We start from the raw sequence: 228,343 nt of genomic DNA on the forward strand, positions 1-228,343 counted from the left end.
GCAATACGCCGCCATTCCTGAATTCCAGGGCATCGGCACCGCGGTCGGGCAGCAGTTTTCTGCCGCGCTCGCCGGATCGATGACAGTGGATGCGGCGCTCGCGGCGGCACAGTCCGCCACCGAACGTGAGATGAAACGCGCCGGCTACATCAAATAGGCGCGCCAAGTCTATCAGCTCGACAAGAAACTCCTCCCGAGCTGATCACTGGCGGCCATCCCTCCCCACAGGGATGGCCGCATTTTCTCTCCGATGCGGATGGGACCTGCGAGCATTCGTAGGGTGGGCAAAGCGAAGCGTGCCCACCGCGTCACGACAACGGTTAAGATGGTGGGCACGGCGCTTTCGCGCCTTTGCCCACCCTACGGGAAGCCCCGGACTCCGTCATTGCGAGGAGCGAAGCGACGAAGCAATCCAGAGTCACGCCCGCGACCCTGGATTGCTTCGCTTCGCTCGCAACGACGGCGGTTTTTACCGAGCAAGCAGTTCATCGAGCAGACGGACAGCAGCAATGGCCACCAGACAGACGCAACTGCTCGCCCGGGCGCTGATGTCGCCGGCGGTGATTCTGCTGTTCATCTGGATGATCGTGCCGCTGGCGCTGACGATCTACTTCTCGACCTTGCATTACAGCCTGCTCGATCCCGGCTCGGAAAGCTTCGTCGGCTTCGAGAACTTCACCTACTTCCTCACCGATCCGGCCTTCCTCGCCTCGCTGCAGAATACGCTGGTGCTGGTCGGCTCGGTGCTGCTGCTGACCATCGGCCTCGGCATTCCCCTTGCGATCCTGCTCGACCAGCCCGTGATCGGCCGCAACATCATCCGCCTGATGGTGATCGCGCCGTTCTTCGTGATGCCGACGGTCAGCGCGCTGGTGTGGAAGAACCTGCTGATGCACCCGGTGTCCGGCCTGTTCGCGTGGATCGCGACCTCGCTCGGAATGACACCGGTCGACTGGTTCACCGACGCGCCGCTGCTCGCGGTCATCTTCATCGTGGCCTGGCAGTGGCTGCCGTTCGCCACGCTCATCCTGCTGACCGCGCTGCAGTCGCTCGACGAGGAGCAGAAGGAGGCCGCCGAGATGGACGGCGCCAGCGCGCTGTCGCGCTTCATCTACCTGACTGTGCCGCATCTGGCGCGCCCGATCACGGTGGTGATCCTGATCGAGACCATCTTCCTGCTCACGGTGTTTGCCGAGATCTTCGTCACAACCGGCGGCGGGCCGGGGCTGCAGACCACCAACATCGCCTTCCTGGTCTATTCGCAGGCGCTGATCCAGTTCGACGTCGGCACCGCCTCGGCCGGCGGCCTCGTCGCGGTGGTCATCGCCAACATCGTCGCCTTCTTCCTGGTCCGCATCGTCGGCCGTAACCTCGAGGCGTAACACCATGGCGCGCAAGGTCACCGGACGTCATGTCGCGATCTCCACCGTCGCCGCCTGGCTTGCGGGCTTCGTGATCTTCTTCCCGATCCTGTGGATGGTGCTGGCGAGCTTCAAGACCGAGCTCGAGGCGTTCGCGACGCCGCCGTCGTTCCTGTTCTTCCACTGGACCACCGAGAACTACGTCACCGTGCAGGAGCGCAGCGACTATCTGCACCACGCGCTGAACTCGCTGATCGTCGCCGGCGGCTCGACGCTCATTGCGATGCTGATCGCCATTCCGGCGGCGTGGTCGATGGCGTTTGCGCCGACCAAGCGCACCAAGGACATCCTGCTCTGGATGCTGTCGACCAAGATGATGCCGCCGGTCGGCGTGCTCGTTCCGATCTATCTGATCTACAAGAACATGGGGCTGCTCGATACGCGGACTGGGCTGGTCTTCATCCTGTGCCTCGGCAATCTGCCGATCGTGATCTGGATGCTGTTCACCTACTTCAAGGAGATTCCCAAGGACATTCTCGAGGCAGCGCGAATGGACGGCGCCACGATCGGGCGCGAGCTGATCTACGTGCTGACGCCGATGGCGATCCCGGGCCTCGCCTCGACCCTGCTGCTCAACCTGATACTGGCCTGGAACGAGGCGTTCTGGACCTTGAACCTGTCGACCCTGGAGGCGGCGCCGCTGACGACCTTCATCGCCTCCTATTCGAGCCCCGAAGGCCTGTTCTGGGCGCGGCTGTCGGCGGCTTCGACGCTCGCGATCGCGCCGATCCTGATCATCGGCTGGTTCAGCCAGAAGCAGCTCGTGCGCGGGCTGACCTTCGGCGCAGTGAAGTAATAAAGGGGCTGAATCATGGGACGGATCACGCTTGAGGGTGTGCAGAAATCGTTCGGGCCGGTCCACATCATCAAGGGCGCCGACCTCGACATTCCCGACGGTGCCTTCGTGGTGTTCGTCGGCCCCTCCGGCTGCGGCAAGACCACGCTGCTGCGCCTGATCGCAGGGCTGGAAGATGTCTCCGGCGGCCGCATCCTGATCGACGGCAACAATGTCGTCGACGTGCCGCCGGCCAAGCGCGGCCTGTCGATGGTGTTCCAGTCCTATGCGCTGTATCCGCATATGAGCGTGCGCGGCAACATCGCCTTCGGCCTGAAGATGGCCGGGCTGCCAAAGGCCGAGATCAACAGCAAGGTCGAGGCCGCCGCGGCGACCTTGAACCTCACGCCCTATCTCGACCGCAAGCCGCGCGAGCTCTCCGGCGGCCAGCGCCAGCGCGTCGCGATCGGCCGCGCCATCGTGCGCGAGCCGAAAGCGTTCCTGTTCGACGAGCCGCTATCCAATCTCGATGCCGCGCTGCGGGTGCAGATGCGGCTCGAGGTGACGCGGCTGCAGAAGCAGCTCGGGACCACGGCGATCTACGTCACGCACGACCAGGTCGAGGCCATGACCATGGCCGACAAGATCGTGGTGCTGAACGCCGGCCGCATCGAGCAATATGGCTCGCCGATCGAGCTCTATCAGCGACCCGCCAATCTGTTCGTCGCCGGCTTCATCGGCTCGCCGAAGATGAACTTCATCACCGGCGCGGAAGCGGACAAACACCATGCGACCACGATCGGCGTGCGGCCCGAGCATGTCGCGGTCGTCGATGAGGGCGGCGGGGGCTGGCTCGGCAAGGTCGTGATCGCCGAGCATCTCGGCAGCGACACCTTTCTCTACGTCGACGCCGGCGCGCTGGGCACGCTGACAGTGCGCGTCGTCGGCGAGAAACGGCTCAGTGCCGGCGACGCTGTAACGCTGCGGCCCGAGCCCAGCCGCATCTACCGCTTCGACCAGAGCGGCAATTCGATCTTCGCATGAGAGGTGACGTCCCCTCCGGGCGTCAACGACAACAACGGACCACGACGATGTATCTCGAAAAATTCAAACTGAACGGCAAGACCGCGTTGGTCACCGGCGGCGGGCAGGGCATCGGCCTGGCCTGCGTCGAGGCGCTGGCGGAGGCGGGCGCGCATGTGGTGATCGCCGATCGGGATGCGAAGGCGGCCGCGGACGCGCAGGCGGCGATGAAGGCCAAGGGCTTCACCACCGAGACCGCGCTGATGGACGTGACCAATTCGGCGCAGGTTGCGGCGGTCGCCGACGATCTGGTGGCGCGCTACGGCAAGGTCGACATCCTCGTCAACAATGCCGGCATCGCGCGCAGCGAGACACCGGCCGAGACCGTCACCGACGAGCACTGGCTCAACGTGCTCGATGTCAACCTCAACGGCACCTTCTGGTGCTGCCGCGCCTTCGGCCAGCACATGCTGGCAGCCAAGAGCGGCAGCATCGTCAATATCGGCTCGATGTCCGGATTCATCGTCAACAAGCCGCAGGAGCAGTGCTTCTACAACGCCTCCAAGGCTGCGGTGCACCATCTGACCAAGTCGCTGGCGGCCGAGTGGGGCGCGCGGGGCATCCGCGTCAACGCGGTGGCGCCGACCTATATCGAGACGCCGCTCAACGCCTTCGTGAAGAGCAATCCGCGCATGTACGACGCCTGGATCGGCGGAACCCCAATGGGCCGCATGGGTCAGGTCGAGGAGATCGCCTCGGTGGTGCTGTTCCTGGCCTCCGAGGCGGCAAGTTTGATGACCGGCAGCGTCGTCGTTGTCGATGGCGGCTACACTTGCTGGTAAGCTCTCGTCAAATTGACGGGAGCGAAACATGCGGCAGGCGTTCATCGGTGTCGACGTCGGCACAACCAGTACGCGCGCCGGGATTTTCGACGGTCACGGCCGGCTGCTTGCCGCGGCGCGGCATCCGATCCAGACCTGGCACGAGGCCGGTGATGTCGTCGAACAGTCGTCCGACGACATCTGGCGCGCGTGCTGCGCGTCGGTCAAAGCCGCGCTGGCGGAAGCGGGGATCGCGCCGGATCTGATCAGGGGCATCGGCTTCGATGCGACCTGCTCGCTGGTGGCGCTCGATCCCACGGGCGCGCCGGTCACGGTCAGCAGCTCCGGCGACGCCCGCCGCAACGTCATCGTCTGGATGGATCATCGCGCGCTGACGGAGGCACGCGACATCAATGCGACCGGGGACGACGTGCTGCGCTATGTCGGCGGCTCGATCTCGCCGGAAATGGAGATGCCCAAGCTCTTGTGGCTGAAGCGGCATCTCCGCAAGAGCTTCGACGCCGCCGGCCACTTCTTCGATCTGGCCGACTTCCTGACCTGGCGCGCGTCAGGCTCGCTGGCGCGCTCGATGTGCACCGTCACCTGCAAATGGAATTATCTCGCGCACGAGACGCGCTGGAGCGCGGCCTATTTCCGGCGCATCGGGCTGGACGATTTCGTCGCAGACGACTACGCGCGGATCGGCACCGAGATCGTGGCACCCGGCACGCCGCTCGGCCGCGGGCTGTCGCTCGCTGCGGCGGACGAACTTGGGCTGGCCCCGGGCACGCCGGTCGGAGCCGCGCTGATCGATGCCCATGCCGGCGGCATCGGCGCCATCGGCGGCCGCGCGGCCGACGGCGGTGAGGTGAATGTCGGCGACCGCCTCGCCTACATCATGGGGACCTCGGCTTGCATCATGGCGACGACGCAGGCGCCGTCCTTCGTGCCCGGCGTATGGGGACCTTATTATCAAGGCATGGTGCCCGGGTTCTGGCTCAACGAGGGTGGCCAGTCCGCCGCGGGCGCGGCGATCGACCATCTGCTGCGCTCGCACCCGGCTTCTGTCGAGGCGACCGCTGCGGCGCGCGCAGAAGGGCTCGACCTGATCAGCCTGCTCGAAAAGCGGATCATGGCGCGGGTGCCGAATGCCGGCAGCGCGGCGCTGCTGGCGCGTGATCTCCACATTCTCCCAGAATTTCTCGGCAACCGCTCGCCCTATGCTGACCCAGACTCGCGCGCCATCATCGCCGGCCTCGATCTCGATGCCGATATCGCGGCGCTGGAGCGGCTGTTCGTGGCGGGGTTGTGCGGGCTCGCCTATGGCCTGGCCGACGTCATCGATGCCTTCGCCGCCAACGGTGTCACCAGCCGGACGCTGGTCATGGCGGGCGGCGCCTCGCGCAGCCCGCTGGTGCGCCAGATCATGGCCGATACGACGGGATTGACGGTGGCGCTGCCGGGCACCCAGGAGCCGGTGCTGCTCGGGGCGGCCATGCTGGGCGCGGTCGCCAGCGGCGCCTTCCGCTCGATCGGCGACACGATGGCCTCGATGTCCTCGCTCGGGCGTCTCAGCGATCCGACCGATCCGAACATCGCGGCCTTTCACCGCCGCAAGCGGCGCATCCACGGCATGCTGCGGACGCTTGATCGCGACAGCCGTTCCATGATGCATGGGGGCCACGGGGAGGCATGACCATGATCCTGAGCTGCGGTGATGCGCTGATCGATTTCGTCCCGGCCAGATTGCCCGACGGGCGCGATGCCTTGCGGCCGGTGGTCGGCGGCTCGTGCCTGAACGTCGCCGTCGGCGTGGCCCGGCTCGGCGCGCCGACGGGCTTCGTCGGCGGCATCTCGACCGACCTGTTCGGCAGCATGATCGCAGCGCACGCCCAAGGCTCGAACGTCGACCTCGGCTACGCCACGCGCAGCCCGGACCAGACCACGCTCGCTTTCGTGCGCCATGTCGGCAGCGAGGCGCAGTATGCCTTCTACGACGCCGACACCGCCGCGCGGAAATGGACGTTCAGACCCGGCAGCATCCCTTTTGCTGACATCGACGCCATCCATGTCGGATCGACCACGCTGATCCACGATCTCGGTGCCGCGGAGACCCGTGCGCTGATCGCCGCCACGCAGGGCACGGTGACGATCTCCTTCGACCCGAACTGCCGGCCGAATCTCGTGACCGACAAGGCCGCCTATCGCGCCGGCATGGATGAGTTTGCGGCGAGTGCCGATCTGATCAAGATGTCGGATGTGGATTTCGACTATCTGCATGGGCACGACGACTACGCCGCACGGGCCGACGCGCTGCTTTCGCGCGGCACCAGCCTGGTCGTCCTCACCCGCGGCCCCAACGGGGCGCTTGGCTGGCATGCGCAGGCCGGCGCGGTCGAAGTCGCGGTCCCCCCGGTCGAGGTGGTCGATACGATCGGCGCCGGCGATACGTTCCAGGCGGGGCTCCTGTTCGCGTTGCGCAAGCTCGGGCGCATCGGCCGGGAGGCCCTGAAGGAATTGAGCCAGGGCGAATTGCGCAAGGCGCTCGCCTTTGCCGGGGCGTGTGCGGCCGTCACCTGCACCCGCGAGGGCGCCGACCCGCCGCGCTGGGACGACGTGGCTGCAACCTGGGATCGCCTGGGCTGAAGCTCCCCATTGCACTCGTCATTGGGAACTGGTTGGCTGTTCCCCCGTCATATGTGAGTACCGGACGAGGAAGCGCGATCGCGAGACTCCTCTGCCCGGGCCGCGGAAATCTTGACGCGACAACGAGTTGCAGGGAGGAGAACCATGGCACCCGCCGCACGGACCGAGCCGCTGTCCCGTCACGCGCTGGCCTTCGTGTTGGCTGGCGGGCGCGGCAGCCGGCTGCTGGAGCTGACCGACCGGCGCGCCAAGCCCGCGGTCTATTTCGGCGGCAAGTCGCGCATCATCGATTTCGCGCTGTCGAACGCCGTCAATTCCGGCATCCGGCGCATCGCCGTGGCGACACAGTACAAGGCGCACAGCCTGATCCGCCATCTGCAGATGGGCTGGAATTTCTTCCGCCCCGAGCGCAACGAGAGCTTCGACATCCTGCCGGCGAGCCAGCGCGTCTCCGAGACGATGTGGTACGTCGGCACGGCCGACGCCGTGTACCAGAACATCGACATTCTCGAGACCTACAACACGAAATACATCGTCGTGCTGGCCGGCGACCACATCTACAAGATGGACTACGAGCTGATGCTGCAGCAGCATGTCGACCAGCGCGCCGACGTCACCGTCGGCTGCCTGGAGATGCCGCGCGAGGAATCCTCAGGCTTCGGCGTCATGCACATCAATGAGGACGACACGATCCGCGACTTCATCGAGAAGCCGGCCGATCCGCCGCCGATGCCGGGCAAGCCCGACAAGTCGCTCGCGAGCATGGGCATCTACGTGTTCGACGCCAAATTCCTGTTCGAGGAGCTGAAGCGCGACGCAGCGGACCCCAATTCCAACCATGATTTCGGCCGCGACATCATTCCCTACATCGTCAGGAACGGCCGCGCCGTGGCGCACCAGTTCTCGCGCTCCTGTGTCCGCGCCGCCCACGATCAGGGCAGCTACTGGCGCGACGTTGGAACGGTGGACGCCTATTGGGCGGCCAATCTGGATCTGACGGACGTCGTGCCCGAGCTCGATCTCTACGATCGCTCCTGGCCGCTCTGGACCTATTCCGAGATCACGCCGCCGGCCAAGTTCGTTCACGACACGGATGGCCGCCGCGGCGAGGCGACCTGCTCGCTGGTCTCCGGCGGCTGCATCGTCTCCGGCGCGCAGGTGCAGCGCTCGCTGCTGTTCACCGGCGCGCACCTGCATTCCTACGCCAGAGTGCAGAACGCGGTGCTGCTGCCCTACGTCAACGTCGCCCGCCACGCCCGCCTGACCAACGTCGTGGTCGACCGCGGCGTGCAGATTCCGGAAGGGCTGGTTGTCGGCGAGGATCCGGAGTTCGACGCCAAGCGGTTCAGGACCACGGAGAACGGCGTGACCTTGATTACCCAGCCGATGATCGATGGGCTCAATTCATGACGCCGCTGCGCGTTCTGTCGGTTGCCTCCGAGGTCTATCCCATCATCAAGACAGGCGGCCTCGCCGACGTCGTCGGCGCGCTGCCATGGGCGCTGCTGGCCGAGGACGTCGAGGTCCGCACGCTGATTCCCGGCTATCCCGCGGTCATGACCGCGCTGGAGCAGGCCAGCGAGATCAGCTCGCTGCCAAACTTCTTCGGCGGCAACGCCAGGCTGCTTGGCGGCAGCCATGGCGCGCTCGATCTGTTCGTGCTCGATGCGCCGCATCTCTACGACCGCGAGGGCAACCCCTATCTGGGGCCCGACGGCAAGGACTGGCCGGACAATGCGTTCCGCTTTGCCGCGCTGGCCCGCGCGGCCTCCTATATCGGGCTCGGCGCGGTGCCGGCCTTCGTGCCCGACATCGTCCACGGTCACGATTGGCAGGCCGGGCTGGTGCCGGCCTATCTGCTCTACAGCCACCGGCCGCATCCGGGCACGGTCATGACCGTGCACAATCTGGCGTTCCAGGGCCGCTTTCCGCGCCACTTCCTGCCGCCGCTCGGACTGCCGCCGGAATCGTTCTCGATCTACGGCCTCGAATATTACGGCGACATCAGCTTCCTCAAGGCGGGGTTGCAGTTCGCCGACAAGATCACGACGGTGTCGCCGACCTATGCGCGGGAGATCCAGAGCGACGAGCACGGCATGGGCCTCGGCGGCCTGCTGCGGCAGCGATCGTCCGACCTCGTCGGCATCCTCAACGGGATCGACACGGCGGTGTGGGATCCCGGCAGCGATCCGGCGATCGTCTCGCATTTCGGCATTGACCGGATCGAGGCGCGGGCGCCCAACAAGGCCGCGCTGCAGACGCGCATGGGCCTGCAGGTGGCGCCGGAGACGTTCCTGCTCGGCGTCGTCAGCCGGTTGACCTCGCAGAAGGGGCTCGACCTGCTGCTGTCCTGCCTGCCGACCTTGACCAGTAGCGGCATCCAGCTGGCGCTGCTCGGCGACGGCGAGGCCGAGCTGCGCGACGCGTTCCGCGCAGCGGCTGCGAACGATCCCGGAAAGATCGGCGTCGTCATCGGCTACGACGAGGGCTTGGCGCATCTCGTCCAGGCCGGCTGCGATGCGCTGGTCGTGCCGTCGCGGTTCGAGCCGTGCGGGCTGACACAGCTCTGCGCGTTGCGTTATGGCGCGCTGCCGATCGTCACTGCGGTGGGCGGTCTCGCCGACACCGTCATTGACGAGACGGAGGCCGGCGTCGCCGCAACCGGGTTCAAGTGCGCGTCCGTGACAGCGGAGGCGCTCGACCAGACCCTGCGCCGCGCCGCCGCCGCGTTCTACGCCGCGCGCAGCAACGCCTCGAATTGGACCCGCATGCAGCTCAATGCGATGCTGACCGACGTCTCCTGGCGCCACCGCGCCGGTCGTTATGCCGAACTTTACCGGCAGATCGTCGCGCAGCGGCGTCCGGCAGGCTGAGCGCCGCGGCGTGCGGGTCAGGACGCCTATGTCTCGATGAGAACCTTCAACGCATGGGTCTTGGCCGCGGCGCCGAACGTCTCGTAGGCATCGAGGATCTGATCAAGCCTGAAGCGGTGGGTGATCAGCCGGTTCGGTTCGAGCTTGCGCGACTGCACCGTCTTCAGCAGCATCGGCGTCGTCACCGTATCGACCAGCCGCGTCGTGATCGCGATGTTGCGGTCCCACAGCTTCTCCAGATGCAAGTCGGCCTTGACCCCGTGCACGCCGACATTGGCGATCACGCCGCCGGGGGCGATGATGTCCTCGCAGGTCACGAACGTCGCGGGCATGCCGACCGCCTCGATCGCTGTGTCGACGCCGCGCCCGTTCGTCAGCGCCATGACCTTCTCGACGGCCTTGCCGTCGGCGTTGTTGACGACGCTGGTGGCGCCGAAACGGGTGGCGACCTCGAGGCGGTTGTCGTCGAGGTCGATCATGATGATTTCGGCCGGCGAATAGAATTGTGCCGTCAGCAGCGCCGCCAATCCGATCGGACCGGCGCCAACGATCGCGACCGTCGAACCCGGCTCGACCTTGCCATTGAGGACGCCGCATTCGAAGCCGGTGGGGAGGATGTCGCTCAACATCACCAGCGCCTCCTCCTCGGTGTCGGCGGGCACGTGATAGAGGCTGGTGTCGGCATGAGGCGTGCGAACATACTCCGCCTGCGTGCCGTCGATCCTATGGCCGAGGATCCAGCCGCCATGGCGGCAATGCGAGTACATGCCGCGCCGGCAATAGTCGCAGGTTCCGCAGGCCGAGATGCAGGAGACGATGACGTGGTCACCCGGCTTGAACGCGCGCACGGCGCTGCCGACCGCGTCGACCACGCCGACGCCCTCGTGGCCGAGAATGCGGCCCGGCGTACATGTCGGCACGTCACCCTTGAGAATATGAAGGTCGGTCCCGCAGATCGTCGTCTTCAGGATTTTGACCACCGCGTCGCCCGGCTCGATGATGGTCGGCTTCGGGCGCTCGTCGAGGGATTTCTTGCCGGGACCATGATAGACCAGGGCTTTCATGACTTACCTCCGCAGGTTTCTGCCCGGAGGATGGATGGCGCAAGAGAGGTCGCGCGCCGTTGAGGCGTATCAATCCTGACCAGAGTCCCCATCACTATCGTGTGTCCCGGGTGGCCAGGGCGAAATGCGGACGGCGGACGCGCGTCGCGCCTCCAATGCAGTCCAGCCCGGCTCAGATCACATGCGCATCGCTCTGGACGCATCGGCGCGGCTCGCGGATAGTCTCGCGGCTTCCTACCATTCCGCGCGAGATTTCATGACCGACAACCAGCCTTCGTCCGTGTCCTTCGACCTGATCATCCGCGGCGGCACCGTCATCGACGGCACGCGTGCGCCACGCTTCGAGGCTGATGTCGGCATCAAGGATGGCCGCATCGTCGCCATCGGCGGGCTTGACGGCCGGAAGGCCACGCGCGTGATCGACGCCTCCGGCCTCATCGTTGCGCCGGGCTTCATCGACTCCCACACCCATGACGACAGCGCCGTGCTGGTCGATCCCGACATGACCTGCAAGGTCTCGCAGGGCGTGACCTCCGTCGTGACCGGCAATTGCGGCGTCAGCATCGCGCCGCTGAAGCCGGGCTCGCCGCGGCCGATGCCGCTCGGCCTGCTATCGCCAAGCGAGGGACAGGTGGTCGAGTATGCCGCGTTCGCCGACTACGTCGCCGCGTTGCGCGCGGCGCCGGCTGCGGTCAACGTCGCGCCGATGGTCGGCCACACCGCGCTGCGCGCCTCGGTCGTGAGCGATCTCGGTCGGGCCGCGACGGACGTGGAGATCGCCGAGATGCGCGCGCATGTGCAGGAGGCGCTCGACGCCGGCGCCATCGGCGTCTCGACCGGGACGTTCTATCCGCCGGCGGAGGCGGCGCCGACCGAGGAGATCATCGAGGTCTGCCGTCCGCTCACCGGCAGCGGCGGCGTGTATGCGACGCATATGCGCAACGAGGCGAACGAGGTCATCCAATCGCTGGAGGAAAGCTTCGCCATCGGCAAGGCGCTCGACGTCCAGGTCGTGATCTCGCATCACAAGGTGGTGGGCCCTGCCAATTTCGGCCGCACCAGGGAGACGCTGCCGCTGATCACCAAGGCGATGAGCTGCCAGTGCGTCGCGCTCGACTGCTATCCCTACAACGCCTCCTCGACCATGCTGCATACCGATCCGGCCAAGCTGCAGGTCAAGGTCGTCGTCGCGGCCTCCGGACCCCATCCGGACGTGGCGGGGCGCGATCTCGCCGACATCGCCGCCGATTGGGGCGTCGACCGGCTCGAAGCCGCGAAGCGGCTGCAGCCGGCGTCGGCGATCTACTTCGCGATGGACGAGGCCGACGTGCAGACCATCCTCGCCTACGAGCCGACCATGATCGGCTCCGACGGCCTGCCGTTCGGCGAGCGTCCGCATCCGCGGCTCTGGGGCACGTTCCCGCGTGTGCTCGGCTACTACTGCCGCGAGCTCGAGCTGTTCTCGCTGGAAACCGCGGTGTGGAAGATGAGCGGGCTGACGGCGCGGAATTTCGGCATCAAGGGACGCGGCACGCTCGCGGTCGGCAACCATGCCGACATCACGATCTTCGATGCGGCCAGCGTGCGCGACAGCGCGACCTATGATGCCCCCTGCGTGCCGGCCGCCGGCATCGAGGCCGTCATCGTCAATGGCGCGCTGACCTGGTGGCAGGGCGCGCATCAGAAGGCGCATGCGGGGCAGGTGATCACCCGCGGCGCGCTGCAGTGAGCTACGCGGCCATCGCGCGCGCGAATTCCGGGTAGCATTCCGCGAGCTCGTCGCGGATCCGGCCGCGGATCAGCTCGACCGTGGCGCGATCGGGGGCGGCCGTCGCCGGCACGAGTTCCGGCGCCGCGTAGTCGAACCCGGTGCGATCGCGCACATCCTCGGCCGTGTAGCCGGGATGCACCGAGCGCAGCCGGAAGCCGCCGCGCTCGCGGTCGAAATCGAACAGCGCCAGGTTGGTCAGCAGCGCGTGCGGGCCGCCGCGCCGCTTCACCTCCGGCGTGGTCGCGGCGGCGCTGACGAAGTCCACCTTCGGCACCAGCACGCGCGGCGAATGCTCCTCGCGAAACAGGATCACCCGCGGGATGAGATGATAGAGATAGGCCGAGCCGAACGAGCCCGGCCAGCGTACGTCCATCCGCGGATAGTCGCCGGTGCCGACCAGGTTGATATTCCCGGCACCGTCGATCTGGCCGCCGCCGAGAAAGAACGCGTCGACGCGGCCCTGCGCGGCGCAGTCGAACAGCTCGACGCCGCCATTGGTGAAGAAATTGTGCCGGCTGGAGCCGAGGATCGAGATGCGGACCGGCGGCTTGCCCCTTTGCGCGTTGCGTGCGCGCAGCAGCATCGCGCCGGCCGCCGGGATCGGCGACGAGGCGCCGACGGCGACGTGGCGGACGCCGTCGAGCAGGTCGGCGATGACGGTGATCAGCAGTTCCTTGCGCGCGCGCTCGTCGTGCATGGTCATGCCACCTCCTTGCTGCGGCTCAGGAAGGCGGAAAGATAGGTGCGAAAGCCTTCGTCCGTACGCGCCATCGCGGCGTAGCGCGAAAGCTCCGCGCCATCGGTCTCGTATTCGTCCCACAGCGGCAGTGGCCAGGCGCCGTTTTCGGCGACCGCGATGGCATCGACATAGAGCGCCGGCAGCACGCCGGCGGCCGAGTCTTCGGTCGCCATCAGATCGCGATCGACGATGCGCTCGACGGTGACCAGCGTGCGCTTCGCCGCATAGGCCATGGTCGCCAGCTCACGGTAGCGGCCGATGCGGACGTTGCCGAAGCGGTCCGCCTCGGGCGCGTGGAACAGCGCCACGTCGGGCGTGATCGCCGGCACCACGACGACCTTGCCGGGCTCGCCGATTGGACTGTCGATCACCTTCCAGTCGGGGCGGACCCGCAACAGGTCGCTGCCGATGATGCCGGCGATCGGCATGAACGGCACGCCCTTCTGCCCGGCCAGCAGGCCGGCATGGATCGCAGGGCAGGTGGCGTCGCGCAAGATGATGCTGCCGTCGCGCACGGCCGCGACGAAGCGCGGTGCGCCGCCGGCCTCGCCGAGCGAGACGGCGCTGGTTTCCACCACCGTGGCCACGCCGGCGCCGATCAGCAGATCGGCCTGCAGGCCTGATATCGGTACGCAGACGAGATGCAGCCCGGTGAGGCCGGCCTCGATCATGGCCGCTGTTGCCGCCATCGAGACGCCGGCACGGTCGACCGGGATCGCGATCGATTGCCCCGATGCGATTGATGCGACGAGCGCCTCCAGGCCGACCATCTCCGTCATCGGCTTATCCTCCCGTTGTTGCTTGGCCGCCGAGTGTAGCGATGGGCCGCGGGTCTGTCAGTGCGCGTATGCGATCGTCGAGCCGCGGATGATGAGCTCCGGCGCCAGTACGATGTGGTCGGTCACGGCCTCGCGCCCGGCAAGGCGGTCGAGCAGCAGCCGCGCCGCGGCTTCGCCCATGTCGCGCTGGGCGATCCGCACCGTGGTCAGCGGCGGCGCGACCATGTCGACGAACGGCATGTCGTTGTGGCCGACCACGGAGACATCGCCGGGGCAGGCGAGGCCGCGCGCGGCGAGCGCGTCATAGACGCCGAGCGCCAGCAGGTCATTGGCGGCGACGATGGCGGTTGGGCGCGTCCGCCGCGCGAGCAGGCGCAGCGCAGCCTCGCGACCCGCAGCCCGCGTATAGGCTTCGACGGCTTCGACCGGCGCATGGCGGGCGGACAGTCCCGCAGCCGCGATGCTGGCCTCGAAGCCGGCGCGGCGGCGCGCGCCGGTCGAGATGTGCTGCGGGCCCGCGACGTGACCGATGCGGCGGTGGCCGAGCGCGACGAGATGCTGGACGGCGAGACGCATGCCGGCGGCATCGTCGCTGGCAGCCGACGGCAGCAGTCCGGCGGCATCGACGCGATTGACCAGCACAACAGGGAGCGCCGCGTCCAGGCAGTGCTTCACGACATCGTCGCGCAGGCTCACCGTCGCCAGCACCAGACCGTCGACGCCGCGGGCAATCAGCCGGTCGACCAGATCCTGCTCCGAGCCCTTGCTGCCGACGTCGACGACGATCGTCGCATAACCCTCGGCGTTGAGATGATCGGCGATGCCGGACAGCACGGGCGGGAAGCCGGGATCGGCGATATCGGGCGCGAGCACACCGATCAGGCCGCTGCGCCCGGTGCGCAGGCCCTTGGCGGCCATGTTCAGCCGATAGCCGAGCGCGTTGGCGGCGGCCTGGATCCGCTCCACGACATCGCCCGCCACCAGATGCTTCATGGCCGGGCTGAGCGCGCGCGACACCGTGGAGGGATGCACGTCGCAGCGCGCCGCGACATCCTTGATCGTCGGACGTGAGGACGCCGCTGCGCGCGGGCTCCTTGTCGATGGCGACGTCCTTTTCATCTCCGCTCCCTGATGCCGCAGCGCAACGACGTTTTGATCGCGCGGTACCTTGACACATTTTGCGTGCATGCAATAAACCCGGCTCTGCAATCGATTGCAATAGCACAATGGGAAACGCCCACATGACAGCCAGCGCGTTGAAGCCGCATCTGGTCAGCCCGGAGCATCTCGATCCGCATTGGCGCTGGGGGCGGGCGATTCCGTCGCATGGCCATGTCTCGGTGGATTTCGAGCGCCGCGTCGATTTCGACAGGTTGCGGCGCTACCGGCTGGCGCGGGCGCGCGCAGCGCTGAAGGCGTCGGGCTATGGTGCGCTGCTGCTGTTCGACGTCAACAACATTCGCTACGTGTCCGGCACCAAGATCGGCGAATGGGAGCGCGACAAGCTGTGCCGTTTCGCGCTGCTGGCCGGCGACGGCGAGCCGATCGTGTGGGATTTCGGTTCGGCAGCCGTCCACCATCGTCTGTTCTGCGACTGGCTGGCGCCTGAGAACTGCCGCGCCGGCATGCTCGGCATGCGCGGCACCGTGCCGCCGGCGGTCGGGCTGATGAAGGCGCATGCCGAGGAGGTGATGAGCCTTTTGCGCGCAGCCGGCGTTGCCGACATGCCGGTCGGCGTCGACCTCGCCGAGACCGCGATGTTCTTCGAGTTGCAGAAGGCCGGCATGAAGGTGGTCGACGGCCAGCAGGTCATGCTGGACGCGCGCGAGATCAAGAACATCGACGAGATCATGCTGTTGAATCAGGCCGCGGCCATGGTCGACGGTGTCTATCATTCGATCTACGAGCACCTGAAGCCGGGCGTGCGCGAGAACGACATCGTCGCGCTCGCCAACAAGATGCTCTACGAGATGGGCTCCGACGACGTCGAGGCGATCAATGCCATCTCCGGCGAGCGCTGCAATCCGCATCCGCACAATTTCACCGACCGCATCCTGCGTCCGGGCGACCAGGCGTTCTTCGACATCCTGCAGTCCTATCAGGGCTACCGGACCTGCTACTACCGCACCTTCAACGTCGGCCGCGCCACGCCGGCGCAGCACGATGCCTACAAGCAGTGCCGCGAATGGCTCGACAATGCGATCGCGCTGATCAAGCCGGGCGTCTCGACCGACACCGTCGCCAAGGTCTGGCCAAAGGCCGAGGAGTTCGGCTTTCCCTCGGAGATGGCGGCCTTCGGCTTGCAGTTCGGCCATGGACTTGGACTTGCGCTGCATGAGCGTCCGATCATCTCCCGGCTGGTCTCGCTGGACAATCCGATGGAGATCAAGACCGGCATGGTGTTCGCGCTCGAGACCTACTGTCCGGCGACCGACGGCTTCTCGGCTGCGCGGATCGAGGAGGAGGTCGTGGTCACCGACAAGGGCTGCCAGGTGATCACGCTGTTTCCTGCGGAAGAGCTGCCGATCGCCAACCGCTACTGAGCGGATGGGCAATGCGCCCAATAGAGCGATCTTTGTGATTTTCGTCATTGCGAGCGAAGCGACGTGTCCGCCGTAGCTCGAAGAGCGAAGGCGGAAGCAATCCAGGGCGGGAGTCGTGACTCTGGATTGCTTCGTCGCTTCGCTCCTCGCAATGACGAAGACTGTGATCAGTAACGAGGAGAGGACGATGACCGCGACGCATTCGCTCGGCTGGATCGGCATGGGGCGCATGGGCTATCCGATGGCTGAGCGCCTGCTCAAGGCCGGCCACAAGGTGTCGATCTACAATCGCACCCGCGCCAAGGCCGAGCCGCTGGCGGCGAAAGGCGGCGTCATCGTCGATCATCCCCGCGATCTCGCCGCGTGCGACATCGTGTTCACGATGGTGTCGACCGGCAAGGATCTCGAGCAGGTGTATTTCGGCGACCACGGCCTGGTGGCCGCAAGTTCTGGATCGCGTCCCCAGATCCTGGTGGACTGCTCCTCGATCGGTATCGAGCAGTCGGAGGCGATCGCCGCCAAGCTGAATCAGCTCGGTTGCGAGTTCGTTCGCGCGCCGGTGTCCGGCAATGGCAAATGCGTCAAGGCCGGCAAGCTGTCGTCGGTCGTCTCCGGCCCCAAGGCCGCGTTCGATACGATCGAGCCGTATCTCGCCAAGATCGCCGTCTCCGGCGTGTCCTATGTCGGCGAGGGCGAGCTCGCGCGCATCTGCAAGATCGCGCACAACGTGTTCCTCGGCGTCGTGATCCAGAACCTCGCCGAGATCACCATCCTGGCGCAGAAGGCCGGCGTGCCGCGCCATGCCTTTCTCAACTTCATGAATGCCAGCGTGATGGGCTCGACCTTCACGAAGTACAAGAGCAACGCGCTGGTCAATCTCGATTGGACCACGACCTTCACGCCGCCGCTCTTGCGCAAGGATCTCGATCTCGGCCTGTCGGCGGCGCGCCAGCTCGACGTCGCCATGCCGGTGACGGCGGCGACGCGCGAGGCGCTGCAGGCCCATGTCGGCGCCGCCTCGCTGCAATCGGACCCGGCCGCTTATCTGGAGAAGGATTTTGCGGCGCTGCTGGAGACGGTGGCGCTCGCCGCCGGTCTCAAGCTGCAGCCGGAAAACGTGCCGATGCCGACCGGGCTGGAAACCGAGGGCTAAGCAGGCGCAGGGGTCGTGAGGGCCCGCCAGCGCGTGTCGCGCGCCGACGGCCGGCGGTGCAGGCGGGTGTCGAGCACCTCGCGGGCCTGGGTCAGCGCGCCGCTGCGGATCAGGGACAGGATGTAGGTGTCCTCGATCACCTCGCGCTGGGCGTGGCTGCCGCCGATGCGGGCGAGGTCGCCGATGACAGGGGTGAGCTCACGCGCGCAGGCGCGCCAATTCTCTTCGGCGAAGGCGCGCAGCGCCCGCAGCATGTGCGGCACGATGCGGCCCGCCGGCAGCGTGCCTTCGGTCTGCCGCCGCTCGATCGCGGCGAGACGGCCCTTGAGCGCCGCGGTATCATCGGTGGCCGCAGCGATCATCACCAGGTGCATCTCGATGAAGGCGAGCGTCGAGCCCGTGAAACGGGGGCTGGCATAGGCCGCCACCTCGGCCCAAGCGCCACCCGGCACGGTGTAGTTCTCCGCCAGCAGTCGCCACAGCAGCGAGGCGCAGTCCGACAGCGTGTTGAGCGGCGGCGCGGTGTCCATCGTCGGTACCAGCACGTCGGTGTAGACTTTGAGTGCCCCGGCGGCATCGCCGCGGTCCAGGGCGCCGAGCGCCTGGTGCCAGCAGATATGACCGTGCAGCATCCCGGTGCGATCGTAGTCGCCGATCCACCCCTCGACGAGCGCATCGGCCTCGTCCAGCGCACCAGCCTCGAACATCGCATGAAGCAGCGCATGCACGGCATAAGCGTTGTGCCGGCGCAACGCGAAGCTGCGCTCGGTGACGGCGCGTCCCTGCGCGATATCACCGGCCTCGGTGAGCGCCCAGCCGTGGTTCGATAGGAACCACCAGTCCTCGCCATAGGCGGCGGCAAACCGGTCGCACAGCTCGCGTCGGGCGGCGTCGTGATCTCTGCGACCGGAAAAGGCCAGCAGGCCGAAGGCGCCGAGCGGCAGCGCCATGATCATGGCGTCACGCGGCCAGCCTTCCAGATGGGCCAAGGTCGCGTCGAGCGCGTCGGTGCCGCGGCCCTCGATGGCGAGCACCAGGGTCGCGACATGGCTCTGCTCGCGCGGCGTGCCGCGCCTGGCGACGAGGTCGCGGGCGCGCTTGATGGTCTGCAGCGCCGCCTCGCGCTGCATATAGATGGCATGAATGCGCGCGCGGGCGGCGTGCGCCAGCGCGAAATCCGGATCGAGCATGATCGCCCGCTCGAACGCATCTGCCGCGCTGGGCCAGAAGGCGAGCAGCAGGTCGACGCCCTCGCGATAGGCCGCGGCCGCATCAGTGGAGGCGGTCGACAGGGGCAGGCCGTAGCGATCCTCCTCCATCTCAGCCCACCCGCGGCCTGCGGCCCTCGATCGGATAGGCCGGATCGTTGTAGCCGGGCGTCGAAGCGTGACCGGTCACGACCAGCCGGTCGATCAGCGCCTCGTCGTCGGCGGCGAAGGGATAGTCGAGCGCGCGGATGTAGTCGTCCCATTGCGCCTCGGTGCGCGGACCCGCGATCACCGAGCTGATGAAGGCGGAGTTGAGCACCCAGGACACGGCGAACTGCCCCGGCGTGAAGCCCTTCGTCTCGGCGTGGCGCTTGATCTCCTGCGCCAGCTTCAGCGATTCGGGCCGCCACTCGGTCTGCATCATCCTGGTGTCGTTGCGGCCGGCGCGGGTCTCCTTGTCCGGCGGCGCATCGGGGCTGTACTTGCCGGTGAGCACGCCGCGCGCCAGCGGGCTGTAAGGCACGACGCCGAGGCCGTAATAGCCGCAGGCCGGCAAGTGCTCGACCTCGGGCATCCGGTTCATCGCGTTGTAGTAGGGCTGGCTGACGACAGGACGGTCGATGCCCATGCCGTCGCAGAGATTGCAGATCTCGGCGAGCCGCCAGGCGCGGTAGTTGGAGACGCCGAAATACCGGATCTTGCCGGCGCGCATGAGGTCGCCAACGGCGCGCACGGTCTCCTCCAGCGGCGTCGCGTGGTCCTCCTTGTGCAAATAGTAGATGTCGATATGCCCGGTGCCGAGCCGCCGCAGGCTTTCGTCCGCGGCCTGCATTACCCAGCGCCGCGACAGGCCGGCGCGGTTCGGATCGTCGCCCATCGGGTTGGCGAGCTTGGTGGCGACGATCCAGCGGTCGCGCTCGCGCGCGATGGTGCGGCCGACCACCTCCTCCGACGCGCCCTTGTTGTAGGCATCCGCAGTGTCGATGAAGTTGACGCCGGCGTCACGCGCCTTGGCGATGATGCGGGCCGATGTCGGCTCGTCGGTGGGACCTCCGAACATCATCGTGCCCAGGCAGATCGGCGACACTTTCAGGCCGGAACGGCCGAGCTGGCGATATTGCATTCTTGCCTCATTTCCAAACCATCACCGCCCGCGGACGGAGTGGATACGATAGCTCTCTCTGCGCGTCATTGCGAGCCACCGGGTCCGCGCGGATGCGCGGCCCGATGACAGGCTCCGCGAAGCAATCCAGAGCCGGGGCGGGACTCTGGATTGCTTCCGCCTTCGCCCGATCGGCTTCGGCGGACGCGTCGTCGCTGCGCTCCTCGCAATGACGGCGGAGAGAGTAGGGCTCTCACTCGCTTTTCAGGATCTTGAACACGCCCGACGCCATCGCGATCACGCGATGCCCGGCCGTCACCTCGGTGGTGATGAACACCAGGCTGCGGGTGATCCGCACCACATGCGGCCGCGACACCAGGGTCTCGCCGATCTTGCCGGACTCGACGAAATGCGTGTCGAACTGGATCGTCGCCATGTGCTCCTTGCCCGCGGCATGGCGGGCCATCATGCCGCAACTGCGGTCCGCCAGCGTCATGATCACGCCGCCCTGGACCAGGCCGCGGCGGTTGTGATGCTTGTCCTCGGTGACGATGGCGTATTCATGGGCGCCGTCGACGACGCGCTGCCACAGCGGGCCGATCAGGTGCAGGAAGCCCGAGGTGTCGACGATCTCCCAGCCGTCGGACGTCATCCTGGCCGCGGCTGATTTCGTCATCGCTGAAGACCTTTCCTGTCGCGCCCGAAATCCGGCTCGCAGATCGTTTCATCCGTCGCTGGCCTGGTGTAGTCAAGCTGCATGCCCATGCCGTTCGACGATGCCACGAGGCGGAAAATCGCAGGCTGCTGTGCCGGTTTCGTGCGGCTGGAGGCGACTGCGGGGGCGGCCTCGCTGAAGCGCGCGGCGGTGGTGATCGCGCTGGCGCCCCACCACGAGACCGGCAACACGGCGCTGCTGCTCACGCTGCGTGCTGCAGGGCTGCGCAGCCATGGCGGGCAATGGGCGCTGCCGGGCGGACGCTGCGATGCCGGCGAGACGACGGTCGAGGCCGCCCTCCGCGAGCTCGCGGAAGAGCTTGGGCTGAGCCTGGCGCCGGATGCGGTGCTGGGCATGCTCGACGACTATCCGACACGGTCGGGCTATCTGATTACCCCCGTCGTCGTATGGGCGGCCAATGGCCGCACGCTGCGGCCGAATCCGGACGAGGTCGCGTCGGTGCACCGGATCGGCCTCGACACGATCACGGCGGATGACGCGTTCGATTTCACCGCGATCCCCGAGAGCACGCGGCGCGTCATCCGGTTTCACGCCCGCGAGGGCCTCATTCACGCACCCACCGCGGCGCTGATCTATCAGTTCCGGGAGGTGCTGTCCGGCCGCGACACCCGGGTGCATGAGCTGGAACAGCCGGTGTTTGCCTGGAAGTAGCCGCCGTTTCGGCTACAAGGGCGGCATGCTTCATCAGCCGATTCGCACGCTTGTCCTGATTGTCGCCTGCGCCGGGTCCGGCGCGCCGCCTCTGCTGGCCGCGGAACCCGGCGCACCGGTCGCCCCGCGCGAAGCTTTGGCGCAGATGGCATCGCCCGCCGCGATTGCGGAGTATCGGCGCAAACTCGCCGAATATCAGCAGGCGCGCGCGGAGTTCGACCAGGAGGCGGGCGCCTATTGGAAGGCGATCGCCGACAAGCGCCGTGCGCGCAATGCCAAGCGCCGCGATCGTCAGCCGATCGGGCTCGACGACTATGTGCTGGAGCAGCCGCCGGTCTACACCGGGCCGAAGCGGCCGGTGAATCCCGAGCCGGAACCTGAGGGCGAGCCGCGCGAGCGCAAATACATCCCTGTGGTCGCCGACCTCGTGAAGGCGGCACAGGAGCATTTCCAATGGTCGCCGCAGCGCCCCGCCAGCGACATCGATTTCAAGCGCGCCTATGCGCGCTTCGCCGCGGCGTCGGGACTGACTCGCGAGCAGGCGGTGCGCGTCTATGCCTTCGAGACCGGCGGCAACGGCAAGCACGACTCGCAATCGGGCTTCAAGGGCAACCGCGCGATCTCGACGGCGATCGGCTACAATCAGCTCTTGACCACCAACAGCGTCGAGCTGCTCGCCGAGCAGGGTCCGCTGTTCATCCGCCTGCTCGGTGAACGCGTGGCGCGGACGTCCGGGCCGGCACGCGGCGCGATGGAGCACAAGCTCGCGGTCCTGAAGAAGATGGTCGCAATCGCGCGCTCCGTACCGGACGACTGGTCGGCGCATGAGAAGATCGGCAACACGCCGCAGGGCTGGGCCATGCACGCGATGGTGCTCGACATCGACGTCGGGCCGATGCTGCAGACGCACAAGCTACTGACGTCGGTGCTGTTCGCACGCGCCAAGGGCTACACGAGGCCGCTTTCGGCCGCCGAGCTCGAAATGATGAATCTCACCGGCGACGGCACGGGCTTCGACATGGTGACGATGCCGCTCGAGATGCGCGATCAGGTTCCGACCGCCAACTTCTTCCAGCGCGGCGGCTATGAGCGCAATCCGGTCGCCGTTCGCCACAACACTGTGGCGAAGCTGCTTGCGGTGACGGATTCCAGGATGGACTCGCTCAGCAGCCTGCCCGGCGCCAAGGAGCTGGCGGCCGCGTTCTGAGGCTGCGCGCGCTCGCCTCTACTCATCCGCGCCGAACGAGAAGCTGCCGTCGCCGTCGAGATAGGGGGCGGTCCGCATGTAGAGCTGACCGTTCTGGCCGACGAAGAACAGCGTGCCCTTCGGCACCTTCTTGGCACCCTTGAGCAGCATGTCGGCGTTCTTGGTGCCCATCTTGTAGGCGAGCGTCTTGCCGTCCTTGCCATAGGCGTAACCCATGTCGGGCTTCAGCTCCCACGGCTCCGGCGGTGCGGCGCAGCTCACGCTGGTCAGTGCGCCGAGCGCCCCCAGGGCGATCAGGGCTTTCAGAAACGGGCTCTTCATGTCCTCCTCCAATCGATGTCGTCTCGAACAAATCGCGAACGCGTTGGCATCATCGTGGCCCCGTCGCAGCGCGGTGATCGTTGGCGGATTTTCCATTCGCCGATCTCGCGATTATCCTGCAGCGTGGTTTAGAAACATAGGCCAAGAAAACACTTTGGGGATGATTCGGATGAGCCTCGTCACGAAGATCGGTTGGGTTGCGGCGTTGTCGCTGGTGACGTTGGCATCCGCCCGGGCCGACGACTTCAAGCTGTCCAACAACCAGCGCATCGCCTGCAGCCGCGGTCTCTCCGCCGGCAAGCTCAATACGGCCGTTTGCAAGTCCTACGCCTACCTCTTCAACGTGAAGACCTCGGAATATTTCCGCTGCCAGGTCTCACTGTCGCTGACCCGGGACAACAAGGAGGTCATCAACGTCCAGACCGACGGCGGCTGCACCAGGAAGCCGCGCGTGTTCGACACCGATTCCAAATACGAGTTCGATGCCACCGAGACCGAGCCGGCGAACACCAACTCCTTCTTCGGCAATGGCGGCTATTCGATCTGGGTGGCGGATACGACCCAGCAGAAAGTGCGCGGCTGCATGACGATCTCGTCCGGGCTCGGCTCGGACATCTCCAAGTGCGTCGACATGACGTTCCAATGAGCGGCGGCCTTGCGAGGGAGGCAGCCCGCCGCTCTGGGCTGCACCTGCGGTTCAAGCTGGTGTTACTGTCAATGTAAGATTGAACGCGGGGGCGCATCGGTCCCGGCCTCGCGCCGTGGGAGCGGGAGAGGCTGGTGCGCCAGTCTTTCGGATGGGTTGACCCCGCGCCCGCAGCCGTCCAATTTGCGGCAAAATCAATGGGAGGATCCATGCGTTTCTCGAAAATCTCTGGCACTGCAACCGGTTTCATTCTGGCGGCCGCCTGCATGCTCGCGGCGCCGGCGGCGCAGGCACAGAGCTTCATCAACGTGCTCACCGGCGGCACGTCGGGCGTCTACTATCCGCTCGGCGTCGCCATCGGGAAGATCTACGGCGACAAGATCCCCAATGTGAAAACCCAGGTGCAGGCGACCAAGGCCTCGGTCGAGAACCTGATCCTGCTGCAGCAGGGACGCGGCGAGCTCGCCTTCGCGCTCGGCGACTCCCTGAAGGCCGCCTGGAACGGCGAGGAGGAGGCCGGTTTCAAGACCAAGCTGGACAAGCTGCGCACCATCGGCGCGATCTATCCGAACTACATCCAGATCGTCGCGACGGCCGAATCCGGCATCAAGACGCTGGCGGACCTCAAGGGCAAGAGCCTGTCGGTCGGCGCGCCGAAGTCCGGCACCGAGCTCAACTCGCGCGCGATCCTCGCCGCTGCCGGCATGAGCTACAAGGATCTCGGCAAGGTGGAGTATCTGCCCTTCGCTGAATCCGTCGACCTGATGAAGAACCGGCAGCTCGGCGCCACCTTGCAGTCGGCTGGCCTCGGCGTCGCATCGTTGAAGGATCTGTCGACCTCGTCGCCGATCACCGTGGTGTCGGTGCCGAAGGAGGTCGTCGACAAGATCGGGCCCCCGTTCGTCGCGGCGACCATCCCGGCCAACACCTATACCGGCCAGGACAAGGACGTGCCGACCGCGGCCGTGATCAACTATCTCGTCACCAGCTCGGCGGTATCAGACGATCTCGCCTATCAGATGACCAAGCTGATCTTCGAGTCGCTGCCGGAGCTCGCCAATGCGCACGCCGCCGGCAAGGAGATCAAGCTGGAGACGGCGGCGCAGGACAGCCCGGTGCCGCTGCACCCGGGCGCGATCCGCTACTACAAGGAAAAGGGCATCCTGAAATAAGGACGCTGCTCGCCCGGCGTGCCTTGCAAGCCGGGTCATTCGCAACCGGCTGCGCGGGAAACCTTCCGCGCAGTCTTGTCGTTCAGGTGATTGCGGCCATGGTCAGCAGCGCCTGATGGGCGCGTTGGGGGGATCATGACGATCGAAGCCGTGAACATGGAAACGCCGGTCAAGGTCGAGTTCGACAATTTCGAGCACGGCTTTCCGGAGGGCTTCGGTCCCGGCCGCTGGGGCTATCTGGCCTACGGCATCGGTCTCGCGTTCGCCCTATTCCAGCTTTATGTCGCCGCCTTCAACTATCTGCCGAGCCAGGTCGTGCGCGGCGTCCATGTCGGCTTCCTGCTGCTGCTCACCTTCGGCCTGATCGGCAACTTCACCGCCAGGACCGATGCGGGGCGCATCGCCGGCTGGACCATCGGCGCCATCGGCTTCCTTTGCGGCCTCTATCAGTGGATCTTCTACGCCGACCTGATCGCGCGCGATGGCGATCCGACCCGCGTCGATCTCGTGGTCGGAACCCTGCTGGCGGTCCTGATCTTCGAGGGCACGCGCCGGCTGATGGGACTCGCGCTGCCGCTGATGTGCGGCGCCTGCCTGTTGTACTGGTTCTTCGGCCAGTATCTGCCGGCGCCGCTCAACCATCGCGGTTATGATTTCGATCAGATCGTCACGCATCTGTCGTTTGGCACCGAGGGCTTCTACGGCGTGCCGATCTACGTCTCGGCGACCTACATCTTCCTGTTCATCCTGTTCGGCTCGTTCCTCGAGCATGCCGGCATGATCCAGCTGTTCACCGACGTCTCGCTCGGCCTGTTCGGTCGCACCCGCGGCGGTCCGGCCAAGGTCGCGGTGTTCGCCTCCGGCATGATGGGCACGATCTCGGGCTCGGGCGTCGCCAATGTCGTCACCGTCGGCCAGTTCACGATTCCGCTGATGATCCGGTTCGGCTACCGCCGCGCCTTTGCGGCCGGCGTCGAGGCCACCGCGTCGATGGGCGGCCAGATCATGCCGCCCGTGATGGGCGCGGTCGCCTTCATCATGGCCGAGACGCTGGGCGTCGACTACTCGGTGATCGTCAAGGCCGCCGTGATCCCGGCGATCCTGTATTTCGCCTCGGCGTTCTGGATGGTGCACCTGGAGGCCGGCAAGCACGGCCTGACCGGCATGAAGACGTCGGAGATCCCGAGCGCCTGGAAGGCGCTGGTGGCGCGCTGGTATCTCGTGCTGCCGCTCGCCGCGCTGGTCTACATGCTGTTCGAGGGCTTCACGCCGCTGTATGCGGGCTCGATGGGACTCGCGCTGACGGTGGCGCTGATCCTGGGCACCTCGATCACCATGGGCTTCTCCAACCAGGTGCTGCGCTACGTATTCTGGATCGGGCTCGCGCTCGTCGTCGGCGCGCTGTCGCGCAACGGCCTGCAGATCATTCCCGTCGCCTCCGTCGTCGTCGCGCTCATCGTCATCACCGGCTTCGTGCGCGGCGGCATGGGCACCTTGCACGCCTGCCGCGATTCTCTGGCGGAAAGTGCGAAGTCGGCGCTGACCGTCGGCATGGCCTGCGCCATCGTCGGCGTCATCATCGGCATGATGACCCAGACCGGCGTCGGCTCGATCTTCGGCAGCTGGGTGATCGGCCTCGGCAAGACCAGCCTGTTCGCGGCGCTGATCATGACCATGCTGCTGTCGATCCTGCTCGGCACCGGCATCCCGACCATCCCGACCTACATCATCACCGCAGCGCTCGCAGCCCCCGCGCTCGCCAAGCTGGGCGTGCCGCTGATCGCGAGCCACATGTTCGCGTTCTACTACGGCATCATGGCCGATCTTTCACCACCGGTCGCGCTGGCCGCGCTGGCCGCCGCCCCGATCGCCAAGGAGAATCCCGACAAGATCGGGTGGGAGGCGATGCGGATCGCGCTCGCCGGCTATGTCATTCCGTTTCTGTTCGTCTACTCGCCCGCGCTGATGCTGCAGCCAGGCGACCCGATGGAGGCGCAACTCGGCTTCATCGGCGCGGTCGCCTATGCCTCCGTCAAGGCGCTGATCTCGATCGGCTTGTTCGGCATGGTGGCGATCGGCTTCCTGTACGTGCGCATGACCCTGGTCGAGCGCCTGCTGGCGTTTGTCGCGTCGGTCTGCCTGCTTGGCGAATTTCCCTACAGCGACATGCTGGGATTTGCACTGGCGGTGGTGATCGTGGCGTGGCAGTGGCGGCAGCGGCCGCCGGCTGCCGTGGCGGCCTCCGCTTGAGCCTCTGCCTCGCGTCATCGGGTGTGGTGAAGGCGCTGGCCCTCGCCGGCTTCACCTTGGCCTGGACCCACTCGGTCGAGAAGACCGCGTGGCAGGAGGACTGGCGCGTCACGCCTGACGGTCTCGAACTGGTGCAGGCCCGCGTCAAGGGCTCCGGCGCCGGCATGGAGCCGCCGCCGGAGGCACGGCTGGTCGATGGCTGGTTCCAATGGCAGGCCCAGCGGGGTCCGCTGTCGCGGATCGTGCTCGCCAATTCCGGCGCGGCCGGCGAGTGGCGCATCTGCGCGGACGGGCAATGCCGGACGCTGTCGGACATCTTCGGCCATGACATCGGCGCCGCGACGATCACGATGAGCGCCTGTACCGAATAACGAACAAACGACGGGAGAACGCGATGGATCGTCTCAGGGGCAAGGTGGCGCTGGTGGTCGGTGCGGGCTCGATCGGGCCGGGCTGGGGCAACGGCAAGGCCACGGCCGTGACCTTTGCGCGGCAGGGCGCCAAGGTGTTCTGCGTCGACCGCAACAAGGACGCCGCCGCGGAGACGGCCTCGATCATTTCAGGCGAAGGCGGGCAGGCCGAGGCGTTCACCGCCGATGTCTCGAAGGCCGTCGAGGTCGAGGCGATGGTGAAGGCTTGCGTTGCCGCCTATGGCCGCATCGACGTGCTCGACAACAATGTCGGCATTGCCGAGATGGGCAGCGTGGTCGATGTCGATGAAGCGGAATGGGACCGCGTGTTCGCGGTCAACCTGAAGAGCGCCTATCTCGCCATGAAGCACGTCATTCCAGTGATGATCGGGCAGGGCGGCGGCTCCATCATCAACATCTCCTCAGTGGCCTCGATCCGCCAGGTCGGCATTTCCTATGTCAGCTATGGCGCCAGCAAGGCGGCGATGAACCAGATGACACGCACGACCGCGGTCGAGTTCGCGCCGAAGCACGTCCGCGTCAATGCGATCCTGCCCGGGCTGATGAAGACGCCGATGGTCGAGCACTCCGCGGGGCTGGCCGCGAGCTACGCCAAGGGCGATGTCGAGGAGATGTGGAAGAAGCGGGATGCGCAGGTGCCGATGGGACATATGGGCGACGCCTTCGACGTCGCCAATGCCGCCTTGTTCCTCGCCTCCGACGAGTCGCGCTATGTCACCGGCACCATGCTTGTGGTGGATGGCGGGCTGACCTGCAGGAGCTAACTCTCTCTGCGTCATTGCGAGCGAAGCGAAGCAATCCAGGGCCGAGCAAGGACTCTGGATTGCTTCGTCGCCTGCGGATCCTCGCAATGACGAGGTGCGATACACTGCGCGATTATTGCGCCATTGCCAGCATGCTGCCGCCGATCGCGTGCCACGCCGACGTCACGCTGATCGGCCAGTTCAGCAGCTTCACGGCGATCAGCGCGAGTCCGCCATAGATGTAGACCGGGTGGACGCGTCCGAACGTGCGGCGGTCGTGGATGATCGCGACGACGAGCAGCAGGTAGGCGACGAAGGCCGGCGGGATCGTCACGAACACCGGCGGCGGGCCGAGCGGACCGGGGGGCGCCAGGAATGTCAGGAACCAGCGCGCCACGGCGGCGTCCAGCAGCGAGATGCCGGCGAGCAGCATCAGCCGCTTGTGGGTTTCCGGCCGGCGCAGATGGATAACCGCGAGCGTAAAGACCACGGCAAAGAAGGCGATGCCGCTGAGCGGCACGATGGCGAAGGCGGTGCCCTCGTTGGCCTGCCCCATCGCCGCGGAACGCTTCATCGCCTCGATAGCAACGAGGAAGCCAAAGATCGTCATCGCCGTGGCGAGCGATACGCCGAAGATGCCGAGCGAGCGGTGCCACGCCGTGCGTCCGGATGCGGCAAGCCAGCTCTGCAGCGCGAAATACAAGGTCCAGGTGAAGAACAGGAAGCCGTGGAAATGAATCACGGGCGCGCCGGAGAATGAGCCGCGGGCCAGTGGCAGCCAGTAGGTCGGCGCGAAGCCGATGATCGCAATGGCCATGCAGGCCAGAGCCATGTTGAAATAGAAATAGCGCGCAGGGGACGCAACGACGCCGCGTGCGCGCGAATTGTCGGTCAGAATAGTCATGCGGTTGTGTCTGCGGGAACCACAACAGGTTCAAATGACGACCGAGGACGTCGCCGGGGCGCGCATCCACAACATCTTGAGCGGAATGCGCGGCACGATCACGCGCATTTCAGCCGGGGCCGCGATCGGCTCGCGAGCCCCATTCGCAAGGGTTGCCTTCTGCAGGAAAGGACTGTCGCCCCGCTGCTGCCGCTGTATAGTTGAAGTCGCCGCAGAGGCGGTTACGCCCCGCGTGCCATGCCGGATCGCCCACCACCTGAGAGAGCCATCTGCCTTGATCTCATCCGCCTCCTCATGGGCTGCAGCCGGTCGCCGGGATGGGCTGCTGCGCCTTGCCGCGCTGGTCACGCTCGGATGGCTGGCTTCGACCCAGGCCCATGCGGTCGGCGCGGCCGAGCCTGGCAAGGAGCCGGCGGTGGATGCCGGTGCCTGCATGGCGGCCTCGGAGGCGCGCGATGGCGACAAGGTGCTCACCGAATGCGGCGCCGTGATCGACAATCCCAAGGCCGCGAGGGCCGATCGCATCAACGCACTGATCGCGCGCGCCTCGATCTTCATTACCAGGGGTGAGATCGATCGCGCCATCGCCGATTACGGCGTCACCTTGCAGCTCAACCCGACGCTCGCCAGCATCTTCAATGCACGCGGCGAACTGCATCGCAAGAAGGGCGACCGTCCGAAGGCGCTGGCCGATTTCGCCGCGGCGCTGCGGCTCAATCCGGATCACGCCAGCGCCCGCAGCAACTATCACGCGCTCGCAGTGGAGCTCGAGCGCATGGGCGCGCAGATGGCCGTCGCGGGCCGGCCGAGCTTCAATTGCGCCGCGGCGCGGCGCGCCGTGGAAAAGGCGATCTGCGCCGATCCGGAGCTCGCCAATCTCGATCGCGAGATCGACGGCGCGCAGGCCCGCGTCGTTCGCGAGGCGGCCGGCCCCGCCGCGGCACGCGCCCTGCAGCGCGAACAGGACGCGTTCATCGCGCGGCGCAACGCCGGCTTTGGCAGGCCCGGCTACGATCTCAAGAAGGCGATGCAGGACCGCCTGCGGCGGCTGAACGGCGTCGACGGCTATTGATCATCGGCGTGGCCGCTTGAACCGGGTTCCGGCCGGAGACGACAACGGGGAGATCAGCGTCTCAACCCGCAACAGTCGAAATTCCGAGCCCACGCCGATGCACGCTTTCATCCATTCGATTTCATCCCGCTCATCCTACCTCGCGCTGCGTCTTGCGGCCGGCCTCGTCCTTGGCCTCGGGGCCCAGCCTGCATTCGCTGCGGACCCCGAATGCGCTTTGGGCAGCAAGGCGCCACCGTCCGAACTCATTGCCGCCTGCTCGACCGCAATCGAGCAGGCATCGAGTTCGCCCAAGGATCAATCCATCGCCCTGGTCGCCCGCGCCGACGCCCGTGCCCGCACCTCGGGCGGCATGACCCAGGCCCTGAAGGACCTCGACCGTGCCATCGCGCTCGACGGCAAGAATGCGCGCGCCTACCGGCTGCGTGGCGACCTGATGCGCGAGGCCGGTGGCGATGCCGGCAAGGCGGCGGCCGATCTGAGCATGGCGATCTCGCTCGATCCGAATGACGCCGAAGCCTATGAGCTGCGTGGCGTTGTCTATACCGAGCAGCGCCGTCTCGATCGCGCTCTGGCCGACTACGGCCAGGCGATCCGGCTGAAGCGCGACTTCGCGCAGGCCTATGCCGACCGCGGCGTCGCCTTCTACCTGCGCGGCGACAATGAGAAGGCGGTGCGCGACTATGACGAGGCGATCCGGCTCGACCCCGAACGTCCCCGCACTTTCACCAACCGTGCCGCCGCCTACAAGAAGCTCGGCCAGATGGACAAGGCGCTGGCCGATGACGACGAGGCGATCCGGCGCGATCCGAAGGTGTCGGAATATTACGACAATCGCGGCCTCACCTACGCCGCCATGAAGGAGTACGACAAGGCGATCGCCGATTATGACCAGGCGATCCGGATGGAGCAGCGGGCGAATTTCCTCACCAATCGCGGCGATTCCCATCAGTTCAAGAACGAGCTCGGCGCGGCCCTCGGCGACTACGACGCTGCGCTGCGGATCGATCCGAATTTCGCGCTCGCCTACAACAACCGTGCGGTGCTGTACAAGAAGATGGGCGAACGCGCCAAGGCGCTGGCGGATTACGAGGCGGCGCTGCGGCTGGATCCCGGCAACGACAATGCCATCGCCGGCCGGCGCGTCATGCTGGCCGAGATCAAGACGTTCGGCGCCGAGCCGCCGCGCCCGTTGAATGCGCCTTCGGAGCGCAGCGGGCCGTCGTTCGAATGCACCGCCGCCGTGCGCGAGGTCGAGAAGGTCATCTGTGCCGACCCGCAGCTGTCGGTGCTGGACCTCGGCATCGCCGAGAGCTACGCTCGCCGGCTCAAATCGTCCCGTGGTCGCCTTGCGGCCGAACTGCGCAGCGCACAGCGTGACTTCATCGCCGAACGGAATGCCCGGTTCGGCAAGCCCGGCTACGACCTTCGTCTAGCCCTGCAGCGACGTTTGGACATGCTGCGCGACGCAGGGCATTGATCCGCCCGGGAAAGTGACCGGACTCCAGGTTGCGCCTGATCTGGATCAATTCATGACGGCTTGAACTGTCGCTTTGTCCCGTGACAATACTCGGGAATAAACACAGATCTTGGGGAAACGTCATGAGCGCTGCGAGCCGCTATCACGAGGTCCATGCACGGTCGCTGCAGGACCCGGAAGGGTTCTGGGCCGAGGCCGCCCGCGCGATCGACTGGATCGAGCCGGCCAAGACCATCTTCGATCCCGCGATGGGCGCCTATGGCCGCTGGTTTGCCGGGGCCGTCGTCAACACCTGCTACAATGCGCTCGACCGTCACGTCGCCGCCGGCCGCGGCGATCAGCTGGCGCTGATCCACGATTCGCCGCTCACCGGCTCGGTCACGAAGCTCACTTATGCCGAGATGCTGAAGGAGGTGCAGACGCTCGCCGCGATCATGCAGGATTTCGGCGTGGCCAAGGGCGACCGCGTCATCCTCTATATGCCGATGGTGCCGGAGGCCATGGTGGCGATGCTCGCCTGCGCGCGCATCGGCGCGGTGCATTCGGTGGTGTTCGGCGGCTTCGCCGCCAAGGAGCTCGCCACCCGCATCGACGACGCCACGCCGAAGCTCGTGCTGTCGGCGAGCTGCGGCATCGAGCCCGGCCGCATCGTGCAGTACAAGCCGCTGCTCGACCAGGCGATCGAGCTCGCCGACAACAGGCCCAAGGCCTGCATCGTCCTGCAGCGTCCCGAGCATGTCTGCGAGCTCAAGCCCGGCCGCGACTACGACTGGGCGGCGCTGCGCAAATCCGCGCTCGCCAATGGCAAGCTGGCACCATGCGTGCCGGTGCTGGCGACCGATCCGCTCTACATCCTCTACACGTCCGGCACGACCGGCAAGCCGAAGGGCGTGGTGCGGGACAATGGCGGGCACCTCGTCGCGCTGAAATGGTCGATGGAGAATCTCTACGGCATCAAGCCGGGTGAGGTCTGGTGGTGCGCCTCCGACATCGGCTGGGTGGTCGGCCACAGCTACATCATCTACGGCCCGCTGATCCATGGCGCGACCTCGGTGATGTATGAGGGCAAGCCGGTCGGAACGCCCGATGCCGGCGCGTTCTGGCGCGTCATCAGCGATCACAAGGCGGTCGCTCTGTTCACCGCGCCCACGGCATTCCGCGCCATCCGCAAGGAGGATCCGGAAGGCACTTTCCTGCGCAAATATGATCTATCGCATTTCCGCACCCTGTTCCTGGCCGGCGAGCGCGCCGATCCGCCGACGGTGGAATGGGCCGAGCAGCAATTGAAGGTGCCGGTGATCGACCACTGGTGGCAGACCGAGACCGGCTGGTGCATCGCCGGCAATCCGGTGGGCATCGGGCTATTGCCGGTCAAGCACGGCTCGCCGACGGTTCCTATGCCGGGCTACCAGGTCGACATCGTCGACGAAGCCGCCAAGCCCGTGCCCGCCAACACGATGGGCTCGATCGTGATCAAGCTGCCGATGCCGCCGGGCTGCCTGCCGACCTTGTGGCAGCAGGAGGAGCGCTTCAAGGAATCCTATCTCAGCGAATTCCCCGGCTACTACAAGACCTCCGATGCCGGCTACAAGGACGAGGACGGCTATATCTTCGTGATGGGCCGCACCGACGACATCATCAATGTCGCCGGCCACAGGCTGTCGACCGGCGGCATGGAAGAGATATTGGCGTCGCATCCCGACGTCGCGGAATGCGCCGTGCTCGGCATCAAGGATGCGATCAAGGGCGAGGTGCCCTGCGGCTTCATCGTGCTCAAGGCCGGCGTCTCGCGCAGCCCGTCGCAGATCGAAAAGGAGATCGTGGCGCTGGTGCGCGACAAGCTCGGACCGGTCGCCGCGTTCAAGCTCGCCATCACCGTCGGCCGGCTGCCGAAGACGCGCTCCGGCAAGATCCTGCGCGGCACGATCAAGAAGATCGCCGACGGCGAGCAATGGAGCATGCCGGCCACGATCGAGGATCCCAAGGTGCTCGAGGAAATCGGCGAGGCGCTGAAGAGCCGGGTCTAGCTCGATCCATTGTGCCCGGGCTTGACCCGGGCGCCCATTGTCGTCAAGCAACGGCTCCAGACCAGCCTGATTGACGAGAATGGAACGTTCGATGCGACAGACCTCCGCCCGCTTGGCCCTGGTGCTGATGGCCGTGCTTTCGCTCTCGGCCTGCGCCTCCCGCAGCCAGGGTCCTGCGGTGGCGCTCGGCAATGACGATGATGATGCGGTCTGTCAGGCCGGCGGCAAGGTCGCGCCGGGCTCCGCCGAATATGTCGCCTGCCGCAAGGACCGCGACGTGCAGCGGCAGCGCGCCGAGGCGCGTGCCGACCGCCGGCAGCGCGATCTCGGCGAATACATGATGAACCACCCCGACCGGCCCTGAGCGCCAGTGCAAGCGCCTCTCATGGCGCGTGACTTCGATGCAACAGTTGCGTGACATCGGCGCTGCAACAATGCCGATTGATTAAGATCAAATCCAACTCCATGGCGTCCCTGCCACATCTGTGACCGCAAGGCGCGGCCGTGCCCGCGCAGATGTTGCTCAAGGGTGGCTATGGGGATCTCGATGAACAGGATGTTGAAACTCTCGTCGTCGCTGCTGGTGCTGGCGGCGATCTGCGGAGCCATGGGCTCGGCGCAAGCAGCCGACCTGCAGGCGGCGCCGGTCTACACCAAGGCGCCGGTGGTCGAGGCGTGGAATCCGTGGATGCTCCGTGTCCGCGCGCTGGGCGTGCTGCCGGATGCCGGCGGCTCCACCGTGAACGTGACCGGCGTGCCGGCGCTGTCGTCGCCGAATTCCGGCCTGTCGATCTCCAACTCGGTCGTGCCCGAGCTCGACATCAGCTACTTCTTCACCAGGAACATCGCGGCCGAGCTGATCCTCGGCGTCACCCGGCATTCCATCGGCGGCACCGGTTCGCTCGACGGTCTCAACATGGGCAAGGCTTGGCTGCTGCCGCCGACGCTGACCCTGCAATATCACTTCACCGATTTCGGCGCCTTCAAACCCTATGTCGGCGCGGGCGTGAACTACACGGTCTTCTTCAACCAGAGCGCCGCAAACCAGGTGTGGAACGGCCTTGCCGTCACCAACCTGCACATCTCCAACCAGTGGGGCGCCGCGGTCCAGTTCGGCTTCGACTACATGCTCGACAGGCACTGGGGCCTGAACGTCGACGTGAAGAAGCTGTGGCTGCAGCCGAACTACTCGGCGACCGTCAACGGCGCAATTCCGGTCACCGGCCGCGCCAACATCGATCCGTGGCTGGTCGGCGTCGGCGTCACCTACAAGTTCTGATTTGTCGCGTTCCTCCCAAGACTGCATGGCGCCGGCATCCCCGGCGCCATTTTTTTGGGGGAGAATTGCTGCTGGCTAGTTTTGAGTTTGGCTGGAGCTCACGCCTCCCCCACCGCTGTCGTCCCGGCCTTGAGCCGGGACCCATACGCCGCGGCGGGAATGAAGGACGAGGCGCTTAGCCACGACCGGCTTGGGCCGTTCCGCAAGCCTGTGGTTATGGGTCCCCGCGTTCGCGGGGACGACACCGATGATTGTGGCAGGCGCTGTTGATGGCCGATAGAGATGGACGCCGCGCGTCCTACTCTTCGTCCTCGTCCTGCTTCTTGCCGCCGATGGTCTTGAGCTTGGCGAACACGGCGTCGACGTTGAGATCGTCCTCGTCGCGGCCCGCCGGCTCGTACTCGTCCTTGCGGGTGGTCTCGGAGGCCGGCAGCAGGGTGGCGCCGCTGTAATTGGCGTCGAGCGGCTTTTCCTTGGCGGCGCGCTGGACCTCGAAGTCGAGCTCGATCTGCGAGCACAGGCCGAGCGTCACCGGATCCATCGGCGTCAGCGTCTGCGCGTTCCAATGGGTGCGGTCGCGCACGCTGGCGATCGTGGTCTTGGTGGTGCCGACCAGGCGCATGATCTGGGCGTCCTTGAGCTCGGGATGGTTCCGCACCAGCCAGAGGATGGCGCTCGGGCGCTCGTGGCGGCGCGACACCGGGGTGTAGCGGGGGCCCTTGCGCTTGGGCTGCGGCGGCAGCACCACCTTGCTCTCCTGCAACCGCAGGCGGTAGTTCGGGTCGCGCTCGGCCTTCTCGATCTCCTCGCGGGTGAGCTGCCCGGTCGAGATCGGATCCATGCCCTTGATGCCCTGGGCGGCGTCCCCGTCGGCGATGGCGCGCACCTCGAGCGGGTGCATCTTGGTAAAATCGGCGACCTGGTCGAAGGTCAACGCAGTATTGTCGACCAGCCACACGGCAGTTGCCTTCGGCATCAGCGGGGCGTTGCTCATGGCAAATCTCCTTTGTGCTCCGCCCCGGCCCTGGGAGGCGAAACCTGTGGTCATCGGCGATGACGGGAATTGGCCCTATATAAGCCGTCCCGGGGGCGGGGCGCAATGGCCTGGAGAAAACGGCCTTGACAGCGCTCGAAAGCAGTCCCAAGTCCTACCCAAACGAGTGTCAGACCCAAGCTCTTCGCGTATCGACCGCCCCCGCTTGCCGGCCCGGGGGTCCGTGGTCGCCGAAACCAGCCCGCACAGATCAGCTCAGACCAGCCCCATGGCAGCCAAACCAGACCTCAAAATCGTGCTTTGCTCGCCGCGCGGCTTCTGCGCCGGCGTGGTGCGCGCCATCGACACCGTGGAACGGGCGCTCGCCATCTATGGCGCCCCGGTCTATGTCCGCCACGAGATCGTGCACAACAAATACGTCGTCGACAGCCTGAAGACCAAGGGCGCCATCTTCGTCGAGGAGCTGGCGGAGATTCCCGACAGTACCAACGCACCGGTGGTCTTTTCGGCGCATGGCGTGCCGAAGTCGGTTCCCGCCGAGGCCCAGGCGCGCAATTTCTTCTCCCTGGACGCGACCTGCCCGCTGGTGACCAAGGTCCACCGCGAGGCCGCGATCCATTTCAAGCGCGGCCGCGAGATCCTGCTGATCGGCCATTCGCACCATCCGGAGGTGGTCGGCACGGTCGGCCAGCTTCCGGCCGGCGCCGTGACGCTGATCGAGACCGCCGAGGACGCGGCGACCTTCACCCCGAAGGACCCGGACAACCTCGCCTTTGTCACCCAGACCACGCTGTCGATCGACGACACCAAGGACATCGTCGCGATCCTCAAGGGCCGGTTCCCGAACATCTCGGGCCCGCACAAGGAGGACATCTGCTACGCCACCACCAACCGCCAGCTGGCGGTCAAGAAGGTGGCCCCGGTGGTCGACGCGCTGATCGTGGTCGGTGCGCCGAACTCGTCGAACTCGCAGCGCCTGCGCGAGGTCGCCGAGCGCGAGGGCTGCCCGATTGCGGTGCTGGCGCAGCGTGCCTCGGACATCGACTGGGCGCGCTTCGAGGGCATCAAGAGCCTGGGCATCACCGCCGGTGCCTCGGCGCCGGAGGTGATCGTCGAGGAGATCATGGGTGCCTTTGCCGAGCGCTACGTGCTGCATGTCGAGACGGTGTCGGCGGCCGAGGAGAACGAGTTCTTCCCGCTGCCGCGCTCGCTGCGTCCGGAAGCGGCCGCCGAGTAAGCCGGCCGCTTGTTTTCCGCCCTCGGCGGCCTCTCGGCCTTGAACCCGGCGCCGGCATGCGCGATGAAGGGCGCAACGGGCCTGTCCGGTGATGAAGTTCGCATCGGAGAGGCGGGGGCAGGCGAACTTCGACAACTGGGATAGCGCATGGCGGTCTATACCGACGTCGCCGCCGACGAGCTTGCGGACTTCCTCAAGACCTACGACATCGGCGAATTGCTGTCCTACAAGGGCATCGCCGAAGGGGTCGAAAACTCCAACTTCCTGCTCCACACCACCAAGGGCTCCTACATCCTCACGCTGTACGAGAAGCGCGTGGCGGTGGACGACCTGCCGTATTTTCTGGGACTGATGGCGCATCTGGCCGAGCGCGGCGTGAGCTGTCCGCAGCCGGCGCGCAATCGGGACGGCGCGGTGTATTCGAGCCTGTCCGGCCGGCCCGCGGCGATCATCAACTTCCTGGAAGGCATGTGGCCGCGCAAGCCGAACGTCACCCACTGCGCCGGGGTCGGTGCGGCGCTGGCGCAGATGCACCTCGCCGGACGCGACTTTCCGCTGGTGCGCAAGAATCCGCTCTCGGTGTCCGGCTGGCGCTCGCTGTTCGCCCAGGCGGGCGACCGCGCCGACACGGTGCAGGCCGGCCTCTCCGCGCTGCTGTCGACCGAGCTCGATCATCTCTCGCGCGCATGGCCGACGGATCTGCCGGAGGGCGTCATCCATGCCGACCTGTTTCCGGACAACGTGTTCTTCCTCGGCGACAAGCTCTCGGGGCTGATCGACTTCCCGTTCTCCTGCAACGACATTCTGGCGTATGACGTCGCGATCTGTCTCAACGCCTGGTGCTTCGAGTCCGATCATTCGCTGAACGTCACCAAGGCGCGCGCCTTCTTCAACGCCTATGGCCGCGTCCGGCCGCTGTCGGAGGCGGAGCTGGAGGCGCTGCCGCTGCTGGCACGAGGCGCGGCGATCCGCTTCCTGCTGACGCGGCTGGTGGACTGGCTCAACGTGCCGCCGGGCGCGCTGGTCAAGCCGAAGGATCCGCTGGAATACGCCCGCAAGCTGCGCTTCCACCAGGCGGTGACCAGCGTGCGCGACTACGGCATCGGTGGAGCAGTGGCGTGAGCGAGCATCCGGTCGTCAGCATCTACACCGACGGCGCCTGCTCGGGGAATCCCGGGCCCGGCGGCTGGGGTGCGATCCTGCGCTTCGGCGACAAGGAGAAGGAGCTCAAGGGCGGCGAGCCGCACACCACCAACAACCGCATGGAGTTGATGGCCGCCATCTCGGCGCTGGAAGCGCTGAAGAAGTCGTGCCAGGTCGAGCTCTACACCGACAGCCAATATGTCCGGCAGGGCATCACCGGCTGGATCCATGGCTGGAAACGCAACGGCTGGAAGACCGCCGACAAGAAGCCGGTCAAGAACGCCGAGCTGTGGCAGCGGCTCGACGCCGCGCTGAAGCCGCACAAGGTCAACTGGCACTGGGTCAAGGGCCATGCGGGGCACGCCGAGAACGAGCGCGCCGACCAGCTCGCGCGCGATGGGGTGGCGATGGCGCGGATGCAGAAGAACGTGCGAGGCTGACCCGATCGCCACGGTCGATCGTCATCGATCGTGGCGTCGCCTTCTCGTCACGTCCCTCCGAGTGGGCTGCGCTCGATGGCGAAATCGTCAAGCAAGGGGGAGCTGCGGCCTCCGATCAGCGTCGCGACGAGCTCCGAGGCGAGGTAGCTGAACGTGATTCCATTGCCGCCATATCCGTAGGCGCCGTATACGTTCTTATAGCCCGGGACGACGCCGATCAGAGGCAGCCCGTCATCGGTCGTGTCGAATGTTCCGGACCATTGATAGTCGGTATCGAGAATAGCGTGCGGCCATAGGGCCGAGAGTTCTGCAGCCAGGCGCCGCGACTTCTCCGGGATGGCATGGTCACGAGCGTCCGGCTCGATGAGCTCGTCGTCGTCCTCGCCTCCGAAGATGATCCGCCCGTCCGGTGTGGTGCGGGCATAGTGATAGTCGTCGCTGGCCTCCCAGATCAGAACCTCGTCCTTCCAGAGATTCTGCGGCTGGGGCACGGTGGCAATGGCCCAGCTCGACGTCACGCGATGGATCGTCGGCTTGACGATTCGGGGGATCGCGTAGCCGGTTGCCAGCACGACGTGACGAGCCTCGATCTCGTGACCGTCGTCGAGGCCGACGGTCACCCTTGCTTTCCCGCAGTCGAAGAAGACGGCATTGCCTTGAACAAGGTGTGCGCCTCGCGACAGCGCCAGGGACAGCAGGCCGCCTGCCAACTGCACCGGGTCAGCGTCGGCGGCACCGGGGGACAGGATCGCGCCCGCTCGGGCGAAGCCGAAATTGTCGAGGAGAGTGCGGTGATCAAGGAAGATGCCGGGCAGCCCGGCTCGGGTGCGTTGCGCGAGCTCGTCACGCAAAACCCTCGAGTCGTCATCGCGCGCAAGATAGAGCGACTGGCGGGCCCGCAATTCACCGGGCAGCGTCCGCTCCGAGATCTGGCGCTTCAATTCCGTCACCGCGCGCAGGCTGGCCTGATAGCATCGCGCGGCGCGGTCGAAGCCGATCAGCGACCCAAGCTGCCCGAGTGGTCGATCGATTTCCCACAGCAGCATGGCGGTGCTGGCGGCCGTGCTGCCGCGGCAGGGCTGCTCGCGATCAATCAGGACGACGTCGTGCCCTTCGCGGGTGAGCCGTTCAGCCATCATCGCGCCGGTAATTCCGGCGCCGACGATCAGGACGTCGCAGCGAAAACTCGCGACACCGGCCGCCGTCGAAAACGACGGTACATCCGGCCAGGGCGGCCTGACGCTCCGGACGTCGTCCTGCTGCATTTGTTGCGGCTGATCGTTGAAGATGTCGACCTCCCGGCGAACTGAGGAACCGGCCTCTCTAACGCCGTCATGCAACTTCGGTTCGGCGCAAAATGTCTTCGCGAGGTCACTTCCGAGGCGGTCCATTGCGCGGCCTTTCCCCGGTCGACGGCCGAGCGTGGAGGGCCGGGCTGGGACGTCGACAGCGCGCAAAAAGCAAGGGCCGGGAGAGATTCCCCCGGCCCTTCGCCGCATATCCTGGACTTATCCGTTGGAGTCGGCCGCTCCTAGCGCCTTGACGGTCGAATCCGGATCGAGCCGTCCAGCGCGCCTGATCGCCGTCACAGCTGCCCGAGCAGCGTGTCGCCGCCGGAGACCTCGACCTTGCCCGGGGCGGCTTCGAGGTTCAGCTTGGTGACCGTGCCGTCCTCGACCAGCATCGAGTAGCGCTTCGAGCGGATGCCGAGGCCGGCGCCGGAGGCGTCGAGCTCCATGCCGATCGCCTTGGTGAACTCGGCATTGCCGTCGGCCAGGAACACGGCCTCGTCGCGCTGGTCGGTGTCGCGCTTCCAGGCGTTCATCACGAAGGCGTCGTTGACCGAGACGATCGCGATGGTGTCGACGCCCTTGTCCTTCATCGCATAGGCGTTGAGGAAGATGCTGGGCAGATGCATCTTGTGGCAGGTGCCGGTGTAGGCGCCGGGCACCGCGAACAGCGCGACCTTCTTGCCCTTGAAGATGTCGTCGGTGGTTTTGACCTGCGGGCCTTCGCCGGTCATGACGCGGAATTGGGCCTGCGGCAGCTTATCGCCAACCTTTATGGTCATTCGAGTTACTCCTTCCCCTGGATGTGTCTTGGATCTGTCTTGCGCGGTGCGCGCTACACTATTCGGCAGGCCGGAAACGGCAACGGCCCGCCGCGATCACGACTCCGTCATCGCACAACGCTGCCGCCCCGCCAACGGATCAGGCCGCCGCTGCCGGCTTCTTCTTCTCGTCGCGCAGCTCCCGGCGCAGGATCTTGCCGACATTGGTCTTCGGCAGCTCGGTCCTGAACTCGATCTGCTTCGGCACCTTGTAGTTCGTGAGCTGCTCGTGGCAGTGCTTGATGATGTCCTCGGAGGTGAGGTTGGGGTCCTTCTTCACCACGAACGCCTTGACGACCTCGCCGGTCTTCTCGTCCGGCAACCCGATCACGGCGGTCTCCAGCACGCCCGGATGGGTCGCGATGACCTCCTCGACCTCGTTCGGATAGACGTTGAAGCCGGAGACGAGGATCATGTCCTTCTTGCGGTCCACGATCTTGACCGAGCCGTCCGTGGCCATGACGCCGACGTCTCCGGTGCGGAAGAAGCCGTCCGCCGTCATCACCTTGGCGGTCTCGTCGGGACGATTCCAGTAGCCTGCCATCACCTGCGGGCCCTTGGCGCAGATTTCGCCGGGTTGTCCCAGCGGCACCTCGTTGCCGTCATCGTCGCGGATCGACAGCCAGGTCGACGGCAACGGCAGGCCGATGGTGCCGGTGAACTCCGTCGAGGTCGGCACGTTGCAGGTCAGCACCGGCGCGGTCTCCGACAGGCCGTAGCCCTCGGCGATGCTGCAGCCCGTCACCTGCTTCCACTGCTCGGCGACCGGGCGCTGCACGGCCATGCCGCCGCCGTTGGAGACCTTGAGCTTGGAGAAGTCGATCTTCTTGAAGTCAGGATGATGCAGCAGGCCGTTGTAGAGCGTGTTGACGGCCGGGAAGGTGTTGACCTGATACTTCATCAGCTCCTTGATGAAGCCGGGAATGTCGCGGGGATTGGGGATCAGCAGATTGGCGCCGCCGGCGCGCACTGCGAGCAGGAAGCAGCAGGTCAGCGCGAAGATGTGGTAGAGCGGCAGCGCGCAGACGATCAGCAGCTGATCGACATGCGGCGGCCGGTCCATGACCGGCTGCAGCCAGGCGTCGTTCTGCAGCACGTTGGCGACGACGTTGCGGTGGAGCAAGGTGGCGCCCTTGGAGACGCCGGTGGTGCCGCCGGTATATTGCAGGAAGGCGACGTCGTCGGGGCCGATGGCGGGCTTCTGGAAGCGCTTGCCGCGGCCGGCGGCGAGCGCATCGTTGAACGGCACGGCGCCCGGCAGCGAGAACGCCGGCACCATCTTCTTGAGGCGGCGGACGACGAGGTTGACGATCACGCCCTTGAAGCCGAGCAGGTCGCCCATGCTGGCGACGACGATGTGTTTGACCTGGGTGTGTCCCACCACCTGCTGCACGGTGTGGGCGAAATTCTCCAGCACGATGATCGCCTCGGCGCCGGAATCCTTGAGCTGGTGCTCGAGCTCGCGCGGCGTGTAGAGCGGGTTGACGTTGACGACGGCGTAGCCCGCGCGCAGCACCGCGGAGATCGCGATCGGATATTGCAGCACGTTCGGCATCATCAGTGCGACGCGCGCACCCTTCGCCAGACCCAGGCCCTGCAGATAGGCGCCCATCGCGACCGACATCTCGTCGAGCTCGCGATAGCTGATCGCCTTGTCCATGCAGATGAAGGCGCGGCGATCGGCGAATTTCTTGAAGCTCTCTTCCAGCAGGTCGACGAGCGACGGGTATTTGCCCGGATCGATATCGGCGGGAACGCCGGCCGGATAGTGCTTGAGCCAGATGCGCTCCATGACCCTTCCTCTCTGATCGTCTCTTGTTCGTATATCGGCAGCCGCCTCTCCGGGGCCGGCGGCGCCAATATCGAATTTCCGGCCGTTCAAGGCAAGCGGCCGGCGCGTCGATGAAAGGGGAGGTACAGGCAGTCCGGGCCGAGGGCCCGCGCCAGTTGCCGGCTGCGTCAGCATGCGCCGCGCGGGATCAGCCGTCCTTCGGCGCGGGCTTGCCGTCCGTCTTCGGCTTTGCGGCGGCCTTGGGCTTGGCGGGCTTGGGCGCGTCGGAGCCGGCTTTTTCCGCCGGTTTTCCGCCGGCTTCGTGCTTGGCGGCGACGTGGCGTGCCGCGCCCGGCTTGGCGTTCGACGGCTTGGCATCCGACGGCTTGGCCGCGGCCTTCGCATCCGCATCGGTCTTGGCGGCGGTCCGGGTCGCCGGCTTGGCATCCTTGCGGGCGGCGGCATGCGCCTTCTTGCCGCGGTGCCTGGCCGGGGTCTGCGCGTCGGCATCGGCGGCGACAGCTGCGATCAGCGCCGCGCCGGTGCGCGTCGGGCCGGTGTAGACCACGACCGGCTCGGACGGAGCGGGGGCCGCCGCCAGCAACTCGGACGGCTTCATGGACTGCGCCTGCAGGCCGGCGAGCAGGGTGCCGCCGGTCGCCTCGCCGTCCGCGCCGGCAACGGTGTCCTCGTCCTCGTCGCTGGCCGGCCGGTGGCGGCGGCCGTTGCACATGTCGTCGCGCAGGTTGGGCGGCGTCGCGTCGACCGGGGCCAACTGATCGACCGTGCCGAGCGGCGACTTCAGCCAGCTCAGCTGGTTGCCGTTGAAGCCGCGGTCGAGCATCTGGATCGCGCGCACGGCGCGCATCTGTCCCGAGGAGGCGCCGAGCACCACCGCGATCAGGCGCTTGCCGTTGCGGGTCGCCGAGGCCACCAGATTGTAGCCCGAGGCGCAGATGAAACCGGTCTTGAAACCGTCGGCGCCGGGATAGCGCCCGATCAGCTTGTTGAAGTTCTGCACCACGCGGCGGCCGTAGCGGATCGACGGGATGTGGACGAAGTATTCGTACTCGGGAAGATCGCGGATGATGGCGCGCGCCAGGATCGCGAGATCACGCGCCGAGGTGATCTGGCCGTCGGCAGGCAGTCCGTTCGGATTGACGTAGCTAGTCTGCGTCATGCCGAGCTTGCGGGCGGTGTCGTTCATCATCGCCGAGAAGCCGTCGATGGAGCCGCCGACGCCCTCGGCGAGCACCACCGCCATGTCGTTGGCGGACTTCACCAGCATCATCTTGAGCGCGTTGTCGACGGTGAGCTGCGTGCCCGGCCGGTAGCCCATCTTCGACGGCGACTGCGAAGCCGCGGTCGGCGAGACCGTGAACAGCGTGTCGAGCGTGATCCTGCCCTCCTTGACCGCCTTCAAGGTGACATAGGCGGTCATCAGCTTGGTGACTGATGCTGGGTACCAGGGATAGGTCGCGTTCTGCGCTTCCAGCACCTTGCCGGTGTCGGCTTCGACGAGCAGCAGCGCCTCGGCATGGGCCCAGCGCGGCGCGAGCACGAGAGCGGCAGCGAGAACGATGATCTTGATCGGGGAATAGCGGAACAACAGGCGAAGCGTCTGCACTGGTCAGATCCGGTCCTTTGAGACCCGCCTCGCGCGGCGAGGTGGGCAAACGGGCTTTCGGGTTTCAAGCGTGTCCGGTGCCGCTTCGGTTGCGGCAGGTCGCGAACCTATACCGGCTCGACGCTGGCGAACAGAGCCCAGCCATTCAATTCCACGATGAAAGCGTCCCGCGATCAGGCCTTGACGGTGGTGCCGTCGCTGTCCGGCGCGACAAGCGACGCGCGTGCGTTCTCCTGCACCATGAACTGGGCCCTCGCGAGTTCCGCGAAATGGCCGCCCTTGGCAACGAGTTCATCGAACGTTCCGCTTTCGATCACGCGCCCGTTCTCGAACACCAGGATTCTCGTTGCATTGCGAATCGTCGAGAGCCGGTGTGCGATCACGAAGGTCGTGCGCCCCTTCATCACCTCGTCGAGCGCCGCGTTGAGCTTGGCCTCGGTGACGGCATCGAGCGCGGAGGTCGCCTCGTCGAGAATCAGGATCGGAGGATCCTTCAAGAGGGCACGCGCGATCGAGAGCCGCTGGCGCTCGCCACCGGACAGCATGCGGCCGCGTTCGCCGGCGTTGGTATCGAAGCCCTGGTCGGCACGATCGATGAAGTCGAGCGCCTGGGCGCGCGCGGCGGCGGTGCGCAGCTCCTCGTCGGTCGCGTCCGGCTTGCCGACCAAAAGGTTCTCGCGGATCGAGCGATTGAACAGCAGCGCCTCCTGGAACACGACGCCGATGTTCCTGCGCAGTGCCGCGAGCTTCAATCCGCGGACGTCCATGCCGTCGATCCTGATGAAGCCGGATTGCGGATCGAAGGCGCGATGCAAGAGTGCAATCGCGGTCGACTTGCCGGCGCCGGTCGGTCCGACCAGCGCGATGGTCTGGCCGGGCAGCGCGGTGAAGGTGAGGTCCTCCACCGCCGGACGCTTGCCGTCATAGGAGAACGAGACGTCGTTGAATTCGACCAGGCCCGAGAGCCGGCCGACCTCGATCGCGTCGGGGCGGTCGCGCACGGCCGGCACCGCATCGAGCACGGTGAAGAACTCGGCCAGCCGCGGCGCCTCCATGAACACGTTGTTGATGAAGGACACGACCTGCTCGAGCTTCTGGATCAGCATGGTCGCGAACGACACGAACATCACGATCTCGCCCACGGACGTCAGTCCGGCCTGATGCAGGGCGATGCCCAGCGTGAAGATCGCGAGCACGGTGATGGTGGTCGAGGCACGCGTGATGACCGTCACCAGCGCCCACCAGCCGAGCACCGGCATCTGCACCGACAGCAATTGTCCGGCCACGGTGCGCAGGCCCTGCACCTCGGCATCGATGCGCACGAAGCTCTGCACCAGCGCGACGTTGCCGAGCGCGTCGGAGGCACGCGCCGACAGGTCGCTGTAATGCTCCTCGACCTCGCTCTGCATGCCGTAGGTCTTGCGTACGACCAGGGTCGTCAGCACGGTGAACACCACGCACAGCACGAACAAGAGGATCGCGAGCCGCCAGTTCAGATAGAGCGACAGCGGCAGCAGCACCAGCACCGACATGATCGCGGCGAAGTGCTCGCGGAAGAACGACAGCCACAGCTTCCACAGCGCGTCGGTGCCGTTGATCATCACCTTCATCAGCCGGCCGGAATGGGTGCCGGAATGGAACGTCAGCGGTAGCTGCAAGATGTGCTCGAAATAGCTCGTCAGCACCGCATGGCGCTGCCGGTGCGCCAGCCGGTCGGCCTGCAGCGCGACCCACGCGCTGGCCAGTATCGTGAACAGCCCGAATCCGGCCCAGGCCGCGAGCAGCGGCCAGGCGGTGCTGGTCGAGGCGTTGCCCGAGAGCGAGTCGACAATGCGTCCGAACAGCACCGGCTCGGCGAACTGCGCCACCGCCAGCGCCAGGTTGGCGATCGCGAGAAACCAGCCGAGCCGCGCCTCCTTTCCGAGCAGATGGAGCACGCGGGCATAGATGCGGAGCAGGGACATGGGCGGGGCGCTTCGTGTCGGCAGTTGGAATCAGCGCTGGGCGCGCGGCGCCATGTTAGCAAGGGAACGGCCGCCGCGGCGAGCGCTCAGTTGACCAGCCGGCTGTCGGCGGGCGGCAGGAAGCTGTCGTCGAAGATGTCGGCGGGTTGCGGACGCTTGTGGTGGAATTTGCCGTCCTCGGCGAGTTGGTCGAGGGCCCGCTCGAACCGGGCGGGATCGATGCCGCCGATGCCATCGCGGCGGACGTCCGGCGTCAGCACGTTGTCGACGAGCACGCTCTGCAGCCGCTGCAGCTCGAGCTCGCGGGAGCCGTCATCCATCCGGCCCACCACGTCGGCGATCGCGCCGGCAGGGTCCTTGATGGCAAGCTGGAGGCCCGACGTCAGCGCGCGCAGGAAGCCCTTCACGGCAGCCGGCTGCTTGGCCGCAAAGCCGGGATTGACGATCACCGCATGGCCATAGGCCTCGCAGCCATAATCAGCGAAGCGCAGCACCGCGAGATCGGCGGCGGGCACGCCGCGGTCGCGCAGATTGATCGCCGAGAGATACGAGAAGCCGCTGACGGCATCGACCTGGCCGGCCGACAGGATCGGCTCGCGCACGGCCGCGCCGACGCGCGACAGCTTGATGGTCTCGGGCCTGAGATGGTTGTGCCTCACGACCGCCGGCCACAGCCGGATCGAGAGATCGCCCTCGGCGACGCCGAGCGTTTTGCCTTCGATGTCGCCGAGCCCGTTGATGCCGCGACTCCTGCGCGCGATGATCGCGTAAGGCGCCCTGTTGAACAGCACGAACACGGCCTTGACCGGCTGGCTGTTCGACGCGTCGCGATAGCGGATCAGCTCGTTGATGTCGGCGAGCGCCATGTCGGCCTCGCCGGAAGCGACCCGCGCGATCGCATCGGGAGAGCCCTTGGCCGTGGTGATGGTGACCGTCACGCTTTCGGTGGCAAACAGCCCGCGGCTGGCGGCGAGGACCAGTGGCGCCATGCTGCCATCGAGCGGCCGATCCAGCGCGAACATGACGGCGACCGGACGTTTCGGCTCCCCCGCCGCAGCTTCCTGTCGCGACAGGCATGAGGGCACGACGACGACGGCGAGGAGCGCCAAAGCAAGCAGGGTGAGGGATCGTCGCATGCGCATCATGTCACGCCGGTATTCGCAGGCCGTACCGGTCTTGTCACGCCGGTATTCTAATCAGTTCGCCGGCCGTCGCGGGATCGAGCCGCGGGATCGTTATGTCAATTTCGTGACAACGTCGCTGTCTCGCTGCCCGCTCGGGGCCGGCGGTGCCTGATCATGTCGGATCGAATGTGAATGGTCCATGAGCAAGGCCTGCGGCGATTTGCGGCTTCGACTCCGGGTTTCGCGAGGGGAACTGTGGGCGCAGTTCGCGAGTTGGTGCGCGAGATTGGATCGTACGGAGAAAACACATGATCGCACAGCGCGGAAGTTTTTCCCGCTTTGGCCGTGCTACCGTCCTGGCGACGGTGGCCGCGGTGACTTTGACGGCCGTGCAGCCGACACTCGCCTTTGCCGGCTCCGCGCCGGCCGAGAAGGGCGTCGTCGCCAATACGGCCAATGATGGCGGCCTGACCGATGTCAGCGCGCGCCGGCGCCACTATCGCGGCAATGGCGGTGCGGCGGCTGCGGCTGCCTTTGCCGGCATCGTCGGCACCGGCCTCGCCATCGCGGCGGCGCAGAACCGCCGTTCCTACTACGAGGACAATTATTACTATGGCCGGCCGGCCTATTACGGCTACGGGCCGCGCTATCAGTATTACGGCGGCGGCCCCTATTACGGTGGCGGCTATCATCATCACCCGCATTGGTGATGTGAGATCGGATGAGACGATCCGCCGGCCCCGTGCCGGCGGATTTTTTCTTGCCTGCTGCGAACGTTAATATGCGGGCCATCGATTTTAACTAGTGTGGCGAGATGACTGATTCGATCGATCGGCTCTATCGCGCTGTCCTGGCGGCCAGGGATCTCGACCCCGCGCGATCGCGCACGGCCAAGCTGATGCAGCAGGGCACGGCCAAGATGGCCAAGAAGCTCGCCGAAGAGGCGATCGAGGTCGCGATCGATGCCGTCGGCGGCGACGCCCAGGCCGTGGTGCGCGAAAGCGCCGACCTGATCTACAATCTGGCCGTGCTGTGGGCCGAGCTCGATGTCCAGCCCGAGGACGTCTGGCGCGAGATGGAACGGCGCGAGCTGATGCTCGGCATCGCCGAGAAGCTGCCGAAATCGCCCGCGAAGGTCGCCAAGGCCGCGCCCGGACGGGTGGCGGGGCGACCGATCGTCGCGGCCGACCGGACGATCCGCAAGCGGCACTAGTGTGGCGGTCCGATTCGGACCGGCATATGGGCCATGGACAAATCCTGCCCGGTTTGCTTCATCGCCACCATGCTCAGACGGATCTACGACTGGTGTATCGACGCCGCCCACAAGCCGCATGCCATGTGGATCATGGCCGCGGTCGCCTTCGCTGAAAGCTCGTTCTTTCCGGTGCCGCCGGATGTGATGCTGATCCCGATGTCGCTGGCGAAGCCGCAGCGGGCCTGGCTGTTCGCCGGCGTCTGCACCGCGGCCTCGGTGGCGGGCGGCCTGGTCGGTTATGCCATCGGCGCGCTGCTCTACGACTCCCTCGGCCATTGGCTGATCCAGCTCTACGGCCTCGGCGACAAGGTCGAGGCGTTCCGGGCGTCCTATGCCGAGTGGGGCGCCGTCATCATCCTGCTGAAGGGATTGACGCCGATCCCCTACAAGCTGGTCACGATCACGTCGGGCTTCGCCGGCTATAATCTGTTTCTGTTCATCGTCTGCTCGATCATCGCGCGCGGCGGCCGCTTCTTCATCGCCGCGATATTGCTCAACCGCTATGGCGAATGGATCAGGGTGCGCATCGAGAAACATCTCGGCCTGTGGGTGGCGATCGGCGCGGCCGTGCTGGTGGCCGGCTTCGTCATTGCCGTGAAGCTGATCTGATGCGCCCGTTGCGCCCGGGGCAGGGGGCGGCGGGGGCGGCGCTTCTGGTCGTCGTCTCGGTTCTCTCTGCCGTCGCGGCATGGGCGCAAACGACGCCTTCCTTGGGGCTGCGAGAAGCGCCGCAACAGCCACCGCAGCAGGCGCCTGCCGTCCAGCCTGCGCCGCCCTCCAATCCGGGTCTGGTGGAGGAGCTTGGCAAGCTGTTCGAGAAGATGTCGATCATTCCGCTGAAACCTTCGGGCGATGCCCGCGCCGAGCCGCCGGCGGCCGGCAGCGATCCCACCGGCGCTGCCGCGGATCCGCCCGCCGCGACCCCGGTGCAGCCCACTGGCCCGGTCGCGCCGAAGGGCGGCGCCGACACCAAAGACGTGCTGAAGGAGACCGGCGAGACCTTGTCGCGCCTCGCCAAGCCCTCGAGCATGATCACCGGCCGCTCGGTCTGCCCGATTGCCACCAACGGCACACCGGATTGCAAGCTCGGCGCCGACCGGCTGTGCCAGGGCAAGGGCTACAAGGACGGCAAGAGCCTCAACACCGACTCGGCGGAGACCTGCTCGGCCAGGGTGCTGATCCCGGGCCGGCAGCGCAAGCCGGGCGACTGCCGCACAGATACCTTCGTCACCTCGGCGCTCTGCCAATGACGCCTGCATGCCAGCGCCTCAACGCAAGACCGTGATCGGGCTTTTCCGGTCCCTCTGCGGGCGAATTGCCATCACGGCTTGATGTCGGGCATGCTCGCGATCACGAGCGTCTCCGCATTTCACAACGAGGAATTCCCATCCATGTCCATGCCCGCCTTGTTCAAGGGCCGCCTGTCGATCCCGGTGATCGGCTCGCCGCTGTTCATCATCTCCGTGCCCGACCTGGTGATCGCGCAGTGCAAGGCCGGCGTGGTCGGTTCGTTTCCGGCGCTGAACGCGCGGCCGGCCGCGCTGCTCGACGAATGGCTGGCGCGCATCACGGAAGAGCTCGCCGCCTATGACCGGGCGCATCCGGAACGCCCGTCGGCGCCGTTCGCCGTCAACCAGATCGTGCATCGTTCCAACAACCGGCTCGAGCAGGATCTCGCGCTGTGCGAGAAGTACAAGGTGCCGATGATGATCACCTCGCTCGGCGCGCGCGAGGAGCTGAACCAGGCGGCGCATGGCTGGGGCGGCATCGTCTTCCACGACGTCATCAATCAGTTCTTCGCCCACAAGGCGATCGAGAAGGGCGCCGACGGCCTGATCCTGGTCGCGGCCGGTGCCGGTGGCCATGCCGGCACGATCTCGCCGTTTGCCTTCGTGGCGGAGACCCGGAGCTGGTTCGACGGCCCCATCGCGCTGTCCGGCGCGATCGCCAACGGCCGCGCCATCCGCGCCGCGCGCGTGCTCGGCGCCGATTTCGCCTATATCGGCTCGGCCTTCATCGCCACCAAGGAGGCGAACGCCGTCGAAAGCTACAAGGACATGATCACCAAGTCCGGCGCCGACGACATCGTCTATTCGAACCTGTTCACCGGCGTGCACGGCAACTACCTGAAGCCGTCGATCGTCGCCGCCGGCCTCGATCCGGACAACCTCCCGACCTCCGATCCGTCGAAAATGAGCTTCGGCACCGATGCCTCGGGCGAGCGCGCCAAGCCGAAGGCCTGGAAGGAGATCTGGGGATCGGGGCAGGGCATCGGCGCCATCAAGGACGTCGTCCCCGCCGCCGAGCTGATCGCGCGCTTCAAGAAGGAATATGACGAGGCGATCGACCCGCCGCTGTGAGGCGGCTCAGCGACGGACAAAAGGAAAAGCGCGGCAGCCTGGGCTGCCGCGCTTTTTTTTTAACCCGTAATAAGCTGGACGAGTTACTCCAGTTCGATCGCCTGGAACTTGCCGCGCTCGTCCAGCGCCGTGCCCCAGATCTTGTGCGAGGCCTGGTGTTCGGCGCGGCCGAAGCCGAGCTTGGCGCCGAGACCGAGATCGATGTCACGCATGTTCTCCAGCGTATCGATCAGCGCCTCGGTGTCGAGCTGCGGGCCAACCCGGCGCAGCGCCTGGATCAGCACGTTGGCCGAGACGTAGCCTTCGAACGACACGTAGGACGGCGCCTCGCCCGGGAAGTACTTCTCCAGCGCGCTCTTGTATTCGAGCACGGCGCTCGAATAGCCGCCGACGGCCGGCACCACCTGGGTGACGATCACGCCGCTGGCATAGCGCGGGCCGAGCAGCATCAGCTCGTCGGAGAGCTCGGTCGAACCCACGAAGGAGACGTTGGTGTAGATCATGTGCGGGAACAGATCGCGCGTCTTCTCGATGAACTTCGCGGCGGCGCGATAGGTTGCGACCATGACGATCGCCTTGGGCGGGTTCTTCAACGCCCTCAGCTGGTTGACCGCGTCGTCGACGTCGACCGTGTTGCGCTTGTAGTTGAGGCGCAAGATGGACGTATCGGCGAGACCGAGCGAGCGGAAGGCCTTGGCCACGCCGGAGAAGCCGGCATCACCATAGGCGTCCTGCTGCGCGAACACGGCAATGTCCTTGGCCGGCAGGCGGCGCAGCTTGACGAGGTAGCGCACGACGGTGTCGGTCTCTTCCGCGTAGCTGGCGCGATAGTTGAATACATAGCGATCCGGCGGATCGTTGCGCAGCAGGTTGGCGCCGGTGAACGCGCCGTAGAACAGCACGCGACGCTGCAGGGCGTAGGGCATCGCCACGGCAGAAGTTGGGGTGCCGACGTTGCCGACGAAGCCGAACACCTTGTCCTTCTCGTAGAGCTGCTTCATCGCGTCCAGCGTCCGCGACGGCTCGTAGCCGTCGTCGGCCGAATAGAGCCGCAGCGAGCGCCCGGCGATGCCGCCGGCGTCGTTGGCGCGGTTGAAGGCGGCCTCGATGCCCATCTTCATCTGCCGGCCGAGCTCCTTGGCAGCGCCGGAGAACGGAGCGGCGATGCCGAAGCGGATCTCGTTGGCGGTGACGCCCTGGACGTTGGTCGTGGACGCCGGCGGCAGCGTCGCGGTCGGTGCCGTCGCGGCGACAGCCGCGGACGGGGCGATCACCCCGGCGAGGCTGGTGGCGGTCTGGCTCGGCGCGCTTTGCCCGAGCGAGCGCTCGAGCTCGGCGAGCTGGCGGCCCGCGGAGTTACAGTCGGTCTGAGCCGCCCCGACGCGGTTGCGTCCATCGGCGACGTAGCCGTTGAAGACGCGGGTGAGCTCGTCACGATCCGAGCCGCCGGTGGAGGCCTCCCGGATCACCTCGCGAAACTTGTCGACAATGGCCTGAACGCGGCCCTGGTCGATCGCCTGACAGGCGGATGCTGCTCCCACGATCGGCCCGACCCGGCTCGCAAGATTACGCACCACATCCGCATTGGTGCCCGCCGCGCTGGCGGGCGTTGCGAGCAATGCCGCAACCAAGAACACGCTACAACGAAAGTTCATTGCCACTATCCCACTTTGGACCCCATCCAGGTCTTCCGCCTGGTGAATTGACGCCGTGTCTGCGACGGAGAAGACATAAGACCGTCACCATGCACAGACCAGCCTTTCCTAAGAGCATGACCATTTCGGTAACCCGACACGCCTTTTTCCGATCATACTTTAGGACCTGCTAACGAAACGTCTTCACCAGTTCTTCCCCTTCGAAGCTAATTCTACTCAAGTTCGATTGCCTGATACGTGCCGGTTTCGTCGAGTGCGGTGCCCCAGATCTTGTGCGAGGCCTGGTGCTCCGCGCGTCCAAATGCGAGCGTCGTGCCGAGGCCGAGATCGAGGCTGCGCATCGATTCGAGCGTGTCGATCAGCCGCTCGGTGTCGAGCGGATTGGTCTGCTTCAGCGCCTGGATCAAAATCGTCGCCGAGATATAGCCTTCGAGTGACGTGTAGTCCGGTGCCTCGCCGGGCGCGTATTTGGCCAGGGCGTTCTTGTAGTCGAGCACGAGGCTCGAGTACCCGGAAACCGCCGGCACGCCCTGCGTCACGATGACGCCGTTGGTGAAGCGCGGGCCGAGCAGCTTGAGCTCGGTCGCGAGCGAGGTCGAGCCGACGGCGGACACGTTGGCGTAGATCAGGCCCGGCACCGCGTCGCGCGTCTTCTCGATGAACTTCGCGGCGGCGCGATCGGTCGCCACCATGATGATCGCCTTGAGCCCCGGCTTGTGCGCCTTGACCTGATTGACCGCCTCTTCCACGTCCATCGTCGCGCGCGGATAGTTGATGCGCGTCACGGTATCGCCGATGTTCAACTGTCGGTAGGCCTTGGCGACACCGGCGAAACCGTCGTCGCCGAATGGGTCCTGCTGGGTGAACACGGCGATCTGCTTGGGCGAGATGCGCTTCATCCTGATCAGGTAGCGCACCAGCGCGGCGGTCTCCTCGGCGTAGCTCGCCCGATAGTTGAAGACGTAGCGATCCGGCGGATCGCGTCGCACCACCGCCGCGCCGGTGTTAGGGGCGAAGAACAGCGTGCGCCGCTCCAGCGCATAGGGGATTGCCACCTGCGAGTTGGCAGTGCCGACGTTGCCGATGAAGCCGAACACCTGCTCCTTGTCGTAGAGCTGCGTCATCGCCGCCAGCGTGCGGTTCGGATCGTAGCCGTCGTCCGCCGCCACGAGGCGGAGCATGCGCCCGTTGACGCCGCCGGCATCGTTGGTGCGTGCGAACGCGGCCTCGATGCCCTGGCGCATCTGACGCCCGGTCTCCTTGCGGATGCCGGAGAACGGCAGGACCATGCCGAAGCGGATCTCGCGGTCGGTGATGCCGCGCACGGGGCCGGCGGTGACGGCGCCGGTCGTCGTTTCGGCCTTGACCGGTGTGATCGGGGCCGTCGCCGCAGCCGGCTCGCCGAGCGAGCGTTCGAGCTCCGTCAGTTGCCGCTCCGCGGCCGCGCAGGTCGCCTGCGAGGCGCCCGTACGACTACGGCCCTCGGCGATGTAGCCATTGAAGCTGCGGGTCAGCTGATCGCGCTCGCCGTCATTCCTCGTCGCCTGGCGGATGGCTTCGCGGAATTTGTCGACCATGCCCTGGACGCGGCCCTGCGCGATGTCCGGGCAGGCGGATGCCTGTCCCACGATCGGCCCAACCCGGCTGCCGAGCTCCCTGACGACGTCGGGAGCCGCCGCCAGAGCGGGGCTGAAGGGAGCTGCGAAAACACTCCCGATGATCAACGTGGACCAACGCACGGCCATCGAACCTTCCACCTGCTCAGCCTGTTTCAAACCCTCTTCGTTCTACTATTCGTGGCATTTCGAATTAATGTCGGGTTTCTCTGTCGCCCTTTTGTCGTGGTAGTCGAGGCCGTCGCGCCTCCAGCGGTATCCTATTCAAGTTCGACGGGTTGGTAGGTGCCGCTGTTGTCAAGCGCCGTGCCCCAGATCTTGTGCGAAGCCTGGTGTTCGGCGCGGCCGAAGCCGAGCTGCGTGCCGAGGCCGAGATCGACGTTGCGCATGTTCTCGAGCGTCTCGACCAGTTGCTCGGTATCGAAGTTCGGACCGGCGCGCTTCAGTCCCTCGATCAGGATGCTCGCCGCGATGTAGCCCTCGAGCGAGGTGTAGTCGGCCGGCTCGCCCGGGGCATATTTCGCAAGTGCGGTCTTGTATTCGAGCACCAGGCTCGAATAGCCGGAGACGCCGGGCACGGTCTGGCTAACGATCACGCCCTCGGCGTAGCGCGGTCCGAGCAGCATCAGCTCGCTGGCGAGCGCCGAGCCGGCAACCGCCGAGATGTTGGCGAAGATGACGCCCGGAAATACGCCCTGGGCCTTCTCGATGAACTTGGCTGCGGCACGCGTCGTTGCCAGCATCACCACCGCCTTGACCGGGGTCTTCAGCAGCTTCAGCTGATTGATGGCGTCGTCGACCTCGACCGTGTTGCGCGGATAGTTGACCCGGACGATCGAATTGTCGCTCACCCCGAGCGTCCGGAATGCCTTTGCCACGCCGGCGAAGCCCGCGTCGCCGAAGGCGTCGTTCTGCGCGAACACGACGATCTGGCGCGGATGCAGCCTTCGCATCTTCACGAGATAATGGACCAGCGCGTCGGTCTCCTCGGCGTAGCTCGGCCGGTAGTTGAAGACGTAGCGGTCGGGCGGATCGTGGCGCACGACGTTGGCGCCGGTATAGGGCGCGAAGAACAGCGTGCGGCGCTCGAGCGCGTAGGGGATGGCGACCGCGGCGGTGGCCGAGCCGAAATTGCAGATATAGCCGAACACCTGCTCCTTCTCGTAGAGCTGCTTCATCGCATCCAGCGTGCGCGCGGGATCGTAGCCGTCATCGGCGGTGACGAGCTTGAGCATGCGGCCGTTGACGCCGCCGGCCTCGTTGGCGCGATTGAACGCCGTCTCGACGCCGATCTTGAGCAGTCGCCCGCTCTCCTTCACCGGTCCGCTGTAGGGAATGACCATGCCGAGCTTGATCTCGCTCTGCGTCACCCCGCGCACGTTGCCGGCCGGCGGCAGCAGTTGCGCCGGGACGGTCGCGGCCTGCGCCGTCGCAGGTCCGATGCTCACGGCAGGCAGGTTCGCGCGCGCCGGAGGCGGCGCTGCGATGGATCGTTCGAGATCGGCAAGCTGCCGATCGGCGCCGCCGCAATCCATCCGGCCTGACGTGACGAGGCTGCGGCCTTCGGCCACATAGCGATCGAGCAGGCGCGTCAGCTCGTCACGGTCGGCCTCGCTGGAGGCGGCCTCGCGGATGACGAGCTGGAATTTCTCGATGATGGCCTGGATGCGCGGCCGGGCGATGTCGCGGCACGCGAGTGCTGCGCCAATGATCGGGCCGACGCGGCTGCCGAGCTGGCGCGCCACGCTCACACTCTCGCCGGGCGCGGCAACGGCCTCGCCGGCCACGAGGGACGCGAGCAGGATGGCTGCCACACGGGCGTGAGCCAGCGGACGGCGTGCTGCCGCTTTCTGCGGTAGGACGTCGATCATCGTCGCCTGTGAAGTGTTGGAAGCTGGATCAGTCGTAGAGGGTTAGCGAACCCGCTCCATCTGACCCGTCTTCTGGTTCCACTGCATGAACTGCTGCAGCATGGGCTTTTCGGGATTGTCGGAATCTGCCGCGGGCTCCGGAGCGTCCGCGAGCAGCGACTTGAACTGCGACAGCGCCGGGGCGGCCTGAGCCTCGACCCGCTCCGGCAGCGCGCTGGTCTGATCCGCCTTGGCGTCCTGCACGTCGGCGGCGACCGGCGGCAGCGTCTTCATCGACTGCACGGCGGCGACGAAGGACGAGCTCGCGTCGGGCTGGCGCCACACCGGCACGATGTTGACGAAGAACAGCGCGACGACGGCGGCGACGCCGGTTGCGGCGGCGAAGCGGCCGGCCACCTTGAACACGACCGAGCGGCGGTCGCGCTCGCGCTCCAGATCCGGCGGCTCGCGCATGACCTGGGGATTCAGCGATTGGCGAAGGGATTCGAACACGGCGGTCTCCAGGCGAGCATCGAGCGGTCCTTGCTGTCCCGAAGCGGGACGCTCGGCCGCCTCCGCTGCCTTGGCATTGTCACCGACGAGAGATAGACGCGCGGCTTCCGGACGTTCGCGCAGCCACCGCGGTGCATAGTGCAGCGGGTCCTGCGGGTTCATCGGATTCTGTTCACTCAACGAACTCATACGCTACTCCTCTGACGCTCGATTCCGGTAAACTGATACGCTTCTGCCACGGTCGTATGAGAGCTAGTTTCAAACGAAGAGCGGGAGCGGTTCTGCCACTTCAGATCACACGGAATCATTTGCAGAATCAGACGTTTCGCGTCGATCAGCGATCGCACGCCAGCAGTCCCTTCCTGCAAGGCGCCGTGGCACGTTTGCCGTGCCTTGGGCGCCTCTATCGATCCCATGCCCCGCCCCCTGACGAGTGTCAATCGATCGGAACTTCCTAAAGCCGTCGGTTCCGAATTATATGTACGTTAAAGTTATCATCATGATGTGATTAAAATGAGGCATGACAGGTCTTGACGCAGATGCTCATGAATTGCGTCTCATTGATGCCAACATTGCGCCTTGATTCGATCATCATCGAACTATGTCGGGCGGGCCGCTGTCGATTTTTGAGCGGCTTAGCGTCGATTTAACCATCCGTTAACCATCTGGCGCCGACAGTTAACCAATCACTAAGAAGGGTTGGGTCGGATGGTCATGAGTGCCAGCGCTGAAACGGTGCGTCCTGTTATTCGTCTGCGCGGGCGCTCCTACGTCGCCTTCGTGTTTTCGCCGGTTGTGCCGATTGCCGATTGGCTGGCTGAGCTCGATGCAACGCTCGCGGGCTCGCCCGGCTTCTTCGTCGGCAAGCCGATCGTGCTCGATCTCTCGGCGCTGGATCTGAGCCCGCTCGCCATCACCCATCTCATCAAGAGCATCGAGTCGCGCAACATCCGCGTGCTCGGCCTCGAAGGCGTCGAGCAGGGGCGGCTGTCGCTCGGCATGCCGCCCTTGTTGTCCGGCGGCCGTCACTGCGCCGTGCAGGAGATCGAGCCGGAGAAGCCACAGCTGCAGCAGCCGACCTCGCTGCTGCTCGACCAGCCCGTACGCTCGGGCCAGTCGATCGTGTTTCCCGATGGCGACGTCACCGTGCTCGGCGCGGTGTCGTCGGGCGCCGAGATCGTCGCCGGCGGCTCGATCCACGTCTACGGCGCGCTGCGCGGCCGCGCGATGGCCGGTATCAACGGCAACGCGGCGGCGCGCATCTACTGCCAGAAGATCGAGGCCGAGCTGGTCGCGATCGACGGCTACTACCAGACCGCCGAGCAGATCGACGCCGCGTTGCGCGGCCGGGCCGTGCAGGCGCGGCTCGAAGGTCATTCCATGAAGATCGTTGCATTGAACTGAGTAGCAGGAGGATTCGTGACATGTCGAAAGTACTCGTAGTGACGTCGGGCAAGGGTGGCGTCGGCAAGACCACCACGACGGCGGCGATGGGCGCGGCGCTGGCGCAGGCCGGCGAGAAGGTCGTCGTCGTCGATTTCGACGTCGGCCTGCGCAACCTCGACCTGGTGATGGGCGCGGAGCGCCGCGTCGTGTTCGATCTTATCAACGTGGTGCATGGCGTCGCCAAGCTGCCGCAGGCCCTGATCCGCGACAAGCGGCTGGAGAATCTGTGGCTGCTGCCGGCCTCGCAGACCAAGGACAAGGACGCGCTGACCGAGGACGGCGTCGGCCGCGTCATCACCGAGCTGCGCAAGACATTCGACTGGGTGATCTGCGACAGCCCCGCCGGCATCGAGCGCGGCGCGATGCTCGCGATGCGCTACGCCGATGAGGCCCTCATCGTCACCAATCCCGAAGTGTCGTCGGTGCGCGATTCCGACCGCATCATCGGCATGCTCGATTCCAAGACCGTGCGCGCCGAGAACGGCGAGCGCGTCGAGAAGCACATCCTCATCACCCGCTACGATGCGGGCCGTGCCGCGCGCGGCGAGATGCTGTCGATCGACGACGTGCTGGAAATCCTGGCGACGCCGCTGCTCGGCATCGTGCCGGAGAGCCAGGACGTGCTGCGCGCCTCCAATGTCGGCTGCCCGGTGACGCTCAACAGCCCGGCCAGCGCGCCGGCGCGCGCCTATCACGATGCGATGCGCCGGCTGCTCGGCGAGGAGGTCGAGATGCAGATCCCGACCGAGCGCAAGGGCCTGATGAACCTGCTCCTGGGACGGAGGGCTGCATGAGTGTGCTGCGGCTCTTTACGGGGCGTGCAGCCTCCGCGCCCGTCGCGCGGGAGCGGCTGCAGATCCTGCTCGCGCATGAGCGCAGCCTGCGCGGCCAGCCCGATCTCCTGATGCAGCTGCGCGAGGAAATCCTCGCCGTGGTTTCGCGCCATGTGGTACTTGATCCGGACAAGGTCATCGTTCGCATGGACCGGGGAAAGCATGTCTCGACGCTCGAGGTCGACATCGAACTGCCCAATGGCGCCGACCGCGCCTTTGCCAGCGCCGGCTGAGACGTGGCGAGGCGCGCGCTGATGCGGCCGATCTTCCGCATCGCGGACAATCGGGTTGCCGTCAGCTCCGATGCTGCGGGACCATGGGATCCGACCATGCAACATGGGTCTGCGCCATCGGCGCTGGCCGTGTGGGCGGCCGAGAGCATTCCCACGAAGTCGCCGATGCGCATCGCCCGCGTCACCATCGACCTGATGCGCCCGGTGCCGCTCGCAGAGCTCCTCATCGAGACCGAGGTGCTGCGCGAGGGGCGCAAGATCCAGCTCTGCGCCGTGCGCTTGCGCGCCGGCGACACGGTGGTCGTCACGGCGACCGTGCTCAAGATCAGGCAGGATGCGGTGCCGCTGCCGGACGATGTCGGCGAGCTGCCGGTCGATCTGGTCGGCCCCGACGAGGCGCTGCCGGAGCCGGCTGATTTCTCGACCAGCCCCTTCGTGCGCGGCATGACGCTCCGCGCCGCGCGCGGCCGCTTCGGCGTCAAGGGACCGGGCGCGATCTGGTACCGCGTCGACTGGCCGCTCGTCGACGGCCATGCCGTATCGCAGGCGATGCGCGCCGTGGTCGCGAGCGACTTCTGCAACGGCACCTCGGCCGCGCTCGACTTCCACAGCTACACGTTCCTCAATGCCGACCTCACCGTGAACATGGCCCGCGAGCCGGTCGGCGACTGGATCCTGCTGGACGCCGAAAGCTGGATCGGCCCGGACGGCGCCGGGCTGGCGATGGCGCGATTGGGTGATGCGAGAGGCTATTTCGGCCGCGTGGTGCAGAGCCTGGTGATCGAGAAGCGGTGAGGGGGCGGTCCGCCGTCCGTATCTCGTTCATAGCGGGTTGGCGAACTGATCACCGCACCAGTGCTGCTTCGCTTCCAACGGCGCGCCGCGGCGAGGTGTCATGAGGTTGCGCCGGTGATCGGCGGTTGCTTGCTTCGTTACGGGTGAACCAATCAACCCTGCGCCAAGCTCCGCTGCGCCCTCTCCCCCGCTCGCGGGGGAGTGTTGGAGAGGGGGCGCCACGCACACCGCCGCTGGAGCGGCCCCCTCCCTAGCCCTCCCCCGCAAGCGGGAGAGGGAACGCACTGCCGTTGTCGCGACTGAACGAGTCCGACCACGAATGATCTCGCTCTCACGCCGCGCGCACCGTGCCGAGGAAGCGCCCGACCTCCAGCTTCAGCCGGTTGCTGTCCTGCGACAGCGACTGCGCCGCCGACAGCACCTGCGACGAGGCCGAGCCGGTTTCGCTGGCGCCATGCTGCACCTCGGTGATGTTGGACGACACTTCGTGCGTGCCCTGTGCCGCCTGCTGGATGTTGCGCGAGATCTCCTGCGTCGCTGCGCCCTGCTCCTCGACCGCCGCGGCGATGGTCGAGGAAATCTCGGACAGCCGTTCGATGGTGCCGCTGATCTCCCTGATGGCGCCGACCGACTCCTGGGTCGCCGCCTGGATGCCGGAGATCTGCTGGCCGATCTCGCCGGTCGCCTTGGCGGTCTGCTCGGCCAGCGCCTTGACCTCGGAGGCGACCACCGCGAAGCCGCGGCCGGCTTCGCCCGCGCGCGCCGCCTCGATGGTGGCATTGAGCGCGAGCAGGTTGGTCTGCCCGGCAATGGTGTTGATCAGCTCGACGACGTCGCCGATGCGCGCTGCGGCCTTGGACAACTCGCCGACGCGGTCGTTGGTCTTGCGCGCCTGGTCGACGGCCTCGTTGGCCATCCGCGCGGATTCCTGCACCTGCCGGCTGATCTCGGTGACCGACGAGCTCAGCTCCTCCGTGGCGGATGCGACCGACTGCACGTTGGCGGTCGCCTGCTCGGATGCGGCCGCGACGGTGGTGGTGCGCTGCTGTGTGCGTTCGGCGGTCGAGGTCAGCGTCGTGGCCGACGCTTCGAGCTCGGTCGAGGCCGAGGAGACCGTGTTGATGATCTCACCGACCGCGCTCTCGAAGCTGTTGGCCAGGTCATGCATGTCGCGCTTGCGCCGCTCGACGGCGAGCTTCTCGGCCTCCGCCTGCTCGGCGCGCAGTTTCTCGGTCTCGATGGCGTTGTTCTTGAACACCAGCACGGCGCCCGCCATGTTGCCGATCTCGTCCTTGCGGTCGGTGCCGGGAATCGGCGCCGCCATGTCGCCGCCGGCGAGCCGGCGCATCGCCTCCGTCATCGCTGTGATCGGGCGCGACACGCCGGCCACGATCAGGTAGCCCATCGCGATGCACAGCAGCGCCGCAAGTGCGATCACACCCAGAATCCAGGCGCGCGAGGACAGATAGACCGCGGCGCCCTTGTCGGCTTCCTTCTTGCCCTGCTCGACGTTCCAGGCGAGGTCCTGTTCCAGCGCCTTGCGGGCCAGCACGAAGTCGTCGCGCAGCTTGCCCATGAACAACGCGGTTGCGGCGTCGACCTGGTTCTTGCGTGACAGTTCGAGCAACTGCTTGCTGTCGTCGAGATAGGCGGTCCACGGCGTCTTGAACGCAGCCACCAGCGCCTTCTCCTCCGACGTCGTCACCGTCGGCTCGTAGAGGCGCCAGGTCTTGTCGAACAGCTCGAGGCTTTCGGCGATCTGCCGTTCCTGGATTGCCTTTTCGTCGGCCGTGGTCGCCAGCAGGAACTGACCCTGCCGGGCACGATATTGCTCGATCGATTTGGAGATGGTTCCGAGCCATCCGGTCGCCGGCAGCCAGTTGTCGCGCACTTCCGCAGCCGAGCCGTTCACGCTACCGAGACGATCGATCGAGAAGCCGCCGAGCCCCATCGCCGTGATCAGCACGATGCCGAACGCCAGCAGGACCTTGTTGCGAATGGACAGGTTGGAAAACGACGGCATCTGCGACTCCGGCTTCGATAGGTCCAGGGATTGGGTGCAGCCGGCTCGAAGAGAGCGCGTTGCTGCAAATCGGCGCGACGAGCGCTCGTCGGTGAGGCGTCATGGTCCGCGCGTGCGGCTGATTTGGCCGGGGATTTATAAAGATTGCTCTAAACTTGAGCAGACCAGGATAGCCGTATAAGTACGGCGCGCTGCGAACTACACGCAGATGGAACTACGCGCAGGTGAACGGAACAAGCGTCATGGCGAAATCAACGAAGGCTGAAGGTGCCGGCGAGGGGAGCCAGTCTCCGTCGGAACTGATCGACGTCCGGATCAAGCAACTCGGTGACTGGCGCGGCGTCACGCTCGGCCATGTGCGTGATCTCATCAGACAGGCCGATCCCGATATCGTCGAAGAATGGAAATGGCGCGGCGTTCCCGTGTGGTCGCATGGCGGCATCGTTTGCACCGGCGAAACCTACAAGGCGGCTGTGAAGCTCACCTTCCTCAAGGGAGCTTCAGTGCCTGACCCTTCCGGCCTCTTCAACGCCAGCCTCGACGGCAACACCCGCCGCGCCATCGACCTTCACGAAGGCGACGTGATCGACGAGGCGGCGTTCATGGCGCTGATCCGCGCCGCGGTTGCGCTGAATGGGACGAAGCGGAGCGGTCGGAAAGCGTAGCAGGGGCGGTGCAGCAGCGGACGGCAATCCTCACGCGTCGCTGCCCGCCCGGGGTCGCGAGCCAACGGGCCGCTGCGCATGCGCGGCGCGATGACAGGCTTAGCGAAGCACACCAGTTGCAGGAAACGGTCGAGCACCTGACGAACTCGCTGGAGTTGCGCCGCGCAACGAAACCGGCTATTCAGCGCCACCCCAACTTCAACGCAGGAGGCGACGATGTCCAGACTCGCACGCTTCCCGGGCTCGCTGCGCGATCATTGACGCGGCCACCGGGATGATTGTCCCGGATATGATCTGACTCTTTCACAACTCATCGAAAAGCCCGCGGCCCTCCTGGCCTGCGCTTGAACACTTGTGTCATGACATCTCATCCTCTGCTGACTCCCCGCCGGGAGCCGGTGCGTTCGTCGTTGTGTGAACGTCGGCTGCGGCGCTATGCGTCTCGTTTCCAGTCCCGCGTCGCTGCGCTGGCGCAGCGCCATCCGCATCTCGCCGACCTCGCGCTGAGCTTTCCGGCGCTGTTGTTCGCGGTGGCGGTGCCGCGCAAACAGGTTGACCCGGAGTCGGCGATTGCTCGCGTGATCGCGGGACGTTCGCTTGCCGAGGCGGCCGCCGCGGCGGGCCTGCCGATGTGGCTGCGCAAGCTGCCGCCGGAGGCGTTCGTTTGTCCGATCCCGCGGCTGCCGGATGGCGATCTGTTCCGCAGGCAGATCGGCAATCACTTGCCGCGCTCGCCGAAGCTGATGCCGATATGGCTGCAACTCGTCTCGGAGATGGCGACCATCGCCCATGAGGCCGCCGCCGTCTGGATCGCGCGGGAGTACATCCGTGCGCCGAAGACCGTGAACCGCGACCGCGTGCATCTGCTCGCCCTGTGGATCTGGTTCTCTGGCCAGCCCGGCCGTCTCGCCCACGATCTCATCGACCGGCCGTGGACGCCGGACATGGGGCTCGATGCCGCAATCACTGCCGCATCCAATTGGCGCGGTCGGATCTCGCTGCATCTCAATCTCGGTCAATTGCCGATCAGCGACATGTGGCTCGATCCCGGCCGGATCGGGGACTATGAGTTCAGGCCGCTCGACAAGATTCCGGATCTGGTCGACGAAGCGGCCGCCATGCGCAATTGTGTCCGCACCTACGGCGCTGACATCGTCCACAACCGCTCGCGGCTGTGGAGCGTCCGTCACCGGGGTGAACGCGTCGCGACGCTGGAGGTCGGCCGCCACTGGCGCGATCCTTTGCTGAACATCGTCCAGCTCAAGGGGGCCGGAAACGCGGCCGCGTCGCACGACCTGTGGTGGATCGCGCGACGCTGGCTGCATCTGCACGATCTCTCACAGATCGAGCCGGCCAGGATGAAGTGGGGCCAGGCGCCGCTCGACCTCGTCACTTGGCGCGCGCTGTGGCGGCCCTATTGGCTTGCCAAACGCCGGATTCCCGACTGGCTCCCGCTTCCACCCTCGCGCGACGCGTTCGGTGCGCTGTGATGAAGCCCGCGCGCTGGCGCGGTCGCGCTGGACCCGACGAACGACTCGGGCAGTATCCCGGCAATCGCGCAGAGCGGGGCCATTGACCGACGGAGGTGATTTGCCCGACGAGCAGGCTTTCTCATGTTCACCGCCGGCTCCACGGCCGCGCCGCGCAGCGGAAACCGCGTGCGCCGAAATGTGAAATTCGGCAACGCCTTCAAGCCGATTTGGCCTGTCCAGATCCTCGACGAAAAATATTCGACTTTGCATTATCAGAAATATCTGTTTTCCTCTTCTCATCCCGCCTCACTGACGAGGGGCGCTTCGCGAACGTCACGACGCGTTGGGGTGGGAGGCGGTGGCCGCGACGGGCGCAGCGTGCTCCAAGCATGCCGACGTACGTCTCGTCGCGGACGGTGAAGTCGCAGGGTCCTGGCCTCCCGACGCTGAGGTCAAGTTTCGTGAGATCGCCCAGGGGCATCTTGCGGGACGACGGTGGCAAACAAGCCCGGTCGCCGGGGAGACTGCGTATAATCCGTCAACCCATCGCGCAGGGAAGGCCGGGTCGATCCGGCCGAACCTGTGGTTCTGCCGCGTGCTTTTTGCTGCACGCGGACCGCAGGCCTCGGTCGAGGCCTGGCCTTCCCTGCACCCTCCGTCTGATGGAGGGGAGGACGTCAGCAAGACTCGGACGCCGATGCGTCGCGAGATGGAAGGGCCATGGTCTCCACTCGTGCAACAAACACAATGTCATCCGCGCGAACGCGGGGATCCATAGCCACAGGCCGATGTTCGAGGCACGCATGTCGACACGACTCGTCTCACCACGCCCTCCTGCGGTCATGGATCCCCGGGTCGCGCTTCGCCTGCCCGGGACGACAGCGGAGGGTGGCGGCTGCGAGCGGGGGGCCTACCTCGGGATTGCAAAGCCGTATGCTCGGATCTCCGTCGAGACAGCGTGGCTGTGTCCTCACCCCACCATGCGCCCGCGTCCCTCCCAGTACCGCGCGCGCAGCACCTTCTTGTCGATCTTGCCGACGCCGGTCACCGGCAGCTCGTTGACGACTTCGATCCGCTTCGGCGCATGGGCCGAGCCCTTGCGCGCCTTGACCAGCTCGATCAGCTCGCTGGCGTCGATCTGCGCGCCCGCGCGCGGCACCACGATGGCGGTGACGGCTTCGCCCCATTTGTCGTCGGGCACGCCCACCACGGCGCACATCGCCACATCGGCGTGCTGCGTCAGCACATCCTCGATCTCGCGTGGGAAGATGTTGAAGCCGCCGGAGACGATCATGTCCTTCTTGCGGTCGAGGATGTACATGTAGCCGCGCTCGTCGCGGCGGGCGATGTCGCCGGTGTGCAGCCAGCCGTTCTTCAGGGTCTCGGCGGTGGTGTCCGGCCGCTTCCAATATTCACTCATCACATGCGGCGCGCGCACGCAGATCTCGCCGGCCTCGCCCTGCGCAACCTCCTGATCATTGTCATCGAGGATCTTGACCTCGCAGGCCGCGATCGGGAAGCCGCAGGACAGGAACAGCTCCGGCTGCTTCGGATCGTGGTCGGCCTTGCGCAGCACCGACACCGGATAGCATTCGGTCTGGCCGTAGAGCTGCGAGAACACCGGGCCGATGCGCTCGATGCCTTCGACGAGCCGCGTCGGCGACATCGCCGAGGCGCCATACAGCACAAGCTCGAGCGAAGAGAGATCGGTCCTGGCCAACGCGGGATGATCGAGCAGCACGTAGATCATCGTCGGCACGAACAGCGTGAAGTTGATGCGCTCGCGCGCGATCGTCGCCAGCACCGCCTCGGGATCGAAGCCCTTCAGCATGTGAACCGTGCCGCCGCGCATCAGGGTCGGCAGCACCTTGGTGCCGGCGACATGGCTGATCGGGGCGACCGTCAGGTAGCGGGCGCGCTCCGGAATCTCGAAATCGGCGAGGATCGCGGTGGCGAAGCCGCCATATTCCCGGTGATGACGCAGCGCGCCCTTCGACTTTCCGGTGGTGCCGCCGGTGTAGTTCAAGGTCGCGATGTCCTCGGGCGTGGCGAAGCTTCGCGCGGTGGCGTGGCCGGACTGCTCGATCGCGGCGAGGAGGTCGGCGCCGTAGCCGGCTGCGCCAAGCGTGAACACGTGGCGCAGGCCGCCCGAGCGCGCGGCCAGCTCGCCGCCGCGGTCGTGGAACGCGGCGGCATCGATCACCAGCACCTGCGATTCGGAATCGGCGAGCTGGAACAGCTGATCGTCCAGCGAGCCCAGCGGATGCAGCCAAGTGATGGCGAGCCGCGACAGCTGCGCCGCCGTGCCGGCGCACCAGGCATCGGCGCGGTTCGCGCTGAGGAACGCGACGCGTGTTCCCGGCGGCAGGCCGAGCCGCATGAACACGCCCTGCATGCGGCCGATGAGGTCAGTCGCGCCCTGATAGGTCAGCGATCCGCCAGGCCAGCTGAAGGCGGTGCGCGACGGATGACGCGACAGCGTGAGCAGGGTCTGCTCACAGACGACCGGAAACGAATGAAGCTGTGGGGTCATGGACGATCCTTCCGAGATGCCGCGATCGTTGTTGCGTCGCGTGGCTTGTTGCCGACGCTATCAGAAAGCCGATCGCGCTCAAGGTGCGCTTGTCGTCCTCGGAACATCGCTGCGCGCGCCGCGTTGCCCGGCCGAACAACAACGGAGCAAGGCCATGCGCACCTCGACAGCTTTTTTTGCGGGAGCCGGAACGGTTGCCATTGCCGTTGCGGCCGGTCTCGGCGGCGGGCTCATGATCGCGGAAGGCATGCATCCGAGATCGCCGGCGGTCGAGCAGGCCAAGCTCGAGCGTTCCGTGCCGGAGGCGCCGTCGCCAAGTCCGACGGTCACCTCGTATCTTGCGGCAACGCAGGCGGCTGCGATCACGCCGGTCAAGGTGGCGCCTGCCGCAACCGAGACGAGGCCCGTGACCCCGGTCTCGACCGATCCCTCGCCGGCGCCGCAAGCCGCCGCAGCGGAGGCCACAGCGGCCTCTTCGGCGCCCGCCGGCACCCAGGCCGCCGCCGAGGACGTTCAGGACAAGGCCGCAGCGAAGCCCGAGGACGCCGATCTCAAGTCGCGCGGCGCCGAGCGCAAGCGCGCCGCGGAGCAGCGCCGCGCCGAGCGGCACCGGCAATATGTCGAGCGCCGGCGGCAGCGCCGCGAGCAGGATATGCGCGCCGTCGAGCAGGCGGTGCGCGATGACACGACGCCGCGCGCCTATGCGGCGCAGCCGGTCGGCATGGATGGACCGCGCTTCAGCTTCTTCGGCGACGATTGATCGCACGCGGTCGCGTCGCTATCCCTGAGCCCAACGAAGGATCAGGGAGGGACCTGAAGTGCAGGACACGCGATGGGGAGGGCTGCGGACGCGGCTGCGATTGCCGCTGATCGCAGCGCCGATGTTTCTGGTGTCGGGGATCGAGCTGGTGAGCGCGGCCTGCGGGAACGGCGTGATCGGCGCGTTCCCGACCGTCAATTGTCGTACTCCCGATGAGCTCGATGCCTGGCTGCGCGAGATCGCCGATCGGCTCGCGCGCCGCAGCGATGCCGGTGGGCGGGCGGCTGCGCCGGTCTGCCCGAACCTGATCGTGCACCATTCCAACGCGCGGCTGCAGGACGATCTCGCGGTGCTGTTGCGGCACCGTCCGGAGATCGTGATCACCTCGGTCGGCTCGCCGGCGAAGGTCGTTGCGCCCCTGCATGATGCGGGCGCGCTGGTGTTCGCTGACGTTGCCTCGATCCGTCATGCCGAGCGCGCGGTCGAGGCCGGCGCCGATGGCCTGGTGCTGCTCACGGCCGGGGCCGGCGGCCAGACCGGCTGGCTCAATCCATTCGCCTTCGTGCGCGCGGTCAGGGCGTTCTTCGATGGTCCCATCGTGCTTGCCGGCGGCATCAGCGACGGCGTCGCGCTACGCGCGGCGGAGGTGCTCGGCTGCGACCTCGCCTATATGGGCACGAAGTTCATCGCCACACGCGAAAGCCTGGCCGATGATCGCTACAAGGCGATGCTGGTCGCGAGCTCGGCCGACGACGTGCTGCTGACGTCCGCCTTCACCGGCCTGCCGACCAGCATGCTGCGGCCGTCGATCGTCGCCGCCGGGCTCGACCCCGAAGCCTTGCCGGCGCGCGGCGCGATCGAGATCGGCAGCGACATCGACATTGCTGCGCGCGAGGCGCGGCCGAAACGCTGGCGCGACATCTGGAGTGCGGGGCACGCGACCTCTGGGGTCACCGACATTCCGTCCGTTGCCGAACTGGTCGCGCGCACGGCCGATGAGTACATGGGCGCCGGTGGCCACGCTCGTGAGAAAACGTGATGTGTGTCCTTAAGGCACCATTAACCATCGGGTCCCACAATCCGCGGAGCTTGAACTTGGCGGAATCGTGCGATGGGCATCGGGCTACGGCAGGACAAAGAGCGGGCGACGCTTGAGGAGATCCGGATCCGTGTCGGGCATGCCCTGCAGCGGCATCCGCTGTGCCGCAACGTCCAGTTCGACATCATGAGCGTTCCCCGCAACGCCCGCGGCGGGAACTGGACCATCAGCCTGCATTCGGTGGAACCGGCGGCGCTTTGGGAGGCCTCCGACATCGTTGCCGACATCCAGGCCGCGTACGATCTGCTGATCCCGGCCGAGCTGTCTTCGGCGGCGTGAAAAAAATATCCGTCATGTTCACAGGGCGGAATGGTGGCCGGCGTGTTTCTGTGGCATCGTAAAGCCTTAATTAACTCCCACTTTTCGGCAAAGTGCGGCTTTCCGCCGGGATACGGAGAATTGCGTGACGAAGTCGATCGCTTTTGTCGCTTTGCTGGGCGTGCTGATCGCAGGCGCGGCCGTGACGAGCGTCCTGATGCAGGACAGCGTGCCTTCGGCCGGTGCGATGATGCCGCCCGTGGTGGCGAAGAGCCCGCTCTCCAACCGTGAAGCCAAGGGCGACCGCCTGGCGATGGTCACACTTGCGGCCCCCGAGGTGCAGCAGCCGAGTGCCGCCCCGAAGACGACTCTCCGCCAGGCCTATGCCTATGCGCCGTCCGAGGCCGAAATGGCCAAGGCGTCGGCCGCTGCGGTCGTTGCTGCCGAGCCGGTGGTGCCGAAGTCCAAGATTCTCGCCCGGAGCGAGCCGACGCCAGCGCCGCTGAAGCCCGAGGTGCAGAAGGCCTATTCGCTGCTGTCGGACGGCCAGATCGCCGGCATCAAGGAGCGGCTGCGGCTCTCGTCGAGCCAGGAATATTATTGGCCGGCGGTCGAGACCGCGCTGCGCGCCGTCGCCCGTAAGATCCACGCCGGACGGCAGGGTGCGGCGAAGCCGGGCGCGGTGGCGCTCGATCCGGATTCGGATGAGGTGCAACAGCTGAAGTCGGCCGCGATGCCGCTGCTCTGGCAGTTGCGCGAGGACCAGAAGGACGAAGTGCGGCGGCTTGCGCGCACGATCGGCCTCGACAAGGTCGCAGCTGCGATCTGATCCGGGCGATCCCTGCCGTGAACACGTCAAAAGGCCGCGCATTGCGCGGCCTTCGCTGTTCGAGGGGGTCTTTTACCGCGCCGGCGGATTGGCCTCTGGATGCCCGCCGCTCTCGGGACCGGCTCCGGTCGGCGACGACGCGGGCGCGGTGCGCAGGTCCGGGGCCGGCCGCGCCGGCTGGGTCATGGTCGGAGCTTCCGGCGGGGTGATCGCGGCGCCGGCGCCGACCGTGGTGCCGCGATCGGTGTTGCTCGGCGCCGACGGCACCGGCGTCGGCTTGTCGCCGCCGGCAAAGCGCGTCGCGCCGCCGCTCTGATAGCCGGCGACCAGCAGGCCGGCGACCACGAGCCCGAGCACGAACAGGCCGCCGAGCTCGGGCAGCGCGCCAGATGGGGCGACGCCGCGGCTCCGGCCGTCGCCCTCGAGCGCCACCGCCGCGATCTCCCGGTTGTGCCGCGAGCGCAGGAAGGCCAGGAACGCGCCGGCCGCGATGATGATCGCGGCCGCGAGCGTGAAGAACATCAGCCAGCTGATGGGTTGATCGCCTTGCATCTCGAACATCCTTTGATCCGTGAGGGCTGCGCGACGTGCAGTCGCGTCAAACCCGCATGACAATCTCTGTTCGTTGCAATCGCCGGTGGCATGAAAGGTTTCCCGCCCGGCGGCGAAAATCTCGAGTCAGCGCCCGTCGCCGGCGGCCCACAGCGCGTCGAGCCCGGCGCGATAGGTCGGGTAGGCGAAGCCGACGCCGAGCTCCTGCCTAGCGCGAATATTCCGGATGCGCCGGTTGCTGGCATAGAAGCTGCGCGCCATCGGCGACAGCTCGGCGCTGTCGAACGGCAGCTCGGGCGGCGGCGCGATGCCCATCAGGCTGGCGGCATAGGCGATGACGTCCTGCGGCGGCGCCGGCTCGTCGTCCACGATGTTCCAGGCGCCGCCTTGTCCGTGCCGGATCGCACCCATGATCGCGCTGGCGGCATCATCGACATGGATGCGGTTGAACACCTGGCCCGGCTTGACGATGCGGCGCGCCCGCCCGGCCTGCAGCTCGACCAGCGCGTTGCGGCCGGGCCCGTAGATGCCGCCGAGCCGGAGCACCGCGAGCCGGTCGCCGATGACAGCGCGCCATTCCGCCTCGACGCGGACACGGGCCTGCACCCGGTCGTGCTCGGGTGCCAGCGGCGTGTCCTCGTCGATCCAGCCGCCCTGGTGGTCGCCGTACACGCCGACGGTCGAGAGATAGACCACGCGCCGCGCGCGCCCCGCCGTGATCGCGTCGCCGAAGGCGGCCAGCACCGGGTCGTCGCCCGCTCCGGGGGGCACCGAGATCAGTACGACGTCGGCATCCGCCGCCTTCACCAGCGTCGCGGCGGCGGGCGCCGTGCTGTCGAAGAGGTCGATGTCATCAGGCGCCAGCTCCGCGCGCTTGGCGGCGCTGCGCACCGTGCCGCCGATGCGGGCGAACGCGCCACGGTGCAGCTCGACGAAGCGCTGGGCGGTGTAGCCGAAGCCGATGACGAAGAGGTTCATGGAGGCCGTTCACCTGGACTGCGCGAATAGATGAGCCTCCGAGTTACCCGGCACCGGGTGCCCCGCGCAATTCAAATGACGCGTGCGGAGTCAGCCTGCGGACGGGGCGGTGCTGACCTGCCGCGCTTGTTATGGCTCCCGTCATGGTCCATGTCGTATGCTCCGGCGACAGGAGATGGACTGCCACGATGAATTTCCATTCGATCTACCGCCATGGCTTTGCCCGCGTCGCCGCCTGCGTCACGGCCTCCAGCGTCGCCAACCCCAGCGCCAACGCGGCGGCGATCCTGGCGGCGGCGCGCGCCTGCCATGATCAGGGCGCGGCGGTCGCGGTGTTTCCGGAGCTCTGTCTGTCCGGCTACGCGATCGAGGACCTGGTCAAGCAGGACCCGCTGCTCGATGCCGTGCAGCGCGGGCTGCTCACCCTCGTCGAAGCCTCGCACGACCTGATGCCGGTGCTGATCGTCGGCGCGCCGCTGCGCTTCGCCCACCGGGTCTACAATTGCGCCGTCGTGATCCATCGCGGCGAGGTGCTCGGCGTCATCCCCAAGAGCTACCTGCCGACCTATCGCGAGTTCTACGAAGGCCGCCACTTCGCCTCCGGTGCCGGCATCCGCGGCGAGATGATCGAGGTCGCCGAGACCATGGCGCCGTTCGGCACCGACCTGCTGTTCGCCGCCGCCGATGTCGCCGGGCTCGTGATCGGCGTCGAGATCTGCGAGGACATGTGGATCCCTGTCACGCCGGCGTCCGAACTTGCGCTTGCCGGCGCCACCGTGCTCGCCAATCTCTCCGGCAGCCCGATCACGGTCGGCCGCGCCGAGTCTCGCTCACTCTTGTGCCGCTCGACCTCGGCGCGCTGCCTCGCCGCCTATGTCTACGCGGCGGCCGGCGCCGGCGAATCCACCACGGACCTCGCCTGGGACGGCCAGACCTCGATCTTCGAGAACGGCGTGCTGCTCGCCGAGAGCGGGCGCTTCCGCCAGACCGGCCAGACCATCGTCGCCGACGTCGATCTCGATTTGCTGCGCCAGGAGCGCGCGCTGATGGGCACGTTCGACGACAATGCGCGCGCGCAAGGCGCCGGCGTGCACTGGCGCCGCATCGGCTTCGAGCTGCAGCCGGCCGAGGGCGACATCGGCTTCAGGCGCAGCATCGAGCGCTTTCCGTTCGTGCCGAGCGATGCCGCGCGGCTCGATCAGGACTGCTACGAGGCCTACAACATCCAGGTCGCCGGCCTGACGCAGCGGCTGCGCGCCACCGGCACCAAGCGCATCGTGATCGGCGTCTCCGGCGGGCTCGATTCCACGCATGCGCTGATCGTCGCGGCGAAGGCGATGGATCTGCTCGGCCTACCCCGCACCAACATCCTGGCCTACACGATGCCGGGCTTTGCCACGGGCGCGCAGAGCAAGTCCTACGCGCATGCGCTGATGTCTTCGCTTCAAGTCAGTGCCGCCGAGCTCGACATCCGCCCCGCCGCCACGCAGATGCTGAAGGACATCGGCCATCCGTTCGGCCGCGGCGAAGAGGTCTACGACGTCACCTTCGAGAACGTGCAGGCCGGCCTGCGCACCGACTATCTGTTCCGCCTCGCCAACGACCGCGGCGGCCTCGTGCTCGGCACCGGCGATCTCTCCGAGCTCGCGCTCGGCTGGTGCACCTATGGCGTCGGCGATCAGATGGCGCACTACAACGTCAATGCCGGCGTGCCGAAGACCCTGATCCAGCATCTCATCCGCTGGGTTATCGCCTCGCATCAGTTCTCGGCCGATGTCGACCGCACCCTGGAGGCGGTGCTGTCGGCCGAGATCTCGCCGGAGCTGGTGCCGGTGAAGGAGGGCGAGACGCCGCAGAGCACGCAGGCCACGATCGGCCCGTATGAGCTGCAGGACTTCAACCTGTTCTATACGCTGCGCTACGGTATGCGCCCGTCGAAGATCGCCTTCATGGCGCATCACGCCTGGAAGGATGCGGGCGAGGGCGCCTGGCCGCCGCACTTTCCGCCCGACAAGCGCAACGCCTATGCGCTCGGCGACATCAGGAAGTGGCTCGAAGTGTTCCTCAAGCGCTTCTTCGCCTTCAGCCAGTTCAAGCGCTCGGCGATGCCCAACGGCCCGAAGGTGGTGGCCGGCGGCGCATTATCGCCCCGCGGCGACTGGCGCGCGCCGTCGGACGGCAATGCGACGGCGTGGCTGGAGGACCTGGAGAGCGTGCCGAAGTGAGGGACGCAGTTCTCGTGGCATGTTGATGGCGCACCGTTTTGCATCACGGGCGGTGCGCTCCCTCTCCCCGTAAGAACGGGGAGAGGGAGCGCAGCGGCGCTCGCCGTAACCGCTGTTGCCTCCCACCGTCTTGCTCCGCTGCCCCGCTTGCCATATCCGAAGAAGCGTCGCAGCGTAGTTTGCGGCGCTGCAATTGCCTCTTCAAACGGAGCCCCCCATGAGCGTGACCGCCGCCGGCATTTCCTCGATGGCGACGAGGCAGATCCTCGCCGAGCTCGCGGCCGCCTATGAGGAGGCGACCGGCGAGGTGATCACGATCGAATCCGTCGGCGGCGTCGATGCCGCCAAACGCATCCGCGCCGGCGAAGCGTTCGATTTCGCGGTGCTGGCTTCCGACGCGTTGCAGAAGCTCGAGGCCGACGGCCACCTCGTGCCCGGCAGCATCATCGAGATCGCGGAATCGCCGATGGCGATGGCGGTGCGCGCCGGCAGCGCCAAGCCCGATCCGCTCGACGAAGCCGCCGTGCGCAAGGCGATGGAGAACGCCAAGGCGATCGGCATCTCCACCGGCCCGAGCGGCACATATGTGCAGAAGCTCGTCCGCGACTGGGGCCTGGAGGGCGATGGCGCCTCGCGCCTGGTCCAGGCCAAGCCCGGCATTCCCGTGGCCAAGCTGCTCGCCGATGGCGAGGTCGATGTCGGCTTCCAGCAGCTCAGCGAGATGCTCGGCGCACCTGGCATCGACATCGTCGGTCTGCTGCCGGACGCGCTGCAGCCGGGCACCGTGTTCGCCGCCGCGTTGTGCAAGGCCGGCGCACACACCGACGCCGCACGCGCGTTCATCGAATATCTTGTCTCCGACGAGACCGCCGAAACCAAGCGCCAGCACGGCATGACGCCGGTGTGAGGCGGCGAGGGGCAAGGATCGTCCTGGACGTCACGTGCCTCGCAACTTCCGCATGGAACTTCGCCCCGCCGCGCCCTATGGAAGGACGTGTGCTGAAAACGAATGGAAGGACTCATGCGTCGCTGGCCTCTCGTATCTCTCATCCCTCCGTTGCTGACCGGCTGCGTCACGCAGAGCGCGGAAAATGACAAGGCTGCGGAAGCCGCCGCGATGGCGACGCATCTGACGGCCGACTATCGTCAGATCCTCGCCAACGATTTCAAGACTTGGCCGGACTACGCTGGCATGCCCATCACCAAGGCCCAGATATCGAACCCCGCCAAGGAGTTCGGTGACATCCTCAATGGTGGAACCGTGGTCGGCATCTGCGTGCGCTACATGACCAGGCCGCGTGCTTTTGGACAGGAGCTCAGCCCGCGGACGGTGGTCGAATCGATTTCCTTCACCAACAAGCGCCTGAATCACGCAGGTCTGAAAGGCCGGCGCGAGATCGCGATGCTCAGCTGCGACGCAAAGCGCGTCTACTCGCCCTTTCCCGAGATCGAGACGGAGTAGGCACGGATCGGAAGCGACCAGCGCATCGGCACCGGCTTGGGGCGCGGCTGCCGGTTGCGCGCGTCGGCCGATCCCTTCGACGGTCCAGGGGCGACGAAAAATGGTCCGCGCGTATGTCGTCCGAGCCCCGCGCCGTTCGTCTTGTCATCGAACGGCAGAGGAGGAGACGAATGAGCACATCGCACTATCGCTGGGTGATCGTGGCGGCCGGGGGCGTGCTCGGCTGCGTCGCGGTCGGCGGCCTGTTCTCGCTGCCGGTGTTCCTCAAGCCGATGGCCGCCGAGACCGGCTGGTCGGTCGCGGGGATCTCAAGCGCGATGACCATCGGCTTCCTGGCGATGGCCGTCACCAGCATGGGCTGGGGCACGCTGTCCGACCGGATCGGCCCGCGTCCCGTGCTGCTGATCGGATCGGTCCTGCTCGCCGTCAGCCTGCTGCTGGCAAGCCTGACGTCCTCGCTGCTGGCGTTCCAACTGCTGTTCGGACTGATCGCTGGCATCGCGACAGCGGCGATCTTCCCGCCGGTCATGGCGACCGTCACCGGCTGGTTCGACACCCACCGCAGCCTCGCGGTCTCGCTGGTCTCGGCCGGCATGGGTGTCGCGCCGATGACGATGTCGCCGCTCGCGGCCTGGCTCGTGTCCAGCTACGACTGGCGCACCGCGATGCAGTGCATCGCCGCCATCGTCGCCGCCATCATGATCCCGACGTCGCTGCTGGTGGGCCGTCCACCATCGTCAGCGCCCGACGCCGCCCTCGCGTCGGGCCCTACCGACGGTCCGGCCGAGATGACGCGCGCGGCGGCGCTGCGCTCGCCGCAGTTCCTGATCCTGCTCGCCACCAACTTCTTCTGCTGCGCCACCCATTCGGGCCCGATCATCCACACCGTCAGCTACGCCGTCACCTGCGGCATCCCGCTGATGGCGGCGGTGACGATCTACAGCATCGAGGGCCTCGCCGGCCTCGGCGGCCGCATCGCCTTCGGCCTGCTCGGCGACCGCTTCGGCGCCAAGCGTGTGCTCGTTCTCGGCCTGCTGGCGCAGGCGTTCGGTGCGCTCGCCTACGTGGCCGTGCGCGACCTCGCCGCGTTCTATGCCGTCGCGGCGACGTTCGGCTTCCTTTATGCCGGCACCATGCCGCTCTACGCGGCGATCGCGCGCGACAACTTTCCGCAGGGCATCATGGGCACGGTGATCGGCGGCACGGCGATGGCCGGCAGCCTCGGCATGGCGACCGGCCCGCTGGCCGGCGGCCTGATCTACGACAGCTTTGCCAGCTACACCTGGCTCTATGTCGGCTCGTGGGTGATGGGCCTCGGCGCTGTCATGATGATGATGACATTCAGGCCGTTTCCCAAGCCAGCGTCGCAGCCTGGCGCCGTGCCGATGCAGACGCCAGCCTGACGCTGCTGCATCGCACCTTCACGCCGCGGTCGGAATCGGACAACAACGCTTGATCCACCGGCAGGAACTGTGATGTCGCAGCCGGGTTGGGCGAGCGTGGGGTTCAACCGGATGGAGATCGGATCCATGAAGAAGACCCAGCTCGCCATTGCCACCCTCGTCGCAGCCACCCTCGCTGCCGTCCCGCTCGCCGCGCAAGCCAAGCATGCCAAGAAGCACAGCGCCGCGACCTCGACGACCTCCTCGCAGACCACCGGCAGCAACATGCGGGCGACCAGCGGCGCGATGAAGTCCAGCCGCGATTCCACCTCGTCGAGCCAGGGCAACGTCGGCCCAGGCACGAACCAGGCGGGGAGCATGGGGAAATAGGACGGATTCGTCCCTCGGATTCCGCGTCGGAGTGCCCGGTGCCCGGGCTTTCCGGCGCGCGGTGGCACTTCGCAGCAGCGCAGCGATGCAAGACGCCGCTACACCACAGCGCTGCAAGACGACGCGCTCCACGCGGCCGGACGGCACGAAACCACGCGAGCGAACAAACCTTGCGAACACCAATCGGCCTCGCCAATCGGGCGATGAGTCCCGATCAGCAAAGCCCGATCACTTCGAGGCTTCCTTGATCTTGTGATCCAAATGCCCGGTGCCGTGGTCCCGGCGCAACTGGCTCAGCGACGTCTCGTTGAGCTGAAGCAGCACGTCGCTCAGCTTCGTCGAGTCCGGATAGCCCGCTGCGAACGACTTCCCGTAGATCTTGCGCAGCGTGCCGACCAGCGTATTGCCGTGCTTCCTGCTGATCTCGCCATCCTTGTCCCGATGGCGGCCGTCCAGGCCCGGTTCCTTCATGCGTCTCTCCCCCTGATGCGACTTCTGTGCTTCTGATAGCCTGCGCTCAATCAACGAGATTGGCAACGCTGCAGCGCGACAGACGAAGTCGCGGGCGCCTGTGCGTCGTTGCGGTTGGCCATCTTTTTCAAGGCGTCGGCCGAAATAAAGATTTCACTTGCCGGTTTTCCGAAATCGCGATTTTATCTGCGCATGCCGCCTCATGCAGAGGGCGTACGCGTCGTCACGATACGTGGAGGTGGGCTGCGATGGACATGGATGCTGCGCCAGACGAGCGCGTGCGTCGCGGACGGCGAAGTCGTGCGGTCCCGGCCTCCCGATGCTGAGGTCAAGCCTGCTGCTGATGCGCAAGCGTCACGCGGGCGATGGGGGCAAGAAAGCCCGGTCCCCAAGGAGAGCACGAAGGACACCGTTAAAACCGATCGCGCAGGGAGGGCCGGGTCGTCCGGCTGGACCTGTGGTACCTGCCGCCTGCATTTTTCTCGCAGGCGGGCCACGGGCCTCAGTCGAGGTCCGGCTCTCCCTGCGCCTCTCGTATGTCGAGGCGCGCCGACCAGCGCATCCCTCGGACTCATCGAGCCGCGAGACTGCGCGCGCACGCCTGAAGCGACCGCAAGTGGCTGTTTGACATCTGGCTGTTTGACATCCGAATGACGTGACGGTGCTTGTCTGCGCCCGTGACAACGTCGAGCAGCGTCGGGCCGAACCCACGGATAGGAGACGCGGTCAGTCGCAGTACGTCTCAAGGAGCTCGACGGAGAGAAACCGGATCGCGCCATAGAGCGGTCGTGTTCATCCGTGAACGAGGACAACGAGAGCTCCACGCCGCCGGCATTTGCAGCAGGATTGGCCCCAGTGATGGAGAACACCACTCGGCAAACGACAATTGCGGAAGGATGTCGAAACAGTATCACGTTGAGGTTGTGTTGAGAAGGCTTGAGTGTACAATCTTGGGGATGCCAGATTTTCGATGGGAGCGACGGGCTTCCCGATAGGTGTGCTGGCTGAGAGAGGGTCGTGCCGGCATGCCTCTCATCGTCTATCCGCATTGCGACATGCACGTCGCGCTGAAGAAGCCCGCGACCAAGGTGCTGCCGTTCCGCGTGTTCGACCAGGACCTGCCGAACGGCTCGACGACCTACACGCTGACCGACGTCACCGCGGACTGCAATTTTCGAATCCTGGCGCCGTACAACCCGGTCGGGTCCCGGCTGACCAGCTTCGTGACGATTGATCCTGCGGCGCGCACCATCACCGGCGACGACGTCGGCATCAATCTCGTGGTGATCGAATATGGCCCCGGCTACGTTGTCGCGCGTATCCAGGTGCACGACGATGTGCTCGGCTGGTGGTTCGGCAACTCGTCGATCACCACGGCGCTGCATCCGACGGTTGCCCACAGCCAGCCGACGCTGTGCGCGCTGTTCAGCGACGACCCGACCGGGACCGATCTCGTCGGCGACATCACCGGGCACGGCTTCGTCACGCTCAGCTCAGGCAGCCCCGGCACCTTCGTGGTGGCAAATACGAACAATGAGGGACGGTTGAGGGGCGTGAGCGAGGGCGCGGCCCAGCTCGACGGCAGCTTCCTCGGCGTCAACCAGAGCCTGCCGGTGAAGGTGGTCGACTACGCCAAGACCCGCGACAACATCTCCACGGTGCGCGCCGGCGACCTCGCCAATGCCTCCGAGATGCACAACATCCTGTTCCTCGCCGAAGGCTTTCGCGCGTCCGAGAAGGACAAGTTCGACAAGATCGTGCAGGAAGCGGCGGACGGTCTGTTCTCGCAGAAGCGCCACGAGCCCTATGGCACGCTCGCGGGCAGCTTCAACGTATTCAAGGCCTTCCAGGCGTCGGAAGAGCAGGCGGTGACCTGCGGCTGGCGCGTCAACGACGAGGAGACCTCGGAGCTCGGCAAGGGCGGACCGATTCCGTGGAACTACAGCGTTTCGGACGACAAGAGCATCTACGAGGTCGACGAGCTCGTGGCCCGTGTCGGCCTGCCGCTCCGCAACGAGACTGCGACGCCGGCGCAATTGAAGGCGCGGTGGGCGAGCCAGTCGCTGCCCAATTACGACGCGGCGAAGGTCAACGACACCCTGATCGAAGCGTGGAGGAAGCAGAAATCGCTCGGCATCCTGGAGGCACGTGACACCTTCTACGGCCTGATGCTCGGCGCCCGCTGGGGCGACCGGTCGGCGAAGTCCGGGGCCGCTTTGACGATGCCGGCGGCGGATGCGGCGGGCGATGCCAACCTCGCGCCGCTGATCGCCCGCGCCTATCAGTTCTTCAAGCCGGCCAGCGCCACCCGGCACCTTGCCCCGGATCCGCGCCGGCACCCGCCGGAGCTCGCCAGGGACGGCCGCGCGAACGTTGCGGCGCCGATCATGGCCTACCTGTCCGGACTGCGGCTCGGATCGTCGCCGCACACCGCGCTCGGCGCCGAGTGGATACCGGACGGCACCTTCAAGCGCAGCCGCGGCCTGATCGCCATGATCACCAACGAGGACATGATCGGCGGCACCAATTTCAACCAGTCGACCGTGACCGCCAATTCGCTGCAGAGCCTGAAGACGCTCGACTTCGAATATCCGGCGACCAACACGGCGACGAAGAAAGTGATGCGGCGCAAGCCTGCCAGCGACATCGACGCCGATCTCACCGATATTATCGACACGGTTGCGCACGAATTCGGCCATTCCTTCAATCTCGGCGACGAATACGAGACGAGCGCCGAAGACAATGCGACCGCTTCGAGCGAGGACGACAACATCGTCGCGCTCGCCGACATCTTTCAGGATCCGAGCTACGCCGCCAATCACTCCCGTCTGGTCGATCCGTCCAAGGTGAAATGGTTCGAACTTCTCAGGATCGAGCTTTCGGCCAAGCTGACCCAGGCTTCGACCCAGCAGGGTGGCTCGATCGAGGTCAGGATCGACCCGCGCCAGATCCCGCGCTGGGTGCAGGCGAAGGCGGCCGGCCGCCAGGCGTTTCTCCGCCGCATCCAGATCACGGCGATCGGCCAGCAACTGCCGCTCACGTTCATCGATGCCGATTACCTCGTCAGACTCGACATCGGCGACATCGACCAGAACCTCGGCTCGATCCGGCTCGGCGGGCTGGAATTGCCGCCGGCGCCGTTTCCCGTGTTTCCGAAAGGCTCGCTGCTGTTCGTGCCGCGCCGCGACGATGCGGACGCGCTGGTCTATGTGGTGGAAAAGAAGGTGCGCGACTTCATCGCAGGCAACCATCTGCCGCTCAACAAGGATACCGACACCGCTCATGTGAACGACGAGGGCGACGACCCGAAGGACATCCCGGACTTCAAGCCGCCATGCAAGGCGCAGCGGCTGGTCGGCCTGTACGAGGGCGCATACAACTTCACCGGGCTGGTCTATCGGCCGGCCGGCGACTGCAAGATGCGGAACAGCAGCGGCGCTTTCTGCCATGTCTGCAAATGGCTGATCACCAACCGCGTCGATCCCGCTCTGCACGACGTCGTCGACCGTGAATTCTATCCGAAGGCCAAGAAAAATGGCTGAACCGGGCGCCCTCGAAACGATCGTCGCCGAGATCGGCAAGCTGCTGCTGCCGCTGCGGGCGGCGGTGGAGTCGCCGGCCGCGTTCCAGGGCCTGCTGCTCAAGCTGGGCTGGGATTCCGACGTGATTCCGAAGCCGATCGCCGATCTCGCGGTCGACTTGCAGTTGTTGTTCGATCGGCTCCAGGCGCTGGTCGGTGGTGGGCTGTCGCTCGACGGCGAAGTGGCATCCGACGGCGAGATGACGCTGGAGTCCGGGGCGCTCGAAGACGCCTTCAAGGCCATCGAGGCGATCGCCGGCGTCGTGCAGGCGATCGACGACCTCGTCTCGGCGCCCGGCGGTGCATTTTCGGCGACGCTGAACGCCGACAATTTCAAGGGCGAGTTTCCGGGGCAGCTCGTCGGCTATCTCTTCATCACCTATCTGCGCAACCATCATCCGGGCATCGGTTTCGCGCTGCAGGCGCTCGGCGTCATCAGCACCCGCTATACCGCGCCCGCCGGCAACCGCCCGGACTACATCGACTACAGGTTCAGTTTCCCGGATCTGCCGAAGATCGTCTCCGACCCGGTGACACTGTTCGAGAACGCCTTCGGCTGGGGCACCGACAGCTTCGACTTCTCCGGCTTCGCGCGACAGATCGACAGCCTCGCGGCCGGGCTCGGGCTCGACGTCCGGATGGTGGAGGTGCCGGATCGGGTCGCGCGCGCGCTCGAAGGCGGCCCTCCGACCGGGCGTGCCGCGGTGCGCAAGCGGCTCCGCCTGGTGTTCTTCGAGCGGGCGCGCGACGCGGGTCGGCTATCGGCCGAGCTCGGACTGTTCCCGCTGCCGAAGTCCGGGGGCAAGAAGCCGGGCTTCGCGTTGCTGCCGTCGTTCAGCGGGCTGCTGTCGGTGCGGATGCAGCTCGGTCCGACGATCGCGGTGACGATCTCGAGCGACCTCGATCTCACCGGCGGTGTCGGCCTGATGGTGCGGCCGGGCAGCGGCATCGACATGGTGACCGGCTTCGCGGGCAGCGGCGCGCCGACGTCGGCCAAGGGCACCGCGCGCGTCGAAGTGGAATACTCCGCCGCCTCCGGCAGCCCGACCATTATCCTCGGCACCGGCGAGGGCACGCGGCTCGAATACCAATCGGTGAGCGGTGCCGGCGGCTTCACGCTGGTGGCGGGCAAGGACGTCGAGGTGTTCGCCGAGGTGGACCTCAAGGGCCTCGCTTTCGTCCTTGACGCGTCCGGCTCGGACGGCTTCGTCTCGACCATCCTGTCGGGGATCTCGACGCGGTTCGAGTTCGATCTCGGCCTCGGCGTCGCCTATCCGCGCGGCGTGTACTTCCGCGGCACCTCGCATCTCGAGATCCAGATCCCAGCGCATATCGACCTCGGTCCGATCGAGGTGCAGGGACTGACGCTCGCGGTGACACCATCGGGTGGCGGCCTCCCGATCGATATCGGCGCGACGCTGAAGGCGGCGCTCGGTCCGCTGGTCGCGGTGGTGGAAAACATCGGGCTGCGGACCGATCTCGCTTTTCCGGGGAGCGGCGGCAATCTCGGCCCGATCGATCTATCCTTCGGCTTCAAGCCACCGAACGGCGTCGGGCTGTCGATCGATGCCGGGGCGGTGACAGGCGGCGGCTATCTCTTCATCGATCCGGACCGCGGCGAATATGCCGGCGCGCTCGAACTGAAGATCCTCGACTTTCTCTCGGTGACGGCAATCGGCGTCATCACCACCAAGATGCCGGACGGGTCAAAGGGCTTTTCCTTCATCGCCATCATCACGGTCGAGTTCAATCCCGGAATGCAGCTCGGCTTCGGCTTCACCCTGCTGGGAGTCGGCGGACTCGTCGGCCTCAACCGCTCGATGGACCTCGACGCGCTGGTCAACGGCGTGCGCGCCGGCTCGCTGGACTCGGTGCTGTTCCCGCACGACGTCGTCGCCAACGCGCACCGGATCATCTCCGACCTCCGCACCTTCTTCCCGCCGGAGCAGGGGACCTTCCTGATCGGCCCGATGGCGAAGTTCGGCTGGGGCACGCCGACGCTGATCAGCCTGTCGCTGGGGATCATCATCGAGATTCCCGGCAACATCGCCATCATCGGCAAGCTGACGGTGGCGATCCCGGACGAGCGGCTGCCGCTCATCATCATCCAGGTCGCCTTCATGGGCGCGATCGAATTCGACAAGAAGCGCGGCTGGTTCTTCGCCATCCTGTACGAATCGCGCGTGATCTTCATGCCGCTCGACGGCGGCATGGGCGTGCTCGCGTCATTCGGCGGCGACGCCACTTTCATCGTCTCCGTCGGCGGCTTCCACCCGGCCTACAATCCACCGCCGCTGCCGTTCCCGCCGATCCCCCGGATCGCGATCAACATCCTCAACACGCCGGTGGCCCGCATCCGGGTCGACGCCTATTTCGCGGTGACGTCGAACACCGTGCAGTTCGGCGCACATGCGGAGCTTTATTTCGGCATCTCGATCGCCAGCATCGAGGGACATCTCGCCTTCGACGCGCTGTTCCAGTTCTCGCCGTTCTATTTCATCATCACGATCTCTGCTTCGCTGTCGGTGAAGCTGTTCGGCGCGGGGCTGTTCAGTATCCGCTTCCGCGGCTCGCTCGAAGGCACATCGCCCTGGCACGTCGAGGGCACCGGCAGCATCTCGCTGCTGTTCTGGGACGTCGACGTCGACTTCTCCCACACCTGGGGCGACAAGGAGGACACCAGCCTGCCGCCGGTCTCCGTGCTGCCCCTGCTGGTGGCGGAATACTCGAAGGCGGAGAATTGGACTGCCGCGCTGCAGAACAGCAGCAGGCTGTTGGTGACGCTCAAGACCGTGGACGCGGGCTCCGACCTTGTGCTGCATCCGGTCGGCTCGCTCAAGATCACCCAGCGTGCGATTCCGCTCGGCATCACCCTCGACAAGATCGGCGCGCAGCGCCCGGACGACGCCAATTACTTCGCGGTCGCGGCCGCGACGTCGGGCATCGAGAAGCGCGCCACCATCCGGGAGTCGTTCGCGATCGCCCAGTTCAAGGACCTCAAGGACGGCGAGAAGCTCAGCGCTTCCGACTACGAGGCCGAGGAGGCGGGGCTGGAGCTGTCGGTCACTGGCAACCAGGCCAAGACCAGCTATGTCACCAAGCGCATCGCCCGCTACGAAGAGATCATCGTCGACAACAATTTCAAGCGCGCACGCCGGCGCTTCGTCACGCTCATCTCCGGGCTGTTCACGCACTTCCTGGCCAACAACGCCGTGGCGCGGTCGGAGATCTCGGCGAAGTCGCGCGATCTGAAGCACGGATTCGACGACAAGATCGCGGTCGATCAGGCGTCCTATGTGGTGGTGAGCCTGGTCGACAATTCGCCGATCGCCGGAGCGCCTGCGTCGTTCCAATCGCGCGCCAGCGCCGGTGAATTCATGGCGGCCGAGACGCGGCGCAATCCGAGCTTCGCCAGCGAGGCCCATATCGTGCGCCCGCACGAGATGAAGCGCGCGGCGTAGCGGAGGCACGATGATGGCGGGCGGTCCGGCGAGGCGGCGGGGAGGGGCGGGATGAGCGACACGATCGGCACCTATTCCTTCCTGCCCTGGCTGCGGCTCGGCGTGGCGAACAACATCACCGCAGCCGACAACGACAACGCGGTGGCGCTGCGCGCGACGATCAAGGTCGACTTGTCGCTGGCCGGGCGGCCGGTCCAGGGCGACACGGATCTGACGGCGACGATTTCGCGCGACGTCGCGCTCTATGGTCCCGGCGATATCGTCGGCATCGATCCGAAGGCGGTGGTGAAGGTGGAGCCGCGCGACTGGATCACCAATTTCGAGCCGAACTACCTGCCCTTCGTTGAGTTCTATGACGAGGATTTTCCGTGGCGCTACACGCCGGCGGCGCCGGACGAGTCGCGCCACCGGCTGCGCCCGTGGCTCGCACTGTTGGTGCTCGAGGTGGAGGAGTTCAAGGAAGTCGCGGTGTCGTCGGCGCGGCCGCTGCCGGCGATCGAGGTGACGGGCGATCCGGCCTCGGTGTTTCCGCCCGCCGACCAGCTTTGGGCCTGGGCGCACGTCCACGTCAACCGCGACCTGATCCAGCAGGACGGCGTGGTGGAATCGACCAATGCCGACCAGGCGAGGGCGCGACTGGAGAGCCTGCTGGCCAGCAATCCGGACTACGCCTATTCGCGCGTCCTGTCGCCGCGTCAGTTGAAGCCGAATACGTCCTACCATGCGTTCGTGGTGCCGACCTTCGAGAGCGGCCGTCTCGCCGGCCTCGGAATCGCGCCGGTGGCGAATCCCGCGCTCTTCGCCACCCTGTCGGCCTGGGCGGACTATACCGACCGGCCGTTCCCGACGCTGCATCCGGTGTACAAGCGGTGGTACTTCAAGACTGGGACGGTGGGCGATTTCGAGTACCTCGTCCGCCTGCTGAAGCCGCGTCCGCCGGACTCGCGGCTCGGCCGCCGCGACATGGACACGCAGACGCCGGGTTCCGGGATGCCGCCCATCGCGGTCGCCGGGCTTCACGGGGTGCTGCGGCTCGGCGGCGCGCTCAAGGTGCCGGACGAGGCGCTGACCGGTGCGCAGGAGGCAGAAGCTGCGGCCTATGAGGGCTGGGATGAACCCTACGCGCACGAATTCGAGAAGGCGCTGGCGGGCTTCGTCAACCTGACCGACGACTATGCCCGCGAAGGCGCGCCCGACCCGGTGATCACGCCGCCGCTGTACGGCCGCTGGCACGCGCTCACCGAACGGCTGCTTGAGGAGGCCGACGGCAGCGACGCGCCGCAGCCGCGCAACTGGGTGCACGAGCTCAATCTGGACCCGCGGTTTCGCGTTCCCGCCGCGTTCGGCACGGAAGTCGTGCAGAAGAACCAGGAGGCCTATATGGACGCCGCCTGGGACCAGGTCGGCGACATCCTCGCGGCGAACCGGCGGATCAGGCTGGCGCAATTCGCCAAGGCGGCGGCCGCGATCTGGCATGCGCGCCATCTCGGGCCGCTGAAAGATCTCAGCGCGGAGCGCGGGCTCACGATGATGGCGCCGGTGCAGCGCCGGGTGATCGCCGACGGCTTCACGCTGCGCCATCGGCTCAAGGAAAGCACGGTGCCCCGCGCGGCGCTGTCTGCGCCGTTCCGGCGCGCGCTCCGGCCGCGCGACCAGGTCGCGGCGACGCTCGGCTTCGACTCGCCGAAAGGCGCCGAAGAGCTGCTGGAGAAGATCAATCGCGGCGAGGTCAGCGCGGCGCCGCCGCGGGTCACCCCGGAAGCCTTGCCGGCGGTGGAGGATGTCGCCGCGCAACTTCAGCCGAAGTCGCTGCCCGCGGAGCTGACCGACTGGCTCGCCAAGCACCGCTGGGCGAAGTGGGTATTGCTGGTCGTTCTGCTGCTGCTCGCCGTGCTGCTGCTGGCCGTCGCCATTCCGTTCGCGATCGTGGTCGCGGCAGCGGCGCTGGCGCTGTTCGGATGGCTGGTGCGGCTCGAGAAGCAGGCCGGCATCGCGACCGGCGTGTTGCCGCAAGGGGCTTCGCCCGAGATCATCGACGCGCTGCCGGGCTTTCCGTCGTTCACCATCCGCGATCCTGATCCCGCCGCGCCTGAGCCTGTCGGGGGCGCTTCGTCCGCCGACAGCCCGGAGGCGGCGCGCTTCAAACTGGCCCTCAAGGACCTCAACCGGCTGCTCACAGTCAGCGCCGATCTCGGCAGGCCGCCGTTGCGCAAGCCGATCGACATCGCCGCGCTCGGAGCGTCGACCTTCGCTGCGATTGATCCCGACAAGACGGTGCCCGCCTTCACCTTCTCCTCGATCACCATTCCGCCGCGAGTGCTGGCCATCAACGGGATCGCGACGCTGCTGCAGCCGGAAGTGTTCAAGCCGGTGATGGCATATCCGGAAATCGACCTGCCGATGTACAAGCCGCTTCTCGGCCTGTCCGACGAGCACTTCCTGCCGAACATCGACAAGATTCCGCAGAACACGATCACGCTGCTCGAGACCAATCAGCGTTTCATCGAGGCCTACATGGTCGGCCTCAACCATGAATTCGCCCGCGAGCTGCTGTGGCGCGAATATCCCACTGACCAGCGCGGCAGCTGCTTCCGCCAGTTCTGGGACCCGAGCGGCGTGATCGACCGGGAGGGCCTGTCGAAGGACGAGCTGCGCGAAAAGCTCCGCGATATTCCGCCGCTCCACACCTGGTCGCTGTTCTCCAAGCTCGGCGATCACGACCATCGCGAGAAGCCGGGCGAGAACGAGGAGGAAGTCGTCCTCGTCATCCGCGGCGAGCTGCTGAAGAAATATCCGACCGCGGTGATCTACGCCCAGAAGGCGCGCTGGCAGCGCGACGACGGCGGCGCGATCAATCCCCGCGTCGAGCGGGTGCTGGAGACCGACGGTCCGGTGGAGGATCGCCTGCGCACACCGCTCTACGAAGCCAAGGTCGATCCCGACATCACCTTCATCGGCTTCGACCTGACCTCGAAGGAGGCGAAGGGGGGCAGCGGCCGCGGCAATTCGACGGCGCCGGGCTGGTTCTTCGTCATCAAGGAGCGGCCCGGCGAGCCGCGCTTCGGCCTCGATATTTCTCGCGATGGGCCGCTCAACGTCTGGAACGATCTCGCCTGGCCCGACGTGCTGTCCGACGCCGACAAGGGCTTCCTGCAGATCAGGCCGGGCGGGCCGACCCTCACCCTGGACGATCCGGTGGCTCCGGAGCTGCAGGAGAAGAAACAACAATACGATGAGGACAAGGCGCTCCGCTGGCATCCGGACAGCAACTCCGCGGAGCTCGCCTACATCCTCTACCAGGTTCCCGTGCTGGTCGCGGTGCACGGCAGCGAGATGCTGCCGAACTGATCGCGCAGCGGACACGACAGGGGGCGGCTGAAGCGAAATGTCCGAGTTCGATGATATCCGCAAGGAGCTGGAAGCGTCGCGCGCCGCGGCCGATGCGACGTCGCGCGAAATCGGCCGGCTTCGCCACACCCGCGCGCGGCTGATCCGCGACCGCGCACGGGCCGAGCGCGTCAGCAAGGGCGCCGACGATCCGGCGCTGGCGGCGATCGACAAGGAGATCAAGGCGGCGGCCTCCGAGATCGAGCGGCTGGGCGGTGCGCTGAGGGCGGCGAAGGACGAAGTGGTCCGCAATATCGGGCTGTTCGCGAACTTCACCGATCCCCGCCGCAACATCGGCCTGCTGTCCGATCAGACGCCGATCCTGCTGATGCCGCTGCGAATCGAAACGCGCTTCAAGCAGGCGGCGGAATTCGGCGGCGACCGCGACGAGCTGTGGATCCGGGTCTATCCGGACGACATCGCCGTCGACAGCTTCGAGGAGGCGTTGTCGGAAGACGAAGTGAAGCGCGCCCAGGCCTATTGGGCCGACGTCTGGCGGGCGAACCACGACCCCGCCGGGGAGCGGGCCGCCTGGCGAACGCTGCTGAGCGGACAGGGCTCGGGGCGGTCCTACTACGTGATCCAGACTCATCGCCCGCTCAACGAGGTGGCGCGACCGGCCAAAGTGGAAGGCGTGCCGACCGTGATCCTGACGGTGGTGACCAGCGCGCCGCTCGTCGATCCCGAGCGAGGTGCGGTCAGCACGTTCTGGACGGCACTGTGGCGCGCGGGCACCGATGCGGCCGCGCAGGCGGACGCGATCGCCGCGCTCGACAGCGCGCTCGGCGCCGAGCGCGCCGCGGCGGTCCGTGAGGCGTACCGGCCGCGGAATCTCGCCGACGCGCCGCCCGAAGGCGCGGACCGCGCGACCACCACGGTCATCGCCGCGTATCTGGAGTTTCCCGCCACGGACGCCACGCCGATGCGCGAGACCGGCTGGTCGCAGCCGGCGACCGCCCGGACCTTGCCTGATCGCCTCGTCCTGCTCGGCTACAACAACGGAACGCTCGAGCTCGAGCAACTTGGAAAACCGATTCCGTCGCCGCTGCCGGTCACGCCGTCGCCGACCGGAACGGACGACGCATCGGTCGCGGGCGACGGCGACGACATCACGTTCGGTCCGGAGCTCGAATGGGTGCGCAACTTCGACCGTGCCGTCGAGATCGGCATGGGATTCCGGGTGCCGTTAACGCCGGCCGCCTTCCGCCGTGGCTTCGATCAGTTGATGGTGCTCGGTGTGCGGCTCGGGGCCGATGCGGACGCCGGCCGGGTCGCGCTGGAGCAGTTGTTCGTCCATCATCATCAGTCGAAGGCGGGGTTCTCGATCCTGCCGCAGGGCCAGCCGACCAACAACGTCGAGGGCGAGGGCGCCGCCTACAGCTGGCGCGAGGATTCCGACGTCAGCTTCGATCACTACTTCGGCACTCCGCCCCTGGACCCCGACGGATGGTTCGAGCGGACAGACGGACGCTGCCTCGCCGCCACGCTCGGTCTCGATCCGGCCGCGCTGGCGGCGATCCCCTTCTACCATCGCCACGACGTCAACGACGCCCGCGCCATGAACACGGCGCTGTGGCCGGCTACGCTCGGCTACTTCATGGAGAGCATGCTTCATCCGATCTTCGACGATTCGACGGTTGAGCGGACCCGCGACTTCTTCGTCCGGCACGTGTCGGCGCGCGGGCCGATGCCTACGATCCGCGTCCGTCGTCAGCCCTACGGCATCCTGCCGGCGACGCCGCGCTCGCGCATCCAATGGATCTTCGCCGGGTCGAACGTCGCGGTCGGGGCCGCGCACGCACCGGACGATCCGGAATTGCGGTTCCTGATGCGGTTGTATCAACTGCTGCGCAAGGTCGAGGCCGATCTGGAGCCGCTGATGTCGCGGGTGTCCTACATCGGCAAGCCGGGCGGCGACCGTCATCAGATATTGCTCGATGTCCTCGGCCTGCACGCCGGATCGGTGGAATTCCAGCAGCGCTTCGCCGAAAGCTTCAAGGAACTGTACAACCGCCTCGCGATGCAGGGGGCGGGCGGCGCCTTGGTCGCGCTCCTGCTCGCCGCAGGCTATGTCGGAAGCGGGCTCGATCTGCTGAAGCAGCTCGGCTACACGCCGCCCGAGGGAATCGAGGTGCCGGACATCCTTGAGAAACTCTTTCTCAAGGCGCCCAACCAGCTCAAGGGCCCGCTGATCGACGACCGTCCGTTGTCGGAGACCGAGCAGATCCGCGCCTACACCGCGGGCGGCGACAACTACATCGGCTGGCTGATCAAGGCTGCGGCGACCTCCCACGACGCGCTGCGGCTGCAGCAGGGCTTCACCCAGCGCCCGAATGCGCTGCTGTATCTCATGCTGCATCACGCGCTCGACCTGAGCTTCGTCGAGACCAGCATCCGTCTGTTCTTCAATGCCGGGCTGATCGGCGAGACCGAGCTGAAGGCGGCGCGGCGCGAGCCGAAGTTCTTCCAGGTCGAGGAGGCGAGCCTCGCCGTGCCTGCTGCGGCCGGCGGCAGCCGCTGGCGCTACCTCCACCGCAGCGACGCCGCCGTCACCGGAACGGGACTGAGGACGGTCGGCGAGTTCATCCCGACGGTGCTGACCTCGATGGTCGCTACCGCGTATCTCAAGCGCCAGCTCGATGCGCTCGAACGGCTGAAGAGGTCGCCGACGGCGGTGCTGGAACGGGTGTTCGCCGAGCATCTCGACCTCTGCACCTACCGGTTCGACGCCTGGTACGGCGGCATCATGAGCCGCCAACTGGAGCGGATGCGCTATCCGAACGGTGCCGGCCGGGGGACCGCCCAGCCGGGCGCACCGGCCGGCGAGGCGAAGAGGGGAATCTATCTCGGCGCCTATGGCTGGCTCGAGAACGTCAAGCCGGAGTTCAAGAAGCCGACGGCCGTCGAACTGCCGGCAAACCTCGCGGCGATCTTTGCCGATCCCGACGCGCCGCCGCTGATGCGCGACCGCAGCAACCAGGGCTACATCCACGCGCCGTCGCTGAACCAAGCGGTGACCGCCGCGGTGCTGCGCAACGGCTATCTGTCCAACGCCACGCCCGACAATCCGGGCAGCCTCGCTGTCAATCTCAGCTCGGAACGGGTCCGCATCGCGCTATCGATCATCGAGGGAATGAAGGGCGAGCAGAGCCTCGGCGCGTTGCTCGGCTACCAGTTCGAGCGCGGCCTGCACGACCGCCACGACGTCGAAGTGGACGGGTTCATCTACGACCTCCGCAAGGTGTTCCCGCTGGTCGGCGACCGGCTGACTCCGACGCGTACCGGTCGGCTCGACGCGTTCGGTCGGCGGCTGCGGATCGACCGGGTGGAGGCGCGCAACGTCATCGACGGCCTGGCCTTGGTCGAGCACATCAAGACCAGCGGCGTGAGCAGCTATCCGTTCGGCCACGATGCCGACCTGCCGGCGGCGAGCCCGCAGCAGGCAGCCGCGATCACCGCCGAGGCCGCGCGGATTGCCGACATCGCCGACGCGGTCGCCGACCTCGCGATGGCAGAGAGCGTGCATCAGGTGGTGCAGGGCAACTACGACCGTGCCGGCGCCGTGCTCGACACCTACTCCAAGGGAAAATTCCCGGCGACCCCCGACGTGGTGCGTACGCCGCGGTCGGGGGTGACGCTGACCCACCGGGTGGCGCTGCATCTCAAGGCCGGGCTCGACCCGAACGACGGCGCGCTGACATCGCCGCGGGCGAAGGCGGAGCCTGCGCTCAACGCCTGGCTCGCGGGCATTCTGCCGCCGCCGGCAGCGGTCGCCTGCTCGGTGACGGTCACCGACCCGCTCGATCTTTCCGCCGTCACCTACAACGTGACGCAGGCCGATCTCGGCCTGCTGCCGATCGACCTGCTGTATCTGCTCGATCCGGACAACGATCCAGCCGCCAAGGCGCTCGACGATCTGATCGAAGCGCATGTGATCGCCGCTCATACGCCTCGCCCGGACGCCATGCTGACGATCGCCTACCGCGAGAGGATCGCGGCGATCGCCGGGCATGTGCCGCTGTTCGAGCTGTCGGCGTTGATGCGGCATCTCAGAAGCCTGCTGCTGCGCTCGCGTCCGCTCAAGGCGAGCGACATGGCGATGGCCGGCGAGGCGAACGAGGCGGTCGATCTCGACGCGGCGCTCGCACGCGAGCGGGCGACGCTGCCGCGCGTCCTGCTCGTCGGGGGGCTTGCGGATCTCGACACCTTCCGTACGGCGCTGCAGGCCCGCCTGGACGCGAAGCAGGAGGCGCAGATCGCCACGGAGATCGAGCTGACGATCACCGGCTTCGTGTCGGTGATGCAGGGTCTCGGTCCGTTCGCGCCGTTGCAGACCGGTACCGGTGCCGTCTACGCCGACCGGCGGCGGATCTTCTCCCAGTTGCATGCCGCACTCGCCGGCTACATCGCTCGATGGACCCGGCAACTCGCCGAGTTCGACGCACGCATGGCCGCTTACGACGCTGATCCGGGCGCGCCGGACGCGGCGAAGTTCCTGGCGCTGCGGGTGGCCGAAAAGCTGATCGCGACCACGGCGACCGACCCTCTACCGGCGCAACCGGACGATTTCCGCGACGATCTCATGAGCGGCAAGCGCGCCGCCTTCGTCGGACAGCGCGCCGCTCTGATCACGCTTTACGACAATGCGTCCGACCTCGCCGCCCTGCACGACGGCATCGAAGCCTCGAAGGCTGCGAACGCCGCGTTCGACGCCGCGGTGATCGACATCGCAGCCCAGCGCGCGGCGATCGTCGCCCTCGCAGAGGACATGGCGAAGCGCACCGCCGCGCTCGCGCTCGAGCTGACGACGCGGCTGCCGGCGATCCAGGCCCGGCTCGATCAATACGATGCCGCGGCGGAGGCGAAGAACAAGATCGAGGCGTTGACCGCGGCGGCGAAGCTGCTGTTCGGCGACGATTTCAAGATCGTGCCGGATTTCGGCCTGCCAGCGGCGCTGGCCGGTGAATGGAGCAACGCCTGGGGAGCGGGCGCGCAGGCGGACGAGACCATTCTCGGGTTCGTCAAGACGACGATCGGACGCCGCTTTCCGCTCGACGACTGGTTCACGGGTGTCGCGCGGGTGCGGTCGAAGCTGCACGATCTGGAAGCCTCGCAGCATCTCGCCGAGGCGTTCACGGGGGCGGGCGTCGCGCTGCAGGCGCTGCAATTTCCGCATCGCCCCGAGTTGCCGTGGCTCGGACTCGAATTCCCGGAGACCGATGCCGACGGAAAGCCGTTCGTGATCGATGAGGACAAGCTGCTCTATACCGCGCATTTCGCCGAAAGCTTCGATCCGGCGCGGCGGCAACTCGGGCTGTTGCTCGACGAGTGGACCGAAGTGATCCCGCGCCCGACCGAAGATACCGGGCTGGCGTTCCACTTCGACCGGCCAAACGCCGAACCGCCGCAGACCCTGCTGCTGGCGCTGCCGCCGAAATTTGTCGGCGCGTGGCAGTGGCAGGATCTCGTCGACACGGTGCGCGAGACGATGGACCTCGCCAAGAAGCGCGCGATCGAGCCCGACCACGTCGACACCACCGCCTATGCCCGCTTCCTGCCGGCGCTGGTGTCCGCCGTGACCTTCCATCCGATCACGGCCTCGCTCAACCTCGCCTTCAACAACAACCTCGCCGCGGTGCTGGCCGAGACGGAGACGGGCAATGGCTGACTATGTCGCGGTTCAGAACCTCTCCGCCGTGTTCTCCGGCAAGGTGAAGCTGCCCACCATCACGTTGTGGAACAGGCTCGAGGGCCGCCCACGCACGCACGATTTCGACCGCGCGCTCAAGGCCGAGGTTCGTGATCCGCTGTGGCTGCTGACGAAGCAGTGGCAGATGGGCGAGTTTCAGGGCGACGACGCCGGCTCGCCGGTCGTCGCCAAGGTGCACATCGAGACCACCGAACTGACGAAATACCGCGCGGCCGGCAATCCGCCCGAAGCGTTCGCCGACGACGTGCCGCTCGAAGCCAAGGTCGAGCGGCGGCCGATCCCGTTCCGTCTCGCCGGCCAGAAGATGGCGTTCGATCTCCGCATCGCCCTGGGCCGACGCTGGCTGAAGCTCGTCGCCGGCATCGAGCCGGGGCTTGCCCAGCAATTCATCGCGGCGCTGCCGCTCGCCATGCCAGATCCGGCGCTCAAGGCCGATGCGCCGGTCGCCGCCCATCGCGAAGCCTGGCAGACGATGGCGGCGCTCGCCGGCAGGTCGATGGACGGCTACGACCTCGTCGAGCATCTGATGGCCGCGCCCGGCAATCACGCGCACGACCTCGTCGCGCTCGGCAACCCGGCCAGCACTGCTGCGATCGAGACGGCGGAGGCCGAATTCCTGGCGTGGTACCGGGAGGCGTTCTACCAGCCCGCCGCGGGTGCGGCCGATGCCTGGCTGCCCGATCGCCTCGAATACGCCTTTGCAGCGTCGGCGCCCAAGGCGGGCGGCGAGAAGCTCGTGGTCGCCGACGAATACTTCCAGGGGCATCTCGACTGGTACAATTTCGACGTCGACGCCTCCGGCGCAGGGCTCGGTGACCTGACGGACGCGCCGCCGCCTGCCGCCATCGAGACGACCTTCACGGCGTCGTTCATCCCGGCGCCGATCCAGTTCGACGGCATGCCGAACACGCGCTGGTGGACCTTCGAGGAGGGACGAACGAATTTCGGCGACATCGATCCGGAGACGACGGACGTCAACAAGCTGCTGCTGATCGAATTCGGCCTCGTCTACGCCAACGATTGGTTCCTGATGCCGTTCACGGTGCCGGCCGGGGCGATCACCAGGGTCGCCGGCATGAGCGTGACCAACGTCTTCGGAGAGCGGATCTGGGTCGAAGCCGCGGGCAAGGGCGCGGATGAAGATTGGCAACGCTGGTCGATGTTTACGCTGGCGACGAAGGGGAGCGACGACATTCCCGCCGATCTCAGCCTGTTCGTCGTGCCCAGCGTGCCGAAGATCCAGGAGGGCGAGCCGCTGGAATCCGTGGAACTGTTCCGCGACGAGATGGCCAACATGGTGTGGGGCGTCGAGTCGCGGGTGATGTTGGCTTCGGGCGACAGCAAGAGCGGACGCAGCGCCGCGCTCGACACCCGCCGCTATTTCCGTCGCCTGGTGGAGGAGAGCCTGCCGCCGGCCCCACCACCTGCGGCGCCGATCGAGAACGACGCCGCGATCCGCTATCGGCTGATGAGCGAGATGCCGGAGAACTGGATCCCGTTCATCCCAGTGCACATCGACAACGACAGCCGCGAGATTCAGCTGCGTCGCGCCGCGCTGCTGCGGGTCATCGACCGCGACCCGGATCCGCCGGTGCGCGTCGAACCTCGCACAGATCTGCTGCGCCACGGTCTCGACCTCCCGCAGCAGCAGGGCTACAATCTCCATGAGGAGGAGGTGCCGCGCGCGGGCATTCGTGTCACCCAGAGCTTCCAGCGCACGCGCTGGTACAACGGCCGCACTTTCGTCTGGCTCGGCATCCGCAAGGAGACCGATCGCGGCGAGCGGTCGAGCAAGCTCGCTTTCGACACGATCCTTCCGAAGCGGAAGGCTTGAACGCATGAAACGTCACCGTCGAATCTGGCGTGGCGCGGCCGCCGGCGGTGGACGGGCGCGGGTCATTCCCAAGTCGGTCGTTTCTCGCGCGACGGCAGACGCTCGGTGCCCCAAGACTACGTAGTGGCCGGCGAGTCTGACTATCCGAAGGCCCATTCCCGACCTGAGCGCTTCCTTCATGACACAGCAGGAGCAACGGAGAGCGAGCACGAGGAACACCGTTCGAGGTTGAGCGCGGAGAGGTTCGCATTGATTGTGTCGAATCTGAAGCTGCTGCGTTATTGTACGTTGCGGCCCGAGCCTCTTCGGCAGAGGCCCATAGCCATAAGGACAGAGATCACGCGGCCTCGCTTACGGCATGGGGCAACTGCCGGCTCTGCTCAAACCTCGTGACAGGTAGTCCCACCGCAGGCTGTCAGCCTGGCTCGTGAGTTCTGTGCAGCGCAGTCACCAAGGCCGCGATCACGCTTATCAACGCGTTCGTACCATGGTCGTTCAAGAACGAATCTCTCTGCGTCATAGTTGAAATCACACCCCAGTCTGCCCACGTGGAGCGCGACGATGGTGCTGGTCGGTGACACCGTCGCACTTAAGGGGAGAACGGTGATCGACACTCCGAAGTTTGGATCCCTTGAAGCCGTCGAATCCGCTAAAGCTCGACAGAGATTCGCAGGCTTGCATCGCATTCGTCAATTCAGCACGAGAATTCAGTGACCACTGCTCTTCGTACGCCCCGTGGCTCAACGCCGCGCAAGAACACATCAGCAAAGCGCTCCGCGTCACCAAAGGTCGCCCTGCGGAAGAAGACATCTGTTGCGACAACAACGAAGGCTCCGATTCGGACTGGCATTTCCTCCTCGTCTCCATTGGGCATGTTGGCGCTGTATCTTACTGCGCAATGGCGTGCTTCGGGCCGAGGCGGACTTGTGTTCCTCGCCGAAAATGAGAGCCGAGCCGAGCTGTTGGGTTCGATCATCCCAGTTATCGAGCCGGCTTGTGATGTGCTCGTCTATCCCCGTTTGAACACGCTTCCGTTCGATCAGCTTGAGCCGTCACGTGATATCGCGGGTCGGCGGAGCTCCGTCTTGAGACGCCTTGCCAGGGCAAAGAAGCCGATCCTGCTGATCACGACGGTGGAGGCCATAATGGAACTCCTGCCGTTGCCTGCGAACTGGTCTCGTATCGGATTTCCACTTCGGACCGGGGCCGTCTTTTCCGAGGAAGACCTTGAGGCCCGTCTGAAAGCTCTCGGGTACGACCTGGACGACAGTCCGGATTATCCCGGTGGAGTTTTATTTCACGGCAACACCTTCGAGATATTCCCTGCCGGCGCGCTCGGACCTTTTAGGATCGAGCATTCCGGAGGGAGAATCCGGCGTATTGCAGCGATCAATCCGATAGACCAGGAGGTGATTTCCGAAGCGAAGGAGCTCCTGATTGACCCGATGTCCGAGCGGCTGGCGTTCACGGGCCGGGCGCGAAGAAGGTCCAGCCTATTGGACTATTGTGCGCGCGCCAAATGGATCGCCGACAGCACCGTGCCCAGGCACGCCGAGACCTGGTTGAGCACGATCGACGATGCGGCCGCCCGCAGTGAGCGTGACCGTGCCTATCTCAGCCGGCGCGAATGGGAGCTGGCGGCGAAGAAGATCACTGTCTTGCCGCCAACCACTCCGTATCGTGCGACGCCAGAGTTCTACAAGGCAGCCTCTCCGCGGAAGGCCCTCCGTGCATTTATCGAGGAAGCCCAGCGCGGCAGCGCACGTGTGCTCTTCGTCGCTGCGGTCGAAGCGGATTTGCGTGTGATGGCCCGGATGAGCGCGATCAAGGCCGAGTGCGTGCCCGATTGGACGCACGCGACCGCAAGGGGCAGGCAGCAGGCCGCATTGCTGGCAGGCTTCGATGCGGGCTTTGTCGTTCCTGGAAAGAAGCCGCTCGTGGTCATCACTGCTGCCGACGTGCTCGGCAGCAGGGCGCACCAGCCGCAACCGACGAACTGGGCGTGGACGCCCGGCTTCGATTCGGGAGATCTCCCCGAACTCGGATCCGTGGTCGTTCATCTGCAACGTGGACTCGCACGCCTTGGCGGCTTGCGATCCATGGGCGCGGGCGATCTTTCGGCGCGCGAGATGGTCAGGTTGGTATTCGCCGGAAACGACGCCGTTCTCGTCCCTCTCGCAGAATTGGCCCTGATCTGGCCCTACGCCGCCGAGCTCGGAGACACCTCGCTGGACAAGGCCGACGGCAGCTCGTGGCGGCCGCGGCGAACGGCTGCCGAGACGGAAATTCACGTGGTCGCAAAGGAGCTGGCCAAGCAGATGAGTCAGCGCCGGCGGCGCCCAGCTCCGAAGCTCGTGCCGCGTCCTGCTGTCTATGAGAAGTTCGTCGCGCGGTTTCCCTATTTCACCACCCCCGATCAGGCGAAGGCCATCCGCGACGTTCTGGATGATCTTGCATCGGGGCACCCGATGGACCGGATCGTCTGTGGAGACGTCGGCTTTGGCAAAACCGAGGTGGCGCTGCGAGCAGCGGCAGCCGCCGTGCTGGCCGGAAAGCAGGTCGCTATCGTCGTGCCGACGACAGTGCTGGCGCGACAGCATGTCGAAACCTTTCGAAAGCGCTTTGCGCCTCTTGGCATCGATGTTGGAAACCTGTCGCGGGTTGCCTCGACCGCCGAAGCGCGAAAGGTCAGGGAGGGCCTCAAGAGCGGAGAACTCAGGATCGTCGTCGGGACCCTCTCGCTCGCATCCAAGGAGGTGAGATTTGCCGACCTTGGTCTGATCATCATTGACGAGGAGCAGCATTTCGGCGCTGCTGAGAAAGCCATGCTGTCGGGCCTCAATAAGAACGGCCATCGGCTCTGGATGAGTGCGACACCGATCCCCCGCACACTTGCAGCGGGCTTGACGGGCTTGCGGGACCTCAGCGTGATCGCAACCCCGCCGGTCCATCGTGTTCCGGTTGCCACCAAGGTGGCACCGCTCTCGGACATAGCTATCGCCGCTGCCCTGGTTCGTGAGCACAGACGTAACGGTCAGAGTTTCGTCATTTGTCCGCGGATCCAGGATCTCGATCCCATGCTCGCCAGGATCCACGCGCTGGCGCCGGAACTACGTATCATGACCATTCACGGCAAGTTGCCAACCGACGAGATCGACGAGAGGTTGATGGGGTTCGTCGAAGGTCGTGCCGATGTACTACTTGCAACCAACATCGTGGAAAGTGGCCTCGACATCCCACGTGCAAATACCATCGTTGTGTGCTGGCCGGAAAAATTCGGCCTGGCACAATTGCATCAGCTCAGGGGGCGAGTAGGACGGGGCGGCATCCGGGCGTTTGCGCATTTCCTGACGGAAGGCGGCTCTGAACGCTCGGAAAAACGGCTTTCCGCTCTTGAGGAATTGAGTCGTCCGGGCGCTGGCTTCGCGATCAGCGCTCGCGACCTCGACCTGCGCGGTGGTGGCGACCTTCGCTCCGATCGACAATCCGGCCACACGCAGGTGTTCGGACCGACGCTTTACGGCCACCTTCTGACGCTTGCCCTGGAGGGAGACCGCGATGGAATGTCCGCGCTCTGGATCCCTGAGTTGAATCTTCCCATCCCTGAGCTGCTTCCCTCGAGCTATGTGCAATCGGAGGCGGTCAGGCTGGAGATCTACGCTCGAGCCGCTCGGTGCCGGAGTGATGACGATCTGGAGGAGCTCGAGGATGAAACGCACCGTCGATTCGGCAAGCTGCCATCCGAGGCCAGCAATTTCTTTGCTGTCGCCAAGCTCAGGGTAAGTTGCAGGCAACGGGGGATCATGCGTCTCGATGTCGGTCCGGATGCAATTGCCGCAACGATGCTCGCAGGGAGAATCAAGAAGTCACGCTCACGGTCGCTGCAGCGCGAGGGCGATCGCGTCGTCTACCCCGGGCGCAGCGATGAACCTGCTTTACGAAGGGTCGAGCAGTTCTTGGATCTGTTGGACGAATGACGAGGGATTCGCCACTCAACTTGAAGCGATGTTGTGTGCCCTTCTCGGGGGTCCCGAAATGAAAGCGATGGCGCTTCACCCTTGGCAAGGACGCTTGAGAGAACTCGTGTTGCGGGACGCAGAGACGATCGTTCGAGCTGTTCTGAACCGGCTGGTCGGATGCGGTGGATCGTTCAAGTTCAAAGCTGCGCTGGCGGCCGACCCAGCCCGGATCCCAACAAACGAATGAGTCAGCGACAGAACCAGCTTCACCTTTTTGCGGCTTTGGTGACCACCGGTCCTCATGATATGCAGAAGGACGCTATGTGGGTTTTGGCCCAATCAGCCCCATCTGAGCGGATGTCGCCGGCTCGTCTGTTCGAGTTCCTGTTGCTGAACGGGTGCACACGTCGACCCGCGCGGTAGCGCGTCCGCGGCGAAACCGGAGACGTGCGCCGGGCGGATAGGCTCGCGCCAGCTGATTGTGCTCGATCCGGTGTTGCATCATGTCCCGTCGGGTCTGGCGCTCGTCGAGCATCAGGACCAGATCGGAGCACGGCTTGGTCGAACACAGCAGCAGAAAGCCGGCTTCAGCGTCCTGAGGGTAGACCGTCAGCGCATCGGAGCGGTCCACGGTGCCCGACACCAAGCGCGCGGCGCATGCGAGACACCAGCCCTGCTCGCAGATGTAGGGGGTCTCGATGCCGGCGTCCATCATGCTGTACAGCAGATATTCGTCGGATGCGGCGTCGAATGTGAACGTCCCCTCCGGACGTTCCAGCCGTATGCGAAACCGCCTGGTGCCGCCTTCATTGGTCATGGCCGAGAGCTCCGTCATCGCTCACCACCGGCTGTCGGGCAATGCGACGTCGCCGATGCGGCCGCTGGCGTAGCAGTGCGCGGCCGCGATGATCCGCGCCGCAACCGCCAGCTCGCTTCGATCGCGCGGCGCGTAGACCACGAGGCTCTGCGGTGGCACGGCGCCCGCCATGTAGCGTGCGAACGGATGCACCGTGCCCCAGCCTTTGGCCGCGACCTTCTGCGCCCATTCCGGTCGCAAGGTCAGGTGCAGCGACCCGTCGGGGCGAACGATGAGCCACACCGGCGCGAACACGAAGGCCTCCGGCTGGCCCATGGCATGGATGTCATCGAGCGCGAAGGCGCGGCCTGCGGCGTTCAGCGGCGCCGGCACCTCTTCGACCCCGGCCAGCGCGCATGTGCAGGACACGAGCTGTGCGGCGTATCCGGCGGGCGAGGTGCCGTCGAGCTGGTGGCAGGGCCATGTCGGTGCGAGCCGCGGTGCGCTGCCGGAACGTGTGGCGAGACGACGCAGTCCCGGTGCCATCGCCCAGACGGGTGCAGCACTGCGCAAGCCTGCTCTAGCCGAAGCTGTCATAATGAACCCGCGTGATCGGAACATCGACGGCGCGCAGCAGCGATCTGACCGCGTTCACCATGACCGGCGGGCCGGCGACATAGAACTCGGCCGCCGCGTGATCCAGGACTGCGCTCTGGATGACATCGGTAACGAAGCCGGCCGCATGCGGCCAGTCGGATGGCGCGTGTTCGACCACGGGCAGGTAGCGCCCCTGCGGAATGCGCGCGATCGCCGTCTCGAGCATGTCGTCGGCGGCCAGATCCGCCGGTGTGCGGGCGCCGTAGATGACATCCACGGGCGATCCGAAATCGAGGCGCGCCTCCGCGGCCTCGCGCAGCATCGCCAGGATCGGCGCGATGCCGGTGCCTCCCGCCACGAACACCTTGCGTCCCTGCTGTCGACGCAGCGTGCAGGCGCCGAATGGCGCCTCGATGGTGATCTGTGCGCCCGAGGCCAAAGCGGCGAGCGCGTTGCTGCCCTTGCCGCCATCGTAGCGCTTGGCAATGAACTGCAGGGCTTTACTGCCCGGCAGGTTGCACATCGAGTAGCAGCGCCGTAGCCCTTCGCCGAGATGCAGGATCGCATACTGACCGGGCCGGAAGTTGATCGGCTCGGCCGTCTCGAAGCTGAACTGGCGGATCTCCGGCGCTAGATCGTCGACGCCGCGCAGGATCGCCTGTTGCTCGACGCATCGCGGCGTCGGCGCGGACCAGTCGCCGGGACCACGCGCGATCGTGACGTCCGAGATCGCGCGTGATTGACAGGCCAGGATGCGGCTGCGTCGCGCGTCGCGCGGATTCATCGCCGGAGCGCCGGGAAAGATCGGATCGACCTGACCGTCGACGAGCGTCACCTTGCAGGCGCCGCAATTGCCCCAGCCGCATTCGTAGGCCAGCGCGATGCCCTGGCGTCGTGCTGCCTGCAGGATGGTGTCATGGTCGGCCGCGTCGATCACGACCCCGTCGGGCTCGATGCGGAGTTGTCGGGTCATCCACGCCATCCTTCCAGTCCCGGCGCTCGGCCGGCACACCGAGTGCGCCTGCCAGACTACAAGCCGCAATCCGCGATCAGCCTCGCCTGGGTCGTCATGGTCCGCTCCAGGATCGCCCGTGCACCGTCGGCCCCGGGCGCGGTCGAAAGTGCCTCGCTGAGCTCGCGCGCGGCGCGTTCGCCGAGCGGCATCCACTTCGCGACCCACTCCCGCAGCAGAGCCGCGTGCTCCGGGACCTTGCCGGTGGCGTAGCGCACCAGGGCCTTGGTGGTCTCGACCGCATAGGCTTCGTCGTAGTTGCGGAAGTCGTCGTGCAGCAGCGCCAGCAGGTCGTCGTCGTTCGTGCGCGCCAGATCGGCGATCTCGCGATTGAAGACGTGATCGAAGATCGGCCGCAGCACCAGATTGCGGGACACGAACGCCTCGCCCCAATCGTAGGCGATCAGCTGCTTCTCGATCAGCTCGCGCAGGCCCTGCCATTGCGGCGCCTGCGTCCAGACGGTACGGGCAATTCCGCTGTCGGCGAGCTCCTCGCGTCCGGTGTCGAGCGCGAGCGCCTTGGCCAGATAGGCCTGGCGCTGCACCCGGCGCATCTCATTGCCCATCTGGAAGTAGAAAGTGTTGGTCACGAACGCCGACGGCGCCATCTGCGCGACATAGGCCGCGCTCATCTGCATCGCGTGTCCCGGGAAACGCACCGGCAGATAGGCCTGGCCGAGGAAGTCGAGCCACGGTGCAGACAGCTTACGATAGATGTCCTGGCGCTCGAACTCGTCGATCAGGTTGTCGCAATACACCTCGCGGTCCTTCTGATCGCCGACGTAGCGGCGATAGGTGTAGGTGAGGGGATCGCGATAGCCCTCCCAGTCGTCCAGCGCGAATTTCGAGCCTTCGCGATTCCTGAGGTAGAACTGGTTGATCGACCAGTTCTCGGACAGCTCGAATGGCGCCGGCGCGCGGCGAAAGTGGCTGTGGAACTTGTAGGTGACGGCCTCGTATTCCGACGGCAGCCGGCGCTCGGTCCACAGGCTCCAAGTTTTCTTCTGCTTGCGCGCAGCCGGCTTCGCGGTCATTGCGGTCATGACGTGTCCTCCCGGGATTTGCTATGTGTGGATGGTCCAGACCCACTCGTCGTCCATCGATTCGAGTCGCCCGCCGAACGACACCAGGCTCGGCTCGATCTCGGCGAGCCGGAACGGCCGCCCCAGCGCCGCCTGCATGCTCTTCTGCGTCAGGCGGAAGTTGCGGTCGGCCTGGACGCGGACGTAGCCGCCGCGGTCCTCGATGACGATCTCGACGTCCGGATTGTCCTGCTCGCTCGCCGCGATCACGGCGTCGATGATGTCCTCGTCGACGCCCCTGATGACGGGGCCGACCAGTTTCGGAGCTGCTGTCGTGGTCATGGGCTTGTCCTATGCGTCCTGCTCGGTCTTGTGACGGAGGCGGCGCAGCCGGCCGTCATTCGGCACGCCAACCAGAATGGCTTCACCGTCTTTCTTCACGGCGTAGCGAAAGAGGCGGCAGTCGCGCGGGTTGAGGCCGCGGCCGTCATCCATGCTGAATTCCCATTCATGGGCCGAACATGTGATGGTGCCGGATTCGAAATCGACCTTGCCGTCCGCCAGCAGGATCTCCTGGTGCGGGCACATGCCCTGGAAGCAGCGCAAGTCGCCGCCGGGCAGATGCATCACGATCACTTCCTCGCCGTCGACCTCGACGCCGATGAAATCGCCTTCCCAAAGATCGTCCAGCGTTGCGACCTGCGTCCATGTCACGTCGGCATCGTCAGACATAGGCCACCTCGATCCAATCCATCGGCTGGATGCCGGATTGCGCCACCGTCATCGCCGACGGCAGCTCGCGACCGTTGTAGTAGACGCATTTTGGTGCCTTCTGCTCGGCGACGCGAAGTCCGACCGCGTGCTGTGCGACCTTGTCTGCCACGATGCTCATGTCGTCGCCGTCGTCGACAGGGATCAGCAGGACGACGAAGTCGCCGCGGAAATTGGCTTGGAGCGGAAACAGGGCCATGTGTGCCTCCCGGATTGTTGTTATGTCGGTGGTCTTTTCGATTGGAGACGTCGCTCGCGAGCGGCGCCCCTTTCCGTGCTGGCCGTCCGTCGCGGCCGGGTCACTCCGCCGCGAGCCGCGACGCGCCATCCCAGGCATAGGCTTGGGCATCGTTGCCGGCGACATCGGGGGTGATGCCCATATATTGCAGGGCGCCTTCCAGCGTCGGTGGCTGGATATGGCCGGCCAGGAAGCGGTCAACGACCGAGAGATGGGTGTCGTAACGTTCGGGCTGGCTCTTCCACACCCATTCGCAGACTTCGCAGCAGAAGTTCAGCTTGCGTCCATTATGCGTGGTGATCCGCGGCGCCTGGCCGATGCTCGGGCTGCAGATCGGAATGTGGCAGCAGTTGCAGACGATCGGCAGCGTCGCCGGATAGGTCTTCTCGATCCGGCCGGTGCGGACATTGTCGCCGATCACGTCCCACAGCTTGCCGAATCGATCGTTCCAGCCGGGATACTTCTGCTCGAGCCAGTCGCGCTCGGCGGCGGACACGCCGGCGTCGGGATTCCACCACACCGTCGGCCGCCAGAACCAGACGCCCATGTGATAGGCGTGATGGACCCAGTCCAGCTCCGGCAGGAAGTGCTCCTCCCAGTACCATGGCACGTTCATGCCGAGGTCCTTGAACTGGTCCATGAACTGCCGGCAGATCCAGTCCTGCATGAACTCCTTGAACGACATCGTCCGGCTTTCCAGCGGCGTGTAGTAATCCATGGAGATGCCGGTCAGCAGCGCGAACAGCTTCCACGACCGCCAGAACATCTGGTCGACCATTTTCTGCGCCTCGGCCTTCTTGCCGTTCTGGATCATGATCTTCAGCGTCGGCTCACCCTGCTGCGAATGCCGCGCCTCGTCGGTCTGGATCGAGGAGATCAGCGCACCGAACTCGATGTCGCCGACATGCAGCGCGTCGGAGGCCATGCCGAGGAACTGCAGATTGGTGAAGCCGGTCTCGAACGTAAATGTGAGCTGGATGGCCGTCGACACCGCATCATTGGCGGTGAACATGTCATCGAACAGGCTGCGCGCCGCGATCACGCCCCATTCGTTGGTGTGCATCGCCTTGTGAGCCCAGTCGAATTGCGGGTCCTTTCCGAGCAGGCAATAGGGGAAGTAGATCTGCGCCTGGCCGTGGCGGCATTCGTCGAGCGTCCCGAACGCGGCCATGTTGCGCCAGGCTGCGGCGCGGCCGAACCGTGCCATGCGCGCCTCGCCGATCGAGGCGAAATATTCCGGAACCGGGATCGCGCCGTAGTGCGCCTTGATCGCCGACTTCCAGCCGGCGTCGAGATTGTCGTACAGATTGGAGCGCGCGATCGTCGAGCGGATCGAGTAGATGCCGTCGTCCTTGCCGGCCTGGTTGTGGACGTATTCGCGATAGGTCAGCTTGTACGGCTCGTCCCAGACCCACCATTCCTCGCCGTGGATGCCGAAGCTCTTGGACAGCTCCTCTGGAAAGACCTCGTCCTCGCTGACGTAGGAGAAAGCCCAGTTCATGTCGCGGGCCGTGTCGTAATAGTCCCGCCGCTGCAGCTTCGGCATGCGTTGCTCCTCCCGAGCTATGTGATCGCGTTCGTTGCTCTTCGTTGCGGTCCGCTGCCGCCCTTGATGGGCGAACGTTGTGCGGCGCGTGGCGATGGCGTACGAGTCAGGCGGTTGGACCTGATAGATCGTCGCGCGATGTTGTACGATCCAGTGTAGGACGCATTCTTTGGTTTTTCTTTAGGCCGCGGATGCGCACGAACATCGAGCGTATTCGGGTGCGATCGGGAGCGCAGGCGACCGCATTCCTGCTGCTACGCAGGTGACGAGATGATGCAATGCGAAGGGAAGGCGGCGGCGAGGATCGGCGCGGCCGTATCGACCAAGCGGGCCGATCTGTTCAAGCGAGCAGCTCGATGCCCGTCATCGTCCCGCTGCCGATGATGCGTGCGGCGGGATCAAAGACCGGTGCAACTCTCCGGCCGTTCAACGGCCGAGGCCGACGACCTGAAGCACCAGACCGTCGAGCTTATCGGTGATCGAAATCTGGCACGCCAGGCGGCTTTCCGGGCGCACGTCGGCGGCCTCGAATTCGAGCAGGTCGGCCTCGATGTCACCGGCGGGGCCGACACGGTCGATCCAGGCCTTGTCGACGTGACAATGGCAGGTGGCACAGATGCAGGAGCCGCCGCATTCGCCGATGATGCCGTCGACGCCGTTGCGTTTCGCCGCCTGCATGGCGCTTTCGGTGAGCTCTGCATCGACTGTCCGTACGGTGCCGTCTGGCTCGATGAAGGTGATCCTGGGCATGAATCTTCGGGTCCCTAGATGAACTGCCGGCCGCCGTCGACGATCAGGGTCTGGCCGGTGATGAAGGCCGCGGCGTGTGACGCGAAGAACAGCGCGCCGCCGACCATGTCGTCGACATCGGCCGCGCGCTTCAAGGCGCCGCGGGACACGCCATATTCGGCGGCGTTCTCGATCAGGCCGAGGCTGGCCTCGGTGAGCGTGAAGCCCGGCGCGATGACGTTGACAGTGATCTTGTCGTCGCCGAGCTCGCGCGCCAGCGCACGGGTCATCGCGATGACGGCGCCTTTCGATGAGACGTAGTGAAGCCACATCGGTGATCCGCTCATGACGGTCGCCGACGACACGTTGACGATCGCGCCGCCGCCGGCGCGCCGCATGAGCGGCGCGGCCGCCTTGCTCATCATCCACACGCCCTTGATGTTGACGCGCATGACCTGGTCCCACTCGGCTTCGGGGATCGCCTCGAAGCCGCGACGCGCGAGCCCGGCATAGATCGCGGCATTGTTGACCAGCACGTCGAGGCCGCCCATGCGCGCAAGCGCGAATTGCGCCAGCGCCGCGGTGGACGTCTCGTTGGCAACGTCGACCTCGGCGGCGTGCGCCTTGTGGCCGCGGTCGCGGATCAGCCGCGCGGTGTCCTCGGCGCCGCCGAGACGGATGTCGGCGGCCACGACCTCGGCGCCGGCCGCAGCGAAGGCGAGCGCGAAGCCGCGGCCCAGCCCACCGGCGGCGCCGGTGACGACCACACGTTTCCCATGCAGCTGGAACGCACTCATGCTGAAGCCTCGATGTGCAGCAGATCCGTCATGAAGGCAGACGCTGTGCCCTCGGCGATCAGTGCCTGGGCCATGGTGGTGCCGGCCTCGGTCAGCATCGACGGCAGCACGAAGCTTTCCAGCATCGCGAGCGTCTCCTTCGGCGGCGTATCGAACCAGCCGCCGATCGTCGCGACCCCATGGCCGGTGAAGCGCCACAGCTTGTCGGCGTCCTTCATCAGCGCATCCTCGTGCGAGATCGCCTTCTTGCGGGTGTCGTGGCCGTCGATGATCGCCAGGATGGTCTCCACCTGCAGCCCTGGAATCGCCAGCCGTGCGAACGATTCGGCCGCGATCTTCACGCCCTCGATCTCGTGGGCGCGCTGCAGCTCGGGATATCTGGGATTGGGACCGACGGCGGCGGCGAGCTGCTCGGGCGGGAATTTCTTCCAGCCGACGTCGTGCATGAGGATCGCCGGCAGCACCACGGAGGCGTCCGCTTCGGGATGGATCCGCAACAGCGCCTGGCCGAGACGATAGGAGATCAGCGTATGCTCGTCGTTGGAGCGCACGTCGAGCCACGGCCGCGCCGCGAGCCAGACCGGCCAATCCTGGTCGCGCAGAAAATGCATCACCGCAGCTCCGCGTCGTAGGTGAGATAGATGGTCTTGTATTCGAGATAGTCCTCGATGCCGTAGCGGCCCTTCTCGCGGCCGATCCCGCTCTGCTTCATGCCGCCGAACGGCGCGCGCTGGTTCGAGCGCTGGATGTCGTTGACCCACACGGAGCCGGCTTCGAGGCGCTCGGCCAAGGTCAGTCCTGTCGCCAGGTTGCGCGAGAACACGAAGGCGGCCAGTCCATAGACTGTCGCATTTGCGAGCCGCAGCGCCTCGCTGCGTTCGTCGAATGGGGCGACACCAAGCACAGGACCGAACGTTTCCTCGGTCATGACGAGCGCGGAGGGGGGCGCATCGGCGATCACGGTCGGCGGCAGGAACCAGCCCTTGTCGTAGAGTCCGCCCGTCAACCGGGCACCGCCGGTCAGCACGGTTGCGCCATTGGCACGGGCATCGGCGATCTGCCGCTCGCTGTTGCGGTAGATCTTCTCGTTGACAACAGGTCCGAGTGCGCAATTCGAGGTCAGCCCGTTGCCGACGTCGAGCTGCGCGACCTTGTCGGCGAGCGCAGCGAGAAAGGCCGCGTAGATGGGGCGCTCGACATAGACGCGATTGACGCGGTAGCAGAACTGGCCGGAATTGGCGAACGCGTGACGGGCGATCGCAGCGGCCGCTGCGCCGATATCGGCGTCGGCGCAGACGATGGCCGGGCACTGGCCACCGAGCTCGAGCGTGATCCGCTTCATCGTTCCTGCGGCTGCAGCGGCAATCGCCTTGCCAGCTCGGGTGCCGCCGGTGAACGCAATCTTGCGCGGTGTCGGATGCGCGATCATCTGCATGCCGAGGTCGGGGCCGCGGCCGGTGACGACATTGAAGCAGCCCTCGGCAAAGCCGGCGGCATGGAAGATCTCGGCGAGCCGCAGTGTCGACAGCGGCGTGTCCTCGGCAGGCTTGGCGACGACGGTGCAGCCGGCCATCAGTGCGGCGCCGAGCTTGAAGCAGAGCAGCGTCACCGGATAGTTGAAGGGCGTGATCGCGACGACGACGCCGACCGGCTCGCGGGTGATGACGATCTTTTCGCCGGCCACACCCGTCAGCGGCATCTCGGCGTGCAGGCGCAGGCCTTCCTCGGCGTAGACGTCGAGCAGTTCGGCCGAGCGCTGAATTTCGCTGATGGCTCCCGCCAGCGGACGGCCAAGCTCCCTGGTCAGCAGGCGGCCGACCTCACCGGCACTCTCGCGCATCAGCCGCGCCGCGTTCTTCTGCAGGCGGGCGCGCTCTGCCACGGGCGTCGTTTTCCACGATTGGAATGCGATCTCGGCTGCGTGGATCGCGGCATCGACATCCGCGGGCCCGGCCTCCGGAACGCTGTCGATCGTCTCGCCCGTTGCCGGATCGACGACGTCGAAGGTCGCGCCGCCTTGGGCTGCAACCCTGCGGCCGCCGATGAACATGTCCATGTCCGCGCCCCTCGCTCAGATCAGGTCGAGCATCAGCGCGGCCCGGGTCTCGCCCAACGCCGCCTCGGCCATCAGCCGTCCGGCTTCGGTCTCGAGCACGGCGAGCTGGGTCGTCAGGCGCGACGCATATTGACGTGGCGTCATCTTGAACCAGTCGCAGGCCACCGCGACGCCGGTGGTCGTGTAGCGCCACAGCTTGTCGGCGTCGCGCACGATCCGGTCGTTCAGCGAGCGCGGGTAGGGGCGGGTGTCGTGGCCGTCGATGATCTCGCCGACCGCGACGATGATGTCCTCCGGCCAATCGGCCTGTTCGAGGACTTCGCGCGACATGCGGACGCCTTCGCTTTCGTGGAGAAAGCGCACATCGGACTGCATCATGTTGGGGCCGAAGCCCTTCTCGATGATGTCCTTCATGTCGATCGCGTACCAGCCGATGTCGTGCAGGATGATCGCGAGCGAAACGATGTCCTCGTCCGCGTCCGGATAGTGCACGAGCAGCTTGCGCGCGTAGGCATAGGACAGGGGAATATGGACGTCGTTCTTGCGCGCGCGCATGTACGGCTCGCTGATGCGCCAGACCTCGTCATAGCGGTTGCCGACATCGGACCTATCGAGCATTGCAATGTTCCATATGCGGAGAGAGGCCGGCGCTGCCGGCCTCTCTCGATTGGGTCAGGACAGGATGGTCACTTCGCCGGTCGAGCCGTTGACGCGCAGCATCTGTCCGTTCTTGATCGAGGAGCTAGCGCGTCCCGTGCCGGTGACGGCGGGCAGGCCGTATTCGCGGCACACGATCGCGGCGTGGGACATCATGCCGCCGATGTCGGTGACGATCGCGTTGATCTTGCCGAAGATCGGCGCCCAGCTCGGCGCGGTGACCGGCGCGACCAGGATCTCGCCCTGCTGGATCTGGCCGAGCTCGTCAGCGGAGCGCACCACGCGGGCGCGGCCCTCGACGAGGCCGGGGGAGGCGGCCATGCCGGACAGCTTGGTGGTGTTGGCAGCGCCATCGAGCCATCGGCCGATGCTCTCCGTGGTGATGCCCCACAGCATGATCGTGAACGGCTCGGTGATGACGTCGGGCGGATTGTTGAGCGCGGGCTGCGGCGGTGTCGTCGCGAGCGCAGCCAGGATCTTCTTCCGCCGCTCGATCTCCGGCGGCCAATAGGTCGGACCGATCGCCGGTGCGCCGACGGCCCAGCCATTGCCGTAGTCGAACAGCGCCTCGCGGACCTCCTGACGATTCAGATAGAACAGGTCGTCGGCGTCCTTCCAGAAGCCGGCATCGCGGAAGATGGCGCCGAGCTCGCGCATCTTGCGCCAGAATACGCTCATCGACCAATGCTCGATGTAGAAATTGTGGTTCTCGACATAGGGAAACACGGTCCGGGCCAGGCCCAGCTTGCCCTCGAAGGCGGCGCGTGCATCGGCGTCCAGCATCTCGGCATATTCGGACGTGATGCGGTCGCGCTCCTTGGCGATGGCCTCCGTCGGCCGGTCGATCTCCTCGCCCCGCTGCACGCGGACGACGTAATCCCTGACATAGCCGAGCGGGATGTCGAGATGCTCGATCCAGTACTTGTCGGTCGAGTAGAAGCCGTTGCCGGAGGTGAAGTTGAACCAGGGATCCTGCGCCTCGCTCCAGGCCTTCAGCCATTCGCCGCCGTTCGGCGCACGGCCGACCGCGGCCAGCGCCTCGTCGACCGATCCGCTCTTCAGGGCATCGGCGACACCGAGCGTCACGGCGTGCTTGGCGAGCTTCTTCAACTCGTCGTCCGGACGAAACAGGTCGACTTCCACGCCCTGCACCATCTTGGCGATCGCCTGGTCGGGAATGGTGGGGAATTGCCCCTTCATGAAGCTGAAGAAGTCGAGATAGGCCGCGTAGCCGAGATTCAGGAACTCGAAATGATACTGCCAGGTCTTGTAGAGCAGCTGGATCACCCGGTCATAGGTCTCCATCAGCGCGTAGGTGTTGTCGAGGCCGACTCCCGCCGTGATCCACTCCAGCGGCACGGCTTCGGGCAGCGGCTCGAAGTTGAGCGCCTCGAGATCGGCGATGTTGGCTCGGACCTTCTTGTCCCAGTTCGCCAGCAGGCGATCCCAGTTCTGGAAGTAGTAGCCGGCGCGCTCCATGAAATGCGGCACGCGGCCTGCGATCAGCTCGGGCGCCACCGCCACCGGGCTCATGTAGCAATAGCCATTGTGGATGCGGTATTCGACGCCGTTCGCCGGCGGGATCAGATAGTGCCGCGTGTTGTACTGGCCGAGGCACTTGACCGCGAATTCGACCGTGACGGCGTCGAACGGCTTGAACGGGCTCGGCCAGTGCTGCGAGTCGCAGAACCAGAACTTGCCGTCCTCCTTGTCGCGCAGGCTGTTCTGGAACTGGAGATAATAGGGGTAGAGCTTCTCCCAGCCCTCGGCGCCGACCGGCGTCTTCAGGTCATAGGGACTTGGGAATTTCGCATGCGCCGTCATTGTCGTTTTCCCCTCGGTTATCTGTTGTTTGTTGTCGTGATGCTCACCGCTTGGCCTGGACCGGGGCCAGCAGCGTTCCAAGTACACCCGCAATCCCGGTCTCGTAGATCGCGGTCGACTGCTTCTTCCTCTGGCTCCAGACGGTCTCCGGCCGGCTCTGCAGCGCGACGAGGTTCTCGTCCTCAGGGAGATCGGCATCGATCGCCCATTCGACGTCCTGCGGACAGCCCATGCTGCGCTCGAGCGACTTGGCGAGCCTGGCGACGGCGAGCACCTGGGTATTGGACAGGGAAGGCAGGGTGCGACGTTCCGGCGCGATCACGCGCTCGACGGTCCGGCGCTCGGCATGATCGGCGACGAGCTCGAAATCCTTTTCGGCGATGCGCTGCTTGATGACCTGCAGAAGCACCTTCTCGACGACGAAATTGTCGGGCGTGATTTCGCCGGAGACCACGGGCTCGCCGAGCCCGAAGGCGGAATCGATCACGATCTTGGTACGGTCGCCGTTGATCGGATCCAGCGTCATCGCCACGCCCGCGGCGGCGGCGTTGACCATCTTCTGGACGCCGACCGACATCAGCACGTCGATCTGGCCGAGCCCGTTCTCGGCACGGTAGGAGATCGCGCGCGCGTTGAAGAGACTGGCCCAGCACGCCTTGACCTTCTCGACCACGGCGTCCTCGCCGACCACCCAGAGATAGGTATCCTGCTGGCCGGCGAAGCTGGCGTCGGGCAGGTCCTCGGCGGTCGCCGACGAGCGAACCGCCACCGGCAACTGACCGTCGGGCGACATCCGGCGATACGCCTCGCGGATCGCCTGCTCGACCGCGCCCGGCATCGGCTGCGCCATGATTGCGTCGCGGATCTCGTGCGACAACTTCTCTTCGTCATCGACATCGTCGAGCACGATCCGCGACAGGCGCTCGCTGATCGTCGCCTCGAGTCCGTTGCTTCGAAGATGAAGGGCGTAGGCGTCGGTCGCGACCGCAAATCCCGCGGGAACGCGCACGCCCTGGGCGATCATGCGCGCCAGGCTCCCGCATTTGCCGCCGATGCGCGGGAAGTCGTCCTCGCGTGCGGCTTCGAACGGCACGATGAAGGATGCGGCTGCGTTGGCGCCCATGCGTCTGTTCCCCACCTTATGGCCCGGATCGGCTCCGGACTTGTTGTTGCTTGTGAAACGCGGCCAAGTGACGATCGTCGCGTCAGGTCACGTCCCATTCGATCCGAAGCGCCGTCGGCACGCGGAACGAGATGTTGTGAACGAAGTCGATGGTCTGGTCGGCAGCGAGCCGGAGACCAGGAAGCCTGCGGGTGAGCTCGCCGAGCGCGATCGCGAACTCGATGCGGGCCAGCTGCTGGCCGACGCAGGTGTGAATGCCGTAGCCGAAGGCCAGATGGCTTCTCGCGTCGGTGCGCCGGACGTCGAAACGGGTCGGCGCGGAGAACACCGCCTCGTCGCGATTGGCGGAGCCGATGAGCAGGAGGATATTGGAATCCTTCGGCACCGGCACGCCGCCGATCTGGGTGTCATTCAGGGCGCGCCGGCGCCAGGCCACGATGGACGGGCTGAAGCGCAAGCATTCCTCGACCGCCTTCGGAATGAGCTGCGGCTCGGCGATGATGGCTTCCCAGTTGTCGCGCCGCTGCAGCAGCTCGCGCATGCCGTTGGCCATCAGGGTCGTCGTGGTCTCGTGGCCGGCGAACAGTACGCTGTAGAGAACGCCCGCGATCTCCTCGTCGCTGATCTCGGCGCCGTCCTTCTGCAGTCGGACCAGATCGCCCGGCAGATCGTCGGTCGGATCGTCGTGGCGCTGACGCACCAGCGCGCGGCAGTAGGTCCAGTATTCGACCATGTTGCGCGCATGCACGATCTGCTCGTCGTCGCTGAGGTCGCCCCACGTCAGCAGCGCGCGGCTCACCGCCCAGGACTTCACGCGCGGCACGTCCATATTGGGAATGCCGACCAGCTTGAACAGCACCAGCGCCGGCACATCATAGGCGAACTCGCGGAAGAAGTTGGCATGTCCGCGATCGGCGAAGGCATCGATCGCCTGGTTGACGATCGCCTTGATCTCCGGCTCGATCGCCCTGAACCGGCGCGGCCCGAAGCAGCCCTGGACCAGCTTGCGGATGCGGGTGTGATCGGGCGGTACCCGCGCCGACAGGCCGGAATAGGCGGTGAAGCCGCCCTCGCGCATGATGCGCTTGCCTTCCTCGCACATCGGGCGAAGCGGGGCCTGGGCGTTCTCCGAGGAGAATGTGCGCCAGTCGTCGAACACGGCCTTGATGTCGGCGTGGCGCGCGACGACGTAGTATTTCAGCTCGTCGGAGAAGAAGACCGGCGCCTCGGCGCGGGCCCATTCATAGAACGGGAACGGATCGCGCATCTCGAAGGGATCGAAGTCTTTGGCGGCGTCGCTATAGGGGCACCGCGCCAGCTGAGCTGCCGAACCTGGCATGTCGTCCTCCCATTCGCCGCCCTTGGTGGCGACGTTGTCATGGGCTCACTCTAAGCGGCGGCCTTTGGGTTTTCTTTAGCCCTTAACTCTATGACAATTTGAGACAAATCGTCAATTATGCGGGCGGCGGCAGCCCCATGGCGCATGGCCTGGCCGGCAAAGGTCGCGTTGCCGAGCCGGTCGCGAACGAGCGGCCTTACGCCGTGAGCTTGCGGTGCAGCTCCTGAAGCGAGGCGCTCTTCGGCCGGTTGTCGAAATGCTTGAGCGAGTCGAGGTACAGCTTGAACTGGCGGTCGATCGCTTCGCGTCGTCCTTGCGCCTTGAACACCTGCATTGCCTCGGCATGCGCCATCTCGCACAAGGGATCGATCGCCAGCGCCTTCTGGCAATGCGCGAGCGCGGCCGAGTGGTCGTTGCGTTCGAGATAGATCCGTGCCGCGTCGCGTTGCACCTTGAAGAACATGTCGCGCAGCCAATAGCGCTTGCTCCAGCACCAGTCGCGCTCGCCATCGTCGGCGTACTCGACCGGAATGTCCTCGAACAGGTCTCCGGTGTACAGACGGTCCGCCGCCTGCAGACAGATCAGCGCCTCGTCGCTGGCGCCCGCCTTGATGTGACCCTGGGACTGACGGCAGAGCTGTTCGAAGGTTGAGATGTCGAGCCAGCTGCGCTCCGGGGGCACCAGCACGTAGCGCGATCCCTCGCGTCGGACATAGTTGCGCGTCTCGTCGCGTCCGTTGGGCTGGCCGAGCGCCAGCCGCAGATAGCGCACGGTGTGATAGAGGCGGTTACGCGCGGCCTCGATGTCCTCGGCGTTGGGCCAGAGCAGATCCGCAAGCTCGTCGGTGGCTGCGCCATGGCCGCCCTTCTGCAGCAGATAGGCGAACAGGGTCTTGGTCTTGCGGGTCGCTCCGCCGGGCGGGTCCCAGTTCACCTGGCTGCCGTCGTTGCGATAGATCCGCAACCGTCCGAAGCAGCGGATCTTCCAGCGGTCGCGGCTGTCGAGATGAACTGTACTGGGCTCTTCTGCCGATCGCCGCAACAGCCACATGGGGTCGGCGCCTTCGGCTGCGTGCAGCGTGGCCGCCGATGTCCCGATCCGCAACTCCGGCGCGATCGCGCCGAGCCAGAAATCGACCTGCTCGCGCAACGCGCCGCGCGTCTGCAGCCGCGACGGCAGCCAATGCGGATTGTCCACCAGTCCGGCGCTGGTGAGGATCTGCGGATGGCCGCGCAGCGCGACGAGCAACTGCTCGTCGATCAGCACCCGGCGGTTATAGAGAGAGGCGATCGAGACCTCGGACTGCTGGGTGAGCGTTTCAGCAAGTGCGGGCCAACCCTCGAAATTGGCCGTCGCCGAGTTGGTCTCGAGGCCCCAGCTCATGTCGACGACGAGCAGGGCGGGGCCGTGTCTGCGGGTCGGCGCCACCCACCTCTCGATTCGGCCTGCGACATCTCGAAACGAGATCGGCACCCGCAGCAACGCCATCTCGACAAAGCTCTTGCCCTCGACGAATCCGCTCTTGTTGATGCGCTTTGCGAGCTTCTCGACCCGCGCGACCGCGTTGACGTCCGCCGCGATCACGAAGATCCGGCACGGCTGTGCGACAGTCTGGTAAAGCTTGAAGAAGTCCGCAAAAAGAAGCTTTTGCTGCGTCGCGAATAGGGCGAGGTTGACAGAACTGTTCTTGGTCATGGGTCCTCACCCGCGACAACCCCATTGCCGTCAGCAGACTGGAGGTAGTCTAAGAGCGGCCGCCGGAAGGTTGCAAGGCCCTGTTTCGCGAGCATTCCAGCAAGCTGGCGAGATCCAAAGGCCGTGAAATGCGGCAGCGAAATGAATAGCCTTCAGCGACGATGCATGTTCGGGTTCGAGGGAGGGGGATGCGGATCGAGCAAGCCAGCGGAGCTGATTGTCTCAACGCGAGGCTCCTCTAGACCGACAGGCGCTCGTGGATTGCCGCTCCATGACCTCTCGGATGAAGGGGGACGCCGCTAGAACTGTCGGGCTGGCAGCGAGTTGATGATTGATGTTCGATGGAGGCCAGCCGCGGGATAGGCTTTATCCCTCAGCTTGTCATATGAGAAGTCTGGCTCCGTTGTCTGCAGCTTGCGAACCATCTCGAAAGAAAGCTCACGGTGCCCATTATGGGCATAGAGAGCTGACAAATATCGCAAGGGTGGAGCAAAGGTCGGAGCAAGAGCATGGCTGGCTTCTGCAAGATGGACGGCCTTGTCCAGTTCTCCCGCCATGGTCCCCGCAATGCAGCTCAGGGCATCGAGCTGAAAACGGAAAGGCGCCGCACCAGCGATCGTACGGGCAAGCAATGTGTGCTGAAAGCCGTCCTCTGGTTTGCCGAGATAGCTCTTTGCGATTCCCAGACAGGCCCAGGCGATCGGGTTGGCGTGGTTCAGTTCGCGCAGCCACTCACGTTCCATCTGCCACCTTCATTCGATGGGACCGAGGGGGGCGAACGAAGACCGTGAGTGGTGCGCTCAGTGTTATCGCAGCCGAGTCTGCAGAGCGCAGCATTGAGCGTATTGTCGCCAATCGGGCGACGATAGGCGAAGCGCCAAAGTCGCGGTGGCGAGCATGAAAAACCCGCCTTCATCTCAGCGTTTGTAATCCTTGTCTGCCGGCTTCAGGTGCCGGAAATACGGGGCGGACTCGGCCGGTTCGATTCCACCCACGACTCGCGATACCATGACCTCCGCGAACTTCCATCAAGAATACCGGCAGAGGGGGCGGACGCCAGCGATGGGCAAATGCGGCTTGTCTTTGATGTTGAGGGGTAAACGGCCGACGGCGGATGCGGGCGAACGGTCCAAATGGTGCCCTGGCCGGAATCGAAGCACCGCGAAGAATGCTGTAACCAAGGCTTCCTGGAAGCACCCGAAGTCGGTACTCACAGCCTTACTCACATGATTTATGATTCCATAGGCCATTCGGCTCTCTTGATGGAGCCGTCCACGGCGGTTCATCTTCATCAACGTTGTGCAATGAGGATCAATGAGCTGCGTGGTCAGCAAGCCGGCGGACTTCAACGTCATCAAAGTTGTCTCGTCGGCAACGAATCGATGATCGATGACCGATGCAGGCCGGCCGCAGGATAGGCCTTGTCGCGCAGCTTGTCGTATGAGAAGTCCGGTTCGCTGGCCTGCAATCTCCCCACCATCTCGGAAGAGAGATCGTGCTTGCCTTCGTGCGCATAGAGCGCTGAAAGGTAACGCAAGGGTGGTGCGAAGGTCGGCGCCAGCGCATGACTGGCCTCCGCCAGATGGACGGCCTTATCGAGTTCGCCCGCCATCGTCCCCGCGATACAGCTCAACGCATCCATCTGGTATCTGAATGGTGCAGTTCCGGCGATGGTGCGCGCAAGCAGCGTATGTTGGAAGCCCTCGTCGGGCTTGCCGAGATAGCTCTTGGCGATTCCCAGACACGCCCAGCCGATCGGATTGGCGTGGTTCAATTGGATGCTGCGTTCGGCCAGTTCGTATGCGGCGACGTAGGACCGCCGCATCATGGTCTGAACGTGCGCGCTCAGGCCCGCAACATAAGAATTGTGAGGTTCGAGTTCGAGGGCGCGGTACATGAAGTCGAGGGCCTCGGCTTGCAGTGTCTGACGGCAACTGAATTGTCGTTCCGCAAGTAGAAAGGTTCGCAGATAGGCGCGCCAAGCCAGATAGATGCCGCGTGATTCAATATTGAATGCGGCCGCGAAGAGCTTATCGGCCGTCGCAAAGTTGATCTTGCCGAGCCTGAAAAGATGCAGAATCCCCGAATAGCAGAGATCGGAGGCTACCTCGGCATCCGGCCCTCCCGAACGGACCGTGATGAACTGATCGATGGCGACGTTGACGACGAGATTGACGCACCGCATGACATCCGCATCGTTCAAGTCCAGCGCCTGAATGCCGGGTAGCTGCAGCGTGGACGACCACTTCAGGGTATGTTCCGGTCGCTGCGACAATGCGAGGCGGACGATTTGCCTCGTGTGGCCTCCGAACACGTCCGAATGTAGCGAAAGCGTCTTGCGCGGCGCTGCGTCCTTGTCGTCGCAAGCCGGGTCCATCGTATCCCGACAATCGATGACCTCGGCGACGCCGAGTTCCTGTATGGTTTTTGCTACCGAGTCGATCAGGCTGTCCGCGAGCAACGATGCGTCGGACTCTCCAGACTTGGAGTTGCGAACCAGCACGATCCGATTCCGTGGAATCGAACGTCCGCGCACCGGTTCTTCGAGGGCAATGTCCGCACGGCGATCGGTCCTTGCTTGGCGCGTAGTGCGGCGATCGCTGAAGTTCTGACGTTGCGATCGAAGCCAGTCCTCGAAACCATCTTCGCCAATATCGATGCCTTCCAGGAGTTCGCCGGAGTCGTCCGCTTTTGTGGCAAGATCGAAATCCGTATCAAACAAGGTCGGATCGAGCGCCAGCACATAGCTGTCCGCAAAAAGCACTCCGTGATCGTTTCCAAATGCCTTTCGAATTTCTGACAGGCTTTGGCGAAGGCTTGCCGCGCCCTGCTCCTTGCCTCGACTGCCCCACAGCTTATCCTGGATCCAGACGCGCGATCTTTTGTTTTCAGGCGATAGCGCCAGCATTGCCAGCAGTGCGCATGCCTTCCGTCCCCGCGGTGTGCAGTCTTCACCGTTCGAATTGATGATCTTGGGCGGACCAAATAACCGAAGATGCACCTTGGCTGTCGAACTTCGCATGGATCGCTCTTGAGGGTCCTGCCCTGTCTTTCGTAGCCCGCTACCCTCAAAGGTAGCGGAAGACGTTTCTCAACCATGGAGTGAAATCCTGCGGCAAACACCTGTCAACGTGAAATATGCGTGAAATTGCGTTAATTCCGACTGCGGACGACTTGACCGTTCAGGGCTTCGAACTGAGCATCGCGACGTACCTGAGGTTGTTCGTCGGGTTTTTCCGGGGAGGCGCAAATGGCGCGGATAAGCGGCGAGAGCGGTGAAAGTGGCGAGAGCGGCGAGAGCGGTGAAAGTGGCGAAAGCGCGCGCTCCCGGTCGTTCACGGCAGCACGGGCGCTCATCTCGGGTCGCGAGGGCGTGGTGGGGATGTGGCGGGATGTTGGTACCCCCCCGGCAAACTACGAAGCCAAACCGTACGCGCTGGACCGCTGGTCGACGCCGGTGCGATTGCGAACCCTGACCGCCGAACTGCTGTCCGGAATCTACTACGATGCGGGAGATTGCAACGAAGCGAGCGAGTCCGTTTGCGTCGAATATCGTGGTCGCGGCGAAGACGGTACATGCGCGTTGATTCACATGATCAGGCCAAGTCCATCCGATTTCGCCAAACAGCTTATCTTTGTGCATAACTATGCGGCACTTCGTATGGAGCGCAGCGGCGAGATCATGACGGAGATGACGGACATCCTGTCGTTCCTCGGCTCGGTCGGCTTCCTGCACCCGGATAGAACCCGACGGACGTTCGAACTGCTGACGCTGGTCCTGAACGTGACCGGCCTGATCGAGATGCGGGTCAAGCATGCGCTGGCCTGCCGGCGACCGGTCGAGTACTCGCCCCAGATCCAGCCGATGATTCCAACGCCCGGTCACGGCTCACTGCCAAGCGGGCACGCGACGGAATCGTTTGGCGCCGCTTTCGTGTTCTATGCGTTGCTGTCCCAAGCCAGAAGCGGACGCATCAAATTCGATAGCGACGATTCGACTTTCGTGCAACTGATGCGGATTGCCGAACGGATCGCCATAAACCGGACGGTCGCCGGCGTTCACTTTCCAGTCGATAGTGTAGCCGGCATGAAGCTCGGTCTCGCCTTGGCGGAGTTCTATATTGCGCGTTTCTGCGGCGGCCGTTTTCTGAAGACTCATGCTTTCGATGGGCGAGGATTCGACGGCGACTTCTGCTACGAAGATTGGATCTCTGAATTCGTCGACGACCCTCAGGAGCGAAAGGCCAAGTCCGACAGCGGACGCAAAATATCTGGAAATACGCGCGCCGAAGTGCCGAAATCCTGTGATCTGAACCATCTCTGGGACCAGGCGGTCGCGGAGTGTCAGTTGATGATCGGAGTGGTGGGCAAATCGCGATGAAGCTTCATTGGAAAAAGACCGCTTGCGACCGTCCCGATCCCTATCTGGACTGGGAATTCCGGACCCGGCGCAAGCCCAACCCGGATCCCTGGTGCTCTGTGCAAATCCAGATCAGGCCGTTGCGCAGCGCTCTTGCGAGCCTTTACGAGCTACAACGCGCCGTCGATGAGGGCTACGTGCCTGACCACGACGTCCCGGCCAAGAAATTCACCATTCGAATGAGCGATGACGAGCGGACTCTCCTGAGTTGGTGGATCAAGGCCCTGGAAGGGCCTAAGCCGCCAGAGATCGATGAAGTCGACATGCAGTTCTTCATCTATCGACAGGAATCGTTCATCTATCGCGACGGCCAATACCGCGATCCCGGATTTTATCGCTCTCTTTTCGTGGGGCCGCCAATCATCGGTTTGCAGTTCAACGACTTCAACGCCAAGCCTGATACGACCACGTTCGAGCCGTCCTTCCTGGCTGCCACCAAGGTTGCCATCGGCATCATCGACGACGGGATTGCCTTTGCGCACGAACGATTTCGAGAGCAAGGCACAGGCTCGAAGATCGCAGCCATGTGGCTGCAGGAGACGGAAAAGCGGGATCCGGCAGACAACGCGGTCGTATTCGGCCGCCGCCTGAAGCATGACCAGATCAAGCAGCTATTGCAGGAATGCAAGAGCGAAGACCAGATTTACCGGAAGGTTGGTGCGACCGATTTCAGCAAGGCCGGCGCCTACAATCCTCTGGCCGCACGCGTCAGCCATGGGACGCATTTGCTAGATCTGGCTGCGGGCGGAAATCAGGGCACCGAAGGAATATCGATCCTCGCTGTTCAATTGCCTTCGGTTGCGACGATCGATACGTCGGGGCTGACGATGGGGAGCTATGTACTGCAGGCGGTCCGGATGATCATGACGTGGGCCGATGCGTTGAGCGAAAGCAGGGAACCAATTCCGCTTGTCATGAACTTCAGCTACGGCCTTCTGGCTGGCCCCAAGGATGGCAGCCAGTATCTCGAAAAGGCGCTCGCCGGCATGGTCCATCACCGTAACAAGCGCCATCAAAACCCCAATCTGACCCGCTTGGTCATGCCGGCGGGCAACAGCTATCGTACCCGCGCCGCCGCCAAGTTGGAGCTCAAGAAGCGGGTGGAAAGCCTGGAGTGGGTCATCCACCCCGACGATGGCGCCATGAACTACGTCGAAATCTGGCTCGATACCGGCGCCGAAGGCAAACGGGGAGAAGCGCCGGTGGAGGTCTGGTTGACCGCACAGGATGAGGGAACGAGTCACCCCATTCGGCCGAGTGTGGGTCAGCTTCATCAGGCGACGATCGGCGGCGGTGCGATCGCCGGAATCTATTTCCAGCGCATTCAGCATGGCAAAACGGTACGCGAACGTATCCTGCTCGCTGTCAATCCGACGGTGCGCAACGACGAGTGCCGCGAGATCGCGCCTTCCGGGCGCTGGAAGCTGTCCCTTCGGAATTTAACTAGGAAGGCGATCACTGCGCATGTCTACGTCCAGCGCGACGATACGCCGTTCGGCTACCCGCGGCGCGGCCGCCAATCCTACCTCGATCACGCCGGCGCCTATGAGCGCGATCCGCAGACCGGCGATTATCGAATGCAGAGGGACGGTTGTCCAATTAGGTATGCGGACACCCTATCTTCGATCGCAACCGGCTCGATGAATGAGAGCGACCACGTCATCGTTGTCGGCGCCGCCGAGGCATCAGAGGATCATCCCCCTTCCGACTATACATCGAGCGGTCCCACGTTGGTTCGGTCAGGGCCGGATTGCTCCGCCTTCGCTGACGAAGGCCACGCGCTCTGGGGCGTGCTCGCCGCGGGCACGTTCAGCGGCTCCGCAGTCAAGCTCAACGGTACGAGCGTCGCCGCGCCTCAGATCGCGCGGAAGGTGGCAGACGAACTACGGGCAATCGCTCATCCAGCTTCTGACAGCACGGCCGCGCCGGTTTGCATCAATCCGGCCGCGACTAATCCGGTCACGATTCCCATCGATCCACCCGATCCGCGGCTCGGAAAATACATCTTCCGGCCCCGCTCCGATCGACACATTCCGAGGCGTCGATATCCGGCGGTGACGGGGCTCTAGACTGTTCGCCCGCTCTTGCCGAATTGCAGGCAAGGCAATCAGCGCAGTCGTATCCACGCATCAGGCGGGACAGATCAATGGTCTGCATCTAACAGTTAGTTGGAATCGCGAAAATTCGCAGAGTGCTGATGTTTTTCACGAGCGATTTGCGCTGAAATTGCGCTCAATTCACGTCGTCAATGCATCCTTCGCGCGCGCTTGCAAACATTGCAGCGATGAAACGCAGTAGGAGAATTGGCATGGCCGAGAAAGACGATTATCCGATTAATTTGGCTGAGGCTGTTCAACAGCAGAGCATGCTTGCCGTCTACGGCGTTCCTATCAAGGATACGTCGCTCGGCGACTTTTCCCGGCTCGTTTCGCCCGGGCTGACGCGGTTGGCTCAAATTAGGGCCTACGCTATCGGCGAGTTCTGTGTGCGGCTTCCAAAGCCGGTCGTGATGCTGTTGCCGGGGGAAGGGATTCCGACCTCCGATTCCTGCGCTCGGCCCAAGGAACTGAAGTGGTCGGTACTACCAGTTGACAAGACCGTCGCCGTTTCAATGTCGACAGGAAGCTTCATCGAAGTTCTGGACGATGTAGCGACCAAGGGAATTGATGGCGGGTTGACGTTGGAGAACCCGCGGATTCAGGACGGCAAGGCCTGTGTAGACATTCACGCTTGGGCGAGAATCGAAATTTTTGGAGCGCATGTAGATTTTGATCAGCGGATTCCTGTCTGCGTTCCGCTCGAAGGATGCCACACGGTTTACGACGTAGGTTGGGCAAACGTACAGGTGTGTTTCCGAGCGCCTAACCAGCTATGCGCCAAGCTCTGTATTGGAAAGTGGGGGTTGTCAAAGTGCTGGGATTATTGTGTCCCGGTGCATCTCGTCACCGCCGCAGTAGCGAAGCCCTGCAAGTGTCAAAGCGAATAGCCTGACAATCAGTTTGGCGGCCAGCGGAAGGCGGCCGCCAAACTCTGGAGAGTCCTCAAATCCTGTCGCCCTGAAGTGTGACACTCAAAGCCTGGGAGAAGCAGCATGACCGACCGAGTCCGCGTTCGATTCGCGACCAATCGAAATCCTGTCCCAGGTCCCGATCTGTTCGGGCCAAAGTACAGAGACAACAATCCGAAGCACTATGTCACGGGATCAATCGACGTCTACCGGCTGTCCAACCTTCCGGATACCGGTTGGGTGCCGGACTCCAATTCGGTGCAAATTGATCCGCCGATCGACGCGTCGGTGTTCCAGCCGACCACGCAAAATCACAATGACATCGTGGCGTTCGCGCGCGATCGCGTCGCCGCGGAGCTCGCATCGGCCCGCGCGTCGCAATATGGCCTGATATTGCTGCCGGGTTTCGATTCGACCTTTTTAGGTTCGATGAGCCGTGCCGCGCAGGTCATGTCAAACTACAAAGCGGCAGACATCTTCTGTTTCTCATGGCCATCCCAAGGAAAATTGGACTTGGCGAGCTACAAGGCGGATCGTGATGCGGCCGCCAAGTCCGCCAATGCCGTCGCCGACTCGCTTCGCAGGTTGTTCGCCGTTCTCAGGGCGCTTAAAGCCAACCTCCCGGTCTTGCACCTCGTCCCTCATTCGATGGGAAATTATGCACTTCAAAACGCCGTTCAGCTGATACCCGCGAAAGAACGCAACACTCTGCTATTCGAAAGCGCGTTTCTGATGGCGGCCGACGTCAACTACGACGCCTTGTCGAAGGCCAGCGAACTGAAGCCATTGATCACCCTTGCCAAGAAAGTTCTCGTATACAAGAACGGCGGTGACCTGGCGCTGTCGCTGTCCGGCAGCATTCTTCTCAACAACTATCCTCGCTTGGGACAGTGGGGACCGCGTGATCTGAGCAAGCTTTCCAAGACGGTCAACTCGATCGACTGCTCTGATGTTGGATCAACCCAGGGAGACGACGGCGGGTCCCACTACGGACATCAGTACTACCGTCTGTCTCCCTGGGTCCTGAACGATGTTGTTCAGGTTCTGGCTGGAATACCGGCCAACAAGATCGCGGGCCGCCTTCCCGCGATCCCCGATGAAGGAGGCCGCGCTTGGTGGATTCCGTACGATTCGGGGGCTGCATCTTCAGGACGCGGCAAGCCGCGCAAAAACGAGGGAAAGCCGACCAGACGCAAGAAGTGAGCTGAGGTTGGGTCCGGTGGCCCATGATGGTATAGGGAGTTTCGGTGACGCAATCTTCTCCTAACGGCCACGCATCTCACCCCTGCGCAAACTGCCCGTCGTGCTGATTCCCCTTGCACCGTCGGGCAAATCACCTGCACATTTTCGGCCATCCCGCCCGCACTGAGAGGGGCGTATCGCGATCGTCACGGGACGTTGCGGCGGGGAGCGGTGGCCGCGGGGCGACGCAGCATCTCATGGAGGTGCGGACGAACGTCGTTTTGCGGACGGTCAAGCCGTGTGGTCCCGACACCCCGACGCTGGTGTCTTGGTCGGCGACGATGTCGATGACGGGGGCAAGCAAGCCGGTCCCCAGGGAGAGCACGGAGCAGCCGTTCAAACCATTGCGCAGGGAAGGCCGGGTTGTTTCCGGCTGAGCCTGTGGTTCCTGCCCCGTGCATTTTTTCCGCACGGGGGCCATGGGTGCCAGTCGGCACTCGGCCTTCCCTGCGCCCTCTCATCTGAAGAGGACGCCATCTGCAGCAACACTCGGGCCGATCCGGTCGTGAGATCGCGGCGGCATGGGCGCAGCAAGGCTGTGGCGAGCGGCAGGCTGTTTGACAGGGTTGATGGGAGATCGAAGAGCGCGGCTCGAGCGAGAGTTGGGGGGGCTCAAACGCCCGGTTTCGCCAAGAGGCTACGCCGGCACGCTTCGCCCTCAGGGCCCCCGCGCGGCCGCGCCGCGCCAGTCCGAACGGCTCAAATGGTGCCCCTGGCCGGAATCGAACCAGCACTCCTTGCGGAACTCGATTTTGAGTCGAGCGCGTCTACCAGTTCCGCCACAGGGGCATTCGCCGGGCCTGTGCAGGAACCATAGCGAAGCGGGCGGACTATAGCGGGCGGTCGGGCCGGGTCAACCCGCACGGACGTGATGGGCGCGCATCTCGACAGCTTTCGCGGGCCGGAGTAGGAGCCGGAACGGCCCGGCATGGGACCGGAGGCAGCCCCGTTCGGGAGGACCGATGACCAATACTTCTGTGATGGCGCGCCCTGCGGCGGGGAGCATGAGCCCGGCGGTGGCGGCGGCGCTGCTCGCGGCCGGCATCGCGGCGGCGGCCTTGGCCGGCGCCTGGTACATGCAGCTGGTCTGGGGCCTGCAGCCCTGCGAGCTCTGCCTGAAGCAGCGCTGGGCCTATTATGCGATCGTACCGCTCGGGCTGCTGATCGCGCTCGCCGCCAAAGGCGGCGCACCGCGCGCGCTGGTGCTCGCAGGGCTCGGCATGGTCGCGCTGGCCGCGCTCGGCAATGCTGGGCTCGGCGTCTATCATTCCGGGGTCGAATGGGGCTTCTGGCCGGGCCCGACCGAATGCACCGGGCCGATCGGCAATCTCGGCAGCGCCGGCAGTCTCCTGGAGCGGCTAGACAGCGTCAAGGTCGTACGCTGCGACGAGGTGCAATTCCGCTTCCTCGGCCTGTCGCTCGCCGGCTACAGCGTGCTGATTTCGCTCGCCATCGCCGCCATCGCCGGCTGGGGCATCACCCGGAAGCGCGCCTAGTCGTCGACATCCTCCTGCGGCCGTCCGAACAGATGGACGATGCCAGGGGTGGCGATGGTGACGAACACGAAGCGCGACAGGTGATGCGCGCCGACGAAGATCGGGTCGATGTGCAAGGTCAGCGCCAGCGCCATCATCGCGTCCATGGCGCCGGGCGCGAACGCGACGATGGTGTCGGAGAAGCGCACATGCGTCACCAGCACGATCACGGTGACGAACAGCGCCGAGATCGCCACCGCGATCGCGAACGAGCCGAGCGCGGCCCTGATATGGCCGACCAGGGTCTTCACCCGCATCCGGGCGAAGCGGCTGCCGATCAGGGCGCCGATGCCGACCAGCGCCACGCCGCGCATCCATTCCGGCAGGCCGCCCTCGACGAGGCCGGTGCCGTGCAGGAGGCCGCTGGCGACCATCGCGCCGAACAGCCAGCTCGCCGGAAATTTGATCAGCTGCATCAGCATCGCCGCAACCAGCGAGGCCACCAGCAATGCAAGCAGGCCGAGCGGCGAGGCGACGGTCTGGCCGAGCGAGATCGGCGCGGCCGGTGCGACGCCGGCCACGGCCAGCACCAGCGGCAGCGCCGCCGTCAGGATGATCACCCGCAGCGTCTGCACCACCGCGATCGCCGGCAGGTCGGCGCCGCGCTCGACCGCGAGCATCGTGATCTGCGACAGCGCGCCGGGACTGCCGGCGAGCAGCGCCGAGGTGCGGTCCCAGCCATGGACGCGCTGCAGATAGAGGCTGGAGCCGAAGGTCGAGCAGAACGTCGCGAGCGCCAGCAGGCCGATGGTCACCGGATAGGCGCTGACATGGTTGATCAGCTCGCGCGAGACGACGGCGCCGATCGAGATGCCGAGCAGCAGCAGAATGGTCTGGGTCAGGATCGGCGGCATCGCCAGCGGGCGGCCGGCGATCGCGGCGATCGCGGTCGCGATCATCGCGCCGGAGATCAGCCCGCCGGGCAGATGGGCCACGAGGAAGATCAGGCCGCCGGCGGTGCCGAGCACGAGGGTCTCGATCGCGCTCAGGGTCTTGGCGCGGCTCGGCAGGTCGAAGGGGAGGGAGGAGATGATCTGGCGCACGGCGCCTTATGCCAAAAGCTGCCTGCGCAAACAATTCCCGCCGTTGCGCAGGCGCCATGCGCGCTTGCGTCCGCGGGCGCTGGTCATTTCGGCTTGTCCGGCGTCGGCAAGGGAGCGGGCGCGGGTGTCGTCGCGGCAGCCGCCGCCGCCTTGTCGCGCTTGCAGGCCGAGCGGAATTTGCCGCGTGCCTTGCCCTTCAGCCCCTGCTCGTCGGCCTCCTTGGAGCAGGCGATGGAAATCGTCCGGCGCGCAGCCTTGTCCAGGGTGGCGAACTTGTCGGTGGCGGCATCGGGCCGCGCCGGCAGCGTCAATCCGGGTTGCGCGCGGGCGGGGCCCGCGGCCGACAGGGTGGCCATTGCGATGGCCGCAATCGCCGCCCGGGCAGTTACTCTCATGCTGAAGTCCTCGAACGAAAGGCATGGTGCGATGTCCGGCGATGCTGAACCCGCAGTGAATGGAATGAGCCGGATCGCCGCGCGAGGCAAATTATATTTTCGCGCGGCCACGCTCCCGCCTGCTTTGTCGGTCGCAGGCGTCTCGCTAGAATTACCGTCCCATTCAACATGCTCCACAGGGAGATCTGGGATGAGTTTTCACGCAAGATCATTGGTTGCTTCATCACTCGCCACGCTGGCCGTGATCGGCCTCGCGACGTTCGCCGCGGCGCCGGCGCAGGCGCTCACCGCGCAGGAATGCAGCGCCAAGTACAAGCAGGCGAAGGAGGCCGGCACGCTGGGCGGCCAGAAGTGGAACGACTTCCGCAAGGCCCAGTGCGGCAGCGATGCCACCGCGGCCGCGGCACCGGCGGCTCCGGCCGCACCCGCGGCCGAGGCCAAGCCGGCCAAGGAGGCGAAATCCGACGCCAAGGAGGCCGCTCCCGCGCCGACCGGTCCCGCCGTGTTCCCCAACGCGGTGGACCCGAAATACGCCAAGGAGAAGCCCGGCAAGGCGCGGCTGCAGACCTGCGTCGATCAGTACAATGCCAACAAGGCGACCAACGCCAATGGCGGCCTGAAGTGGATCCAGAAGGGCGGCGGCTACTACAGCGAATGCACCAAGAAGCTGAAGGGCGCTGCCTGATCCGGATTGACGTGACGTTGCCGGCGGGCCGGGGGCATCATGCGGCCGGCCGCCGCTCTCGACGCCATGCATCGCCGCGAGACCGCCGGCCGGACCGGGCTCAACGCCGGTCGCGCGGCGGTCCTCGCCGGTGGCGGGGCATTACTGCTCCGGTGATTTTGGGGCTTGCCTTCCGGTGCGGGAAATGACCCTGCTCTCGCCATGATCTCTGCTGTCCAAGGTATGCTCGGCCTGGTTTGCGGCGCGATGGTCGGGTTCTCGCTCGGCCTCGTCGGCGGCGGCGGCTCGGTGCTGGCGGTGCCGCTGATGGTCTATGTCGTCGGCGTGCCCGAGCCGCACATCGCGATCGGCTCGAGCGCGATCGCGGTCGCCACCAACGCGGCCATCAATCTCGCCAATCATGCGCGCGGCGGCACCGTGATCTGGCCGATCGCGGCGCTGTTCGCAACGGCGGGAATCGTCGGCGCCTTCACCGGCTCGCTGCTCGGCAAGATGGTCGACGGCCAGAAGCTGCTGGCGCTGTTCGCGCTGGTGATGATGGTCATCGCCATGCTGATGCTGAAGACGCGCGCCCGCATCGGCACCCCCGATGTGAAGATGAGCATGGCCAACATCCCGGCGATCGTCGGCTTCGGTCTCGCCACTGGCACGCTGTCCGGTTTCTTCGGCATCGGCGGCGGCTTCCTGATCGTGCCGGCGCTGATGGCTGCGACGGGCATGCCGATCATGAACGCGGTGAGCTCGTCGCTGGTCGCGGTGACGACCTTCGGGCTTACCACCGCGGCGAGCTATGCGTGGTCAGGGCTCGTCGCCTGGGATCTCGCCGGACTGTTCATCGCCGGCGGGATCGCCGGAGGTCTTGCCGGCACGCGCCTGGCGCGCCATCTGTCCGAACGGCGCGGCGCATTGAACGTGGTGTTTTCGGTCGTGATCGCGGTGGTGGCGCTGTACATGCTGACACGCAGCCTGCTGCATATCTGGAGCTGACCTCAATGAAGCGCGTCCCCTCGACTGCGATCATCTCCGCCAGCAGCCGGCGTGACGTGTTGACGCTTCTTGGCGCAGCCGCGGCGCTGTCCTTGTGGCCCCGCGACAGTCGCGCCGAGGATGCCGATGAGCCCGACGAGGGCGCGGTGCTGCGCGATCCCGATGCGCCGGTGCTCGGCAATGCCGCGGGCGACATCGCGATCGTCGAATGGTTCGACTACAATTGCCCGTATTGCCGCAAGCTCGATCCCGAGCTGCAGCAGGTCATCCATGATGATGGCAAGGTGCGCTGGGTTCTCAAGGAGTGGCCGATCCTCGGGCCGACTTCGGTGGTTGCTGCGCGGATGGCGCTCGCCTGCAAATATCAGGACAAATACGCCAGGGCGCATGACGCGCTGATCGGCGTCAGTTCGAAGCTCACCGAGCCGCGCATCGACGAGCTGCTCGCTGAAGCCGGCGTTGATATCGACCGCGCCAAGCGCGACCTCGCAGCCAACGCGAAGGCCATCGACGCCATGCTGGCGCGCAACGACAAGCAGGCGCGGGGATTGCGTTTCCGCGGCACGCCGTCCTTCATCGTTGGCAAGTTCAGGGTGCCCGGCGTGCTGACCATGGCGCAGTTCGAGCAGGTCATCGCCGACGCGCGCAAGGCCAAGGCGGCCAACTAAGGCGGCCAACTAGCTGGCAAAGCAAAGGCGCCTCGACCGAAGCCGAGGCGCCCTGAAAACGAAGCGTCGTGCGCGTTACTTCGACGAGATGCGAACCCAGTCGTCATGCGCGCGGGTCTTGAGCGAATTCCAGCTGTCCGCCGCGACGTCCCAGTTCACGATGGTCCGGCGCGACTGCGCGCTCGGTCCGTTGGCGACCTCCGAGGTCTGCATCGAATCATGGATGTAGACGCCCAAACCCAGGATGAGGGCCCCCAGGATCATTCCCACGAATGTCCGCATGTCATGTTCTCCAGTGTGACGGCCAACAACGCCGCGGTCGAAACTTGGTTCCGCGCTCGCCGCGGTCCCGGTCCACCGCGATCAGGACATCCTAACTGCGCGATTTTTCAGGCCGCGATTCCGGCAGCGAGGTGACGAGATTGAGTGCTTTCATCTCGTCGGGCTTGAACGTGAACAGCTGGTCATGCGGCGTCTCCATCGCGTGCACCCAGACCTTCAGATCGATGCCCATCGCGGCGAGGTGGCGCTGGCATCGCGCCGAGATGTTCTGCGCAAGGCTCATGTCGTCGCCGGACCTCACGGTGGTCCCGGACGTGGGGACTGCGGCGATCTGATGCACGCCGATGACCGCCCGCTCGCCGGCCCGGCGCTCGAGACCGCCTGCGAACACCAGCGGGCACGACGACGCGCAATATTTTCCCGCCTCCACTTCGGTTGCGAATTTCCGCGCGCGGATCAGTCGCCCCATCGCCAGCGCGTCGGCGACGGAGCCGCCGGGCGAGTTCAACACGATCGTCCGGATATATTCGCCATGACGTTCGACTGCGTCCGCGAAGCTGCGCGCGCTGCCGGGCGTGATCGTGCCGATCGCGAACAGCCGGCCGCCGCCGCGCAGCTCGAACTGAACAGGCTGCTGCAAAGCACGATCGCCCTGCGGCAGCGGCATCAGCCGCTTCATCAGGGGCGCCAGAACGGATGGTGATTCGGCCGGCATGTCTGGCGCGTCGCGCCGAATGTCGAGCTGAGTCGGGGCTGCATCCGATGGCACCTGCGGAGCATTCAGCTCGAGCAGATCCGCCGCGAGAACTGCGGCGGTGACGACGAGGATGCTGCGGAAGACCCAACGCAGAATGCTCTCATCGGGATTGTCCGCGAGCCAGGCATGGACGCGTCGGTTCAGCGCCGAAGCCACGGGACTACTTCCCAAGCCGAGCCGACGACAGCGACGTCACGTTCTCATCCACCGCGGCCGGCGCCGGCTCGATGGCTGGCGCGGAAGGCTGCTCAGCAGGCGTTTCGGCAGGCCGTCGCTCGGCCGCCCGCCTGGCATCCTCGACCTCGCGCGCAATCTGCAATGCGGTGACGAGATCGCTGGCCGTCAGGCTGGAGGCGCTCACGGCGGGCAGGCCCTCACGGCGGATGGCGGCATGGACGACGCAGAGGATCAGCACCAGCACCGCCGGCATCAGGTCGATCGAGATCGCGCCCGCCCAGCTCGGGATGAAGTCGCCGGCGTAGCGCAGCACGGCTTCGGCGGGCGACAGCGTCTGGAACCGGGTCGGCTCGATCCGCGGCAGCGCCAGGATCTTGTCGGCGGCGTCGGCGAGCGAGGCGGCCTGCGTGGCGATCGCGCCCTCCACCTTGCCGACGACGGCGGTCTGGCGCTCGGCCAGGTCGCCGCTGCGTCCGCCCGGGGCAGGCGCGATGAATCCGGCCGACAGCGACGTCGCGGCGCGCTTCACCGCAGGGGCCACCGAGGTCTGCTGCAGATTGGCGATCACGCCCATCAGGTTGAGCGACTCCGTGGCGAAGGCATCGCTGCGCGTTGCGATCGGGCCGCGGTCGGAGATCAGCTCGCGCATCCTGGCGAGGCTCTTGCCGCCCTGCTCATAGAGAGCGGAGACGCGCTTGCCCGACTCCTGGACCTGCTGGCCCAGTCCGTCGAGCTGCGTCGACATCTGCGCGAGAAGCTGGACCACGGTGCCCGATCCGGAGGTGCCGGTGAGCGAGCCCGCGCGTTCGGCGTCCGCCAGCTTGGCGAAGCGGGAGGAGGCGAGCTGGATGTCCGGCAGCAGGCTTTGCGCAGCGATCGCCTGGCTGTTGGCCCGGTCGAGGTCGCGCGTGTAGTTCTGCACGGTGATCGCAAGATGCTGCTGGATTGCGGCGGCGCCGGCCAGCGCCGAGGCATTCAGCCAGGACGACATCGCGACGATCATCAGCGAGCCCAGCAACATGCAGCCGGCCATCATCAAGCGCCCGATCGTGCTGGTGACGTGCGGCATGAACTGCATCATGAACACCCAGAAGGCGTAGATGCCGACCGAGACCGCGACCGAGTAGATGACCGCCGCAAAGAACACCGTGGTCGGACTGCCGTTGAGCAATTCGCGGACGCCGAGATAGGTGTAGACGCCGGCGGCTAGCGCCAGGATCGCGGTCGTGAGCTTCAGCGTCACTTCGAGACGGCTGACGCCATTGGCGAGCACGACGGAGGTGGAGGAGCGGGCGAAGGAGACTTGCGCGACGGACGCAGGAGACGAGGGCATCAGCGGCGAGGGCATGAGCGGACCTTCGGCGGCCTCATGGCCGCCCGTATGCAGCGCCCCCGCTGTATGGCCGAGCAGAACCAGTGCGGACAAAATCCGCCGACATTGTGTCGGCGGCATTACCGATCAGCCATGTCGTCGGGAGACGCTGGCTCAGCGCATCAGCCAGCGCAGCAGCTCGACATTGGCCTCGCGCGGATAGCAATGGCTGAGATCATCGATCTCGCGATAGGCGACATCGGCGCCCGCCTTGGCCAGGGCGTCGGCGGTATGCCGCGCGATTTCGACCGGGAACATCCAGTCGAGCCGGCCGTGCACGATCTGGATCGGCAGCCCGCGCAGACGGTCGCGGTCGGCGATCTCAGCCATCAGCGGATGGAACGTCGCGGCCACCGGCGCAAGGTGCGTGAACGGCGAGCCTGCGGCCAGTCCGCTGACGTAGCAGAACGTGCCGCCGTCGCTCATCCCGGTCAGCAGCATGCGGGTGGGATCGATCGCGACGCGGCTGCGGACGAGGTCGAGAATGCGCAGCAGGTTCGGCGTATCGGCGTCGTCGCCCATCAGCGCCCAGGTCGGTCCGGCCGCGGTGGGGGCAACCAGGATGGCGCCGAGGCTGCGCGCGGCGCGCAGCCAGCTCCAGAGAAAGTCACGGCCGTTGCCGCTGCCGCCATGCAGCGCCATGACCAGCGGCCAGGCCCGGTCCGCCGTGTAGTATTCCGGCACATACAGCGAGAAGCCGCCGCGATTGCCGATCTCGTTATGGTCGTGAAATACGGCGTCCTTGCCTGCCGAAGAGGTGGCCAGCAACTGGCGCAGTCCGTCGTCGCCATCGACGGCGGGATCGAGGAAGAATTCGCTCAGCGGCGGCAAGGTCGCTGCCAGTGGAAACAGCGCCTCGAGTGCGCGGGGCAATTGACGGAGGGCCCTGAACACGTCGACGAGGTCGCCCTCACCGCGCTGAACGGCGCGCAGGCCGGCAAACGACATCTGCGCGGCGTCCGCTGCCGTGTCGAAGGCGATACGGATATGGGCGAAGTCCGCCGGCCACGACGTGAGATGAATCCGCGCCGTGTGCAGCGCCTGCTCCGGATCGCCGACATCAGCCATCACGCGATCGAAATCCGGCGGATTCAGGTAGCGCGCGACGTAGGACAGGGCTTCGAGCGTCTGCAGCAGTGGCGGCAACACGATGAGAATGTCATCCACCACGGCATCCGTCATGCAGGTCTCCTTGATACGCGAACCGCGGGTCTGGCCGTCTCGTCTGTTTGCCGGCGAGCGCTGTCATGCAACGCAAAATCGGCCGTCCGGGCAATGACCATTTTCCGAACGCGTGTTCGCTCCGCGAAGCCGCAATCTCGCGATGCGGCTCCCGCAAGTCAACATGGTGCGGACGTTGCCGTCGCGCGTGACAGGTGAGTCGCGCGCGAATACACGCGCAGACGATAGTTGATTGACAAAATTCGGGCGCGATGTCGCACTTGGTGAGAGCCGACGGCGCAGCGGAGGGTTCCTCATGGATCACCGCCCTGGGTCAAAACTGCCGATCGGTTGCCGAGGGGGGATTCGCATCATGACCAAGTCGCCGTCGGCCGCGTTGATCAACGCGGTGCTCGCCATGGACGTCTACAACAGAGGCGTCAACCCGACGCTCGTGGTCAATTTCAACCGTATCGGGAGCTATGAGCTGGTGGCGGCGAGCGTGACGTCGACCGCCGACAATTTCGAGGCCGCGACCTATCAGCTCGCGGGCGATCCATCGACACGGATCATTTCGTTTCGCGGCACCGACAGTCTCGCCGACGTGCCGTCGTGGCTTGGCGGCGCCGGTCTGGCTGGCTGGCCGACACAGTTCCCGGATGCGGAGTCCTACTACAAGACATGGGCGACATCGAACGTCTCATTGACCGGACATTCGATCGGTGGCGGACTTGCCGGCTACATCGCGGCGCTCAACGACAAGGTGGCCTATGCGTATGACGCGATGCCGTTCGAATTCGCGGCGGAAGTCCGCTACGACCAGTTGCACGGCTTCTGGGGCGCGCTGACGTCGCACCCGGTCGACCGCTATTCCGACATTCACATGGTCTCCCTTTCCGGCGAGATCCTGCAATATGTGCGGGCAGCGGCGCCGGTGCTGGAAGCGCCGCTGGCGCTGCTGCAGCTCGGACCGGTCGCCGGCGCGCTCGCCATCGCCCATGCTGCGATCGGCATCTCGTCCGAGCAGAAGACCGTGCTCGGCGCGGGCACAGATCTCGGTCTGGATCCGGTCAGCCTGCACTCGATCGCGCTGCTGACGATGATGCAGTGGGCGAGCGACAACGGTGCCCAGGATTGGAAGAAGGCGGCGGCTGTGCTGCTGGCGCCGCTGGAGGATGACGCGATCGCTTCGGCGGTCGGCATTCCCGCGGCCGGTGTGAGCGGCGAAGGCGCGCCGTCCGACAAGATGAAGGACATGATCGCCTATTCGACCGTCACCGATGCGAGCGGCTACGGCAACAGCGCCGTTCAGGCCCTGTTCAATAGCGGCGGCGTGCTCGGCAACAGCGTCAGCGCCGACACCGCGGCGACCTACCTGAAGAACGGCGGGGTCGAGAAGGCGCTGGCCGAGATCGTGGTGGAATATTCGGCGCTGCTGGCGCAGAACCACGACGAGGTCACGGCGACGCCCGGCGTGATCGGCCATGAGCACGGCATTTTCTATCAGGATACGGCCAACAACCTGCTGGTCGCGGATCTGTCGTCCGACCTGTGGTCGCACACCGACACCGGATCTACGGTGGACATCCTCGGCAAGCTCGCGCTGATCGATGCGGTTGCGAGCTTCGAGGGCGATGACGCCAACCTGATCGACATGGCGATCGGCGCGCTGTGGGGCGGCAAGACCGACAATCTCGACTGGCTCAGCGCGGCGCTGAGCGATGCCGCGACCTCGGTCGCGGTCGATCCGGTGCCCGGCGCGATCATTGCCGCCTCCGACGGTGCGCTGCTGATCGCCGGCGGCGGCAACGACACGCTGGCGGGTACCGCCAATGACGACCTGCTGATCGGCGGCAGCGGCAGCGACGTGCTCAAGGGCGGGGCCGGCGACAACATCCTGGTCGGCGGCGTCGGCGCCACCTACGTCTATGCGCCCGGCGACGGCAACGACGTCATCATCAACGGCGTCGCCTCGCTGTCGAAGCCGACCGGCACGCTCGATTTCGGAACGACCTACACGGCCGACAATTTCTGGTTTGTCAAATGGGGCAACGATCTCGAGATCGACATTCTCGGCACCCATCAGCAGGTCACCGTCGCCGACTGGTTCCTTGGCGGCTCCTATCAGTTGCAGGAGATCAAGGCCGGCGGTCTCGAGATCGATACGCACGTTCCGCAGCTCGTCCAGGCCATGGCGACCTACGCCCAGGCGCATCCGGGCTTCGATCCCACGGTGGCATCACAGTTGCCGACGGATGCGCAACTGCACGACCAGATCGCGGCGGCCTGGCACGTCAACGCGTGAACGCAGGCCCGCGGCCGCCTCAGTGCAGCCGCGGCGCCTTGAGCAGCTTGGCGCGGTCGGTCGAGGCGATGGTGACGTCGAAGGTGACGCCCTCATGGTGCACCGTCAGCGGCACGTCGACGCCGGCTGCACCGAGCGCCCAGAGCTTGCGATAGAACTCGCTCTGGCTCGTCACCTTGTCGCCGTTGATGCCGAGGATCACGTCGCCCGCCTTGAGCTCGGCGCGGGCCGCCGGGCCGTTGTCAGAGACGCCGATCACGACGACGCGATCGTCGACCTCCGTCGCGTACATGCCGAGCCAGGGGCGTGCCGGCTTGTTGACACGGCCGAAGCGCTTGAGATCATCGATGATCGGCTTCAACAGGTCGATCGGCACGACCATGTTGACGTGCTCGTCCTTGCTGTCGCGCTCGCGCTCCAACTGGAGCGACCCGATGCCGATCAGCTCGCCCTTGGCCGAGAGCAGGCCGGTGCCGCCCCAATTCGGGTGGGCGGGGTGGGTGAAGATCGCCTCGTCCAGCAGATATTCCCAATAGCCGGCGAATTCCTGCTTGGCGATGATCTGGCTCGCGACCGATCGCGTCCGTCCGCCGGCGCCGCCGAGCACGACGTGATCGCCGACCTTGGTTGCCGACGACGAGCCGAGCGGCAGCGCGGGCAGGTCGAGCGACCCGAGCGCCTGCACCAGCCCGAAGCCGGTGGTGAAGTCGAAGCCGAGCACATGGCCCTCGACCACGCGTCCGTCATTGGGGTGCAGCCAGACGGATTCAGCCTCGGTGATCAGGTAGCCGATGGTCAGCACCAGCCCGTCGTCGATGACGACGGCATTGCCGGCACGCTCGGTCCCGAGCGTTTCCGCGCTGAAGGCGTCGGACGGAATGATGGCATGCAGGCCCACGATCGAGGACAGGGCTTGATCGAGATCGTATTGATAGTCTTCGGCGCGAGGCTGGAAGGCGGAGGGCACTTTCCATTCGGTCAAAGAAGGCATTTCGTTCTCCTGCTCTGTCGATACGCCCGGATGTATCGACCAAGCTTCTGCTTCGTGTCGCGTGACGGCCACAGCGTGAACGCGAGCTTAACATCTTTGGGCGGCTGCGCCAGTTCCGCGGGCCCCGCGCCGGCGCTGGGAGGAACTGCCCGTGCCGACTACCCGCGGCCGCAGCCCCTGCCGATCAGGGGCCAGACCAGCCACGCGCCGGCAGCATACAGGCTGCCGACAGTCGAGGCTCCGGTTCTGGCCGCGATGTGGAAACGTCCGGCATCGAGCAAGGCTCCATCGGAGGCGACGATCGCCGAGATCATACGGTCGGACGGGCCGAACACGACCACCGCATCCGGCTTGATCACCAGGGCCATGGCAGCCATGCCCGCAAACCAGGCAAGGGCAACGGCCAGCACGCCCTTCAAGGGAAGGGCGCGGGACGGGGGAGGCCGGTCAATAGTCGTAGGCATGCTCGAACGTATATCCCGCGGCTTCGAAACGGCCGATGTCCTGAACCAATGACCGCACCGGTACGTCGACGCCGATGCGGCGGGCACCGGGACGCGACTGGATCGGGACGCTGAATATAGGCAGCCCATCGAAAGCTGCCAGCCGTCCGTCGCCCGGCGGCACCATGATCGTGACCAGGATGCGATGGTTGCCCGCGACCTCGCCGAGCCCGGCGCCGTCATGACGGCCGAGCTCCTTGGCGAAAGCATCGAACTTGGCGTAGCGCTCGGTCTCCACCAGCACGCCCTTCATGCCTTTGGCGTCCGTGACCTCACGGATCACCTTCACGCCCGGCATGACTGCAAGCTCGGCGGCAGGCAGGCCGGTGACGACGCTCTGGATGGCCAGCACGGCCGGATCGTAGCCCGCCGCATAGCCGATGACGGCCGCATAGGCGGCGCGCCCGGCATATTGCAGGCTGAGCGAGACGCGCCGCTCCACGGCGCGGAACGACGGCACGAAGGGCGTCTCGCGCCAGAACTGATCGAGCTTGGCGACGAAGGGATAGCGATACCAGGGGGTCTGATACAGGAATGCCGCGTAATCCTTCAGCAGAGCGAGGTTGAAGACGTCCTCTGCCGTCTTGACGCCGTCCGTGGTCTCCCAGCTGATCGCCCCGATGCTCTTCTCGTAAGCGCCCTGCAACGCCATCTCGGCGGTGAAGCTGAAGCCGATGATGTAGTTCGTCAGCTTCTGCTCCGAGGTGGCGGGACCGGAGCCGGCCGCCTGGCGCGTGGCCCGGCACAGGCTGCGCCAGAAGCCGGAGACGCTCGATAGATAGTGGAAGTCGGACTCCGAGGCCTGCCCGGTCACCGCAGCGAGGTCGGCATAGGCGTGGACGATGTACCATTCAGGAAAGGTCAGGAAGCTGTCACCCTGCGACCTCGCATAGGCGGGATCGGTGATGCCGAAGTCGGAGTTCACCACCGGGGTCGGGACGTCGGCCACGCAGACCGTCTCGACGCTGATCACGGTGGTGGCAATGCCTATCGCCGTGGCTGCCAAGACGACGCCGAGAAGATACAGCGCTTTGCGACGCAGGCTCATGCGACGGCAGCCTGTCTACGCCACGGCGACCAGCCGACCGCGATGCCGATCGCGCCGAGCGCGAGATGCGGCAGGCTCGAGAGGATCTTCACCAGCCATGAGGTGTCGCGAATGCCGTCGATGACGATCGAGAGGTCGAGATAGCCCGAGCCGGTGAAGACGCCCATCACGCCGTCCAGGAAATACAGCGAGCCGAACACGCGCAGGAAGAACACCGCGCTGCGGCGGGTCAGCATCGCCGCCAGCGCCCACAGGCCGGAGACGACATGCAGCGCATCCTTGTAGATGTCGAGCTGGAACAGGCCGAACACGCGGCCCTGCGCATCGATGAAGGCAGGGATGTAGTCGGTCGCGGCCGCGAATAGCAGCGCCACGGCGAGCGCGAGCGCGGCGATGCGATAGCGGTCCAATGCGAAGCCGTCTGCTGCTGATGTATTCATGCGAAATAGGCGTCCCACATCGCGTTGCGGAACAGGAGGTTCGGATCATACTGCCGCTTGGCGGCGACGAAACGCGCGGCCGCCGGATAGGCCTTCTCGACCTGGTCGCGGCGGGCGTGCAGACGATAGGGCAGATAGAACGCGCCGCCAATCGCCGTGATGCGGTCGATCAGCGCTTCGGTCGTCCGCAGCATGTCGATCTCGCCCTCCGGCGAGGTCGTCTGCGAGAACGACATCACGGCGGCGATCCGGCGCACCGGCGCGATCGTGAGCGCGGGTGTCTTGTCCTCGGCGACGTAGCGCAGGGTGACGTTGAGGAATTCGGCGCGCGCTTTGGGAATGATCTCGCGGCAGGCGGTGAGGAACTCGCCGAACCGCTCCGGCGCCACGAAATATTCGTGCAGGATGTCGGTGCGGTGCATGTCCTTCTGCGCCAGATTGGCGACCGGCTCGGCCATCAGCGAGTTGCGGGTGTAGCGGCTGTCGGAAATGGCGGGGCCGAGCCGGGTCTCCATGAACCAGCGCAGGCCCTTGGCGACCTCCCAGCCGGTCTGGGCGCGATAGATCGTGTTGGCGACGCCGGTGAGCTTGCCGGAGCTCACGGCCGCGGGCAGGGTCGCCGGAGCATCGGGGGCGGGGCGGAAGGTGACGAGCAGGGCGTCGTCGAAGAACGCCTTGCGCGACACTGACATCCGTCCATAGGCCATCTTCACATTGGCGTCGCCATCGATGTTGCGTGTGAACTGCTCGGCGAATTTCTCCGGCGCCATGCGCTCGAAGCGCGGCTCGAGCAGCAGGTTCGGCACCATCTCGACCTCGAGATCGACGATGAGGCCGAACAGGCCATAGCCGCCCATCGCGAGCCCGAACAGCTCGGCATTCTCCGTGCGCGAGCACTGCACCAAGGTGCCGTCGGCGAGCAGCATGCGGATCGATTTCACCGTCGAGCCGAACGGGCCGTACGGCACCGGCCAGCCATGGGCATTGACGCAGAACGTGCTGCCGACGCCGAAATCGCTGTTCGACTGCATCACGGCCGGCGAGAAGCCCTTGGGATCGAGCGCGGCGATCACGTCCCACCAGCGGTTGCCGGCCGCGGTCCGATAGGTCTTTGCCGCCGTGTCGAGCTCGATCGCGCCGCCGTCGAGCGTGATTGCCGTGCCGTCGCGCGGCAGGCTCTGGCCGCCCATCGAATGCCGGGCCACGGCCGCGGTCACCGGACGTTTCGCGGCCGCAGCCTCCTTCAGCTCTGCGCGCAGCCGCGCGATCAGATCGTCGGTGGCGGGCTTGCGGATCACCACATGCTTCGCAACCGGCGTCGGGTTGAGCCGGCTGGCGTCGTTGAGGATGGTGCGCAGCTTGGCCCGCGCCCGCGGCATCCGCGCCAGGGGCAGCGCCGCGGCCGTGGCTGCGGCGCCCAGAAACCGTCGTCTCGACATCATGGCGCGGACTCTCCTTCCCCTGACGGAGTCTACGCCGGCATCGTAAACGTTCGAAAAATTTCCGTGCGGTCAGTCTGCGGCCGGTCGTGCCCGGGTGGGTGCGAGACGGAAGTCGCGTCCATCCTTGATCCATTCCGCGCGCTCGTCGCGCAGCAGGGTGCGGCGCACCTTGCCGGAATCGTCGCGCAGCATGGTGTCGACCAGCTCGTAGCTCTCCGGGTGCTTGTAGCGGCTCAGCCGGTCGGCGAGGAACGCGCTCATGCCGTCGACAATAGCCTGTGCGTTCCTGGCCCGGTCGATCTCGACGATCGCATGCACGCGCTGGCCGAGTTCCGGGTCGGGCAGGCCGACCACGACGCAGGAGCGGATGTCGGGATGCGCCATCAGCGCCGCCTCGACCTCGGCCGGATAGATGTTGGCGCCGCCGCGCAGGATCATGTCGGCGAGGCGGTCGCCGAGATAGAGGTAGCCGTCGGCATCGAGCCGGCCGATGTCGCCGAGCGACTCCCAGCCGTCGGCGCGCCGCTTCGGCTCGGCGCCGAGATAGTGATAGGTGCTGCCGGCGCCGTCCGCCGGCAGGAAGTAGATCTCGCCGCTCTCGCCCGGCGGCACGTCGTTGCCTTGGGGATCGAGGATGCGCAGTTTGCAGGACTCGTCGATCTTGCCGACCGAGCCCTTGTGCTCAAGCCATTCGGTGCCGGAGATGACGGTGCGACCCTGGCGCTCGGTGCCGCCATAGAGCTCGTAGACGCGCTCGGGCCCGAGCCACTCGATCCATTTTTCCTTGAGCCATGGCGGCATCGGCGCGGCCATGTGGAACACCATCTTCAGGCTCGACACATCGTAGCTGTTGCGGACCGCCTCCGGCAGCGCCCAGATCCGGTGCATCATCGTCGGCACGAAGTTGACCCACTGGATGCGCTGCGCCTGGATCAGCCGCAGCGTCTCCTCGGCATCGAACTTCACCATCCCGGTCAGGCTGCCGCCGGCGAACAGCGCGTAGTGCGACACGATGAACGGCGCGTTGTGATAGAGCGGTCCGGGATTGAGCAGCGATGCGCCCCTGGGGATTCCGAGCGGCGGCTCGGCGGCGGTGTCGGTCACCGCCGGCTGGTGATCGAGGATCACCTTCGGCCGTCCGGTCGAGCCGCCCGAGGTCATCGCTTTCCAATAGCGCGACACCGGCGCGGCGAGCGGCGCGTCGGAAAAGCCGTCGGGCATGAAATCGGCCGGCAGCGCGTTCGGTGCATTCCAGTCGGCCTCGCCCCCGACGACCAGCGACGGATTGAGGATCTCGAGCACCGCGGCGGCCTCGCCGCGCGGCAGCCGCCACGACAGCGACGTCGGCGTCGCGCCGCATTTCCACACCGCGAAGCTGGTCTCGAACAGCGCATTGCCGTTGGGCAGGCCGATCGCGACGAAGTCGCCGGGCTTCACGCCCTTGGCCGCGAAGGCGCGCGCACGCGCATTGGCGCGGCGCTCGAGCTGCTCCCAGGTCAGCGTATCGGTGCCGTGCCGGACCGCGACGCTATCCCTGGGTTTGCGCTCCGCATACCAGCGCGGCACGTCGGCCATCGGAATCAGCATCCATTCCTCCACATCGTCGGCCGCCTCGCTCGGGCGCCCGTTCTTGGTCTGCGGCTCGGGCCGCCGACGTCAGTGACGAGAGGTGTTGTGCCTCAACCGAACCGGGTCGTCCATACGCGCGCGGCGCCAGGTTTCGGATGGCAGTTCTGCGAAATGGCGCTGATACGCATGAGGCAGGAGTGAAAGGCTGGAAGCCGTGACGCAGGTGGACTGATAATTCCGTCACGCGGATCGTAAGACGGTCGAGGTCGCGCCACGGGGAACAGGTCAGGCATCGCACCGAACGGCGCGGCGATAAGAACCTTTGCAGCCGATCTTCATTGTCGCTCGCGGGGTCCAACGGACAGGAGCTCCCATGCACGCTCAACAGATGATCGAAACCCACCCGCACGTCCGCGGCCGAGTCGACGATGCACTCGTCCGCTGCATCGAGGAGTGCTACTCCTGCGCACAGATCTGCACCTCCTGCGCCGACGCCTGTCTCGGCGAGGACAGCGTCGCCAGGCTGACGCAATGCATCCGGCTCAATCTCGATTGCGCCGACGTCTGCAACGTCACCGGCCGGCTTGCCACGCGGCGTACGGGCTCCGACCAGGAGATGATCAGTCGCATGCTCGAGGCCTGCGCGGCGGCTTGCCGGCGATGTGCCGAGGAGTGCGAGAAGCACGCCAAGATGCATGCCCATTGCCGGATCTGCGCCGAGTCCTGCCGTCGCTGCATGAACGCCTGCGAGGAGGCGGGACGCAGCACGACGCACTGAGAGGCCGGTTGCGGCGCTGCTCCATCGAAGAATGGAGGCCCATTAAAAAGACAAAGGCCGGGCGCGAGGCCCGGCCAGTCCGACCATGGCGACCGGATTGCTCCAGTCCTGAGAACGCCATCGCAGACAATCGATCGGTCAGCCGCCGTTCAGCTTCGTGGTCAGGGTCGTGAAGATGCCTTCCAGGGTGAGTCCGAGCTTGTTGAGTATGGTGATGATCGCAAGGGCGATGCCGGCCGCAATCAGGCCGTACTCGATCGCGGTTGCGCCCGATTCATCCTCGTAAAATTTGAGAAGCAATTTCCTCATTAATTCCCTCCGCCGTCCAACGACAGGACCGCCGGACGATGTCCGCGAAACTACGGAATGGAACCTAAGGTAGTATGAACGAGGTCGAGCCAAGTTTCGCAGCTGTGCCGTTCATGTCGAAAATTCCAGTTGCAACATGGTCCACTGCACGCGAACGGGATCATGGCGGCACACCGGCTGCGCGCAGCGCCTCCGCATAGGTTGTGGCGAGCGTCCCGGCCGGAAATGGGATCCGTTCGAGGAACTCGGACACCGTGAGATGCGGTTCGAGGCTCAGAAGCTGACGGGCGACGTCGCCGGCGCGCGCCATCTCTCCGTTCCTGACCAGGGCGACGATCAGGACGCGAAGCGCGACGGCGAAACGCCGGTTCTGCGCCAGCGCGATCTCCGCCCATTGAATGGCGGCAGCGCGATCGTCCTCCGCCACCGCGCAGATCGCCAGCGCTCCGGCTGCGAACCATCCCCGCGGATCGCGCGGGTTCAGCCGCCGCGCCCGTTCGATCATCGCGCGTCCCGCAGCCGTGTGTCCGGCCATGATCTCGATCCAACCGCTCAAGGTCAGCGCCATCGCCGAGTTCGGGTTGATCACAAGCGAGCGGCGGAACAGCTCTCGTGCCGGGGCGATGTCCTCGGCCATGTTCCAGATCGCGAAGGCCGCCATCCACAGCACCTGCGCGTCACTGGGCGCATGCTCGCACGCCTGCCACGCCCGCGCCACGGCAGCCGTGCGATAGTTCTCGTCCGGCGCGCTCCAGCCCTGGAAGTGGCGCAGCGCCTGGCAATAGGCCCAAGCCGCCATCGCGGGTGCGCAGGCGGGATCGATCGCCAACGCCTGGTCCAGACAGACGATCGCCGCAGCGAGGCTGTCGGGCGTGAAGGCGTCACGCAGGCTGGCGGCGCGCAGCAGCAGGTCGTAGGCGTCGGGATGCAGCGGCGGCGTCGCCCGCCGCCGCTCGCCTTCCGCCAGTTCGAGCGTCGGTTCGATCGCGGCCACGATGCTTTCGGTGATGCGGTCCTGCAGCGCGAACACGTCGTCCAGCTGACCGTCGAAGCGCTCCGCCCATAGATGGGCGCCGGACGCCGCATCGATCAGCTGCCCGTTGATGCGCAGGCGGGACCCTGCGCGGCGCACGCTGCCTTCGAGAACGTAGCCGACGCCGAGCTCGCGTCCGACCGCCCGAATATCGACGGCCTTGCCCTTGTATATGAAGGAGGAGTTGCGGGCGATCACGGCGAGGCCGCTGCAGCGGGACAGCGCGGTGATGATGTCCTCGGCCATGCCATCGGCGAAATAGTCCTGCTCCGGATCGCCGCTCATGTTGGTGAACGGCAGCACGGCGATGGCGGGGCCGTCGAACGCGGGCGCGGCCGACACCGCCGGCGTCTGCACCGCTTCGGCCTGCTCACGGACCTCGCCGACGAAGCGGACACCCTTGCGAGGAATGGTGCGGATGAGGCGCTGCGCCTCGCCGCTGTCGCCGATCGCGCTGCGCGCCGCGCTGATGCGGCTCGCCAGCGTCGCCTCGGAGACGATGCGGCCGCCCCACACCTCGGCGAGGATGTCGTCTCGGCTGACAACGCGGTCCCGCGTCTTGATCAGGAACGCGAGCAGGTCGAACACCTGCGGTTCCATCGCGACCAGGCCGCCGCCGCGGCGCAGCTCGCGGCGGTCGGGATCGAGCACGAAATCGTCGAAGCAATATACCACATGCACCGTCCTGGCCGCCGGCTTCACCTTCGCGTCACGCGATCAGCAAAATCAAGCCGGCCTCAAGGAAAAATCAATGCCTCCTCCAAGCGCCGCGCGGGCGCAAGGCGCACAACAACGGCACATCGGAACCAGGAGCCTCTGCCATGCCGACCGTTCTTCGCCCCAGCCGACGCTGCTTCCTCACCCTTGCCGGAACCGCCGTTGCGGCCCTTCAACTCGGCTCCAGCGCAGGGCAGGCGCAGGGCTTCAAGTCGGCGTCGAAGCTGCCGGAGATCCCCCCAGGGGCGGGGACGTCGCTCGGACCGATCAAGCAGGTCACGGCCGGCGAGGTCAGCATCGGCTATGTCGAGACAGGTCCAGCCGATGGGCCCGTAATCATCCTGCTGCACGGCTGGCCGTACGACATCCACAGCTTCGCCGACGTCGCGCCGGCGCTGGCCGCGTTCGGCCATCGCGTCATCATTCCGCATCTGCGCGGCTACGGCACGACGCGGCTGCTGTCGCCGTCCGCGTTGCGCAGCGGCCAGCCGGTCGCCGTCGCCGCCGACATCGTCGCGCTGATGGACGCGCTTGCGATCAGGATCGCAACCCTCGCCGGCTACGACTGGGGCGCGCGCACCGCCAACATCATCGCGGCGCTGTGGCCGGAGCGGTGCAAGGCGATGGTCTCGGTCAGCGGCTATCTGATCGGCAGCCAGCAGGCCGGCCGCATGCCGCTGCCGCCGGCCGCCGAGCTGCAATGGTGGTATCAGTTCTACTTCGCGACCGAGCGCGGCCGCGAGGGCTACGACAAGAACCGGCGCGACTTCGCCAGGCTGATCTGGCAGACGGCCTCGCCGAAATGGACGTTCGACGACGCCACGTTCGCGCGCAGCGCCGCCGCCTTCGATAATCCCGATCACGTCGACATCGTCGTGCACAATTATCGCTGGCGGCTCGGCCTCGCGCAGGGCGAGGCGAAATACGATGCGCTGGAGGCGAAGCTCGCGACCTTTCCTGACATCAGCGTCCCCACCATCACGATGGAGGGCGATGCCAACGGCGCGCCGCATCCGGCGCCAGAAGCCTATGCCAGGAAGTTCACCGGCCGCTACGAACACCGGCTGATCACTGGCGGCATCGGCCACAACCTGCCGCAGGAGGCGCCGCAGGCGTTTGCGCAGGCGGTGCTTGACGTGACGGCGAGCGCGTAGCGCCGACGATCTCAGGCGGGAGCGCGTTGCTTTTCTTGGCGTTGCAGCCACGTCTCGCGCCGCACGATCCATTGCTCGGAGCGGGTCTCGCCATTGTGGTGCGCGACCTCGATGAAGCCGACGAACTCGGCGCCCGTCTTCTGCTTGACCCGCCGTGACGCGATGTTGCTCGCGACGTTGCAGACGGTGAACTGATCGAGGCCGAGCGGACCGAAGGCGAAGTCGTTCACGGCGGCGACCGCCTCGCTCATCAGCCCGCGATTCCAATAGGGCTCGGCGAGCCAGAAGCCGCGATGGCCCTTCGTCGAGTCCATGCGCGGCCGGAAGTGAATGTTGCCGATGGCCTCGCCGTCACCGTCGCGCAGCGCAAGCACCCATTGATACAGCTCCTCGCCGGCCGCGATCCTGTCGAGCTGCAGCCTCACGAAGGTCTCGGCGCCGTCGGGAGGATAGGGCCACGGAACGACGGCTGCGAGGTTGCGGATGACGTTCCAGTTGTCGAACCCACGCTGGATCGCCGGCGCATCGGCGAGCGACAGCGGCCGCAGGATCAGACGGGCGGTCTGCAACGTGGGCGAGAGCATGACGCCATGTTGTCGTTTACCAAGCTCGTCCGCAAGCCGGGGTTGCTCCGCCGCCCGACCCGCATGTCACTGATAATGCGCATCGGGCGTCGCCATTAAGGTTGCCAGGAACTTTCACGCCCGTGCTGGAGCCCGATACTTCCACAACGTTGCATTGCAGTGCATGAATTCGGGCACACGCAACCTGCGCGACTGCAGCGTGCGTACAACCGTCGCAGGAAACTGTGCCGGCTCGGGCTCAGGGTTGCGCCCGAACGTCAACCATTCGTCTGCCGCGAGATCATCACGCAGATCTTGGGCGGGCGCGATTCGGGGTGTCGTGGACATGAAGCGCAAAGCGGCGGATCGTCAGTTACGTCGTCTGCAGGCGGAGCAGAGCTTCGATCCACGCACATGGCGCGATCGGCAGCTCGGCCGTGCCGTTCCGTTCTACGGCTCGGAGCTGTTCCAGCTCGGCTGCCCGCCGCTGGCGTCGTTCATCGCCGCGTTCCTCGGCTGTCTGATGACCCTGCATCTGAGTGCAACCGGGCTGTCGCCGCTGATTGCCTCGGCGGCGGCGGCTTTGCTGCTGTGCGCCTCGCTGATCCTGACACGGACCGCGGATCTGGTGCCGAGCACGTTCTTCTCGTCGGCCTATGGCGGCAGCTTCGTCGGCATGACTCCGGTGGCGCTGTTGAACGCAAGCGTCATTCGCGCCGGCCTGCCGCTCGACGCCGCCTTCGTTCTGCTCTCGCTGTTCTGTGGACTGGTGTTCTGTCTGGGCTGTGCGCTCGACATGTGGCTGCGTGGCGGGCTCGCGCGCGGCTATGGCGGACGACTGGGCGCGCTGGCGGCGGTCGCTTCGTTCCTGTTCGTCGGTCTCGCGCCGCTGCTCGGCACCGAGGGCGAGCTGTTTCCGATCGCGCGCCGCGGCGTGCTGGAGCAGGGGCTCGGCAGCACCGCGCTCACCTTCGCGTTGTGCGCGGTCGGCATGCTGGCGACGATGGCCGCCTTGCGCTGGGCGCCCGTGGCAGGGTCGCGCCGCGCGGTACGCATCTTCGTTGCGGCGTCGGTGGCCTTTGCCGGCCTCGTGGTGCTGCAGCTTCTGCCCAGCGGGGCCCCTGATCTCGACGCCTATTCTGCCGGTTGCTTCGTCGGCATGTCGTCGTCGCGGCGGCTGCGCAGCCTGCCGCAGGCGATGGCTGCGGCGGTGCTGCTGACGGGCCTGTTGATCCTCACCGGTCCCATCCTGCCGAGCGTCGGCGGCAGCCTCGGATACATCGCCTTCGTCTCGGTCATCTTCGTGGATGCTGCGGTTCGTCTGTTCGTCGAGGCAGGGGAATCGCCGTGGCAGACCGTCCTCGCCTGGACGCGGGGACTCGTCGCCACACTCGCCATTTTCGCGGTGCTGCTCGCCAGCGAGCTGATGTTTCAGCCGCCGGTGGCGGAGCCCAACGGTCCGTTCGTGAACGCGGACAAAGCCGCCGCGCCGGTGCGGACCACGATGCCCTTACACGACGAGGATCGGCGCGATGGCGCGGCGTTCGGCGAGCCGGCCTCGGCCGCTGACACAGCGCCGGATCTGCCGCTTCAGATCCTGAATCCGGAGGGCGCCAATCCGCTCGCCCTGCGGCCCTCGAGTGAGCCGGCCCAGGAGTCCGCGTCGCCCGCGTCTGCAGAGCCGTCCCGGCGGATCGGTCGCGATGGTCGGCCGGCGGGCGTCCTGGCTGCGCGGCTGAAGCGCCAACAGACACGGGTGGTGCCGCACGCGACGACCCGACAGCACATCATGGCCCGCCATGAGGTGCAGCAGCCCGTGCCGGAGTGGCGACCTGATCCGTCGACGTTGGCGGGCCCCTGACGGGCCGCGAGCATTTTTGCGGCCATAACCCGACTCGGCCATACCTCCGCACGCGTTTTGCCATGTTTTCACTGCATCGTGCACACAGCGGTGCTTAGCGGATGATGCAGGCCCGTCCGGCTCTTGTCTTCTGCTCGTACGTCAGGACGCAAACGACGTGGGGTCTTTCGCCCGCATCGCGGCTGTCGTTCGGCGTCAGGAGGAGGTGAGGGCCGAGCCGATCCACATTTGGGGGCGGTTCGCAGATGCAGCAGGCCTTTGATGGTGCGCCATACCGGACGGGCCTGCCGGTCCTGTTCCAGCCGCGTCCTCAGCCGCGGCGTTCTGATCTCCCTGTTGCGCTTGTCGTGGCCTTCGCCGGCGCCTTTCTCGGTTGTCTTGCCACGCTGCATCTGAACGCGCTGGGCCTGTCGCCCGCGCTCGCCTCGGCGGCGGTGACGGTCGTGCTGTGCGCAGGCCTGGTCGTCGCGTCTCCGGACAACCTCGCCGCGACCACGTTTTCGTCCTCGGTCTATGGCGGCAGCTTCAGCGGCATGACTCCGATCGGACAGCTCAGCGAAAGCGTCGCTCGTACCGGATTGCCACAGGAGGCATCGCTCTATCTGCTGTCGATATCCTGCGGCCTGCTGTTCTGCATCTTCACTGCGATCGAAACCCGGCGGCGCGTCGTGCTGTTGCAGGGCTATGGTGGTCGGCTCGGCGTGTTGGCTGCGATCGGATCGCTGCTATTCGTCACGCTCGGGCCGTGGCTCGCCGGACAAGGCGGATCGCTCCGTCTGGGGCATCTGAATCAATTCGACCAGGAGCTCGGTGGCTCGCTCGCGATCCTTGCGGCCTGTCTCGCCGGGACGTTCCTGACCATGGTCATGCAACGGCTTCCGCACGTCGCAGAGTCGGGGCGGGCAGCCCGCACCTTCGTCTCGGCCACGCTGGCGTTTGCCGGAATGGCGGTCATGCGAGGGCTCTGGTCCGACGAACGCTGTCTCGTCGATGCCTATTATGCCGGATGTTTTCTCGGGATGTCTTCGCCGCAGCGGCTGTCAGGCCGGTTGCAGCCGATCGTGGCCGCGCTGACGCTCACCGTGGTTCTGGTCCAGGCTTCGACGGTTCTGCCCCTGGTCGGCGGCAGCCTCGGCCTTGCGGCGTTCATTGCGGTGGCCGGCGTCGACCTGGCTTGGCGGACGGGTGGCGCGATGTCCGTTCCCCCATCCACGAAGCTCGCGCTTGGCCGAAGCCTGGCCGTCGCCGTGACGGCGGCGGGGTTTCTGCTGCCGAGCCATGTTTTTCACGGGCTGGCCGACGAGACGGCCGGCGTGGTCCTGTACGAGCCGGATCCGGCCGACACTCCTTCTGCTGCGGTCCAACCTGAAAGGCAGATCGTGGACGCCGTTCCGGACGCAGGCTCGCCGGCGCCGGTCGGGCCTGCCGTGGACCTCGATCCGGCCCCCGCCGCCGTCACCAAGGCCGAGGTCATTGCGATTGACGCCGCGCCCCTCGCAGTCGCTGCTCCCGCGGTCGGCGAGGCCCCGGCACCGCCGGTGCGCGCAGAACAGACTCGGACCCGGCGGACGAGTCGCACCGTGCCAGGCTATTCGCTGCCGCCTCGGGCGGATTCGGGACCCTGGGGCATCATCCGCAGCGGCGATCCCGGGCGGACCGGCGCGGCTGATGCCCGTCCGGTGCGCGCGAAGCCCGCCGCTGTCCGTGCCGTCGTCCCGACATCGGCGGCGCCGCGCCCGGCGCCGCGCGCCCAGCTTCAGAACGCACCGAAGAAGCCGGCGCGGGCGGCCGCGACGGTCTCCCCCGAATGAGCCATTCCTGAAATTGGCGTCAGCCGAACTTGCGCCGCGCGTCGAGCGCGAGCCCGATGCCGACGCTGCCGAGCAGGTCGGTCTCGGCGATGCGCGCCGCCGGAAACAGCGCCAGGATGGCCTGACGCAGCGCCGGCACCATGCTCGAGCCGCCGGTGAGGAAGATGGTGTTGATGGCAGCGGCCTCGACGCCGGCATCGTCGAGCAGCTTCGTCACCGTGCCGACGACGCGCTCGACGGAATCGGCGATGGCGCGGTCGAAATCCTTGCGCGTGAACTTGATGCGCGCCCAGTCGTCCTTCTCCGACAGCACCGAGATCAGCGACTTCGCCGCTGTCAGCGCGATCTTGGCCTGCTCGACGCCGATCGCGAGCGTATGGCCGCGATGCTCCTCCACCACCTTGATGAAGCGGTCGACCAGATCGCGCCGCTCGGCCTCGTAGCGGATCTGGCGCAGCTCGCCGATCACGCCTCTCTTGTAGAGCTGGTTGATGCGGTGCCAAGTGGCGAGCTCGTGGTAGTACAGCGTCGGCAAATTGCGCTTGCCGTCGGCGGTCAGGCTGCCATAGCCGAGATGCGGCATCACGCTCTTCAGACTGAGCAGCCGGTCGAAATCGGTGCCGCCGATATGGATGCCGCCATTGGCGAGGATGTCGTCCTCGCGATGCGCCTTGCTGCGCCGCTCAGGCGAGACGCGCACGATCGAAAAATCCGAGGTGCCGCCGCCGATGTCGACGATCAGCACCAGCTCTTCGTGCGCGACCTGCTGCTCGTAGTCGAGCGCGGCGGCGATCGGCTCATATTGGAACGCGATGTGCTTGAAGCCCTGGTCGCGCGCGATTCCCTCCAGCGCGCTCTGCGCTTCCGCGTCGGCCGCATCATCCTTGTCGACGAAGCGGACGGGACGGCCGAGCACGACCTGGTTGATCTCCCTGCCGAGCCTCTTCTCGATCTGCGTCTTCAGATGCGCGAAGAAGAAGCCGAGGATGCCGGCAAACGGCACCGCCTTCTGCCGGATATAGGTCTTCTCGTGAATCAGCGCGGTGCCGAGGATGCTCTTCAGCGCGCGCATGAAGCGGCCGTCGTGGCCGGTCAGATAGCGCTCGATCGCGTTGCGCCCGAACTGGATGCCGTGATCCTCGAAATCGAAGAACATCGCGCTCGGCAAGGTCCGCTGCTCGCCCTCCAGGGGGATGAGCTGGGCTGAGGCACGATCGCTGAGGCCGACGGTGGTGTTCGAAGTGCCGAAGTCGATGCCACAATGGGCCGCTGCCGCCATGCTCGTCTCGTTTCCGTCCGGGGGGCGGTCCGCTTAGCCGTTCGGCGGCGCGATGTCATCCGCGAATGTGCGGAGCAGCGCGCATGGCAGTCGTCTGGCGGAGAGATGACTGTGCATCCCTGCCTGTCGAAGGTGCAGTCGGGGGCTCTCACGCCCCCGGCTGTCCGGTGATCATCCCGCCGGCCTGAACGCCGGTCCCTCGAAGCGCAGCCCGGCTGCGCCACGTTCGACGCTGTCATGCGCCGCGTGGATGAGGCGCGCCTCGCCGGCGTCCGCCAGGCGCGCGCGGCCGTCCAGCAGTGCAGCGAGACGCGCGAGCGCCAGCGCCTTATTGCGATGCTGCGAGCGGCCGTCGCGCGCGATCGCGACCAGCCCCGTCGGCACGTGAACCGCGCGCACCGCGCTCTCGGTCTTGTTCTGGTGCTGGCCGCCGGGCCCGCCGGCACGAAAGCTTTCGAACCGGACGTCGGTGGCCGCCAACGTCGCCATCCGCTCCGACAGGGGCAGATCGACGATGCCGACGAACCAGTTCTTGCGGCCGTGATGCGGCCGCAGCGGACTGCGGCAGACCCAGAGCAGCGAGCCCTGCGTCCAGCGCCGCGCGAGGTCAGACGCCGTCGACCCGTCCAGCACGACGATCGCGCTGGCCGGCCCATGCCGGTCGGTCTGCTCTCGCGCGATCGCGCATGCGCAATCCGCCGCCTCGGCCTCGTTGGCGAGCCGCTGAAGCGCATGCGCCACCGCGAGCCGGCATTCGGCGGGACCGCGCCCCGCCGTGAGGAGCAGCCGTCTCATCGCCGGTCCTCCTTGCGCGGCCGCTCGACGGCGATCTTCTTCACCGTCACCAGCGGGCGGAAGCTGGCGACGACGCGCGCGAGCCCGAATGCTTCGAGATCGGCGATCACGCCGGCGATCGGCTTGTAGGCCTCCGGTGCCTCCTCGGCGAGCAGCGCGCGGTCCTCGCAGATCACGCGGCCGCCGAACGGATTGCGCGCGAGACGCTCGCGATCCGATCGCGTGGCGCCGACACGGCCGATCATCGATGACCGGTCGAACTTGCGACCGGCGCCATGGGCGATCGACCACAACGCCTCGTTTGGCGCTGACGCGAGCGGCGCGACCAGATAGGATAGCGCGCCGCGCGAGCCCGGCACGACGACGAGCCCCCGGTCGGACGGCGCCGCGCCTTTCCGGTGCAGCACGCCGTCTGCGCGGTGCTCGATGCAATTGTGCGAGCACGCGCAGACCGGATCGGCCTCACAGCGCAAGGCCGTCGCGGCCCGCTGCGCGATGATCTGCCGGTTCAGCGACGCCCAGCGCAGCGCGTGGTCATGCGCGGCCAGATAGGCCTGACCGGCTTCGCTGTCGGGGGCGAGCGGCTTCAGCCCGTCCGCGACGTGCCGTTCGAGCAGCGCGTGGCCGAGGCCGCGCGAGCCCGAATGCACCAGCAGATGCGCGCGGTCGCGATCGATGCCGCAGCACGGATCGAACACCTCCTCGACCGCCTGCAGCTCGCAGAAATGATTGCCGCCGCCGATCGTGCCGAGCGAGGCATCGAAGTCGGACGGTGCCAGCTCACATCTCGCGAGCTCGCTTGCGATGTCGCCGTCATAGGGTGTGGCGACGTCGCGCAGCCGGTCGGCCGCCTTGTCGACGCGGATGCGGCGCGACGCGAGGTCGAGCGCGAACAGCGCCATGCCGCAGCCCGCGTCGGAGCCGACGAAGGCCGGGTGGATATGGTCGGCGAGAATGGCGCAGCCGACCGGGCCGAACTTGCCGGGATGCAGGTCCGGCATGCCGGCGACGGCACGCACGCCGGAGATGGCAGCCACCGTTTCGAGCTGGCGCACGGCGGCGCCCTCGATCCAGGAGCTGGACGAGTAGTAACCGTGAATCGGCGCACGGCCGTCCACGCGATGGGAATTGCCCATGGGAGTACCTTGGAGACAGACAGGGAGATATGGTCAGGGATGATCAGCGCGCGCGAAGGCGCACGCAGGCCGCTCCACACCTCGCCTCACGCGAGGATCAGGCCCGGCGGCTCCTGGCGGAGCAACGGATGATCGCAGTCATCGTCTTTCTCCAATCGGCGGAGCGGAATGCTCGACGCCGGTGGCGTACTAATCACATCGTTCGTGGTTTGACAATGCGTCTGATGAGTTGATCTGCTGGCTGTGGCGGACGCGACACGGCAACCGCCGCAGCGATCAGAACAACGTCAGGAAATCGATGCGTCGACGATGACCTTGTCGAAGGACGGTGGCGGATCGATTACCGGGAGCACCCCATGCGACGGAAGCGCTGCGACCTGAGCGACATGTCCGCCACGCAGCCGATGATGCCGAGCCGGCGTACCCGAACGATCGTATCAGTCATGGTTCAAAGTCTCCCATGCTGCCGTCGGTCAAGCTCATATAAGGCGTGCCCCCAGCTGCTGCGCCTCCCAGCCTTCAAGGAATTCACGCTGCTGCGTGATCCAGCGGACCGGCTCGCTGCCCCACTCGCGCGAGCGGCTGGCCTGTTCGCCCATCAGCCAGATGTGCCTGACGATCACGAAGGCATGCGCGGCCTCGAAATCCGCCGCCGAGATCGGGCGGACCGATCGATAGCCGTCGACGAAAGCATGCCACGCCGCGTGAAAGCGCCGACCGAACGACAGCTTGGCCCACAGGAACACAGCCAGGTCATAGGCCAGATAGCCGCGGCCGCTATCGTCGAAATCGAAGAAGACGGCCTCGCCAGCGGCGCCGATACGCGCATTGAAGCCATGGCAGTCGCCGTGACAATGCGTCCACGCCAGGCCTTGCATCGCCTCGATTCCGGCGGCTGTTCGCGCACAGACCTCCTGAAGAAAGCCGCCGTCGTCGGATCCGATGGTGCGACAGAGATTCTCAACGCGCGCGAGCGGCCGGTGCAACAGATGGTCGAGGTCCAGCCGGTAGAGCGGCGCTTCCGGCTGATAAGACATCGCCGCATCGTGGACTCTCGCAAGCGTGACGCCGTTGGCGTGAGCATCGGATTGCGAGGCGACGTCCGGCATTCGTCCATCGATTGCGGGAAACAGCACGCCTTCCCGTCGGCCTTCCGCCGCCTCGCCGCGCACGAACAGGTTGCCGTCGCGCGCCGGAACGGCCGCGGCTACGGGCACGCCGCAGCGCGCCAGATGCGCGAGAAAGTCGGTTTCGGTGCGGACATCGGCCGCGCCTCGGGCGCGGTGATGCGACAGCCGAAAGACGTAGCGGTCGCCGCTCGCGGTCGTGACAAGATAGACGTCGTTGAAACCGCGATTCACCATTCGGCACGCGAGCGGCTCTGATAGCACGTAGTGATGGGCCACGAAGCGTCCGATGCTCTCGGCGCTGGTTGTCGTGTAGAGCGGCTCGAATTCGGGCACAGTGCCTGTTCCGGAATGATGCGATGTTGTGGCATCCTAAGCCGCTGCGGCTCGCGGTGGAAGGCGGCGAACGCGCGTGTGATGGAGTCGCTCAGGCGTATTCAGGTCGTGCGGGGCTGCCCGCCGGCCAAATCAGTCAATGTTTCGCGCGCAATCGGCCGACATTGTCCAGAGCCTCGACGAAAAAGATTCTTGTTTCTTGTTTTCGGAATTTGTGGTCATCTATCGCCATCCCGCCTCATGCAGAGGGGCGTACGCGTCGTCACGATACGCTGGGGTGGGGAGTGGTGGCCGTTGCGATGTCGGGCGCGTTCGCGCGCAGACGACTGACGCCGTGACGGACGGTCAAGCCGTGTGGTCCTGGCGCCCCGACGCTGGCGTCAAGTCTGCTGCGACATGACGTGTCGTGCGGATGACGGGGGCAAACAAGCCGGTCCCCGGGGAGAGCGCGGAGCAGCCGTGAAAACCATCGCGCGGGGAAGGCCGGGTCGATCCGGCTGTACCTGTGGTTCCTGCCCCGTGCATTTTCTCCGCACGGGGGCCACGGGCCTCAGCCGAGGCTCGGTCTTCCCTGCACCCTCTCGATTGCAGAGAGGGAGTTCTATCAGCACGGCTCGGGCGGATTGCGCCGCGAGAGCGCAGACGCGTGTCTCGGCAGACGCATGTAGCACGAACGCGACTGGGCGCCGGTGCGTCGGCGACCCGCGTTGCGCTGACAGGCGGTCGAATGCTGCAGCCCAGCGGATCTCGCGCAGGTCCCGGTTGACCGAGATCAACAGGGCTCGCGCTTGCTCCCTTAAGCCCCTACAACTCTGTTGTTCGTCGTGATCAGGAATGGAATTCGTGGTGCCGCAAGATCCAATCGTGCCTGCGTCCGGCTTGCGGCGTCGGCTCGGACTGCCGTTGCTCGTGCTCTACGGTACGGGCGTGACCGTCGGAGCCGGCATCTACGTCCTGATCGGCGCGGTCGCCGGCCATGCGGGCATCCATTCCTCCTGGGCGTTTGCGCTGGCGGCGTTCGTAATGACGTTCACCGCCGCCTCCTATGCCGAGCTTGCGACCCGCTATCCCGTGAGCGCCGGCGAGGCCGCCTATGTCCGCGCGGCCTTCAAGTCGCGGCTGTTGTCGACCGCGGTCGGCACGCTGCGGCTCGCCACCGGCATCATTGCCGCGGCCGCGGTGACGCTCGGCGGTGCCGGCTACATCCGGCAGCTCATCGACCTGCCGACGCCGTTGATCGCGATGGCGATCGTGGTCGCGCTCGGCATGGTGGCGTCCTGGGGCATTCTCGAATCGGTGATGCTCGCCGGACTGCTGACCCTGATCGAGACCGGCGGCCTGCTGTGGATCATCGTCTCGGCCGTCCACTCCGGCGTCGCGTTCGGCCCGGCCTTGCTGATCCCGCCGCCGCTCGAGCTCGGCGTTCTCTCCGGCATTACCTTCGCCGGCCTGCTGGCGTTCTTCGCCTTCGTCGGCTTCGAGGACCTCGCCAACGTCGTGGAAGAGGCCAAGCGCCCGCAGCGCAACATTCCGTGGGCGATGGCGCTGACGCTGCTGATCACCTCCGCGCTCTATGTGCTGATTGCCGCGATCGCGGTGACCGCCGTGCCGCCGGCCGTGCTGTCGGCCTCGCCGGCGCCGCTCAGCCTGGTGTTCAATGCCGTCGCCGGCATCAGTCCGGCGACGTTCAATGCGATCGCGATCGTGTCCACGCTCAACACCATTCTCGCCCAGATGACGATGACGGCCCGCGTCGTCTATGGCATGGCGGGGCAGGGCGACCTGCCGCGCATCGCCGGCCGGGTCGATCCCCGCACCGGAACGCCGCTGATCGCAACCGGCCTCGTCATGCTGGCGGTCGCGATCCTGGCGCTGGCCTTCCCGCTGGAGCGGCTGGCGGAAGGCACCTCGCTCGCGACGCTGACGATCTTTGCCATCGTCAATCTGTGCCTGCTGCGGATTCGCATCCGGCGCATCGGGTCGGATGCTCCCTATGTCAGGGTGCCGCTATGGATTCCCGCACTCGGTCTCATCACATGTCTGCTGATGATCGTCAGCGCATTCGTCGCGCCGTGAACAGGTGTGATTCAGGACGATGGCGATGCCGGATGTCATGAGCCTCAGCCCCGAGATCATCGCGATCGTCGTCGCACTCGGCATCGGATTGCTGATCGGTCTTGAGCGCGAGCGCCGCAAGGGCGAGGGACCCGGTCGCTCGTCCGCGGGGTTGCGGACCTTTGCCGTGGCGTCGCTGGCCGGCGCGATCGGCATGCTGATCGGCGGCAAGCTGCTGCTGGCCGTCGTCACCGCCGGAATCATGGTCCTGACGGCGATCGCCTATTGGCGCTCGCGCAGCGACGATCCGGGACTGACCTCGGAGGCGGCGCTGATCCTGACCGTCCTGCTCGGCGGCCTCGCCACCGAGCGTCCGGCCCTGGCGGCGGGCGTCGCCGTCGTGCTGGCGGTGCTGCTCGCGGCGCGGCCGATGCTGCACGATTTCGTCCGTTCCGTGCTCAGCGAGAGCGAGCTCAAGGACGGCCTGATCTTTGCCGCGGCGACGCTGGTCGTGCTGCCCCTGCTTCCGGATCAGCCGATCGGTCCGTTCGGGGCGGTCAACCTGCGCGGCATCTGGACGCTCGTGGTGCTGATGATGGCCATCGGCGCCGCCGGGCATATCTCGATGCGTCTGCTCGGCGCCCGCGGCGGGCTCGCGGTGTCCGGCTTCGCCTCGGGCTTCGTCTCCAGCACCGCTACGATCGGCGCGATGGGCGCGCGGGCGCGCAAGGCGCCGGAACTTGGCGGTGCCGCCGCCGCGGGCGCGGCATTGTCGACGGTGGCGACCATCGCCCAGCTCGCCGCGGTGCTGGCCGTCACCAGCCTGCCGACGTTGCACGCGCTGCTGATTCCGCTGCTCTGCGCCGGCGCGGCGGCGGCGATCTACGGTGGGATCTTCACGATCGTCGGGCTGCGCCAGAGCGGCGCCGCCGACCTGCCGCCGGGGCGCGCCTTCAGTCTGCCGGGCGCGCTGCTGCTGGCGCTGACGATCTCGGCGGTGCTGGTGCTCTCGGCCGCATTGCGCGAGGCGTTCGGCGAAGCCGGCCTGGTGGCGAGTGCCGCCGTCGCCGGCCTCGTCGACACCCATGCGCCGGCGGTGGCCGCGGCCACGCTCGCCGCGTCGGGCAAGATCAGCGCGGCCGATGCCGTGGCGCCGGTGCTGGCGGCGCTGTCGGCGAACACGATCAGCAAGATCGTGGTGGCGTGGACCAGCGGCGGATCGTCCTTCGCCCTTCGCCTCGTTCCCGGACTCATCCTCGTGATTGCCGCCGCGTGGGCCGGCGCCTTCGGTCCGGGCCTTGCGCAGATGCTGGTCCTTCCGTGACCGCGCCGCGCCTACGCGCTGCGCGGCAAGGGCTCGCCTGCGGCAGCAGCACCGCTGCGATGCTGGACGAGCCACGCGATCGCGTCGTCCTCCTTCATCGGCTTGCCGTACAGCCAGCCCTGTCCGTAGGAACAGCCGAGCATGCGAAGGCACTCGGCATCCTGTTCGCTCTCGACGCCCTCGGCGATCATGCGGTGGCCGAGCGGCAGCGCCACCGCGGTGATGGCGGCGACGAGCTGCTGATCCCGTCGGTTGGCGGCGATGCCGTGGATGAAGGAGCGGTCGATCTTGATGGTGTCGATCTCGACCGCCATCAGGTTGGCGATCGAGGAATGGCCGACGCCGAAATCGTCGATCGCAAGACCAAATCCATATTGGTCGATCAGCTTCAATTCGTCGGCGCAGCGCCGGGGATCGAACATCGCCTCTTCGGTCACCTCGATCTCGATCCGGTGCGGATCGACGCCGTAGCGCTCGGAGACGGTCTTCAGGGTCTGCGCCGGCGAGTGAAGCGGGAATTCGCGCGGCGAGACGTTGATCGACACCCGGATGCCGTGCGCCTTCTTGCGGTCGAGCGCGCGCAGGAACGCGCAGACGCGCTCGCCCACGAACTCCGTGAGCTGGCCCGACAGGCGCAACCGGATCGCCGCGGACACGATGTCCGGCGGCGGGATCAATCCGGCGCTCGGATGCTTCCAGCGCAGCAGCGCCTCGAAGCCGATGACCTCCTGGGTCGCCATCGCCACCTGAGGCTGGAATTCGACGTGGAGCTCGCGGCGGGCCAGCGCCGCCGGCAGCTCGGCGTCGAGCCGGCGCTGCAGCGTCAGCTCGGACTGCATCTTGGCGTCGAACACGCGCATGCAGGCGCGGCCGTCGTCCTTGGCGCGGTAGAGCGCGACGTCGGCGCGGGCGGAGAGCTCTTCCAGATCGATCGGGCCTTCCGCATGGGTCGCGATGCCGATCGAGCAGCTGACGGGCAGCAACTGGCCCGCGATCGCGAGCGGCTGCGCGAGGGCGGCCATCAGCCATTCGGCAAGTGCGACGGATCGGCTCGCCACATCGTCGCCCTGCATGACGACGACGAACTCGTCGCCACCCAGGCGGACCGGCAGATCCTCGCCGCGGCAGGCGGATTGCAGCAGCGCGGCGATGGCCTGAATGACCCGGTCGCCGGCATCGTGGCCGCGCGCGTCGTTGATGGTCTTGAAGTTGTCGACGTCGATCAGGAGGAATGCGACCCCGCGTCCGGAACGGCACGCCGCGGCGGCCACGCTGCGGAAGTGACTGCGATTGGCGAGCCCGGTGAGCGAGTCCGTGCGAACCAGACGCTCCAGGGCATGATTGGCCTCGGCCACCGACTCCGCGAGCACCGTCGCCTCGATGGCGGTATTCTGGCTCGCGATGAAGTTGCGCTCGCCGAGCCGCGAGGCGCGGAACAGCATGAAGGTCAGGAACGCGACGTCGGCCGCGACGACGTAGTCGACGTCGCTGCCCGAGATCAGCATCCGCAGCACGGTCGCGCCCATCAGTGGCGCGCCGAAGGCGATCGCCATCGGCGAATAAGCGAGACTCTGGATGATGGCGCCGGTGGTGGTGCCGGCCATGATGAAGACGACGTCGTTGACGTTGTGCGCGCGGGAGAAGGCCGGCAGCGCGATCGGGACGATCGCCCACAGCACGCCGCTGGCGAAGGCCATGATGGTGAGATTGCGCAGCACGCGCTGTGCATCGCGCTCGATCCGTCCGGATGCCTTCAGGTACGACACCCATCCGGCGCGGAATGCGGCGAAAACGATGGCGGCGCCCAGCCAGCCGAAGATGAGGGTGCCGCCCTCCCTGAGATACAGCAGCAGCGCCAGCGAGGTTGCGATCGCCACGTTGGCAAACAGGGTCAGGGAAATGTTCTGCAGCGAGCTCGCCGCCTGGGCTTTCGCGAGCGCCGCCGCCTTGCACTCGGGGATTGCGGTCTGCATGCGCGGAACGGACAGCCTGCTCGAACAATGACGGAAGCGGGCAGCCATGATGGGGCCCACGCGGCAACGCGCGATCATGCTGAACAGGGGCCTAAGGCGGGGTTAATCCAGTCCATTATACCGCCGGACGGCCGCGCCATTCGGCCAGCGGATCGGGCGGCGGGGCATGCGCGGGCAACAGCCAAAGCGTCGCCGCGCCCAGGGCGACGTCCGCACCAGCTCCGACGACGTGCCGATCTGCTACGGATCGAGCTCGGTGTCCCAATAGAGATAGTCGAGCCAGCTATCATGCAGGTAGTTCGGCGGGAACAGCCGGCCGTTGCGATGGAGCTGGTGGACGGTCGGCGCATAGGGCGCCTGCTTGGGGAACATCTTGGCCTGCTGCGGCGTCAGATTGCCCTTGCGCAGATTGCAGGGCGAGCAGGCGGCGACGACGTTCTCCCAGGTGGTCTGGCCGCCCTTGCTGCGGGGAATGACGTGATCGAAGGTCAGGTCGTCGCCGGAGTGGCAGTACTGGCAGGCGAAACGGTCGCGGAGGAAGACGTTGAAGCGGGTGAAGGCCGGATGCGTCGACGGCTTCACGAAGGATTTCAGCGAAACCACGCTGGGCAGCTGGATCTCGAAGGATGGACTTCGGATCGCGCGGTCGTAGTACTCGACGATATTGACGCGATCGAGGAACACCGCCTTGATCGCGTCCTGCCACGACCAGAGAGACAGCGGGTAATAACTCAGCGGCCGGAAGTCCGCGTTCAGCACCAACACCGGCCAACCGCCTTGCGAGACATGTGCGTTCAAGTAACGCTCCTGGCCTCCATAACGGCTGCGAAGCAGCATGCCCTGACATACTACATGCAGCGTGACGGGATTGTGAAGCCCCAAGAATGGCTTGACACATGGTTTGACCTGGCTTCTCCCGCCTTTCGAGCTGCGGTCAAAGCGCGTCAGAACCGTGGCAGAGCGCTCAGCCGCTGCACTGCAAATCAGTTGCATGTCCTCGGCCGGGGCCAGCATCCGCTGGTGGCCAAGGTCAGCCAGGGACGCGCTCCAGCTTCTGCAGACAGCGATGGATCCTGACCTCGTCCGGCATCGGCCGGTCCGGAAAGCTCGTGCTCCAATTGGTGACGCCGACCTCGCCGACATAGATGTCGCCGCGGCTGTCGATTGCGAGGCCATGCGGCGCCAGGAAACGGCCGGTTTCCAGCCCCGGGCCATGCTCGCCGCCGAGCCGCGCCAGTCGCTTGCCGCCGGCGTCCGTGATCGTGAGCCGGGGGCCGAGATTGGGAACGTTGAGGTTGACCGGCATGCCCGGACCGAGCTCGCCGATGATGAAGGTCTTGCGCCCGGCGCCGCAGGCGCACAGCGCGCAGGGCCGATGCAGATTGTTCCACTGCGTCTCGTAGCGCCCGTCGCCGTCGAAGATCTGGATGCGGTGGTTCTCGCGGTCCGCGACATAGACGAAGCCGTCGGCATCGGTCGCAATGTTGTGAACGATGTTGAACTGGCCGGGATCGGAGCCGGGCTCGCCCCAACTCCTGATGAGCTTGCCGTCCGGCGTGTATTTGTGGACCCGCGCATTGCCGTAGCCGTCGGAGACGTAGATCTCGCCGGATGGCGACAGCGCGGTGTGGGTGCAGCGGTTGAATGGTTCGCCGCTCATGAAGGGCGTCGGACGCTCCGGCAGGCCGATGGTCAGCAGCACCTTGCCCTCGGGCGTACATTTGCGCACGGTGTGATCACCATCGTCGGTGCAGTAGAGATTGTCGTCGGCGTCGATCGACAGGCCGTGGGCGCGGCTGAACAGCCCCTCGCCAAAACTCCTGATGAAATTGCCGTCGCGGTCGAACACGATCATCGGATGGGCGCCGCGATTGAAGGCGTAGACGCGGTCCTTGCTGTCGACGGCAACCGAGGCGACGTCGGTCAGCGCCCAGCCGTCGGGCAGCTTGGCCCAGCCCTTGACGACGCGATAGCTGTGCTCGCCGGAGCCGAGAGTGATGGACATGAAGCAGCCTCCGGGAATTCGCCTGATCTGAGCTGCCGCAAGGCTACACGCGACCGGCAACCGGCGGAAAGCGCCTCATGCCGTCATTGTCAGCATGTGCCCCTGATCCGGCGGAATGCGTCCTTGCAGCGTGTCGAGATAGATCCGCTGCACCGCGTCGGGACCGCGTCCATCTACGATCGTCAGCCAGCCGTCGAGCCGCGGCGCAAAGTCCTGCCACGCCGCGCCGAGCCGCTTTTCGATGCCGCCGGGTCCCCATTCCCTGGCGCGCTTCCTGATCTGGTCGGGCGCGAAGAACCAGGTGGGCCGGGCACCGGGAAGCGCGTCTGCGTCGTCAATGACGTCCTGATGCGTCAGCCCGACGCGGCCGGAATAGACCAGGTTGTCGCCGTAGCGTCGATGCAGCGCGGCGCGCAGACTGGCATTGCCGGCCATGTCGACGAAGGCCGCGCTCGTCCCCGCGTCGAACCTGTCGACCGCATCGTAGGTCACCACCTCGTCATAGCAGCCGAGCGAGCGGACGAAGGCCGCATTCGACGGCGAGGTCAGCCCGATCACGCGGATGCCCTGGCGCCGCGTATGCAAGAGGTGCGCGAGGCCGAACGCGGTCTTGCTCGAGGCCGAGGACAGGATGACGGTCGTGGCGCCGAAATGCGCCTGTTCGGCGAGGAAGTCGTCGACCAGGAACGACAGCATGAACAGCGGGCGCAACAGCGCCTGGTAGTCGCCTTGCCGTCCGGCAAAGGCGGGATCGTCGCCCACCCGTGCATAGGCGTTGTAGACCGGCGCGACGCCCTGGCGGTGTGCGGCCGCGTCGCGCAGGCCGCGCTTGCCGACGTCGGCGGCCTCGATCACGAGATGCGTCGCCATCGGGAAGTAGCCGAACAGGCGCTCGCCTTTGGCGACGGCAGGATGGCGGGACGCCACCACGTCGCCGAAGCCCCACACGGGAATGATGCCGAAGCCGTCGGGTGCAGGAAACAGCTGCCAATACTTCAACTGCTCGCCGAGCAGGGCATAGGTGATGTTGTTGGCGGTGAAGGCGAAGCGGTCTACCTTGACCAGCAGCGCCTCGGCCGGAAGCGCGTCGCTGCCGGGAAGCTCGGTGACGATCGTCTGGCACTGCTGCAGATCGCTGCGTGCGACGATGAAATCGGACGATTGCATGATGAAGACCCCGGCCATGCGATGATGTGCGTCGTGGTGCGATCCTGGCCGACATCGATGACCGTTTTGCAACCCCAACTTTGTTTGAAACGGCGTTCGCCGAAGTTGTTAGTTCGCCGGCGTGATGACGCCCTCGCGTTTCTTGAGCACGCGGTAATAGCTCCACCACAGATGCGCGGCCGCGCCGCGCAGCGGCCGCCAGCCTTCTGCAAGCGGCATCATCTGCTTCGCTGTCGGCCGCGCCGCAAGGCCGAGCCCGACCTTGACGGCCTCCTGCACGGCGAGGTCGCCGGCCGGCCAGGCGTCGCCGTGACCCAGACAGAACAGCAGATAGACGTCCGCGGTCCACGGTCCGATGCCGGGCAGGGCCGTCAGCCTCGCGTGCGCGGCATCGGCATCCTCATTGGCCAGCACATCGAGGTTGAGCCGTTCCGCGGCAAGCTCGCGCGCGATGTGCTTCAGCGTCTTGATCTTGGCGGCCGAGAGCCCGAGCCGGCCCAGCCGGTCGGCACGGGCGCGGCGGATCGCGTCGGCATCGAACGGATCGAACGCCCCCTGCAGCCGGCCCCAGATCGCCGCCGCGCTGGCGGTCGACAATTGCTGGCCGCAGACAATGTGCGCGATCCCGGCAAAGCCCGGCTCCCGCCGCCGCAACGCCGGCATGCCGGTGGCGGCGAGGATCGGAGCGAGGCGGTTGTCCTGCTTCACCAGCTCGCGGACCGCGTCCTCGAGAATGTCCTGGCTGTCGAGATGGAGGGTCATGTGTCTAAAGCTTTCTGCGTCGTCATGCGCGGGCTTGACCCGCGCATCCATCTCGGATCGAACGTAATTGAAGGATGATTGTCGGATCGCGCCAGCTCAAGTCCGGCAATGACAAGATGTCATGCCACCCGTTTTCCGATTTGCCCCCAGTCCGAATGGCTATCTGCATCTCGGCCACGCTTATTCGGCGCTGTTGAACGTCCGATGCGCGCAGCAGAGCGGCGGCCGCTTGCTGCTGCGCATCGAGGACATTGACCCCACCCGGTGCCGGCCGGAGTTCGAGCAGGCGATCTATGAAGACCTCGCCTGGCTCGGCATCACCTGGGAGCAGCCGGTGCGGCGGCAATCGGAGCACCTTGCCGAGTACCGCGCTGCGCTGGAGCGGCTGCAGGGTATGGGGCTCGTCTATCCGAGCTTCGAGAGCCGGGCCGAGATCGCGCGGCTGGTCGCACAGCGGGATGCGGACGGAGCCTGGCCGCGCGACCCCGACGGGGCGCCGCTCTATCCGGGGACGGCGACCTCGCTTTCCGAAGCGCGACGTGCGGGGCTGATGGCCGGTGGCGTGCCCTATGCCTTGCGGCTGGACATGGCCGCGGCGATCGCGCGCGTGGGCCGGCTGGCCTGGGACGAGCACGGCGCCGGGCCTTCGGGCGAGAGCGGCAGGGTCGAAGCAAGGCCGGAGGCGTGGGGGGATGTGGTTCTGGCGCGCAAGGAGACGCCGACCAGCTATCACCTGTCCGTCGTGCTCGACGACGTCCTGCAGGGGGTGACTGAGGTGGTGCGCGGCCAGGACCTGTTTCATGCCACCAGCGTCCACCGGCTGCTGCAGGTCCTGCTCGGCCTGCCGGCGCCGGCCTATCGGCATCACCAACTGATTCGCGACGCACAGGGCCACAAGCTGTCCAAGTCCACCCAGGCGACGGGATTGCGCGCCTTGCGCGCGGAAGGCGTCTCGCCGGCGGAAATCCGACACAGGATCGGCATGGTCTAGCCGCGTCCTGCCGCAAGCCCGATGTCTTCCCACGTTTCCGGCGGGGACAACCTCCGGGGCATCGTGACACCCGGAAACGACCGTGCCATGCTGCTCGATGGCGCGGGTAATCGGGAGCTTCAATCGAAAGCGGCACGACGAGACATGACAGTAGAAGTGCCCCTTCGTTTTTCGGAGTTCATGTCACAGGGGCCATGATGAAGCGCGTTCGGAACATGAGTACGGGGCGCCGGGCCCGACCGGCCGAGCCGGCTGCGCCCAGGCCCGCCGCGGCGTCGAGGCCGGCCGGTGGAAAGACGCCCTCTGGAATGGCGCCGTCGAAGGTCTCGTCCAAAGCAGGGAAGCCGAAGACGCCCGCCGCGAAGGCGCCGCCGGTCAAGGAGCGCGCCAAGGCGCGACCGCTCAAGAAGCACGTTCCTCAGGTCACGGCGATGGCGGGGAGCCGGCGCAGCGCGGCCAAGGCCGGATCAGCAAAACCTGGATCAGCCAAGCCTGGATCAGCCAAGCCCGTCTCGGCGAAAGGGGCGGCGTTCGCGCCCGGCGGACCAGGTGCGGGAGTCGTCGAAGCCGCCTTGGCGGTGTTCGCCCACGAGGTCCGCACGCCGCTGACAGGCATTCTCGCCATCAGCGACCTGCTCGCCACATCCGAACTCGGCGAGCGCGAGCGGCGCTGGGTCGACACCATCAAGGCCGGCGCGGAGCATCTGTCGAGCCTGGCGACCCTGTTCGTCGATGCCGCCAAGCAGGAGACCGCGGGGACGCTGCTGCGCGAGGATCTGTTCGACCTGCGCGTGCTGGCGCGCGCCGCCGGGGACTCGCTGTCCGGCCGCGCCGCCGCCAAGGGGCTGGAGGCCAAGGTCCGTGTCTCCGACGATTTGCCGGGGCTCGTCGTCGGTGACCCCGTGCGGCTACGCGCCGCACTCGAAAATCTGATCGATAATGCGGTGAAGTTCACCGAGCAGGGGGGCGTGGCGCTGGACATCGCGCTGGCCGGCAAGGCCGGGCGCGGCAGGCCGATCAGGCGCGCCGCCAAGGGCAAGGTCGCGGTCGCCTTCCGTGTTTCCGATTCCGGCATCGGCCTGACCCTGCAGGAGATCAAGCGGCTGTTCCGCCCGTTCAGCCAGGCCAATGTCTCGATCGCCTCGCGCTTCGGGGGCGCCGGCCTCGGCCTGTCCTCGGTTCGGCAAATCGCGCGCGCCATGGGCGGCGACGTCGCGGTGGCGCCGCATGAAGGCGGCGGCACGACCTTCACGCTGACCGTGGCGCTGACCGTGGCGGCCGCGCCGCACACCACGGCGGGCGGCTCGGAAGATGGCGTCACCCTGGGGCCGACGCGGCCCTTGCGCATCCTCGGCGTCGAGGACAATCCGTTCGGCCGCGTGGTGCTCAACACGATCCTCAACGAGCTCGGCCACCAGGCGGAGTTCATCGGCCGCGGCGAGGCCGCACCGGAGCGGATCATGGCCGGCAGCTACGATGCGGTGCTGATGGACATGGTGCTGCCCGGCATCAATGGTGTCGAGGCGATTGCCCGTATCCGCAAGCTGGATGCGCCTCACGGCACGATCCCGATCATTGGCGTCTCCGGACGCGGCGAGGACGAGGCGGCCTCGCGCGCCGCCGGCGCCGACGCGTTCCTGCTCAAGCCCGTTTCGCCGCGGGCACTAGCGACTGCGCTTCTTGGAGCGACACGCCGCGCGGCAGCCGCGACTTGATGATCGAGGCGTTCAACTCGCCGCCATACACGAAGATCGCGGCGATGAAATACAGGAACACCAGCGCGATGATCACCGATGCGAGCCCCGCATACATCGTGACGTAGTTGTTGGCGAACCGCGCCAGATACTGGCCGAACACGATGCCCGACACCAGCGAGGCGACGAAGGTGAAGACGATGCCGGGCATGATCTGCATGAAGCTGCGCCGGCCCGCCGGCAGCCAGGCATGCAGGATGAACAGCGCCACGATCAGCGCGCTGATGGTGATGCCGTAGCGCGACAGGTTGACGAAGCGCTCGTTGGCTTCGACCGCAAGCGGCAGGTAGCGCCGGGCGGTGGCCAGCATCAGCGGCCCGAGCACGATCAGGAACGACATCGCCAGCGCCGTGATCGCGGCGACCAGGGTGTAGCCGATCGACTCCAGCCGCAGCCAGTACCAGCGGCGCTGCTCGATCACGCCATAGGCGCGGTTGAGCGCGACCCGCAGCGCCTCGACGCCGTTCGAGGCGAAATAGACCGCGAGCACGGCGCCGATGGTCAGCGCGTCGGTCCGGGTCGTGGTCAGCACGTCGTGGATCTCGCCGGTCAGCGCATCCGCGACCTGGGCCGGCCAGGTCTGCAGCATCAGGGTGGCAGCCTGGTCGGCCAGATCCTTGGAGCCGAGAAAGCCGGCGAGCGAGGTCAGGACGATCAGAAACGGAAACAGCGCCATCAGGGTTGACAGCGCGATATGGCTGGCGATCGCCCAGCCGTCGTCGGCGAGGAAGGTGTAGAACGCGTCCATGACGACGTGGAAGATGTAGCGAAGCGCCTTCACCTGTTCCTGCACTCCGCGAAACGATGTGATTTGTACAATCCGATATTACGGGCCCAAAAGCCAGAAGTTGCAGCCCCTGGCGGTCCGATCCGGCATGGCGCTCCTGCGTCTGCGGTGTTATCTAGCCCGAATGGCTTCACTTCTCGGTAAATTCATCCTTCCCATCGCCGTCGGCGCGGTCGCGCTGGTGCTGTTTCTCGGCCTCGTCAACATGACGCGGGGCGGCTCGCCCAACCTGTCGCAGAAGCTGATGCGCTGGCGGGTGATCCTGCAGTTCGTCGCGGTCGTCATTGCCATGGCGGCGATCTGGGCGATGGGGCGCTGAGACCGAGACGCCGAGGCGTCGAGAAACGGACGTTGAGAACGCAGCATGGTGGTCCTGAATCGCATCTACACGCGGACCGGTGACGACGGCACGACCGCGCTCGGCAATGGCGAGCGGCGTCCCAAATACGATCTGCGCGTCTCCGCCTATGGAACCGTGGACGAGACCAACGCCGCGATCGGCGTGGTCCGGCTGCATCTGGCTGATGCGCCCGAAATCGATGCGATGCTCGGCCTGATCCAGAACGATCTGTTCGACCTCGGCGCCGATCTCGCGGTGCCGCAGCGCGAGGGCAAGGCGGAGCGGCTGCGCGTGGTCGCGAGCCAGGTCGACCGTCTGGAGCGCGACATCGACACACTGAACGAGCGGCTCGCGCCATTGACCTCGTTCGTGCTGCCCGGAGGGACCGCGGCGGCGGCGCATCTGCATGTGGCGCGTACCATTTGCCGCAGGGCGGAACGGATCATGACGGAACTCGCCGGCAAGCCGGACGAGCCGGTCAGCGAGGCCGCCATTCGTTATATGAACCGGCTGTCGGATTTCCTGTTCGTCGCCAGCAGGGCGGCGAACCGGAACGGCGCCGGCGACGTGTTGTGGGTGCCGGGGCAAAACCGTTAACCCGGGGGCGTGCGGGCCTGCTTTTTTCGCCCGTCGCGCGTTGACCGGGGGGGATGGGCGCTTTAGGTTCCGCGCCCGAAAGGTCAACCCCGGACAATTTAGAGCGAAAGAGGATCGATGAAGGTTCTGGTGCCGGTCAAGCGGGTGGTCGATTACAACGTCAAGGTCCGCGTCAAGAGCGATGGATCGGGCGTTGAACTCGCCAACGTCAAGATGTCGATGAATCCGTTCGACGAGATCGCCGTCGAGGAAGCGCTGCGGCTGAAGGAAGCCGGCAAGGCGACCGAGGTGGTGGTGGTCTCGATCGGGCCCGCGCAGGCCTCGGAGACGATCCGCACCGCGCTCGCGATGGGCGCCGACCGCGGCATCCTGGTCAAGGCCGAAGGCAATGTCGAGCCGCTCGCAGTCGCCAAGATCCTCAAGGCGGTCGCCCAGGAAGAGCAGCCTGGCCTGATCATCCTCGGCAAGCAGGCGATCGACGACGATAGCAACCAGACTGGCCAGATGCTGGCGGCGCTGCTCGGCTGGGCGCAGGCGACCTTCGCCTCCAAGCTCGAGGTCGAAGGGTCCGACTTCAAGGTTACCCGCGAGGTCGATGGCGGCCTGCAGACCGTGAAGCTGAAGGGACCGGCGATCGTCACCACCGATCTCCGCCTCAACGAGCCGCGCTACGCGTCGCTGCCGAACATCATGAAGGCGAAGAAGAAGCCGATCGCCGAGAAGACCGCCGCCGACACCGGCGTCGATCTCACGCCGCGGCTCGAGGTGATCAAGACCGCTGAGCCCGCGGGCCGCAAGGCCGGCGTCAAGGTCAAGGACGTCGCCGAGCTCGTCAACAAACTCAAGACCGAGGCGGGGGTGCTCTGATGGCCACGCTGCTGATTGCCGAACACGACAATGCGTCCGTCAAGGACGCGACCAACAAGGCGCTGACGGCGGCTGCAGCCCTCGGCGCCGATGTCGACGTGCTGGTCGCGGGTCAGGGCGCCAAGGGCGCGGCCGACGCCGCCGCCAAGCTCGCCGGCGTCAAGAAGGTGCTGCTCGCCGACGATGCTGCCTATGCGCATGATCTCGCCGAGCCGCTCGCGGATCTCGTGGTCAAGCTCGCCGCGAACTACGACGCGATCGTCGCGCCGGCGACCTCGCGCTTCAAGAACGTGATGCCGCGCATCGCCGCTTTGCTCGACGTGATGCAGGTGTCGGAGATCATCAAGGTCGTGGCGCCCGACACGTTCGAGCGGCCGATCTATGCCGGCAACGCGATCCAGACCGTGAAGTCGAAGGACGCCAAGAAGGTCATCACCGTGCGCACCTCCACGTTCGCAGCCGCGGGCGAAGGTGGCAGCGCGTCGGTGGAGAGCGTGGCGGCCGCCGGTGATCCGGCGCTGTCGAGCTTCGTCGGCGAGGAGGTCGCCAAGAGCGACCGTCCCGAGCTGACCTCGGCCAAGATCATCGTCTCCGGCGGACGCGCGATGCAGAGCCGCGAGAACTTCGCCAAGTACATCGAGCCGCTCGCCGACAAGCTCGGTGCCGGCGTCGGCGCCTCGCGCGCCGCGGTCGATGCCGGCTACGCGCCGAACGACTGGCAGGTCGGCCAGACCGGCAAGGTCGTCGCCCCGGAACTCTATGTCGCGGTCGGCATTTCAGGCGCCATTCAGCATCTGGCTGGCATGAAGGACTCCAAGGTGATCGTCGCGATCAACAAGGACGAGGACGCGCCGATCTTCCAGGTGGCCGACTACGGCCTGGTGGCGGATCTCTACCAGGCGGTTCCCGAGCTGACCGACGCGCTCGCCAAGCTCGGCAAGTAACGCTCAAGACACCGGCCGCATGGGACCGCGGCGGCCGGTGTTCTCACTTCCAAGGGCATGGACGGGCGCAGCAGGCGTGCCGTTCGGGTGGATGACAACATGGCTCAGATCAACAAGCTCGGAGTGATCGGCGCAGGACAGATGGGCAACGGCATCGCGCACGTTGCCGCGCTGGCCGGGCTCGACGTGGTGCTCAACGACGTCACCGCCGATCGGTTGAAATCGGGCATGGCGACCATCAACGGCAATCTGACCCGCCAGGTCGCGAAGAAGGTGATCTCCGAGGACGCCCGCAACCAGGCGCTCGGCCATATCTCGATCAGCGAAACCCTCGATGGCCTCGCCGATTGCGATCTCGTCATCGAGACCGCGATCGAGAAGGAGGACGTCAAGCGCAAGATCTTCCACGATCTCTGCGCGGTGCTGAAGCCCGAGGCGATCATCGCTTCCAACACCTCGTCGATCTCCATCACCCGGCTCGCCGCCTGCACCGACCGCCCCGAGCGCTTCATCGGCATTCATTTCATGAACCCGGTTCCGCTGATGGAGCTGGTCGAGCTGATCCGCGGCATCGCCACCGACGACGCCACCTTCGAGGCGGCCAAGGAGTTCGTCGGCCGGCTCGGCAAGCAGGTCGCCGTCTCCGAGGATTTCCCGGCCTTCATCGTCAACCGCGTGCTGCTGCCGATGATCAACGAGGCGATCTACACGCTGTATGAGGGCGTCGGGAACGTCGAGGCGATCGACGCGGCGATGAAGCTCGGCGCGCACCATCCGATGGGGCCGCTGGAGCTCGCCGATTTCATCGGCCTGGATACCTGTCTGTCCATCATGCAGGTGCTGCACGAAGGGCTGGCGGATTCGAAGTACCGGCCGTGCCCGCTGCTGGTGAAATATGTCGAGGCCGGCTGGCTCGGCCGCAAGACGCAGCGCGGCTTCTACGACTATCGCGGCCCCAAACCCGTGCCGACCCGCTGATTTTACCGCTGTCGGGCGCCACCGATACGCTTCGTTAAGGCTCCTCGGTTAGCGTGCCGGTAGCGAGGTATATGCGTATGGACATGAGCTTGGTGGCTGCGGTCATGGCGCAGCAGGCGAGTGCGACACAGCAGCAGGTCGCCACGTCGGTGCTGAAGCAGAACCTGAACGCCCAGAAGGACGCCGTCCTGACGCTGCTCGGCGGCGCGCAGCAGACGCTGTCGCTCGCCAATGCCGGCCCCGGCGTCGGCGGCAACCTCAACATCGCCGCCTGATAGTCCCTGATTAAAGCCCCGCGGCGGCCTTCGTCGTCGCCGCCTGGATCAGCTTGACCGCGTCGGCGCTGTCCCACTCGGCAGGTCCCGCGATGGTCGCGATCTCGCAGCCCTGGGCATCGACCAGCACCGAGGTCGGCATGCCCAGCGCGCGGCCGACCGCCTTGAGATCCTGGAACACCTTGGCCTTCGGGTCGCTGAAATAGGCGAGCTGCGTCAGCTTGGCGTCGTTCAGGAACGCCCTGGGCTTCTCCGGATCGCGGGTGTCGATGTTGACCGCGACCACCTGGAAGGCGTCGCTGCCGAGCTTGGCCTGCAGGCCGTCCAGCGCCGGCATCTCCTTGCGGCAGGGCACGCACCAGGTCGCCCAGAGGTTCAACAGCACCGTCTTGCCGCGGAAGTCCGACAGCTTCCTCGCTGCCCCCGTGCCGTCCTCGAAAGCGAGGTCCGGCAGTCGCAGCGGCACGGTTGCCGCCGTCAGCGCCGCCACCTCGCCCTTGATCAGCGGCGAGATCCGCTTGGCGGTGGCGACCGCCGCCTGACAGGCCTGGTCGCCCGCCGGCCGTCCCCTGAGCAATCCGCCAAAGGTCACCGCGGCGATGCCGGCCACGGCGACCACCGCCACGGCACCGGCCGCGAGCAGCGTTCGCCGCGAGGATGCGGGGCGGGCAGGGGACGTATCCGGCTTATCGTTTGTCATCTCGGGTCGGTTGCGGCTATCAGAGGCGCGAATTTCGGGAGTCCGGACGGTGTGTCCCATCCCGTGGCGATCAGCAAGGTCTTGGAAGCGGTTCAGGCATGAGCAACACGATGTGGGGCGGACGGTTCTCGGAGCGTCCCGACGAGATCATGGAGGACATCAACGTCTCGATCGACGTCGATCGCCACCTTTACGCGCAGGATATCGCCGCTTCCAAGGCGCACGCCGCCATGCTCGCCGCCCAGGGCATCATCACGGCGGGTGATGCGAAAAATATCGGGAAGGGTCTAGACACGATTTTGTCAGAGATCACCAAGGGTTCGTTCGAGTTCAAGCGGGCCCTGGAAGACATCCATATGAACGTCGAGAGCCGGCTGTCCGAGCTGATCGGCCCCGCCGCCGGCCGCCTGCACACCGCGCGCTCGCGCAACGACCAGGTCGCGACCGATTTCCGCCTGTTCGTGCGCGACGAGATCGACGACATCGACGCGGCGCTCGCCGCCTACCAGCACGCGCTCGCCTCCCGCGCGCTCAACCATGCCGGCACGGTGATGCCCGGCTTCACCCATCTGCAGACCGCCCAGCCCGTCACCTTCGGCCACCACCTGCTGGCCTATGTCGAGATGGCCGGGCGCGACCGCGGCCGCTTCCTCGATGCCCGCAAGCGCCTCAACGAATCCCCGCTCGGCGCGGCCGCGCTTGCCGGCACCTCGTTCCCGATCGACCGCCACGCCACGGCGGAAGCGCTCGGCTTCGACCGCCCGATGGCCAATTCGCTCGACGCCGTGTCCGACCGCGACTTCGTGCTGGAGACCTTGTCGGCCGCCTCGATCTGCGCCGTGCACCTGTCGCGCTTCGCCGAGGAGATCGTGATCTGGACCTCGCCGCTGGTCGGCCTGATCAAGCTGTCGGACAAGTTCACGACCGGCTCCTCGATCATGCCGCAGAAGCGCAATCCGGACGCCGCCGAGCTCGTCCGCGCCAAGACCGGCCGCGTCATCGGCGCGCTGAACGCGCTCCTGATCGTCATGAAGGGCCTGCCGCTCGCCTATCAGAAGGACATGCAGGAGGATAAGCAGGGCGCGATGGAGGCGTTCGCGGCGCTGTCGCTTGCGATCCGGGCCATGACCGGCATGGCGCTCGACCTGGTGCCGGACGAGGCCCGCATGAAGGCCGCCGCCGGCGAGGGCTACGCGACGGCGACCGATCTCGCCGACTGGCTGGTGCGGAGCCTGAAGATGCCGTTCCGCGAGGCCCATCACGTCACGGGGCGCATCGTCGCGCTGGCCGCCAGGCAGGGCGTGGCCTTGCACGAGCTGCCGCTGACGGCGATGCAGGAGGTCGAGCCGAAGATCACGGCCGACGTGCTCGGCGTGCTCTCGGTCGAGTCCTCGGTGAAGAGCCGCACCAGCTTCGGCGGCACCGCCCCGAAGAACGTGGCCTCCCAGGCCAAGGCCTGGCTGAAGCGGCTGGAAAAACAGCGGAAGTAGGGCTCCGTCCGAAATTTGATCGCCGCAATTTGATCGTCCCGGCGTGGCACTCCCGCACTCGTCAGGCCGGTTCAATCTCTGTATGGTGCCGCCCGCATGGGGATTTCACACGTGAATCGCGCTCGCCGTCCAACCTCCGCCGCCCGGGTCGTCCTCGTCCTGGGCGCCACAGCCCTTCTGCTGGCCGCCTGCGGCCGCAAGGGCCCGTTGGATCTGCCGGCCAACTCCCCGCCGGCGCCGCAGATGTCGGCCGCGCCCACCGACACCGCGACGGACGCCGCCAACAAGCCCGGCCTGTTCAACTCCGGCTACGGCGCTGATGCCGCCCCCGCCGCCACCCGCGGCCAGAAAAAACCCTTCATTCTCGACCCGCTGCTCGACAGCAAATAGCGGCTGCGGCCTTCCTCAACTGACCAGCTGGGCATCCGAGATCGAGCCCGCCTAATTCCACCGTCATGGCCGGGCTTGACCCGGCCATCCACGTGGTGTGGCATCCTGGGACGGACGTGGATGCCCGGGTCAAGCCCGGGCATGACGCCGGAGAGATAGCCGGCCACAAGCGAACTCCGCGGGCGATCGCCCCTCCCCCTCCTCGAGGGGAGGGTGGCACCTCAATTGACAATCCCACCCATTTCCCGGCAATTCGCCGCCACAATCACTCAATCTCGCAGCCCCGCGCGCGGACCCGACCCATGAACCATTTCGACTACCGCGACGGCGTGCTGCACGCCGAGGACGTCAATCTCGCCGAGCTTGCCTCAACCGTCGGCACCCCGTTCTACTGCTACTCCACCGCCACCCTGGAGCGGCACTACCGCGTGTTCGCGGACGCCTTCGCCGGCCAGGACGTGCTGATCTGCTACGCGATGAAGGCCAATTCCAACCAGTCGGTGCTGCGCACGCTGGCGAAGCTCGGCGCCGGCGCCGACGTCGTCTCCGGCGGCGAGCTGAAGCGGGCGCTGGCGGCTGGCATCCCCTCGCGCAAGATCGTGTTCTCCGGCGTCGGCAAGACCGAGGCCGAGCTGCGCGCCGCGCTCGCGGCCGACATCCACTGCCTCAACATCGAGTCCGAGCCCGAGCTCGATCTGCTGGCGCGGCTCGCCGTCGAGACCGGCCACACCGCCCGCATCTCGGTCCGTGTCAATCCCGACGTCGATGCCGGCACGCACGCCAAGATCTCGACCGGCAAGTCGGAGAACAAGTTCGGCATTCCCTTGGAGCACGCCCGCCGCGTCTATGCCCGCGCGGCCAAGATGCCGGGCATCAAGGTCACCGGCGTCGACGTCCATATCGGCAGCCAGATCACCGATCTCGGCCCGATGGAAACCGCGTTCCGCATCCTCACCGAGTTCGTGCAGACCCTGCGCGCCGACGGCCACGACATCTCCCATGTCGATTTCGGCGGCGGCCTCGGCATCCCCTATCACATGGACCGCGCCGTGCCGCCGGAGCCGGCCGCCTACGCCGCGATGGTCAAGCGCGTCAGCCACAATCTCGGCTGCACGCTGATGTTCGAGCCCGGCCGCATGATCGTCGGCAATGCCGGCATCCTGGTCGCCAAGGTGATCTATGTGAAGCATGGCGAGGCCAAGAACTTCGTCATCATCGACGCCGCGATGAACGATCTGATCCGCCCGACGCTCTACGAGGCCCATCACGACATCCTGCCGGTGCTTGAGCCCGCACCGAACGCGCCCGCCTTCGTGGCCGACGTCGTCGGCCCGGTCTGCGAAAGCGGCGACTACCTCGCGCTCGACCGCACGTTGCCCGAGCCCAAGCCGGGCGACCTCCTCGCCATCATGACCGCAGGCGCCTACGGCGCCGTGCAGGCCTGCACCTACAACACCCGCGCTTTGGTCCCCGAGGTGCTGGTCAAGGGCGACCAGTCCGCCGTGATCCGCCCGCGCATCGAGGTCGAGCAGCTGATCGCGATGGACACGCCGGCGCCGTGGCTGTGAGGGGGCCTGACGCGCACGCAGCTCGCGCGTCCACGCTCATCCGTCTCCACATCGTCATGGCCGGGCCTGTCCCGGCCATCCACGTCGTCCGGCATCCTGGGAACGACGTGGATGCCCGGGCCTTCGCCGCGCCGAAGCGGCTACGGCCGCGCAGGCGGGACAAGCCCGGGCATGACAGAGTAACTCATTAGCAGCCGTTCTGCCGCGATTGCCTAGTCCAGCCTCGCACATCGTGTACTTGCGTCTTTGTAATCCATAGATTACACTCCCCATATGGTCGACGTTCGCGAAACGCCCGGCTTCTCGCGTTGGCTGGCCGCGTTGAGCGATCAGCGCGCCCGTTTGCACATCGTCCGGCGGATCAGCCGGGTGGCTGCCGGAAACTTCGGCGATGCCAAGTCAGTTGGTGGTGCGGTGAGCGAGCTACGCGTCGACTACGGCCCCGGCTACCGCATCTACTTCACGAGACGCGGCAAGACCGTCGTGATCCTGCTCTGCGGCGGCGACAAGCGGACCCAGGACAAGGACATCAAGAAGGCCCACGACCTCGCGGCGACATTGGAGGATTGAGGATGAAGGTCAGCAAGCTCAAGAAATTCGACGCCGCTGAGCATCTCGGCACCCCGGCCGCCCGTGCCGAGTATCTCAACCTCGTGCTCGCCGACGGCGATCCCGCCGAGGTCCGCGACGCGCTCAATCTCGTCGCCCGCGCGCAGGGCATGAGCCAGGTCGCCAAGGCCGCCGGCGTGACGCGGGAGGGTCTCTACAAGACCCTCGGCGAGAACGGCAACCCGGAGTTCGCGACCGTCCTGCGGATCATCAATGCGATGGGAATCCGGTTGACGGCCGAGCCGGCCCGCGCCAAGCCGAAGACGAAAGCCGCGGCGTTGCGGTGACCCCAGTGACTGCAAGAAATTTTCGCTGCCGCTCGGACTGATGGAGACGAACGGCAGCAGGCAGTCGTGAGTTTCACACAGGGGCCCAGCAACTCCCTTAGGTTTCGTGCGCGTCCAAAAACCGGAAACAACAGGATGAACCTCGATCCGACCCTGGTTCGAGCGCTGCGCAACGCAGCCGAGGTCGGCGCTCCCGCATCGCAGCTCGTGATGATGATCGGTCGCCACCTGGATGCCCTCGATACCAACTTTCGCCTCTACGCGATTGCCTATATGCGTGAGGCGTTCTTCTTGCCGCTGCCCGAGGCCAGCACCGTCGGCGCGCTTGAAGTCTTCCCGGACGGACATTCATCTGCGGCTGATATCAATGATGAAATGAGGCCCATTCTCAATTCAACACGATCGAAATGGGCGTCGCATTCAGAGTAAGCGTCGCGCTCCCGAAATTCTCCCTTGAGCAAGCATCAGGACCCCCACCCATGAGCATTCGCGTCGGCATTGTCGGGATCAGCGGTTTTGGCGGCGGCGAGGCGATGCGCCTGGTCGCGGGGCATCCGGCGTTCGAGCTGGTCTACGCCGCGGGCGAGGGCAGCGCCGGCCAGCTTCTGGCGGAGCGCTTCCCCGGCGTGCCCGCCAGCCTCGCCGATCTCGTGATCGAGAAGTGGGACCCCGCGCGCCTGCCGCCGCTCGACGTGCTCATGGCCTCGCTCCCCACCGGCGCCTCGCGCGAGGCGCTGGCGCGCGTGCCGGGCCACGTGAAGATCGTCGACATCGGCGGCGACCACCGCTACGCCGACGGCTGGACCTACGGCCTCGCCGACGTCTGGCCGAGCGAGATCGCGGGCCAGACCCGCATCGCCAATCCCGGCTGCTTCCCGGCGGCGGCGCTGACCCCGCTGGCGCCGCTGCTCGCCGAAAAACTGATCTCGCCCGACAACATCGTGATCGACGCCAAGACCGGCATCTCCGGCGCCGGCCGCGGCGGCGACAGCAAATTCGGCTACGCCGAGAGCAACGAGAACCTGATCCCCTACGGCCTGCTCAGGCACGTCCACATGCCCGAGATCGAAAGCACGATCGCGCGGATCAGCGGCAGCAGCGCCACAGGCCTCGTGTTCACGCCGCATCTGGTGCCGATGACCCGCGGCATCCTCGCCACCATCTACGCCCGCGGCCGCGCCACCACGGCGCAATGCCTCGACGCCGCCCGCCGCTTCTATCGTGACAGCGCCTTCGTCCGCGTCACCGACGCGCCGCCGCAGACCAAATGGGCCACCGGCTCCAACCTCGCCTTCGTCAGCTACGCCGCCGACCCCGAGCGCAACCTGGTGATCGCGCTCGGCGTCGTCGACAATCTCGGCAAGGGCGCCGCCGGGCAGGCGGTGCAGAATGCGAATTTGATGTGCGGGCTGCCGGAGACGGCGGGACTGGAGGGGGTGCCGGTTTGGCCGTGAGGGGGAGGCGGCGCGCCAGACTGTTGATGAAGGTCAGCAAGTTGAACGAGTTCGATGCCGCTGAGCGCCTCCGCACGCCCGCGGCCCGCGCGGGGTATCTCAATATAGGGTCTCGCAAAACCAAAGGAGAGTCGGTATGAAAACGGTAGTTCCGGCCGCCACTCGACGGGCGATGTATGATCGGGCTATCGCAGCCCAGACTGCAATGGATCGCTGGGTCGAGTATCTTGCTACAATAAGTTCTGAGCAAACCCCTCCAGAAGAGAGGCGCCGTCCCGTGTGGCTCGGTCGAAAGAAGCCGGATTTCATCACCATTCCGTACAAGGAGTTTGAACTGCTCCTGCACGACCTTAGCCGTCATGCCGAAGAAATAAGGAAGCTGCGCAAGCCTATAATTCAGCGGTCAAACTAATAGCAGGCTGACAACCGAGCCGGTACGAGCGAAGCCTAAGACAAAAGATGCGGCGTTGCGATCGTACAGCGCATGTGCTGCACCAAAGTTAAGGTTTATTTTGTGAGCGCCCTGTAGAGAAGTTTGCCTCGATTGGTGATGATTGGGTTCCAAGCGTCGCGGTTCATGCGGCTGATGCACCCGAGTTGTTCGAGGTTTTCGAAGGAAACTAGAACCTCCTCAAGAGAGGACCTCGAACCCAATTTCGCGACAACGAAGTCGCGAGCATTAGGAGAAAGATCGCCGGTCTGCGAAGCCATCACTTCGAAAACAACAGCATCCATCGGGTCGAACTTCTTAAGCAACTCGATGAACGAACTCCGAACTAAGTGTGTTCGGTTTGGGTCGAACGCATTTGCTAGCAATCTTGCCCAAAGCTCCTTTAATGCCTCTCGTGTTTCGTCAACCGCTGCCTGCAGAATAGGGATGGCTAGTGTCGGGCTTGGCTCAACGCCCTTGACGCCACGATCGCCCAGGCGCCTTTCCAAGTCTGCGCTGAGGTCAATCCAACGCCTGCGGCGCCAGTACGCCACTTGGTCACCTATAAGGCCGACTAGATTTTCCGGTAAGGAGCCTAGGGTGTTGCTGAGATATCCACCGGCTGCACTGCTCGCATCAACGAGCTTTCCACCGAACTTTGCAGTCTCTTGAATGGCCTTTGCGGTGTCCTCTCCGATCAGGTCGTTACCCAATTTAAGCTCCTTTGAAGACCGTTTGGAACTACGGTGACAGTGTTGGACTGCACCAATGCACAAAACAGGCCGGCGACTAGCTGTTTTGTGCGTTTTCTTAGCCTTCGCCGACGTCAAGCTTTCTGGACTCGTTGCCGTCGAAGTATTCCTTCATCGCCAACTCTGTAAGCCTGAATTTGCGTCGCTTTTGTTCCATTAGCCGACTCACTAGGCCCTTCTGTTCCATTATCTTCCCTCTCTTGCCTACAAGTTGGTAAGAACAATCTAGATCTTCGGCAATCTCTGCAGCCATCAAATCGCGACGCTCGCCATAGAGCGTTTCCAAGATGCCGAGCTCGGTTGTGGGTAGTAACAGCTCGGGATTCACTTCTCGAAGGATTGTTTCATATTTCTTGGAAAGATTAGTTACTTTACATGTCCCTGTTCCGCACTCCGGGCATCTCATTCTATAGAGCTTCAAGCTATCAAGCTTGTCGAGGCCGAATATTGCTCCGCAGTCGGGGCATTTGATTTCCTGATTTGCGTGTAGGTAAGAGCGAATGATGTGGCTGGAATCAAAAATTCGTTCGACGAAATACAAACGAAACTCTCTGAGTCCGACTGGACGTCCAAACTCAATCGAGTGCTTCTCGCACAAGCCGAAGTTTAGTGCGAAGACGGATACCTTTCGGCCATCTCGATCTTTCATTTCAAAGTATTTTGTAAGGAAAAAGTTTAGCTCTAGCGTTGAAAGCACGCCTTCAAGCTCAGAGATGACATGAAAATGGCTTGTCGGGGGGCGGCCCGCAATTTTCTGCATAAGAGCAGAATCGCGGTATCTTCGCAATTCTCGCGCTCTATCGACAAGGAGCTCTAAAAGCTCCTTAAGGCTATAGACCGATAGGCGTTCGTCAAATCGCTCGTGCCGAAATTTTTGAATTCCGAAGAAGGGCTCGATCTTTTCTTCGTAATATTTCCGCGCGCCGTCTCGAACGGCTCTCGGGCCTATGTACTTGCCATAAACAACGTGAGATTCGTAGAGATTGGATAAGATGTGTCCCAAGTTCCTTGGGTTTCCCATCGTGGCAAAGAAAAGTAAGCTGGCCACGTCCTCAGGATTTGATTCAACAAAGTCCCCCAGGCGCGCGTTGCAGAACTGTTTCAGTCGAGCGTCTATAAGGCGGGACGTAAAATCGATCGCCTTCTCCTCCATATTCGAAACATCGTTCGAGCCATAAAGCTTGAACGGATCAAGGAAGGCCTCATCGATCTTTGTCTTGTCTATTTGACCGTAATATATCCGTCCCGGATATGCCGCGATCTTGAACTTTATTAGCTCTTGAGACCAGTTATTAAGCGGCGCCAAGATCGAATCCACGAAGATTGACATCGCGTCTTCGGGCAACTCTGAAAAATCATCGATAAAAACGTACAGGCGCTTTATACCAAAGCCGTCCAGAATGTCGCTAAGCTCACTTATGATCGTTTTTACGTTGAACGACCTGAGGAGAATTTGAGCGAATTCATTCTCGTTTTGGTTGGATGAGGATGCTGATGCAGTCAATGAACCATCAGTGGCGATCTTAGCGGAACCGGTCGTATCCGCCTTAACACTCGCGGAAGCCTTTGCGTTGAGAGAGGCGTCGGCTTTTGATGCCGTTTTCTTTCCGACGACTTTTATACCGGTGATGTCTTGAAATACGCTGTTTCTTGAACTGTCGATTAGCTCGTCTAGAGCCTCGAACACTTCATCAGACGAAGACAGGAGGCGATCTTTGAGGCGAGACAGAAAGGATCTTTCGATTTGCTTTCGCAATTCAGATCGAATTTCAATTAGAACTGCTTTGACGAATTCCTCGTAGAGTAGGATGCGCCTTACGCTTTCCGGAGGGAGAGCCCCCTGTGAGGCCTCAATCTTCTGAAGTAACGTGGGATCGACCTCAGCTGACTCGTATATCGTCTTGATGTCCAAGTATGCCGAAACAGAGTGATTTTGTTTGCGGATCTCGTGCTGGGCTCGCTGAAAGATTGTTGATTTGCCTGTGCCCTTGCGGCCAATCAGGAACGTCGTGTTTGGCCTCATCATCGTATGGAAGATGCCTTCGCTGGGTAGTGGATCAACGTAAAGCTCTTCTATCAGCGGCTTATCCCCTTCTTCCGTGGTAAGCTCCGCCCGACGATAGAGCTTCAGGGATTGAGCAGCATCAGCGAATTGTTTTCGTTGCTTTTGAGTGAAGGGCATGTATTCCGCTTTGTTTAAAAAATCAGCCTGGAGGCGAGATAAATGGATTCTCACCTAGGAGTGGTATCATAGCTGATCGCTGCGATCACTTGCAATCGTCGCGCACGGAGTTTGTTTGATCTGGCTCCGTGATACTGAGCGAGGAACTTTAGGATGATGAGGATGCGCATAACTAGCCTTTCAGATGCTGCGTCTGCGTTGATCAAACGGATATCGTGCGCCTGGAGCGGTCGGGGCGGCGGCGCTCAGTTCTGTTCGGTCGCTTGGAATATGACTTGCGTTTTATCCGAAATCATGCTCTACTCCCCGGTATCCCGTCCCGCTGAGGGGGCGCTTCGCGATCGTCACGGACGTCGGGTGCGGGATGCGGTGGGCGCATGGGGACGCAGCGTGGGCTTGCTCGCGCGGACGAACGATCCCGGTGCGACGAGGAAGTCGCGTGGTTCTGGCATCCCGGTGCTGATGCCAAGGGGGCGATGACGTGTCGTCCGCGACGGGGCCAACAAGCCGGTCCCCGGGAAGAGCGCGTATAAATCGTAACACCATCGCGCAGGGAAGGCCGGGTGATCTCGGCTGAGCCTGTGGTTCTGCCGCGTGCTTTTTGCTGCACGCGGACCATGGGCGCCGGCCGGCGCCCGGTCTTCCCTGCGCCCTCTGTTCGAGGAGGGTGAGATGTCGGGCATCACTCGGGCGCGGATGGCGTCGCGGGAGCAATGGGGCTTGTCTTGCTGATGATTTCTCCGCGGAGTGTTTGATGATCCGTGGCGGGATGTTCGCCACAGGCGTCATTGCGAGCGTAGCGACCTGTCCGCCGAAGCCCATCGGGCGAAGGCGGTCGCTGCGCTCGCAATGACGGAGTTTGAGGCAGGCGCCTGCGCCACACATTCGGCTGCCGCACCCGTAACTCCCCGGGAACCCGCCCCCGGTCACACTCCCGTGTGGATCGACTGCGTAGGCGGGAAAGTCTTGGCACGGCGCGTGCCTCATGGATGCCTTTGTGATAGGGTGAACATCCGGGCAACCTGGAGAAATCGTTGAGCGGCCTCAGCAACGAGCCGGCCCCGCCGGCAAGCAGCACTCCCGACGGCCTTGCGCGGCTGAAGCTGACGCAGGCGCTCAAGCGGGCGCAGTACGCCATCGCCTGGGAGCGCGGCTGGCCGCATCTGGCGCGGCTGTTGATGGTCGTCGGCCTGTTCCTGATCGTGTCCTGGGCCGGGCTGTGGCTCGGCCTGCCGTTCGCGGCGCGCATGATCGGCGTGTTGCTGTTCCTGCTGCTTTTGCTCGGCGCCGCCGTGCCGATGCTGCGCTACCGCTGGCCGAGCCGCGAGGAGGGCCTGGCGCGGCTCGATCGCGGCTCGGGCATCGCGCATCGCCCGGCCACCGCGCTCACCGACACGCTCACCACCAAGGATCCGATCGCGCAGGCGCTGTGGCAGGCGCAGCGCGAGCGCACGCTCGCCTCGGTCAAGCGTATCCGCGCCGGCACGCCCCGGCCCCGGCTGTCGCTGCACGACCCCTGGGCGGTGCGCGCGCTGGTCGTCGTGCTGCTGGTCGCGACCTATGTCGCGGCTGGCGACGAGCGGCCGATGCGCATCGCCTCGGCGTTCGACTGGAACGGCGTGCTGACCCCGGTCACGGTCCGCGTCGATGCCTGGATCAAGCCGCCGCTCTATACCGCGAAGCCGCCGATCATCCTGTCCGCCGCCAACAAGGAAGGCGCGGTGCCGGCGAGCGGCCCGATCGTGGTGCCCGCGGGCTCGACCCTGATCATCCGCTCCAGCGGCGGCACGCTCGACGTCATCACCGGTGGCGGCGTCACCGAGGCCGCGGCGAACGAGGTCGCCGCCGGCGACGCCGCGCCGAAGGGCACCACCGAGAAGCACTACACGATCAAGGCCGACGGCACCGTGCATGTGCGCGCGCCGTCGGGGCAGCCGCAATGGGTGTTCGCGGCGACGCCGGACAAGCCGCCGGTCATCAGCATGGCCAAGGACCCGGAGCGCCAGGCGCGTGGCTCGCTGAAGCTGTCCTACAAGATCGAGGACGATTACGGCGTGACCGAAGCCCGCGCCAAGGTCGCCGCGCGCGCGCCTGAGGCCAAGCCGGACGCCAAGACGACTGATACGCCGGCGGCGCGGCCGCTGTTCCAGCCGCCGGAGTTTCCGCTGGTGCTGCCGAACGCGCGCACCCGCAACGGCGTCGGCCAGACCGTCAAGGATCTGAGCGAAGACCCCTATGCCGGCGCCGACGTCACGCTGACGCTGACCGCCAAGGACGAGGCCGGCAACGAGGGCACCAGCGAGCCGTTCGAGACCAGGCTGCCGGAGCGGCTGTTCACCAAGCCCTTGGCGCGGGCGCTGATCGAGCAGCGGCGGATTTTGGCGCTCGACGGCAACCGCAATGGCGACGTGTTCACCGCGCTCGACGCGCTGGCGATCGCGCCGGAGCTGTTCTCGCCGGAGCTCGGCCAGTATCTCGGCCTGCGCGCGGTGACGCGGCAGCTCGAGGCCGCCCGCACCGACGACGCGCTGCGCGAGGTCGTCGCGAGCCTGTGGGCGCTCGCGGTGACGATCGAGGATGGCAACATCAGTGACGTCGACAAGGCGCTGCGCGCGGCGCAGGACGCGCTGAAGCAGGCGCTGGAGCGTGGCGCCAGCGACGAGGAGATCAAGAAGCTCGCCGAGGATCTGCGCCGGGCGATGGACAACTACATGCGCCAGCTCGCCGAGCAGCTGCGCAACAACCCGCAGATGGCGCAGCGGCCGCTCGACCAGAACACCAAGGTGCTGCGCCAGCAGGACCTGCAGAACATGATCGACCGCATGGAGCGGCTGTCGCGCCAGGGCGACAAGGAGGGCGCGCGCGAGCTGCTCGAGCAGCTTCAGCAGATGCTGGAGAATTTGCAGATGGCGCAGCCCAACCAGGGCGGCGACAACGACATGGAGCAGGCGCTCAACGAGCTCGGCGACATGATCCGCAAGCAGCAGCAGCTTCGCGACAAGACCTTCAAACAGGGCCAGGACTCGCGGCGCAACCGCAACAAGCAGCAGGGCGACCAGGACCAGAGCATGGGCGACCTGCAGCAGGACCAGCAGGCGCTGCGCGACCGGCTGAAGCAGTTGCAGGAGCAGCTCGCCAAGCGCGGCATGGGCCAGCAGGGCGAAAAGGGACAGAAGGGTCAGAAAGGCCAGAAGGGCCAGCCCGGCCAGCAGGGCGAGCAGGGGGATCAAGGCGACCAGGGCGATTCCGGCGACGGGCTCGACGATGCCGACAGCGCGATGGGCGATGCCGGCAGCCAGCTCGGCGACAACAATGCCGACGGCGCGGTGGAGTCGCAGGGCAAGGCGCTCGATGCGCTGAAGAAGGGCGCGCAGAGCCTCGCCGAGGCGATGCAGCAGGGCGACGGCGACCAGCCCGGCGACGGTCCGGGCCAGCGCGCCGGCCGCCAGCAGGGCGCGCAGCAGACCGATCCGCTCGGCCGTCCGATGCATCCCGGCCGCGACATCGACGATTTCTCGCAGAAGATTCCCGGCGAGATCGACGTGCAGCGCGTCCGCCGCATCCTCGAGGAGCTGCGCCGCCGGCTCGGCGATCAGTCGCGGCCGCAGCTCGAGCTCGACTACATCGAGCGGCTGCTGAAGGATTATTGAGGCGCGGCCGGTGCCGCGTTCAGTAGCGCTTCTCGGACAGGATGCGCGCCGCGTGCTGCAGCCTGTCGACGGAGCGCTCGGTGTCGGTCAGCGCGCAGCAGCTGACCAGCGTGTCGATGATCGCGAGCTGCGCGACGCGGCTGCTCATCGCCTCCGGGCGGTAGCGCGTTTCGTTGGCGACGGTGTAGAGCAGCACCTCGCAATGCGCCGCCAGCGGCGACTTGCCGAGCCGGGTGATGCCGATGGTGCGGGCGCCCGCCGCCTGCGCCAGCCGGGTCGCCAGCACCGTCTCGACCGTGCTGCCCGAATGCGACACGGTGACGGTCGCGACCTCGGGCCCGGTCATCCCCGCGCTGACCGCCTGGACATGCGAATCGACGATGGCATTGGCCGCGAGCCCGAGCTGCAGCAGGCGATACGACAGATCCTGCGCGATCGGCGCCGAGCTGCCGATGCCGTAGATCTCGACCCGCCGCGCCTGCCGCAGCAGCGTCGCCGCCTGCGCCAGCGCGTCCATCGACAAGAGCCGCCGCGTCTCCTGCAGCGAGGCGGCATGCGCGGCGAAGATGTGGTCCGTCACCGTCGCCGGATCGTCGCCGCGATGCAGGTCTTCCTGGATCAGCCTGACAGGCTCGATCAGGTCCCGCGCGAGCATGATCTTGAGCTCCTGGAAGCCCCGCACCCCGACCCGCCGGCAGAACGAGACGATCGTCCCCTCGCTGACGCCGCAGGCTTCCGCGACCTCGGTGATCGACATGTGGATGAACGGCTCCGGCCGGGCGATGACCAGCTCCGCGATCTGCCTGGCCTTGGGCGGCAGCTCGTTCTGCAGCTCACGCACGCGGGCCAGGATGCCGTTCACGCCCTGCCCAGAACGAAAGGTCGATTCCGTCACGCTGCGCCCCGATACTGAGGAAATCTCATTCAGATTCATTTCGTAAATAAAAATTTCACAGCGCTGTCAAGCCGCGCTGATACGCCAGGGACGTTCGCAGGAGCTGGCCGGGCTCGCCCCGCCAATCCTGACGATGGTCTTCAGGATTTCAAAAGGTCGTATCAGCATGACAACACGTCGCGATTTCTTGGCAGGCGCCACAGCGGCGGCTGCCTTCGCCAGCATCCGCCAGGCATTGGCCATTCCGGCGCGGCGCCGGACCGGCACCATTCAGGACGTCAAGCACATCGTCATCCTGATGCAGGAGAACCGCTCGTTCGACCATTACTTCGGCACGCTGCGCGGCGTGCGCGGCTTCGGCGACCGCTTCCCGATCCCGCTCGAGAGCGGCAAGCCGGTCTGGTTCCAGTCCGACGGCAGCCGCGAGATTCCGCCCTATCACCGCGACTCCACGACCTCCAACGCGCTGGTCGGCTATGGCACGCCGCACTCCTTCGGCGACAGCCAGGCGGCGTGGAATCAGGGCAAGATGGGCTATTGGGCGAAGTACAAGACGCCCTATGCGATGGGCTATTTCGGCCGCGACGACATCCCGTTCCAGTTCGCCCTCGCCGAAGCGTTCACGATCTGCGACGCCTACCACGCTTCCATCACCACCGGCACCGATCCGAACCGCATCGTGTTCTGGTCCGGCTCCAACTTCAACCCGGCGCTGCGCGCCCAGGGCATCAACTCCACCACCAACGATTCCGAGCCCAACAACCTGCGCTGCTGGCCGAACCCGCACAATTGGGTCGCCGGCCAGCCGCAGCCGCAGGCCAACTACAAATATGTCGGCAGCGACTTCGCCTGGGATACGCTGCCCGATCTGCTCAACAAGGCCGGCGTGAGCTGGCACATCTATCAGGACATGAACGACAACTGGACCGGCGCAATGCACGGCTGTCTGGCGTTCTCCAGCTTCCGTCACGCCCAGCCGAACGATCCGAACTACGTGCACGGCCTGACCGGCGGCCCGGACTATCTCGACCGGCTGAAGGCCGACGTCATGGCCGGCACCCTGCCGCAGGTGTCGTGGATCCTGCCGACGCAGGCCAATTCCGAGCATCCCGGCGGCGGCAGCCCGACCCGTGCCGGCAATTTTACCGACCAGGTGCTGGAAGCGCTGACGGCCAATCCCGACGTCTGGAGCCAGACCGTCTTCTTCCTGACCTTCGACGAGAATGACGGCTTCTTCGATCATCTGCCGGCCCCCGCGGTGCCGTCCTACGACATCAACGGCAAGCTGATGGGCAAGGCGACCCTGCCGCTCGACGGCGAGTATTTCTCCAACACCGTCGGCAACGTGCTGACCGCGACCGACACGGTCAGCGGCAACATCCGCCCCTGGGGTCTGTCCGCGCGGGTGCCGATGTATGTGGTGTCGCCGTGGAGCAAGGGCGGCTGGGTCAACTCGCAGGTGTTCGACCACACCTCGGTCGGCCGCTTCCTGGAGAAGCGCTTCGGCATCAAGGTCGAGGCGATCAGCCCGTGGCACCGCGCCGTCTCCGGCGATCTCACCTCGGCGTTCGATTTCGCCAGCCCCAACGATCCGCGCTTCCCGGAGCTGCCCGACCAGAGCAACTGGCAGGCGTCGGACGCGCATCAGAAGACCTTGCCGGCGCCGGTTGCGCCCGCGACGCCGCAGCCGCTGTTCCAGGAGAGCGGCGCGCGCTATTCGCGCCCGCTGCCCTACATCCTGCACGCCACCGCGAAGGTCGACGCCGCCGCGGGCAAGGTGAAGCTCTTGTTCGCCAACACCGGCTTTGCCGGCGCCGTGTTCCACGTCTACGACAAGCAGCGTCTCGATCTCATTCCGCGCCGCTACACCGTCGAGGCCGGCAAGATGATCGACGACGAATGGAGCGTCGGCAGCGATGGCCTGTATGATCTCTGGGTGCTCGGCCCGAACGGCTTCCACCGTCACTTCAAGGGTGACCTCGACAAGGTCAGGCCGTCGAATGCCGCCAACCCCGAGATCTTCGTCGGTTACAACGTCTTCGAGGGCGGCCTGCACATGCAGCTGCGCAATGACGGCCATGCCCGCGTGAGCTTCACGGTGAAGTCGAACGAGATCTACGGGCCGTTGCAGGCCGTCACCGCCTCGGTCTCGGCCGCGCTGGAGCCGCAATGTCCGGGCTTCGGTCCGCTGCCCGGCTTCCATCCGGTGGGCTTCGGCGCGGTGCCCGGCTTCCGCTCGGCGCCCGACTTCGATGCTCCGGGCTTCGGCTTTGGCGCGCCGACGTTCTTCCCGGGGCCGAGCCATGGCGGTCCGTCGACCTCGTGGACCGTCAAGGTGTCGGCACCCGGACGCCACGGCGAGCTGTACTGGCACCTGCGCAAGTCCGGCCTGTGGTACGACTTCGTCGTCACCAGCGACACCGACGACAGCTTCTATCGCCGCGTCGCTGGCCACGTCGAGACCGGCCGTCCCTCGTTCAGCGATCCCGGCATGGCGCTGGCCGATCGCTTCTGATCGATGGATCTCATCTGAGTTCGGGGAGGGCGCCCATGGGCGCCCTTTCGCTTTGCGTCAGCCGCTGCCGAGGTCGTGGATCACGGGCGACAGGCTGGCTGAGGAGATATCCAGCGTCGCCAGCGTGATCGGCAGCCTGAAGCGGCGCGGCCCTGCGCTGCCCGGATTCAGGTAGAGCACGCCGTCGCGTGTCTCGACGCCCGCGCGATGCGAATGGCCGGACACGATGATGTCGATACACGCCGTTGCAGGATCGATCGCGAGATCGTGGACGTCATGCACGACATGGACGGCACGTGTGCCGAGCCTGATGGTCTCGGTCGCAGGATAGGCATTCGCCCAGTCTGCCGTGTCGATGTTGCCGCGGATCGCAGTCACCGGCGCGATCGAGCGAAGCTGCTCGACGATGTCGGGGCGGCCGATATCGCCGGCGTGGATGATGTGGTCGACGCCGGCCAGACGTCGCACGGCCTCCGGTCGTAGCAGCCCATGAGTGTCGGAGATGATTCCAACCTTGAGCATCGTTTCCCGCCGGGGTGATGGGCATCGCCTCAGGCGATCGTGAGAATCTCCAGCTCTTGTCCGGTCACCTCGACGACGTCGCCGACCGATTTGCCCATCAGCAGCCGCGCCACCGGTGAGACGTAGGAGATCATGCCGCGCTTCGGATCGGCCTCGTCCTCGCCGACGATCGTGTAGGTCTGCACGCGGCCGTCGCCGCGCTTGAACGTCACGGTGCTGCCGAACGCGATCTGATCGGTCGAGGCCGGTGCCGGCATCGCCTGCGCGGTCCGCACACGCGCTGCAAAGTAGCGCGCGTCGCGCAGCGGCAGCGCCGACTCCCGCCGCCGTTCATTCACGTCCTCGATTTTCTGCGCCGCTTCATAGGCCGTCTGCGCCTGAAGCAGCTGCGCCTCCAGCGCCTTGAGGCCGGCGTCGGTGACGAGGTTCGGATGCGGCGAGACCGGCCGGTCGGGCAGCTGCGTCTCGGCCGCCGTCTCGGCGCTCTCTTCCTTGGTGAATGCGACGCTCACGCGGGACTCCTGAAAAAGGCCGCGAGATATCGCGGCCCTCAGGAGAGATCATGCCGGCTGTGCGGATTTCAAGCCGTGCGCATACGGCGTGCGAGCGCGCTTGACAGATGCGGCTGGGCGCGTTCTAATATTCGAACTATAGTTCGCAATCCGAACCATAGCAAGACAAGATGCGGGTCGTCAAGGCCCGGCGCCAAGCAGGAAACGCGGAGCTCCCCCGTGGACGAGGACAGCAAGGCTGGCAAAAGCGTCGTGCAGTCGCTGGCCAAGGGTTTTCAGGTGCTGAACGCCTTCACGAGCGACGCGCCCGAATTGGTGCTCGCCGACGTCGCGCGCCGCGCCACGCTCGACAAGGGCACCACCTTCCGCTTGCTCAACACCCTCGTGATGCTCGGCTATGTCGAGAAGGTCGGCGACACCAGGCGCTTCCGCCTGACGTTGAAATGCCTCGACCTCGGCTTCAACGCGATCGCTCGCTCGGAGTTGCGCGACCAGGCCCGCCCGATCCTGCGCAGCCTGGTCGGCGAGATGAACGAGGCCGCCTCGCTCGCGGTGCTCGACGGCAGCGACATCGTCTATGTCGAGCGCATCCAGGCGGGCCTCGTCCGGCTCGGCGTCGACGTCCGGATCGGCAGCCGCGCGCCGGTCTATTCCACCGCCGTCGGCCAGGCGATCCTGTCGCTGCTGCCGGTTCAGACGCAGATCGAGGTGCTCGAAGCGCAGCCGCGCATCAAGCGCACCGAAACCACGATCACGGATCTCGACGCGCTGCTGCAGCGCCTGCGCCAGGTGAAGGCCGCCGGCTACGCGCTCTCGAATCAGGAGAATGCACCGGGACTGTGCGTGCTGGCCGCACCGGTCGTCGATCGCGACGGCGTGCCGCTCGCAGCGATCAGCGTCGCCGCCCCGACCATGCGCGTGTCAGCCGATGAGTTCGAGCGCACCGGCGTCGCGCCGCTGCTGCGCGCCGCGGCGCAATTGTCGCGCGCGCTCGAAGCCATGGGCGGCGCCACCGCCACCGTTTCCAGCCGATGACACCAGAACTCATCAGGAGCCTGACATGAACGTCATGACCAACTTCAAGGGGATCATCCCGGCGATCGCCGTCCCCTTCAACGCCGATCACTCGATCGACGAGGCCGAGCTGACGGGCTATGCGGCGTGGCTCGGCAGGCGCCGCGGCATTGTCGGCATCATGACCAACGGCCACACCGGCGAGGTGTTCAGCCTCACCGCAAGAGAGCGCGCGGAGGTGACGCGCATCGTCGCCAGGGCGCTGACCGGCATCTGCCCGACGATCTCCTCCGTCGTCTGCGAAGGCATCAAGGACGGCATCGAGCATGCGCTGATGGCCAAGGAGGCCGGCGCCACCGCGCTCGACATCATGCCGCCGCATCACTGGCTGCGCTTCGGCTTCAAGCGCGAGCACTGCCTGGACTATTTCAACGCCATCGGCGAGGCGACCAGGCTGCCGCTGATCGTGCACGTCTATCCGGCCTGGACCCGCGCCTCGTTCTCCTCCGAGCTGCTCGCCGAGCTCGCCCGGCTCGACCACGTCCAGGCGTTCAAGATCGGCACCCGCGAGATGAACAAATATGCCCGCGACCTCAAGGCAATCCGTGCGGCGGCCCCGGACAAGGCGCTCTTGACCTGCCATGACGAATACCTGCTGGCGTCGATGGTGCAGGGCGTCGACGGCGCGCTGGTCGGCTTCGCCTCGCTGATTCCGGATCTCATCCACGATCTGTTCGCCGCGGTGACGGCCGGTGATCTCAAGCTGGCGATGAAGTTGCAGGCCATGATCGATCCGTTGAAGGACGCGGTGTATGGCGGCGGCGAGCCGACCGGGGAGGCGCATGGCCGCATGAAGGCGGCGATGCAGGTCGCCGGCGTGATCCGCGATGCCACCGTGCGGCCGCCGACGCATGCGCCGAGCGCCGAGGAGATGGCCGCGATCCGCGCCGCGGTAGCCGCGGCCGGGCTGACGGTGCAGGCTGCAGCCTGAGCTTACGAGAGGCGACGGCCGGTGACGGCCGCTGCCTGTGATCATAAAAACAAGAGACCGGGTGGACGCTCATGCTGATGATGGATGTCGACGATGCGCAACGGCGCGCTGCTGACACGCCCGACGATGTGCTGATCGCGATCGACCAGGTCTCGAAGACCTATGTCTCGGCCTCCGGTGCGGCGGTGCATGCGTTGAGCCGGATATCGCTGGACATCAAGCCGGGCGAGTTCGTCTGTGTCGTCGGTCCCTCCGGCTGCGGCAAGAGCACCTTGCTGCGTCTGCTCGCAGGGCTTGATAGTTACGGCGATGGCCGGCTGCTGCTCGATGGCGAGCCCGTCGCCGGTCCCTCGCGCAAGGTCGGCGTCGTGTTCCAGGCCGCCAACCTGCTGCCGTGGATGACGGTGCGCGACAATGTCGGGCTGCCCTTGCGCGTCGGCGGCAGACATGCGCCGGCCGGCGATCGCATCGAACGTCTGCTCGCCGTCACCGGTCTCGGCGATTTCGGCGACAAATATCCCTATGAGCTGTCCGGCGGCATGCAGCAGCGCGCCGGGATCTGCCGCGCCCTGGCGCGCGATCCCGAGATCCTGCTGATGGACGAGCCGTTCGGCGCGCTCGACGCGCTGACCCGCGAGCGTCTGAACCTCGAGCTGCAGCGCATCTGGCAGGAGAACCGCAAGACCATCCTGCTGATCACCCACTCGATCTCGGAAGCCATCTTCCTCGCCGACCGCGTCATCGTGATGTCGGCGCGTCCCGGCCGCATCCTGGCCGATCTCGCCGTTCCCATTCCGCGGCCGCGGTCGTTCGACGACATCGTGCTGCATCCGGACTATGCGCGGCTCGCCAGGGAGGTCCGCGGGCTGCTCAATGCGCAGGAGCATGGCCATGACTGATCTTGCCAACGTCGCCGTGTCAGCCATGTCGCAGAAGCCAGCGAGTCCACGCCGCGGCATCAGCCTGGGATCGCCGATCGCCTGGACCGGTCTCGCGGTGCTGATACTGAGCTGGATCGCCGCGGTCAACCTGCTGAACATCCCGTCCTACATCCTGCCGAAGCCCGAAGCGGTGGTCCGCGCGCTTTGGTCGGGGCTCGCGGTCAGCCCGGCCAGTCCGCTCGGCTACTACCTGCCGCTGTGGAGCACGCTCAGCAACGCCGCTGTCGGCTGCGCCATCGGCGTCGGGCTCGGCCTCGTCATCGGCTCGCTGATGGCCGAGGTCGAGGCCATCGAACGGCTGGTGATGCCCTATGCGTTCGCGCTGCAGAGCCTGCCAAAGGTGGCGATCGCGCCGCTGATCGTGATCTGGTTCGGTTTCGGCGACGGCTCCAAGATCGCGATCTCGGCGCTGCTGTCGTTCTTCCCGGTGCTGATCAACAGCTTCACCGGGCTGCGCGCCGTAGAGCCGGAGCGCGTCGACCTGATGCGCTCGCTGTCGGCGTCGCGGCTCGAGACCTATCGCATCGTCAAGCTGCCCAACGCCGCGCCCTTCATCTTCGCTGGCCTCGACATGGCGGTGGTGTACGCGCTGCTCGGCGCGATCGTCGCCGAGTTCTTGGGCGCTCAGCGCGGCATGGGGGTGGTCATCACCCAGGCGCAAGCCGTCTCCGATGTCGCCGGCGTGTTCGCCGCGCTGATCATTCTCGGCGTGCTCGGCATCGTGCTGCACGGGATCGTGCGCTGGTGCGAGGCCAAGGTCGTGCACTGGGGCGCCAATCGGAGAAAATAGGACAACAGGGAGGGAACGTAGGATGGTTTCGCGCAGGTCATTCCTGAAGAGCAGCGCCAGCGCGGCGCTGCTGGTGAGCGGCGCCCCGGCCGGCCTGATGGCGGCGGACGCCAAGAAGATTCGCTTCGGTGTCGGGCTCAAGGCGCTCAACGCCACCATCATCAATTGCGTGATCGGCGAGGCGCTCGGCTACAACGCGCAGGAAGGGTTCTCGCTCGATGTCCAGGCGCTCGGCACCAATGCCAACGTCCAGGTCGCAACCGACCGCGGCTCCGTCACCATCGGCGTCGGCGTGCCGTCGACGGCGCTGCCGCTGCTCGCCAAGGGCGAATGGGGTGGCGCGAAACTGTTCTATCAATATACCTATCCGTACAAATGGGACATCGCCGTCCCGCCCGGCTCCGCGCTCAAGAGCTACACGGACCTCAAGGGCAAGAAGATCGGCGTGTCCGACTTCGGCGCCACCGAATATCCGGTGACCAAGAACGTGCTGAAGGCGCTCGGCCTCGATCCGGACAAGGATGTGAGCTGGGTCGCGGTCGGCAACGGCACGCCGGCGGGCGTCGCCCTGCAGCGCGGCGTGATCGATGCGCTCGCCTATTTCGATACGGGCTTCGGCCAGATCGAGGCGGCTGGCATCGAGCTGGCCTATCTGCCGCGTCCGACCACGATCCCGATGGTCGGCGGTCAGTTCCTGATGGCGATGCCGCAGACGTTCGAGAAGGACAGGGATCTCCTGGTTGGCTTTGGCCGCTCGGTGTGCAAGGCGTCGCAATTCCTGCTCGCCAATCCGACCGCCGGCGCCAGGGCCTTTCTCAAGATGTACCCGGAGACGGCGCCGCGCGGTGCCAGCGAGGACGCGGCGGTCAAGGCCGTGCTGCAGTCGATCAGCCGCCGGATCAAGCTCTACGCGCCGCCCTATGCCGATACGAAGATGGGCGCGATCAACGAGCAGGAGTTCCGCACCGAGGCCGCGATGAACGGGCTGGACATCAAGGACTACAATGCGCTCTACACCAACGAGCTGATCGACAAGATCAACAATTTCGACGCCGTGAAGGTGAAGGCCGAGGCGGCTGCGTACAAGGGATGACGGTGGAGAGCCACGACAGCAGCACCGATCGCGGCCATGCCGTGGTGACCGGAGCCAGCTCCGGCATCGGCCGCGCGGTTGCCGAGCGCCTGCTTGCCGGCGGCTGGCGCGTAACCGGCATCGACCGTGCAGCCTCGGCGCTGTCGCATCCGCGTTTTGCGAGCTTGCAGGCTGATCTGTCGGACCCGCCTGTGCTCATCGAGGTCCTGGCTGAGGTTGGTACGGTCACCGCGCTCGTCCATGCCGCAGGCTACATGCGGGTCGGCCGGCTTGGCGAGCTCGCACCTGACGACAGTGAGGGCATGTGGCGCGTCCATGTTGGCGCGGCTGAAGCGTTGGCCAACGCGCTGGCGCCTGATATGCGCGAGGGCGGGCGGATCGTGCTGATCGGCAGCCGCACCGCCAACGGCGCGGCCGGCCGCAGCCAGTACGCCGCGACCAAGGCGGCACTCACCGGTCTCGCGCGCTCCTGGGCGATCGAGCTGGCGCCGCGCCAAGTCACCGTCAACGTCATCGCGCCAGCCGCCACGGACACGCCGTTCCTGCGCGACCCCAGCCGCGCCGGCACCGCGCCGGTGCTGCCGCCGATGGGCCGCTACGTCGATCCAGGCGAAGTGGCCGCGCTCACCGCCTTCCTGCTGTCGCCGGAAGCGGCTGCCATCACCGGACAGACCATCACCATCTGCGCCGGCGCCTCGCTCTGACGCGGCGCTCGCGACCACGATCAGGAGATTGACCATGACCGTTCGTATCGTCGACGTCCGCGAGGTGACGAAGCCGATCTCATCGCCGATCCGCAATGCCTATATCGATTTCACCAAGATGACGTCGAGCCTCGTTGCGGTCATCACCAATGTCGAGCGCAACGGGCATCCCGTGGTCGGCTACGGCTTCAACTCCAACGGCCGCTACGGCCAGGGCGGCCTGATTCGCGAGCGGTTTCGCGCGCGACTCCTCGAGGCGGATCCCGCCTCGCTGCTCGATGCCACCAAGGACAACATCGATCCGGACAGGGCCTGGACGGCGATGATGATGAACGAGAAGCCCGGCGGTCACGGCGAGCGCTCGGTCGCGGTCGGCACGTTGGACATGGCAATCTGGGACGCTGTTGCCAAGATCGCCGACAAGCCGCTGTTCCGTCTGCTCGCGGAGCGCCACAACCGCAAGGCCGATCCGCGCGTGTTCGTCTACGCCGCCGGCGGCTATTACTATCCCGGCAAGGATCTCTCGGCGCTGCGCCGGGAGATGCGCGGCTATCTCGAGCGCGGCTACACCGTCGTGAAGATGAAGATCGGCGGCGCGCCGATCGATGAGGACCGCGAACGCATCGAGGCCGTGCTCGCCGAGATCGGCCCGAGCAACCAACTCGCCGTCGATGCCAATGGCCGCTTCGACCTGGAGACAGCGATCGCCTACGCCAAGATTCTGCGCGACTATCCGCTGTTCTGGTACGAGGAGGCGGGCGATCCGCTCGACTATCATCTGCAGGCGACGCTCGCCGATTTCTATCCCGGCCCGATGGCGACCGGCGAGAACCTGTTCAGCCACCAGGACGCCCGCAACCTGATCCGCTATGGCGGCATGCGTCCGGACCGCGACTGGCTGCAGTTCGACTGCGCGCTGTCATACGGCCTGTGCGAATATCTGCGCACGCTCGACGTGCTCAGGACCTATGGCTGGTCGCCGTCGCGTTGCATCCCGCATGGCGGCCACCAGATGTCGCTCAACATCGCCGCCGGCCTCGGCCTCGGCGGCAATGAGAGCTACCCCGACCTGTTCCAGCCCTATGGCGGCTTCCCCGACGGCGTGAAGGTGATCGACGGCCACATCACGATGCCCGACCTCCCCGGCATCGGCTTCGAGGGCAAGTCGGATCTGCATGCGGAGATGCGCGCGCTGAGCGCGTGAGGCACGAGCCTCGTACCAAAAGCTGACGACCTTCACTCCGGGGCAAGACCGCAGACCTTGAACCGGGAATCTCGAGATGGCCTTGCGTCCAGTCTGAGACGCGACTGTTCGGCTGCGTCATGCTGTCGAACGAACGCCGCGATGCTCGGTCTCGACTACCCGATGGCAATCATAACAGCTTTGCTCGAACTGCCCGTCGACCTAGTTTGATGCACCGAGTCAATCTCGCTTAGCGAGTTCAGAGGGACCTTGCTTATGCAGCACGGGCACAACCAAGCTCAGCGAGCTCCTCGAAGCAGCCATCCGTGTATGTCGGGCCCAACCTGTCATTGCTACTTCAGAAATTCTGTGTCTCGTAGGCTACTTCTCTTTGCCGTCCGCGAAGAATGGAGAACCGCGTTTCATCCGTCGCTAGCAGATGTCGCTGGACCAAGTTTCAGCGGTGGGTTGGAAGGGCACACCTGACGTCTGCCTTCAAACGAGCAGAACCGACTTGGCGGTTCTCCGCAGCGTTTTGTAAGTTCTTTATGAGAAACGCAGCGCCCGGTAGTGTCTCGCCATCCTGGTCCGCCCTTGCAGCCGCAGCCTTCGCAACGGCATGCGGCAACCTCCAGAGTTGAGCTGGCGAGAGACGCGGCCAGCATCGTGGCGGCAAATGCCGTCATGGCTTTTGAAACCTTAAGGTATACTTGGCTTCCTGATTTCCCTCTCTGAAGACTTCTTTGGCTTCGGTTTTCAAGCTGCCTTCGAATGAGATGTCTTTTTTACCTTGTAGATTGATACGGTCACCCTTTCGGAAATATGGTGACTGGGTCATCGGGGGGACCGACTCTGATGCGTTGGCCGAAAGTTTGCACTGTTCTCCTTCGCACTCCAGTGAGCCCTCAAAGGGTAGATATAATTGATTTCGACCCACGACGAACGTTATCCAGCCCACGGTCTGGGATTTGCTCGGCGTAGAATAGAAAATGCGCGCCAAGCCTTGACTGTTTCCGCCTTCGAAAGTGCCTTCCAGCCGAGTGATGCTCGAATAAGGGTCATTCGATTGGGCGGGGAGCGATGAAGAAAATGACTTAAGGTGAGCCCAACTCGTCAGTAGGTACGCTTCAAAGATCTTTTCTCTAGCCTGCAAATTGATCTGGGGATCACTGGCGTCGGACACGCCAAAAATTGATACGTCGGCTCCATAAAAAGTGGCGGGATATTTTGAGGCCAGCGAATTGATATACTTGGCCGTATCGGAGGAACTTTCCACGTCGGGATCTAGGAGGGACGCGTCAGTGTAGACGATGATGCGGTAGAAAGCTGAGCGTTCCGCGAACCGGTTCTTGTCGAACGCGAGCGCTCCCAAAATATTCTTCCGTTTTCCGCTTTGGAACTTTCCTGCGCTCACCAAGAGTTTGTCCAGCGCATTTCTCAATCGTGCATCAAACGTCTGCAGGTTCTCGCGCTGTTGGTCTTCCGGGTCTGGTGACGTCAATTTGTCCCACTGGCTGCGGCCTATGCGGGTAGACTCAATTTCGGACTTGGTGAGCGTCGGGTAACATAGGTCGAATGCTTGGTCGGTCTCGAACGTATTTGGATTTACCGCGAGTATCGTTAGTGGTTCTCTGGCGCCAAGCTCAAGCCGGTTGATAAGCGTCAATCCCCACTCCGTACGTGCCTTTGAAATTGACGATATGTCGACGTACACAAGCGTTCGTCTATGTGTCGCGGGTGGCGACTTGCATATCTGTTCAATGTTGTTCTGGTTAAGTATTTGCGCGTCTACGACTGATGTAAGAGAGGCCAGTAGGCAAAGAAGCGCAATAAATCGTCCAATTGCACTCATGAGGGGGTCCCTACGTGTCTAGGCGCGCCAAAGTACCTCTAATTTCTTCCGATAGGTTCTTGTATTCCTTGAGAGCGACTTCGTTTTTTTTGCGCTCCCGTTGATAAAACGCCGTTACGCGTGTCTGTTCACGCTCAAACGGTTGGCGCGCCTTCTGCAGTCTCTTGTTGGATCGAAGTAACTCTCGATACGCGTCGCGCAGATGCGGTACTTTCTCGCTTGCGAGATAGGAATACAGAACTCCCAAGCCCCAAACGAACATATTCAGCCCGATAGTTGGTCCGAGGTTTTGCCAAACCATCGATGCGTTGGATCCACCAAACGTGCCAGGGGCATCCGAGCCGAGTCCGAGTTGCTCGGAGATGGCTTGATATCGCAGCCAGACGACGACACCCAAAGCGCATATCAAGAGAATGGTCGCAATTAGCACCGAGAGCTTGCGTCCGAGCTCGTTTCGATATTCGACCGATGGATGCAGGATCTCAGCAAGCTGCTTTAGGTATTCGCCATGAAAGTGGCTCGCGATAGCGAAGATCATTGCAACCAGAATGGTTCCAGCTCCAGCCACCAGCGGCACAAACTTGGCCATGAAGGTCGATAGATTGACGTACCACTCTGCAACGCCAATGCCGATGAGCGGTATGACATAGAGCACGGGCGAGAGATTTCGAGGGTACGCTCCCCCGTTGACTTGGCGTAGTTCTTGGAATGTTTGATCTCTCGCCTTTTGCTCGGCGTTGGCGCGCAAGTATTTCTGATTGTTGTTCAGCTGAGACCAGTTTGCGCTGATCTCCGCATTCTCCCTTTCGTCTAGTTCGGCTAAGTAGTTGCTTGCCCTAATTTCGATGTCGCTGGAAAGGCGGTCGTCGAAGTTCTTTAGTTGTACAATCAACTGGCGGCGAGCGTCAGCATCAACGCGCTTCGTGCGAAGCATTTGGTTTGCGGCCTTCAGGCCGAATTGAGCTTCTTCAGCGAGCGTATCGGACGGCATTATCTTGGGATCCAAAAACCTATTCTTGCATAAGTTCCTTAAGAGAGGGCCGAGCGAGGACCTCGTTCGGTATCAATGGACGACTGATCGGAGTTGATCCGGTCTGAATCGCGTCGCGGCTCAATTCAATATATGCGGTTGCGCTTCTTCCAGTGGGGCCGTCAAAGACTGGAATGCGGACTTCTTTGTTGCATTCGGGGTTTGGCTGCCCTGCCGGGACATCTTGGTCGTTGCGATGGCACGGATCGAATTTTATCGTTTCGGCTGCCTTGCGTGTTGCGCCTGGAACATCGGACACGAAAAATTCGACGCGACGGTTCTGCGCTCGTCCCTCGCTGGTCTTGTTTGTCGCGATGGGTTGCGCTTCTCCCATGGGCACCAATCCAAGAAGCGTCTCAGGGACGCCGTTCTCCTTTAGCTTGATCGCAACAGCGCGGGCGCGCAAATCTGATAGTGCGCTATTGTATTCGTCGGAGCCAATGGAGTCGGTGTGACCAACAATGAGGACTGACCGCGCGGATTTATCTGCAATGACTGTCTTCGCCAGATCAAGGATGGCTTTCTCGGCAGCCCTTTCGATTTCGGATTTGTTAAACGCGAAGAAGACCGTGCTCCTAAATCTGATGTGCGAAACCGGTACGGGGATCTCGATACCAGGTAGCGAGCCCGGAGGTATCAAGATGACCACGTATTCGAAATTGTACTCGGCGGACGCTGCTTTTAGGGTGCGAAAGGCTTGATCGCGAGCGCGTTGGTTCTGCGTCAAATCGCGAATATTTACACCGGCATATCCCAATGTTGCACCGCAAATAGAAGCTCCCGCCACTAGGATGGCGACTGGCCAACGAAGCTTCCGCCCATTCGCTCTTACGTGCACCAATGCTGGTTTCCTCCCCGACCGCAGATTACTCATACTATCTTTACGAGCAAACGCTTTCTTTGCTCTCCGGGCTGGTGGGTAGCATTTCCGGTAGTCTTTTCTGTTCTTGGCGCGCTTCAGCACGTTGCACGTCCCGCTCTGCGCAAAAAAATAGATCTTCTGTTTTCCGGAATTTGTGCTATATATGGTTATCCCGCCTCACTCGGAGGGGCGTTGCGCGCGATCGTCACGACACGCGAGGCGGGGAGGCGATGGCCGTGAGAGCTCGCAGCATGTCCTGACGGATATGCGGACGAACGATGTTCTTGCGGACGGTCAAGTCGCGTGGTCCTGGCCTCCCGACGCTGAGGTCAAGTTCGCGAGGGTGCTGGTGCATCACGTGGACGACGGTGGCCAACAAGCCCGTCGCACCGGGGAGATCGCGAAGCAGCCGTAAGCCCATCGTGCAGGGAATGCCGGATGATCGGCTGAACCTGTGGTACCTGCCGCCTGCATTTTTTTCGCAGGCGGGCCATGGGTGAGGCCTTCACCCGGCATTCCCTGCGCCCTCCGACTTCTTGGAGGGTGAATAGGATCAGCAGAACTCGGGCGGGATACGCCGCGGGAATGCGAGCGCGTGCCACAGTATGAGTTGGGAGACGAGATGCCCGCCCCCCGCATCATTGCTCTGCGCTCGCGATGACGGATGAGAGAGGGTCGTGCGCCTTCGACGACCATTCAAGAGCTGCAAAGCGTCAGCTGACCCCCTCGCGTTCGCGCTGCATTCCAATGTCGTCCCGGGCAAGCCGCCAGCGCGCGCAAGCGCGGCGGCGGCGCCGACCCGGGACCCAAAACCATAGGGAGGTGGGATTGCGCAAGATGGAGGACCAGCAGCGCGTCTCAACGATCGCCGGTGGTTATGGGCCCCGGCGTTCGCCGGGACGGCAGCGCAGAGTGGAGCGCCATCGAGGATCGCTGCGAACGATCCGCGCAGCCGGTGATGCGATGCGCCGGCGATGCCCGCGCCAAGGCGATGGCCACGCGTCCGCCCTACGCCTTCGCCGCCTTCGACGCCAGCGCATCGGCCACCGCGGTGCGGATGTCGGCGACCGAGAACGGCTTGGTGATGACGTCGTGAGCGATTGCGCTGAGATTCGACGCCCGCTCGCGCTGATGGGCAAAGCCGGTCATCAGCAGGATGGTCAGGTCGGGAAAATCGCGTGCTGCCGACAGCGCCAGCGCGATGCCGTCCATGATGGGCATCTGGATGTCGGTCAGCAACAGGTCGAAGGCGCCGGCCTCGCGCGTCAGGATGTCGAGTGCCTCGGCACCGTCCTGCGCCGTCACGATCTCATGTCCATCCATGGCAATGGCGCGCGCGACCAAGGTCCGCATCGAATCTTCGTCGTCGGCGATCAGCACGCGCGACATGTCGTTTCGTCTCCGTGTCGTGGGCCCCGCGGGCGACCCACGAGACCGGAACCATCATGCACTGCCGGCGGCGAGATCGCGCCGGTTGAAGAACCGTACATCGATATTGCGGCCTTCGGGAGGGGGCGAGGCGAGCCGCGACTTGAACGTCGTGCGCTCACCGGGCTTGAGCGCGGTCTGCTCGAGCAGGGTGTTCCAGGCGTAGATCTCGGTGCCCTGCGCGTCACGGACACTGAAGCGCAGCCGCGGCAGGTCGACCGGTTTCTTCGTCAGGCTGACGATCGTCCCCTCGATCACCAGCACCGGCTTGCCGTCGACGGTTTCGGTCGCGACCTTCACGTCCTTGAAGCTCAGGCCGCGCAGGTTCACCTCGAGCCCGACCAGCTTGTAGAACGACGCCGTCTGCGGCAGCAGCCTGACGACGTCGGCGCGCCACACCACCAGCGCAATCGTGAGCGCCGCCATGGCGGCCGTCAGCACCGGCAGGTTCAACAGCCTATTGCCCGGGACATCCGGCAATTTCGGGCGCCTGATGAGCTTGCGGAGACCGGCGAGGCGCGAAGCCCCGCTCTGCACCGGCTGCTCGGCCTCTTCGGTGTCGTCCTCGGGCTCGGCGAGCGCGTCCTCGGGCCAGCCGGCGGCCAGCGGCGGACTTTCCACATCGGGTGTCCGTTCGTCGTCGTCTTCCTGGCGGGCGAGGGCTTCCCACTCGTCGGCGGCGTCACGCGGCGCGGCGGCCGCGCCGGCCTCCGCCATGGCAGGTATGGGGGCGGGCGCCTCGACCGCATCCTCCGGTCGCGCCAGCCAGACCTCCTTGCAACGGGAACAGCGTACGCTGCGGCCGGCCATACCCAGGGTTGCCAAGTCGATGGCATAAGATGTCGTACAATGAGGGCAAACGATGAACATCGCGCCGGTTCTCCAACGGCCATTGCCGCTTTGTTTCCGACAGTTCGTGCTACAAGGACCGCCATGTCGACGAACTTCGGAACTCAATCGCGCCAATGGTACACGGCGACCGTTAACGAACCGGAAACCATAACGGGCGCTCAATCGGGCCATCGTACCGCTGAGCTTGGAGCGTGCGGGTCTGCCGCGCACGCGGTCGAACGGAGCTGACGCTTTGGTTCGGTTCGAAAATGTTGGGCTGCGCTATGGACTGGGGCCGGAGATCCTCCGCGACCTCAGTTTCCAGGTTCCGGCCCATTCCTTCCAGTTTCTCACTGGCCCGTCGGGCGCCGGCAAGACCTCGCTGCTGAAGCTGCTGTTCCTGTCGCTGCGGCCGACCCGCGGCCTGGTCAATCTGTTCGGCTACGACATCTCGCTGCTCAGCAAGGAGGAGATCGCCGATCTGCGCAAGCGCATCGGCATCGTGCTGCAGGATTTCCGGCTGCTCGACCACATGACGACCTACGAGAACGTGGCGCTGCCGTTTCGGGTCATGGGCCGCGACGAATCGAGCTACCGCAAGGAGGTCATCGACCTGCTGAAATGGGTCGGTCTCGGCGAGCGCATGGATGCGCTGCCGCCGATCCTGTCGGGCGGCGAGAAGCAGCGCGCGGCGATCGCGCGCGCCGTGATCTCGCGGCCGCAGCTGCTGCTCGCGGACGAGCCGACCGGCAACGTCGATCCGACACTGGGTCGCCGCCTTCTGCGGCTATTCATCGAGCTGAACCGCTCGGGCACGGCGGTGATCATCGCAACCCATGACATCACGCTGATGGACCAATACGAGGCCCGCCGGCTGGTGCTGCATCAGGGACGATTGCACATCTATGAGTAGCGTAGACGATCGCGGCCTTCTGGTCGATCTCGGCGACGACCGCCCGCAACTGCCGGCGCAGGCCCGCATCGTGTCGCCGATCGTGCCGCGCGCCTCGATCGCGGGCCGCGCGCTGGTCGCCGTGGTCGCGATCATGACCTTCCTGGCCTCGATCACGACCGGTGGCGTGCTGCTGGTCAGCGAGTCCGCGGCCGAGTGGCAGTCGGAGGTGGCGAGCGAGATCACGGTCCAGGTCCGTCCCAAGACCGGCCGCGACATCGAGCGTGACATTGCCCTGGTGACGGACGCGATGCGGGGGCAGTCGGGCATCGTCGAGGTCCGGCCCTTTACCAAGGAGGAATCCAGCAAGCTGCTGGAGCCGTGGCTCGGCAGCGGCCTGTCGTTCGACGAGCTTCCGGTGCCGCGCGTGATCATTGCGCGCGTCCAGCCCGGCACCAGCTTCGATCTCAACGCCCTGCGCACCCGCGTGACCCAGGTTGCGCCGACCGCCAGCGTGGACGACCATCGCGCCTGGATCGAGCGGATGCGCTCGATGACCGGCGCGACCCTGTTTGCAGGCTTCGGCATTCTCGTGCTGGTGATCGCGGCCACCATCATCTCGGTGTCGTTCGCGACCCGCGGCGCGATGGCCGCGAACCGGCCGATCGTCGAGGTGCTGCACTTCGTCGGCGCCGGTGACCGCTACATCGCCAATCACTTCCTGCGGCACTTCCTGCAGCTCGGACTGGAGGGGGGCGTGATCGGCGGCGGCCTTGCGATGCTCGGATTCGGGTTCTCGGAGTCGATCGCCAACTGGTTCTCTGGCACCCCCGTCGGCGATCAGTTCGCGGCGTTGCTGGGGACGTTCTCGCTGCGCCCGCTCGGCTATGTCGCGATCGCGCTGCAGGCCGTGGTGATCGCCGCGGTGACCGGCTGGGCCGCACGCCGGACCCTGTTCACGACGCTGGCGAGCATCGACTGATGGCGGCTTCTATCCCCAGCCGTCTCGTTGCGGATTTCACTTGGCCCGAAAACCGCCTAAAATCGTCTGCGCCGGGATGAGGCAGGACGGGGTGAGCTGGGTCACGAACACGGCGGAGGTCGCGCGCCAGGATCGGCGGCGAGCGAACGTGATCGGGAGGCCGGCGAAACCTGCCTGCGTTCCCGGACTTGAACGACGGGATCGCGCGACGGCATGGCGCCGCGCGCAGGCAGGCAAGGACAAGCCAGGCGTTGCATGGAGCCGGAGACTGACCATAGCAGGCGAAAGCTGCCGCTCACCGTGGCGGTGTGGCGGACGCTCGCGGGTGCCGTGGCGACGCTCGGGGTCGGCTTCTTCGTCGCGGCGGTCGGCTTCGTCGGCTTCCTCTCGCAATTGCGGGGCGCCGAGATCCAGCCCGAGCGCAAGGCGGACGGAATCGTGGTCCTGACCGGCGGCTCGTCACGCGTATCGGACGCGGTGGAACTCCTGGCGGGAGGCTATGGCCGGCGGCTGCTGATCTCCGGCGTGCACCCGACCAACGAGGCCAGCGACATCACCCGGTCGCTGCCCGAGGCGCGATCATTCATCAACTGCTGCGTCGATCTGGATTATTCGGCGATCAACACCCGCAGCAACGCCGCGCAGACGCGGCGATGGGCCAGCGAGCGCGGCTTCAAGTCGCTGATCGTGGTGACGTCGAACTATCACATGCCCCGGGCCATCGTCGAACTCTCGCATGCGATGCCAAGCATGGATCTCATTCCCTATGCCGTCGTCGGCGAGAAATGGCGCGACGAGCCGTGGTGGACCAGCGCGCCGACGGTGCGACTTCTGCTGTCCGAATACGCCAAATATGTCGCCGCCGAGATGCGGCTGCGGCTGGCCGATCTCGGCCTCGATCTCGTGCCCGAGGTCGATCCGCCAACCGGCTCGGTGTCGCGCCGACCGACGACGGCGCAAGCCAATTGAACTGGGTTTCTGATGGTCTCGATCTTCCTGCGTTCGCTGCTGTTCAACATCCTTTTCTACCCGAACTTCGTGCTCTGGGCGCTGATCGCGTTGCCGACCCTGGCGATGCCCCGCAAGGCGCTGCTGCGCGTCGCCAACTGGTGGGCGCAGAGCAACATCGTGTTGATGCGCGTCGTCTGCAACATCCGCGTCGAATATCGCGGCGTCGAGAAGATCCCGAAGGGGCCGCTGATCGTCGCCGCCAAGCATCAGTCGATGTGGGAGACGATCTCGCTGCTGCATTTCTTCGATGCGCCATTCTTCGTTCTCAAGCGCGAGCTGCTGCGCATTCCCTTGTTCGGACAGTATCTCGTCAAGGCGGACATGATCGCGATCGACCGCAGCTCCGGCGCCCGCGCGTTGAAGCAGGTGATGCGGCGGGCGGCGGAGGAGGTGAAGCATGGCCGTCAGTTCGTGATCTTCCCGGAAGGCACCCGGCGCCCGGCGGGCGCACCGCCGGACTACAAGGGCGGGGTCGGTTTGATCTACACGGATTGCGGCGTACCCTGCCTGCCGGTGGCCCTGAATTCGGGTTTGTTTTGGCCACGCCGCACATTTCTGCGCTATCCGGGCACGCTCGTCGTGGAGTTTCTCGATCCGCTGCCGCCTGGCCTGCCGCGCGATGAGTTCATGGCGCGGATTCAGGGTGTCATCGAAGAGGCGACCGGCCGGCTCGTCGCCGCGGGGCAAGCGGAACAGGCGCAGTTGTTTGGCGGGGTGCGGGCGCCGGTGAAGGCTTGAGGGCTATGTCTTGCCTGGCGCAGGATGCAGCGAGTGGCCGTCATCGTGCAGCATCGTCGCCAGCCGATGCAGCTGCGTGTCGCGAAAGCCCTGCGCCTCGATCGCCTTCACGGTCGAGATCACGTAGTCGCGATTGGCGCCGGACTGGCCGTGACCCTGGCGCACATGGCGCAACTGCTCCTGCGGCGACAGCCGGCCTGCATATTGCACATGGCCGCGATCGACCACGTAGACCAATGCGCTCACCCGCTCGCGCGCTTCGTTTTCAAGCCAAACCGAGCGCGTCACTTCGCGATAGACCGAGGTCACCTGCTCACGCGCCCGCAAGTAGGCGATGGTCTCGTCGCGCTTGTCTGCTGCGACCCGAAACGCAATGCCGCGACACGCGCCGCCGCGATCGAGACCGAGCACGAGGCCCGGCTTCTCCGGCGTTCCGCGGTGGACGAACGAGTAGACGCACAGCGCGCGATGCTCGCCGATCAGCCGAGCCGGCACCTGCTCGACGAAGTCGAAGCCAGGGCGCCACATCAGCGAGCCATAGCCGAACACCCAGAGGTCGCCATCGGGAAGGTCGGGTTCGGAGAGGGTCATTGCGGACATCAATGCGGAAGCCTAAGTACGGTGCTCGCGAATTGTTAATTTAGATACACAATCCGTGATCGCCGAATTGCCAAAATTGCTGCCCAAAGGGTGTCCTGCATGTCTCGTTCGCCGCCACCGCCGCGCAGGCGCTCTCGCTGGGGGCTTTTCATCGCTCCCGTCCTGCTCCTGATCGCCGCTGTTGCGTGGAGCGCATTCTGGTTCTTCGCCGCTTCGCAAGTGGATGTCCAGGCCGACGCCTGGCGTGCGCGCGAAGCAAAATCGGGACGCGTCTATGACTGCGCGAAGCGCTCGGTCGCGGGCTTCCCGTTCCGGCTCGAGGTCCGCTGCACGGATCCAAGCGTGGCGCTGTTTTCGCAGGCGGCCGGTACGCCCTTGATGAATGCGAAGCTCGACGAGATCCTCGTCGTCGCCCAGGTTTGGGACCCGAAGCGGATCATCGCGGAGTTCAAGGGACCCGCGACGATTGCCGATGGTCGTGGACCGGCGTCGTTCTCCGTGAACTGGCGCGTCGGCGAGGCCAGCGTCCGCGGCCTCCCGGGGCCGCCGCAGCGCGCCGACCTCGTGTTCGAACAACCGACCATCGACCGCATCGAGGGCAACACCGCCGTGCCCGCAGCGCGCGCCGATCATGCCGAATTGCACGGCCGTCTCGCCGAGGGCACGCCGTCGGATCATCCGGTGCTGGAGACTGCGCTGCAGATCGAAAACGGCAGCATCCAGGGCGGTCATCCGCTGCTGGCCGAACCGTTCAATGCCGACATCCAGGCCCGCGTCACCGGGCTCAAGGACTTCCGGCCCAAACCCTGGCCGGAGCGGTTTCGCGAGATCCAGGCCGCCGGCGGTCATGTCGAGATCGTCCAATCGCGCATCCAGCAGGGCGAGTTGCTCGCCGTTGCCTCGGGCACGCTCAGCCTGACCGCCAACGGCAACATCGATGGCGAGGTGCAGATGACGGTCGCCGGGATCGAAAAGGTCATCCCGGCGCTCGGCCTCGACAAGATGCTCGAGAACGGCGTGCCGCAGGGAACGCTCGACCGCGTGGCGCCCGGTGTGAAGTCGCAGGACGTCAACAACCTGCTCGGTGCGCTCGACCGCGCCATTCCCGGCCTCGGCAAGGTCGTCAAGCAGAACGCCAATGTCGGCGTCGCACTCGGCATCAATGCGCTCGGCAAGGAGGCCACCCTCGAAGGCCGCAAGGCGCGGACCTTCCCGCTGCGGTTCTCCGACGGCGTCGTCGTGCTCGGTCCGTTCAAGGTCGCCCGCGTCCCGCCGCTGTTCTGACCTCAGCTCTTCTTCAACTGCGGCAGCGGCCGGCCGAAATCCGGCGCCGCCGAATCCTGGCCGATGTCGACGATGCCGCGGCGGATCGCGCGCGTGCGGGTGAAGTGATCGAACAGCGCCTCGCCGTCGCCGCGCCGGATCGCCCGCGTCAGCTTCGACAGGTCCTCGGTGAAGGTGCCGAGCATGTCGAGCACGGCATCCTTGTTGCTCAGGAAGATGTCGCGCCACATCGTCGGATCGGAGGCGGCGATGCGGGTGAAGTCGCGGAAGCCGCCGGCGGAGAACTTGATCACCTCGGACTCGGTCACCTGCGCCAGCTCGTCGGCGGTGCCGACGATGGTGTAGGCGATCAGATGCGGCAGGTGGCTGGTGATCGCGAGCACGCGGTCGTGATGGTCCGGCGTCATGATCTCGACCTTGGCGCCGAGCGCCGTCCAGAACGCACGCAGACGATCGATCGCGCCGGCATCGACGCCGTCGGGCGGCGTCAGGATGCACCAGCGGTTAATGAACAGCTCGGCGAAGCCGGAATCCGGCCCGGAATTCTCGGTGCCGGCCACGGGATGGGCCGGCACGAAGTGGACGTTCGCCGGAAGATGCGGCGCCATGTCGCGCACGATCGCGCCTTTCACCGAGCCAACGTCGGAGATGACGGCGCCCGGCTTCAGATGCGGCGCGATCTCGGCCGCAACCGGACCGCAGGCGCCGACGGGAATGCAGAGGATGACGAGATCGGCGTCCTTGACCGCCTCTTCATTGCTCGCGACGACGCGGTCGACGACGCCGAGCTCGGCGACACGCGCGCGCGTCTTCTCCGAGCGCGCCGTGGTGACGATCTCGCCGGCCACGCCCTGCAGCCGCGCCGCGCGCGCGATCGAGCCGCCGATCAGGCCGAAGCCGATCAGCGCGACGCGTTCGAATCGCCCCGCGACGCTCATGTCGCCCTCATGAATTCGCTGAGAGCCTCCACGACCAGACGATTGGCCTCCTCGGTGCCGATCGTCATGCGCAACGCGTTCGGCAGCTTGTAGTTGGCGAGCGCGCGCAGCACGAGGCCGCGCCGGGTCAGGAATTCGTCGGCCTCGACCGCGGTCTTGCCCTTGTCGGTCGGGAAGTGGATCAGGATGAAATTGGTGACACTCGGCGTCACCTTCAGCCCAAGCTTGCCGATCTCCTCGGTCAGCCAGTTGCGCCACGTTTCCGTGTGCGTCTTCGACATCTGCTGATGCGCGGTGTCCTCGATCGCGGCGACCGCCGCGAGCATCGCCGGCGAGGAAACGTTGAACGGCCCGCGGATGCGGTTGATCGCATCGACGATATGCGCCGGGCCGAACATCCAGCCAACGCGGAGCGCCGCGAGCCCGTGGATCTTCGAGAACGTATGGGTGACCACGGTGTTCTCGGTCGTGGCGACCAGCTCGAGCCCGAACTCATAGTCGTTGCGCGAGACGTAATCGGCATAGGCGGCGTCGAGCACCAGCACGACCTGCGACGGCAGGCCGGCGCGCAGCCGCTTGACCTCGTCGAACGGGATGTAGGTGCCGGTCGGGTTGTTCGGGTTGGCGAGCCAGACCAGCTTGGTGCGCGGCGTCACCGCGGCAAGGATGGCGTCGACGTCGGTGCGATACTCCGTCTCCGCGGCAACCACGTTCCTGGCGCCGCAGGCCATGGTCGCAATCGGATAGACCAGGAAGCCGTGCGCGGTCGAGATCGCCTCGTCGCCTTGGCCGAGAAAGGTGTGTGCCAGCAGATTGAGGATCTCGTCGGAGCCGGCGCCGCAGACGATGCGGTCGGGATCGAGGCCGTAGGTGCGGCCGATCGCCTGGCGCAGCACACGTGAAGTCCCTTCCGGATAATCTTCCAGGTGAGTGGCCGCACTCTTGAATGCCTCGATCGCCCTCGGCGAGGGGCCGAACGGGGTCTCATTGGCCGACAGTTTGAAAACCTTGCGGCCCGGCTCCGGCTGGGGACTCTTGCCCGGCGTATAGGGCGCGATATCGAGGATGCCGGGGTTCGGCACGGGGCGGTTCATCGTCAACTCCGGAAAATCATCACTGGCGCGGGGCGTCTCAGCTCGGAACCGTATAGCGTTTCGCATGGCCGCCGACGAGGGCGGCGGAGCGTACCGAGGCGCCCGCCGCGATCAGGGCAGCCTTGATCTTGTCGAGGTTCGACGGCGACTCGATCGATACCAGCAGTGCGGCGCCGTCGAAGGCGGTATCGGGCACCGCGATGACGTCGGCGAGCGGCGACAGCGCCCGCGACACCTGCGCATTCCAGCCGGAGACGCGGATGCTCCAGGTCTCGACCTCGAGCACCAGCGCATCGTCGGCGACGCGCGACACCGCGAACACCGGCAGCGCGGCGGGATGGTCGGCGCGCTCGATGAACGGCATCCGCGCGATGATCTTTGGCGCGCCCACGGGCTCGAGCGTGATCCACCACGGCGTATGGCCGGAGGTCGTCGACACCAGCGCGAGATCGCCCTTCGAGCGCGCCACAGCCTCGACCGCGGCTTGCGCGCTGAAATGCGGCACGTAGGGCACCACGAATCCGAAATGGAACCGGGCGGAATCGCGCATCGCGGATTCGCCGACCGACACGTCGGCATGAACCGAGAACGGCGCCTGCACATAGGTGAAGGTCGAGACGATGACGCGCCAGATCCCCTCGACGGTGTCGAGCGGCAGGATGCCGCGATGGCGCTGCACCAGGCGGCGCATCATGTCGGCCTCGCGCGCGGGCCTGAACGCCGAGCCGACCTCCTGGGTCTTCTTGACCTTGATCAGCCGGTCGATGATGTCGGCCCTGTTCATCAGCAACTGATGGACCTGCTCGTCGATGGCATCGATCTCCTTGCGCAGATCGGCGAGCGAGGGCGGGGCTGGCGGCGGGTTCGACATGGTCCGTGTCACTCTTCGCGAGGCCACGGGAAAACCTGCGGCCAAAGGAACGGATGCCGTTCTCTCCGATGCCGCGGACCTGCGCAACAGCAAGTTTACTTTGCGCCATCCAGGCTTGGCTGACCTGCGGCGGAGCGCCCGACCAACGGTCAACCCCAGCTTGCCTTGACGAATAGCGCCCGCGGGACTAGTTTCTGCCCGTTCCGTGGTCATTTGAGCCGGCCGGCTTGCAGCCACGTTAAAAAACTCGCTAAACAGGCCGGGGACGTTATCGATCCCGGCCGAACCCCAGTTCAGGCCGGGTTTTTCATGGCCTGATGTGTCACGTGGTTCGGGAGCCCTGGCCGGATGGCTGGGGTGAGAGACATGACAGGTCTGACGCCGAAGTCCAAATCTGCGAAGTCCAAATCTGCGACGTCCAAATCTGCGACGCCTACATCCGCGTTGCGCACGGTCGCGCCCGACGAGCGCTCGCACGAGGTCGATCATCCGAGCTCGCCGGTGGCGCAGTTCGGCGCCGACAAGCCGCTCAGGCTCGATTGCGGCGTCGACCTGTCGCCGTTCCAGATCGCCTACCAGACCTACGGCGAGCTCAATGCCGACCGGTCGAACGCGGTGCTGGTCTGCCACGCGCTGACCGGCGACCAGCACGTCGCCAACCGCCATCCCGTCACCGGCAAGCCCGGCTGGTGGGAGACGCTGGTCGGTCCCGGCCGCCCGCTCGATCCCAGTCGCTATTTCATCATCTGCTCCAACGTGATCGGCGGCTGCATGGGCTCGACCGGGCCGGCCTCGCTGAACCCCGCCACCGGCAAGGTGTGGGGGCTCGATTTCCCGATCATCACCATCCCCGACATGGTGCGGGCGCAGGCGATGCTGATCGACCATCTCGGCATCGACACGCTGTTCGCCGTGGTGGGCGGCTCGATGGGCGGCATGCAGGCGCTGCAATGGACGGTGGCCTATCCGCAGCGCGTGTTCGCCAATCTCGCGATCGCCTGCGCGACGCGCCACTCGGCGCAGAACATCGCCTTCCACGAGCTTGGCCGCCAGGCCGTGATGGCCGATCCCGACTGGGATCACGGCCGTTACGCCGACAAGGGCACGCATCCGCATCGCGGCCTGGCTGTGGCGCGCATGGCTGCGCACATCACCTACCTCTCCGACGCCGCCTTGCATCGCAAGTTCGGCCGCCGCATGCAGGACCGCGAGCTGCCGACGTTCTCCTTCGACGCCGATTTCCAGGTCGAGAGCTACCTGCGCTACCAGGGATCGTCCTTCGTCGAGCGCTTCGACGCCAACTCCTATCTCTATCTGACGCGGGCGATGGATTATTTCGACATCGCCGGCGACCATGACGGCGTGCTGGCGGCGGCGTTTCGCGGCATCAAGACCCGTTTTTGCGTGGTGTCGTTCACCAGCGACTGGCTGTTTCCGACTGCGGAGTCGCGCGCGCTGGTGCATGCGCTCAACGCCTCCAGCGCGCGGGTGTCGTTCGCCGAGATCGAGACCGACCGGGGCCACGACGCGTTCCTGCTCGATGTCCCCGAGTTCTTCGAGATCGCCAGCGCGTTTCTCGATTCCGCCGGCAAGGCGCGCGGGCTTGCCCATGCGAAGGGAGACTGAGCCATGAGCATGCAGGGTGTGCTGCCGCTGAACGGCTTCACTGGCGGCGAGGTGCTGGCCTATCGGCCTGATCATCTGCTGGTCGCCGGCATGGTCGAGCGCGGCTCCAAGGTGCTCGACATCGGCTGCGGCGATGGCGATCTGCTGCAACTGCTGGAAAGCCGCGGCATCGACGGCCGCGGCATCGAGCTGTCCCGCGAGGGCGTCAACCATTGCGTCGCCAAGGGGCTCGCGGTGGTGCAGGGCGACGCCGATACGGATCTCGTCGATTATCCGGACGACGCGTTCGACTACGTGATTCTGTCGCAGACCCTGCAGGCGACGCGGCAGCCCAAGGTCGTGCTGGAGAACCTGCTGCGCATCGGCCGCCGCGCCATCGTCACCTTTCCGAATTTCGGCTTCTGGCGGCTGCGGCTGCAGTTGCTGGTCGGTGGCCACATGCCGCGCACCGACAATCTGCCCTTCACCTGGTACGACACGCCGAACATTCATTTCTGCACCATCAAGGACTTCGTGCAGCTCTGCGACGAGATCGACGTCAAGATGGAACGCGCCGTCGCCCTCGATAGTTACGGCCGTCCCCTGCGCGTCGCCATGCCCTGGTGGTTCTGGAACATGTTCGGCGAGCAGGGGGTGTTCCTGCTGAGCAGGGGTGAGCGGCGGTAGGGAACCGAGCGCAGCCCCGGGGTGCTGCCGAAGTTTGGTCCTCGCTCTCTCCCCACGTCATGGCCGGGCTTGTCCCGGCCATCCACGTCTTGCAGTATGACGACATGGCGAGCGGCTACGTGTATTTCATGACCAATCGTCCGAATGGCACGCTGTACGTCGGTGTGACCAGTGATCTCGTGCGCCGGGTGTATCAGCACCGATCTGGCCTCGTCGACGGCTTCACTAAGCGATATGGTTTGAAGCGGCTCGTTTACTTCGAAGTCTTCGACGACACATTCAGAGCGCGATCCAGCGCGAGCACAACATCAAGCATTGGTCACGTGCCTGGAAGGTCGGGCTGATCATTGCAACTAATCCAGATTGGGACGATCTCTTCGATACGATCACAATGTAAATCGTATTTGCGGAGCGACGTGGATGGCCGGGACAAGCCCGGCCATGACGAGCTTGGGGTTGGCGGTTTCCACTTTTCAAAGAGCGGTTAGTCTGAGACATGCTGCCTTATCCTCGCGGCGCATCCGCGCCCGAGCTTTGCGTCACGCGTCGCCTCCGGATAACGCAGAGGCGCAGGGAAGGCCGGATGCTGGCCGCACCCATGGCCCGCCTGCGAAAAAAATGCAGGCGGCAGGAACCACAGGTACGAGCCGGAACACCCGGCCTTCCCTGCGCGATGGTTGAACGGCTGCTTCGCGTTCTCCCCGGTGCGCCGGCTTTCTGGCCACCGTCGTCCGCGTGATGCAGAGCACCACAACGAACTTGACATCAGCGTCGGGATGCCAGGACCGCGCGACTTGACCGTGCGCATCGGAATTGTTCGTCCGCGCGGGCAATCCCACGCGCAATCCGACACGCCCATCGCATCCCACACTCAGCGTTCGTGACGACCGCGATACGCCCCTCTTGCTGTGAGGCGGGACGCGCGGAAATCTGCGCCTGATTTGCCCGACGGCGCAAGGACTTTCGTGCGACGAACTAACACGACGGGGCAATTCGTGCATGAGCGTCATGCGCGATCTGCCCGTCGTGCGGACATCACGTGCATTCTCCCTGTCACCAACATCACGCGGCGTTGGCAGGTCGATCCCGGACTCTCCGAACCGATGCGCCGCGATTAATTATCGCTGATGGACGCGGCTCAAGGCTCGCCGAGACCGCGAGCCAAGCACAAACATTGATTTGGCCGCGGTTCGATGCCACCTTTCGCGATCTCCGACACTTCTTCTCTTCAGGAACGTGAGGCGATCTGGGATGCGCGTCCTGCTGTCGGAAGGATCAGGCCTCACGTCGCGTCAGGTCGCCGGGCGCCTCGGCGCGCTCGGACATGAGGTCGAGATCCTATCCTCGACGCGGATCTGCCTGTCGCGCTTCACCCGGCATGTGCGGGCGGTTCATGACGTGCCGCGGTTCGGACGCGATCCGTTCGGATGGCTCGCCGCGGCAGAACGCATTGCAGCCGAGCGAAAGGTCGATCTGCTGTTTCCGACGCAGGAGCAGGTGACGGTGCTCTCGGCAAGATTGCCGCAGCTTCGGGTCACCACGATCGCGCCGCCGTTCAAAAGTCTCACGCGGGTTCAAGACAAGATATCCGCCTTTCATACGCTCGAAGCCGCAAGCGTGCCACAGCCGCCCACGACGATGGTCTCGCGGATCGAGGATCTCCGTGACGTCGCAGCCTATCCCGTTTTTCTGAAGCGCCCCGTCAGCACGGCAAGCTCGGGCGTCCGCAGGGCGCGAAACGCCGCCGAGCTCAATGCAGCCGCGCGCGAGCTTGGACTTGGTGACGGCTCGGCGTTGATTGTCCAGTCCGAGGTGGCAGGGCCGCTCGCAATGGTGCAGGCCGTTGCCAACCGCGGCCGGCTGGTTGCGCATCATGCCTGCCTTCGCGTGCGCGAGGGCGTCGGTGGCGGAGCGTCGCTGAAGCAGAGCATCGTGCTGCCCGGTCTGGCCGTCATGCTGTCGCGGCTGGTCGCGTTGCTGGATTGGCGCGGTGGGCTGTCGATGGATGTGATCATCGCCGATGGCGGACCGGTCATCATTGATGTCAATCCCCGGCTGGTCGAACCTGCCAACGCCTTCGCGGCGGGTGTGGATCTCGTTGCGGCGATGATCGATGCGGCCATTGGTGCTGCGACTGGGGAATGTCCGGCCGGGGCCGCCGGCGTGCGGACCCGCCAGACGCTGCTGGCGATCCTTGGCGCCGCCGAGCAGACGGGGGCGCGGATCGCGGTGTTGCGCGAAGCGATCGATGCGATTGCGGCACGCGGCGACTACGCCGGATCAACCGAGGAACTGACGCCAGTCGCGGGCGATCCGCTTGCGCTCGTTCCCGTCATCGCTGCGCTCGGCGCGTCGCTGATCCGCCCGTCGCTATGGCGCAAATTCCATAGCGGCGCCGTTGGTCCCTACGCAGTCACGCCGGAGGCGTGGGCAGAGATTCTGGCTGCGGCTGCTTGATAGCGCAGACCGCCGCGGTGATCCGGCGAGGATTGCGCGTCTTCAATCCCTCTGGACTTAACTCATTCACACGGTGGTCGCATATCTCACGGTGGTCGCATATCTAATGACAATTAACGTGACGGGCAGTTCGTGCATGAAGCTCATGCGCAAACTGCCCGTCGTACAACGTCTGATGCGGCTTGGTCGCTGCTGCCTCGTCGGCAATCTACAGCAAGCCGACCTTGTGCATCATGTCGCGGATCTGCGCCGGACTGGGATCACCGGCGGCCGGGCTCGACCACTCGCCGGTCGTCGTTGCCGGGCCCCTGGCAACCGAGCCGGATCCGTTGGGCTTGCCATTGGGCGCCTGCGGCGCCAGCGTCGGAGACGTCGCGGCGTTCTGCGCTTCGCCGCGCGCCAGTCCCAGCAGACGACGAAGGACGTCGAGCGAGGGATCGGCCGCGGGCGCGGAGGCGACGGCCGCTTCCAGGCCGAGGGCGCGCATCGCGTTCGGCAGCCCGGCTCCCGCACGATTGGGGTCGCCGAACTGCAGCGGCGTCGACGTCTCCTTCAGGATCTGGAACAGCCGCTCCACGCGTCGCGCGTCGCGCGTCGCGAACGGGCCCTTGAAGTCGGGATGATGCGCCAGCACCAGCGCAGCGAGGCCGGTGACATGCGGCGTCGCCATCGAGGTGCCGTCCCACGCCCCGAATCCATCGGCCGGCAGCGAGGACACGATGCCGACGCCGGGCGCGCAGACGTCGATCTCCGGCCCGAAGCAGCTGAACTTCGCCGGAAAATATCCGTCGCTGCTGCGGAAGCCATCCAGCGCCTGCTGGGCGTGGAAGCTGTCCTCGGGAAACTCGCCCCATTTGCCCATCGCGGCGACCGACAGGCAATGCGGCGTCGAGCCAGGAAACTGGACCGGCCCCGACGAATTTCCCGCAGCGACGATACAGGCGAGGCCCATCTGCTTGGCCCGCAGGATCCGCTCCTCGATGATCTGCGACGGCTCGCCGCCGCCCAGGCTCATATTGGCGACGTCGATGCCGTTCTCCATGCAGTAGTCGAGCGCCGAGACGAGATCGCTGAACCGGCCGCCCGGGAAGATCCGGCAGACATGGATTTCGGCCGCCGGAGCGAAGCCGCGAATGCCGCCGCCGCTGCCGACCGGGCCGCCGGCGATGATCCCGGCGCAATGCGAGCCGTGACCGATGGTATCGATGGTCCAGCTCGCGGGATCATTGCCGACGATGCTCTTGCCGATCGTGACGCCGTGCAGATTGCGATGCGTTGGTGCTGCGCCGGAATCGATCACCGCGATCTTCACGCCCGCGCCATTGTAGGCGAGGGGAACACGATCGAGGCCCATCGCGCGCTGGCCCCATCCCAGCAATTGCTGGCCGGGAAAGCCGCGCAGGTAGGCGCCCAGCGTCTTCGTGGCAATGCGATTTACGCTGTCGGGGGTCAGTTGCGGGCGGTCGAGCCAGAAGGTCCAGTAATCGACCCGCGGCTTGATCAGGATCGAGCGGATGGTGTCGGGCGTTTCGCCCTGAATCTTGAGCGTGACACGGCCGCTGGCGTTGGTGACGCCCTGAACCGGCCACACGCTGCCGAACACGTAGACTTCCACTTCCGGCAGCGGACCGCTCTCGCCGACCACTTCGATCGTCGTCGAGAAGCCGTCGGCCAGGGGAATGAGAACGCCGGGATTGGGAAGCTGGTGCGGCGCCGGAGTCTGCGGAACGGTCGGATCGAGCATGTAGGTGAGCGGCGCATCGCGCTCGACCGCGAGCCGCGCTCCGGCCTGGGCCTTGAGCAATTCGGCCTTGTCGGGCGTCATGCGGGCCAGCACCATGGGGCCGAGCGGCGCCTGTCCCGGGTCGGCGCTCTGAAATCCGAGCAGCCGCGGCGGCTGAATCGTTTTCACCACGTCGATGTCGGGAGTGTTTGTCAGTTGCTGGACGATGAAGTCGGCGCTGAAGGTCGCAAGCCCCGTCTGCTGGCGCGGGGCCAGGATGTACTGCGCCCGCCGCTGCGAGATCGTTGCGCCGGGTTGGCCCGTTGCTGGCGCCGCCGTGCCGCCGTCGCTGCGACCGGTCCCTGGCGAGGCAGGGGCTGATGCGGCGGTCACCCGTGCTGCGGCCTGCGGTGCGGCAGCGGCCTCGGCTGAGGGCTGCTCCGCTCCAGGCTGCGCTCCGGTGCCGTTGACGGCCGTGCCGGCCGCATCCTTCTGATCAGAGATTTCGGATTTGCTTCGTGCGGCCATCTGCGGGCTCCTTCATCCTCGCTCGTGACATCGTCGGGGGCGCGGCTGGAGTCAGCCGGCGCCAAAGGGTTTCAGTGGAGCGTTCGGCTCGACCACGATCGTGCTGAAAGTCGATCGGAGGCGATCGGCCTGGCTCTTCGTCATCGACAGGATGACGACGTCGGGGGCGACCTGACCGATGCGCTTCACGCCGGGCTCGCGGCTCAGATGATCAGCAAGCTGGCCGGACTTGACCGGCTCGCCCTGCACGATGAATTCCTGCTCCGAGTTCGGATCCGGCATGCCTCGCTCCCTCCATGTCAGGTCGGCGGTGGGCGGACCTTCGGCGCGCCCACCGTCTCACTCGCTTGCATCCGCGTTGCGAATGTCGCGGATCGTTGCTTCCAATCGGTCTAGTGCATCGTGCCGGTGGGCTGGCCGGTGGCGAAGATGCCGAGCGTATGCCCGATGTTGAGGCCGGTCTGCGCGCCCTGTCCGATCTTCTTGAGCACGCTCCAGAAGCCCTGCAGCTCCATGTCGGTCGGCTGCGCCGCCGCGGCGGCCTGCGGGCCGGCGCTGAAGATGCCGAGGTTGTGGCCGACATCGAGGCCGGTCTGGACGCCCTGTCCGATCTTCTTGAGCACGCTCCAGAAGCCCTGCAGCTCCATGTCGGTCGGCTGCGCGGCGGCGGGGGCTGCCTGCGGGCCGGCGCTGAAGATGCCGAGGTTGTGGCCGACATTGAGACCGGTCTGGACGCCCTGACCGATCTTCTTGAGCACGCTCCAGAAGCCCTGCAGCTCCATGTCGGTCGGCTGCGCGGCGGCGGGGGCCGCTTGCGGACCGGCGCTGAAGATGCCGAGGTTGTGGCCGACATTGAGACCGGTCTGGACGCCCTGTCCGATCTTCTTGAGTACGCTCCAGAAGCCCTGCAGCTCCATCTCCGACGGCTGCTCGGTGCCGGGGCCGGCCGAGAACGGCGCGAACCCGCCGGCGATTCCACCGATGGCGCCGCCAAAGTCGCGGCCGGTCTTGCCGCCGATCAGGCGTCCGATCGCTTGTCCGGCGAACCTGCCGAGAACGGAGCCGAAGATCCCTTCGGGATTCAATTGACCATAGTCTTCAGTCGACTGCTGCATGCCACTCATGTTGAGTCTCCTCGCTCGTTGTCTGATCTTCGAGCGGCGCGCCGCTTGACCTCATCAGGAGTAGTTGCTGCGCGACGTCGATCGAGGGCGATGTTGCGCGTGTGGCCGTGATGCAAGTGTCAAGCAGGGCGTGAAAGTGCCGTCAAAATCGATCGTGTGTGGAACGCATGGAGCAAGGTCGCGCCGATCGTCAGACGCGGAGCATGCGCCTGATCTCACGCTGCAGGGATTCGGTTTCGCTCTCCGGCGTGGCGCCGACCTGCTTGCGCAGGATGGTGCGGCAGAAGTCATATTGACGCAGGGCGTCGGCACGGCGGCCCTGCTGCGCGTAGCAGCGCATCAAGGTGCGGTGGACGTCCTCCTGCAGCGGATCGGCGGCCAGCACACGCAATGAGAACGTCGTGGCGATCTCCACATGTTCCCGGCCGCCGACGTCGAGCAGGCCCGCGATCGCCCGGATCGCACGAGTCTTCAAGCGTTGACGCTCGGCGGAGAGCCACGCCTCGAACGCGCAGGACGTCGAGCTGATGCCGTCGAGCAATTCGCCGCGGAACAGCGCGGCGGCGCGGGCCATGGTTTCCAGATCGCCGAGTTGCAGCAGCAGCTCGAACTCCTGCACGTCGGTGGTGACGGCGTTCGGATGGATGCGGATGTCGTCGCGCTCCGCCGAGATGACGTCGGCGCATTGCGGCAGCACCCGGCGCAGCGTCAACAGCGCCTGGCGCAGGTTTGCGCGCGCATTGTCGCCGAAGCGGCCTTCCCACAGGAGTGCGGCCAGCTTGCTGCGTGAAATGCCGTGCGGAGAGGTGAGGGCGAGATAGCCCAGGAGCGTTGCCGCCTTGCGGCTTGGGATGACGACCTGCTCGCCCGAGACCCGTCTGATTTCAAGACCGCCAAACAGATTGATACGCAGCAAACTCATTGTCTCTCTCCTCTGAATGGCGACTCGCTGCGATCGGCGCCGGGCCTGTAGAAGTCGAGCTTCTCGTGCGATGAGATTTGAGCGGCTGCAGCCGGATCAGGTCTGCACGGTCGTCGCCCAAAGGCGAGCCGCCACGCTGTCGTTGTCATCGTCGAAATGAGATCGGCAATGCAGTTAAGTCTGTCCGCGCAACGTTCGGTTCAATCTTGGATTGTATGACGGAGCGAGACTGTGCCTCGTGGCTTGCAGTATGCACCCCATCGTGTCCAGTGTGGGCGAAGTCGGAACTGCGCGCTGTGAGCTGCGGCACACTCGAGGACCGACACGATAACTGTATCAGCAGCCATGGCAAACGAGATTGGAATTGTTCCGATGAAATCGTTCCGCAAGGAACTTTGGTTCCAGACGCCGGGCCGGCGGGCCTTCATCAACATCACGGGTGAGGTCGAGGCGGCGCTGAAGGAGAGCGGCGTGCGCGAGGGCCTCGTGCTCGTCAACGCCATGCACATCACGGCGTCGGTCTTCATCAATGACGACGAGAGCGGGCTGCATCACGACTATGAGCAATGGCTGGAGGAACTCGCCCCGCACGAGCCGGTGGCGGGCTATCGCCACAACCGCACCGGCGAGGACAATGCCGACGCCCACATGAAGCGCCAGATCATGGGCCGCGAGGTCGTGGTCGCGATCACGCAAGCCAAGCTCGACTTTGGCCCGTGGGAGCAGATCTTCTACGGCGAGTTCGACGGCGGACGGCGCAAGCGCGTGCTGATCAAGATCATCGGCGAGTAGGAGGACGCCGGAGCTTTCGGGCGTCATTGCGAGGAGCGCAAGCGACGAAGCAATCCAGGGGCCACGCGTGACGCCGTTCCATGTGGCCCCTGGATCGCTTCGCTGGCGCTCGCGATGACGGAGGAGGGTGGGGAGCCTCGGCTGTCATGCCCGCGCAAGCGGGCATCCAGTACGCCGCGGCCTCTCGGAGGACACAGCGACCGGCGCGGGCGAGAGCGCGACTCGAGCCTCGGCTGTCGCGCTTGCCAGCACTCCGTGGTGTGACGATCCCTGTTGGATTAGGCCGCAGATGATGCGCGCGCTCTCTCGCCCGCGAACACCGCCTTGATCTCGGCTGCGACCTTCGGCGTGTTCTCGTCGAGCACGAAGTGTCCCGCGTCGAGCCACACCAGCTTTACGTCGGCGAGGTCGTTGAGATAGGCGCGGGCGCCGGGCGGGATGAAGAACGGATCGTGCTGGCCCCAGACGATCAGCGTCTTCGGGCTGTGGGCGCGGAAGGCCGCCTGCCACTCCGGATAGCGCGCGACGTTGGTCTTGTAGTTCTCCAGCAGATCGAGCTGGTAGTCCTGGGTGCCCGGACGGTCGAGCAGCGCCTGGTCGAGAGTCCAGTTGTCGGGATTGACGGCCTCGGGATCCTTGGCGCCGACCAGCCATTGGAACTTGGTGCCGTCGAGGCTCAGCAGCTCGCGAGCAGGCGCCTCGGTCTCCGGCGTGCGCGTCTCCCACAACGGCAGCAGCACCTTCTTCGGCGCCTCGCCGACCCCCTCCATATAGGCATTGGTATTCTGGAGGATGAAGCCTCTCACGCGCTCCGGCCGCCGCGTGAACAGGCGGAAGCCGACCGGCCCGCCATAGTCCTGCATGTAGAGAATGTAGGACTCGAGCCCGAGCACGTCGACGAGACCCGCGACATGCCGGGCGAGGTTGTCGAAGGTGTAGTCGAACTCTGCACGCGACGGCGCGTCGGAATGGCCGAATCCGATGTAGTCGGGCGCTACCAGATGGAAGCGATCGGCGAGCGCGGGGATCAGGTCGCGGAACATCTGGCTGCTGGTCGGCAGGCCATGCAGCAGCAGGATCGTCGGCGCCGTCGGGTCGCCGGCCTCGCGGTAGAAGACGTTGCGGCCGTGGACGGTCGCGGTTCGGAAGCGGGTCTGGGTGGTCATGGGGAAGCTCCTGGTCTCGGGCGGTCGGGACTCGTTGGCCGCCCGTCACCCTGGTTCTATGCCTTCCAAAATCGGGCGCGAGTCGCTAGATTCGAGAAGAGGCCTCCCATTTTTTGGAAAGATACGTTGGATCGTCTGGACGCCATGGCGGTGCTGTTGGCCGCAGCCGAGGCCGGGAGTCTGTCGAAGGCCAGCCGGACGCTCGGGCTGCCGCTCGCGACGGTCAGCCGCAAGGTGGCCGAGCTCGAAGCGCATCTGAAGGCTTCGCTTCTGATCCGCTCGGCGAAGGGCCTGGAGCTGACGCCGGCGGGTCGGTCCTATGTCGCAGCGGCGCGCGCGATCCTGGAACAGGTCGCCGAGGCCGAGCGTGTCGCCAGCGGCGAATACTCCGAGCCCAAGGGCGATCTCGTGGTGACGGCGCCGATCATGTTCGGCCGGCTGCATGCGCTGCCTGTGGTGACGCGCTTCCTTGGCGCCTTTCCGGACGTGGCGGTCGATCTCGTGATGACCGATCGTGTCGCGCACTTTCTCGACGACCAGGTCGACGTCGCCCTGCGCATCGGCCAGTTGCCGGATTCGAGTTTGATCGCCACCCGGCTCGGCAGCGTCCGCCACGTCATCTGCGCCAGCCCGGATTATCTCGCCGCCAATGGCTGCCCGGCGCGGCCGGAGGATCTGGCACGGCACGGCGTGATCTCGTTCCAGAGCGTGTCGGTGCCCGGCACCTGGCCGTTCGAAGTCGACGGCGCCGAGATCCCCGCCAGCTTCCGCGCGCGCCTCGGCGTCAACACGATCGATGCGGCGATCGAAGCCGGCCTGTCGGGAGCGGGCCTGGTGCGGGCGTTGTCCTATCAAGTCGTCGATCATGTCCGCAGCGGCCGACTTCAGCTCGTGCTCGAAGCCTTCGAACCGGCGCCGCGCCCGGTGCATCTCGTCTATGACGGCCAGACCCGGCTGCCGCTGAAGCTGCGCGCCTTCGTCGACTTCGCCGTGCCGCTGCTGCGGCAGCGGCTGGAGGAGGCGGCGATCTGAGGGACGTCTGGACGCACAGTGGCTGCTGCAAAACACGCTGTCATCGCCCGGCTTGACCGTGCGATCCAGTGCGCGGGCAATGACAGATGTAGTCGGAGCAGCAGCATGCCTCCTTATCCTGCCATCGACCTTGGATCGCGCGGTCCCCAGCGGCCGGCCTCGACCAGGGCGATAAAGCGCTCGACGGATGCGTTGAACAGCGCCGGCTCCTCCAGGTTCAACACATGTCCGGACTTCGGGAAGAACGTTAGCCCGGACGCCGGCAGATGCTGCTTGAGAAACAAACTCGGCGCGATGCAGGCGTCGTCCTCGTCGCCGCAGATGATCAGGGCCGGGGTTGTAACGCGGCGGATGGCGTCCGTCATGGTGTAGATCGATGGCCTGCTGCCCTGGAAGCCGCGCATGGTGTTGGCCGAGCCACGCGCGTCGTGGCGGGCGAGCGCGGCGTAGAAGTCGGCATGGCCGCGCGGGTCCTTGATGAGGAAAGGAATGCGGCCGGGGGCCTCGCGGGTGACCTTGGCGGTCTCGGCCGAGCCGAGTGTCTCGAACTGCTCGGCGGTGGCGCGGCACTGGGCGCGGAAGGCCTCGAGATGCTCGAGGCTGGAGCCCGAGCCGACGCCGGCCAGCACCATCGAGCGGATGCGATCCGGTGCGTTCAGTGCCACCTGCAGCGCGGAGTACGAGCCCATCGACAGGCCGACGAAATGGGCGCTGTCGATGCCGAGGTGGTCGAGCACGGCGATCGCGTCGGTGTAGAAATGCACGTGGCTATAGGCGTCGGGCGCGGCCGGCACGTCCGAGGGCGTGTAGCCGCGCGCGGAGTAGGCGATGCAGCGGTGGCGCCGCGCGAAGTAGCGCAGTTGCGGCTCCCAATTGGTGTGGTCGGCGGCGAACTCGTGCAGGAAGATCAGCGGCGTGCCCACGCCGACCTCTTCAAAATAGAGGCGAACGCCATCTTTGGCCGTTGCATGGGGCATCGTCAGCTCCTCCCGTGTCGCGTGCCTGATGATGACGAGTCGCGCGATACGCGACAACGTCCCGATCGACGGCCTTGTTTTCGCCGTAACATAGACTCGGAATCACCCTCTCGTCGCCAGGCTTTTGCCGTCGATGGTCATGGTTTCGTCACAGCGCAACATTTTACGGACCTCCGCTGGCGGCTTGCAGAGGGGCCGCGCTGAGGACCAGGGGGTGCCAAGTCAGGGTACTGGGGGAAGTAACAGAAGGATTGAGTATGGTTGTGTCTACCCTTCGCCGGTCGCTTCACATCGTTGCGCTGACCATGGGTGCGGCAGTCGTCGCCGTCACCGCAACACCGGCATCGGCCCGTCCGCATCACGGCTCGGGGCATCATGCCCACCGCAGCCACGGCGGCCATCACTACGCAAGGCATCATCACCACCGGCGTTCCGTCGCCCGGCTGTCGCGCTGGGAGCGCGGCGTGGCGCGGGTGCAGGTGAGCGGCGTTGCCGATGCGCAGGCCAGCGTCATGATGCCGGGCACGGCGTCCGACGGCATGGCCTCGTCCGGCGGCTTCGGTGGCGGCAGCAGCGTCGTCTCCGCGGCCCGCAGCTACATCGGCAGCGGCAATCCGACCGGCCGGCGCAGCCTGTGGTGCGCGCGCTTCATGAACATGGTGCTGGAGCGCACCGGCCATCGCGGCACCGGCTCCGACATGGCGCGCTCGTTTGCGAGCTATGGCCAGCGCGTCTCCGGCCCGCAGGTCGGCGCGATCGCGGTGATGAGCCGCCGCGGCGGCGGTCATGTCGGCGTGGTCTCGGGCGTCGATGCCCAGGGCAATCCGATCGTCATCTCCGGCAACAACGGCAACCGCGTCCGCGAGAGCGCGGTGTTGCGCGGCCGCGTGTATGCCTATGTGATGCCGAACTGAGAGCTCTCGAACTTGAACTGATGAGGTGAGCCCTCGCGGCTCGCGCGCTCTGCGCCTCCCCCGCTTGCGGGGGAGGTCGCATCGGAGAGGCGATGCGGGTCGGGGAAGTCTGTCCTCACGAAGATTTTCGCGTGTGGCGCCCCCACCCCGGCCCTCCCCCGCAAGCGGGAGAGGGGGCGCACCGTCGATGCGGTGAGTGCTCGAACTACACCAGCCGCAGCTGCTCGACCGCGAGTTCGTCGCCGACCGCGATGTCGCCGGCTGCGATCACCTCGGCGTAGATGCCGCATTCATTGTTGCCGCGCCGGGCCATCAGCGCCGGCGGGATGTCGAGGTCGCGGGCGGCGGTGTCCGGGTCGACGTTGACGGCGGCGCAGCGGGTGGTGGTCTTGACGACCTTGAGCCGCGCCGAGCCGATCCGCAGCGTTTCGCCCATCAGCGAGGTCTCGTGCCAGGCCGGCCAGCCGGCGACGTAGACATTGGCGCGGAAGCGCAGCGGATGCACGGTCGCGCCGACCAAGGTCTCGATCTCCGCGATCGAGGCGAGGTTGATGATCGAGACCACCTTGCGCGCCAGATCCGTAAAGGCGTAGCCACCGCCCGACAGCAGCCTGACCGGGCCGCGCAGCTCGTAGGCAAACTCGCGCGCGAAGAACGCCTCGATGGCGGCGCGGCCGTCGGCGCTTTCGAGGTCGCCTTGGGCGACGATCGCGCCGTCCTTGCGGATGGTGAGGATGTTGGTCGCGTCGCCGAAGTGCGTCTTGAACCCGGCCAGGCGCTCATTGCGCATCAGCATCAGATACGCCGTTTTCGGCTTCCACACCGGCGCCGCCGGATCGAAGCCGGTTGGGCCGTTTTCCAGCGCGTAGCGGCGATCGGCCGGCAGCGTTTCGCCGACCCGTAACGGGGCCGTTTGCAGTGGTTCCGGGGTAAGGCCCTTGACCGGATAGCGGTACAGGCCGGCGATGCGCGCGGGAGGGGTCTGGCTCATGCTGCCTCATAGGAGATTCCCATGGTCGCGGCCAGGGCACACGAATTTGTGAAGCGGCCCCTTCCGTTTTCGCACCGCCTTCCCACATTTCCACTCAAGCCGGGCGCAAGCCGGCGACGTCAATGGTTGCGGCGTTGATGGACGTCAACGTGCGCGGTCCGAAACCCAATGAAGATGCTGAAGCCGTGCCTTCGGGGCGTCACAGCAGGCTGAGGGAAACATCATGAATATCGACAAATATACCGAGCGCGCGCGGGGCTTCATCCAATCGGCGCAATCGCTGGCGATGCGCGACGGCCATCAGCAGTTTTCGCCGCTGCATCTGCTGAAGGTTCTGCTCGACGATAGCGAAGGCCTCGCGGGCGGTCTGATCGATCGCGCCGGCGGCAATTCGCGCGCGATTTTGAAGGCGACCGAGGACGCACTGGGCAAGCTGCCGAAAGTGTCGGGCAGCGGCGCCGGGCAGATCTATCTGTCGCCCGAGCTGGCGCGCGCCTTCGACGCGGCGGAAAAGGCGGCCGAGAAGGCCGGCGACAGTTTCGTCACGGTGGAGCGCCTGCTGCTCGGGCTGACGCTGGAGAAGAACAGCGAGACCGGCGGCATCCTCGCCAAGGGCGGCGTCACCGCGCAGAATCTCAACGCGGCGATCGAGAGCCTGCGCAAGGGGCGCACGGCCGACTCGGCGACCGCCGAGAACGCCTATGATGCGCTGAAGAAATATGCCCGCGACCTGACCCAGGCGGCGCGCGACGGCAAGCTCGATCCGGTGATCGGCCGCGACGAGGAGATCCGCCGCACCATCCAGGTGCTGTCACGGCGCACCAAGAACAATCCCGTGCTGATCGGCGAGCCCGGCGTCGGCAAGACCGCGATCGTCGAAGGCCTCGCGCTGCGCATCGTCAATGGCGACGTGCCGGAGAGCCTGAAGGACAAGCGGCTGCTGTCGCTCGATCTCGGCGCACTGATTGCGGGCGCGAAATATCGCGGCGAGTTCGAGGAGCGGCTGAAATCCGTGCTGCAGGAGGTCACGGCGGCCGAAGGCACCTTCGTGCTGTTCATCGACGAGATGCATACCCTGATCGGCGCCGGCAAGGCCGACGGCGCCATGGATGCGTCGAACCTGCTGAAGCCCGCGCTCGCCCGCGGCGAGCTGCACTGCATCGGCGCGACCACGCTCGACGAATATCAGAAGCATGTCGAGAAGGACGCGGCGCTCGCGCGCAGGTTCCAACCGGTCTACGTCACCGAGCCCACGGTCGAGGACACCATCTCGATCCTGCGCGGCCTGAAGGACAAATACGAGCAGCATCACGGCGTGCGCATTACCGACTCCGCGCTGGTGGCGTCGGCGACCTTGTCGAACCGCTACATCACCGACCGCTTCCTGCCGGACAAGGCCATCGACCTGATGGACGAGGCGGCGGCGCGGCTGAAGATGCAGGTCGACAGCAAGCCCGAGGAGCTGGACTCGCTCGACCGCGAGATCATCCGGCTCAAGATCGAGCAGGAGGCCTTGAAGAAGGAGAGCGATCTCGGCTCCAAGACGCGGCTGCAGGCGCTGGAGAAGGAGCTCGCCGATCTCGAGGAGAAATCGGCGGCGCTGACGTCGAAATGGAGCGCCGAGAAGGACAAGCTGTCGAACGCGCAGAAGCTCAAGAGCGAGCTGGACGGCCTGCGGATCGAGCTCGCCAACGCGCAGCGCCGCGGCGAGTATCAGAAGGCGGGCGAGCTGGCCTATGGCCGCATCCCCGAGCTGGAGAAGCAACTGGCCGACATCGAGGCCAAGGAGAATGCCGGCGAGATGATGGAGGAGGCGGTCACCGCCAACCACATCGCGCAGGTGGTCTCGCGCTGGACCGGCGTGCCGGTCGACAAGATGCTCGAGGGCGAGAAGGACAAGCTGCTGCGCATGGAGGACTCGCTCGGCAAGCGCGTCGTCGGCCAGTTCGAGGCCGTGCATGCGGTTGCGACCGCCGTGCGGCGCTCGCGCGCCGGCCTGCAGGACCCGCACCGGCCGATGGGCTCGTTCATGTTCTTAGGCCCCACCGGCGTCGGCAAGACCGAGCTGACCAAGGCGCTCGCCGAGTATCTGTTCAACGACGAGACCGCGATGGTTCGGCTCGACATGTCCGAGTACATGGAGAAGCACTCGGTGTCGCGGCTGATCGGCGCGCCTCCCGGCTATGTCGGCTATGACGAGGGCGGGGCGCTCACCGAGGCCGTGCGCCGCCGGCCGTACCAGGTCGTCCTGTTCGACGAGATCGAGAAGGCGCATCCGGATGTCTTCAACGTGCTGCTTCAGGTGCTCGACGACGGCCGTCTGACCGACGGCCAGGGCCGCACCGTCGACTTCCGCAACACGCTGATCATCATGACGTCGAATCTCGGCTCCGAGTTCCTGGTCAACCAGCCGGAGGGCGAGGATACGTCCGAGGTCCGCGAATTGGTGATGGGCACGGTGCGGAGCCATTTCCGACCCGAGTTCCTCAACCGCGTCGATGAGATCATCCTGTTCCATCGGCTGCAGAAGAGCGAGATGGGCCGGATCGTCGAGATCCAGTTCGCCCGGCTCCAGAAGCTCCTGGAGGAGCGCAAGATCACGCTGTCGCTCGATGGCGACGCGCGCGACTGGCTCGCCGCCAAGGGCTGGGATCCGGCCTACGGTGCCCGTCCCTTGAAGCGGGTGATCCAGCGCAGCGTGCAGGATCCGCTCGCCGAGATGATTCTCGCCGGCGACATCAAGGATGGCGACAACGTCGCCATCTCGTCGGAAGGCAATGTGCTGACCTTCAACGGCAAGGCGCATCGTACGGCGGAGATCGCGACGTTCGAGGCGCCGATCCCGAAGCGCAAGCTGAACTGATCTCGAACATCCGCAGCACTCAAACGGCAACGGCCCGCGCCAAGCGCGGGCCGCTTGCGTTTGGAGCATGCTGAGGGGCAGGGCTACCGATTCACCTGGATCGGGCCGGCATCGGAGATGCGCGACGCACCGGGGCCGCGGCTGGTCATCATCTGGTCGACGCGGTCGCGCTCCTTCTCGAAGCTCGCCATGATCGGGCCTTCCAGCGACCGGCCGCGCGGCAGCTTCACGCGCATCGGGTCGACGAAGCGGCCGTTGACCAGGATCTCGTAATGGACGTGCGGGCCGGTCGACATGCCGGTCGAGCCGACGAAACCGATGACCTGGCCCTGGCGCACGCGCTTGCCGGGCTCCATGCCCTTGGCAAAGGCCGACATGTGGCCGTAGGCGGTCTCATAGCCGTTGTTGTGCTTGATGCGGATGTATTTGCCGTAGCCGCCTTCCTGGCCGACCTTCTCGAGCACGCCGTTGCCGGAGGCGAAAATGGGGGTGCCATAGGCGGTGGCCCAGTCGACGCCGGTGTGCATCTTGACGAAGCCGAGGATCGGATGGCGGCGGCCGCCGAAGCCGGAGCGCATGATCGCGTTGTTGACCGGCTTGCGCACCAGGAACTTCTTCGCGCTCTTGCCGGTCTCGTCGTAATAGTCGACGACGCTGTCGTCGGGGGTCTGGAACCGGTAGTATTTCTTGGTCT

General features: G+C 65.7%; 196 protein-coding genes, 1 tRNA gene, 1 pseudogene and 1 riboswitch (2 of these 199 cut by a window edge). Of the genes and pseudogenes, 105 read left to right on the top strand and 93 right to left on the bottom strand.

The window, feature by feature from the left end; translation table 11 throughout:
• The 9 genes from ACQR1D_RS04630 to glgA all read left to right on the top strand — a co-directional run.
• Nucleotides 1–157, top strand: the final stretch of a protein-coding gene (locus tag ACQR1D_RS04630) for an ABC transporter substrate-binding protein (protein WP_315804687.1). Its footprint begins 1,133 nt before the window's first position; only the last 157 of its 1,290 coding nucleotides appear in the window; its start codon lies off the left edge, out of view; the stop codon is at nucleotides 155–157.
• Nucleotides 158–509: 352 nt separating this feature from the next.
• Complete coding sequence (locus tag ACQR1D_RS04635) at nucleotides 510–1,382, top strand: carbohydrate ABC transporter permease (RefSeq protein ID WP_315804652.1); 873 nt, start codon at nucleotides 510–512, stop codon at nucleotides 1,380–1,382.
• Between the two features lie 4 nt (nucleotides 1,383–1,386).
• A complete protein-coding gene (locus ACQR1D_RS04640) occupies nucleotides 1,387–2,217 on the top strand; it encodes a carbohydrate ABC transporter permease (protein WP_315804651.1) in 831 nt (276 codons plus the stop codon).
• Between the two features lie 15 nt (nucleotides 2,218–2,232).
• Nucleotides 2,233–3,240, top strand: coding sequence for an ABC transporter ATP-binding protein (locus tag ACQR1D_RS04645; protein ID WP_316237196.1), 1,008 nt, complete (start codon nucleotides 2,233–2,235; stop codon nucleotides 3,238–3,240).
• A 47-nt stretch (nucleotides 3,241–3,287) separates the two neighbouring features.
• Entirely contained in the window at nucleotides 3,288–4,061 is a 774-nt protein-coding gene (locus ACQR1D_RS04650; RefSeq protein ID WP_434838060.1) for an SDR family NAD(P)-dependent oxidoreductase, read from the top strand.
• Nucleotides 4,062–4,089: 28 nt separating this feature from the next.
• Entirely contained in the window at nucleotides 4,090–5,736 is a 1,647-nt protein-coding gene (locus ACQR1D_RS04655) for an FGGY-family carbohydrate kinase (RefSeq protein ID WP_434838059.1), read from the top strand.
• A 2-nt stretch (nucleotides 5,737–5,738) separates the two neighbouring features.
• Nucleotides 5,739–6,686, top strand: a complete 948-nt coding sequence (locus ACQR1D_RS04660) for a carbohydrate kinase family protein (protein ID WP_434838205.1) — start codon at nucleotides 5,739–5,741, stop codon at nucleotides 6,684–6,686.
• Nucleotides 6,687–6,830: 144 nt separating this feature from the next.
• Nucleotides 6,831–8,096, top strand: coding sequence for a glucose-1-phosphate adenylyltransferase (gene glgC / locus ACQR1D_RS04665; RefSeq protein ID WP_434838058.1), 1,266 nt, complete (start codon nucleotides 6,831–6,833; stop codon nucleotides 8,094–8,096).
• Nucleotides 8,093–9,559, top strand: coding sequence for a glycogen synthase GlgA (gene glgA / locus ACQR1D_RS04670; RefSeq protein ID WP_434838057.1), 1,467 nt, complete (start codon nucleotides 8,093–8,095; stop codon nucleotides 9,557–9,559). Before glgC ends, glgA begins: the two co-directional genes overlap by 4 nt.
• Nucleotides 9,560–9,585: 26 nt before the next feature.
• Here the strand turns inward: glgA and ACQR1D_RS04675 are convergent, their stop codons facing one another.
• Nucleotides 9,586–10,623, bottom strand: coding sequence for a zinc-dependent alcohol dehydrogenase family protein (locus ACQR1D_RS04675; RefSeq protein ID WP_434838056.1), 1,038 nt, complete (start codon nucleotides 10,621–10,623; stop codon nucleotides 9,586–9,588).
• Nucleotides 10,624–10,879: 256 nt separating this feature from the next.
• Between ACQR1D_RS04675 and ACQR1D_RS04680 the strand changes: the two genes are divergently transcribed.
• Nucleotides 10,880–12,352, top strand: a complete 1,473-nt coding sequence (locus ACQR1D_RS04680) for an N-acyl-D-amino-acid deacylase family protein (protein WP_434838055.1) — start codon at nucleotides 10,880–10,882, stop codon at nucleotides 12,350–12,352.
• Between the two features lies 1 nt (nucleotide 12,353).
• Here the strand turns inward: ACQR1D_RS04680 and ACQR1D_RS04685 are convergent, their stop codons facing one another.
• The 3 genes from ACQR1D_RS04685 to ACQR1D_RS04695 are packed head-to-tail and all read right to left on the bottom strand — an operon-like array spanning nucleotide 12,354 to nucleotide 15,031.
• Nucleotides 12,354–13,097 (bottom strand): CoA-transferase, encoded by a 744-nt coding sequence (locus tag ACQR1D_RS04685; RefSeq protein WP_434838054.1) that lies wholly within the window; start codon nucleotides 13,095–13,097, stop codon nucleotides 12,354–12,356.
• Nucleotides 13,094–13,912 (bottom strand): CoA transferase subunit A, encoded by an 819-nt coding sequence (locus ACQR1D_RS04690; RefSeq protein WP_316181075.1) that lies wholly within the window; start codon nucleotides 13,910–13,912, stop codon nucleotides 13,094–13,096. Before ACQR1D_RS04690 ends, ACQR1D_RS04685 begins: the two co-directional genes overlap by 4 nt.
• Before the next feature lie 57 nt (nucleotides 13,913–13,969).
• Complete coding sequence (locus ACQR1D_RS04695; RefSeq protein ID WP_316181076.1) at nucleotides 13,970–15,031, bottom strand: LacI family DNA-binding transcriptional regulator; 1,062 nt, start codon at nucleotides 15,029–15,031, stop codon at nucleotides 13,970–13,972.
• A 122-nt stretch (nucleotides 15,032–15,153) separates the two neighbouring features.
• Between ACQR1D_RS04695 and ACQR1D_RS04700 the strand changes: the two genes are divergently transcribed.
• Nucleotides 15,154–16,455, top strand: coding sequence for a M24 family metallopeptidase (locus tag ACQR1D_RS04700; protein ID WP_315758877.1), 1,302 nt, complete (start codon nucleotides 15,154–15,156; stop codon nucleotides 16,453–16,455).
• Between the two features lie 187 nt (nucleotides 16,456–16,642).
• Nucleotides 16,643–17,608, top strand: a complete 966-nt coding sequence (locus ACQR1D_RS04705) for an NAD(P)-dependent oxidoreductase (protein WP_316181080.1) — start codon at nucleotides 16,643–16,645, stop codon at nucleotides 17,606–17,608.
• On the opposite strand, the gene ACQR1D_RS04710 is transcribed toward ACQR1D_RS04705, so the two are convergent.
• The 3 genes from ACQR1D_RS04710 to ACQR1D_RS04720 form a co-directional block, all read right to left on the bottom strand.
• Nucleotides 17,605–18,927 (bottom strand): tetratricopeptide repeat protein, encoded by a 1,323-nt coding sequence (locus ACQR1D_RS04710; RefSeq protein WP_434838053.1) that lies wholly within the window; start codon nucleotides 18,925–18,927, stop codon nucleotides 17,605–17,607. The two genes, ACQR1D_RS04705 and ACQR1D_RS04710, sit on opposite strands and share 4 nt — an antisense overlap.
• Nucleotide 18,928: 1 nt before the next feature.
• On the bottom strand, nucleotides 18,929–19,939 hold the full coding sequence (locus ACQR1D_RS04715) for an aldo/keto reductase (RefSeq protein WP_316181083.1): 1,011 nt from the start codon (nucleotides 19,937–19,939) through the stop codon (nucleotides 18,929–18,931).
• A gap of 232 nt (nucleotides 19,940–20,171) precedes the next feature.
• Nucleotides 20,172–20,594 (bottom strand): PaaI family thioesterase, encoded by a 423-nt coding sequence (locus ACQR1D_RS04720; protein WP_315804635.1) that lies wholly within the window; start codon nucleotides 20,592–20,594, stop codon nucleotides 20,172–20,174.
• An 81-nt stretch (nucleotides 20,595–20,675) separates the two neighbouring features.
• Between ACQR1D_RS04720 and ACQR1D_RS04725 the strand changes: the two genes are divergently transcribed.
• Nucleotides 20,676–21,305, top strand: coding sequence for an NUDIX hydrolase (locus tag ACQR1D_RS04725; protein WP_434838052.1), 630 nt, complete (start codon nucleotides 20,676–20,678; stop codon nucleotides 21,303–21,305).
• Nucleotides 21,306–21,330: 25 nt separating this feature from the next.
• Nucleotides 21,331–22,512 carry a hypothetical protein gene (locus ACQR1D_RS04730; RefSeq protein WP_316218053.1) on the top strand — a complete coding sequence of 394 codons (1,182 nt, stop codon included), beginning with the start codon at nucleotides 21,331–21,333 and terminating at the stop codon, nucleotides 22,510–22,512.
• 18 nt (nucleotides 22,513–22,530) lie between these two features.
• Here the strand turns inward: ACQR1D_RS04730 and ACQR1D_RS04735 are convergent, their stop codons facing one another.
• Nucleotides 22,531–22,833, bottom strand: a complete 303-nt coding sequence (locus ACQR1D_RS04735; protein ID WP_315804632.1) for a hypothetical protein — start codon at nucleotides 22,831–22,833, stop codon at nucleotides 22,531–22,533.
• A 169-nt stretch (nucleotides 22,834–23,002) separates the two neighbouring features.
• Between ACQR1D_RS04735 and ACQR1D_RS04740 the strand changes: the two genes are divergently transcribed.
• The 5 genes from ACQR1D_RS04740 to ACQR1D_RS04760 all read left to right on the top strand — a co-directional run bounded on the left by ACQR1D_RS04740 (nucleotide 23,003) and on the right by ACQR1D_RS04760 (nucleotide 28,096).
• Nucleotides 23,003–23,479 carry a hypothetical protein gene (locus ACQR1D_RS04740; RefSeq protein ID WP_315804631.1) on the top strand — a complete coding sequence of 159 codons (477 nt, stop codon included), beginning with the start codon at nucleotides 23,003–23,005 and terminating at the stop codon, nucleotides 23,477–23,479.
• Between the two features lie 209 nt (nucleotides 23,480–23,688).
• A complete protein-coding gene (locus ACQR1D_RS04745; RefSeq protein WP_315804630.1) occupies nucleotides 23,689–24,651 on the top strand; it encodes a TAXI family TRAP transporter solute-binding subunit in 963 nt (320 codons plus the stop codon).
• A gap of 156 nt (nucleotides 24,652–24,807) precedes the next feature.
• Nucleotides 24,808–26,901 (top strand): TRAP transporter permease, encoded by a 2,094-nt coding sequence (locus ACQR1D_RS04750; protein WP_434838204.1) that lies wholly within the window; start codon nucleotides 24,808–24,810, stop codon nucleotides 26,899–26,901.
• Nucleotides 26,898–27,272: a DUF1850 domain-containing protein gene (locus tag ACQR1D_RS04755; RefSeq protein WP_315804629.1), complete on the top strand. Its 375-nt coding sequence runs from the start codon at nucleotides 26,898–26,900 to the stop codon at nucleotides 27,270–27,272. The genes ACQR1D_RS04750 and ACQR1D_RS04755 overlap by 4 nt, the downstream gene beginning before the upstream one ends.
• Before the next feature lie 23 nt (nucleotides 27,273–27,295).
• Nucleotides 27,296–28,096: an SDR family NAD(P)-dependent oxidoreductase gene (locus ACQR1D_RS04760; RefSeq protein WP_315804628.1), complete on the top strand. Its 801-nt coding sequence runs from the start codon at nucleotides 27,296–27,298 to the stop codon at nucleotides 28,094–28,096.
• Nucleotides 28,097–28,208: 112 nt separating this feature from the next.
• Here ACQR1D_RS04760 and ACQR1D_RS04765 read toward each other — a convergent pair whose 3' ends face one another.
• Nucleotides 28,209–28,979, bottom strand: coding sequence for a hypothetical protein (locus ACQR1D_RS04765; RefSeq protein ID WP_434838051.1), 771 nt, complete (start codon nucleotides 28,977–28,979; stop codon nucleotides 28,209–28,211).
• Between the two features lie 322 nt (nucleotides 28,980–29,301).
• Here ACQR1D_RS04765 and ACQR1D_RS04770 point away from each other — a divergent pair, with 322 nt between their 5' ends.
• The 5 genes from ACQR1D_RS04770 to ACQR1D_RS04790 all read left to right on the top strand — a co-directional run bounded on the left by ACQR1D_RS04770 (nucleotide 29,302) and on the right by ACQR1D_RS04790 (nucleotide 34,837).
• Nucleotides 29,302–30,051, top strand: a complete 750-nt coding sequence (locus ACQR1D_RS04770; RefSeq protein WP_315804685.1) for a tetratricopeptide repeat protein — start codon at nucleotides 29,302–29,304, stop codon at nucleotides 30,049–30,051.
• Nucleotides 30,052–30,148: 97 nt separating this feature from the next.
• A complete protein-coding gene (locus ACQR1D_RS04775; protein WP_434838050.1) occupies nucleotides 30,149–31,531 on the top strand; it encodes a tetratricopeptide repeat protein in 1,383 nt (460 codons plus the stop codon).
• A 122-nt stretch (nucleotides 31,532–31,653) separates the two neighbouring features.
• Nucleotides 31,654–33,558, top strand: coding sequence for a propionyl-CoA synthetase (locus tag ACQR1D_RS04780; protein WP_316218049.1), 1,905 nt, complete (start codon nucleotides 31,654–31,656; stop codon nucleotides 33,556–33,558).
• A 91-nt stretch (nucleotides 33,559–33,649) separates the two neighbouring features.
• A complete protein-coding gene (locus ACQR1D_RS04785) occupies nucleotides 33,650–33,922 on the top strand; it encodes a hypothetical protein (RefSeq protein WP_434893169.1) in 273 nt (90 codons plus the stop codon).
• A 183-nt stretch (nucleotides 33,923–34,105) separates the two neighbouring features.
• Complete coding sequence (locus tag ACQR1D_RS04790) at nucleotides 34,106–34,837, top strand: OmpW/AlkL family protein (protein WP_316181096.1); 732 nt, start codon at nucleotides 34,106–34,108, stop codon at nucleotides 34,835–34,837.
• A gap of 298 nt (nucleotides 34,838–35,135) precedes the next feature.
• On the opposite strand, the gene ACQR1D_RS04795 is transcribed toward ACQR1D_RS04790, so the two are convergent.
• Nucleotides 35,136–35,831 (bottom strand): DUF1013 domain-containing protein, encoded by a 696-nt coding sequence (locus ACQR1D_RS04795; RefSeq protein ID WP_315804621.1) that lies wholly within the window; start codon nucleotides 35,829–35,831, stop codon nucleotides 35,136–35,138.
• Between the two features lie 268 nt (nucleotides 35,832–36,099).
• Here ACQR1D_RS04795 and ispH point away from each other — a divergent pair, with 268 nt between their 5' ends.
• From ispH to rnhA, 3 genes are all read left to right on the top strand, one after another.
• Nucleotides 36,100–37,068, top strand: a complete 969-nt coding sequence (gene ispH, locus ACQR1D_RS04800; protein ID WP_315804620.1) for a 4-hydroxy-3-methylbut-2-enyl diphosphate reductase — start codon at nucleotides 36,100–36,102, stop codon at nucleotides 37,066–37,068.
• A 147-nt stretch (nucleotides 37,069–37,215) separates the two neighbouring features.
• Nucleotides 37,216–38,190 (top strand): homoserine kinase, encoded by a 975-nt coding sequence (locus ACQR1D_RS04805; protein ID WP_316181099.1) that lies wholly within the window; start codon nucleotides 37,216–37,218, stop codon nucleotides 38,188–38,190.
• Nucleotides 38,187–38,651 carry a ribonuclease HI gene (gene rnhA, locus ACQR1D_RS04810; RefSeq protein WP_315736125.1) on the top strand — a complete coding sequence of 155 codons (465 nt, stop codon included), beginning with the start codon at nucleotides 38,187–38,189 and terminating at the stop codon, nucleotides 38,649–38,651. The genes ACQR1D_RS04805 and rnhA overlap by 4 nt, the downstream gene beginning before the upstream one ends.
• A 47-nt stretch (nucleotides 38,652–38,698) precedes the next feature.
• Here the strand turns inward: rnhA and ACQR1D_RS04815 are convergent, their stop codons facing one another.
• The 6 genes from ACQR1D_RS04815 to ACQR1D_RS04840 form a co-directional block, all read right to left on the bottom strand.
• Complete coding sequence (locus ACQR1D_RS04815; RefSeq protein ID WP_434847118.1) at nucleotides 38,699–40,042, bottom strand: NAD(P)/FAD-dependent oxidoreductase; 1,344 nt, start codon at nucleotides 40,040–40,042, stop codon at nucleotides 38,699–38,701.
• A 194-nt stretch (nucleotides 40,043–40,236) separates the two neighbouring features.
• Complete coding sequence (locus ACQR1D_RS04820) at nucleotides 40,237–40,722, bottom strand: peroxiredoxin (RefSeq protein ID WP_315804617.1); 486 nt, start codon at nucleotides 40,720–40,722, stop codon at nucleotides 40,237–40,239.
• Between the two features lie 139 nt (nucleotides 40,723–40,861).
• Complete coding sequence (locus tag ACQR1D_RS04825; RefSeq protein WP_316181102.1) at nucleotides 40,862–42,553, bottom strand: long-chain fatty acid--CoA ligase; 1,692 nt, start codon at nucleotides 42,551–42,553, stop codon at nucleotides 40,862–40,864.
• 187 nt (nucleotides 42,554–42,740) lie between these two features.
• On the bottom strand, nucleotides 42,741–44,159 hold the full coding sequence (locus ACQR1D_RS04830) for a D-alanyl-D-alanine carboxypeptidase family protein (RefSeq protein ID WP_316181104.1): 1,419 nt from the start codon (nucleotides 44,157–44,159) through the stop codon (nucleotides 42,741–42,743).
• A 173-nt stretch (nucleotides 44,160–44,332) separates the two neighbouring features.
• Nucleotides 44,333–46,123 carry a glucan ABC transporter ATP-binding protein/ permease gene (locus ACQR1D_RS04835; protein ID WP_316181105.1) on the bottom strand — a complete coding sequence of 597 codons (1,791 nt, stop codon included), beginning with the start codon at nucleotides 46,121–46,123 and terminating at the stop codon, nucleotides 44,333–44,335.
• Between the two features lie 86 nt (nucleotides 46,124–46,209).
• Nucleotides 46,210–47,265, bottom strand: coding sequence for an ABC transporter substrate-binding protein (locus tag ACQR1D_RS04840; RefSeq protein ID WP_434838047.1), 1,056 nt, complete (start codon nucleotides 47,263–47,265; stop codon nucleotides 46,210–46,212).
• Between the two features lie 290 nt (nucleotides 47,266–47,555).
• On the opposite strand from ACQR1D_RS04840, the gene ACQR1D_RS04845 reads away from it, so the two are divergent.
• The 5 genes from ACQR1D_RS04845 to ACQR1D_RS04865 all read left to right on the top strand — a co-directional run bounded on the left by ACQR1D_RS04845 (nucleotide 47,556) and on the right by ACQR1D_RS04865 (nucleotide 50,862).
• Nucleotides 47,556–47,957: a hypothetical protein gene (locus tag ACQR1D_RS04845; RefSeq protein WP_316218041.1), complete on the top strand. Its 402-nt coding sequence runs from the start codon at nucleotides 47,556–47,558 to the stop codon at nucleotides 47,955–47,957.
• 104 nt (nucleotides 47,958–48,061) lie between these two features.
• On the top strand, nucleotides 48,062–48,460 hold the full coding sequence (gene hisE, locus ACQR1D_RS04850; protein WP_316181109.1) for a phosphoribosyl-ATP diphosphatase: 399 nt from the start codon (nucleotides 48,062–48,064) through the stop codon (nucleotides 48,458–48,460).
• 69 nt (nucleotides 48,461–48,529) lie between these two features.
• Nucleotides 48,530–49,111 (top strand): YqaA family protein, encoded by a 582-nt coding sequence (locus ACQR1D_RS04855; RefSeq protein ID WP_434838203.1) that lies wholly within the window; start codon nucleotides 48,530–48,532, stop codon nucleotides 49,109–49,111.
• Complete coding sequence (locus ACQR1D_RS04860) at nucleotides 49,111–49,752, top strand: hypothetical protein (RefSeq protein ID WP_434838046.1); 642 nt, start codon at nucleotides 49,111–49,113, stop codon at nucleotides 49,750–49,752. The genes ACQR1D_RS04855 and ACQR1D_RS04860 overlap by 1 nt, the downstream gene beginning before the upstream one ends.
• A gap of 141 nt (nucleotides 49,753–49,893) precedes the next feature.
• Nucleotides 49,894–50,862: an NAD(P)H-dependent flavin oxidoreductase gene (locus ACQR1D_RS04865; RefSeq protein WP_316181113.1), complete on the top strand. Its 969-nt coding sequence runs from the start codon at nucleotides 49,894–49,896 to the stop codon at nucleotides 50,860–50,862.
• Between the two features lie 83 nt (nucleotides 50,863–50,945).
• Here the strand turns inward: ACQR1D_RS04865 and ACQR1D_RS04870 are convergent, their stop codons facing one another.
• The 4 genes from ACQR1D_RS04870 to ACQR1D_RS04885 all read right to left on the bottom strand — a co-directional run bounded on the left by ACQR1D_RS04870 (nucleotide 50,946) and on the right by ACQR1D_RS04885 (nucleotide 56,685).
• A complete protein-coding gene (locus tag ACQR1D_RS04870) occupies nucleotides 50,946–52,517 on the bottom strand; it encodes an ABC transporter substrate-binding protein (protein ID WP_316218038.1) in 1,572 nt (523 codons plus the stop codon).
• Nucleotides 52,518–52,729: 212 nt separating this feature from the next.
• Nucleotides 52,730–54,262, bottom strand: a complete 1,533-nt coding sequence (locus tag ACQR1D_RS04875; protein ID WP_434838045.1) for an ABC transporter substrate-binding protein — start codon at nucleotides 54,260–54,262, stop codon at nucleotides 52,730–52,732.
• Nucleotides 54,263–54,393: 131 nt separating this feature from the next.
• Nucleotides 54,394–56,004 carry an ABC transporter substrate-binding protein gene (locus ACQR1D_RS04880; protein ID WP_434838044.1) on the bottom strand — a complete coding sequence of 537 codons (1,611 nt, stop codon included), beginning with the start codon at nucleotides 56,002–56,004 and terminating at the stop codon, nucleotides 54,394–54,396.
• A 42-nt stretch (nucleotides 56,005–56,046) separates the two neighbouring features.
• On the bottom strand, nucleotides 56,047–56,685 hold the full coding sequence (locus tag ACQR1D_RS04885; RefSeq protein ID WP_315804605.1) for a hypothetical protein: 639 nt from the start codon (nucleotides 56,683–56,685) through the stop codon (nucleotides 56,047–56,049).
• 519 nt (nucleotides 56,686–57,204) lie between these two features.
• Between ACQR1D_RS04885 and minC the strand changes: the two genes are divergently transcribed.
• Genes minC through ACQR1D_RS04905 form a run of 4 tightly spaced genes read left to right on the top strand, consistent with a single transcriptional unit; the run spans nucleotide 57,205 to nucleotide 59,803 of the window.
• The gene (gene minC, locus ACQR1D_RS04890) at nucleotides 57,205–57,900 is read left to right on the top strand and encodes a septum site-determining protein MinC (RefSeq protein WP_316181120.1); all 696 of its coding nucleotides are present in this window, start codon (nucleotides 57,205–57,207) and stop codon (nucleotides 57,898–57,900) included.
• A gap of 20 nt (nucleotides 57,901–57,920) precedes the next feature.
• Nucleotides 57,921–58,736 carry a septum site-determining protein MinD gene (gene minD, locus ACQR1D_RS04895; RefSeq protein WP_315804603.1) on the top strand — a complete coding sequence of 272 codons (816 nt, stop codon included), beginning with the start codon at nucleotides 57,921–57,923 and terminating at the stop codon, nucleotides 58,734–58,736.
• On the top strand, nucleotides 58,733–59,008 hold the full coding sequence (gene minE / locus ACQR1D_RS04900) for a cell division topological specificity factor MinE (RefSeq protein ID WP_315716282.1): 276 nt from the start codon (nucleotides 58,733–58,735) through the stop codon (nucleotides 59,006–59,008). The genes minD and minE overlap by 4 nt, the downstream gene beginning before the upstream one ends.
• Before the next feature lie 21 nt (nucleotides 59,009–59,029).
• A complete protein-coding gene (locus tag ACQR1D_RS04905) occupies nucleotides 59,030–59,803 on the top strand; it encodes a thioesterase family protein (RefSeq protein ID WP_434838043.1) in 774 nt (257 codons plus the stop codon).
• Between the two features lie 331 nt (nucleotides 59,804–60,134).
• Here ACQR1D_RS04905 and ACQR1D_RS04910 read toward each other — a convergent pair whose 3' ends face one another.
• A complete protein-coding gene (locus ACQR1D_RS04910) occupies nucleotides 60,135–61,826 on the bottom strand; it encodes a methyl-accepting chemotaxis protein (RefSeq protein ID WP_434838042.1) in 1,692 nt (563 codons plus the stop codon).
• Nucleotides 61,827–62,068: 242 nt separating this feature from the next.
• Here ACQR1D_RS04910 and ACQR1D_RS04915 point away from each other — a divergent pair, with 242 nt between their 5' ends.
• Nucleotides 62,069–62,491 (top strand): DUF1801 domain-containing protein, encoded by a 423-nt coding sequence (locus ACQR1D_RS04915; RefSeq protein ID WP_315804600.1) that lies wholly within the window; start codon nucleotides 62,069–62,071, stop codon nucleotides 62,489–62,491.
• A 410-nt stretch (nucleotides 62,492–62,901) separates the two neighbouring features.
• On the top strand, nucleotides 62,902–63,981 hold the full coding sequence (locus ACQR1D_RS04920) for a hypothetical protein (RefSeq protein WP_434838041.1): 1,080 nt from the start codon (nucleotides 62,902–62,904) through the stop codon (nucleotides 63,979–63,981).
• A gap of 952 nt (nucleotides 63,982–64,933) precedes the next feature.
• Here the strand turns inward: ACQR1D_RS04920 and ACQR1D_RS04925 are convergent.
• Entirely contained in the window at nucleotides 64,934–66,496 is a 1,563-nt protein-coding gene (locus ACQR1D_RS04925; protein ID WP_316237173.1) for an AMP-binding protein, read from the bottom strand.
• A 154-nt stretch (nucleotides 66,497–66,650) separates the two neighbouring features.
• On the opposite strand from ACQR1D_RS04925, the gene ACQR1D_RS04930 reads away from it, so the two are divergent.
• From ACQR1D_RS04930 to ACQR1D_RS04945, 4 genes are all read left to right on the top strand, one after another.
• Nucleotides 66,651–67,256, top strand: coding sequence for a hypothetical protein (locus ACQR1D_RS04930; protein WP_434838040.1), 606 nt, complete (start codon nucleotides 66,651–66,653; stop codon nucleotides 67,254–67,256).
• 58 nt (nucleotides 67,257–67,314) lie between these two features.
• Nucleotides 67,315–68,295 (top strand): NAD(P)H-dependent flavin oxidoreductase, encoded by a 981-nt coding sequence (locus tag ACQR1D_RS04935; RefSeq protein WP_434838039.1) that lies wholly within the window; start codon nucleotides 67,315–67,317, stop codon nucleotides 68,293–68,295.
• A gap of 72 nt (nucleotides 68,296–68,367) precedes the next feature.
• Nucleotides 68,368–68,634, top strand: coding sequence for a hypothetical protein (locus ACQR1D_RS04940; protein WP_434838038.1), 267 nt, complete (start codon nucleotides 68,368–68,370; stop codon nucleotides 68,632–68,634).
• A 181-nt stretch (nucleotides 68,635–68,815) separates the two neighbouring features.
• Nucleotides 68,816–69,442 (top strand): hypothetical protein, encoded by a 627-nt coding sequence (locus tag ACQR1D_RS04945; protein ID WP_315804683.1) that lies wholly within the window; start codon nucleotides 68,816–68,818, stop codon nucleotides 69,440–69,442.
• A 72-nt stretch (nucleotides 69,443–69,514) separates the two neighbouring features.
• Here the strand turns inward: ACQR1D_RS04945 and ACQR1D_RS04950 are convergent, their stop codons facing one another.
• On the bottom strand, nucleotides 69,515–69,994 hold the full coding sequence (locus tag ACQR1D_RS04950) for a hypothetical protein (protein WP_316181130.1): 480 nt from the start codon (nucleotides 69,992–69,994) through the stop codon (nucleotides 69,515–69,517).
• A gap of 126 nt (nucleotides 69,995–70,120) precedes the next feature.
• Nucleotides 70,121–70,972, bottom strand: a complete 852-nt coding sequence (locus tag ACQR1D_RS04955; protein ID WP_434838037.1) for an SDR family oxidoreductase — start codon at nucleotides 70,970–70,972, stop codon at nucleotides 70,121–70,123.
• 188 nt (nucleotides 70,973–71,160) lie between these two features.
• On the opposite strand from ACQR1D_RS04955, the gene ACQR1D_RS04960 reads away from it, so the two are divergent.
• From ACQR1D_RS04960 to ACQR1D_RS04980, 5 genes are all read left to right on the top strand, one after another.
• Nucleotides 71,161–73,197, top strand: a complete 2,037-nt coding sequence (locus tag ACQR1D_RS04960) for an NAD(+) synthase (protein ID WP_434838036.1) — start codon at nucleotides 71,161–71,163, stop codon at nucleotides 73,195–73,197.
• A 217-nt stretch (nucleotides 73,198–73,414) separates the two neighbouring features.
• Entirely contained in the window at nucleotides 73,415–74,104 is a 690-nt protein-coding gene (locus ACQR1D_RS04965; protein ID WP_434838035.1) for a substrate-binding domain-containing protein, read from the top strand.
• Nucleotides 74,105–74,218: 114 nt separating this feature from the next.
• A complete protein-coding gene (locus ACQR1D_RS04970; protein ID WP_434838034.1) occupies nucleotides 74,219–74,659 on the top strand; it encodes a hypothetical protein in 441 nt (146 codons plus the stop codon).
• Nucleotides 74,660–74,829: 170 nt separating this feature from the next.
• On the top strand, nucleotides 74,830–76,062 hold the full coding sequence (locus ACQR1D_RS04975) for an MFS transporter (RefSeq protein ID WP_434838033.1): 1,233 nt from the start codon (nucleotides 74,830–74,832) through the stop codon (nucleotides 76,060–76,062).
• 126 nt (nucleotides 76,063–76,188) lie between these two features.
• On the top strand, nucleotides 76,189–76,431 hold the full coding sequence (locus ACQR1D_RS04980) for a hypothetical protein (RefSeq protein ID WP_434838032.1): 243 nt from the start codon (nucleotides 76,189–76,191) through the stop codon (nucleotides 76,429–76,431).
• A 228-nt stretch (nucleotides 76,432–76,659) separates the two neighbouring features.
• Here the strand turns inward: ACQR1D_RS04980 and ACQR1D_RS04985 are convergent, their stop codons facing one another.
• Nucleotides 76,660–76,902 (bottom strand): hypothetical protein, encoded by a 243-nt coding sequence (locus tag ACQR1D_RS04985; protein WP_315804587.1) that lies wholly within the window; start codon nucleotides 76,900–76,902, stop codon nucleotides 76,660–76,662.
• 1,025 nt (nucleotides 76,903–77,927) lie between these two features.
• Between ACQR1D_RS04985 and ACQR1D_RS04990 the strand changes: the two genes are divergently transcribed.
• The 6 genes from ACQR1D_RS04990 (at nucleotide 77,928) to ACQR1D_RS05015 (ending at nucleotide 98,851) form a co-directional block, all read left to right on the top strand.
• On the top strand, nucleotides 77,928–80,444 hold the full coding sequence (locus ACQR1D_RS04990; protein WP_434838031.1) for a hypothetical protein: 2,517 nt from the start codon (nucleotides 77,928–77,930) through the stop codon (nucleotides 80,442–80,444).
• Nucleotides 80,437–83,943, top strand: a complete 3,507-nt coding sequence (locus ACQR1D_RS04995; protein WP_434838030.1) for a DUF6603 domain-containing protein — start codon at nucleotides 80,437–80,439, stop codon at nucleotides 83,941–83,943. Before ACQR1D_RS04990 ends, ACQR1D_RS04995 begins: the two co-directional genes overlap by 8 nt.
• Before the next feature lie 51 nt (nucleotides 83,944–83,994).
• Nucleotides 83,995–87,291 carry a hypothetical protein gene (locus tag ACQR1D_RS05000; RefSeq protein ID WP_316181149.1) on the top strand — a complete coding sequence of 1,099 codons (3,297 nt, stop codon included), beginning with the start codon at nucleotides 83,995–83,997 and terminating at the stop codon, nucleotides 87,289–87,291.
• A gap of 37 nt (nucleotides 87,292–87,328) precedes the next feature.
• Nucleotides 87,329–92,998, top strand: coding sequence for a hypothetical protein (locus ACQR1D_RS05005; RefSeq protein ID WP_434838029.1), 5,670 nt, complete (start codon nucleotides 87,329–87,331; stop codon nucleotides 92,996–92,998).
• Nucleotides 92,991–94,874, top strand: a complete 1,884-nt coding sequence (locus ACQR1D_RS05010; RefSeq protein WP_434838028.1) for a hypothetical protein — start codon at nucleotides 92,991–92,993, stop codon at nucleotides 94,872–94,874. Before ACQR1D_RS05005 ends, ACQR1D_RS05010 begins: the two co-directional genes overlap by 8 nt.
• Before the next feature lie 872 nt (nucleotides 94,875–95,746).
• Nucleotides 95,747–98,851 (top strand): DEAD/DEAH box helicase, encoded by a 3,105-nt coding sequence (locus ACQR1D_RS05015; protein ID WP_315804581.1) that lies wholly within the window; start codon nucleotides 95,747–95,749, stop codon nucleotides 98,849–98,851.
• 301 nt (nucleotides 98,852–99,152) lie between these two features.
• Here ACQR1D_RS05015 and ACQR1D_RS05020 read toward each other — a convergent pair whose 3' ends face one another.
• From ACQR1D_RS05020 to ACQR1D_RS05110, 19 genes are all read right to left on the bottom strand, one after another.
• Complete coding sequence (locus tag ACQR1D_RS05020; protein ID WP_434838027.1) at nucleotides 99,153–99,650, bottom strand: 2Fe-2S iron-sulfur cluster-binding protein; 498 nt, start codon at nucleotides 99,648–99,650, stop codon at nucleotides 99,153–99,155.
• Nucleotides 99,651–99,671: 21 nt separating this feature from the next.
• On the bottom strand, nucleotides 99,672–100,202 hold the full coding sequence (locus ACQR1D_RS05025) for a luciferase family protein (RefSeq protein WP_315804579.1): 531 nt from the start codon (nucleotides 100,200–100,202) through the stop codon (nucleotides 99,672–99,674).
• A gap of 7 nt (nucleotides 100,203–100,209) precedes the next feature.
• Complete coding sequence (locus ACQR1D_RS05030; protein ID WP_434838026.1) at nucleotides 100,210–101,199, bottom strand: 2Fe-2S iron-sulfur cluster-binding protein; 990 nt, start codon at nucleotides 101,197–101,199, stop codon at nucleotides 100,210–100,212.
• 56 nt (nucleotides 101,200–101,255) lie between these two features.
• Nucleotides 101,256–102,281, bottom strand: coding sequence for a toluene hydroxylase (locus ACQR1D_RS05035; RefSeq protein ID WP_434838025.1), 1,026 nt, complete (start codon nucleotides 102,279–102,281; stop codon nucleotides 101,256–101,258).
• A gap of 21 nt (nucleotides 102,282–102,302) precedes the next feature.
• Nucleotides 102,303–102,602: an MmoB/DmpM family protein gene (locus ACQR1D_RS05040; RefSeq protein ID WP_315716254.1), complete on the bottom strand. Its 300-nt coding sequence runs from the start codon at nucleotides 102,600–102,602 to the stop codon at nucleotides 102,303–102,305.
• A 9-nt stretch (nucleotides 102,603–102,611) separates the two neighbouring features.
• The gene (locus ACQR1D_RS05045; RefSeq protein ID WP_316181163.1) at nucleotides 102,612–102,992 is read right to left on the bottom strand and encodes a Rieske 2Fe-2S domain-containing protein; all 381 of its coding nucleotides are present in this window, start codon (nucleotides 102,990–102,992) and stop codon (nucleotides 102,612–102,614) included.
• The gene (locus ACQR1D_RS05050) at nucleotides 102,985–103,230 is read right to left on the bottom strand and encodes a toluene-4-monooxygenase system B family protein (protein WP_316237158.1); all 246 of its coding nucleotides are present in this window, start codon (nucleotides 103,228–103,230) and stop codon (nucleotides 102,985–102,987) included. The genes ACQR1D_RS05045 and ACQR1D_RS05050 overlap by 8 nt, the downstream gene beginning before the upstream one ends.
• Before the next feature lie 100 nt (nucleotides 103,231–103,330).
• Nucleotides 103,331–104,815, bottom strand: a complete 1,485-nt coding sequence (locus ACQR1D_RS05055; RefSeq protein WP_316181166.1) for an aromatic/alkene/methane monooxygenase hydroxylase/oxygenase subunit alpha — start codon at nucleotides 104,813–104,815, stop codon at nucleotides 103,331–103,333.
• A gap of 426 nt (nucleotides 104,816–105,241) precedes the next feature.
• Nucleotides 105,242–105,565, bottom strand: coding sequence for a 2Fe-2S iron-sulfur cluster-binding protein (locus tag ACQR1D_RS05060; protein WP_316237156.1), 324 nt, complete (start codon nucleotides 105,563–105,565; stop codon nucleotides 105,242–105,244).
• Between the two features lie 14 nt (nucleotides 105,566–105,579).
• On the bottom strand, nucleotides 105,580–106,341 hold the full coding sequence (locus tag ACQR1D_RS05065) for an SDR family NAD(P)-dependent oxidoreductase (RefSeq protein WP_315804572.1): 762 nt from the start codon (nucleotides 106,339–106,341) through the stop codon (nucleotides 105,580–105,582).
• Nucleotides 106,338–106,952 (bottom strand): HD domain-containing protein, encoded by a 615-nt coding sequence (locus ACQR1D_RS05070; RefSeq protein WP_315804571.1) that lies wholly within the window; start codon nucleotides 106,950–106,952, stop codon nucleotides 106,338–106,340. The genes ACQR1D_RS05065 and ACQR1D_RS05070 overlap by 4 nt, the downstream gene beginning before the upstream one ends.
• A complete protein-coding gene (locus tag ACQR1D_RS05075) occupies nucleotides 106,952–108,397 on the bottom strand; it encodes an aldehyde dehydrogenase family protein (protein ID WP_316218017.1) in 1,446 nt (481 codons plus the stop codon). Before ACQR1D_RS05075 ends, ACQR1D_RS05070 begins: the two co-directional genes overlap by 1 nt.
• A gap of 15 nt (nucleotides 108,398–108,412) precedes the next feature.
• The gene (locus tag ACQR1D_RS05080) at nucleotides 108,413–109,015 is read right to left on the bottom strand and encodes an HD domain-containing protein (protein WP_316218016.1); all 603 of its coding nucleotides are present in this window, start codon (nucleotides 109,013–109,015) and stop codon (nucleotides 108,413–108,415) included.
• 54 nt (nucleotides 109,016–109,069) lie between these two features.
• A complete protein-coding gene (locus ACQR1D_RS05085; RefSeq protein ID WP_434893785.1) occupies nucleotides 109,070–110,878 on the bottom strand; it encodes a PEP-utilizing enzyme in 1,809 nt (602 codons plus the stop codon).
• Between the two features lie 43 nt (nucleotides 110,879–110,921).
• Nucleotides 110,922–112,001, bottom strand: coding sequence for a PEP/pyruvate-binding domain-containing protein (locus ACQR1D_RS05090; RefSeq protein WP_434838021.1), 1,080 nt, complete (start codon nucleotides 111,999–112,001; stop codon nucleotides 110,922–110,924).
• A gap of 82 nt (nucleotides 112,002–112,083) precedes the next feature.
• Entirely contained in the window at nucleotides 112,084–113,340 is a 1,257-nt protein-coding gene (locus tag ACQR1D_RS05095) for a cytochrome P450 (RefSeq protein WP_434838020.1), read from the bottom strand.
• Nucleotides 113,341–113,536: 196 nt separating this feature from the next.
• The gene (locus tag ACQR1D_RS05100) at nucleotides 113,537–115,036 is read right to left on the bottom strand and encodes an AfsR/SARP family transcriptional regulator (RefSeq protein WP_434838019.1); all 1,500 of its coding nucleotides are present in this window, start codon (nucleotides 115,034–115,036) and stop codon (nucleotides 113,537–113,539) included.
• 299 nt (nucleotides 115,037–115,335) lie between these two features.
• Nucleotides 115,336–115,779 (bottom strand): hypothetical protein, encoded by a 444-nt coding sequence (locus tag ACQR1D_RS05105; RefSeq protein WP_434838018.1) that lies wholly within the window; start codon nucleotides 115,777–115,779, stop codon nucleotides 115,336–115,338.
• Between the two features lie 611 nt (nucleotides 115,780–116,390).
• Nucleotides 116,391–118,058, bottom strand: coding sequence for a hypothetical protein (locus ACQR1D_RS05110; protein ID WP_434893784.1), 1,668 nt, complete (start codon nucleotides 118,056–118,058; stop codon nucleotides 116,391–116,393).
• 228 nt (nucleotides 118,059–118,286) lie between these two features.
• On the opposite strand from ACQR1D_RS05110, the gene ACQR1D_RS05115 reads away from it, so the two are divergent.
• From ACQR1D_RS05115 to ACQR1D_RS05130, 4 genes are all read left to right on the top strand, one after another.
• Nucleotides 118,287–119,417 carry a phosphatase PAP2 family protein gene (locus ACQR1D_RS05115; protein WP_434838016.1) on the top strand — a complete coding sequence of 377 codons (1,131 nt, stop codon included), beginning with the start codon at nucleotides 118,287–118,289 and terminating at the stop codon, nucleotides 119,415–119,417.
• Nucleotides 119,414–121,525 (top strand): hypothetical protein, encoded by a 2,112-nt coding sequence (locus ACQR1D_RS05120; RefSeq protein WP_434838015.1) that lies wholly within the window; start codon nucleotides 119,414–119,416, stop codon nucleotides 121,523–121,525. The genes ACQR1D_RS05115 and ACQR1D_RS05120 overlap by 4 nt, the downstream gene beginning before the upstream one ends.
• A gap of 239 nt (nucleotides 121,526–121,764) precedes the next feature.
• Entirely contained in the window at nucleotides 121,765–122,442 is a 678-nt protein-coding gene (locus ACQR1D_RS05125) for a hypothetical protein (protein ID WP_316237148.1), read from the top strand.
• Between the two features lie 105 nt (nucleotides 122,443–122,547).
• A complete protein-coding gene (locus ACQR1D_RS05130; RefSeq protein WP_316237147.1) occupies nucleotides 122,548–123,666 on the top strand; it encodes an alpha/beta hydrolase in 1,119 nt (372 codons plus the stop codon).
• 743 nt (nucleotides 123,667–124,409) lie between these two features.
• On the opposite strand, the gene ACQR1D_RS05135 is transcribed toward ACQR1D_RS05130, so the two are convergent.
• A tRNA-Leu gene (locus tag ACQR1D_RS05135) sits at nucleotides 124,410–124,494 on the bottom strand.
• A 173-nt stretch (nucleotides 124,495–124,667) separates the two neighbouring features.
• Here ACQR1D_RS05135 and ACQR1D_RS05140 point away from each other — a divergent pair.
• A complete protein-coding gene (locus ACQR1D_RS05140) occupies nucleotides 124,668–125,201 on the top strand; it encodes a disulfide bond formation protein B (RefSeq protein WP_434838014.1) in 534 nt (177 codons plus the stop codon).
• Here the strand turns inward: ACQR1D_RS05140 and ACQR1D_RS05145 are convergent.
• On the bottom strand, nucleotides 125,198–126,283 hold the full coding sequence (locus tag ACQR1D_RS05145; protein ID WP_434838013.1) for an AbrB family transcriptional regulator: 1,086 nt from the start codon (nucleotides 126,281–126,283) through the stop codon (nucleotides 125,198–125,200). The genes ACQR1D_RS05140 and ACQR1D_RS05145 overlap by 4 nt on opposite strands.
• Nucleotides 126,284–126,366: 83 nt before the next feature.
• A complete protein-coding gene (locus ACQR1D_RS05150; protein ID WP_316181207.1) occupies nucleotides 126,367–126,678 on the bottom strand; it encodes a PsiF family protein in 312 nt (103 codons plus the stop codon).
• Nucleotides 126,679–126,868: 190 nt separating this feature from the next.
• Here ACQR1D_RS05150 and ACQR1D_RS05155 point away from each other — a divergent pair, with 190 nt between their 5' ends.
• The 3 genes from ACQR1D_RS05155 (at nucleotide 126,869) to ACQR1D_RS05165 (ending at nucleotide 129,018) form a co-directional block, all read left to right on the top strand.
• Nucleotides 126,869–127,363 (top strand): hypothetical protein, encoded by a 495-nt coding sequence (locus ACQR1D_RS05155; protein ID WP_316218005.1) that lies wholly within the window; start codon nucleotides 126,869–126,871, stop codon nucleotides 127,361–127,363.
• A gap of 201 nt (nucleotides 127,364–127,564) precedes the next feature.
• Complete coding sequence (locus tag ACQR1D_RS05160; RefSeq protein ID WP_316218004.1) at nucleotides 127,565–128,350, top strand: sulfite exporter TauE/SafE family protein; 786 nt, start codon at nucleotides 127,565–127,567, stop codon at nucleotides 128,348–128,350.
• Between the two features lie 5 nt (nucleotides 128,351–128,355).
• Nucleotides 128,356–129,018: a DsbA family protein gene (locus tag ACQR1D_RS05165; protein ID WP_434838012.1), complete on the top strand. Its 663-nt coding sequence runs from the start codon at nucleotides 128,356–128,358 to the stop codon at nucleotides 129,016–129,018.
• 75 nt (nucleotides 129,019–129,093) lie between these two features.
• Here the strand turns inward: ACQR1D_RS05165 and ACQR1D_RS05170 are convergent, their stop codons facing one another.
• The 4 genes from ACQR1D_RS05170 to ACQR1D_RS05185 all read right to left on the bottom strand — a co-directional run bounded on the left by ACQR1D_RS05170 (nucleotide 129,094) and on the right by ACQR1D_RS05185 (nucleotide 132,788).
• A complete protein-coding gene (locus ACQR1D_RS05170) occupies nucleotides 129,094–129,300 on the bottom strand; it encodes a hypothetical protein (RefSeq protein ID WP_315804553.1) in 207 nt (68 codons plus the stop codon).
• 91 nt (nucleotides 129,301–129,391) lie between these two features.
• Nucleotides 129,392–130,213 (bottom strand): hypothetical protein, encoded by an 822-nt coding sequence (locus ACQR1D_RS05175; protein WP_434893783.1) that lies wholly within the window; start codon nucleotides 130,211–130,213, stop codon nucleotides 129,392–129,394.
• A gap of 4 nt (nucleotides 130,214–130,217) precedes the next feature.
• A complete protein-coding gene (locus ACQR1D_RS05180; RefSeq protein WP_434838010.1) occupies nucleotides 130,218–131,582 on the bottom strand; it encodes a hypothetical protein in 1,365 nt (454 codons plus the stop codon).
• 138 nt (nucleotides 131,583–131,720) lie between these two features.
• Nucleotides 131,721–132,788 carry a phospholipase gene (locus ACQR1D_RS05185; protein WP_434893782.1) on the bottom strand — a complete coding sequence of 356 codons (1,068 nt, stop codon included), beginning with the start codon at nucleotides 132,786–132,788 and terminating at the stop codon, nucleotides 131,721–131,723.
• Between the two features lie 352 nt (nucleotides 132,789–133,140).
• On the opposite strand from ACQR1D_RS05185, the gene ACQR1D_RS05190 reads away from it, so the two are divergent.
• A complete protein-coding gene (locus tag ACQR1D_RS05190) occupies nucleotides 133,141–135,072 on the top strand; it encodes a calcium-binding protein (RefSeq protein WP_434893781.1) in 1,932 nt (643 codons plus the stop codon).
• Between the two features lie 19 nt (nucleotides 135,073–135,091).
• Here the strand turns inward: ACQR1D_RS05190 and ACQR1D_RS05195 are convergent, their stop codons facing one another.
• The 6 genes from ACQR1D_RS05195 to ACQR1D_RS05220 form a co-directional block, all read right to left on the bottom strand.
• Nucleotides 135,092–136,063 carry a S1C family serine protease gene (locus tag ACQR1D_RS05195; RefSeq protein WP_434893780.1) on the bottom strand — a complete coding sequence of 324 codons (972 nt, stop codon included), beginning with the start codon at nucleotides 136,061–136,063 and terminating at the stop codon, nucleotides 135,092–135,094.
• Nucleotides 136,064–136,221: 158 nt separating this feature from the next.
• Nucleotides 136,222–136,527 (bottom strand): hypothetical protein, encoded by a 306-nt coding sequence (locus ACQR1D_RS05200; protein WP_315804548.1) that lies wholly within the window; start codon nucleotides 136,525–136,527, stop codon nucleotides 136,222–136,224.
• On the bottom strand, nucleotides 136,511–137,614 hold the full coding sequence (locus ACQR1D_RS05205; RefSeq protein ID WP_316181214.1) for a hypothetical protein: 1,104 nt from the start codon (nucleotides 137,612–137,614) through the stop codon (nucleotides 136,511–136,513). The genes ACQR1D_RS05200 and ACQR1D_RS05205 overlap by 17 nt, the downstream gene beginning before the upstream one ends.
• On the bottom strand, nucleotides 137,611–138,054 hold the full coding sequence (locus ACQR1D_RS05210; protein ID WP_434847155.1) for a DUF4383 domain-containing protein: 444 nt from the start codon (nucleotides 138,052–138,054) through the stop codon (nucleotides 137,611–137,613). Before ACQR1D_RS05210 ends, ACQR1D_RS05205 begins: the two co-directional genes overlap by 4 nt.
• The gene (locus ACQR1D_RS05215; protein ID WP_434893779.1) at nucleotides 138,051–139,496 is read right to left on the bottom strand and encodes an FAD-binding oxidoreductase; all 1,446 of its coding nucleotides are present in this window, start codon (nucleotides 139,494–139,496) and stop codon (nucleotides 138,051–138,053) included. Before ACQR1D_RS05215 ends, ACQR1D_RS05210 begins: the two co-directional genes overlap by 4 nt.
• A gap of 69 nt (nucleotides 139,497–139,565) precedes the next feature.
• On the bottom strand, nucleotides 139,566–141,083 hold the full coding sequence (locus tag ACQR1D_RS05220; RefSeq protein ID WP_434893778.1) for an AMP-binding protein: 1,518 nt from the start codon (nucleotides 141,081–141,083) through the stop codon (nucleotides 139,566–139,568).
• Nucleotides 141,084–141,438: 355 nt separating this feature from the next.
• On the opposite strand from ACQR1D_RS05220, the gene ACQR1D_RS05225 reads away from it, so the two are divergent.
• Nucleotides 141,439–141,843 (top strand): four-helix bundle copper-binding protein, encoded by a 405-nt coding sequence (locus ACQR1D_RS05225; RefSeq protein WP_315804543.1) that lies wholly within the window; start codon nucleotides 141,439–141,441, stop codon nucleotides 141,841–141,843.
• A 138-nt stretch (nucleotides 141,844–141,981) separates the two neighbouring features.
• Here the strand turns inward: ACQR1D_RS05225 and ACQR1D_RS05230 are convergent, their stop codons facing one another.
• Both ACQR1D_RS05230 and ACQR1D_RS05235 read right to left on the bottom strand, forming a co-directional pair.
• The gene (locus tag ACQR1D_RS05230; protein WP_315736183.1) at nucleotides 141,982–142,152 is read right to left on the bottom strand and encodes a Flp family type IVb pilin; all 171 of its coding nucleotides are present in this window, start codon (nucleotides 142,150–142,152) and stop codon (nucleotides 141,982–141,984) included.
• Nucleotides 142,153–142,312: 160 nt separating this feature from the next.
• Nucleotides 142,313–143,860: a winged helix-turn-helix domain-containing protein gene (locus ACQR1D_RS05235; RefSeq protein WP_315804542.1), complete on the bottom strand. Its 1,548-nt coding sequence runs from the start codon at nucleotides 143,858–143,860 to the stop codon at nucleotides 142,313–142,315.
• Between the two features lie 146 nt (nucleotides 143,861–144,006).
• Between ACQR1D_RS05235 and ACQR1D_RS05240 the strand changes: the two genes are divergently transcribed.
• A complete protein-coding gene (locus tag ACQR1D_RS05240) occupies nucleotides 144,007–145,056 on the top strand; it encodes an alpha/beta fold hydrolase (RefSeq protein WP_315804541.1) in 1,050 nt (349 codons plus the stop codon).
• 11 nt (nucleotides 145,057–145,067) lie between these two features.
• Here the strand turns inward: ACQR1D_RS05240 and ACQR1D_RS05245 are convergent, their stop codons facing one another.
• The gene (locus ACQR1D_RS05245) at nucleotides 145,068–145,640 is read right to left on the bottom strand and encodes a GNAT family N-acetyltransferase (RefSeq protein WP_315804540.1); all 573 of its coding nucleotides are present in this window, start codon (nucleotides 145,638–145,640) and stop codon (nucleotides 145,068–145,070) included.
• A 325-nt stretch (nucleotides 145,641–145,965) separates the two neighbouring features.
• Here ACQR1D_RS05245 and ACQR1D_RS05250 point away from each other — a divergent pair, with 325 nt between their 5' ends.
• Both ACQR1D_RS05250 and ACQR1D_RS05255 read left to right on the top strand, forming a co-directional pair.
• Nucleotides 145,966–147,480, top strand: coding sequence for a hypothetical protein (locus ACQR1D_RS05250; protein ID WP_315804539.1), 1,515 nt, complete (start codon nucleotides 145,966–145,968; stop codon nucleotides 147,478–147,480).
• A 347-nt stretch (nucleotides 147,481–147,827) separates the two neighbouring features.
• A complete protein-coding gene (locus ACQR1D_RS05255) occupies nucleotides 147,828–149,291 on the top strand; it encodes a hypothetical protein (RefSeq protein ID WP_434893777.1) in 1,464 nt (487 codons plus the stop codon).
• Between the two features lie 19 nt (nucleotides 149,292–149,310).
• Here ACQR1D_RS05255 and ACQR1D_RS05260 read toward each other — a convergent pair whose 3' ends face one another.
• From ACQR1D_RS05260 to ACQR1D_RS05275, 4 genes are all read right to left on the bottom strand, one after another.
• Complete coding sequence (locus ACQR1D_RS05260) at nucleotides 149,311–150,570, bottom strand: Hsp70 family protein (protein WP_315804537.1); 1,260 nt, start codon at nucleotides 150,568–150,570, stop codon at nucleotides 149,311–149,313.
• 171 nt (nucleotides 150,571–150,741) lie between these two features.
• Nucleotides 150,742–151,365, bottom strand: coding sequence for a peptide chain release factor H (gene prfH, locus ACQR1D_RS05265; RefSeq protein ID WP_434838008.1), 624 nt, complete (start codon nucleotides 151,363–151,365; stop codon nucleotides 150,742–150,744).
• A complete protein-coding gene (locus ACQR1D_RS05270; RefSeq protein ID WP_434838007.1) occupies nucleotides 151,362–152,501 on the bottom strand; it encodes an RNA ligase RtcB family protein in 1,140 nt (379 codons plus the stop codon). The genes prfH and ACQR1D_RS05270 overlap by 4 nt, the downstream gene beginning before the upstream one ends.
• A 479-nt stretch (nucleotides 152,502–152,980) precedes the next feature.
• Nucleotides 152,981–153,964, bottom strand: coding sequence for a phosphotransferase enzyme family protein (locus ACQR1D_RS05275; RefSeq protein WP_316217994.1), 984 nt, complete (start codon nucleotides 153,962–153,964; stop codon nucleotides 152,981–152,983).
• A gap of 846 nt (nucleotides 153,965–154,810) precedes the next feature.
• Here ACQR1D_RS05275 and ACQR1D_RS05280 point away from each other — a divergent pair.
• Nucleotides 154,811–156,040: an APC family permease gene (locus ACQR1D_RS05280; protein WP_434838005.1), complete on the top strand. Its 1,230-nt coding sequence runs from the start codon at nucleotides 154,811–154,813 to the stop codon at nucleotides 156,038–156,040.
• Between the two features lie 25 nt (nucleotides 156,041–156,065).
• Complete coding sequence (locus ACQR1D_RS05285; protein ID WP_434838004.1) at nucleotides 156,066–157,343, top strand: MgtC/SapB family protein; 1,278 nt, start codon at nucleotides 156,066–156,068, stop codon at nucleotides 157,341–157,343.
• A gap of 11 nt (nucleotides 157,344–157,354) precedes the next feature.
• On the opposite strand, the gene ACQR1D_RS05290 is transcribed toward ACQR1D_RS05285, so the two are convergent.
• The 5 genes from ACQR1D_RS05290 to ACQR1D_RS05310 all read right to left on the bottom strand — a co-directional run bounded on the left by ACQR1D_RS05290 (nucleotide 157,355) and on the right by ACQR1D_RS05310 (nucleotide 163,250).
• Nucleotides 157,355–159,316: a putative bifunctional diguanylate cyclase/phosphodiesterase gene (locus ACQR1D_RS05290; protein WP_434838003.1), complete on the bottom strand. Its 1,962-nt coding sequence runs from the start codon at nucleotides 159,314–159,316 to the stop codon at nucleotides 157,355–157,357.
• A gap of 240 nt (nucleotides 159,317–159,556) precedes the next feature.
• Nucleotides 159,557–160,114 carry an HNH endonuclease gene (locus tag ACQR1D_RS05295; RefSeq protein WP_042340571.1) on the bottom strand — a complete coding sequence of 186 codons (558 nt, stop codon included), beginning with the start codon at nucleotides 160,112–160,114 and terminating at the stop codon, nucleotides 159,557–159,559.
• A gap of 232 nt (nucleotides 160,115–160,346) precedes the next feature.
• Nucleotides 160,347–161,321: a peptidyl-alpha-hydroxyglycine alpha-amidating lyase family protein gene (locus tag ACQR1D_RS05300; RefSeq protein WP_316217991.1), complete on the bottom strand. Its 975-nt coding sequence runs from the start codon at nucleotides 161,319–161,321 to the stop codon at nucleotides 160,347–160,349.
• Nucleotides 161,322–161,396: 75 nt separating this feature from the next.
• Nucleotides 161,397–162,488: a DUF2855 family protein gene (locus ACQR1D_RS05305; protein ID WP_434838002.1), complete on the bottom strand. Its 1,092-nt coding sequence runs from the start codon at nucleotides 162,486–162,488 to the stop codon at nucleotides 161,397–161,399.
• A gap of 108 nt (nucleotides 162,489–162,596) precedes the next feature.
• A complete protein-coding gene (locus ACQR1D_RS05310) occupies nucleotides 162,597–163,250 on the bottom strand; it encodes a DNA-3-methyladenine glycosylase family protein (protein ID WP_434838001.1) in 654 nt (217 codons plus the stop codon).
• 121 nt (nucleotides 163,251–163,371) lie between these two features.
• On the opposite strand from ACQR1D_RS05310, the gene gluQRS reads away from it, so the two are divergent.
• Both gluQRS and ACQR1D_RS05320 read left to right on the top strand, forming a co-directional pair.
• Nucleotides 163,372–164,241 carry a tRNA glutamyl-Q(34) synthetase GluQRS gene (gene gluQRS / locus ACQR1D_RS05315; protein WP_316237109.1) on the top strand — a complete coding sequence of 290 codons (870 nt, stop codon included), beginning with the start codon at nucleotides 163,372–163,374 and terminating at the stop codon, nucleotides 164,239–164,241.
• 572 nt (nucleotides 164,242–164,813) lie between these two features.
• A complete protein-coding gene (locus tag ACQR1D_RS05320; RefSeq protein ID WP_409998000.1) occupies nucleotides 164,814–165,956 on the top strand; it encodes an ATP-binding protein in 1,143 nt (380 codons plus the stop codon).
• Here the strand turns inward: ACQR1D_RS05320 and ACQR1D_RS05325 are convergent.
• Nucleotides 165,883–166,776 (bottom strand): YihY/virulence factor BrkB family protein, encoded by an 894-nt coding sequence (locus tag ACQR1D_RS05325; protein WP_316217986.1) that lies wholly within the window; start codon nucleotides 166,774–166,776, stop codon nucleotides 165,883–165,885. The two genes, ACQR1D_RS05320 and ACQR1D_RS05325, sit on opposite strands and share 74 nt — an antisense overlap.
• 130 nt (nucleotides 166,777–166,906) lie before the next feature.
• Between ACQR1D_RS05325 and ACQR1D_RS05330 the strand changes: the two genes are divergently transcribed.
• From ACQR1D_RS05330 to ACQR1D_RS05355, 6 genes are all read left to right on the top strand, one after another.
• On the top strand, nucleotides 166,907–167,101 hold the full coding sequence (locus ACQR1D_RS05330) for a twin transmembrane helix small protein (protein WP_015664263.1): 195 nt from the start codon (nucleotides 166,907–166,909) through the stop codon (nucleotides 167,099–167,101).
• Nucleotides 167,102–167,146: 45 nt separating this feature from the next.
• On the top strand, nucleotides 167,147–167,719 hold the full coding sequence (locus ACQR1D_RS05335) for a cob(I)yrinic acid a,c-diamide adenosyltransferase (RefSeq protein WP_315805679.1): 573 nt from the start codon (nucleotides 167,147–167,149) through the stop codon (nucleotides 167,717–167,719).
• 117 nt (nucleotides 167,720–167,836) lie between these two features.
• Nucleotides 167,837–168,586: an electron transfer flavoprotein subunit beta/FixA family protein gene (locus ACQR1D_RS05340; protein ID WP_316237108.1), complete on the top strand. Its 750-nt coding sequence runs from the start codon at nucleotides 167,837–167,839 to the stop codon at nucleotides 168,584–168,586.
• On the top strand, nucleotides 168,586–169,530 hold the full coding sequence (locus tag ACQR1D_RS05345) for an electron transfer flavoprotein subunit alpha/FixB family protein (protein ID WP_316237107.1): 945 nt from the start codon (nucleotides 168,586–168,588) through the stop codon (nucleotides 169,528–169,530). The genes ACQR1D_RS05340 and ACQR1D_RS05345 overlap by 1 nt, the downstream gene beginning before the upstream one ends.
• Before the next feature lie 99 nt (nucleotides 169,531–169,629).
• Nucleotides 169,630–170,508 carry a 3-hydroxybutyryl-CoA dehydrogenase gene (locus ACQR1D_RS05350; RefSeq protein WP_315718147.1) on the top strand — a complete coding sequence of 293 codons (879 nt, stop codon included), beginning with the start codon at nucleotides 169,630–169,632 and terminating at the stop codon, nucleotides 170,506–170,508.
• A 77-nt stretch (nucleotides 170,509–170,585) separates the two neighbouring features.
• Nucleotides 170,586–170,783 carry a putative motility protein gene (locus ACQR1D_RS05355; RefSeq protein WP_315718145.1) on the top strand — a complete coding sequence of 66 codons (198 nt, stop codon included), beginning with the start codon at nucleotides 170,586–170,588 and terminating at the stop codon, nucleotides 170,781–170,783.
• Nucleotides 170,784–170,793: 10 nt separating this feature from the next.
• Here the strand turns inward: ACQR1D_RS05355 and tlpA are convergent, their stop codons facing one another.
• Nucleotides 170,794–171,483 (bottom strand): thiol:disulfide interchange protein TlpA, encoded by a 690-nt coding sequence (tlpA, locus tag ACQR1D_RS05360; RefSeq protein ID WP_434838000.1) that lies wholly within the window; start codon nucleotides 171,481–171,483, stop codon nucleotides 170,794–170,796.
• A 98-nt stretch (nucleotides 171,484–171,581) separates the two neighbouring features.
• On the opposite strand from tlpA, the gene argH reads away from it, so the two are divergent.
• From argH to argC, 7 genes are all read left to right on the top strand, one after another.
• Complete coding sequence (argH, locus tag ACQR1D_RS05365; protein WP_434837999.1) at nucleotides 171,582–172,973, top strand: argininosuccinate lyase; 1,392 nt, start codon at nucleotides 171,582–171,584, stop codon at nucleotides 172,971–172,973.
• 96 nt (nucleotides 172,974–173,069) lie between these two features.
• Nucleotides 173,070–173,363 (top strand): LPS translocon maturation chaperone LptM, encoded by a 294-nt coding sequence (gene lptM / locus ACQR1D_RS05370; protein WP_316181243.1) that lies wholly within the window; start codon nucleotides 173,070–173,072, stop codon nucleotides 173,361–173,363.
• Between the two features lie 302 nt (nucleotides 173,364–173,665).
• Complete coding sequence (gene lysA / locus ACQR1D_RS05375) at nucleotides 173,666–174,931, top strand: diaminopimelate decarboxylase (RefSeq protein ID WP_434874369.1); 1,266 nt, start codon at nucleotides 173,666–173,668, stop codon at nucleotides 174,929–174,931.
• A gap of 273 nt (nucleotides 174,932–175,204) precedes the next feature.
• Nucleotides 175,205–175,501, top strand: a complete 297-nt coding sequence (locus ACQR1D_RS05380; RefSeq protein ID WP_434881712.1) for a type II toxin-antitoxin system RelE/ParE family toxin — start codon at nucleotides 175,205–175,207, stop codon at nucleotides 175,499–175,501.
• 2 nt (nucleotides 175,502–175,503) lie between these two features.
• A complete protein-coding gene (locus ACQR1D_RS05385) occupies nucleotides 175,504–175,827 on the top strand; it encodes an addiction module antidote protein (RefSeq protein ID WP_434864156.1) in 324 nt (107 codons plus the stop codon).
• Nucleotides 175,828–175,962: 135 nt separating this feature from the next.
• Nucleotides 175,963–176,256, top strand: coding sequence for a hypothetical protein (locus tag ACQR1D_RS05390; protein WP_315805689.1), 294 nt, complete (start codon nucleotides 175,963–175,965; stop codon nucleotides 176,254–176,256).
• A 50-nt stretch (nucleotides 176,257–176,306) separates the two neighbouring features.
• Nucleotides 176,307–177,281, top strand: coding sequence for an N-acetyl-gamma-glutamyl-phosphate reductase (gene argC, locus ACQR1D_RS05395; RefSeq protein WP_434893776.1), 975 nt, complete (start codon nucleotides 176,307–176,309; stop codon nucleotides 177,279–177,281).
• Nucleotides 177,282–177,788: 507 nt separating this feature from the next.
• Here argC and ACQR1D_RS05400 read toward each other — a convergent pair.
• Together ACQR1D_RS05400 and ACQR1D_RS05405 are read right to left on the bottom strand one after the other, a co-directional pair.
• A complete protein-coding gene (locus ACQR1D_RS05400; RefSeq protein WP_434893775.1) occupies nucleotides 177,789–178,424 on the bottom strand; it encodes an Abi-alpha family protein in 636 nt (211 codons plus the stop codon).
• Nucleotides 178,425–178,521: 97 nt separating this feature from the next.
• Nucleotides 178,522–180,645 (bottom strand): BRcat domain-containing protein, encoded by a 2,124-nt coding sequence (locus ACQR1D_RS05405; RefSeq protein ID WP_434893774.1) that lies wholly within the window; start codon nucleotides 180,643–180,645, stop codon nucleotides 178,522–178,524.
• 1,034 nt (nucleotides 180,646–181,679) lie between these two features.
• Between ACQR1D_RS05405 and ACQR1D_RS05410 the strand changes: the two genes are divergently transcribed.
• Nucleotides 181,680–184,295: a TIGR02302 family protein gene (locus ACQR1D_RS05410; RefSeq protein ID WP_434893773.1), complete on the top strand. Its 2,616-nt coding sequence runs from the start codon at nucleotides 181,680–181,682 to the stop codon at nucleotides 184,293–184,295.
• Nucleotides 184,296–184,314: 19 nt separating this feature from the next.
• Here the strand turns inward: ACQR1D_RS05410 and ACQR1D_RS05415 are convergent, their stop codons facing one another.
• Nucleotides 184,315–185,190 (bottom strand): MurR/RpiR family transcriptional regulator, encoded by an 876-nt coding sequence (locus ACQR1D_RS05415; RefSeq protein WP_434893772.1) that lies wholly within the window; start codon nucleotides 185,188–185,190, stop codon nucleotides 184,315–184,317.
• Between the two features lie 166 nt (nucleotides 185,191–185,356).
• Here ACQR1D_RS05415 and ACQR1D_RS05420 point away from each other — a divergent pair, with 166 nt between their 5' ends.
• Nucleotides 185,357–187,705, top strand: coding sequence for a phosphocholine-specific phospholipase C (locus tag ACQR1D_RS05420; RefSeq protein ID WP_316181255.1), 2,349 nt, complete (start codon nucleotides 185,357–185,359; stop codon nucleotides 187,703–187,705).
• A 57-nt stretch (nucleotides 187,706–187,762) separates the two neighbouring features.
• Here the strand turns inward: ACQR1D_RS05420 and ACQR1D_RS05425 are convergent, their stop codons facing one another.
• The gene (locus ACQR1D_RS05425) at nucleotides 187,763–188,227 is read right to left on the bottom strand and encodes a metallophosphoesterase family protein (RefSeq protein WP_316218851.1); all 465 of its coding nucleotides are present in this window, start codon (nucleotides 188,225–188,227) and stop codon (nucleotides 187,763–187,765) included.
• Nucleotides 188,228–188,256: 29 nt separating this feature from the next.
• Entirely contained in the window at nucleotides 188,257–188,739 is a 483-nt protein-coding gene (gene greA, locus ACQR1D_RS05430; RefSeq protein WP_434837992.1) for a transcription elongation factor GreA, read from the bottom strand.
• Between the two features lie 219 nt (nucleotides 188,740–188,958).
• Between greA and ACQR1D_RS05435 the strand changes: the two genes are divergently transcribed.
• The 7 genes from ACQR1D_RS05435 to ACQR1D_RS05465 all read left to right on the top strand — a co-directional run bounded on the left by ACQR1D_RS05435 (nucleotide 188,959) and on the right by ACQR1D_RS05465 (nucleotide 195,476).
• Nucleotides 188,959–189,774: an IclR family transcriptional regulator gene (locus tag ACQR1D_RS05435; RefSeq protein WP_315805698.1), complete on the top strand. Its 816-nt coding sequence runs from the start codon at nucleotides 188,959–188,961 to the stop codon at nucleotides 189,772–189,774.
• Between the two features lie 25 nt (nucleotides 189,775–189,799).
• Complete coding sequence (locus tag ACQR1D_RS05440) at nucleotides 189,800–190,744, top strand: dihydrodipicolinate synthase family protein (protein WP_434837991.1); 945 nt, start codon at nucleotides 189,800–189,802, stop codon at nucleotides 190,742–190,744.
• Nucleotides 190,745–190,815: 71 nt separating this feature from the next.
• Nucleotides 190,816–191,643: an ABC transporter ATP-binding protein gene (locus ACQR1D_RS05445; protein WP_434837990.1), complete on the top strand. Its 828-nt coding sequence runs from the start codon at nucleotides 190,816–190,818 to the stop codon at nucleotides 191,641–191,643.
• The gene (locus ACQR1D_RS05450) at nucleotides 191,636–192,475 is read left to right on the top strand and encodes an ABC transporter permease (protein ID WP_316237091.1); all 840 of its coding nucleotides are present in this window, start codon (nucleotides 191,636–191,638) and stop codon (nucleotides 192,473–192,475) included. Before ACQR1D_RS05445 ends, ACQR1D_RS05450 begins: the two co-directional genes overlap by 8 nt.
• A 22-nt stretch (nucleotides 192,476–192,497) precedes the next feature.
• Nucleotides 192,498–193,568, top strand: coding sequence for an ABC transporter substrate-binding protein (locus ACQR1D_RS05455; RefSeq protein ID WP_316237090.1), 1,071 nt, complete (start codon nucleotides 192,498–192,500; stop codon nucleotides 193,566–193,568).
• Nucleotides 193,565–194,272, top strand: a complete 708-nt coding sequence (locus tag ACQR1D_RS05460) for an SDR family NAD(P)-dependent oxidoreductase (protein WP_316218856.1) — start codon at nucleotides 193,565–193,567, stop codon at nucleotides 194,270–194,272. Before ACQR1D_RS05455 ends, ACQR1D_RS05460 begins: the two co-directional genes overlap by 4 nt.
• 34 nt (nucleotides 194,273–194,306) lie before the next feature.
• Nucleotides 194,307–195,476, top strand: a complete 1,170-nt coding sequence (locus tag ACQR1D_RS05465; protein ID WP_434837989.1) for a mandelate racemase/muconate lactonizing enzyme family protein — start codon at nucleotides 194,307–194,309, stop codon at nucleotides 195,474–195,476.
• Nucleotides 195,477–196,137: 661 nt separating this feature from the next.
• Here the strand turns inward: ACQR1D_RS05465 and ACQR1D_RS05470 are convergent.
• The 5 genes from ACQR1D_RS05470 to ACQR1D_RS05490 form a co-directional block, all read right to left on the bottom strand.
• Nucleotides 196,138–197,121 (bottom strand): hypothetical protein, encoded by a 984-nt coding sequence (locus ACQR1D_RS05470; RefSeq protein WP_434837988.1) that lies wholly within the window; start codon nucleotides 197,119–197,121, stop codon nucleotides 196,138–196,140.
• Between the two features lie 196 nt (nucleotides 197,122–197,317).
• Nucleotides 197,318–198,298 carry a hypothetical protein gene (locus ACQR1D_RS05475; protein ID WP_434837987.1) on the bottom strand — a complete coding sequence of 327 codons (981 nt, stop codon included), beginning with the start codon at nucleotides 198,296–198,298 and terminating at the stop codon, nucleotides 197,318–197,320.
• 19 nt (nucleotides 198,299–198,317) lie between these two features.
• Nucleotides 198,318–199,301, bottom strand: coding sequence for an OmpA family protein (locus ACQR1D_RS05480; protein ID WP_434837986.1), 984 nt, complete (start codon nucleotides 199,299–199,301; stop codon nucleotides 198,318–198,320).
• A 906-nt stretch (nucleotides 199,302–200,207) separates the two neighbouring features.
• Complete coding sequence (locus ACQR1D_RS05485; RefSeq protein ID WP_315805711.1) at nucleotides 200,208–200,588, bottom strand: response regulator; 381 nt, start codon at nucleotides 200,586–200,588, stop codon at nucleotides 200,208–200,210.
• Nucleotides 200,589–200,642: 54 nt separating this feature from the next.
• Nucleotides 200,643–201,497 (bottom strand): MJ0042-type zinc finger domain-containing protein, encoded by an 855-nt coding sequence (locus tag ACQR1D_RS05490; protein WP_434837985.1) that lies wholly within the window; start codon nucleotides 201,495–201,497, stop codon nucleotides 200,643–200,645.
• A gap of 214 nt (nucleotides 201,498–201,711) precedes the next feature.
• Between ACQR1D_RS05490 and ftsE the strand changes: the two genes are divergently transcribed.
• The 4 genes from ftsE (at nucleotide 201,712) to ACQR1D_RS05510 (ending at nucleotide 205,081) form a co-directional block, all read left to right on the top strand.
• On the top strand, nucleotides 201,712–202,371 hold the full coding sequence (gene ftsE / locus ACQR1D_RS05495) for a cell division ATP-binding protein FtsE (protein WP_315805713.1): 660 nt from the start codon (nucleotides 201,712–201,714) through the stop codon (nucleotides 202,369–202,371).
• The gene (locus ACQR1D_RS05500; protein WP_315805714.1) at nucleotides 202,364–203,332 is read left to right on the top strand and encodes a cell division protein FtsX; all 969 of its coding nucleotides are present in this window, start codon (nucleotides 202,364–202,366) and stop codon (nucleotides 203,330–203,332) included. Before ftsE ends, ACQR1D_RS05500 begins: the two co-directional genes overlap by 8 nt.
• A gap of 255 nt (nucleotides 203,333–203,587) precedes the next feature.
• Nucleotides 203,588–204,301, top strand: a complete 714-nt coding sequence (locus tag ACQR1D_RS05505; protein WP_434837984.1) for a YdcF family protein — start codon at nucleotides 203,588–203,590, stop codon at nucleotides 204,299–204,301.
• 12 nt (nucleotides 204,302–204,313) lie between these two features.
• A complete protein-coding gene (locus tag ACQR1D_RS05510) occupies nucleotides 204,314–205,081 on the top strand; it encodes a lysophospholipid acyltransferase family protein (protein WP_315805716.1) in 768 nt (255 codons plus the stop codon).
• Between the two features lie 3 nt (nucleotides 205,082–205,084).
• On the opposite strand, the gene ACQR1D_RS05515 is transcribed toward ACQR1D_RS05510, so the two are convergent.
• On the bottom strand, nucleotides 205,085–205,681 hold the full coding sequence (locus ACQR1D_RS05515; protein ID WP_434837983.1) for a gamma-glutamylcyclotransferase: 597 nt from the start codon (nucleotides 205,679–205,681) through the stop codon (nucleotides 205,085–205,087).
• Between the two features lie 99 nt (nucleotides 205,682–205,780).
• Between ACQR1D_RS05515 and ACQR1D_RS05520 the strand changes: the two genes are divergently transcribed.
• A complete protein-coding gene (locus tag ACQR1D_RS05520) occupies nucleotides 205,781–206,965 on the top strand; it encodes a DUF2125 domain-containing protein (protein WP_434837982.1) in 1,185 nt (394 codons plus the stop codon).
• 2 nt (nucleotides 206,966–206,967) lie between these two features.
• On the opposite strand, the gene ACQR1D_RS05525 is transcribed toward ACQR1D_RS05520, so the two are convergent.
• Genes ACQR1D_RS05525 through ACQR1D_RS05535 form a run of 3 tightly spaced genes read right to left on the bottom strand, consistent with a single transcriptional unit; the run spans nucleotide 206,968 to nucleotide 209,868 of the window.
• On the bottom strand, nucleotides 206,968–207,903 hold the full coding sequence (locus tag ACQR1D_RS05525; protein ID WP_434837981.1) for a prephenate/arogenate dehydrogenase family protein: 936 nt from the start codon (nucleotides 207,901–207,903) through the stop codon (nucleotides 206,968–206,970).
• On the bottom strand, nucleotides 207,900–208,997 hold the full coding sequence (gene hisC / locus ACQR1D_RS05530) for a histidinol-phosphate transaminase (RefSeq protein ID WP_315805720.1): 1,098 nt from the start codon (nucleotides 208,995–208,997) through the stop codon (nucleotides 207,900–207,902). The genes ACQR1D_RS05525 and hisC overlap by 4 nt, the downstream gene beginning before the upstream one ends.
• Before the next feature lie 37 nt (nucleotides 208,998–209,034).
• Nucleotides 209,035–209,868: a chorismate mutase gene (locus ACQR1D_RS05535; protein ID WP_434837980.1), complete on the bottom strand. Its 834-nt coding sequence runs from the start codon at nucleotides 209,866–209,868 to the stop codon at nucleotides 209,035–209,037.
• 195 nt (nucleotides 209,869–210,063) lie between these two features.
• A riboswitch (SAM riboswitch) is annotated at nucleotides 210,064–210,143 on the top strand.
• An 82-nt stretch (nucleotides 210,144–210,225) separates the two neighbouring features.
• On the opposite strand from ACQR1D_RS05535, the gene metX reads away from it, so the two are divergent.
• From metX to ACQR1D_RS05555, 4 genes and pseudogenes are all read left to right on the top strand, one after another.
• Entirely contained in the window at nucleotides 210,226–211,494 is a 1,269-nt protein-coding gene (metX, locus tag ACQR1D_RS05540) for a homoserine O-acetyltransferase MetX (protein ID WP_434837979.1), read from the top strand.
• Between the two features lie 3 nt (nucleotides 211,495–211,497).
• Nucleotides 211,498–212,160 carry a methionine biosynthesis protein MetW gene (metW, locus tag ACQR1D_RS05545; RefSeq protein ID WP_315805723.1) on the top strand — a complete coding sequence of 221 codons (663 nt, stop codon included), beginning with the start codon at nucleotides 211,498–211,500 and terminating at the stop codon, nucleotides 212,158–212,160.
• Between the two features lie 59 nt (nucleotides 212,161–212,219).
• Nucleotides 212,220–212,557 (top strand): annotated as a pseudogene (locus ACQR1D_RS05550) (GIY-YIG nuclease family protein).
• 854 nt (nucleotides 212,558–213,411) lie between these two features.
• A complete protein-coding gene (locus ACQR1D_RS05555) occupies nucleotides 213,412–214,617 on the top strand; it encodes an ATP-grasp domain-containing protein (RefSeq protein ID WP_434837978.1) in 1,206 nt (401 codons plus the stop codon).
• Between the two features lie 208 nt (nucleotides 214,618–214,825).
• Here the strand turns inward: ACQR1D_RS05555 and ACQR1D_RS05560 are convergent, their stop codons facing one another.
• The 4 genes from ACQR1D_RS05560 to ACQR1D_RS05575 all read right to left on the bottom strand — a co-directional run bounded on the left by ACQR1D_RS05560 (nucleotide 214,826) and on the right by ACQR1D_RS05575 (nucleotide 218,914).
• Complete coding sequence (locus ACQR1D_RS05560) at nucleotides 214,826–216,868, bottom strand: S8 family serine peptidase (protein ID WP_434837977.1); 2,043 nt, start codon at nucleotides 216,866–216,868, stop codon at nucleotides 214,826–214,828.
• Nucleotides 216,869–216,919: 51 nt separating this feature from the next.
• Nucleotides 216,920–217,150, bottom strand: coding sequence for a hypothetical protein (locus ACQR1D_RS05565; protein ID WP_316183701.1), 231 nt, complete (start codon nucleotides 217,148–217,150; stop codon nucleotides 216,920–216,922).
• 110 nt (nucleotides 217,151–217,260) lie between these two features.
• Nucleotides 217,261–217,992 (bottom strand): hypothetical protein, encoded by a 732-nt coding sequence (locus tag ACQR1D_RS05570; protein WP_434837976.1) that lies wholly within the window; start codon nucleotides 217,990–217,992, stop codon nucleotides 217,261–217,263.
• Nucleotides 217,993–218,182: 190 nt separating this feature from the next.
• Entirely contained in the window at nucleotides 218,183–218,914 is a 732-nt protein-coding gene (locus tag ACQR1D_RS05575) for an AfsR/SARP family transcriptional regulator (protein ID WP_316216126.1), read from the bottom strand.
• Between the two features lie 372 nt (nucleotides 218,915–219,286).
• Here ACQR1D_RS05575 and ACQR1D_RS05580 point away from each other — a divergent pair, with 372 nt between their 5' ends.
• Nucleotides 219,287–219,706, top strand: coding sequence for a secondary thiamine-phosphate synthase enzyme YjbQ (locus tag ACQR1D_RS05580; protein ID WP_316237077.1), 420 nt, complete (start codon nucleotides 219,287–219,289; stop codon nucleotides 219,704–219,706).
• 278 nt (nucleotides 219,707–219,984) lie between these two features.
• Here ACQR1D_RS05580 and ACQR1D_RS05585 read toward each other — a convergent pair whose 3' ends face one another.
• Nucleotides 219,985–220,872 (bottom strand): alpha/beta fold hydrolase, encoded by an 888-nt coding sequence (locus tag ACQR1D_RS05585; protein ID WP_434893771.1) that lies wholly within the window; start codon nucleotides 220,870–220,872, stop codon nucleotides 219,985–219,987.
• 126 nt (nucleotides 220,873–220,998) lie between these two features.
• Here ACQR1D_RS05585 and ACQR1D_RS05590 point away from each other — a divergent pair, with 126 nt between their 5' ends.
• Nucleotides 220,999–221,904: a LysR family transcriptional regulator gene (locus ACQR1D_RS05590; protein WP_315802891.1), complete on the top strand. Its 906-nt coding sequence runs from the start codon at nucleotides 220,999–221,001 to the stop codon at nucleotides 221,902–221,904.
• A gap of 113 nt (nucleotides 221,905–222,017) precedes the next feature.
• On the opposite strand, the gene ACQR1D_RS05595 is transcribed toward ACQR1D_RS05590, so the two are convergent.
• On the bottom strand, nucleotides 222,018–222,881 hold the full coding sequence (locus tag ACQR1D_RS05595; protein ID WP_315802892.1) for an alpha/beta fold hydrolase: 864 nt from the start codon (nucleotides 222,879–222,881) through the stop codon (nucleotides 222,018–222,020).
• Nucleotides 222,882–223,186: 305 nt separating this feature from the next.
• On the opposite strand from ACQR1D_RS05595, the gene ACQR1D_RS05600 reads away from it, so the two are divergent.
• The gene (locus tag ACQR1D_RS05600; RefSeq protein WP_434837973.1) at nucleotides 223,187–223,795 is read left to right on the top strand and encodes a TIGR02594 family protein; all 609 of its coding nucleotides are present in this window, start codon (nucleotides 223,187–223,189) and stop codon (nucleotides 223,793–223,795) included.
• Between the two features lie 205 nt (nucleotides 223,796–224,000).
• Here ACQR1D_RS05600 and ACQR1D_RS05605 read toward each other — a convergent pair whose 3' ends face one another.
• Nucleotides 224,001–224,786, bottom strand: coding sequence for an MOSC domain-containing protein (locus ACQR1D_RS05605; protein WP_434893770.1), 786 nt, complete (start codon nucleotides 224,784–224,786; stop codon nucleotides 224,001–224,003).
• Between the two features lie 223 nt (nucleotides 224,787–225,009).
• Here ACQR1D_RS05605 and clpB point away from each other — a divergent pair, with 223 nt between their 5' ends.
• Nucleotides 225,010–227,649: an ATP-dependent chaperone ClpB gene (clpB, locus tag ACQR1D_RS05610; RefSeq protein WP_316237072.1), complete on the top strand. Its 2,640-nt coding sequence runs from the start codon at nucleotides 225,010–225,012 to the stop codon at nucleotides 227,647–227,649.
• Nucleotides 227,650–227,732: 83 nt separating this feature from the next.
• On the opposite strand, the gene ACQR1D_RS05615 is transcribed toward clpB, so the two are convergent.
• Nucleotides 227,733–228,343 carry the 3' portion of a M23 family metallopeptidase gene (locus tag ACQR1D_RS05615; RefSeq protein ID WP_315802896.1) on the bottom strand. It continues 1,453 nt past the right edge of the window, so only the last 611 of its 2,064 coding nucleotides appear in the window; its start codon lies beyond the right edge, outside the window; it ends in the stop codon at nucleotides 227,733–227,735.

Origin of the sequence: Bradyrhizobium sp. HKCCYLRH2047, assembly GCF_051168175.1 — a bacterium.
Classification (GTDB): Bacteria; Pseudomonadota; Alphaproteobacteria; order Rhizobiales; family Xanthobacteraceae; genus Bradyrhizobium.

Bases quoted from the DNA above. Each gene is read 5' to 3' on its own strand.
- ACQR1D_RS04635 (WP_315804652.1), top strand. From the start codon at position 510: ATGGCCACCAGACAGACGCAACTGCTCGCCCGGGCGCTGATGTCGCCG.
- ACQR1D_RS04640 (WP_315804651.1), top strand. From the start codon at position 1,387: ATGGCGCGCAAGGTCACCGGACGTCATGTCGCGATCTCCACCGTCGCC.
- ACQR1D_RS04645 (WP_316237196.1), top strand. From the start codon at position 2,233: ATGGGACGGATCACGCTTGAGGGTGTGCAGAAATCGTTCGGGCCGGTC.
- ACQR1D_RS04650 (WP_434838060.1), top strand. From the start codon at position 3,288: ATGTATCTCGAAAAATTCAAACTGAACGGCAAGACCGCGTTGGTCACC.
- ACQR1D_RS04655 (WP_434838059.1), top strand. From the start codon at position 4,090: ATGCGGCAGGCGTTCATCGGTGTCGACGTCGGCACAACCAGTACGCGC.
- ACQR1D_RS04660 (WP_434838205.1), top strand. From the start codon at position 5,739: ATGATCCTGAGCTGCGGTGATGCGCTGATCGATTTCGTCCCGGCCAGA.
- glgC (WP_434838058.1), top strand. From the start codon at position 6,831: ATGGCACCCGCCGCACGGACCGAGCCGCTGTCCCGTCACGCGCTGGCC.
- glgA (WP_434838057.1), top strand. From the start codon at position 8,093: ATGACGCCGCTGCGCGTTCTGTCGGTTGCCTCCGAGGTCTATCCCATC.
- ACQR1D_RS04675 (WP_434838056.1), bottom strand. From the start codon at position 10,623: ATGAAAGCCCTGGTCTATCATGGTCCCGGCAAGAAATCCCTCGACGAG.
- ACQR1D_RS04680 (WP_434838055.1), top strand. From the start codon at position 10,880: ATGACCGACAACCAGCCTTCGTCCGTGTCCTTCGACCTGATCATCCGC.
- ACQR1D_RS04685 (WP_434838054.1), bottom strand. From the start codon at position 13,097: ATGACCATGCACGACGAGCGCGCGCGCAAGGAACTGCTGATCACCGTC.
- ACQR1D_RS04690 (WP_316181075.1), bottom strand. From the start codon at position 13,912: ATGACGGAGATGGTCGGCCTGGAGGCGCTCGTCGCATCAATCGCATCG.
- ACQR1D_RS04695 (WP_316181076.1), bottom strand. From the start codon at position 15,031: ATGAAAAGGACGTCGCCATCGACAAGGAGCCCGCGCGCAGCGGCGTCC.
- ACQR1D_RS04700 (WP_315758877.1), top strand. From the start codon at position 15,154: ATGACAGCCAGCGCGTTGAAGCCGCATCTGGTCAGCCCGGAGCATCTC.
- ACQR1D_RS04705 (WP_316181080.1), top strand. From the start codon at position 16,643: ATGACCGCGACGCATTCGCTCGGCTGGATCGGCATGGGGCGCATGGGC.
- ACQR1D_RS04710 (WP_434838053.1), bottom strand. From the start codon at position 18,927: ATGGAGGAGGATCGCTACGGCCTGCCCCTGTCGACCGCCTCCACTGAT.
- ACQR1D_RS04715 (WP_316181083.1), bottom strand. From the start codon at position 19,939: ATGCAATATCGCCAGCTCGGCCGTTCCGGCCTGAAAGTGTCGCCGATC.
- ACQR1D_RS04720 (WP_315804635.1), bottom strand. From the start codon at position 20,594: ATGACGAAATCAGCCGCGGCCAGGATGACGTCCGACGGCTGGGAGATC.
- ACQR1D_RS04725 (WP_434838052.1), top strand. From the start codon at position 20,676: ATGCCCATGCCGTTCGACGATGCCACGAGGCGGAAAATCGCAGGCTGC.
- ACQR1D_RS04730 (WP_316218053.1), top strand. From the start codon at position 21,331: ATGCTTCATCAGCCGATTCGCACGCTTGTCCTGATTGTCGCCTGCGCC.
- ACQR1D_RS04735 (WP_315804632.1), bottom strand. From the start codon at position 22,833: ATGAAGAGCCCGTTTCTGAAAGCCCTGATCGCCCTGGGGGCGCTCGGC.
- ACQR1D_RS04740 (WP_315804631.1), top strand. From the start codon at position 23,003: ATGAGCCTCGTCACGAAGATCGGTTGGGTTGCGGCGTTGTCGCTGGTG.
- ACQR1D_RS04745 (WP_315804630.1), top strand. From the start codon at position 23,689: ATGCGTTTCTCGAAAATCTCTGGCACTGCAACCGGTTTCATTCTGGCG.
- ACQR1D_RS04750 (WP_434838204.1), top strand. From the start codon at position 24,808: ATGGAAACGCCGGTCAAGGTCGAGTTCGACAATTTCGAGCACGGCTTT.
- ACQR1D_RS04760 (WP_315804628.1), top strand. From the start codon at position 27,296: ATGGATCGTCTCAGGGGCAAGGTGGCGCTGGTGGTCGGTGCGGGCTCG.
- ACQR1D_RS04765 (WP_434838051.1), bottom strand. From the start codon at position 28,979: ATGACTATTCTGACCGACAATTCGCGCGCACGCGGCGTCGTTGCGTCC.
- ACQR1D_RS04775 (WP_434838050.1), top strand. From the start codon at position 30,149: ATGCACGCTTTCATCCATTCGATTTCATCCCGCTCATCCTACCTCGCG.
- ACQR1D_RS04780 (WP_316218049.1), top strand. From the start codon at position 31,654: ATGAGCGCTGCGAGCCGCTATCACGAGGTCCATGCACGGTCGCTGCAG.
- ACQR1D_RS04785 (WP_434893169.1), top strand. From the start codon at position 33,650: ATGCGACAGACCTCCGCCCGCTTGGCCCTGGTGCTGATGGCCGTGCTT.
- ACQR1D_RS04790 (WP_316181096.1), top strand. From the start codon at position 34,106: ATGAACAGGATGTTGAAACTCTCGTCGTCGCTGCTGGTGCTGGCGGCG.
- ACQR1D_RS04795 (WP_315804621.1), bottom strand. From the start codon at position 35,831: ATGAGCAACGCCCCGCTGATGCCGAAGGCAACTGCCGTGTGGCTGGTC.
- ispH (WP_315804620.1), top strand. From the start codon at position 36,100: ATGGCAGCCAAACCAGACCTCAAAATCGTGCTTTGCTCGCCGCGCGGC.
- ACQR1D_RS04805 (WP_316181099.1), top strand. From the start codon at position 37,216: ATGGCGGTCTATACCGACGTCGCCGCCGACGAGCTTGCGGACTTCCTC.
- ACQR1D_RS04815 (WP_434847118.1), bottom strand. From the start codon at position 40,042: ATGGACCGCCTCGGAAGTGACCTCGCGAAGACATTTTGCGCCGAACCG.
- ACQR1D_RS04820 (WP_315804617.1), bottom strand. From the start codon at position 40,722: ATGACCATAAAGGTTGGCGATAAGCTGCCGCAGGCCCAATTCCGCGTC.
- ACQR1D_RS04825 (WP_316181102.1), bottom strand. From the start codon at position 42,553: ATGGAGCGCATCTGGCTCAAGCACTATCCGGCCGGCGTTCCCGCCGAT.
- ACQR1D_RS04835 (WP_316181105.1), bottom strand. From the start codon at position 46,123: ATGTCCCTGCTCCGCATCTATGCCCGCGTGCTCCATCTGCTCGGAAAG.
- ACQR1D_RS04840 (WP_434838047.1), bottom strand. From the start codon at position 47,265: ATGCGCATGCGACGATCCCTCACCCTGCTTGCTTTGGCGCTCCTCGCC.
- ACQR1D_RS04845 (WP_316218041.1), top strand. From the start codon at position 47,556: ATGATCGCACAGCGCGGAAGTTTTTCCCGCTTTGGCCGTGCTACCGTC.
- hisE (WP_316181109.1), top strand. From the start codon at position 48,062: ATGACTGATTCGATCGATCGGCTCTATCGCGCTGTCCTGGCGGCCAGG.
- ACQR1D_RS04855 (WP_434838203.1), top strand. From the start codon at position 48,530: ATGCTCAGACGGATCTACGACTGGTGTATCGACGCCGCCCACAAGCCG.
- ACQR1D_RS04860 (WP_434838046.1), top strand. From the start codon at position 49,111: ATGCGCCCGTTGCGCCCGGGGCAGGGGGCGGCGGGGGCGGCGCTTCTG.
- ACQR1D_RS04865 (WP_316181113.1), top strand. From the start codon at position 49,894: ATGTCCATGCCCGCCTTGTTCAAGGGCCGCCTGTCGATCCCGGTGATC.
- ACQR1D_RS04870 (WP_316218038.1), bottom strand. From the start codon at position 52,517: ATGAACTTTCGTTGTAGCGTGTTCTTGGTTGCGGCATTGCTCGCAACG.
- ACQR1D_RS04875 (WP_434838045.1), bottom strand. From the start codon at position 54,262: ATGGCCGTGCGTTGGTCCACGTTGATCATCGGGAGTGTTTTCGCAGCT.
- ACQR1D_RS04880 (WP_434838044.1), bottom strand. From the start codon at position 56,004: ATGATCGACGTCCTACCGCAGAAAGCGGCAGCACGCCGTCCGCTGGCT.
- ACQR1D_RS04885 (WP_315804605.1), bottom strand. From the start codon at position 56,685: ATGAGTTCGTTGAGTGAACAGAATCCGATGAACCCGCAGGACCCGCTG.
- minC (WP_316181120.1), top strand. From the start codon at position 57,205: ATGGTCATGAGTGCCAGCGCTGAAACGGTGCGTCCTGTTATTCGTCTG.
- minD (WP_315804603.1), top strand. From the start codon at position 57,921: ATGTCGAAAGTACTCGTAGTGACGTCGGGCAAGGGTGGCGTCGGCAAG.
- minE (WP_315716282.1), top strand. From the start codon at position 58,733: ATGAGTGTGCTGCGGCTCTTTACGGGGCGTGCAGCCTCCGCGCCCGTC.
- ACQR1D_RS04905 (WP_434838043.1), top strand. From the start codon at position 59,030: ATGCGGCCGATCTTCCGCATCGCGGACAATCGGGTTGCCGTCAGCTCC.
- ACQR1D_RS04910 (WP_434838042.1), bottom strand. From the start codon at position 61,826: ATGCCGTCGTTTTCCAACCTGTCCATTCGCAACAAGGTCCTGCTGGCG.
- ACQR1D_RS04915 (WP_315804600.1), top strand. From the start codon at position 62,069: ATGGCGAAATCAACGAAGGCTGAAGGTGCCGGCGAGGGGAGCCAGTCT.
- ACQR1D_RS04925 (WP_316237173.1), bottom strand. From the start codon at position 66,496: ATGACCCCACAGCTTCATTCGTTTCCGGTCGTCTGTGAGCAGACCCTG.
- ACQR1D_RS04930 (WP_434838040.1), top strand. From the start codon at position 66,651: ATGCGCACCTCGACAGCTTTTTTTGCGGGAGCCGGAACGGTTGCCATT.
- ACQR1D_RS04940 (WP_434838038.1), top strand. From the start codon at position 68,368: ATGGGCATCGGGCTACGGCAGGACAAAGAGCGGGCGACGCTTGAGGAG.
- ACQR1D_RS04950 (WP_316181130.1), bottom strand. From the start codon at position 69,994: ATGCAAGGCGATCAACCCATCAGCTGGCTGATGTTCTTCACGCTCGCG.
- ACQR1D_RS04955 (WP_434838037.1), bottom strand. From the start codon at position 70,972: ATGAACCTCTTCGTCATCGGCTTCGGCTACACCGCCCAGCGCTTCGTC.
- ACQR1D_RS04960 (WP_434838036.1), top strand. From the start codon at position 71,161: ATGAATTTCCATTCGATCTACCGCCATGGCTTTGCCCGCGTCGCCGCC.
- ACQR1D_RS04965 (WP_434838035.1), top strand. From the start codon at position 73,415: ATGAGCGTGACCGCCGCCGGCATTTCCTCGATGGCGACGAGGCAGATC.
- ACQR1D_RS04970 (WP_434838034.1), top strand. From the start codon at position 74,219: ATGCGTCGCTGGCCTCTCGTATCTCTCATCCCTCCGTTGCTGACCGGC.
- ACQR1D_RS04975 (WP_434838033.1), top strand. From the start codon at position 74,830: ATGAGCACATCGCACTATCGCTGGGTGATCGTGGCGGCCGGGGGCGTG.
- ACQR1D_RS04980 (WP_434838032.1), top strand. From the start codon at position 76,189: ATGAAGAAGACCCAGCTCGCCATTGCCACCCTCGTCGCAGCCACCCTC.
- ACQR1D_RS04985 (WP_315804587.1), bottom strand. From the start codon at position 76,902: ATGAAGGAACCGGGCCTGGACGGCCGCCATCGGGACAAGGATGGCGAG.
- ACQR1D_RS04990 (WP_434838031.1), top strand. From the start codon at position 77,928: ATGCCTCTCATCGTCTATCCGCATTGCGACATGCACGTCGCGCTGAAG.
- ACQR1D_RS04995 (WP_434838030.1), top strand. From the start codon at position 80,437: ATGGCTGAACCGGGCGCCCTCGAAACGATCGTCGCCGAGATCGGCAAG.
- ACQR1D_RS05000 (WP_316181149.1), top strand. From the start codon at position 83,995: ATGAGCGACACGATCGGCACCTATTCCTTCCTGCCCTGGCTGCGGCTC.
- ACQR1D_RS05005 (WP_434838029.1), top strand. From the start codon at position 87,329: ATGTCCGAGTTCGATGATATCCGCAAGGAGCTGGAAGCGTCGCGCGCC.
- ACQR1D_RS05010 (WP_434838028.1), top strand. From the start codon at position 92,991: ATGGCTGACTATGTCGCGGTTCAGAACCTCTCCGCCGTGTTCTCCGGC.
- ACQR1D_RS05015 (WP_315804581.1), top strand. From the start codon at position 95,747: ATGTTGGCGCTGTATCTTACTGCGCAATGGCGTGCTTCGGGCCGAGGC.
- ACQR1D_RS05020 (WP_434838027.1), bottom strand. From the start codon at position 99,650: ATGACCAATGAAGGCGGCACCAGGCGGTTTCGCATACGGCTGGAACGT.
- ACQR1D_RS05030 (WP_434838026.1), bottom strand. From the start codon at position 101,199: ATGACCCGACAACTCCGCATCGAGCCCGACGGGGTCGTGATCGACGCG.
- ACQR1D_RS05035 (WP_434838025.1), bottom strand. From the start codon at position 102,281: ATGACCGCAATGACCGCGAAGCCGGCTGCGCGCAAGCAGAAGAAAACT.
- ACQR1D_RS05040 (WP_315716254.1), bottom strand. From the start codon at position 102,602: ATGACCACGACAGCAGCTCCGAAACTGGTCGGCCCCGTCATCAGGGGC.
- ACQR1D_RS05045 (WP_316181163.1), bottom strand. From the start codon at position 102,992: ATGTCTGACGATGCCGACGTGACATGGACGCAGGTCGCAACGCTGGAC.
- ACQR1D_RS05050 (WP_316237158.1), bottom strand. From the start codon at position 103,230: ATGGCCCTGTTTCCGCTCCAAGCCAATTTCCGCGGCGACTTCGTCGTC.
- ACQR1D_RS05055 (WP_316181166.1), bottom strand. From the start codon at position 104,815: ATGCCGAAGCTGCAGCGGCGGGACTATTACGACACGGCCCGCGACATG.
- ACQR1D_RS05060 (WP_316237156.1), bottom strand. From the start codon at position 105,565: ATGCCCAGGATCACCTTCATCGAGCCAGACGGCACCGTACGGACAGTC.
- ACQR1D_RS05065 (WP_315804572.1), bottom strand. From the start codon at position 106,341: ATGAGTGCGTTCCAGCTGCATGGGAAACGTGTGGTCGTCACCGGCGCC.
- ACQR1D_RS05070 (WP_315804571.1), bottom strand. From the start codon at position 106,952: ATGCATTTTCTGCGCGACCAGGATTGGCCGGTCTGGCTCGCGGCGCGG.
- ACQR1D_RS05075 (WP_316218017.1), bottom strand. From the start codon at position 108,397: ATGGACATGTTCATCGGCGGCCGCAGGGTTGCAGCCCAAGGCGGCGCG.
- ACQR1D_RS05080 (WP_316218016.1), bottom strand. From the start codon at position 109,015: ATGCTCGATAGGTCCGATGTCGGCAACCGCTATGACGAGGTCTGGCGC.
- ACQR1D_RS05085 (WP_434893785.1), bottom strand. From the start codon at position 110,878: ATGACGGCGCATGCGAAATTCCCAAGTCCCTATGACCTGAAGACGCCG.
- ACQR1D_RS05090 (WP_434838021.1), bottom strand. From the start codon at position 112,001: ATGGGCGCCAACGCAGCCGCATCCTTCATCGTGCCGTTCGAAGCCGCA.
- ACQR1D_RS05095 (WP_434838020.1), bottom strand. From the start codon at position 113,340: ATGCCAGGTTCGGCAGCTCAGCTGGCGCGGTGCCCCTATAGCGACGCC.
- ACQR1D_RS05100 (WP_434838019.1), bottom strand. From the start codon at position 115,036: ATGACCAAGAACAGTTCTGTCAACCTCGCCCTATTCGCGACGCAGCAA.
- ACQR1D_RS05105 (WP_434838018.1), bottom strand. From the start codon at position 115,779: ATGGAACGTGAGTGGCTGCGCGAACTGAACCACGCCAACCCGATCGCC.
- ACQR1D_RS05110 (WP_434893784.1), bottom strand. From the start codon at position 118,058: ATGCGAAGTTCGACAGCCAAGGTGCATCTTCGGTTATTTGGTCCGCCC.
- ACQR1D_RS05115 (WP_434838016.1), top strand. From the start codon at position 118,287: ATGGCGCGGATAAGCGGCGAGAGCGGTGAAAGTGGCGAGAGCGGCGAG.
- ACQR1D_RS05120 (WP_434838015.1), top strand. From the start codon at position 119,414: ATGAAGCTTCATTGGAAAAAGACCGCTTGCGACCGTCCCGATCCCTAT.
- ACQR1D_RS05125 (WP_316237148.1), top strand. From the start codon at position 121,765: ATGGCCGAGAAAGACGATTATCCGATTAATTTGGCTGAGGCTGTTCAA.
- ACQR1D_RS05130 (WP_316237147.1), top strand. From the start codon at position 122,548: ATGACCGACCGAGTCCGCGTTCGATTCGCGACCAATCGAAATCCTGTC.
- ACQR1D_RS05140 (WP_434838014.1), top strand. From the start codon at position 124,668: ATGACCAATACTTCTGTGATGGCGCGCCCTGCGGCGGGGAGCATGAGC.
- ACQR1D_RS05150 (WP_316181207.1), bottom strand. From the start codon at position 126,678: ATGAGAGTAACTGCCCGGGCGGCGATTGCGGCCATCGCAATGGCCACC.
- ACQR1D_RS05155 (WP_316218005.1), top strand. From the start codon at position 126,869: ATGAGTTTTCACGCAAGATCATTGGTTGCTTCATCACTCGCCACGCTG.
- ACQR1D_RS05160 (WP_316218004.1), top strand. From the start codon at position 127,565: ATGATCTCTGCTGTCCAAGGTATGCTCGGCCTGGTTTGCGGCGCGATG.
- ACQR1D_RS05165 (WP_434838012.1), top strand. From the start codon at position 128,356: ATGAAGCGCGTCCCCTCGACTGCGATCATCTCCGCCAGCAGCCGGCGT.
- ACQR1D_RS05170 (WP_315804553.1), bottom strand. From the start codon at position 129,300: ATGCGGACATTCGTGGGAATGATCCTGGGGGCCCTCATCCTGGGTTTG.
- ACQR1D_RS05180 (WP_434838010.1), bottom strand. From the start codon at position 131,582: ATGCCCTCGCCGCTGATGCCCTCGTCTCCTGCGTCCGTCGCGCAAGTC.
- ACQR1D_RS05185 (WP_434893782.1), bottom strand. From the start codon at position 132,788: ATGACGGATGCCGTGGTGGATGACATTCTCATCGTGTTGCCGCCACTG.
- ACQR1D_RS05190 (WP_434893781.1), top strand. From the start codon at position 133,141: ATGACCAAGTCGCCGTCGGCCGCGTTGATCAACGCGGTGCTCGCCATG.
- ACQR1D_RS05195 (WP_434893780.1), bottom strand. From the start codon at position 136,063: ATGCCTTCTTTGACCGAATGGAAAGTGCCCTCCGCCTTCCAGCCTCGC.
- ACQR1D_RS05200 (WP_315804548.1), bottom strand. From the start codon at position 136,527: ATGCCTACGACTATTGACCGGCCTCCCCCGTCCCGCGCCCTTCCCTTG.
- ACQR1D_RS05205 (WP_316181214.1), bottom strand. From the start codon at position 137,614: ATGAGCCTGCGTCGCAAAGCGCTGTATCTTCTCGGCGTCGTCTTGGCA.
- ACQR1D_RS05210 (WP_434847155.1), bottom strand. From the start codon at position 138,054: ATGAATACATCAGCAGCAGACGGCTTCGCATTGGACCGCTATCGCATC.
- ACQR1D_RS05215 (WP_434893779.1), bottom strand. From the start codon at position 139,496: ATGATGTCGAGACGACGGTTTCTGGGCGCCGCAGCCACGGCCGCGGCG.
- ACQR1D_RS05220 (WP_434893778.1), bottom strand. From the start codon at position 141,083: ATGCTGATTCCGATGGCCGACGTGCCGCGCTGGTATGCGGAGCGCAAA.
- ACQR1D_RS05225 (WP_315804543.1), top strand. From the start codon at position 141,439: ATGCACGCTCAACAGATGATCGAAACCCACCCGCACGTCCGCGGCCGA.
- ACQR1D_RS05230 (WP_315736183.1), bottom strand. From the start codon at position 142,152: ATGAGGAAATTGCTTCTCAAATTTTACGAGGATGAATCGGGCGCAACC.
- ACQR1D_RS05240 (WP_315804541.1), top strand. From the start codon at position 144,007: ATGCCGACCGTTCTTCGCCCCAGCCGACGCTGCTTCCTCACCCTTGCC.
- ACQR1D_RS05245 (WP_315804540.1), bottom strand. From the start codon at position 145,640: ATGCTCTCGCCCACGTTGCAGACCGCCCGTCTGATCCTGCGGCCGCTG.
- ACQR1D_RS05250 (WP_315804539.1), top strand. From the start codon at position 145,966: ATGAAGCGCAAAGCGGCGGATCGTCAGTTACGTCGTCTGCAGGCGGAG.
- ACQR1D_RS05260 (WP_315804537.1), bottom strand. From the start codon at position 150,570: ATGGCGGCAGCGGCCCATTGTGGCATCGACTTCGGCACTTCGAACACC.
- prfH (WP_434838008.1), bottom strand. From the start codon at position 151,365: ATGAGACGGCTGCTCCTCACGGCGGGGCGCGGTCCCGCCGAATGCCGG.
- ACQR1D_RS05270 (WP_434838007.1), bottom strand. From the start codon at position 152,501: ATGGGCAATTCCCATCGCGTGGACGGCCGTGCGCCGATTCACGGTTAC.
- ACQR1D_RS05285 (WP_434838004.1), top strand. From the start codon at position 156,066: ATGCCGGATGTCATGAGCCTCAGCCCCGAGATCATCGCGATCGTCGTC.
- ACQR1D_RS05290 (WP_434838003.1), bottom strand. From the start codon at position 159,316: ATGCAGACCGCAATCCCCGAGTGCAAGGCGGCGGCGCTCGCGAAAGCC.
- ACQR1D_RS05300 (WP_316217991.1), bottom strand. From the start codon at position 161,321: ATGTCCATCACTCTCGGCTCCGGCGAGCACAGCTATCGCGTCGTCAAG.
- ACQR1D_RS05305 (WP_434838002.1), bottom strand. From the start codon at position 162,488: ATGCAATCGTCCGATTTCATCGTCGCACGCAGCGATCTGCAGCAGTGC.
- ACQR1D_RS05310 (WP_434838001.1), bottom strand. From the start codon at position 163,250: ATGACCCTCCATCTCGACAGCCAGGACATTCTCGAGGACGCGGTCCGC.
- gluQRS (WP_316237109.1), top strand. From the start codon at position 163,372: ATGCCACCCGTTTTCCGATTTGCCCCCAGTCCGAATGGCTATCTGCAT.
- ACQR1D_RS05330 (WP_015664263.1), top strand. From the start codon at position 166,907: ATGGCTTCACTTCTCGGTAAATTCATCCTTCCCATCGCCGTCGGCGCG.
- ACQR1D_RS05335 (WP_315805679.1), top strand. From the start codon at position 167,147: ATGGTGGTCCTGAATCGCATCTACACGCGGACCGGTGACGACGGCACG.
- ACQR1D_RS05340 (WP_316237108.1), top strand. From the start codon at position 167,837: ATGAAGGTTCTGGTGCCGGTCAAGCGGGTGGTCGATTACAACGTCAAG.
- ACQR1D_RS05345 (WP_316237107.1), top strand. From the start codon at position 168,586: ATGGCCACGCTGCTGATTGCCGAACACGACAATGCGTCCGTCAAGGAC.
- ACQR1D_RS05350 (WP_315718147.1), top strand. From the start codon at position 169,630: ATGGCTCAGATCAACAAGCTCGGAGTGATCGGCGCAGGACAGATGGGC.
- ACQR1D_RS05355 (WP_315718145.1), top strand. From the start codon at position 170,586: ATGGACATGAGCTTGGTGGCTGCGGTCATGGCGCAGCAGGCGAGTGCG.
- tlpA (WP_434838000.1), bottom strand. From the start codon at position 171,483: ATGACAAACGATAAGCCGGATACGTCCCCTGCCCGCCCCGCATCCTCG.
- argH (WP_434837999.1), top strand. From the start codon at position 171,582: ATGAGCAACACGATGTGGGGCGGACGGTTCTCGGAGCGTCCCGACGAG.
- lptM (WP_316181243.1), top strand. From the start codon at position 173,070: ATGGGGATTTCACACGTGAATCGCGCTCGCCGTCCAACCTCCGCCGCC.
- lysA (WP_434874369.1), top strand. From the start codon at position 173,666: ATGAACCATTTCGACTACCGCGACGGCGTGCTGCACGCCGAGGACGTC.
- ACQR1D_RS05380 (WP_434881712.1), top strand. From the start codon at position 175,205: ATGGTCGACGTTCGCGAAACGCCCGGCTTCTCGCGTTGGCTGGCCGCG.
- ACQR1D_RS05385 (WP_434864156.1), top strand. From the start codon at position 175,504: ATGAAGGTCAGCAAGCTCAAGAAATTCGACGCCGCTGAGCATCTCGGC.
- ACQR1D_RS05390 (WP_315805689.1), top strand. From the start codon at position 175,963: ATGAACCTCGATCCGACCCTGGTTCGAGCGCTGCGCAACGCAGCCGAG.
- argC (WP_434893776.1), top strand. From the start codon at position 176,307: ATGAGCATTCGCGTCGGCATTGTCGGGATCAGCGGTTTTGGCGGCGGC.
- ACQR1D_RS05405 (WP_434893774.1), bottom strand. From the start codon at position 180,645: ATGCCCTTCACTCAAAAGCAACGAAAACAATTCGCTGATGCTGCTCAA.
- ACQR1D_RS05420 (WP_316181255.1), top strand. From the start codon at position 185,357: ATGACAACACGTCGCGATTTCTTGGCAGGCGCCACAGCGGCGGCTGCC.
- ACQR1D_RS05425 (WP_316218851.1), bottom strand. From the start codon at position 188,227: ATGCTCAAGGTTGGAATCATCTCCGACACTCATGGGCTGCTACGACCG.
- ACQR1D_RS05440 (WP_434837991.1), top strand. From the start codon at position 189,800: ATGAACGTCATGACCAACTTCAAGGGGATCATCCCGGCGATCGCCGTC.
- ACQR1D_RS05445 (WP_434837990.1), top strand. From the start codon at position 190,816: ATGCTGATGATGGATGTCGACGATGCGCAACGGCGCGCTGCTGACACG.
- ACQR1D_RS05450 (WP_316237091.1), top strand. From the start codon at position 191,636: ATGACTGATCTTGCCAACGTCGCCGTGTCAGCCATGTCGCAGAAGCCA.
- ACQR1D_RS05455 (WP_316237090.1), top strand. From the start codon at position 192,498: ATGGTTTCGCGCAGGTCATTCCTGAAGAGCAGCGCCAGCGCGGCGCTG.
- ACQR1D_RS05460 (WP_316218856.1), top strand. From the start codon at position 193,565: ATGACGGTGGAGAGCCACGACAGCAGCACCGATCGCGGCCATGCCGTG.
- ACQR1D_RS05465 (WP_434837989.1), top strand. From the start codon at position 194,307: ATGACCGTTCGTATCGTCGACGTCCGCGAGGTGACGAAGCCGATCTCA.
- ACQR1D_RS05475 (WP_434837987.1), bottom strand. From the start codon at position 198,298: ATGCCGTCCGATACGCTCGCTGAAGAAGCTCAATTCGGCCTGAAGGCC.
- ACQR1D_RS05485 (WP_315805711.1), bottom strand. From the start codon at position 200,588: ATGTCGCGCGTGCTGATCGCCGACGACGAAGATTCGATGCGGACCTTG.
- ACQR1D_RS05490 (WP_434837985.1), bottom strand. From the start codon at position 201,497: ATGTTCATCGTTTGCCCTCATTGTACGACATCTTATGCCATCGACTTG.
- ACQR1D_RS05500 (WP_315805714.1), top strand. From the start codon at position 202,364: ATGAGTAGCGTAGACGATCGCGGCCTTCTGGTCGATCTCGGCGACGAC.
- ACQR1D_RS05505 (WP_434837984.1), top strand. From the start codon at position 203,588: ATGGAGCCGGAGACTGACCATAGCAGGCGAAAGCTGCCGCTCACCGTG.
- ACQR1D_RS05510 (WP_315805716.1), top strand. From the start codon at position 204,314: ATGGTCTCGATCTTCCTGCGTTCGCTGCTGTTCAACATCCTTTTCTAC.
- ACQR1D_RS05515 (WP_434837983.1), bottom strand. From the start codon at position 205,681: ATGTCCGCAATGACCCTCTCCGAACCCGACCTTCCCGATGGCGACCTC.
- ACQR1D_RS05520 (WP_434837982.1), top strand. From the start codon at position 205,781: ATGTCTCGTTCGCCGCCACCGCCGCGCAGGCGCTCTCGCTGGGGGCTT.
- ACQR1D_RS05525 (WP_434837981.1), bottom strand. From the start codon at position 207,903: ATGAGCGTCGCGGGGCGATTCGAACGCGTCGCGCTGATCGGCTTCGGC.
- hisC (WP_315805720.1), bottom strand. From the start codon at position 208,997: ATGAACCGCCCCGTGCCGAACCCCGGCATCCTCGATATCGCGCCCTAT.
- ACQR1D_RS05535 (WP_434837980.1), bottom strand. From the start codon at position 209,868: ATGTCGAACCCGCCGCCAGCCCCGCCCTCGCTCGCCGATCTGCGCAAG.
- metW (WP_315805723.1), top strand. From the start codon at position 211,498: ATGAGCATGCAGGGTGTGCTGCCGCTGAACGGCTTCACTGGCGGCGAG.
- ACQR1D_RS05555 (WP_434837978.1), top strand. From the start codon at position 213,412: ATGCGCGTCCTGCTGTCGGAAGGATCAGGCCTCACGTCGCGTCAGGTC.
- ACQR1D_RS05560 (WP_434837977.1), bottom strand. From the start codon at position 216,868: ATGGCCGCACGAAGCAAATCCGAAATCTCTGATCAGAAGGATGCGGCC.
- ACQR1D_RS05565 (WP_316183701.1), bottom strand. From the start codon at position 217,150: ATGCCGGATCCGAACTCGGAGCAGGAATTCATCGTGCAGGGCGAGCCG.
- ACQR1D_RS05570 (WP_434837976.1), bottom strand. From the start codon at position 217,992: ATGAGTGGCATGCAGCAGTCGACTGAAGACTATGGTCAATTGAATCCC.
- ACQR1D_RS05575 (WP_316216126.1), bottom strand. From the start codon at position 218,914: ATGAGTTTGCTGCGTATCAATCTGTTTGGCGGTCTTGAAATCAGACGG.
- ACQR1D_RS05580 (WP_316237077.1), top strand. From the start codon at position 219,287: ATGAAATCGTTCCGCAAGGAACTTTGGTTCCAGACGCCGGGCCGGCGG.
- ACQR1D_RS05585 (WP_434893771.1), bottom strand. From the start codon at position 220,872: ATGACCACCCAGACCCGCTTCCGAACCGCGACCGTCCACGGCCGCAAC.
- ACQR1D_RS05595 (WP_315802892.1), bottom strand. From the start codon at position 222,881: ATGCCCCATGCAACGGCCAAAGATGGCGTTCGCCTCTATTTTGAAGAG.
- ACQR1D_RS05600 (WP_434837973.1), top strand. From the start codon at position 223,187: ATGGGTGCGGCAGTCGTCGCCGTCACCGCAACACCGGCATCGGCCCGT.
- ACQR1D_RS05605 (WP_434893770.1), bottom strand. From the start codon at position 224,786: ATGAGCCAGACCCCTCCCGCGCGCATCGCCGGCCTGTACCGCTATCCG.
- clpB (WP_316237072.1), top strand. From the start codon at position 225,010: ATGAATATCGACAAATATACCGAGCGCGCGCGGGGCTTCATCCAATCG.